Annotated in this window: 220 protein-coding genes, 8 pseudogenes and 1 riboswitch (1 of these 229 cut by a window edge); of the genes and pseudogenes, 117 read left to right on the top strand and 111 right to left on the bottom strand. The window is 41.7% G+C overall.

What is annotated here, in order from left to right; translation table 11 throughout:
- The 7 genes and pseudogenes from ICL16_RS44510 to ICL16_RS44480 form a co-directional block, all read left to right on the top strand.
- A protein-coding gene (locus ICL16_RS44510; protein ID WP_190839161.1) for a two-partner secretion domain-containing protein crosses the window boundary here: on the top strand, positions 1-2526 show its 3' portion. It extends 831 nt beyond the left edge of the window; 2526 of the gene's 3357 nt are visible here — the last part of the coding sequence; its start codon lies off the left edge, out of view; the stop codon is at positions 2524-2526.
- A gap of 132 nt (positions 2527-2658) precedes the next feature.
- A pseudogene (locus ICL16_RS44505) lies at positions 2659-3494 on the top strand (Rpn family recombination-promoting nuclease/putative transposase).
- Between the two features lie 288 nt (positions 3495-3782).
- Positions 3783-4430, top strand: coding sequence for a sigma-70 family RNA polymerase sigma factor (locus ICL16_RS44500; RefSeq protein ID WP_190839159.1), 648 nt, complete (start codon positions 3783-3785; stop codon positions 4428-4430).
- Positions 4431-4449: 19 nt separating this feature from the next.
- Positions 4450-5415, top strand: a complete 966-nt coding sequence (locus tag ICL16_RS44495; protein WP_190839156.1) for a DUF1822 family protein — start codon at positions 4450-4452, stop codon at positions 5413-5415.
- 20 nt (positions 5416-5435) lie between these two features.
- Positions 5436-7796, top strand: coding sequence for a CHASE2 domain-containing protein (locus ICL16_RS44490; RefSeq protein ID WP_190839154.1), 2361 nt, complete (start codon positions 5436-5438; stop codon positions 7794-7796).
- A 71-nt stretch (positions 7797-7867) separates the two neighbouring features.
- Positions 7868-8602 carry a DUF928 domain-containing protein gene (locus tag ICL16_RS44485; protein WP_238361227.1) on the top strand — a complete coding sequence of 245 codons (735 nt, stop codon included), beginning with the start codon at positions 7868-7870 and terminating at the stop codon, positions 8600-8602.
- Positions 8603-8638: 36 nt separating this feature from the next.
- Positions 8639-11803, top strand: a complete 3165-nt coding sequence (locus ICL16_RS44480) for a two-partner secretion domain-containing protein (protein WP_190839152.1) — start codon at positions 8639-8641, stop codon at positions 11801-11803.
- 78 nt (positions 11804-11881) lie between these two features.
- Here ICL16_RS44480 and ICL16_RS44475 read toward each other — a convergent pair whose 3' ends face one another.
- Positions 11882-12082 carry a hypothetical protein gene (locus ICL16_RS44475; RefSeq protein WP_238361226.1) on the bottom strand — a complete coding sequence of 67 codons (201 nt, stop codon included), beginning with the start codon at positions 12080-12082 and terminating at the stop codon, positions 11882-11884.
- 222 nt (positions 12083-12304) lie between these two features.
- Here ICL16_RS44475 and ICL16_RS44470 point away from each other — a divergent pair, with 222 nt between their 5' ends.
- On the top strand, positions 12305-14086 hold the full coding sequence (locus ICL16_RS44470) for a ShlB/FhaC/HecB family hemolysin secretion/activation protein (protein ID WP_190839149.1): 1782 nt from the start codon (positions 12305-12307) through the stop codon (positions 14084-14086).
- 395 nt (positions 14087-14481) lie between these two features.
- Here ICL16_RS44470 and ICL16_RS44465 read toward each other — a convergent pair whose 3' ends face one another.
- Positions 14482-15414 carry an RpnC/YadD family protein gene (locus ICL16_RS44465; protein WP_190839146.1) on the bottom strand — a complete coding sequence of 311 codons (933 nt, stop codon included), beginning with the start codon at positions 15412-15414 and terminating at the stop codon, positions 14482-14484.
- Positions 15415-15675: 261 nt separating this feature from the next.
- Between ICL16_RS44465 and ICL16_RS44460 the strand changes: the two genes are divergently transcribed.
- Positions 15676-18321, top strand: a complete 2646-nt coding sequence (locus ICL16_RS44460) for a CHAT domain-containing protein (protein ID WP_190839144.1) — start codon at positions 15676-15678, stop codon at positions 18319-18321.
- 77 nt (positions 18322-18398) lie between these two features.
- On the opposite strand, the gene ICL16_RS44455 is transcribed toward ICL16_RS44460, so the two are convergent.
- Together ICL16_RS44455 and ICL16_RS44450 are read right to left on the bottom strand one after the other, a co-directional pair.
- Positions 18399-18920, bottom strand: a complete 522-nt coding sequence (locus ICL16_RS44455; RefSeq protein ID WP_190839137.1) for a GNAT family N-acetyltransferase — start codon at positions 18918-18920, stop codon at positions 18399-18401.
- Positions 18921-19340, bottom strand: coding sequence for a type II toxin-antitoxin system TacA family antitoxin (locus ICL16_RS44450; RefSeq protein WP_337907239.1), 420 nt, complete (start codon positions 19338-19340; stop codon positions 18921-18923).
- A 19-nt stretch (positions 19341-19359) separates the two neighbouring features.
- Here ICL16_RS44450 and uvrB point away from each other — a divergent pair, with 19 nt between their 5' ends.
- The 4 genes from uvrB to ICL16_RS44430 all read left to right on the top strand — a co-directional run bounded on the left by uvrB (position 19360) and on the right by ICL16_RS44430 (position 24349).
- On the top strand, positions 19360-21357 hold the full coding sequence (gene uvrB / locus ICL16_RS44445) for an excinuclease ABC subunit UvrB (RefSeq protein ID WP_190839273.1): 1998 nt from the start codon (positions 19360-19362) through the stop codon (positions 21355-21357).
- Positions 21358-21621: 264 nt separating this feature from the next.
- Complete coding sequence (locus ICL16_RS44440; RefSeq protein WP_190839131.1) at positions 21622-22653, top strand: hypothetical protein; 1032 nt, start codon at positions 21622-21624, stop codon at positions 22651-22653.
- Between the two features lie 114 nt (positions 22654-22767).
- Positions 22768-23010 carry a hypothetical protein gene (locus ICL16_RS44435; protein ID WP_190839128.1) on the top strand — a complete coding sequence of 81 codons (243 nt, stop codon included), beginning with the start codon at positions 22768-22770 and terminating at the stop codon, positions 23008-23010.
- Positions 22994-24349: an AAA family ATPase gene (locus ICL16_RS44430; protein ID WP_190839269.1), complete on the top strand. Its 1356-nt coding sequence runs from the start codon at positions 22994-22996 to the stop codon at positions 24347-24349. Before ICL16_RS44435 ends, ICL16_RS44430 begins: the two co-directional genes overlap by 17 nt.
- On the opposite strand, the pseudogene ICL16_RS44425 reads toward ICL16_RS44430, so the two are convergent.
- A pseudogene (locus ICL16_RS44425) lies at positions 24278-25421 on the bottom strand (IS4 family transposase). The gene ICL16_RS44430 and the pseudogene ICL16_RS44425 sit on opposite strands and share 72 nt — an antisense overlap.
- A gap of 87 nt (positions 25422-25508) precedes the next feature.
- Here ICL16_RS44425 and ICL16_RS44420 point away from each other — a divergent pair.
- Both ICL16_RS44420 and ICL16_RS44415 read left to right on the top strand, forming a co-directional pair.
- The gene (locus tag ICL16_RS44420; RefSeq protein WP_190839125.1) at positions 25509-25988 is read left to right on the top strand and encodes a hypothetical protein; all 480 of its coding nucleotides are present in this window, start codon (positions 25509-25511) and stop codon (positions 25986-25988) included.
- Positions 25985-27493 (top strand): ATP-binding protein, encoded by a 1509-nt coding sequence (locus ICL16_RS44415; RefSeq protein WP_190839123.1) that lies wholly within the window; start codon positions 25985-25987, stop codon positions 27491-27493. The genes ICL16_RS44420 and ICL16_RS44415 overlap by 4 nt, the downstream gene beginning before the upstream one ends.
- Here ICL16_RS44415 and truB read toward each other — a convergent pair.
- The 3 genes from truB to ICL16_RS44400 form a co-directional block, all read right to left on the bottom strand.
- Entirely contained in the window at positions 27479-28354 is an 876-nt protein-coding gene (gene truB, locus ICL16_RS44410; RefSeq protein ID WP_190839120.1) for a tRNA pseudouridine(55) synthase TruB, read from the bottom strand. The genes ICL16_RS44415 and truB overlap by 15 nt on opposite strands.
- 104 nt (positions 28355-28458) lie before the next feature.
- Complete coding sequence (locus ICL16_RS44405) at positions 28459-30132, bottom strand: alpha/beta hydrolase (protein WP_190839117.1); 1674 nt, start codon at positions 30130-30132, stop codon at positions 28459-28461.
- Between the two features lie 170 nt (positions 30133-30302).
- Positions 30303-31226 (bottom strand): DMT family transporter, encoded by a 924-nt coding sequence (locus tag ICL16_RS44400; protein WP_190839267.1) that lies wholly within the window; start codon positions 31224-31226, stop codon positions 30303-30305.
- A 307-nt stretch (positions 31227-31533) separates the two neighbouring features.
- Between ICL16_RS44400 and ICL16_RS44395 the strand changes: the two genes are divergently transcribed.
- A complete protein-coding gene (locus tag ICL16_RS44395; protein WP_190839115.1) occupies positions 31534-33276 on the top strand; it encodes an ABC transporter ATP-binding protein in 1743 nt (580 codons plus the stop codon).
- Between the two features lie 56 nt (positions 33277-33332).
- Here the strand turns inward: ICL16_RS44395 and ICL16_RS44390 are convergent, their stop codons facing one another.
- Both ICL16_RS44390 and ICL16_RS44385 read right to left on the bottom strand, forming a co-directional pair.
- On the bottom strand, positions 33333-33632 hold the full coding sequence (locus ICL16_RS44390; RefSeq protein WP_190839113.1) for a type II toxin-antitoxin system RelE family toxin: 300 nt from the start codon (positions 33630-33632) through the stop codon (positions 33333-33335).
- A 9-nt stretch (positions 33633-33641) separates the two neighbouring features.
- Positions 33642-33881 carry a hypothetical protein gene (locus tag ICL16_RS44385; RefSeq protein WP_190839111.1) on the bottom strand — a complete coding sequence of 80 codons (240 nt, stop codon included), beginning with the start codon at positions 33879-33881 and terminating at the stop codon, positions 33642-33644.
- Positions 33882-34394: 513 nt separating this feature from the next.
- Between ICL16_RS44385 and ICL16_RS44380 the strand changes: the two genes are divergently transcribed.
- The gene (locus ICL16_RS44380; RefSeq protein WP_190839109.1) at positions 34395-35711 is read left to right on the top strand and encodes a 2Fe-2S iron-sulfur cluster-binding protein; all 1317 of its coding nucleotides are present in this window, start codon (positions 34395-34397) and stop codon (positions 35709-35711) included.
- Positions 35712-36215: 504 nt separating this feature from the next.
- Here ICL16_RS44380 and ICL16_RS44375 read toward each other — a convergent pair.
- Positions 36216-36386, bottom strand: a complete 171-nt coding sequence (locus ICL16_RS44375) for a hypothetical protein (RefSeq protein ID WP_190839289.1) — start codon at positions 36384-36386, stop codon at positions 36216-36218.
- A gap of 55 nt (positions 36387-36441) precedes the next feature.
- Here ICL16_RS44375 and ICL16_RS44370 point away from each other — a divergent pair, with 55 nt between their 5' ends.
- Complete coding sequence (locus tag ICL16_RS44370) at positions 36442-38172, top strand: ABC transporter ATP-binding protein (protein ID WP_337907238.1); 1731 nt, start codon at positions 36442-36444, stop codon at positions 38170-38172.
- Between the two features lie 13 nt (positions 38173-38185).
- Here the strand turns inward: ICL16_RS44370 and ICL16_RS44365 are convergent, their stop codons facing one another.
- Positions 38186-38809 carry a Uma2 family endonuclease gene (locus tag ICL16_RS44365; RefSeq protein WP_190839105.1) on the bottom strand — a complete coding sequence of 208 codons (624 nt, stop codon included), beginning with the start codon at positions 38807-38809 and terminating at the stop codon, positions 38186-38188.
- A gap of 177 nt (positions 38810-38986) precedes the next feature.
- Here ICL16_RS44365 and ICL16_RS44360 point away from each other — a divergent pair, with 177 nt between their 5' ends.
- Positions 38987-39565 carry a hypothetical protein gene (locus tag ICL16_RS44360; protein ID WP_190839103.1) on the top strand — a complete coding sequence of 193 codons (579 nt, stop codon included), beginning with the start codon at positions 38987-38989 and terminating at the stop codon, positions 39563-39565.
- 222 nt (positions 39566-39787) lie between these two features.
- Here the strand turns inward: ICL16_RS44360 and ICL16_RS44355 are convergent, their stop codons facing one another.
- From ICL16_RS44355 to ICL16_RS44340, 4 genes are all read right to left on the bottom strand, one after another.
- Complete coding sequence (locus ICL16_RS44355) at positions 39788-40384, bottom strand: hypothetical protein (protein WP_190839101.1); 597 nt, start codon at positions 40382-40384, stop codon at positions 39788-39790.
- An 87-nt stretch (positions 40385-40471) separates the two neighbouring features.
- Positions 40472-41131: an isochorismatase family protein gene (locus ICL16_RS44350; RefSeq protein ID WP_190839099.1), complete on the bottom strand. Its 660-nt coding sequence runs from the start codon at positions 41129-41131 to the stop codon at positions 40472-40474.
- A 117-nt stretch (positions 41132-41248) separates the two neighbouring features.
- Complete coding sequence (locus ICL16_RS44345; RefSeq protein ID WP_190839097.1) at positions 41249-41602, bottom strand: HepT-like ribonuclease domain-containing protein; 354 nt, start codon at positions 41600-41602, stop codon at positions 41249-41251.
- Positions 41592-41882 (bottom strand): nucleotidyltransferase family protein, encoded by a 291-nt coding sequence (locus tag ICL16_RS44340; RefSeq protein ID WP_190839096.1) that lies wholly within the window; start codon positions 41880-41882, stop codon positions 41592-41594. Before ICL16_RS44340 ends, ICL16_RS44345 begins: the two co-directional genes overlap by 11 nt.
- Positions 41883-42044: 162 nt before the next feature.
- On the opposite strand from ICL16_RS44340, the gene ICL16_RS44335 reads away from it, so the two are divergent.
- From ICL16_RS44335 to ICL16_RS44310, 6 genes are all read left to right on the top strand, one after another.
- Positions 42045-42740 (top strand): cyanoexosortase B system-associated protein, encoded by a 696-nt coding sequence (locus tag ICL16_RS44335; RefSeq protein WP_190839094.1) that lies wholly within the window; start codon positions 42045-42047, stop codon positions 42738-42740.
- A gap of 151 nt (positions 42741-42891) precedes the next feature.
- Positions 42892-44280 (top strand): polysaccharide biosynthesis/export family protein, encoded by a 1389-nt coding sequence (locus tag ICL16_RS44330; RefSeq protein WP_190839092.1) that lies wholly within the window; start codon positions 42892-42894, stop codon positions 44278-44280.
- 137 nt (positions 44281-44417) lie between these two features.
- Positions 44418-46568, top strand: a complete 2151-nt coding sequence (locus ICL16_RS44325; RefSeq protein WP_190839090.1) for a GumC family protein — start codon at positions 44418-44420, stop codon at positions 46566-46568.
- Between the two features lie 38 nt (positions 46569-46606).
- A complete protein-coding gene (locus tag ICL16_RS44320; RefSeq protein ID WP_190839087.1) occupies positions 46607-47398 on the top strand; it encodes an Rpn family recombination-promoting nuclease/putative transposase in 792 nt (263 codons plus the stop codon).
- A gap of 68 nt (positions 47399-47466) precedes the next feature.
- Positions 47467-49821 (top strand): S9 family peptidase, encoded by a 2355-nt coding sequence (locus tag ICL16_RS44315; RefSeq protein ID WP_190839084.1) that lies wholly within the window; start codon positions 47467-47469, stop codon positions 49819-49821.
- A gap of 157 nt (positions 49822-49978) precedes the next feature.
- Positions 49979-50761 carry a nucleoside phosphorylase gene (locus ICL16_RS44310; protein WP_190839081.1) on the top strand — a complete coding sequence of 261 codons (783 nt, stop codon included), beginning with the start codon at positions 49979-49981 and terminating at the stop codon, positions 50759-50761.
- Between the two features lie 25 nt (positions 50762-50786).
- Here ICL16_RS44310 and ICL16_RS44305 read toward each other — a convergent pair whose 3' ends face one another.
- Complete coding sequence (locus ICL16_RS44305) at positions 50787-52061, bottom strand: MFS transporter (RefSeq protein ID WP_190839079.1); 1275 nt, start codon at positions 52059-52061, stop codon at positions 50787-50789.
- Between the two features lie 776 nt (positions 52062-52837).
- Positions 52838-53371: a vitamin K epoxide reductase family protein gene (locus ICL16_RS44300; protein WP_190839077.1), complete on the bottom strand. Its 534-nt coding sequence runs from the start codon at positions 53369-53371 to the stop codon at positions 52838-52840.
- A 197-nt stretch (positions 53372-53568) separates the two neighbouring features.
- On the opposite strand from ICL16_RS44300, the gene ICL16_RS44295 reads away from it, so the two are divergent.
- The 6 genes from ICL16_RS44295 to ICL16_RS44270 all read left to right on the top strand — a co-directional run bounded on the left by ICL16_RS44295 (position 53569) and on the right by ICL16_RS44270 (position 59471).
- Entirely contained in the window at positions 53569-54027 is a 459-nt protein-coding gene (locus ICL16_RS44295) for a GNAT family N-acetyltransferase (protein ID WP_238361225.1), read from the top strand.
- A gap of 54 nt (positions 54028-54081) precedes the next feature.
- Positions 54082-54570: a type II toxin-antitoxin system VapC family toxin gene (locus ICL16_RS44290; protein WP_190839074.1), complete on the top strand. Its 489-nt coding sequence runs from the start codon at positions 54082-54084 to the stop codon at positions 54568-54570.
- The gene (locus ICL16_RS44285) at positions 54554-54730 is read left to right on the top strand and encodes a hypothetical protein (protein ID WP_190839073.1); all 177 of its coding nucleotides are present in this window, start codon (positions 54554-54556) and stop codon (positions 54728-54730) included. Before ICL16_RS44290 ends, ICL16_RS44285 begins: the two co-directional genes overlap by 17 nt.
- 200 nt (positions 54731-54930) lie before the next feature.
- Positions 54931-57141, top strand: a complete 2211-nt coding sequence (locus tag ICL16_RS44280; RefSeq protein ID WP_190839072.1) for a GTPase family protein — start codon at positions 54931-54933, stop codon at positions 57139-57141.
- 14 nt (positions 57142-57155) lie between these two features.
- Positions 57156-58139, top strand: coding sequence for a hypothetical protein (locus ICL16_RS44275; protein WP_190839069.1), 984 nt, complete (start codon positions 57156-57158; stop codon positions 58137-58139).
- A 9-nt stretch (positions 58140-58148) separates the two neighbouring features.
- Positions 58149-59471, top strand: a complete 1323-nt coding sequence (locus ICL16_RS44270) for a hypothetical protein (protein WP_190839067.1) — start codon at positions 58149-58151, stop codon at positions 59469-59471.
- A 141-nt stretch (positions 59472-59612) separates the two neighbouring features.
- Here the strand turns inward: ICL16_RS44270 and ICL16_RS44265 are convergent, their stop codons facing one another.
- Positions 59613-59960, bottom strand: a complete 348-nt coding sequence (locus ICL16_RS44265; RefSeq protein WP_190839065.1) for a hypothetical protein — start codon at positions 59958-59960, stop codon at positions 59613-59615.
- A gap of 229 nt (positions 59961-60189) precedes the next feature.
- Here ICL16_RS44265 and ICL16_RS44260 point away from each other — a divergent pair, with 229 nt between their 5' ends.
- Positions 60190-60678, top strand: coding sequence for a hypothetical protein (locus tag ICL16_RS44260; RefSeq protein WP_190839063.1), 489 nt, complete (start codon positions 60190-60192; stop codon positions 60676-60678).
- Between the two features lie 318 nt (positions 60679-60996).
- Positions 60997-61761, top strand: a complete 765-nt coding sequence (locus tag ICL16_RS44255) for a Uma2 family endonuclease (RefSeq protein ID WP_190839060.1) — start codon at positions 60997-60999, stop codon at positions 61759-61761.
- A 34-nt stretch (positions 61762-61795) separates the two neighbouring features.
- Here ICL16_RS44255 and ICL16_RS44250 read toward each other — a convergent pair whose 3' ends face one another.
- Both ICL16_RS44250 and ICL16_RS47100 read right to left on the bottom strand, forming a co-directional pair.
- The gene (locus ICL16_RS44250) at positions 61796-62005 is read right to left on the bottom strand and encodes a hypothetical protein (protein ID WP_190839058.1); all 210 of its coding nucleotides are present in this window, start codon (positions 62003-62005) and stop codon (positions 61796-61798) included.
- 55 nt (positions 62006-62060) lie between these two features.
- Entirely contained in the window at positions 62061-62183 is a 123-nt protein-coding gene (locus ICL16_RS47100) for a hypothetical protein (protein WP_273040296.1), read from the bottom strand.
- Positions 62184-62220: 37 nt separating this feature from the next.
- Here ICL16_RS47100 and ICL16_RS44245 point away from each other — a divergent pair, with 37 nt between their 5' ends.
- A complete protein-coding gene (locus ICL16_RS44245) occupies positions 62221-62760 on the top strand; it encodes a P-loop NTPase family protein (protein WP_190839055.1) in 540 nt (179 codons plus the stop codon).
- A gap of 118 nt (positions 62761-62878) precedes the next feature.
- Here ICL16_RS44245 and ICL16_RS44240 read toward each other — a convergent pair whose 3' ends face one another.
- The 3 genes from ICL16_RS44240 to ICL16_RS44230 form a co-directional block, all read right to left on the bottom strand.
- Complete coding sequence (locus ICL16_RS44240; protein ID WP_190839053.1) at positions 62879-64657, bottom strand: ABC transporter ATP-binding protein; 1779 nt, start codon at positions 64655-64657, stop codon at positions 62879-62881.
- Between the two features lie 70 nt (positions 64658-64727).
- Positions 64728-66413: an ABC transporter ATP-binding protein gene (locus ICL16_RS44235; RefSeq protein WP_190839265.1), complete on the bottom strand. Its 1686-nt coding sequence runs from the start codon at positions 66411-66413 to the stop codon at positions 64728-64730.
- Positions 66414-66507: 94 nt separating this feature from the next.
- Entirely contained in the window at positions 66508-66759 is a 252-nt protein-coding gene (locus ICL16_RS44230) for a hypothetical protein (protein WP_190839051.1), read from the bottom strand.
- A 218-nt stretch (positions 66760-66977) separates the two neighbouring features.
- Between ICL16_RS44230 and ICL16_RS44225 the strand changes: the two genes are divergently transcribed.
- Entirely contained in the window at positions 66978-69008 is a 2031-nt protein-coding gene (locus ICL16_RS44225) for a DUF4082 domain-containing protein (protein ID WP_190839048.1), read from the top strand.
- A 380-nt stretch (positions 69009-69388) separates the two neighbouring features.
- Here ICL16_RS44225 and selD read toward each other — a convergent pair whose 3' ends face one another.
- On the bottom strand, positions 69389-70429 hold the full coding sequence (gene selD, locus ICL16_RS44220; RefSeq protein ID WP_190839045.1) for a selenide, water dikinase SelD: 1041 nt from the start codon (positions 70427-70429) through the stop codon (positions 69389-69391).
- Between selD and ICL16_RS44215 the strand changes: the two genes are divergently transcribed.
- The 12 genes and pseudogenes from ICL16_RS44215 to ICL16_RS44160 form a co-directional block, all read left to right on the top strand.
- Positions 70403-70807 (top strand): hypothetical protein, encoded by a 405-nt coding sequence (locus ICL16_RS44215; protein WP_202896004.1) that lies wholly within the window; start codon positions 70403-70405, stop codon positions 70805-70807. The genes selD and ICL16_RS44215 overlap by 27 nt on opposite strands.
- On the top strand, positions 70804-71007 hold the full coding sequence (locus tag ICL16_RS44210) for a putative toxin-antitoxin system toxin component, PIN family (protein WP_238361224.1): 204 nt from the start codon (positions 70804-70806) through the stop codon (positions 71005-71007). Before ICL16_RS44215 ends, ICL16_RS44210 begins: the two co-directional genes overlap by 4 nt.
- A gap of 204 nt (positions 71008-71211) precedes the next feature.
- Complete coding sequence (locus ICL16_RS44205) at positions 71212-71379, top strand: hypothetical protein (RefSeq protein ID WP_238361223.1); 168 nt, start codon at positions 71212-71214, stop codon at positions 71377-71379.
- 197 nt (positions 71380-71576) lie between these two features.
- On the top strand, positions 71577-72002 hold the full coding sequence (locus tag ICL16_RS44200; protein WP_190839041.1) for a hypothetical protein: 426 nt from the start codon (positions 71577-71579) through the stop codon (positions 72000-72002).
- A gap of 173 nt (positions 72003-72175) precedes the next feature.
- Positions 72176-72553, top strand: a pseudogene (locus ICL16_RS44195) (ABC transporter ATP-binding protein); the annotation flags it as partial.
- A 124-nt stretch (positions 72554-72677) separates the two neighbouring features.
- The gene (locus ICL16_RS44190) at positions 72678-73334 is read left to right on the top strand and encodes a hypothetical protein (protein WP_238361221.1); all 657 of its coding nucleotides are present in this window, start codon (positions 72678-72680) and stop codon (positions 73332-73334) included.
- A 113-nt stretch (positions 73335-73447) separates the two neighbouring features.
- The gene (petJ, locus tag ICL16_RS44185) at positions 73448-73786 is read left to right on the top strand and encodes a cytochrome c6 PetJ (protein ID WP_190839038.1); all 339 of its coding nucleotides are present in this window, start codon (positions 73448-73450) and stop codon (positions 73784-73786) included.
- 196 nt (positions 73787-73982) lie between these two features.
- Complete coding sequence (locus tag ICL16_RS44180; RefSeq protein WP_190839036.1) at positions 73983-74945, top strand: tetratricopeptide repeat protein; 963 nt, start codon at positions 73983-73985, stop codon at positions 74943-74945.
- Positions 74946-74994: 49 nt separating this feature from the next.
- Positions 74995-75633, top strand: a complete 639-nt coding sequence (locus tag ICL16_RS44175; protein ID WP_190839034.1) for a hypothetical protein — start codon at positions 74995-74997, stop codon at positions 75631-75633.
- Positions 75634-75841: 208 nt separating this feature from the next.
- Positions 75842-76027: a hypothetical protein gene (locus ICL16_RS44170; RefSeq protein ID WP_190839286.1), complete on the top strand. Its 186-nt coding sequence runs from the start codon at positions 75842-75844 to the stop codon at positions 76025-76027.
- A 19-nt stretch (positions 76028-76046) separates the two neighbouring features.
- Entirely contained in the window at positions 76047-76676 is a 630-nt protein-coding gene (locus ICL16_RS44165) for a nitroreductase family protein (protein ID WP_190839032.1), read from the top strand.
- Positions 76630-77007 (top strand): annotated as a pseudogene (locus ICL16_RS44160) (SDR family oxidoreductase); the annotation flags it as partial. The gene ICL16_RS44165 and the pseudogene ICL16_RS44160, both read left to right, overlap by 47 nt.
- Before the next feature lie 53 nt (positions 77008-77060).
- Here the strand turns inward: ICL16_RS44160 and feoB are convergent.
- The 3 genes from feoB to ICL16_RS44145 all read right to left on the bottom strand — a co-directional run bounded on the left by feoB (position 77061) and on the right by ICL16_RS44145 (position 79703).
- Entirely contained in the window at positions 77061-78899 is a 1839-nt protein-coding gene (gene feoB, locus ICL16_RS44155) for a ferrous iron transport protein B (protein ID WP_202896003.1), read from the bottom strand.
- The gene (locus ICL16_RS44150; RefSeq protein WP_190839030.1) at positions 78896-79147 is read right to left on the bottom strand and encodes a FeoA family protein; all 252 of its coding nucleotides are present in this window, start codon (positions 79145-79147) and stop codon (positions 78896-78898) included. Before ICL16_RS44150 ends, feoB begins: the two co-directional genes overlap by 4 nt.
- A 115-nt stretch (positions 79148-79262) precedes the next feature.
- Positions 79263-79703, bottom strand: a complete 441-nt coding sequence (locus ICL16_RS44145) for a hypothetical protein (RefSeq protein WP_190839028.1) — start codon at positions 79701-79703, stop codon at positions 79263-79265.
- Positions 79704-79896: 193 nt separating this feature from the next.
- Between ICL16_RS44145 and ICL16_RS44140 the strand changes: the two genes are divergently transcribed.
- Positions 79897-80700, top strand: coding sequence for a hypothetical protein (locus ICL16_RS44140; RefSeq protein ID WP_190839026.1), 804 nt, complete (start codon positions 79897-79899; stop codon positions 80698-80700).
- A gap of 62 nt (positions 80701-80762) precedes the next feature.
- On the opposite strand, the gene ICL16_RS44135 is transcribed toward ICL16_RS44140, so the two are convergent.
- Both ICL16_RS44135 and ICL16_RS44130 read right to left on the bottom strand, forming a co-directional pair.
- On the bottom strand, positions 80763-81134 hold the full coding sequence (locus ICL16_RS44135; RefSeq protein WP_190839023.1) for a hypothetical protein: 372 nt from the start codon (positions 81132-81134) through the stop codon (positions 80763-80765).
- A gap of 375 nt (positions 81135-81509) precedes the next feature.
- Entirely contained in the window at positions 81510-82574 is a 1065-nt protein-coding gene (locus ICL16_RS44130; RefSeq protein WP_190839021.1) for a DNA methyltransferase, read from the bottom strand.
- 126 nt (positions 82575-82700) lie between these two features.
- Here ICL16_RS44130 and ICL16_RS44125 point away from each other — a divergent pair, with 126 nt between their 5' ends.
- Positions 82701-83585 carry a hypothetical protein gene (locus ICL16_RS44125; RefSeq protein WP_190839018.1) on the top strand — a complete coding sequence of 295 codons (885 nt, stop codon included), beginning with the start codon at positions 82701-82703 and terminating at the stop codon, positions 83583-83585.
- A 59-nt stretch (positions 83586-83644) separates the two neighbouring features.
- Here the strand turns inward: ICL16_RS44125 and ICL16_RS44120 are convergent, their stop codons facing one another.
- Complete coding sequence (locus ICL16_RS44120; RefSeq protein WP_190839016.1) at positions 83645-84733, bottom strand: ATP-binding protein; 1089 nt, start codon at positions 84731-84733, stop codon at positions 83645-83647.
- A 146-nt stretch (positions 84734-84879) separates the two neighbouring features.
- Here ICL16_RS44120 and ICL16_RS44115 point away from each other — a divergent pair, with 146 nt between their 5' ends.
- Positions 84880-87651, top strand: a complete 2772-nt coding sequence (locus ICL16_RS44115; RefSeq protein ID WP_190839013.1) for a cation-translocating P-type ATPase — start codon at positions 84880-84882, stop codon at positions 87649-87651.
- Positions 87652-87785: 134 nt separating this feature from the next.
- Here ICL16_RS44115 and ICL16_RS44110 read toward each other — a convergent pair whose 3' ends face one another.
- Together ICL16_RS44110 and ICL16_RS44105 are read right to left on the bottom strand one after the other, a co-directional pair.
- On the bottom strand, positions 87786-89174 hold the full coding sequence (locus tag ICL16_RS44110) for an AtzE family amidohydrolase (RefSeq protein ID WP_190839011.1): 1389 nt from the start codon (positions 89172-89174) through the stop codon (positions 87786-87788).
- The gene (locus ICL16_RS44105; RefSeq protein ID WP_190839009.1) at positions 89171-89359 is read right to left on the bottom strand and encodes a DUF4089 domain-containing protein; all 189 of its coding nucleotides are present in this window, start codon (positions 89357-89359) and stop codon (positions 89171-89173) included. Before ICL16_RS44105 ends, ICL16_RS44110 begins: the two co-directional genes overlap by 4 nt.
- Before the next feature lie 49 nt (positions 89360-89408).
- Between ICL16_RS44105 and ICL16_RS44100 the strand changes: the two genes are divergently transcribed.
- Positions 89409-93107 (top strand): hydantoinase B/oxoprolinase family protein, encoded by a 3699-nt coding sequence (locus ICL16_RS44100; protein ID WP_238361220.1) that lies wholly within the window; start codon positions 89409-89411, stop codon positions 93105-93107.
- A 115-nt stretch (positions 93108-93222) separates the two neighbouring features.
- Here the strand turns inward: ICL16_RS44100 and ICL16_RS44095 are convergent, their stop codons facing one another.
- The 3 genes from ICL16_RS44095 to ICL16_RS44085 all read right to left on the bottom strand — a co-directional run bounded on the left by ICL16_RS44095 (position 93223) and on the right by ICL16_RS44085 (position 94407).
- Positions 93223-93654 (bottom strand): hypothetical protein, encoded by a 432-nt coding sequence (locus ICL16_RS44095; RefSeq protein ID WP_190839007.1) that lies wholly within the window; start codon positions 93652-93654, stop codon positions 93223-93225.
- 13 nt (positions 93655-93667) lie between these two features.
- A complete protein-coding gene (locus ICL16_RS44090; protein ID WP_190839005.1) occupies positions 93668-93817 on the bottom strand; it encodes a hypothetical protein in 150 nt (49 codons plus the stop codon).
- Between the two features lie 191 nt (positions 93818-94008).
- Entirely contained in the window at positions 94009-94407 is a 399-nt protein-coding gene (locus tag ICL16_RS44085) for a metal-sensing transcriptional repressor (protein WP_190839003.1), read from the bottom strand.
- 177 nt (positions 94408-94584) lie between these two features.
- Between ICL16_RS44085 and ICL16_RS44080 the strand changes: the two genes are divergently transcribed.
- The gene (locus tag ICL16_RS44080) at positions 94585-95796 is read left to right on the top strand and encodes an HhoA/HhoB/HtrA family serine endopeptidase (protein WP_190839001.1); all 1212 of its coding nucleotides are present in this window, start codon (positions 94585-94587) and stop codon (positions 95794-95796) included.
- Between the two features lie 50 nt (positions 95797-95846).
- On the opposite strand, the gene ICL16_RS44075 is transcribed toward ICL16_RS44080, so the two are convergent.
- Positions 95847-96233, bottom strand: coding sequence for a hypothetical protein (locus tag ICL16_RS44075; protein ID WP_190838998.1), 387 nt, complete (start codon positions 96231-96233; stop codon positions 95847-95849).
- Positions 96234-96395: 162 nt separating this feature from the next.
- Between ICL16_RS44075 and hslO the strand changes: the two genes are divergently transcribed.
- The 3 genes from hslO to ICL16_RS44060 all read left to right on the top strand — a co-directional run bounded on the left by hslO (position 96396) and on the right by ICL16_RS44060 (position 99745).
- Entirely contained in the window at positions 96396-97301 is a 906-nt protein-coding gene (hslO, locus tag ICL16_RS44070) for an Hsp33 family molecular chaperone HslO (protein WP_190838995.1), read from the top strand.
- Positions 97302-97453: 152 nt separating this feature from the next.
- Positions 97454-99487 (top strand): chromosome segregation ATPase, encoded by a 2034-nt coding sequence (locus ICL16_RS44065; RefSeq protein ID WP_190838994.1) that lies wholly within the window; start codon positions 97454-97456, stop codon positions 99485-99487.
- 51 nt (positions 99488-99538) lie between these two features.
- Positions 99539-99745, top strand: a complete 207-nt coding sequence (locus ICL16_RS44060; protein ID WP_238361219.1) for a hypothetical protein — start codon at positions 99539-99541, stop codon at positions 99743-99745.
- Between the two features lie 123 nt (positions 99746-99868).
- On the opposite strand, the gene ICL16_RS44055 is transcribed toward ICL16_RS44060, so the two are convergent.
- A complete protein-coding gene (locus ICL16_RS44055; RefSeq protein WP_190838991.1) occupies positions 99869-100777 on the bottom strand; it encodes a CoB--CoM heterodisulfide reductase iron-sulfur subunit B family protein in 909 nt (302 codons plus the stop codon).
- A 229-nt stretch (positions 100778-101006) separates the two neighbouring features.
- Here ICL16_RS44055 and acpP point away from each other — a divergent pair, with 229 nt between their 5' ends.
- From acpP to ICL16_RS44025, 6 genes are all read left to right on the top strand, one after another.
- On the top strand, positions 101007-101258 hold the full coding sequence (gene acpP / locus ICL16_RS44050; protein ID WP_190838988.1) for an acyl carrier protein: 252 nt from the start codon (positions 101007-101009) through the stop codon (positions 101256-101258).
- 176 nt (positions 101259-101434) lie between these two features.
- Entirely contained in the window at positions 101435-102688 is a 1254-nt protein-coding gene (fabF, locus tag ICL16_RS44045; protein WP_190838985.1) for a beta-ketoacyl-ACP synthase II, read from the top strand.
- Between the two features lie 211 nt (positions 102689-102899).
- On the top strand, positions 102900-104912 hold the full coding sequence (gene tkt / locus ICL16_RS44040; protein ID WP_190838983.1) for a transketolase: 2013 nt from the start codon (positions 102900-102902) through the stop codon (positions 104910-104912).
- A gap of 127 nt (positions 104913-105039) precedes the next feature.
- Entirely contained in the window at positions 105040-105333 is a 294-nt protein-coding gene (locus ICL16_RS44035; protein ID WP_190838981.1) for a hypothetical protein, read from the top strand.
- Positions 105334-105442: 109 nt separating this feature from the next.
- A complete protein-coding gene (locus ICL16_RS44030; protein ID WP_190838979.1) occupies positions 105443-105736 on the top strand; it encodes a hypothetical protein in 294 nt (97 codons plus the stop codon).
- 164 nt (positions 105737-105900) lie between these two features.
- Positions 105901-106488, top strand: coding sequence for an arsinothricin resistance N-acetyltransferase ArsN1 family B (locus ICL16_RS44025; protein ID WP_190838977.1), 588 nt, complete (start codon positions 105901-105903; stop codon positions 106486-106488).
- Positions 106489-106570: 82 nt separating this feature from the next.
- Here the strand turns inward: ICL16_RS44025 and cutA are convergent, their stop codons facing one another.
- From cutA to ICL16_RS44005, 4 genes and pseudogenes are all read right to left on the bottom strand, one after another.
- Positions 106571-106891, bottom strand: coding sequence for a divalent-cation tolerance protein CutA (cutA, locus tag ICL16_RS44020; RefSeq protein ID WP_190838974.1), 321 nt, complete (start codon positions 106889-106891; stop codon positions 106571-106573).
- Positions 106888-107283: a phosphomannose isomerase type II C-terminal cupin domain gene (locus ICL16_RS44015; RefSeq protein ID WP_190838972.1), complete on the bottom strand. Its 396-nt coding sequence runs from the start codon at positions 107281-107283 to the stop codon at positions 106888-106890. Before ICL16_RS44015 ends, cutA begins: the two co-directional genes overlap by 4 nt.
- A 101-nt stretch (positions 107284-107384) precedes the next feature.
- Positions 107385-107780 carry a DUF1636 domain-containing protein gene (locus tag ICL16_RS44010; RefSeq protein ID WP_190838970.1) on the bottom strand — a complete coding sequence of 132 codons (396 nt, stop codon included), beginning with the start codon at positions 107778-107780 and terminating at the stop codon, positions 107385-107387.
- A gap of 16 nt (positions 107781-107796) precedes the next feature.
- A riboswitch (cobalamin riboswitch) is annotated at positions 107797-107939 on the bottom strand.
- Between the two features lie 107 nt (positions 107940-108046).
- A pseudogene (locus ICL16_RS44005) lies at positions 108047-108250 on the bottom strand (plasmid partition protein ParG); the annotation flags it as partial.
- Positions 108251-108501: 251 nt separating this feature from the next.
- Between ICL16_RS44005 and ICL16_RS44000 the strand changes: the two are divergent.
- Positions 108502-108753, top strand: coding sequence for a type II toxin-antitoxin system Phd/YefM family antitoxin (locus tag ICL16_RS44000; RefSeq protein ID WP_190838965.1), 252 nt, complete (start codon positions 108502-108504; stop codon positions 108751-108753).
- A 58-nt stretch (positions 108754-108811) separates the two neighbouring features.
- Here the strand turns inward: ICL16_RS44000 and map are convergent, their stop codons facing one another.
- The 4 genes from map to ICL16_RS43980 all read right to left on the bottom strand — a co-directional run bounded on the left by map (position 108812) and on the right by ICL16_RS43980 (position 113723).
- Positions 108812-109642: a type I methionyl aminopeptidase gene (gene map, locus ICL16_RS43995; RefSeq protein ID WP_190838964.1), complete on the bottom strand. Its 831-nt coding sequence runs from the start codon at positions 109640-109642 to the stop codon at positions 108812-108814.
- 120 nt (positions 109643-109762) lie between these two features.
- Positions 109763-112576 (bottom strand): M16 family metallopeptidase, encoded by a 2814-nt coding sequence (locus tag ICL16_RS43990; protein WP_190838962.1) that lies wholly within the window; start codon positions 112574-112576, stop codon positions 109763-109765.
- A 139-nt stretch (positions 112577-112715) separates the two neighbouring features.
- On the bottom strand, positions 112716-113162 hold the full coding sequence (locus ICL16_RS43985; RefSeq protein ID WP_190838960.1) for a VOC family protein: 447 nt from the start codon (positions 113160-113162) through the stop codon (positions 112716-112718).
- A 45-nt stretch (positions 113163-113207) separates the two neighbouring features.
- Positions 113208-113723: a TIGR02652 family protein gene (locus tag ICL16_RS43980; RefSeq protein WP_475580436.1), complete on the bottom strand. Its 516-nt coding sequence runs from the start codon at positions 113721-113723 to the stop codon at positions 113208-113210.
- Positions 113724-113894: 171 nt separating this feature from the next.
- On the opposite strand from ICL16_RS43980, the gene ICL16_RS43975 reads away from it, so the two are divergent.
- From ICL16_RS43975 to ICL16_RS43965, 3 genes are all read left to right on the top strand, one after another.
- Positions 113895-114431, top strand: coding sequence for a gamma carbonic anhydrase family protein (locus tag ICL16_RS43975; protein WP_190838954.1), 537 nt, complete (start codon positions 113895-113897; stop codon positions 114429-114431).
- Positions 114432-114573: 142 nt separating this feature from the next.
- A complete protein-coding gene (locus ICL16_RS43970; protein ID WP_190838952.1) occupies positions 114574-114699 on the top strand; it encodes a photosystem II protein Y in 126 nt (41 codons plus the stop codon).
- A gap of 76 nt (positions 114700-114775) precedes the next feature.
- Positions 114776-116044, top strand: a complete 1269-nt coding sequence (locus ICL16_RS43965; RefSeq protein WP_190839250.1) for a Mur ligase family protein — start codon at positions 114776-114778, stop codon at positions 116042-116044.
- An 11-nt stretch (positions 116045-116055) separates the two neighbouring features.
- On the opposite strand, the gene ICL16_RS43960 is transcribed toward ICL16_RS43965, so the two are convergent.
- Positions 116056-117339, bottom strand: a complete 1284-nt coding sequence (locus ICL16_RS43960) for an ABC transporter substrate-binding protein (RefSeq protein ID WP_190839247.1) — start codon at positions 117337-117339, stop codon at positions 116056-116058.
- Positions 117340-117413: 74 nt separating this feature from the next.
- Here ICL16_RS43960 and pilM point away from each other — a divergent pair, with 74 nt between their 5' ends.
- From pilM to ICL16_RS43930, 6 genes are all read left to right on the top strand, one after another.
- A complete protein-coding gene (gene pilM, locus ICL16_RS43955) occupies positions 117414-118520 on the top strand; it encodes a type IV pilus assembly protein PilM (protein ID WP_190838949.1) in 1107 nt (368 codons plus the stop codon).
- 59 nt (positions 118521-118579) lie between these two features.
- Entirely contained in the window at positions 118580-119347 is a 768-nt protein-coding gene (locus ICL16_RS43950) for a PilN domain-containing protein (RefSeq protein WP_190838947.1), read from the top strand.
- Complete coding sequence (locus tag ICL16_RS43945) at positions 119344-120105, top strand: pilus assembly protein PilO (protein ID WP_190838945.1); 762 nt, start codon at positions 119344-119346, stop codon at positions 120103-120105. The genes ICL16_RS43950 and ICL16_RS43945 overlap by 4 nt, the downstream gene beginning before the upstream one ends.
- A 298-nt stretch (positions 120106-120403) precedes the next feature.
- Positions 120404-122815 (top strand): type IV pilus secretin family protein, encoded by a 2412-nt coding sequence (locus ICL16_RS43940; protein WP_190839244.1) that lies wholly within the window; start codon positions 120404-120406, stop codon positions 122813-122815.
- A gap of 104 nt (positions 122816-122919) precedes the next feature.
- Positions 122920-123108 (top strand): DUF6888 family protein, encoded by a 189-nt coding sequence (locus tag ICL16_RS43935; RefSeq protein ID WP_190839283.1) that lies wholly within the window; start codon positions 122920-122922, stop codon positions 123106-123108.
- Positions 123105-123284, top strand: coding sequence for a DUF6887 family protein (locus tag ICL16_RS43930; RefSeq protein WP_190838943.1), 180 nt, complete (start codon positions 123105-123107; stop codon positions 123282-123284). The genes ICL16_RS43935 and ICL16_RS43930 overlap by 4 nt, the downstream gene beginning before the upstream one ends.
- A gap of 133 nt (positions 123285-123417) precedes the next feature.
- On the opposite strand, the gene ICL16_RS43925 is transcribed toward ICL16_RS43930, so the two are convergent.
- Positions 123418-124167 carry an RpnC/YadD family protein gene (locus tag ICL16_RS43925; protein WP_337907234.1) on the bottom strand — a complete coding sequence of 250 codons (750 nt, stop codon included), beginning with the start codon at positions 124165-124167 and terminating at the stop codon, positions 123418-123420.
- A gap of 459 nt (positions 124168-124626) precedes the next feature.
- Here ICL16_RS43925 and ICL16_RS43920 point away from each other — a divergent pair, with 459 nt between their 5' ends.
- Positions 124627-124860 carry a DUF433 domain-containing protein gene (locus tag ICL16_RS43920; protein WP_190838940.1) on the top strand — a complete coding sequence of 78 codons (234 nt, stop codon included), beginning with the start codon at positions 124627-124629 and terminating at the stop codon, positions 124858-124860.
- The gene (locus tag ICL16_RS43915) at positions 124857-125207 is read left to right on the top strand and encodes a DUF5615 family PIN-like protein (protein WP_190838938.1); all 351 of its coding nucleotides are present in this window, start codon (positions 124857-124859) and stop codon (positions 125205-125207) included. Before ICL16_RS43920 ends, ICL16_RS43915 begins: the two co-directional genes overlap by 4 nt.
- A 64-nt stretch (positions 125208-125271) precedes the next feature.
- Here the strand turns inward: ICL16_RS43915 and ICL16_RS43910 are convergent, their stop codons facing one another.
- From ICL16_RS43910 to ICL16_RS43890, 5 genes are all read right to left on the bottom strand, one after another.
- Complete coding sequence (locus tag ICL16_RS43910; RefSeq protein ID WP_190838936.1) at positions 125272-125550, bottom strand: RpnC/YadD family protein; 279 nt, start codon at positions 125548-125550, stop codon at positions 125272-125274.
- A 112-nt stretch (positions 125551-125662) separates the two neighbouring features.
- Positions 125663-126055 carry a hypothetical protein gene (locus ICL16_RS43905; RefSeq protein WP_190838934.1) on the bottom strand — a complete coding sequence of 131 codons (393 nt, stop codon included), beginning with the start codon at positions 126053-126055 and terminating at the stop codon, positions 125663-125665.
- A 146-nt stretch (positions 126056-126201) separates the two neighbouring features.
- A complete protein-coding gene (locus tag ICL16_RS43900) occupies positions 126202-126579 on the bottom strand; it encodes a type II toxin-antitoxin system VapC family toxin (protein WP_190838932.1) in 378 nt (125 codons plus the stop codon).
- The gene (locus ICL16_RS43895) at positions 126576-126857 is read right to left on the bottom strand and encodes a hypothetical protein (protein WP_190838924.1); all 282 of its coding nucleotides are present in this window, start codon (positions 126855-126857) and stop codon (positions 126576-126578) included. Before ICL16_RS43895 ends, ICL16_RS43900 begins: the two co-directional genes overlap by 4 nt.
- A gap of 8 nt (positions 126858-126865) precedes the next feature.
- Positions 126866-127180 carry a type II toxin-antitoxin system prevent-host-death family antitoxin gene (locus ICL16_RS43890; RefSeq protein ID WP_190838921.1) on the bottom strand — a complete coding sequence of 105 codons (315 nt, stop codon included), beginning with the start codon at positions 127178-127180 and terminating at the stop codon, positions 126866-126868.
- Positions 127181-127647: 467 nt separating this feature from the next.
- Here ICL16_RS43890 and ICL16_RS43885 point away from each other — a divergent pair, with 467 nt between their 5' ends.
- The 3 genes from ICL16_RS43885 to ICL16_RS43875 all read left to right on the top strand — a co-directional run bounded on the left by ICL16_RS43885 (position 127648) and on the right by ICL16_RS43875 (position 130629).
- On the top strand, positions 127648-127932 hold the full coding sequence (locus tag ICL16_RS43885; protein ID WP_190838919.1) for an HU family DNA-binding protein: 285 nt from the start codon (positions 127648-127650) through the stop codon (positions 127930-127932).
- A 26-nt stretch (positions 127933-127958) separates the two neighbouring features.
- Positions 127959-129083 carry a threonine-phosphate decarboxylase CobD gene (gene cobD, locus ICL16_RS43880; RefSeq protein WP_190838917.1) on the top strand — a complete coding sequence of 375 codons (1125 nt, stop codon included), beginning with the start codon at positions 127959-127961 and terminating at the stop codon, positions 129081-129083.
- A 64-nt stretch (positions 129084-129147) separates the two neighbouring features.
- Positions 129148-130629 carry an FAD-dependent oxidoreductase gene (locus tag ICL16_RS43875; protein WP_190838915.1) on the top strand — a complete coding sequence of 494 codons (1482 nt, stop codon included), beginning with the start codon at positions 129148-129150 and terminating at the stop codon, positions 130627-130629.
- Positions 130630-130671: 42 nt separating this feature from the next.
- Here the strand turns inward: ICL16_RS43875 and ICL16_RS43870 are convergent, their stop codons facing one another.
- Positions 130672-132378, bottom strand: a complete 1707-nt coding sequence (locus ICL16_RS43870; protein WP_190838913.1) for a DUF3685 domain-containing protein — start codon at positions 132376-132378, stop codon at positions 130672-130674.
- Positions 132379-132530: 152 nt separating this feature from the next.
- On the opposite strand from ICL16_RS43870, the gene ICL16_RS43865 reads away from it, so the two are divergent.
- Positions 132531-135512, top strand: a complete 2982-nt coding sequence (locus ICL16_RS43865; RefSeq protein ID WP_190838911.1) for a pentapeptide repeat-containing protein — start codon at positions 132531-132533, stop codon at positions 135510-135512.
- Between the two features lie 27 nt (positions 135513-135539).
- On the opposite strand, the gene ICL16_RS43860 is transcribed toward ICL16_RS43865, so the two are convergent.
- Positions 135540-135986 (bottom strand): Fur family transcriptional regulator, encoded by a 447-nt coding sequence (locus tag ICL16_RS43860; RefSeq protein WP_190838909.1) that lies wholly within the window; start codon positions 135984-135986, stop codon positions 135540-135542.
- 254 nt (positions 135987-136240) lie between these two features.
- Positions 136241-136669: a response regulator transcription factor gene (locus tag ICL16_RS43855; RefSeq protein WP_202896001.1), complete on the bottom strand. Its 429-nt coding sequence runs from the start codon at positions 136667-136669 to the stop codon at positions 136241-136243.
- Positions 136670-137021: 352 nt separating this feature from the next.
- Between ICL16_RS43855 and ICL16_RS43850 the strand changes: the two genes are divergently transcribed.
- The 6 genes from ICL16_RS43850 (at position 137022) to ICL16_RS43825 (ending at position 144095) form a co-directional block, all read left to right on the top strand.
- A complete protein-coding gene (locus ICL16_RS43850; RefSeq protein WP_190838907.1) occupies positions 137022-137867 on the top strand; it encodes a hypothetical protein in 846 nt (281 codons plus the stop codon).
- A 31-nt stretch (positions 137868-137898) separates the two neighbouring features.
- Positions 137899-138621, top strand: a complete 723-nt coding sequence (locus tag ICL16_RS43845) for a hypothetical protein (RefSeq protein ID WP_190838905.1) — start codon at positions 137899-137901, stop codon at positions 138619-138621.
- Between the two features lie 52 nt (positions 138622-138673).
- Complete coding sequence (locus ICL16_RS43840) at positions 138674-140044, top strand: hypothetical protein (RefSeq protein ID WP_202896000.1); 1371 nt, start codon at positions 138674-138676, stop codon at positions 140042-140044.
- Positions 140045-140050: 6 nt separating this feature from the next.
- The gene (locus tag ICL16_RS43835) at positions 140051-141865 is read left to right on the top strand and encodes a hypothetical protein (RefSeq protein WP_190838902.1); all 1815 of its coding nucleotides are present in this window, start codon (positions 140051-140053) and stop codon (positions 141863-141865) included.
- Positions 141866-142055: 190 nt separating this feature from the next.
- On the top strand, positions 142056-143180 hold the full coding sequence (locus ICL16_RS43830; RefSeq protein ID WP_190838900.1) for a hypothetical protein: 1125 nt from the start codon (positions 142056-142058) through the stop codon (positions 143178-143180).
- Positions 143181-143210: 30 nt separating this feature from the next.
- Positions 143211-144095 (top strand): GIY-YIG nuclease family protein, encoded by an 885-nt coding sequence (locus ICL16_RS43825; RefSeq protein WP_190838898.1) that lies wholly within the window; start codon positions 143211-143213, stop codon positions 144093-144095.
- Between the two features lie 195 nt (positions 144096-144290).
- Here ICL16_RS43825 and trxA read toward each other — a convergent pair whose 3' ends face one another.
- The 7 genes from trxA to ICL16_RS43790 form a co-directional block, all read right to left on the bottom strand.
- Complete coding sequence (trxA, locus tag ICL16_RS43820; RefSeq protein WP_190838895.1) at positions 144291-144608, bottom strand: thioredoxin; 318 nt, start codon at positions 144606-144608, stop codon at positions 144291-144293.
- A 112-nt stretch (positions 144609-144720) separates the two neighbouring features.
- Complete coding sequence (locus ICL16_RS43815) at positions 144721-145881, bottom strand: tetratricopeptide repeat protein (protein ID WP_238361218.1); 1161 nt, start codon at positions 145879-145881, stop codon at positions 144721-144723.
- A gap of 211 nt (positions 145882-146092) precedes the next feature.
- Positions 146093-146791, bottom strand: a complete 699-nt coding sequence (locus tag ICL16_RS43810; protein ID WP_190838890.1) for a hypothetical protein — start codon at positions 146789-146791, stop codon at positions 146093-146095.
- A gap of 83 nt (positions 146792-146874) precedes the next feature.
- Positions 146875-148020 carry a fibro-slime domain-containing protein gene (locus ICL16_RS43805; RefSeq protein WP_190838888.1) on the bottom strand — a complete coding sequence of 382 codons (1146 nt, stop codon included), beginning with the start codon at positions 148018-148020 and terminating at the stop codon, positions 146875-146877.
- Between the two features lie 185 nt (positions 148021-148205).
- A complete protein-coding gene (locus tag ICL16_RS43800) occupies positions 148206-148484 on the bottom strand; it encodes a hypothetical protein (protein ID WP_190838885.1) in 279 nt (92 codons plus the stop codon).
- A gap of 67 nt (positions 148485-148551) precedes the next feature.
- Positions 148552-148785 carry a hypothetical protein gene (locus ICL16_RS43795; protein ID WP_190838883.1) on the bottom strand — a complete coding sequence of 78 codons (234 nt, stop codon included), beginning with the start codon at positions 148783-148785 and terminating at the stop codon, positions 148552-148554.
- A gap of 258 nt (positions 148786-149043) precedes the next feature.
- A complete protein-coding gene (locus ICL16_RS43790) occupies positions 149044-149481 on the bottom strand; it encodes a hypothetical protein (RefSeq protein WP_190838881.1) in 438 nt (145 codons plus the stop codon).
- Between the two features lie 764 nt (positions 149482-150245).
- Here ICL16_RS43790 and ICL16_RS43785 point away from each other — a divergent pair.
- From ICL16_RS43785 to ICL16_RS43775, 3 genes are all read left to right on the top strand, one after another.
- Positions 150246-152471: a DUF8189 domain-containing protein gene (locus ICL16_RS43785; RefSeq protein WP_190838879.1), complete on the top strand. Its 2226-nt coding sequence runs from the start codon at positions 150246-150248 to the stop codon at positions 152469-152471.
- 139 nt (positions 152472-152610) lie between these two features.
- Positions 152611-152871, top strand: coding sequence for a UPF0175 family protein (locus ICL16_RS43780; RefSeq protein ID WP_190838877.1), 261 nt, complete (start codon positions 152611-152613; stop codon positions 152869-152871).
- Positions 152868-153356, top strand: coding sequence for a PIN domain-containing protein (locus tag ICL16_RS43775; protein WP_190838876.1), 489 nt, complete (start codon positions 152868-152870; stop codon positions 153354-153356). The genes ICL16_RS43780 and ICL16_RS43775 overlap by 4 nt, the downstream gene beginning before the upstream one ends.
- A gap of 64 nt (positions 153357-153420) precedes the next feature.
- Here ICL16_RS43775 and ICL16_RS43770 read toward each other — a convergent pair whose 3' ends face one another.
- The 3 genes from ICL16_RS43770 to ICL16_RS43760 all read right to left on the bottom strand — a co-directional run bounded on the left by ICL16_RS43770 (position 153421) and on the right by ICL16_RS43760 (position 154727).
- The gene (locus ICL16_RS43770; protein ID WP_190838873.1) at positions 153421-153972 is read right to left on the bottom strand and encodes a tetratricopeptide repeat protein; all 552 of its coding nucleotides are present in this window, start codon (positions 153970-153972) and stop codon (positions 153421-153423) included.
- Positions 153973-154052: 80 nt separating this feature from the next.
- Positions 154053-154280, bottom strand: coding sequence for a hypothetical protein (locus ICL16_RS43765; RefSeq protein WP_190838871.1), 228 nt, complete (start codon positions 154278-154280; stop codon positions 154053-154055).
- On the bottom strand, positions 154281-154727 hold the full coding sequence (locus tag ICL16_RS43760) for a COP23 domain-containing protein (RefSeq protein WP_190838869.1): 447 nt from the start codon (positions 154725-154727) through the stop codon (positions 154281-154283). It abuts the gene before it with no gap.
- A gap of 169 nt (positions 154728-154896) precedes the next feature.
- On the opposite strand from ICL16_RS43760, the gene ICL16_RS43755 reads away from it, so the two are divergent.
- Complete coding sequence (locus ICL16_RS43755) at positions 154897-155061, top strand: hypothetical protein (protein ID WP_190838868.1); 165 nt, start codon at positions 154897-154899, stop codon at positions 155059-155061.
- Positions 155058-155309 (top strand): hypothetical protein, encoded by a 252-nt coding sequence (locus tag ICL16_RS43750; RefSeq protein ID WP_190838866.1) that lies wholly within the window; start codon positions 155058-155060, stop codon positions 155307-155309. The genes ICL16_RS43755 and ICL16_RS43750 overlap by 4 nt, the downstream gene beginning before the upstream one ends.
- Positions 155310-155438: 129 nt before the next feature.
- On the opposite strand, the gene ICL16_RS43745 is transcribed toward ICL16_RS43750, so the two are convergent.
- On the bottom strand, positions 155439-156371 hold the full coding sequence (locus ICL16_RS43745) for a GIY-YIG nuclease family protein (protein ID WP_190838863.1): 933 nt from the start codon (positions 156369-156371) through the stop codon (positions 155439-155441).
- Between the two features lie 199 nt (positions 156372-156570).
- On the opposite strand from ICL16_RS43745, the gene ICL16_RS43740 reads away from it, so the two are divergent.
- Entirely contained in the window at positions 156571-157053 is a 483-nt protein-coding gene (locus tag ICL16_RS43740) for a CRR6 family NdhI maturation factor (RefSeq protein WP_190838861.1), read from the top strand.
- 36 nt (positions 157054-157089) lie between these two features.
- Here ICL16_RS43740 and ICL16_RS43735 read toward each other — a convergent pair whose 3' ends face one another.
- The gene (locus ICL16_RS43735; protein ID WP_190838859.1) at positions 157090-157851 is read right to left on the bottom strand and encodes a hypothetical protein; all 762 of its coding nucleotides are present in this window, start codon (positions 157849-157851) and stop codon (positions 157090-157092) included.
- Between the two features lie 477 nt (positions 157852-158328).
- Complete coding sequence (locus tag ICL16_RS43730) at positions 158329-159285, bottom strand: glycosyltransferase family 9 protein (RefSeq protein ID WP_190838857.1); 957 nt, start codon at positions 159283-159285, stop codon at positions 158329-158331.
- A gap of 120 nt (positions 159286-159405) precedes the next feature.
- On the opposite strand from ICL16_RS43730, the gene ispD reads away from it, so the two are divergent.
- The 3 genes from ispD (at position 159406) to ICL16_RS43715 (ending at position 161179) form a co-directional block, all read left to right on the top strand.
- Positions 159406-160098 carry a 2-C-methyl-D-erythritol 4-phosphate cytidylyltransferase gene (gene ispD / locus ICL16_RS43725; RefSeq protein ID WP_190838855.1) on the top strand — a complete coding sequence of 231 codons (693 nt, stop codon included), beginning with the start codon at positions 159406-159408 and terminating at the stop codon, positions 160096-160098.
- Positions 160099-160215: 117 nt separating this feature from the next.
- On the top strand, positions 160216-160737 hold the full coding sequence (scpB, locus tag ICL16_RS43720) for an SMC-Scp complex subunit ScpB (protein WP_190839238.1): 522 nt from the start codon (positions 160216-160218) through the stop codon (positions 160735-160737).
- A 94-nt stretch (positions 160738-160831) separates the two neighbouring features.
- A complete protein-coding gene (locus ICL16_RS43715) occupies positions 160832-161179 on the top strand; it encodes a DUF760 domain-containing protein (RefSeq protein WP_190839235.1) in 348 nt (115 codons plus the stop codon).
- Positions 161180-161195: 16 nt separating this feature from the next.
- On the opposite strand, the gene ICL16_RS43710 is transcribed toward ICL16_RS43715, so the two are convergent.
- The gene (locus ICL16_RS43710; protein ID WP_190838852.1) at positions 161196-162407 is read right to left on the bottom strand and encodes an HhoA/HhoB/HtrA family serine endopeptidase; all 1212 of its coding nucleotides are present in this window, start codon (positions 162405-162407) and stop codon (positions 161196-161198) included.
- 137 nt (positions 162408-162544) lie between these two features.
- Between ICL16_RS43710 and ICL16_RS43705 the strand changes: the two genes are divergently transcribed.
- The 3 genes from ICL16_RS43705 to ICL16_RS43695 all read left to right on the top strand — a co-directional run bounded on the left by ICL16_RS43705 (position 162545) and on the right by ICL16_RS43695 (position 166623).
- Positions 162545-163435 carry a peptidoglycan DD-metalloendopeptidase family protein gene (locus ICL16_RS43705; RefSeq protein WP_190838850.1) on the top strand — a complete coding sequence of 297 codons (891 nt, stop codon included), beginning with the start codon at positions 162545-162547 and terminating at the stop codon, positions 163433-163435.
- 104 nt (positions 163436-163539) lie between these two features.
- The gene (locus tag ICL16_RS43700) at positions 163540-165402 is read left to right on the top strand and encodes a DNA cytosine methyltransferase (RefSeq protein ID WP_190838848.1); all 1863 of its coding nucleotides are present in this window, start codon (positions 163540-163542) and stop codon (positions 165400-165402) included.
- Positions 165403-165426: 24 nt separating this feature from the next.
- The gene (locus tag ICL16_RS43695; protein ID WP_190838846.1) at positions 165427-166623 is read left to right on the top strand and encodes a hypothetical protein; all 1197 of its coding nucleotides are present in this window, start codon (positions 165427-165429) and stop codon (positions 166621-166623) included.
- 106 nt (positions 166624-166729) lie between these two features.
- Here ICL16_RS43695 and ICL16_RS43690 read toward each other — a convergent pair whose 3' ends face one another.
- Genes ICL16_RS43690 through ICL16_RS43670 form a run of 5 tightly spaced genes read right to left on the bottom strand, consistent with a single transcriptional unit; the run spans position 166730 to position 171561 of the window.
- Positions 166730-167758 carry a cysteine hydrolase family protein gene (locus tag ICL16_RS43690; protein ID WP_190839233.1) on the bottom strand — a complete coding sequence of 343 codons (1029 nt, stop codon included), beginning with the start codon at positions 167756-167758 and terminating at the stop codon, positions 166730-166732.
- 44 nt (positions 167759-167802) lie between these two features.
- A complete protein-coding gene (locus ICL16_RS43685) occupies positions 167803-168087 on the bottom strand; it encodes a type II toxin-antitoxin system RelE/ParE family toxin (RefSeq protein ID WP_190838844.1) in 285 nt (94 codons plus the stop codon).
- A complete protein-coding gene (locus tag ICL16_RS43680; RefSeq protein WP_190838842.1) occupies positions 168084-168302 on the bottom strand; it encodes a hypothetical protein in 219 nt (72 codons plus the stop codon). Before ICL16_RS43680 ends, ICL16_RS43685 begins: the two co-directional genes overlap by 4 nt.
- Before the next feature lie 37 nt (positions 168303-168339).
- The gene (locus ICL16_RS43675) at positions 168340-169203 is read right to left on the bottom strand and encodes a hypothetical protein (RefSeq protein WP_190838840.1); all 864 of its coding nucleotides are present in this window, start codon (positions 169201-169203) and stop codon (positions 168340-168342) included.
- 15 nt (positions 169204-169218) lie between these two features.
- A complete protein-coding gene (locus tag ICL16_RS43670; protein WP_190838837.1) occupies positions 169219-171561 on the bottom strand; it encodes a glycoside hydrolase family 31 protein in 2343 nt (780 codons plus the stop codon).
- Between the two features lie 312 nt (positions 171562-171873).
- Here ICL16_RS43670 and ispG point away from each other — a divergent pair, with 312 nt between their 5' ends.
- Positions 171874-173100, top strand: a complete 1227-nt coding sequence (gene ispG / locus ICL16_RS43665) for a (E)-4-hydroxy-3-methylbut-2-enyl-diphosphate synthase (RefSeq protein ID WP_190838835.1) — start codon at positions 171874-171876, stop codon at positions 173098-173100.
- A gap of 155 nt (positions 173101-173255) precedes the next feature.
- On the top strand, positions 173256-174554 hold the full coding sequence (ctpC, locus tag ICL16_RS43660; RefSeq protein WP_190838832.1) for a carboxyl-terminal processing protease CtpC: 1299 nt from the start codon (positions 173256-173258) through the stop codon (positions 174552-174554).
- 19 nt (positions 174555-174573) lie between these two features.
- Here the strand turns inward: ctpC and ICL16_RS43655 are convergent, their stop codons facing one another.
- The 3 genes from ICL16_RS43655 to ICL16_RS43645 all read right to left on the bottom strand — a co-directional run bounded on the left by ICL16_RS43655 (position 174574) and on the right by ICL16_RS43645 (position 177681).
- Positions 174574-174759, bottom strand: coding sequence for a DDE transposase family protein (locus tag ICL16_RS43655; protein ID WP_190838830.1), 186 nt, complete (start codon positions 174757-174759; stop codon positions 174574-174576).
- Positions 174760-174810: 51 nt separating this feature from the next.
- On the bottom strand, positions 174811-175464 hold the full coding sequence (locus ICL16_RS43650; protein WP_190838828.1) for a Uma2 family endonuclease: 654 nt from the start codon (positions 175462-175464) through the stop codon (positions 174811-174813).
- Positions 175465-175638: 174 nt separating this feature from the next.
- Positions 175639-177681: an elongation factor G gene (locus tag ICL16_RS43645; RefSeq protein WP_190838825.1), complete on the bottom strand. Its 2043-nt coding sequence runs from the start codon at positions 177679-177681 to the stop codon at positions 175639-175641.
- 280 nt (positions 177682-177961) lie between these two features.
- On the opposite strand from ICL16_RS43645, the gene ICL16_RS43640 reads away from it, so the two are divergent.
- The 3 genes from ICL16_RS43640 to ICL16_RS43630 all read left to right on the top strand — a co-directional run bounded on the left by ICL16_RS43640 (position 177962) and on the right by ICL16_RS43630 (position 180016).
- Positions 177962-178960: a tetratricopeptide repeat protein gene (locus tag ICL16_RS43640; RefSeq protein ID WP_238361217.1), complete on the top strand. Its 999-nt coding sequence runs from the start codon at positions 177962-177964 to the stop codon at positions 178958-178960.
- An 86-nt stretch (positions 178961-179046) separates the two neighbouring features.
- Positions 179047-179586, top strand: a complete 540-nt coding sequence (locus ICL16_RS43635; RefSeq protein ID WP_190838823.1) for a phosphate-starvation-inducible PsiE family protein — start codon at positions 179047-179049, stop codon at positions 179584-179586.
- Positions 179587-179773: 187 nt separating this feature from the next.
- The gene (locus tag ICL16_RS43630) at positions 179774-180016 is read left to right on the top strand and encodes a hypothetical protein (RefSeq protein ID WP_190838821.1); all 243 of its coding nucleotides are present in this window, start codon (positions 179774-179776) and stop codon (positions 180014-180016) included.
- Between the two features lie 112 nt (positions 180017-180128).
- Here the strand turns inward: ICL16_RS43630 and ICL16_RS43625 are convergent, their stop codons facing one another.
- The 6 genes from ICL16_RS43625 to ndhC form a co-directional block, all read right to left on the bottom strand.
- Complete coding sequence (locus ICL16_RS43625; protein ID WP_190838819.1) at positions 180129-180818, bottom strand: hypothetical protein; 690 nt, start codon at positions 180816-180818, stop codon at positions 180129-180131.
- Positions 180819-180875: 57 nt separating this feature from the next.
- Positions 180876-181685, bottom strand: coding sequence for a GIY-YIG nuclease family protein (locus ICL16_RS43620; protein WP_190838817.1), 810 nt, complete (start codon positions 181683-181685; stop codon positions 180876-180878).
- A 380-nt stretch (positions 181686-182065) separates the two neighbouring features.
- The gene (locus tag ICL16_RS43615) at positions 182066-182875 is read right to left on the bottom strand and encodes an Rpn family recombination-promoting nuclease/putative transposase (protein ID WP_190838815.1); all 810 of its coding nucleotides are present in this window, start codon (positions 182873-182875) and stop codon (positions 182066-182068) included.
- A gap of 453 nt (positions 182876-183328) precedes the next feature.
- Positions 183329-183856 (bottom strand): NAD(P)H-quinone oxidoreductase subunit J, encoded by a 528-nt coding sequence (locus tag ICL16_RS43610; RefSeq protein WP_190838813.1) that lies wholly within the window; start codon positions 183854-183856, stop codon positions 183329-183331.
- On the bottom strand, positions 183849-184583 hold the full coding sequence (gene ndhK / locus ICL16_RS43605; protein WP_190838811.1) for a photosynthetic/respiratory NAD(P)H-quinone oxidoreductase subunit K: 735 nt from the start codon (positions 184581-184583) through the stop codon (positions 183849-183851). The genes ICL16_RS43610 and ndhK overlap by 8 nt, the downstream gene beginning before the upstream one ends.
- Complete coding sequence (gene ndhC, locus ICL16_RS43600; RefSeq protein WP_190838809.1) at positions 184574-184936, bottom strand: photosynthetic/respiratory NAD(P)H-quinone oxidoreductase subunit C; 363 nt, start codon at positions 184934-184936, stop codon at positions 184574-184576. Before ndhC ends, ndhK begins: the two co-directional genes overlap by 10 nt.
- A gap of 194 nt (positions 184937-185130) precedes the next feature.
- Here ndhC and ICL16_RS43595 point away from each other — a divergent pair, with 194 nt between their 5' ends.
- From ICL16_RS43595 to ICL16_RS43570, 6 genes are all read left to right on the top strand, one after another.
- A complete protein-coding gene (locus ICL16_RS43595; protein ID WP_190838807.1) occupies positions 185131-185466 on the top strand; it encodes a rubredoxin in 336 nt (111 codons plus the stop codon).
- 90 nt (positions 185467-185556) lie between these two features.
- On the top strand, positions 185557-186579 hold the full coding sequence (locus ICL16_RS43590; protein WP_190838805.1) for a photosynthesis system II assembly factor Ycf48: 1023 nt from the start codon (positions 185557-185559) through the stop codon (positions 186577-186579).
- 124 nt (positions 186580-186703) lie between these two features.
- A complete protein-coding gene (psbE, locus tag ICL16_RS43585) occupies positions 186704-186955 on the top strand; it encodes a cytochrome b559 subunit alpha (RefSeq protein ID WP_190838803.1) in 252 nt (83 codons plus the stop codon).
- 9 nt (positions 186956-186964) lie between these two features.
- Positions 186965-187102 (top strand): cytochrome b559 subunit beta, encoded by a 138-nt coding sequence (gene psbF / locus ICL16_RS43580; RefSeq protein ID WP_096567259.1) that lies wholly within the window; start codon positions 186965-186967, stop codon positions 187100-187102.
- Positions 187103-187111: 9 nt separating this feature from the next.
- Positions 187112-187231 (top strand): photosystem II reaction center protein PsbL, encoded by a 120-nt coding sequence (locus ICL16_RS43575; RefSeq protein ID WP_071588463.1) that lies wholly within the window; start codon positions 187112-187114, stop codon positions 187229-187231.
- Positions 187232-187301: 70 nt separating this feature from the next.
- Complete coding sequence (locus tag ICL16_RS43570; RefSeq protein WP_190838801.1) at positions 187302-187421, top strand: photosystem II reaction center protein J; 120 nt, start codon at positions 187302-187304, stop codon at positions 187419-187421.
- 107 nt (positions 187422-187528) lie between these two features.
- Here the strand turns inward: ICL16_RS43570 and psaI are convergent, their stop codons facing one another.
- Both psaI and ICL16_RS43560 read right to left on the bottom strand, forming a co-directional pair.
- Positions 187529-187684 (bottom strand): photosystem I reaction center subunit VIII, encoded by a 156-nt coding sequence (psaI, locus tag ICL16_RS43565; protein ID WP_190838799.1) that lies wholly within the window; start codon positions 187682-187684, stop codon positions 187529-187531.
- A gap of 125 nt (positions 187685-187809) precedes the next feature.
- Positions 187810-190179 (bottom strand): hypothetical protein, encoded by a 2370-nt coding sequence (locus ICL16_RS43560; RefSeq protein ID WP_190838797.1) that lies wholly within the window; start codon positions 190177-190179, stop codon positions 187810-187812.
- A gap of 256 nt (positions 190180-190435) precedes the next feature.
- Between ICL16_RS43560 and ctpB the strand changes: the two genes are divergently transcribed.
- The gene (ctpB, locus tag ICL16_RS43555) at positions 190436-191722 is read left to right on the top strand and encodes a carboxyl-terminal processing protease CtpB (RefSeq protein ID WP_190838795.1); all 1287 of its coding nucleotides are present in this window, start codon (positions 190436-190438) and stop codon (positions 191720-191722) included.
- A 56-nt stretch (positions 191723-191778) separates the two neighbouring features.
- Here ctpB and ICL16_RS43550 read toward each other — a convergent pair whose 3' ends face one another.
- A complete protein-coding gene (locus tag ICL16_RS43550; protein ID WP_202895997.1) occupies positions 191779-192384 on the bottom strand; it encodes a flagellar motor protein in 606 nt (201 codons plus the stop codon).
- A 293-nt stretch (positions 192385-192677) separates the two neighbouring features.
- On the opposite strand from ICL16_RS43550, the gene ICL16_RS43545 reads away from it, so the two are divergent.
- Together ICL16_RS43545 and ICL16_RS43540 are read left to right on the top strand one after the other, a co-directional pair.
- Positions 192678-192896, top strand: a complete 219-nt coding sequence (locus ICL16_RS43545) for a hypothetical protein (RefSeq protein WP_190838793.1) — start codon at positions 192678-192680, stop codon at positions 192894-192896.
- 59 nt (positions 192897-192955) lie between these two features.
- Positions 192956-194062 carry a hypothetical protein gene (locus tag ICL16_RS43540; RefSeq protein WP_190838791.1) on the top strand — a complete coding sequence of 369 codons (1107 nt, stop codon included), beginning with the start codon at positions 192956-192958 and terminating at the stop codon, positions 194060-194062.
- A gap of 267 nt (positions 194063-194329) precedes the next feature.
- Here ICL16_RS43540 and ICL16_RS43535 read toward each other — a convergent pair whose 3' ends face one another.
- Both ICL16_RS43535 and ICL16_RS43530 read right to left on the bottom strand, forming a co-directional pair.
- The gene (locus tag ICL16_RS43535; RefSeq protein WP_190838789.1) at positions 194330-195811 is read right to left on the bottom strand and encodes a hypothetical protein; all 1482 of its coding nucleotides are present in this window, start codon (positions 195809-195811) and stop codon (positions 194330-194332) included.
- Between the two features lie 170 nt (positions 195812-195981).
- Positions 195982-196983 carry a hypothetical protein gene (locus tag ICL16_RS43530; protein WP_238361216.1) on the bottom strand — a complete coding sequence of 334 codons (1002 nt, stop codon included), beginning with the start codon at positions 196981-196983 and terminating at the stop codon, positions 195982-195984.
- Positions 196984-197129: 146 nt separating this feature from the next.
- Here ICL16_RS43530 and ICL16_RS47985 point away from each other — a divergent pair.
- Positions 197130-198852, top strand: a pseudogene (locus ICL16_RS47985) (IS1634 family transposase).
- On the opposite strand, the gene ICL16_RS43520 reads toward ICL16_RS47985, so the two are convergent.
- Positions 198790-201090 carry a tubulin-like doman-containing protein gene (locus ICL16_RS43520; protein ID WP_190838787.1) on the bottom strand — a complete coding sequence of 767 codons (2301 nt, stop codon included), beginning with the start codon at positions 201088-201090 and terminating at the stop codon, positions 198790-198792. The pseudogene ICL16_RS47985 and the gene ICL16_RS43520 overlap by 63 nt on opposite strands.
- Positions 201091-201108: 18 nt before the next feature.
- Positions 201109-201951: an FHA domain-containing protein gene (locus tag ICL16_RS43515; RefSeq protein WP_337907232.1), complete on the bottom strand. Its 843-nt coding sequence runs from the start codon at positions 201949-201951 to the stop codon at positions 201109-201111.
- A gap of 245 nt (positions 201952-202196) precedes the next feature.
- On the opposite strand from ICL16_RS43515, the gene ICL16_RS43510 reads away from it, so the two are divergent.
- Together ICL16_RS43510 and ICL16_RS47570 are read left to right on the top strand one after the other, a co-directional pair.
- Positions 202197-202427, top strand: coding sequence for a DUF433 domain-containing protein (locus ICL16_RS43510; RefSeq protein WP_190838785.1), 231 nt, complete (start codon positions 202197-202199; stop codon positions 202425-202427).
- Between the two features lie 9 nt (positions 202428-202436).
- Positions 202437-202535, top strand: a complete 99-nt coding sequence (locus ICL16_RS47570; RefSeq protein WP_337907231.1) for a DUF5615 family PIN-like protein — start codon at positions 202437-202439, stop codon at positions 202533-202535.
- A gap of 155 nt (positions 202536-202690) precedes the next feature.
- On the opposite strand, the gene ICL16_RS47095 is transcribed toward ICL16_RS47570, so the two are convergent.
- The 5 genes from ICL16_RS47095 to psbO all read right to left on the bottom strand — a co-directional run bounded on the left by ICL16_RS47095 (position 202691) and on the right by psbO (position 206107).
- On the bottom strand, positions 202691-202825 hold the full coding sequence (locus tag ICL16_RS47095) for a hypothetical protein (protein ID WP_273040253.1): 135 nt from the start codon (positions 202823-202825) through the stop codon (positions 202691-202693).
- Positions 202815-203057: a hypothetical protein gene (locus ICL16_RS43505; protein WP_190838782.1), complete on the bottom strand. Its 243-nt coding sequence runs from the start codon at positions 203055-203057 to the stop codon at positions 202815-202817. Before ICL16_RS43505 ends, ICL16_RS47095 begins: the two co-directional genes overlap by 11 nt.
- A 3-nt stretch (positions 203058-203060) precedes the next feature.
- Positions 203061-203936: a hypothetical protein gene (locus tag ICL16_RS43500; protein WP_190838780.1), complete on the bottom strand. Its 876-nt coding sequence runs from the start codon at positions 203934-203936 to the stop codon at positions 203061-203063.
- 165 nt (positions 203937-204101) lie between these two features.
- Positions 204102-204878 (bottom strand): RNA polymerase sigma factor SigF, encoded by a 777-nt coding sequence (locus tag ICL16_RS43495; protein ID WP_190839228.1) that lies wholly within the window; start codon positions 204876-204878, stop codon positions 204102-204104.
- Positions 204879-205276: 398 nt separating this feature from the next.
- Complete coding sequence (psbO, locus tag ICL16_RS43490) at positions 205277-206107, bottom strand: photosystem II manganese-stabilizing polypeptide (RefSeq protein ID WP_190838777.1); 831 nt, start codon at positions 206105-206107, stop codon at positions 205277-205279.
- 438 nt (positions 206108-206545) lie between these two features.
- Between psbO and ICL16_RS43485 the strand changes: the two genes are divergently transcribed.
- Positions 206546-206896, top strand: a complete 351-nt coding sequence (locus tag ICL16_RS43485) for a hypothetical protein (RefSeq protein WP_190838775.1) — start codon at positions 206546-206548, stop codon at positions 206894-206896.
- 78 nt (positions 206897-206974) lie between these two features.
- Here ICL16_RS43485 and ICL16_RS43480 read toward each other — a convergent pair whose 3' ends face one another.
- Positions 206975-211930, bottom strand: coding sequence for a WD40 domain-containing protein (locus ICL16_RS43480; protein ID WP_190838773.1), 4956 nt, complete (start codon positions 211928-211930; stop codon positions 206975-206977).
- A gap of 186 nt (positions 211931-212116) precedes the next feature.
- Entirely contained in the window at positions 212117-213448 is a 1332-nt protein-coding gene (locus tag ICL16_RS43475) for an ATP-binding protein (protein ID WP_190838771.1), read from the bottom strand.
- Between the two features lie 627 nt (positions 213449-214075).
- Between ICL16_RS43475 and ICL16_RS43470 the strand changes: the two genes are divergently transcribed.
- Both ICL16_RS43470 and ftsZ read left to right on the top strand, forming a co-directional pair.
- On the top strand, positions 214076-214927 hold the full coding sequence (locus tag ICL16_RS43470) for a cell division protein FtsQ/DivIB (RefSeq protein ID WP_190838768.1): 852 nt from the start codon (positions 214076-214078) through the stop codon (positions 214925-214927).
- A gap of 764 nt (positions 214928-215691) precedes the next feature.
- Positions 215692-216966: a cell division protein FtsZ gene (gene ftsZ / locus ICL16_RS43465; RefSeq protein WP_190838766.1), complete on the top strand. Its 1275-nt coding sequence runs from the start codon at positions 215692-215694 to the stop codon at positions 216964-216966.
- A 37-nt stretch (positions 216967-217003) separates the two neighbouring features.
- Here the strand turns inward: ftsZ and gshB are convergent, their stop codons facing one another.
- The 12 genes and pseudogenes from gshB to ICL16_RS46570 all read right to left on the bottom strand — a co-directional run bounded on the left by gshB (position 217004) and on the right by ICL16_RS46570 (position 227242).
- Positions 217004-217963: a glutathione synthase gene (gshB, locus tag ICL16_RS43460; protein WP_190838764.1), complete on the bottom strand. Its 960-nt coding sequence runs from the start codon at positions 217961-217963 to the stop codon at positions 217004-217006.
- Between the two features lie 86 nt (positions 217964-218049).
- Positions 218050-218310, bottom strand: a complete 261-nt coding sequence (grxC, locus tag ICL16_RS43455; protein WP_190838762.1) for a glutaredoxin 3 — start codon at positions 218308-218310, stop codon at positions 218050-218052.
- Between the two features lie 349 nt (positions 218311-218659).
- Complete coding sequence (locus tag ICL16_RS43450) at positions 218660-219436, bottom strand: cistern family PEP-CTERM protein (RefSeq protein WP_190838760.1); 777 nt, start codon at positions 219434-219436, stop codon at positions 218660-218662.
- Positions 219437-219692: 256 nt separating this feature from the next.
- Positions 219693-221441, bottom strand: a complete 1749-nt coding sequence (gene hflX, locus ICL16_RS43445) for a GTPase HflX (RefSeq protein ID WP_190839226.1) — start codon at positions 221439-221441, stop codon at positions 219693-219695.
- Positions 221442-221557: 116 nt separating this feature from the next.
- Positions 221558-221890, bottom strand: coding sequence for a hypothetical protein (locus tag ICL16_RS43440; protein ID WP_190838758.1), 333 nt, complete (start codon positions 221888-221890; stop codon positions 221558-221560).
- Positions 221874-222155 carry a BrnT family toxin gene (locus tag ICL16_RS43435; RefSeq protein WP_190838756.1) on the bottom strand — a complete coding sequence of 94 codons (282 nt, stop codon included), beginning with the start codon at positions 222153-222155 and terminating at the stop codon, positions 221874-221876. Before ICL16_RS43435 ends, ICL16_RS43440 begins: the two co-directional genes overlap by 17 nt.
- A 71-nt stretch (positions 222156-222226) precedes the next feature.
- On the bottom strand, positions 222227-223573 hold the full coding sequence (locus ICL16_RS43430; protein WP_190839222.1) for a PP2C family protein-serine/threonine phosphatase: 1347 nt from the start codon (positions 223571-223573) through the stop codon (positions 222227-222229).
- A gap of 126 nt (positions 223574-223699) precedes the next feature.
- A pseudogene (locus ICL16_RS43425) lies at positions 223700-224125 on the bottom strand (tetratricopeptide repeat protein); the annotation flags it as partial.
- A 124-nt stretch (positions 224126-224249) separates the two neighbouring features.
- Positions 224250-224909, bottom strand: coding sequence for a hypothetical protein (locus ICL16_RS43420; RefSeq protein WP_190838754.1), 660 nt, complete (start codon positions 224907-224909; stop codon positions 224250-224252).
- Positions 224906-226279: an ATP-binding protein gene (locus ICL16_RS43415; RefSeq protein WP_190838752.1), complete on the bottom strand. Its 1374-nt coding sequence runs from the start codon at positions 226277-226279 to the stop codon at positions 224906-224908. Before ICL16_RS43415 ends, ICL16_RS43420 begins: the two co-directional genes overlap by 4 nt.
- Before the next feature lie 206 nt (positions 226280-226485).
- The gene (locus ICL16_RS46575; protein WP_420485342.1) at positions 226486-226929 is read right to left on the bottom strand and encodes a glycosyltransferase family 47 protein; all 444 of its coding nucleotides are present in this window, start codon (positions 226927-226929) and stop codon (positions 226486-226488) included.
- Positions 226930-227071: 142 nt separating this feature from the next.
- Positions 227072-227242 carry a hypothetical protein gene (locus tag ICL16_RS46570; protein WP_238361211.1) on the bottom strand — a complete coding sequence of 57 codons (171 nt, stop codon included), beginning with the start codon at positions 227240-227242 and terminating at the stop codon, positions 227072-227074.
- A gap of 340 nt (positions 227243-227582) precedes the next feature.
- Between ICL16_RS46570 and ICL16_RS43405 the strand changes: the two genes are divergently transcribed.
- Positions 227583-229388, top strand: a complete 1806-nt coding sequence (locus ICL16_RS43405) for an ABC transporter ATP-binding protein (RefSeq protein ID WP_190838750.1) — start codon at positions 227583-227585, stop codon at positions 229386-229388.
- 15 nt (positions 229389-229403) lie between these two features.
- Here ICL16_RS43405 and cofG read toward each other — a convergent pair whose 3' ends face one another.
- On the bottom strand, positions 229404-230357 hold the full coding sequence (gene cofG / locus ICL16_RS43400) for a 7,8-didemethyl-8-hydroxy-5-deazariboflavin synthase subunit CofG (RefSeq protein ID WP_190838748.1): 954 nt from the start codon (positions 230355-230357) through the stop codon (positions 229404-229406).
- Between the two features lie 153 nt (positions 230358-230510).
- Between cofG and ICL16_RS43395 the strand changes: the two are divergent.
- Positions 230511-230686: pseudogene (locus tag ICL16_RS43395) on the top strand (photosystem II q(b) protein); the annotation flags it as partial.

The following is a 230686-nucleotide window of genomic DNA, read 5'->3' as shown; positions in this document are numbered from 1 at the left end:
GTAGAAGTGCGTGCTGACAACGGTGGTACTATTGCAATTAATGCTCGAAATCTAGAAATTCTCAGAGGAAGTGCGCTACTGGCAGGGATAGCTCAAGAACTAGGTTCATCAGACAGTAAGGCGGGGAACATTGAGATTAATGCACTTCAAGCAGTCGATTTTAAGGATGGAAGTCTTATTTTTAATGTCTTAACACCTGGAGCGACCGGACAAGCAGGCGATGTCAACATTACGACGGGGTCGTTTGTTTCTGATAACTCTCAATTATATACTCTGACCAATGGAAAGGGGAATGCAGGCAATGTTACTATTAATGCCCGTGATAGCGTTTCCTTCATTAGCCCAGAGAATAGTGGATTCAATGGCATATTAAGCTCAGTGCGACCAGGAGCCTTTGGTAATGCAGGCAGCATCAAAATTACAACGGGTTCTCTAAGTGTACGCAATAGCTCTCTATTAGTTGCCAGCACAAATGGAGTGGGGAATGCAGGCGATGTTACTATTAATGCCCTTGATACTGTCTTGTTTGATGGAGTTGGAAATCCAAGCTTTTCCAGTGGAGCAGTAATTGGGGTGGGACCAGGCGCTACAGGCAATGGGGGCAGTATAAACATCACAACGGGTTCTTTTGTTGCACGCAATGGCGCTCTAGTGGGAGGCGACACTTCTGGCAGCGGAGATGCAGGTAGTGTAACTATTAATGCCCGTGATACTGTTTTATTTGATGGAGTAGGGAGTAATGGCTTCTCCAGTGGAGTAGTGAGCAGGGTAAAACCTGAAGCCATAGGTAAGGAGGGCAGCATCAACATCACAGCGGGTTCTCTTTTTGTACGCAATGGTGCTCAACTAGATACCAGCACATTTGTACAATTCGGGAATGCAGGCAAGATCACTATTACTGCTCGTGATAATGTCTTGTTTGATGGAGTGGGGAGTAATACGAATAATACCTCCTCTAGCCAAGCAATAAGCAGAGTGAATGGAGTTACAGGTAACGGGGGCAGCATCAACATCACGACTGGTTCTCTGACTGTAAGCAATGGCGGTTTACTATCGGTCGGCAATAATGGACAAGGAAATGCAGGCAGTGTAACTATTAATGCCCGTGATAATGTCTTGTTTGATGGAGTCAGGAGTAGTAATAGCTTCTCAAGTGGAATATCCAGCTCGAAGGAATCTGAAGGCACAGGTAGCGCAGGTAGTATCAACATTACAACGGGTTCTCTTTTTGTACGCAATGGTGCTGAATTGATTGCTAGTACTGGTGGACAAGGGAATGCAGGCAGTGTAACTATTAATGCCCGTGATACTGTCTCGTTTGATGGGGTAGGAAGTAATGGTTTTCCCAGTGGAGCATTTAGCCAGGTAGGAGCAAGGGCAACAGGAAAGGGGGGCGACATCAACATTACGACTGGTTCTCTTTCTCTGACTAATGGCGCTCAAATAGGCGTGGACATCCGTGGACAGAACAATGCTAGTAGTAATGTCACTATTAATGCCCGTGATACTGTCTTGTTTGATGGGGTAGGAAGCAATAGCTTGCCCAGTGGAGTATTGAACATACTGGGATATGGAGCTATAGGCAAGGGGGGCGACACCAACATTACAACTGGTTCTCTTTTTGTACGTAATGGCGCTCAAATACTTGCCGATACATATGGACAGGGGGATGCAGGTAATGCGATTATTCATGCCCGCGATCGCATCTCTTTAGACAATGCCCGCATTTTACTTAATAGTCTAGGGACAGGAGTCGGGGGTAATATCAAAATTCAAGCAGGCAATTTAACTCTTAATAATCAAGGGTTGATTTCAGCAGAAACATCTAGCACTCAGGGTGGCAATATTACCATAGGGCTACAAGACATCCTGCTCATGCGTCAGGGTAGTCAAATTTCTACAAATGCTGGTGCTGCACGGGCTGAAGGAGATGGCGGCAACATCACTATAAACTCACCCTTGATCGTCGCCGTTCCAAGGGAAGATAGCAATATCAGCGCCAATGCCTTCACTGGTAGGGGCGGTAGAGTTGATATTACAGCTACAGGTATTTTTGGCATTCAGCCCCGCTCTAGCCCAACTTTACTGAGTGATATTACAGCCAGTTCAGATTTTGGAGTTAGTGGCGAAGTTACAATCGATACGCTGGATGTTGATCCCAGTCTTGGATTAGTCAACTTGCCTACTGTACCAATTGATACTGAAGTAGCACAAGGCTGTTATACAGGTGGCGCTCAAGCACAAAGCAAATTTATTATAACTGGACGCGGTGGCTTACCGCCCAATCCCAAAGACGTTCTCACTCCTGATACCGCCCAAATAGATTGGGTGTCGGTTAAACCCAGCAACAATAACCGCGCCCTACCGCCTGTTACCACTAAACCAACTACCGCCACTCCCAAACGTATTGTTGAAGCCACAGGTGCAATGTTAAACGCCAAAGGACAAATAGTCCTCACCGCTAATTCATCTACCGTTACTCCTCGTACTTCCAGACAAAACCTAATTCAGTGTTATGGTAGTTAAAGTTACTCAATACTCCGGCAGCGCTATGTCTTGTCTCGCATTTATTTGGCGAAACCTTTCAACCGCAGAAAATGCATTTTCCCTGATGCAACGTCCGCCATATAATGTCAAATAAATTACCTAAAATGCTTCATGCGTCGAGACTCAACAATTCAAAACTGTTCCAACAATCCCCCTCACTGCTATTTGAACTCTTGACAAATCCTCCAAAAAATGCAAATGCTTACCGATTTGATTCTGTAGCTGTCAAAGAACCAAAATTTGAGATTGATGGAGTATTTCTTCCACCGGAAAACGAAGATGCAGGAGTAGTCTATTTCTGTGAAGTACAATTTTATAAGGATGAACAGCTTTACGAGAGACTATTTGCAGAATCTTCATTATATTTCTATCGTAACCGTGCTATATTTAGTGACTGGCAAGCAGTAATAATTTACCCGTCGCGCAGTGTTGAACAAAGCGATGTTTATCCTCATCGAAGCCTGCTGAACGGAAACCAAGTGTATCGGGTGTATTTGAATGAGTTGGGGGATATTCGCCAATTACCTCTGTGGGTGGCGCTAATGGTACTAACTACGGTAGAAGAAGAACGAGCGCCAGAAGAAGCAAGGAATTTGTTAACTAGAACCGCTGTTGAAGCATCTAATCTATCAAGTCGCGTCATCATAGAGATGGTGACGACGATTATGGTGTACAAATTTGAACAATTGAGTAAAAAAGAGGTAGAATCTATGTTAGGAATAACACTAAAGGAAACGAGAGTTTACCGAGAAATCAAAGACGAAGGACGAGAGGAAGCAACATTTAACCTGGTTATCCGACTTTTAACTAAGCGATTTGGAGAAATCTCTTATGATGTGCGATCGCAAATTTCTCGTCTACCATTGCCTGTTCTCGAAAATTTGAGTGAAGCACTGTTAGATTTTACAAGTTCGGCTGATTTACAAGCTTGGTTAGAGAATGTCTGAGTCACTTTGATTTGTTTTCATACATCCTAGAAGAGTGTGGCTATACAAACAAAGGCAGCGGGGCAGCCTACAAGGATTTTATTTTAGCCCACGGAGGTGGGCTTTGTATGTGTAGCCCCAGCATTCCATGCTGTGGGCGTTTCATGACGAAGGTATTGGTAAACATACGCAATTTTTAGGCTGGATAACTGATGATGTAAAGTTTTGTTAAAAAAATCCTGGTTTTGCATGAAACTCGCCCGATGAAGCCTGAGATAAAGATGGAGGGACGAACCTTTGGAGTGGCAGATGAATCAAACCTCGATCGCTGAAATAGATGTTTTGCTTCAACAGCTGGCTTCAACAGCACAGCAATACCCACCTTTAGCTGAACAACGACAACTAGCTCTGACAAAGCTGGTTAATACCATTGTGCAATCAGGTAGGCTTTACTACCCGCAAAGGGGGCAATTTTCAGCAGATGTTTATGAAGACATTTATAATGAAGCGCTACAAGAGCTTTTACTATATATTTGTCAGAATATTGATAATTATAATCCAGAACGCGGTTCAGTGATGACATGGGTCAATGTTCTTTTGGATCGGCGATTTTTCAAAGAAGCAGTTCGGAAATTTTTTGGTCAGAAAAATGTTACAAATATTACCGATGCTCAGCTAGATAATCTTGCTCCTCCTGAAAAACCACAAGACATTACTGAAATTTTAATTGAATGTATAAAATCAGACCCAGAAGATATTTTTAAAAAAGAACACATAAGAGAATATCCACAAGCCAACTTTCAAGCTTTGGCTCTAGAAAGAATTTTGGGTAAATCATGGAAAGAAATAGCCGCCGAATACAATTTAAACATTTATACAGTCAGATCCTTTTATTACCGATGTTTAAATAAGTTCACAGATAAAATTAAAACTTATTGTCTAGACTATGCACTTTAAAGTAGGAGAGCAACACATCATGCAGAGCGTATCAGAATCTTTAACTTTCACCGTACCTTTGGGTTTAGAAGCTCGCACTTTAGCAGAAAAATTCCGCCGCAAACATAGCAACCCCGACAAAGGACAACAGGTATATCTTAATACTTTAGCTGTGGCAGCGGTAAAATTTTATTTGCGTTGCATAGGTTGGGAAACTGACTGGGAAGCTAGTCTGAGTTATAATCCCTTAATGCAAGGACTGATGGATGTTGCTGATTTACAAGTCCGAGGTTTGGGGAAATTAGAATGTCGTCCAGTGTTACCTTCATCACAAACAGTTTTTGTTCCCCCAGAGGTTTCTACCGACAGAATTGGCTATGTAGCTGTGCAATTGGATGAATCTTTCAAAACAGCTACAATACTAGGATTTGTTAAAACGCCAACTAATAGCGGTGAGATATTTCTGAGTGAATTGGAATCGCTGGCTGATTTACTCTCACATTTGCATCAAATTAACCAACGTGAAGTAGTCAAAACACGAGTAAAGTTAAGCCAATGGTTCGACAATCTCTTTGAAAGCAGTTGGATGGCTTTAGAAGAAATTTTTGGCGGTATGGAGCAGAAATTTGCTTTAAGAAATGTTTCATTAAAGCGTGAAGTTAGCGTGGCACGAGCAAAAATAATAGACTTGGGATTACAACTGGGAAATCAATCAGTGGTGTTGCTAGTAGCGATCGCTCAAGGGGCAGCGGAACCCAGCGCACCTTATTCTGAGCAGAAAGTAGAAATACTAGTACAACTGCATCCTATTGATGGACAAACTTATTTGCCATCTAACCTTAAACTTAATTTACTATCAGAATCAGGAGAAATTATGCAAGAAGTTAAATCGCGAAGTAATGATAACTTTATTCAATTAAAGCGATTTCGAGGTTATTCTGGAGAATGCTTTAATATCCAAGTGTCTTATGGGGATTTCACAATTAAGGAGACTTTTGTGATTTGACATTTTTTTGTCGGAGTGTAATGAGTAAGCTAGTTGTCTTGAATTTGGGTAAGGGAAACTTGCACAAAGGCTTTCCCGATGTCACAGTGCAACTCGGTTTTCCAAATGATCCGCGTGCGATGGAATTTCGTGGTAGTTTACCAGCAGCGCCAGAGATTGCTCAACTTTATCGAAGTTGGCAAATCTTATACTCTGCTGTCTACCGCTATTATGGTTTGTGTGTACGTCTGGAAATAGAAGATACTGATGTCACTAATTTTTCCGAAGTTGAATTTCATGACTTGTGTCAGCAATTATCGTGTAAAATTAATGCTTGGCTCAACTCAGAGCAGTTTCGTAAAATAGACCAAAAATTACGTACACAATTGAATCCGAATGAAGAAATCCGTTTTATGATTGCAACTGGTGATAATTTATTGCGGCGACTTCCTTGGCATTTGTGGAACCTTTTTGAAGATTATCCGAATGCCGAAGTTGCACTGAGTTGCTTAGAAGCCCAACGACCACATAAAATATATACGAAAGAAACTAAAGTCAAGATTTTAGCTATTTTTGGTGATAGCACAGGAATTGATATTAGTAAGGATAAGGGTTTTTTAGAAAAGTTATCAAACCAAGCTAAAATAAATTTTTTAATAGAACCACAACGAAAGGAATTAAGTAACGAACTTTGGGAAAAAGGTTGGAATATTCTGTTTTTTGCAGGACATAGTTCTAGTCAAGAAAAAGGAGTGCTGCAAATAAATCGAACTACGACAATTACTCTGGATAAATTAAAACATGGACTCAGAAAAGCAATTGAAAGCGGTTTGCGCTTGGCAATTTTCAACTCTTGCGATGGCTTAGGTTTAGCGGAAGCGTTAGAGGATTTACACATTCCCCAAGTCATTGTCATGCGGGAACCAGTTCCAGATGTAGTAGCACAGGAATTTTTAAGACATTTTTTAACAGAATTTTCTAGTGGACAGCCTTTATATTCTGCGCTGCGCGAGGCACGAAAAAGGCTGGAAGGAATAGAAGATGAATATCCATGTGCAACTTGGTTGCCTGTAATTTGCCAAAATCCGTTGGAAGCGCCAATGATTTGGCAGTTGCAGCCAAAGATGATCAGTTGGAAGAGTGTTTTGGCAATATTGCTGACAAGCTTGTTGGTAACAAGTTTGGTGATGGGGGTGCGGTATTGGGGTTATCTGCAAACTTCAGAATTACAGGCTTTTGACCATTTTATGCAGATGCGATCGCAACTTGTCACCGAAAAACCTGACCAGCGTCTTTTAATTATCACTATAGATGAAGCAGATATCCAGTACCAAATCAATAAAGGAATGCAAATGCGATGGTCCTTATCTGACGAAGCACTTACTCAAGTATTAGAGAAACTAAATAAGTACCAACCACGAACTATCGGCTTAGATATTTACCGTGATGGTATTGTAGATCCAAAATATCCAAATTTAGCTAATCGTTTTGGGCAGGATAATCGTCTACTTTTTGTGTGTAAAGTTGCTACTACTGATGATGATGGCGATAGTGATGGCATTCCACCACCTTCTGGAGTTTCAAAAGAACGCTTAAGCTTTAGTGATTTTGTTGCAGATGACGAAAATATTGCTCGTCGTCAGCTTTTGCATTTGACTCCTCCCCCAAAATCTCTATGTACCGCAGAATACGCATTTAGTTTACAACTAGCACTTAATTATTTAGACAAAGAAGGTAAAACATCAGATGTGACAAAAGAAGGTTATTTGCAGATTGGTGATGTTGTTTTTCCGCAATTAAAGGAACACACAAGCGGATATCAAAAAGTAGACGCATCCGGTTATCAAGTGTTGTTAAATTATCGTTCTCTCCCCTCTGTGGAAAAAATTGCTCAACAAGTTAGTTTGAGAGATGTCTTAGATAAAAAGATACCATCAGAATCAGTCGAATTACTCAAAGACCGCGTTATCCTGATTGGTCTTTCTGCTCCTACCAATACCAATGATTATTGGAAAACACCATTCAGTGCTACTGCAAAACCCAATCAAAAGCAAATACCGGGGGTGTTCGTGCAGGCACAAATGCTCAGTCAAATACTGAGTGCAGTTTTAGACCGCAGACCTTTGTTGTGGTGGTGGTCTGGATGGGTAGAGGCATTTTGGGTATGGCAATGGTCATTGGTAGGAGGTATTACAGCGTGGTACTTTTCAAAACCACTGCACCTTGGACTAGCGGTTGCAGTCACACTTTTAACACTCTTTGGGTTATGTTTTGGCATTTTTATACTAGCTGGGTGGGTGCCACTCATCCCCTCGGCATTAGCGTTGCTAACTACCCAAGTGGTGGTAGTCCTGTGGTTTAGACGGGAGCATCTTGGCAGGAAAAGACAATTAAATTTTTAATTATGATTAAAAAAAAGTTATACCAAAAGATTCTACATGCTTGCGTAATTCCTCTGCTATTCGTTAGTTTGATGAGTGACTCGCAATCAGTGCAGGCACAACTTCCCAATCAAAACACTATTAAAAATTCCCCCGAACAATCCTTCAAGCAACCGAAATTGCCCAGAAACGGCGCACCTACTGGTAGGCGCAGAGCAGGCGCTGGGCGTAATCCTGAGTGTCCTAGCTCCCTCACACGTCTTGCTGCTTTAGTACCCGGTGAGGGAGGGAAATCATTTTCAGCATCAACAGTTGCAGAATATCCAACTTTTTGGTTTTATGTTCCTGAACTGCCTGAAACCACCCGTTCCGCAGAATTCGTGTTACAAGCGCAGGATGGTAAAGAAGCACAGAATGACTACCGAATACCTTTTACTCTATCTGGAAAATCTGGTATTATCAGCATAACTCCACCAACACAACCGCAATACTCCTTAAAAGCGGATAAAACATACCGCTGGTATCTTGAGATTTATTGTGGTGATAGAAAAAAAACATCTGACAATTTACATGTAGATGGATTTGTGCAAAGGCAGGCGCTGACACAGGCTCTTGATAGTCAATTAAAAACAGCAAAACCAAGGGAGTACATTGCCTATAGTGCTAATAATATTTGGTATGATGCTCTAACTAATTTAGGTCAACTGCGTCGCGCCAATCCGCAGGATGCAATTATTAATAAAGATTGGGTTGACTTATTAAATGCACTTGGCTTGCAAGACCTTGCTAAAGAGCCAATTATACAGCATTACAACTTGGAAAAATAAGCGTGATGTATCAGTCACTGATTTATTGGGGGTGCTATGTCAGGGATAACTCAAAATTGGCGGTGTTGGTGTAGTAGGTTTGTGGAATTAGGAAGTTGGTTGGTAGTGGGAAGTATGTTAATTGCTTCCTTACAAGAGCGTGTTTTTGCCCAAATTACCCCAGACGCCACATTACCAAATAACTCCAGCGTCACAAGGGATGGGAACATCTTCAATATCACTGGAGGAACGCAAGCAGGAAGTAACTTGTTCCACAGCTTCTCTGAATTTTCTGTCCGCGCTGGCGAGACTGCTTTCTTTAATAATGCTGCGGATATTCAAAATATTATCAGTCGAGTAACAGGTGGGTCAGCTTCTAATATTGATGGGATAATTCGCGCCTTAGGTACAGCTAATTTATTTCTGATTAATCCGAATGGGATTATTTTTGGACGCAATGCTCAGTTGAATATTGGTGGTTCGTTTGTAGCGACTACAGCAAGTTCAATTGGATTTGGCGAACGAGGTTTTTTCAGTGCAACAAATCCGAATACTCCTGAACTGTTGACGGTCAATCCAAACGCTTTGCTATTTAACCAAATGCGTGCCGCATCTATTAAAAATAACTCAATTGCAGACGCGGGTTTAGATCCATCTTCTACATATAGAACAACGGGCTTACGTGTACCAAATGGTCAGAGTTTGTTGTTAGTAGGTGGTGATATCTATATGGATGGTGGAGGATTGTATGCTTTCGGTGGGCGAGTAGAATTGGCAGGCGCTTCAGGTGCGGGAACAGTTGGATTGAATGGAAATGACAGTAATCTGAGTTTAAGTTTTCCTGATAATTTAGTGCGAGCAGATGTGTCCATTACCAATCTTGGTGGTGTAAGTGTACGTGCGGGCGATGGTGGAAGTATTGTTATCAATTCTCATAACTTAAATATGGACGGAGGCTCCCTACTTCTGGCGGGGATAGAGTCAGGGCTGGGTTCGATTAGCTCAATTGCAGGGGATATTGAAATTAATGCGACCGGGTTAATAAAACTTACTAATAATAGTTATATTCAAAATGGCGTGGGACCTGGATCTGTAGGCAAGGGTGGCAACATCAAGATCGCAACTGGGTCTTTTGCTTTAACGAATGGAGCTTCACTCAATAACCGCACTTTTGGACAGGGGGATGCTGGTAATATCATTATCAATGCCCGCGATACAATCTCCTTAGATGGGGTGGGTAGCCGTGGATTCCCTACTGAGGTAGCTAGCATGGTGCTAAGTAGAGGCGTGGGCAAAGGGGGCAACGTTAATATTACGGCAAACTCGCTTTCTGTCACGAATGGAGCTGCTCTAAATGCTAGCACTTTTGGACGGGGAGATGGAGGCAGTGTGAATATCAATGCCCGTGAAGCCGTCTCCTTTGATAGGGATTCTTATGCATTCAGCGCTGTGGAACTTGGAGCTAATGGCAACAGTGGCGGCATCAACATCACGACCAAGTCACTCTCTGTGACGAATGGCGCTCAACTGCTTGCCTACACCGGAGGAAATGGGAATGCGGGCAATGTGACGATAAATGCCCGTGATAACGTCTCCTTTGATAGGGTGGGTAGCAAAGGATTATTCAGTGCGGTATACAGCACTGTAGATCCTAGAGCCGTGGGCAAGGGTGGAGACATCACCATCACGACTGGATCACTTTTCATGACGAATGATGCTGAACTAGTTGCTAGCACCAAAGGACAGGGAGATGCGGGCAGTGTGACGATAAATGCCCGTGATACAGTCTCCTTTGATAGGGGTAAAGTATTCAGCGCTGTGGAAACTGCTGAAGCTGTGGGCAAGGGAGCCAACGTTAAGATCACAACTGGGTCACTCTTTGTAACGAATGGCGCTCAACTGCTTGCCTACACCAGAGGACAGGGCGATGCAGGTGATGTAATTGTTGATGCCCGTAATACTGTATCTTTACAGGGGGTAAGAGACGACGGATTTTCCAGTCTGATAACTACTGGCACTAATAGTCAATTAGGAGAGGGAGGCAAAATTACAATCAGTACAGCCGACTTTAGCATAGCTGATGGGGCGATTGTAGATGCTCTTACCTTCAGTTCCAAACCAGGAGGTAGCGTCACCATTAACGCCAATACATTTTCTGCGACTAAGGGTGGACAAGTAACTACAAGCACCTATAGTAATGGACTTGCAGGTAACATTAACCTCAACATCACTGACAGCGTTACACTTTCCGGCAGTGACCCCACCTACGCTGATAGACTCGCCCGATTCCCAGAACGTGTTAACAATGTAGGTGCTGAAAGTGGGCTGTTTGCCAACGCTAATTTTGAAACGGCAGGTAAAGGAGGCGATATTTCTGTCAACACCAGAACCTTGAGTGTTCAAGACACTGCTAGAATCGCGGTCAATAGCCAAGGAACAGCAGTTGGGGGTAATATCCAAATTCAGGCAAACAATCTGACCCTCAAAAATCAAGCGCTGATTTCGGCAGAAACATTCAGCAATCAGGGGGGCAATATTGAGATAGGGCTAAAAGACATCCTGCTACTACGTCAGAATAGTCGAATTTCTACGAATGCTGGCACTCAAGGGGCAGGTGGAGACGGCGGTAACATCACCATCAATGCTCCCAATGGCTTCATAGTTGCTGTGCCTAATGAAAATAGTGACATCACTGCTAATGCTTACACTGGTAGTGGTGGTAGAGTTCAAATCAAAGCGAGTGGTGTTTACGGCATTGGGTTTCGAGACCTGGAAAACTCACAAACAAGCGATATCACTGCTAGCTCAGAATTTGGTGCGGATGGTACCGTAGAGCTAATCACACCCGAAGTCGATCCCAACAGTGGCTTGGTTGAGTTGCCAACAATACCAGTTGACACCGAGGTAGCCTCTGGTTGCTACACTCCTAGTTACGCCCAAAGCAGTTTCGTCATCACCGGGCGCGGCGGTTTACCACCCAATCCCAAAGACGTTCTTACTCCTGATACGGCACAAATAGATTGGGTGTCGGTTAAACCCAGCAACAACAACCGCTCCCTACCACCTGTTACCACTAAACCAACTACCACCATTCCTAAACGCATCGTTGAAGCCACAGGTGCAACGCTAAACGCCAAAGGACAAATAGTCCTCACCGCTAATTCATCCACCGTTACTCCTCAAACTTCCAAACAAAACCCAACCCAGTGTCATGGTAGCTAAATTTGCATAGTGAACGCAAAGGAGTCGGTGGAACTAAACGAATGATGGGTTCAAACTCCGCATTGACTACTCCAGTAATCATGCAGTTGTCCGAGTGCGTCCGCCAAATCGACGAACGTGACGAGAGCCAATGCGAACGATCCAGCTCTGAGCATCTGGGTGACGAGTTTCCAGGCGATCGCACGCACCAATTTCGCTCTTATCTACTTCAAAATCTCCGGTTTCGATGTTGATCGCTACAATCTTACCATGATTGCCTTCCTCAACTTGAGAGCGCACTGAGTCTCATAAATTTCATCGCCACGCTCTTGCAAATTCTTCTTTGCTGTACCGGGGTTGTCGAACTGTCATAGGCTTAACTTCATTTTAACGTTATTACCTCATAGTTTAGCTTGAGCGTTCAAGGGCAAATCGATGCTTCGCTCTTAATATCTTTTCCTTAAATCAATTTAAGGTCTTGAGACATGGATGAACTAATTCCGACTTCAAAATTATTAAGTTATGGTAGCTAAAGTTACTCAGACTTTTGTAGCGTCATGCTTGCTTATGTTGCTCAGCAGCCTGACAACTACACCCACCAGGGCGCAGACAGTAGATAACGTACAACTATCCCAAAATTTTCCCTCACTCCCGGAAATCCCCCCACCACAGGATGTCCAACCACCTTCGCCCCCTCAGCCACCACCGCTCTCTCCACCACCGCAACTTCCCCCGCCATCCGAACTACTCCAACCTTCTCAACCACTTCCCACACCAGATGAATCACTCCCTACACCGCCACAAATCTTCACTGTTCAGCAGTTTGAAGTCATTGGTAGTACAGTATTTAGCCCAGAAAAGTTGGCTGAGGTACTTGCTGACTATATCAACAAGCCCATCACATTTGCACAATTAATAGAAGCTCGTTCCAAAATTACCGAACTTTACATTAAAGAAGGATACGTCACTTCTGGAGCTTACATTCCCGAACAAACCCTCACCAGCGGTGTTGTCCAAATTCAGGTAATTGAAGGTAAATTAGAAGATATCCAAATAACTGGTACTAGGCGACTCAATCCAAATTATATCCGCAGCCGTATAGCCTTAGGCGCATCCACCCCTTTGAATCAAAAACGCCTGCTAGAGTCCCTGCAAATATTGCAACTCAATCCTTTAATTCAAAATTTGTCTGCTGAATTGTCTACAGGCTCACGTATCGGCTCTAATTTACTGGTTATCAAAGTAACGGAGGCAGATTCATTCAATACACAAATAGTACTGGACAATGGTCGTTCCCCCAGCGTTGGTAGTTTCCGACGCCAATTGCAAATTAACGAAGCTAACTTGCTAGGATTTGGAGATAGTATATCGCTAGCATACACCAATACTGACGGCAGTAATACCATAGATGCCAGCTACAGCTTACCCCTAAATCCCCGCAATGGCACTCTCACCTTCAGCTATAATAATACCTCAGCCGATATCATTGAACGTCCTTTCAATACACTAGATATTGAATCAGCTTCCCAATATTACGAACTCACATTCCGCCAGCCGCTAGTGCAAACTCCCAACCAAGAATTCGCCTTGGGAATAACAGCTTCTCGCAGAGAAAGTGATGTTTCCTCCTCTTTGTTTGAACAGGAGGAAGTTCCCCTTTCTCTACTTTCACCGGGAGCTGATGAAAAAGGACGCACCAGAGTATCTGCGGTGCGATTTTTTCAAGAATGGACTTCCCGCAATAGCCAAGAAGTCATTGCCGCTCGCTCTCAATTTAGCCTGGGAACTGGTGCATTCAATGCTACAATCAATGATAACGCCCCTGATAGCCGCTTTTTCGCTTGGCGAGGACAGGCGCAATGGGTACGCCTATTAGCTCCTGATAGCCTACTGTTAATCCGTGGCGATGTTCAACTGGCTTCTACATCGCTTTTAGCTTCAGAACAATTTGGTTTAGGTGGTATAAACAGTGTCCGGGGGTATCGTCAAGATTTCCTGTTAAGAGATAATGGCGCTCTTGCTTCTGTTGAATTGCGACTACCGATTCTGCGTGTGTCTCAGTGGGATGGAGTTCTGCAAGTTACTCCATTTGTTGACGTTGGTACTGCTTGGAATAATTCGTCCAATAGAGAGGAAAATGATACTAACACTCTAGCTTCTGTTGGTTTGGGTTTGCGTTGGTCACAAGGTAATAATTTTACTGCTGGTGTTCAGTGGGGTATTCCTTTAGTTTCTGTTAATACTCAAGGTAATACATGGCAAGAAAACGGGTTATATTTTTTTGTACAATATAACTTGTTTTAAATGGAAAAGTATGAAAATCTCACGCAAAGACGCTAAGACGCTAAGATTCTTTTTGCGCCTTTGCGCCTTTGCGTGAGGCTAAAAAATAATTCATAAAGTAGGATTCAAAAATTCATATGAGATTTATAAAGCATTTTTTCCTAGCATTATTCACGACAATTCTCTGCATATGTTTATCACATTTTTGTGATTCATCCAATTACTCAACGGTAGCGCTAACTCACCAAGCGCAACGCAGTAACTCAACTTCTAGCCAGGTGCAGCAAAGTCAAGCACTTTATGAAGCAGGATTTGTGGAGGCGGTACAACTTTTAAAAACAATCCCACCCTACTATACAAGGGGTGGGAAATTGTTATATATTTAAACTTGAATGTAACTGATGCCAATATCAAGTTTATCCGCCAAACCTAGCAATTAATTCTTCTCTAGACAATCGCATTAGTAAAGGCGTAAATTCAGATGGAGGCAGCGCTAATACTGGTTCAATAATCGCGCTTAATTCGTCATCTAAAGCACCAAAACGAACCTGTAGTAAATTTTCGACGACAAGACGTTCTCCAATAATTCTTCCTTCAAGCCTTCCTTCTTGTATTCCTTCAAGCCTTCCTTCTTGTATTCCTTCAAGTTTAGCTTGTTCGCGGTCTTGCTGATAAAGTGGTTCAAGTCGCATAATTAACTCCCTGTCATCTTCTTCTAATTGTTGATTAATTCTCAAGTTTTGGCGCAGGTTGTAAACAAGTTCAAGTGTGGCTTTTTGATATGGATGATTCAATGGTAACGCCTGTAATTCAATCATAGCCTGTTCCTGAACGCTTCCTCTACCCAAAAGTCTTAACCACAAAGTTTCTGGCGTTTGCGGAAGTTGATGTATAACCACGATCGCCGCACGTAAAGTATCCCCTAAGAAATACACTCCTGGCAACCATCCCTTTTTCTTCTTGACATTAAAACCAGATAATCTGGGCGGCGATATTGTTGGAGTCAGAACCCATAACTTGGGATTTTCAAATTCTTGTAGTTCGGTTTTCTTTGCGTTAGCTTCACGTCTCAACTCTCCCTTGACTTCAAACAGTTTTTGAAGACAGTCCACGATTTCGTCATCAGTGGCAGGATTGCGAAATACCTCTAATAATGCTGGATATTCGGCGAATCTTCCCAGTAATCCCAGTATTTTTAAATTCGATGTTTGTTGCCGGGAGGGGGTAAATAAAACGTCAATTTCTTTGATTTCTCCTGAGATTTTCTCAGATGTATTTACTGCTCCATAATCTTTTAGTAATTCTTCCAGGTAATCCTTCGCGAACTTATCATGTACAAGGCGCGTCATAGAAAATGTTTTTTATGTTCTCGATGCAAGTAAGACTATTGTACATGTTTTATCATCGCCAATAAATCGTTTTAAATTACTCATATTAAACAGAAATATTCGCGTTATTCATGTTAATTAATATAAACAGGTGCATTCAATGCTATAATCAATGATAAAGCACTTAATAGCCGCTTTTAAATTCAAAATTCCATTTTCAAATTCAAAATATTGAGAATAACCAGCTAGATATCATTGAAAAAGTAGGATTATGAAATTTATATGAGATTTATAAAACATTTTTTCCTAGCATTATTCACGACATTTCTCTGCATATTTTTATCACATTTTTGTGATTTATCCAATTACTCAACGGTAGCGCTGACTCACCACGCGCAACGCAGTAACTCGACTTCTAGCTTGGTGCAGCAAAGTCAAGCACTTTATGAAGCAGGAAAGTTTGTGGAGGCGGTACAACTTTTAAAAAAAGCAGCATCTGAATTTAAAGCTACTAATGATAAATTCAACGAAGCTATAAGTTTGAGCAATCTTTCACTTGCCTACCAGCAACTAGGACAATGGCAAGAAGCAACTGAGGCGATCGCACAAAGTATTAAACTATTACAAGCTCTGGAATCGTCCAAGCAAACCTCTGTTGAAAAAGCTACACTAGCGCAAATCTTTGCCCAAGCAATAGAAGTTCAAGGAGGATTGGAATTAGCACGGGGACAAACTGAAGCAGCCTTGGGCAGTTGGCAACAAGCGGCAAAAATTTACCAACAATTAGATGATACACCAGCACTGATTCGCAACCGCATTAATCAAGCCCAAGCAATGCAAGCTTTGGGAAACTATCTGCAAGCACATAAAACCTTAACCTGGGTACGAGAAGCTCTCCAAAAGCAACCAGATTCTCCGCTTAAAGCCACAGGATTGCATAGCTTAGGGAATGTCGTGCGCACTTTGGGTTATTTAAGCGATGCGCAAAAAATCTTAGCAGAAAGTTATTCTGTTGCTAGGCGAGTGGGAGATGCGATCGCTCAAAGTAATGCTTTACTTAGTTTAGGTAATACAGCACGCGCTCAAACATACGCTCAACTTACTTTAGGTAACTCAACCAGCGCCAAAAATTACACTAAAAACGCTATTCAATACTATCAACAAGCAGCGCAAATTGCATCTGTAACACCTACTGTGCTACTCCAAGCTCAACTAAATTTATTGAAACTATTGGTAGAGCAAAAAGACTATAGCACAGCAAAAGCGTTATTACCCCAAATTCAGCCCCAGATAGACAATTTGCCTCCAAGTCGCACAGCTGTTAACCACCTGATTAACTTTGCCCAAAGTCTGAGCAAAATGATACAATACGAAATTAAGCCAAAAGATGTTGCTCTGATGCTGGCACAAGCTGTGCAAGTGGCTAAGAATTTAAAAGACGAACGAACCGAATCTTATGCCCTTGGTACTCTTGGCGAACTTTACGAACAAACCGGGCAGTTATCTGATGCCAAAGACTTAACACAGCAAGCCTTGGTGAAAGCCGAATCTATTGATGCTCAAGACATTGCTTATCAATGGCATTGGCAGATAGGACGAATACTGCAAAAGCAATCCAATATTCCAGCAGCAACAGCAGCTTACAATCGAGCATATAACGCCCTCAAGTCCCTCCGCAAGGATTTAGTTGCGATTAATCCCGACGTGCAATTTTCTTTCCGCGAGAGCATCGAACCTGTGTATCGACAGTATGTTGATTTACTGTTGCAATCTGAGGGAAATACGGATAAAAAGCCAGATAATCTCCTTCAAGCCCGTCAGGTAATTGAATCTCTTCAGTTAGCGGAATTAGATAACTTCTTTCGCTCACCGTGTTTACAGCCAAGAGTTGAACTTGACAAATTAGTTGAAAACGAAAAATCCACAGCTGTCATTTATCCGATTATTTTAGATGACCGATTAGAAATTATCACCAGATTACCAGGACAAGATACAATTTACCGCCATACTACTAAAATAGCTAAAGATGTATTAGAAAACACTGTAGAAAAACTACAGAAGGATTTACCAGTTGCCAGTAGGGAGCCTGATGTTAAGCAACAGTCACAACAGTTATATGAATGGTTAATTAAACCCACTGAATCTGATTTAGCAAACAAAGGTATAAAAAGCTTAGTGTTTGTACTAGATGGTTCTTTGCGGAATATCCCAATGGCGATTCTCTACGACAAACAACAGCAGAAATATCTGGTAGAAAAGTATGCGATCGCTTTAACCCCTGGCTTGCAACTTGTTGATCCCAAACCTTTAGAAAAAGTGCGGCTAAACGCTTTAGTTGCCGGAGTCGAGCAAGAACGCCTGATTGAAGGTAAATCCTTTCCCCAACTCTCAAATGTGACTCAGGAATTAAAACAAGTCCAGTCTGAAGTTAAAACAAGCAAAGAACTTTTAAACCAACAGTTTACCAAAACAAACCTGCAAAAGCAAATTCAATCTGCTCCCTTTTCAGTAGTGCATCTAGCGACACACGGACAGTTTAGTTCAGATGTCGAACAAACCTATATTCTTACCTGGGATAACTTACTGAAGGTTACTGAGTTAGATAATTTACTACGAGTTAGGGGTGAAAGCAGACCAGAAACAATTGAATTACTCGTCCTAAGCGCCTGTAAAACCGCCACCGGAGACAAACGAGCCGCGTTGGGATTAGCTGGAGTAGCGGTGCGGGCAGGCGCACGCAGTACGCTAGCAACTTTGTGGACAGTAGATGATGAATCTACTAGCAACTTTATGGGTGAATTATACCGACAATTAGATGCCGGAGTAACTAAAGCCCAAGCGCTGCAACGCGCTCAACTGGCAATTTTAGCTAAAGAAAATCGTCCATATTTCTGGGCACCTTATGTTCTTGTCGGGAATTGGTTGTAAGACAATTTTGGATTAACTCAAAGATCTAATCAAGCCATAGAGAACCAATAAAAACCGGGTTTTTAGGTTCAGTTATATTACGTGCTAGTGCTAAACAATTTAGCAATAGTTGTCATCGGTAGATACAGACGCTGCGATTGTTCGGGAAACGTCATAAACTGATGATGTTCATAGAAATCACGGGCTTTGTCATCCTTTGCATCAACTACAACCGCCATTGAAGCAATCTCATTATTTAAACTGCGCCGCAATGCATCCATCAAAAGAAAAGAGCCTAATCCTTGTCCCTGATAGCGTTGCTCAACAGCCAACCGTCCCAAAAGAGTCGCTGGAAGGAGCGGGTATTTTGGCAATTTCTTCGATATATCCGGAGGTAATTCTGTCAGACGAATTGCTGTGGCAGCTAAGGTATAGTAACCTGCTATACTGTTACTATCTTGGTCAACTAGTACAAACAAAGCAGCTATTCTCCGACGCATATCTTGGCTTGCTTGCTGCTTTAAGTATCGGTCAAGCGCTTCAACTCCACACTCAAAATCAAAACGGTTATGTTGAGCATTCAGCGGTTCTATAATATAAGCAAACAGAGGGAACTTCACTTACTCAAGCCCCATACTTTGCTTGTATTGTTTAGCCGCAGCCAATAATGCTGCTCCAGGTTCAGGAGGATTGAGTAAAGCTTCGACAAAGGCTTCACTGTCTCGTTTAGTTAAGCTAATCAGTGTATGTTCTTGAATGGTACGAACTGCTGCTGCCTGAGCGCTGCTGATCACAAAATCCGTTAGTGTCCTACCTTCTAGCTCTGCAGCTTGTTGGAGCAATTCTTTCTGTTCTCGTGTTAGTCTGGCTTCCAAGCGTTCAAGCTTAATATGCTTGGCTTCCTCTTTTACTCCGTTTTTAGCATTTGGTATGGTCATCTGACTCTCCGTTTTAGCTTCTTTTCTTAATGATACGGCAAAATGCCGTACAAAGCTACTGAGACGATCGCACAAACTATTAAACATAATGAATATAGGCATGGTTCATTTTCTCTCTCATATGACGCAATTTGATATCCAAGCTTCCTTTCAACCAACAGGCGATCAACCACGGGCGATCGCACAACTTGCGGCAGGTGTCAGTAATGGGTTACAATATCAAACTCTTCTCGGCGCAACTGGTACCGGCAAAACTTTTACAATTGCTAATGTAATTAATCAAATCAAGAAACCTACCCTAGTTTTAGCACATAACAAAACACTCGCAGCGCAACTATGTAATGAGTTGCGCGAGTTCTTTCCTCATAATGCTGTAGAATATTTCGTTAGCTACTACGACTATTATCAGCCAGAAGCGTATATTCCCGTTAGCGATACTTATATCGAAAAAACAGCGTCGATTAACGATGAAATTGATATGTTGCGGCACTCAGCCACGCGATCGCTATTTGAACGACGTGATGTAATTGTGGTTGCTTCAATTAGCTGCATCTATGGTTTAGGTATTCCTGCTGAATATCTCAAAGCGGCAATTCCTTTTCAAGTCGGGATGGAAGTAAATCAACGTCAGATTTTAAGAGATTTAACATCAGTACAGTATAGCCGCAACGATCTGGAACTCTCCAGAGGACGTTTTCGCGTGCGGGGTGATGTATTGGAAATTGGTCCTGCATACGAAGACAGAATTATTCGTGTAGAATTTTTTGGTGATGAAATTGATGCGATTCGTTACGTTGATCCAGTTACAGGTGAAATCATCAAAAGTATAGAAGCGGTAAATATCTACCCGGCACGTCACTTCGTTACTCCAGAAGAAAGACTAGAAGCTGCTTGTGATGCGATTGAAGCAGAATTAAAAGAGCGCAAAGCACAATTAGAAGAAGCCGGAAAGTTACTAGAAGCGCAACGCATAGATCAACGCACCCGCTATGATTTGGAAATGTTGCGTGAGGTAGGTTATTGTAACGGCGTGGAGAATTATTCCCGCCTTCTCGCTGGACGCCTACCAGGAGAACCACCAGAATGTTTAATTGATTACTTTCCTAAAGATTGGCTATTGGTCATTGATGAATCTCACGTCAGTATACCACAAATTCGCGGCATGTACAATGGCGATCAAGCTCGCAAACGAGTTTTGATTGAACACGGATTTCGTCTACCTAGTGCTGCTGATAACCGTCCTCTCAAAGCTGAGGAATTTTGGGAGAAGGTAAACCAGTGTATTTTTGTTTCCGCTACACCAGGAGAGTGGGAATTAGAAATTAGTAATGGTAATGTGGTAGAACAAATTATTAGACCAACTGGAGTAATCGATCCAGAAATTATTGTTCGTCCCACAGAAGGACAAATTGATGATTTATTAGGTGAAATTAAAGACAGAGTTGATCTTCACGAACGGGTGCTAATTACTACTCTAACTAAGCGCATGGCAGAAGATTTAACTGAATACCTGCAAGATAATAGTATTAGAGTTAGATATTTGCACTCGGAAATTAATTCGATTGAGCGGATCGAAATTATACAAGATTTACGCGACGGTAAATTTGATGTATTGGTTGGTGTAAATTTGTTACGGGAAGGTTTGGATTTACCGGAAGTTTCTCTTGTGGCAATTTTGGATGCAGATAAAGAAGGGTTTTTGCGTGCAGAGCGTTCTTTGATTCAAACTATTGGTAGAGCTGCTCGTCATGTGCGGGGAAAAGCGATTATGTATGCTGATAACCTCACAGATAGCATGATTAAAGCAATTGAGGAAACTGATAGGCGGCGGGGAATTCAAACGGCGTACAATCGGACACATGGGATTACTCCTCAACCGATTGTGAAAAAATCCAGTAACGCGATTTTGTCTTTTTTGGAAGTGTCGCGTCGTCTCAACGCAACTGATGTACAGACAGTTGAGCAAAATATAGATGAATTGCCGCTAGAAGAGATTCCGCAGTTGATAACTTTGTTGGAAGGACAAATGAAAGAAGCAGCGAAGAAATTGGAGTTTGAACAAGCGGCTTCGTTGCGTGATCGCATTAAGCATTTGCGAGATAAATTAGTAGGACATTAGAACTACAATTGAGCAAAAATTATCTGTAGTTCACGGAAATTAACCCGATTTCTAGAGAAAATCGGGTTTTTTATCTGTCTTACGACAGGATAACTTGAATATAAGACAGTCTTTAGATGGAAGTTAAGTGGTACAGCAGGATTTATACTTTTACTGACGCCGATTTAAAAACTCTAACATTCATTAAAGTTTGTCAGAGTATTTTGGCTACCGTAGTCTTAACAATTACCATACAAAAACACAGATTCAGAGCGCTACTTAATCATGCGTAATTCTTTACTGCTGGGTCTTACTACGTTAACGGTTGTATTTAGTGGATTATCAGCCCAAGCTGAAACAGTAGAATCTACTAATAGTAAAGCGATCGCCTCCCATAAAGGTCAAGGGCTGGCAAATAGAGCTTCTCAGTCTCATGCCAAAACTGTAGCCATCAATACTCCATTCACAGTAAGTTCTGATGCTGTGCCTACCCCGGGAAAATTTGCTACATCTGCTTCTGCGCTGGTAAATGTTCCTGCTCAAAATGTAGCATTACCTGTGGCTCAAGTTGATCGGACTACTCCGGGGTCCCCCACCAGTCCGAATACACCCGGTACACTTACACCAGATCCTACTTCACCAACTCAGCCCACACCAGGTACAATTACGCCTGACACCACTACCCCGACAACACCACCAGGTACACTTACACCAGATCCTACTTCACCAAATCAGACAACACCACCGGGTACTTATACACCAGACACTACTACCCCAACCACACCACCGGGTACTTATACACCAGACACTACTACCCCAACCACTCCCACCACACCAGACACTACTACCCCGACAACACCAACTACACCTAGTAGTGATGGGATTTCGCCTGGTAGATCTACTCGTTCTGGATCTAGCTACTTTGGGATTGGTGGTAACATTGGTTTAGGTACTGGTGACACTGCTATAGGCGACGGTAGCTTTGTTGTATTTAGCAAAATTGGTCTAACAAGAAACTTTTCTGTGCGCCCAAGTGTATTTGTGAGTGAAGATCCTACCTTACTGCTGCCAATCACCTATGATTTAGCACCCCGGGCAATACCAGGAACTAATGGATTAGGTATAGCTCCATATCTTGGTGCTGGAGCTGCCGTATCATTTGGCGATGATACCTCAGCTGATTTCCTCCTCACAGGTGGCGTGGATGTTCCGCTCTCACCTAGATTTACAGCAACTGCTGCTATAAATGCAACACCTTTCGATAATGCTGCTGTAGGATTATCTATCGGCATCGGCTACAACTTTTCTGGATTCTAAAGTAAGAAGCATCAAGGGCAAGTTATCTTTACTAGCTTGCCCTGAATTTGTTATACAAATTTTGGGAACTATAAGGTTAGGCAAAACAAAAAGATTGATCGAAAAGGTTTGTTAATGCTTCAACCTCTATTAGTTCCCGGCTACGATGTTAGCGAAATTATTCATGAAGGAATCAACACCACTATTTATCGGGGTATAGCACAAAATAACCAGCAGCCTGTAATTCTCAAAGTTCTCAGAGCTGATTATCCATCACTCTTAGCTCTAGCTCGTCTCAAGCACGAATATAAAACAGTTGTAAATTTGGATTTACCGGGGGTTGTCAAAGTTTTAAGACTTTATAGCGAAAAATGCTGAGGATAGATACCAAAGTGCTTGGGGACTAAAAACTGATTTAGAATTTGTACAAACTCACTGGCAAGCTAACAGCAAAGACTTCATTCCTGGAGAACGCGATCGCACTTGCGAGTTACTTATTCCCCAAAAACTTTACGGACGTGTTCAGGAAGTCGCAACCCTAATAGCTGCCTTTGAACGTGCAAGTCAAGGCATGTGCGTCCCAGTATTTGTCTCAGGTTATTCTGGCATTGGTAAATCAATGCTGATTAATGAAATTCACAAGCCAATTGTAAGGCAAAGGGGCTATTTCATTGCTGGTAAATTCGACCAGTTCAAGCGTAACATTCCTTATGCCTCTATCATTCAGGCATTTCAATCTTTAATGCACTCCTTACTTACAGAAAATCAGGATTCATTGCAAGAATGGAGAGAAAAACTGCACGCGGCTTTAGGTAATAACGGACAAATTGTTGTTGATTTTATTCCTGAAGTTGAGTTGATTATAGGTAAGCAACGCCCAGTACAAAAGTTGGGGCTAACTGAAACGCAAAATCGTTTTAATCTAGTTTTCCGAGAGTTTGTGCGCGTCTTTACCCAAAAAGAGCATCCGCTGGTAATCTTTTTAGATGATTTGCAGTGGGCTGATGTTGCGTCGCTCAAATTAATGCAACTGTTGATTTGCGATCCTGACAGTCAGTATCTGCTGTTAATTGGTGCATATCGGGATAACGAGGTAGAGACGTTTGATGGCGCGTCTCTACATCCGTTAATGCAAACAGTAGAGGAAATTCAGCAAACGGGGATAGTAGTTGATCGTATTGTTGTCAAACCTTTAGATCTAACTTGTGTCAATCAACTGTTATGCGATACTTTCGCTCAACCTGAAACCGCTCAAATACAAGAACTTGCATCATTATTATTTAATAAAACTGGTGGTAATCCCTTTTTCTTGACGCAGATGTTGAAGACGCTGCAACAGGAATTGCTGGTGTTTGATACCCCTTTAGAGAAAGGGGGGTGGCAGTGGAATATTGAGCAAATTCAAACAGTGGGAATTACCGATTTGGGTGTGGTAGAATTGATGGCACGTAATATTTGTAAGTTGCCCAAATCAACGCAAGCTTGTTTAACTTATGCAGCTTGTATTGGCGATCGCTTCAAATTAGATGTGTTGGCGAGCGTTACTCAAAAAACTGTTTTAGAAATTGCTGACGACTTATGGACAGCTTTACAGCAGGGACTCATTTTACCATTAAACAAAGATTCTGACGGGGCGACAAAAGAGCTAGGATGCAGCTATAATAAGCTCCATAGCCCTAAGACCTCGTTGATAAAATGTCAGCTTATTGGGATTTAATCTCATTAATTTGGTGACTAAATCTTGATATGGCTCCATAAAATTAACCCAAGTTTCTCCATATAATCCAATATAAAAACTGCTATGACGTCTTTCAATACGACCAGGTTCTTTAACACGACCAACATACTTTTGTACGCCTTTACGTTTAATTTGCTGTCCATGAATTGTGGCAGAAGTGTATGCGATTGCTATCAATAAAATTAGAGTAATCAAACGGTCACCAGATACATTAGTATCCTCCAAATTATAGCCACCCTTCTTAAAGTCACGAAACATTTCTTCAATGTCGAATCTTCTTTTATACGCAGAAATCGCTAACTCAAGAGTCTCTAAATTTGTTAAAATGAACCATCCTTCTGTAGGAGCAACGCCTAATATTTTACGTTTCCACTTACAAGCAACGTTAAAACTGAAAAAACCTTGAGTTTTTGTAACTTTTACTCCTTGAAAAAATAAGGATACTCCGGGTGATAATCCTACCTGCTTTAGTTCTAGCCAAATGTCTTCTTTTACTTCGATAAAATGATTCTTTTTGAGTCGTAGGCAAAAGTATACATTTCTTTCTCTAAGCCAGTTTGCCAGATGAACAGAACAAAACTCTCTATCTCCCAACACACAGATTTTGTAATTTTCACGCATGTGGCAAAATTTGTGAGAAAATCTTTGTCTGCTCCTCAAGATTACTATTACCTAACTTTGGTAGCAAAGAAAAATATACTGGAAATGCTCTCTTATCCCAAACCACACTGACCATGAAGAGATTTATCCGACTCCATTTTGTTCTATCCATTACCACATAAATTATTTTTTCTTTCTCAAAATATGTGGATAACCAAGCCATGACAATCGGAAACCAAACCTTTTCAATTGACAGGTTTGGTAAGGATAAAAATCTTTGTATCTTCTTTCTTCTACTTTCAAATAAAATAGGAATAGGTATTGATGTGGCTAACGTCTCTAAGCTAACATTTTTAATGGATTGCAGGAGATTAATGAGAATTTGAACCAACAAATATTCTGCTGGGCTAAGATTATTTTGCAGGTATGTTTGGTAAAATATTGGTAACATTTTCAACAAGTGGGTCTTCTTGACAAAGGTAGACCTACTTTTTTTTACCATAAATTGCTACACTCTTTACCTCACAAACTTTTCAGCGTGCTTTGTCGCCCCGTCAGGTTGTTTGATAAGAGTGAACTTCAACAATTTAACTTTGATGACACTAAATTAGAATATAAGTTTTTGCATGACAGAGTACAACAAGCTGCTTATTCATTAATTTCTGACGAGCAAAAGCAAGCCACTCATCGCCAAATCGGTCAATTACTACTAAATAATACACCAACAGAGCAATTACTAGACAACATCTTTGATATTGTTAACCAACTTAATCTTGGCATTCCTGCTCAGAAACCCGGTTTCTCAGAGAAACCGGGTTTCTTCAAACAAGAAGAATTAGCGCAATTAAACTTAATAGCTGGACGTAAAGCCAAAGCTTCAGCAGCTTATGAACCGGCTGTTAAATATTTACGTATAGCGATGGAATTACTAACAAACAATAGTTGGTACACACAGTATGAATTAACGCTAAACTTACACAAAGAAAGAGCAGAAGTAGAATTGATCAATTATACATGAATAAAGCTTATTATTACTATCTCAAATGGGGCGCTACAGCTAAAGTTCAACAATTAGAATCGCTTTATCCCTACCTCCGTGTTAAAACAACAGACTCACTATCTAAAGACACTACCACTGGCTCAACTACTGGTAATTCTCAATCTTTTGATTTGTTAACGGTGGTGAAAGCATCCCAAGCACTTTCTTCTGAAATTGTTGTGGAAAATTTGCTAGAAAAACTCATGCATCTAGTACGCGAAAATGCAGGTGCTGAAAAAGTCATTTTTCTCGACAAACAAGATGAGCAATTATTTATAGAGGCTGCCCTCATCGGTGAAAACAACGTTACAGTCTGTCAATCTCTGCCTGTTACTAAATGTGATACGCTGCCAAAAAACCTGATTAACTATGTTAATCGTACCCAAACTCCTTTACTTTTAGATGATGCCACTCAAAATAAACAATTTAATTATGATTCATATATAGTAGAAAACAAACCAAAATCTATTCTCGTTCTGCCTATCATGCATCAAAGCACTATTGTCGGAATTTTATATTTAGAAAATAATCTGGCAACAGGTGCTTTTACTAAAGATAGGTTAGAAGTTTTGCAAGTCATTGCCTCTCAAGCTGCCATTTCTCTAGAAAATGCCCGTTTTTACAACACTTTGGAAAAACGAGTAGCGCAAAGAACTCAGGAATTGCAAAATGCTCTCGAAGAATTACACCGCACACAATTACAAATGATTCAAAGTGAAAAAATGTCCAGTTTAGGACAATTAGTAGCTGGAATTGCTCATGAAATTAACAACCCTATTAGCTTTATTTATGGAAATTTAGCTCCTATTTCAGAATACGTCCAGTCTTTACTAGAATTAGTGGATATTTACTTAGAAAAAACTCCCACTCCTCTGCCAGAATTTATGGAAAAAGCAGAGGAGATAGATTTAGAGTATATTCGAGAAGATGTACCCAACCTCTTGAACTCATTGCGTACAGGTGCAGCTAGAATCCGAGATATCGTGCAAACATTACGCAATTTCTCTAGGTTAGATGAAGCTGTGATTAAAGATGTTGAGCTTCACGAAGGAATAGAAAATACCTTAATGATTCTGCAACAAAGGCTAGGAGAAATTCAAGTTGTTAAGGAATACGATCGCTTGCCCAAGGTAGAGTTTTACGCTGGAGAAATCAATCAAGTTTTTATGAGTTTACTCACAAATGCAATTGATGCTATAGAAGAGTCATTAGTACAAGACAAAGGACAAATTCAGATTCGCACAGAATTGAGACAAGATAATCAAGTTGCTATTTGCATTGCTGACAATGGTGTAGGGATGACAGAAGAAGTGAAAAGTAAAATTTTTGATCCTTTCTTTACTACTAAACCAATAGGCAAAGCGAATGGTTTGGGATTGTCAATCAGTTACCAAATTGTAGTAGAAAAGCATGGTGGTAATTTAATGTGTCAATCTGTACCAGGAGAAGGTACAGAATTTACTATCTTGCTACCCTATTCCTGACAAAACCATTTGGGGAATTAACACCTCAGCGTTTGATTGTCCAATTCCCAAAAATGTTCCATCTTCATGGTACACTCGCAACATTCCCAATACATCAATTACAGCAACACGCTGTCCTTGACACCATTTCTGAGCGGTTTGTGCTGGTAAAGTCACAGATGGTAGATGCTGTAATGCCGCATCTGCGGGAATGAGTTGGAAGGTTCCAGCTTGCAGTTGTGTTTCTAAATCGGTAAGGGTAAGGCTAGAAGCTAGGTGGAACCCGCTACTTTGAGTACGTTTTAAAGCGGCGAGAGTACCACCAGTTTCTAAGATAGTTCCTAAGTCACGAGCGATCGCTCTTATATATGTACCAGCACCGCAAACGATTGCCACATCTAATTCCGGAAAATCTCCGGCACGCCAATCCAAAACTTCGATTTGAAAAATTTCTACTATCCTCACTGGGGCTTCTACGATTTCGCCTTTACGTGCTAAGTCGTACAAGCGTTTTCCCTCGACTTGTATGGCGCTGTAACTAGGTGGGATTTGTTCAATTTTGCCTTGAAATTTTGGTAGCGCACTTTCTACCACTGCTAAACTTAACTCCGGGCAAGGTTGAGAAGCAATGATTTCGCCTTGCAAGTCATCAGTTGTGGTTTGCACTCCCAAACGAATTGTCGCTTGATAAGCTTTTTCACTAGGAAGATACTGTAATAGTCTTGTGGCTTTACCAACGGCGATAGGTAAAACCCCCGTTGCTGCTGGATCTAAAGTACCAGCATGTCCCACCCGTTTCAAGCGCAAGAGTTTTCGCACCCGCGCTACACAGTCATGGGAAGTCCAATTAAATGGTTTGTTGAGATTGAGGAATCCTTGCACGAGTTAGTTAAGTAGAGACGTTCCGACGGAACATCTGTACAATAGATTTTTTATTGCTGAATTCTGAATTCTGAATTCATAACCTCTAATACATAACTCATAACTCATCTTTTTTCAACTACCCGTGCTAATTCGCTTTTGTTTAAAGACTGGATGAGGCTTAATTCAAAAGATTTACTAGAGATAGCTTGGGCGTAAGCGGCGTTGAGGTAAGAAGCGTATTGTGGTTTGCTGGCAACGTAAGTTTCAAAGAAAGGTAAACTGAGAGAATTCATGTAACGACGTGCTTGACTGGGATCGTTTCCCACTACTTCTGAAGGTAATGCTACCTGCGCATTTGTACCTCTTGCTGTGCCTATTATAGAAAAATGGGTTCCACCAGAAAGCACTGCGAGATATTTTTGCGAGTTAGTAATCCAAGAGAAAGGCAATATTTGTTCGTATAATGCAGGTGCAATGGTATCGTCACTGCTGGCAACAATCATGACTGGAGTTTGAATTTGGCTCAAGCCTGATTTGCCAAAAATTGAACTGGTAAGTGGGTTAACTGCAATTACAGCTTTGACTCTTGTATCCTTTAAGTTAAATTCTTTGTTGTCGCTCAGTAATTCGAGTGCGCGACACTGGAGTAATAAGGATACATTCCAGGTTTGTTGCAGTGTGTTTGGTTGACAGTCTTTTTTTAGTTGTTCTGCGTTAATCTTTGCTCCTGCTAAGGCTAATGCTGTGTAGCCGCCAAAAGATTGACCAAATACTCCAACTTGCTGTAGATTTAAGCGATCGCGAAACTTTGCATCCGATTTGTTCCGCTCTGTGAGGGTGTCTAGTATGTATTTTATGTCTAATGGTCGATTGTAGAATTCTGAAGCTTGTACTATCTCATTAGCACGTCCACTTAAAAGCGATCGCAATTGTTTCGAGTCGCTACCTGGATGGTTGGGAACTATCGCCGCCAATCCATAAGAAGCAAGATGAGTAGCTAAATATTCATAGTTACTACTGTCTGAACCCAAGCCATGAGAAATGACGATGACAGACACTGGAGTACGAACTTTAGGAAGGTAAATATCTGTTAACAAATATCGTTTGCGTGCTTTGTCAAAAAGCTGTAGAGTCTGTTTTTCTATAGCAAATTGTCCTTTCAGGCGTAAATCTGGTAGTTGAAAGTTGAGTGGTGGTTGGATAGTTGCAGCTTCTGTATTTGACTTGCGCTCTATTGCGGCGATTGCTCGCTGGGTATCGTTAACCAGTTGATGCAGTTGAGCGGCTATTTCCATTGCCTTTGACAAATCAATGTAAAGACTTGCACCAGGATATTTATGCAACACATTTAATAGTGTTAACCCTTCTGGTTCTCTTGCCGCTAAAATGAGCGCTGAGCGTAGAGCATGAAATCCTGCTTTTGGTTGACGAGATTCTGTTTTAATTACTTCTTCCAACCGCCGCAGCAAAAATTCTCCTTGTGGGGTGTAGAGAAATTGCGATACTGCTACGTGATCGAGCTTAATTGGACTTAGTAAAACTCGTTGCAGTTGCTTTAATTGCTCTGGTTTAACGTACTGCATATAAGCAGCTAAATCTTCTTCAATTATACCTTTTTTGGCATAATTTTCTAAAGCATTTACGGAAATTGAGCGTTCAAAAGCGGTATAAGATGCATAAATTCGTTTTGCTGCTAGGGCGGAATTACTAATACTAAATATTGGCAGCATTGAGATAACTAGCAACAACGAATTGTTTTTTAGGATGCTAGTCCAACGAGCAAAAAAGCTGTTCATCACTTAATGCAAATATATTTTATTCATAGATGCGACTGTTGTGGTAGTGATGCTTGCACCCAAATAGTTGTAGTTGTTAAACGATGTCATCATAACCAAAAAAAAAATTACCTGCCTCAGTGTTTACGAATAAATAAAGAAGCAAGTAATTATATTTAAATCATTATAAATTAGGAGTGACGACGTTTACCTAACGCGATCGCAACTGAACCTACTACCACCGCAATTGCCCCTAATACACCTATGAAACCAAGGCGTTCTGGAGCTAACAAATTAGGTGCTAACACTGATACACACCAAACTGCTATTAAAGTAACAATGGGAGCTAAAGCTAGCACTGCACTTACTCTTGACGCTTCCCAATGTTCCAAAGATTCAGCAAAAGCACCATAAGCAACTAAAGTATTTAGACTACAAAACACCAATGTACCCAAATGGAAAGCATTAAGTGTAAAAATTGCTTTTGGAGTGGCAAAGGGAGTGAATAATAAAGCACATCCTCCATAAATTAACAGCATAATGCTCCCAGAAGATAAAGAGCGTAACAACTGCTTTTGTGCCAAAGCATAAATAGCCCAGGCTACGGCTCCGAGAATAGTCAAACCACTACCAAAAAGATATGTACCTCTTGCTGTAATTAAAGAAGCTAACTGTTCGTGGAAAAATAACGCCAAACCTAAGGTAAGTACACCTACGCTCATCCACTGTAGTAGCGTATAACGTTCTTTAAACACAACTAATCCGCCAAAGCTCATGAGCAAAGGTGCTAACTGAATAATCACTTCGGCATTAGTGGGTGAAGTTAGGGCTAAACCTTGCAAGAAAAGAATGTAATTACTAGCTAAGAAGATTGTGGCGCAAGCTAACAACTGCCAAGAAGTAGAGCGCAGTTGTTGCAGCGTAGGTAATTTTCCCCGCACTGCTAAAAAAATCGCCAACAACGCAAACGACATTACAAAGCGAAACCAAGTGACAGTGTAAACATCTAGTGCTTGTAGCGTCACCGCCAAAGCAATAGGTAGAATTCCCCATAAAAAAACGGTCAATAGCGATAATGCTAGACCTAAACGCCAACGACCGGAACTTTGATGCATCATTATAGAAGTCAGGAGACAGGAGTCAGGAGTTAAAAACTCAACTCATAAATATTTACAGCAGTTTTCCTTTAATTGAAATACACACAATTACATAATTGTAGGGGCGAACGGCTGTTCGCCCTGACAAATGTGTTCAATTTGAGTGAAAATTGTTGTCAGTAGTAGTAACTTTAATAGGTACGTAGTTGCGCGCTCGCGCGTTCGCCGTCAGGCGTTGCCGTTCGCGCAGCGTCTCCGCGATTGAGAAGGCTAGACAGCGCAACTACGTACCAAATAAGCAAGCCCCTGGAGGGAACCAAGAGTAATGAAAATTGCCTTGAAGCAATACCGGGATTTACTCGTTGACTACCTGTCACCCCAACTGAGTCGCATTGTCTGGTTAGCCATCACCCTCTTGGGCAGCATTGGCTTACAATTGCTCAACCCACAAATCCTGCGCTACTTTATTGACACAGCCGTTAACGGTGGTTCCCAGCAATCCTTATTTATTGCCGCTGTACTCTTTATTACTGTGGCGCTGGTTACTCAAATTCTAGCGGTAAGCGCTACATACTTAGGTGAAAATGTCGCTTGGGTAGCGACGAATGCACTACGGGCTGACTTGGTTGAACACTGTTTAAAATTAGACTTGTCTTTTCACAAATTGCAGACTCCTGGAGAGTTGGTTGAGCGAGTAGATGGGGATGTGGGCGCTCTTTCTCGGTTCTTTTCCCAATTTACAATCAACGTGTTAGGTAATGCAATTCTGCTATTAGGTGTGCTGGTGATTCTCTTGTACGAGGATTGGCGAGCTGGTTTGGGGCTAACATTTTTTACCATCACCGCGCTGCTGATTTTGGTTAAACTCCGTTCCAGAGCTGTTTCTTATTGGGTAGCCTATCGCCAAGTGGGGGCTGAGTTTTTTGGCTTTTTGGGTGAGCAACTAGCTGCTACTGAAGACATCAGGGGGCTGGGAGCTGTCAGCTATGTCATGCATCGCTTCTACGTGATTTTGCAACGCTGGCTGCCCACATACCATCAAGCACGCTTCGCTGAGACGATTCTTTGGGGAACAACAATCGGTTTGTTTGCGGCTCTTAATGCGATCGCCTTAGCTGTGAGCGCTTATCTGTGGAGTCAACATACAATTACTATCGGTACAGTATATCTCATTTTTTATTACAGTAACCTTCTCCAAAAACCGATTGAACAAATCCGAACACACTTAGAGGATCTACAGCAAGCACAAGCCAGTATTTACCGCATTAAAGAATTATTACAAGTCAAATCTAAACAAAGCCCTGGAGGAGATAAACAGTTGGCAGCAGGGGGACTATCTGTGGTTTTTGAGCATGTCTCATTTAGCTATGACAAAGCCCCTACTCTCCAAAATATCTCCTTCCATCTACCAGCAGGACAAGTTTTGGGACTGCTGGGGCGCACTGGTAGCGGAAAGACAACCTTAGCAAGGCTGTTGCTACGTCTGTACGATCCCCAACAGGGAAGCATCCGCTTGGGTGGTATGGCAATTGATTCTACACCCATGAGGGATTTGCGGCAGCGCGTGGGGCTGGTAACTCAGGACGTACAACTCTTTCAAACCACCGTGCGTAATAACTTGACATTTTTCAACAATCATGTTAAAGATGAACAAATCCAGGAAACATTGGAGTTGCTGGGACTATCTGAATGGTTGCAGTTATTGCCCAACGGGTTAGACACACAATTGGGTTCGGACAGTGGTGGACTTTCTGCGGGCGAGGCGCAGTTGCTAGCATTTGTCAGGATTTTTCTTAAAAATCCCGGTTTGGTAATTCTTGATGAAGCATCTTCCCGTCTCGATCCCACAACAGAGAAGCTGATAGAGTCTGCAGTGGACAAACTACTACAAGGGCGTACTGGGATCATCATCGCTCACCGCTTGGCGACAGTGCAACGGGCAGATCAAATCTTGATTTTAGAAAAGGGTGAGATTATCGAATACGGTGAGCGCGAAAACTTAGCCAACGATCCCAATTCCCGTTTTGCCAGGTTGTTGAAAACTGGTTTGACCGATGTGTTAGTTTGAATAGGGCAGTAGTTTAACTCGAGAGGCAGTTTAAGCAAGGCAGTAGAATTGTGGAATTATTCTAGGTTGCTAAACAAATCACCTAAATCTTCATAGTCATATGGTGGACGCTGGCGAATCGCAAGTATGGCAACTTGTTGGAATTCTTCATCAATCGCGTAGATAATACGCCAATCGTCCACTCGAATTCTTCGCGCTTCCCAGATTTCCATGTTGTCCAATTGGAGGGCAATACTGTTATGGAGACGAGGATTATCTTCCAAATCATCAATAATTTTCTTGATCCGTTGGCGAATAACTCCTGGTAGAGCTTTACGTTCTCGGTAGACGGCAGCAAGTAACCGGACTCGATACATTAAAAAGCCTCACTCGCTATCCCAAGTATCTTTTACAGCAGACCAATCTACCCAGTCTGAGTTGTCCGAATGCTCTCGTAAGCGCTGCAATTTAGGTAGAGCCGCTTTCACGATCGCTTTGTCTTCTTGATCCTCAATCCAATTCAACAAGGTTTCCCAAGCATTAATACTAAGCTGCACAGCAATCGGCTGACCGTTAGCATCTACAAGGAACTGAGCTGACTGCAATGCCTCAATTACTTTTGTCATAACTTTCCTCCATCTCTATTACAGCACATTAGACAAAGCCTGCTTAAAACTAGTAGCATCTTTAAAGTGAATTTCCGGTTTATCAACCAAAGCTTGGTCAATTAATTCTGCTAATTTTTTCGGAATCAAGGAATCGCGATCGCGTATCGGTACTGCGCTAGTTTTTACTAGACAAATGTACTTTTTTTACATAAAAATTATAAAACTATACATTATATATTTTATACAAACATGAGTAAGCAAAAACCCTTATCGTTATATTTATTTATGTTCAATCACCGAGATGCTGAAAATTGAGATTTTGCTGAGAAATATATAAGAACTTTCTAGACAAATTTTCAGTTTTCTATATGTCAATTCTTAATTATTAATAATTTTTCGATTAATTATTCAAGCAACAATCGATTTACAGTTCAAAGCAAAGGTGATAACGACACGATACAGGCAGACTAGAAGGGCGATTGTCTACCCTATCGCGGTTCTAGCGTCAACAAATGAAGAGGAAACATCTTAATGTTAGAAAATATTCGACAAATTAAGAATCCCATTCTCAGAAGTGCTGCTGCTGCAAGTCTCGCATTTTCAGTAGTTACCATCGTTTCTGGTGTGGCTATTGGATTAACCCATCCCAAAGATAAATCTGCTGCTCAAATCGGGGTTTATTCCTCGCTCTTGGGAACAGGCTGTGGTGCTATTTTTGGCTTATTTTTGACGAGTAAGGCTAGACTTGAATCAGTAACTACTGAGGTAAAATCTAATAGTAATGTCTGGAAAGATTGGCGAAACTTTGTAGTTGTTCGCAAGGTTAAAGAAAGCGAGGAAATTACCTCTTTCTACTTGCAGCCAGAGGATAAAAGCGAAATTCCTAACTTTCAACCGGGTCAATTTTTAACTATCAAATTGGATATTCCCGGAAAAGATCAACCTGTCATTCGCACCTACTCGCTTTCTGATTATTCTGAACCTTGTACATATTATCGCCTCTCAATTAAGCGAGAAGGTCCCAACGGTTTAGATGTATCGCCTGGTGTAGCGTCTAACTTTATGCACGATTATATTAATGAAGGTTTGGTAATTTCAGCAAAACCACCAAACGGCAAGTTTGTTTTGGATGTCAAAAAGTCTACCCCTGCGGTGCTGATTAGCAATGGGGTTGGAATTACTCCCATGATTAGTATGGCAAAAGCCATTACTCTTCTCAATCGCGATTGCCCGATTTGGTTTTTGCATGGCGCTAGGGATGGTAAATTCCATGCTTTCCGTGATGAGGTGAAACAGTTAGCCCAACAAAATCCTAAACTGAATGTGCATTATTGCTACAGCCGTCCTACTTCAGAAGATGAGGGACACTACCACAGTATTGGTTATGTCGATGCTGCTCTGATTAAAAGGTTAGTTAGACAAGAAGCTGAGTATTTCCTGTGTGGTTCTCCATCCTTTATGGAGTCTATTATGCAAGGACTCAAGGAATCGGGAGTGCCTGAAAGTAGAGTCTTCTTTGAATCTTTCGGTAAACCGAAAGGTGCATCTGAAAACCAACAAAGAGTAGCAACTGTAGGTGAGGGAGAAGAAGTTGCAGAGATTGTTTTTGCCAAATCTGGCAAAACTCTGAATTGGAACAAGAGCGATGGTAGTATTTTGGAATTTGCCGAGGCGAATGATATTAATCCGGACTTTAGTTGTCGTGTCGGTGTCTGCGGAACTTGTATGTGTAAAATCACTGCTGGTGAGATTGATTATCAGGAAGAACCAACTGCTACGGTAGAAGATGGTTCAGTGTTAATCTGTATTTCTCAACCAAGAACCTCAAGAGTTGTCCTCGACATTTAATACCAATTCTCGCGCGTCGCAAACAGATTCAGACCCCAAAACCCTGTCTATACCCTACCTTGATAATTACAAATTATGAATTATGAATTGGTATAATTGCTTCTAAAAAACAGTGCAAATTTACTGTACACTTATAACTTGTCCCATTGGCTACGCATTTTAACATGAACTTTCGTAAGATTGCCCCTACTTAGGACAAGTTAGCTATAAAAATAACTTATCGATAACAGACGCGCCGTGTTACTATTCTAGGGGGTATGTAGCGTCCTCTGTAATAACGTCCTGGAATACGAACTCGTCTAATAACGCATCTTCTTCCCCTATATGGTCTTGTTCTTGCCTGTGCAATAATTAGCGGAGATTCTAATTGAGCGGGAGTTTCAGCCCTTAAAGGAATGAGAGCGTCCGGTATTACTATAAGAGAAACTCCCACGAGGAAAGCAGCTATTTTTTTCATTCACTTAACTCCTATTCTTAATAGAATTATAAAATAAAAGAATAACCTCACTGCGCATAAAGTCGTAACTCTTTAATTTGCGCTACAGGTGGGCAAAGAGTGCGATCGCACTCTTTAATACGCTTTAATTTAATTGCGCGACATAGTTGCAGTACCCTTCGAGAGGTTTTGATGGCAGCGATAAAAAAGGTATCTGCCTGGAAATTATTATGGCGCATGATGTGCTATAATCCAAGGCTTTACTTAATTGACAGCTTTTTCTGGATCTTAATCATGGGCTTGCCTGCCGTACCAGGCTTGGTTATCCGTGAATTTTTCAACACTCTAACGGGTAAATCCCAACTGGGCTTATCTCCTTGGACATTAATTGCAGTGTTACTGAGCATAGGTTTGGGACAAGTAGTCGTTTTATTTGGGGGTCGTTTTACCAAAACTCAGCACCGTTTCACTATGAGTTCATTGCTGCGGCGCAATCTTTTGGAGAGCATCTTAAACCGTCCTGGAGCTATGCCTCTATCAACTGATGAGAGTGGCAAAACCGTATCGCCGGGTGAAGTGATGAGCTACTTCCGTGATGATGCCCAGCAGGTAGAAAACAACGTTGCCTTTGTAGGAGAAAATATCGGCGCGGGATTGTTTGCCTTTGGTTCTGTTGCAATTCTACTAACCATCAATGTCTGGATGACAATCTTCGTCTTCCTGCCCCTAGTTGTCATGGTAGCAGTCATTCAGCAGGCGCAAAAGCGAATCAAACGGTATCGGCAAGCCAGTCGTCAAGCTACTGAACAGGTTACAGGCATAATCGGCGAGATATTTAGCTCTGTGCAAGCCATTAAGGTGGCAGGAGCGGAAAAAGAAGTAATTGACTATTTCCGCCAAGTCAACGAACAACGCCGCCAGATGATGCTCAAGGATCAATTGCTCACCTCAGTCCTAAATTCTAGCTTTGAAAATATGGTGAGTATTGGGACGGGTTTGATTTTGCTTTTGGCGGCAAACGAGATGCAGGGTGATGTGGGCAAGCTCACAGTAGGTGACTTTGCCTTTTTTGTCTACAATCTATCTTTTATCACCTTCTTTATCAAATTCTTTGGTCTTTTCCTGGCGGTGTCTAAGCAGACTGAAGTTTCCTTTGAGCGGATGGAAGCTCTACTGTCTGGGGTGAAAGCGGAAACTTTGGTAGCACACAATCACCTTTATCTTAATGTCTTAGGCGATCGCAAACTGGAATTACCAAAGGTGAACCAACCACGGTGGAATCAGAGCGATCGCCTGCACGAGCTAACTGTCTCTAACCTAACTTATCATTATCCCGATACCGACCGGGGGATAACTGATGTGAACCTAAAAATTGCGCGGGGCAGTTTTACAGTTATCACCGGTCGCATCGGCTCTGGTAAAACAACCCTACTCCGCTTGTTGCTGGGGTTGTTGCCGATGCAAGCGGGAGCGATATACTGGAATGGCTACAAAGTCGATGATCCTGCCAACTTCTTCGTTCCTCCCCGGAGCGCATATACTCCTCAAATCCCAGAACTTTTTAGCTATTCGCTGCTGGAAAATATCCTACTCGGACTCGATCAACATTCTGTTGACTTAGCAAAAGCGATTGAACTAGCAGTGTTTGAAAGGGATGTAGCAGCTATGCCGGAGGGACTATTGACATTACTGGGACCTAAGGGCGTGCGACTATCGGGAGGGCAATTACAAAGGGCAGCGGCAGCGCGGATGTTTGTGCGCTTTCCAGAATTGTTAGTCTTTGACGATCTTTCCAGTGCTTTGGATGTAGAAACTGAACAAAAATTATGGTCGCGCATATTCGCAGCAAGAAACTCTAGAATCTTAAAAGACGCAACCGGAACTCCTTGGACACCAACTTGTCTTGTTGTTTCTCACCGTCCTTGGGTTTTGCGTCGCGCCGACCAAGTCATCGTTCTGAAAAAAGGTAGAATAGAAGCACAAGGCAAATTCGATGATTTGCGCAAAACCTGTAAAGTCTTATAATTGCGAATTGCAGCTACCTGCTCATGGCAAATATTTGTTCAGCCGTAAGGGGCAGATTGGGAAACAACTTGGATTCAATTCGCTCTTGCCCTCTAAATGTCTTACCTGGTAAGTATTCACCATCCTCAAGTTGATAAATCGTAATTGTCGGTTGCTTGGGCGAACCGATGTAGCGAATTCCTCCATAAGCAGCGTAATCTACAATCCAATATTCCCAAACGCCCAAATCCTCGTACTCAGCGAGTTTTGTCAGATAGTCGTCTTTCCAATTATTGCTGACTACCTCGATAATTCCTGGAGGCGGAATGTAAGCAGCGGCAGAACTAGAGCTACCTTTCATTCGTTGCCACTCAACTTTGGCAAAAATCACAATATCGGCTTTGCGGCTTTTTTCCTTTTCTCCTGGTTCTACCTTTAACCGAACCTGCTTGGATTGCCGGGAAACATATGGTAAATCTAACTCTTGACAGTGAGTTTCAAGGTAGGAGCAAAGACGCTCTATTAAATCCTCATGATTCGCATTTGGTTCAGATAATGGCACGGGAACTCCATCGATTAATTCAAACTCCCTACCTGAACCATCATCCCAGGTGAGGAACTCGGCAAAAGTCAGTGGCTGGGTAATTGCTGCGTACATGGCGATCGCTGATCACATCTAACTTTTGAATGTTCTTGGAAGCTATGCTATCAATTTTACCTGCGCTCAACATTCGATCCCAAATCCAATAGCCCAAAAACTTTTCAATTTGCTGAATTTGATAGTATTAACCCAAAGGAACAATCGCAGTCAATACTCCTATTTGCACTTGACACTATGGCAAAGCGTAAGAAAAGCAATCTTCAGTGGATAAAAAAAACGCTTGAACTAAAACCCGATCATCGCTGGGAATCTCCATCAGGCTATAAGATTTTTGTAGCAGATCGAGGGGCTGTTCGCTTCAATGTACCCCAGAATTGGGTTTTTGAGCCACAAGAAAAATCATTCAAGTTCATGGATCGAAAACCGCCTGACGATGATTGTTGTCTAGAAGTATCTTTCAATCACCTGCCTCCTAACGACTGGAGTACATTCCCTCTGGCATCCACTTTAAAGAAAGTACTGGAAAATGACAGTCGCAACCCAATTGCTAAGGGAGAAGTCATCACCGTCAAGCGCCAAACTGCCCGAATCGTCTGGGCAGAGATTAAGTTTATCGACACCCAGCAAGAGCCAAGGGAAGCTTTTTCGCGGACTTGCATTGCCTTGGGATCTAATATTCAATGTTTAATTACATTCGATTATTGGGCAGATCAAGCAGAACAGCTCATACCCGTGTGGGATGAAGTGATCCGCAGTTTAACACTAGGGCTATACATCCGCAACCCAATGACTGGTGAAGCCTTCCCAGACTAATAACTTCATCCGCCCCAGCGGGGCGTTTGTACGAAAATTTGTCGGCATAGTCCGAAATACTGAAACATGGGTTTGTAGCTAGTGCGTGTATGTGAAACAGTGTGCAAATAATCCTTTTTAGCAGCGTTTTTTTAGTAACATACTACCTATAGCAGTCCTAAATGATTTGTAAATACAAGTCTTTCTTTTCTTGGCGTTCTTGGCGTCTTGGCGGTTCATAACTCAATTAGGATTGCTATAGCGCCTACTTTCCTTGAGGTTTTTTTGTGCATATTCATATTCCCGTCTCAAAATTATCAAATGCTCGGCTGAAAAATGATTTGAACCTATAAGGTCAGATAGAATAAATTTTGCTATTTCGAGATTTTCAATTTCAGATATTCTGACATAATCATGCACACTAGGAGTCTGTTCTGCCAACCAAGATAATTCTTGACTAAAAATTTCAAATTTTTGAGGGCTAACGTAAAGTACGACTTTGATTTCTGTCAAACTATCCAATTTCGCCTCTTCTGAAACCAACGGTAGAGTAATCAGTTCCTGTTGTTCCTTAATGTGTGAATTTGGTGTGACAGTGTAATCTGAAAGTGCTATAGTAAAAAGTCTTGCTTCGAGTTTTGAAGTAACCTCATCAACATTTTCTGGTAAAATAGGAGGCCAATTATCTACAGTTCTTTCAAATGGTACAAACATTACAGTTACCAAAAAATTCAGGGTTACAGAGTAGATTCCCCGGTAAAGCTCGGCTACTTCCGGTGATTCTTCCCAAATTTGATGTCTAACTGAGACAGTAAAGTCACTTAAGAGCGATGGTTTCATTGTTTGCTTGGATTGAGAGGTGATCGATGGTGTAGTCTCTTCAGTCATTAAGGATTGAGAGGGTATAGTTTCCTTTACAATAAAAATTTAATTTTTTATTAAGTATTTATTAAAATTATTTTTATCTAAAGGCTCAGTTATAATATTGTTTCTTCCAATTAGCTGACTTAAAACTAAAATAGCTGCTTGGTGGTAATTTTTACCTCCATTTGATGCTGAGTAATACTCTAAAACATAAGTTAAAATATTGTTTTCAAAAAAATCAATAGCAGTTTTTAACACACATCCTTCAGTATCAATTCCACAAATAAATACTGTCTGAATATTCCTTTTTCTTATAAAACTAAGAGTTTCTTCATTACAACCAGTATATACAGTTTTATCAAAAATTACTTGAGCAAATGGTTCAATTTCATCAACAATTTTTTGTTCTGTTTCTGAAAAAAGTCCATGCCAATTTAGATATTTTACATAAGGACTATCAAGGGTATTTATAAATCTTGTGAACACAACGTATTCAAATATATTTTGCTCTAGTAGAGACTTAACCGTTTGGGGAATATGACTTGTATTTTGAGCTATAAATCCATTTTGAATATCAATGATAAATAGGCACAAGTTCATAAAGACTTCCTTGGAAATTACCGACACAATTATTCCCCAGGCAATTATGAGAGTGATGGCACTCGATGACCACGCCAACGTAAAATGAGTACTTTCTTGATCAAGATGAATTTGTAGTTGCACAAATAGCACGTCAAAAATATCCCAATCGCAAGCTGCATGTTTTCCGCATTAATGAAACGGGAGCCTACGGTACGATTTGATTGTCTGTTTTTTGGTTATGTTTGCCGATCAATTTAACTATTGTTCTATTTCTTCTCGCTCCATTAAGTCTTGTATTTGTGGTATTAGCAATGGAAGGCTGTTTTGGATAGCATTCCAAATTATCTCCAAGTCCACTTGGAAATATTCGTGAGTCATGACATTGCGCATATTCCCCATCAAACGCCAAGGTATTTCTGGATAACGGGATCTAATTTCAACTGGGATATTTCTGGTAGCTTCGCCGATAATTACAAAGTCATAAAGTACAGCTTTTGCAATTGTCTCATTATCTTGGAAGTCTTCAAAAGTCATGCTAGCTGTACGCTCTATAATTACTGTAGCGGATTTGAGAATATCTTGAATACGAAGAGGCCATTCTCTAGATGGCACGGATTGCCTCCTTAAGAATAGGTTCCCGCAAATGTTCCCTCAAAGCTTGTGGTCTTCCTATATCCACAGAATGCCCTAAGATATCCTCTAAATATAGCTGGACTTGGTTAAACTCAAATAGTCCCACCGGGCGATCAAACTCTACCAAGAAATCTACATCACTATCTGGACGTGCTTCATCCCGTGCCACTGAGCCAAATAAATCTAAAGACTTCACTCCCATTGCTTGCAATTGCTCTCGATGCGCTGCGACAATTGCTAAAACTTCATCTTTCTTCATAATTTCTCTTTCCTATCTAGTTTTGTACCTCAATTAGCATATGTTTGTTTGTAAGATAGCACAGTCATGCCTACCTGACTGTTAGTCACGAAAGCTGTAGTACTTGATGCAGGGTTTGAATTTTTGCAGTAAACTTTTGTCTAAGTACTACAGGGTTTACCAATGACAACATTTTCCAAGTTGCTCAAGGAACGCTCCTTTTCTCAAATAGTAGTAATTATACTGTTGCTACTGTTATTAGTAATGGGAGCAGTTCCCGGATACTTAAAAGGACGCTGGGATTGGCAAGGACCTGCAAAAATCACTAACATGAAACAATTGAGACAAATCAGTAAAGCTGGGTTAACCCTTCCTGGTTGGCAAACTTTACAACAAAAACAAGAGCAGATTGGCGGACACAAATGGTCTTACCAAATCATCCAGCAACAAGGCTCTAAAAATCAAGCTATCTTACTTTTGTTCCCACAAAAAGATCATAAAGATCTACCCGAAGTGGAATGGACAGAAATTAATAGTTGGGGACAGTGGAATGTAGCACAAAAACGAGATGCTGAATTTACGGTCAAGCAACCACTAACCAAAGTAAAAGCGCAATTTTTTCGCGCTTCGACAAAACAGAAAACTTTTGCCGTCTTACAATGGTATGCTTGGTCTCGTGGCGGAAATCCATCACCTTTATCGTGGTTCTGGGCAGATCAATTGGCACAATGGCGTAAGCACCGCCTTCCTTGGGTGGCTGTAAGTATACTGATTCCGATGGAGCCTTTTGGGCAGGTGGAAACTAATTGGCGTCAAGCCCAGTCTCTTGGGGAAACAGTGCAAGCTACTTTAATGACCAGTGCTTTCTCTAGTAATTAGTGGGTGCATTTTATAACAGTAGATAACTTTTGTAAAATGTCCTTACATGAAAAATGTATATTTAGCCTCTTTTCAGAGTAAAATAACAACTCGTCGGCGCTCCACAATTTTAGTTCAGCGTCACTGCACCAACTTTGATTGTTTGTATAATATGCGTGCACGCTTCGCCCTGTTTTCCTTCAGCCTTCAAGTCAGCGTTTTCTTAGCAACAGCTGCCCAACCTGTTTTTGCTCAGTCTTTACCACCCCAACAAAAATCACCTCCCGGAAGACTGCCAACACTTTTAGAAAATACTGGCACTGGACAACAATTACCACCGCAACCACAACCGCCAGCGCCTTTACCTGGTGGGGAGGTAACACCCAGTAGCACCGACGGTGTATTACCACAATTAAATCGCTACATTTTGGGACCTGGAGATGTAGTTACCGTTGTTGCCCAGCGTCCTCCTGGTCCATATATATTAGGGCAAGGAGATACAATTGCCGTTTCAGTTGAGCGCTTTCCCGACTTGGGTTTTCAAGCTGCAATTAATCCAGAAGGTAACATTATCGTACCGTTACTGGGAACGTTACCTTTACAAGGGTTAACTTTGAAACAAGCACAACAGAAAATTCGTTCGGGTTTAAACCGTTTTGTCGTTAACCCAGTTGTGACTTTATCACTAGTGGGGTTGCGTCCGGAGTACAGTTTTCAAGCTCAAATCAATACTGAAGGAAACATTTTCGTCCCCCAAGTAGGTACATTGTCTCTACAAGGCTTGACTTTGGAGGAAGCACAAGAAAAAATTCGCTTGAGCCTCAATCGTGTTTTAGTTAAGCCAGTTGTCTCAGTAACTCTAGGTACGCCAAGACCTGTTAGTGTAACTATCAGTGGAGAAGTAACTCGACCTGGGATTTATCCAATTAATCCGGGTACATCTCGTGTAAGTGAAGCATTGCTAACCGCAGGTGGTTCGACTATGATGGCAGATCTGCGACAAATAAAAGTGCGCCGAAAGTTGGTTGATGGTTCTATAGTGTCACAAAATGTTGACTTGTATACGCCCTTGCAAAATGGCACTGCACAGCCTAATTTTCGTCTTCAAGATGGCGATGCTGTAATTATACCACGTCGTGAACTCGCTACAGATGATAATTATGATCGCAATTTAGTAGCACGCTCCACCCTAGCTGTACCGCAAATTAGAATTCGGATCTTAAACTACCCAGGTGGAGGAATTGTTACTGTCCCGTTACCAAATGGAAGCAGTTTTGTCGATGCTTTAGGTGGAGTCAATCTTGATAGTGCTAGCCTCACCAATATTGCTTTGGTTCGCTTTGATCCCGAAAGAGGTAGAGCTATAACCCAAAAAATTAATGGTAAAAAAGCTTTGTCAGGAGATGCGTCTCAAAATGTACCTCTTCAAGATAATGATGTGATCGTTGTTAGTCGGAACTTCTTAGGTAAAATCACTAACTTGATAAGTACAATTACTCGACCATTCTTCGATATTGAAAGTTTTATCCGCTTCTTTGAATACTTGGGTGGAAATAGGTAATTTGTATAACCATCTCACCAAAAGTGTAAGTTAGAATGTAAGAGAAATAACGTAGTAAAAGTAATCACGTTATTTAATTTACATCAGACCTTTTTCTTAAAACTTTCGCCCTACTTCGCTGAGTTTTTATTATTGCTATGACTCCACCGATTGTTAAGCGCTATCTCATTGCTTTCGATAAGTATAAATGGATTGGATTAGCCAGTCTTGCTCTGGTTGTAGCAGGTTCAACGGTGGTGGCTATGCAACCAGATCCACCACCCAACTACATAGCAGACGGTGCATTAACCTATAATCGTCCGCCGGTTTCTTTCTCGGCAACTGGTAGTGAAATTCAGCAACAAGGGCAAGAGTTGAATGAGGATATTTTGCGCTCAGCTCAGATAATTGAGCCTGTAGCAACAAAAGTAAATGTTAAACCACAAAAACTTAATCAAAGTCTGGCAATTGAACTACCGAAAAAAACCAAAACAGGTGAATTAGAATCTAATCTGATCACAATACGATACAAAGACAACGATCGCAAGCGAGCAGGTGAAACGTTAGAAGCATTGATGGAATCAATGGTGAAGTTGAGCGGTGATATTAACACTCGGCGCTTAAAAGCAATCATTGAAAAAATTAACGAACGCATACCACAAGCAAAACGAGAACTGGAAATTGCTGAGCGAAGATTAGAAAATTACGATAAAAAAGAGGGAACGGCAATATTGGCTGCACAAAATGGCAGCTTGTTGAATGGAATTACAAGTAGCGAAAATCAACGACGGCAAATTCAATATACTATATCCGGAATTGATGCCCAAGTTCGTTCTTTACAAGAAAAGTTGGGTTTATCAGTTAACCAAGCTTATGTATCTTCAGCTTTGAGTGCCGATCCAATTATAGGTACTGTGCGATCGCAAATCTATCAAATCGAATCCCAAATGGAGGTACTCAAAAAACAAGGCTATAGAGATCAATACCCTGGAATGATTCAGTTGCAGCAACAAAAACAAGCCTATGAGCAACTACTACGACAACGAGGAGTTGAGGTAGTGGGAGGTGACGGTGCAACTAATCCTCTTCCCGGTACAATTACAGGTATCCGTAACCAAAGTAGTTTAGATCCAGCAAGACAGCAATTAGCAAACCAGATGGTGGCTTTGCAAACTCAACGGGAAACACTACAACAGCAATTAGTAGATTTGGGGAGAGAAGAGGGGAGGTTAAGACAAGAGTATGCCCTCATCCCAAACAAGCAATTAGAACAATCACGCTTAGCACAGCAAGCCGCACTCAAAAAAGCTGTTTACGATCAAATGCAGATCAAGCTAACTGATGCTAAGACAGCAGAAGCAGAAACTGTCAGTAGTTTTAGCATAGCTAGACCACCAATTGTCATCACCGATGCCAAACCACCGAAGAATGTTCCGATTACTTTAGGTGTGGGTAGCTTACTAGGATTGTTGGTTGGTGGTGGTGTAATATTTTTACTGGGTTCGTTGGAAGGAACCTTCAAAACCAGAGAGGACATTCGCGACAGTGTCAAACAACGGGAAGTGGCTCTACTGGGCGAATTGCCTTTAATACCAGTTGATGGTTTATCTCTTGATGAAATCCCGGTAGTGCTTTCGCCTGAGTCTCCTTACCTAGAGTTTTATGAAAAGTTCCGCAGTAATCTGCGCCGCATCGGTGGTAGAGATTTGAAGGTAGTGTTAATTACCAGTACAAGTGCTTATGAAGGTAAGACGCTCAGTGCTTATAACTTGGGTGTAGCTTCTGCCCGTGCCGGCAAACGTACCTTAATTATCGAAACAGATTTGCGATCGCCAACTCACTCTTCATCACTGCGAGTATCTCCCGATCCCGAAGCAACAGTTGAACCCTTACGTTACTACGCCAGCTTAAGTGAGTGTATCCGCTTAGTACCAGATGTCGAAAATTTATACATTATTCCCAGCGCAGGTCCAATACGTCAATCGGCTGCTATTCTGGAATCAAGTGAAATGCGACGGTTGATGGAAGATGCTCGTGAAAGGTTTGACTTAGTAATTTTAGATACTAACACCCTCAGTTTATCCAACGATGCATTACTAATGCAACCCTACAGCGATGGCATAGTACTGGTGACAAGACCAAATTATACCCAAGAAAATATGCTATCAGAGGCGATCGACCAATTGGTTGAATCTGAATTAGGGCTATTGGGAGTTGTCGTCAATGGCGCTGACATTCCAGTTTATCAACCTCAACCGATTGTCTCCGGCTTAAACGAAGAATTATCAGTTGGCGCTAGGAACAATTAAAGTATAAAATTGACACAAAGAAATAGTATAATTACAGAATGTTTGATAACGTCTGCAAATTCCTGGCGGAACACTTTTCCACAGACTTTGCTACCTGGCTATTGGGAGAACCAATAACCTTAACCGAACTAAGTCCACAAGAACTTTCACTCGAACCGATTCGCGCCGATGCGTTAATTTTGCTACAGTCAGACAAAACCATACTGCATCTGGAATTTCAAACTGAACCAGATCCAAAAATACCATTTCGGATGGCTGATTACCGATTACGAGCTTATCGTCGCTTTCCACAAAAGGAAATGCATCAAGTTGTAATTTATCTCCAAAAGACAAAATCGGAATTAGTGCATCAAAACACATTCACCCTAACTCGTACTCGCCATGAGTTTGATCTAATTCGACTATGGGAACAACCCACGGAAGTCTTTTTGAGAACTCCAGGACTGCTACCCTTTGCTGTGTTGAGTAATACAGAAAATCCAGAATCTATACTTGACTCTGTAGCAAGAGAAATCAACGGAATTACAGAGTCAGGAGTTCAAAGTAACGTTGCTGCTTCCACAGCTATTTTAGCTGGTTTAATATTAAAGAAAGATCTGATTAAACGAGTTTTGAGGTCAGATATTATGCGCGAATCAGTTATTTATAAGGAAATTTTGCAGGAAGGTTGGGACGGAGGCAAGGCTGAAGGCAAGGCTGAAGGCAGAGCTGAAGCTTTACAAGAAGTGGCAATGAATTTAATTTCTACGGGTATGCCCAGAGAACAGGTATCTATAGTTACTGGATTATCAATGGAACAGTTACAAGCTTTGCAGGCACCAAGAGAATAAGACAAAGTAACCATTTTGGGATGATTTGCTACTTTTAATAAAGCAATGGCTCTATTATCTCACTAAAAATGGCAAATTCCTCCACTTTTGATATTTCATGGCAAACTCCCCCAGAACCAATCAACCAGATTTTTGATGCTCCACCCCCGCCAAAAGTTATACTTTCTCCCGATAGACAGTGGTTGCTGGAGTTAGAAAAGCCCTTCTTACCACCTATAGCCTTTTTTGCCGAACCAGAGATTCCGTTGGCAGGGTTTCTGTTAAATCCTAAAACCAACGGACCATCTCGTCACAACCCATACCGTAGTATAAAGATCAAGGCAATTGCTTCGCCGGAAACTGCTACAACAGTAACATTACCTGAAAATGCTAGAATTGGTTACATCAAGTGGTCTAATGATAGTCAAAAACTGGCTTTTACCCTTACCCAACCCACAGGATTAGAACTTTGGGTTTTGGATGTAAACCAAGGAAAGACGAAGCGCTTAACAGAACCAGTACTTAATGCTGCATATGGAGAACCGTATCATTGGTTATCAGATAATACACTAATTTGCAAGTTTATTCAGAGCGATCGCTCCCCCGCCCCCACCGAACCTGTGGTTCCCAGCGCACCCCTAATTCAAGAACACACGGGTGGTAAAAATCCCAATCGTACCTACACAAATCTACTGAAAAATCCTCACGAAGAGGCACTATTTGAATACTACTTAACCTCTACATTAGAGAAAGTAACCCTAGACGGACACCGCACTTCATTGGTATCCCCCAGTCTAATACATGAAGCCATACCTTCGCCCGACGGTAAATTCATATTACTTTACACACTGCATCGACCATTTTCTTACCAAGTTCCCGTCTCCCACTTTCCCAGAAACATTCAAGTAATCGATGATACAGGAAAATTCATTTATGACGTTGTAGACGTGCCACTTTATACGCGACGTACAACCAAATTTGATGAAGTGCGCACAGGACGCAGAAAAGTGTATTGGCGCGGCGATACAAAAGCTACATTATACTGGGTAGAAGCCTTAGATGAAGGCGATCCTACCCGTGAAGTTCCTTACCGAGATGCATTATTTGAACTTGATGCACCTTTTACCGATACACCAAAACAACTGTGGCAATGTGAGTATCGCTTATCAGGTATTGTATGGGGAAGATCTGATGTAGCCTTGGTGCGCGAAAGATGGTACGATAACCGCAAAGAGCGAGCTTGGCGTATCGATCCCACCACTCAAAAACCGCCACAACTACTATTTGATCGTAGCTATGAGGACAAGTATGGAGATCCAGGTTCACCCTTATTAAAGATTGGACCATTAGGATATAGAATATTGCGCTTTGCATCAGATGGCAATATTTACTTAAATGGGGGGGGTGCATCTCCTGATGGTGTATATCCTTTTCTAGATAAATTCAATTTAGAAACAGGAAACACGCATCGCATATGGCAGTGCCAAGATCCTTACTATGAAGATATTTGCTACCTACTAGATGATGATGCACAAACTGTGATTACTCATCGCCAATCCCAAACTGAGCCACCCAATTATTTTCTGCAAACTAAGAGCAATAATTCTCCGATTGCACTTACTCACTACCAAGATCCAGCACCACAACTAGCAGGAATACAAAAGGAGTTAGTGAAATACCAAAGAGCAGACGGCGTGCAACTATCAGCTAACCTATACTTACCCCCCAATTATGATAGCACCCGCGACGGTCCTCTACCAACCTTATTTTGGGTATATCCAGAGGAATTCAAAGACAAGGAATTTGCCGGACAGTTAACTAAAGCTACCAATACCTTCAGCCGTCCCAGTCGCGATTCAATTTTACTTCTTTTAACTCAAGGTTATGCAATTCTTTCCGGTCCAACTCTGCCAATTATTGGTGAAGGAGATACAGAGCCAAATGATACCTACGTAGAGCAATTAGTCGCCGGAGCGCAAGCGGCAGTAGACTATGTAGTAGGACGTGGCATTGCCGACCAAAATAAAATAGGTATAGGAGGACACTCTTACGGAGGCTTCACAACCGTAAACTTACTAGCACATACCGATTTATTCCAAATGGGGATCGCTCGGAGTGGTGCTTACAACCGTACTTTAACACCCTTTGGTTTTCAGGGAGAGCAGCGCGATTTTTGGCAAGCACAAAATACTTACATTCACATGTCGCCCTTCACACACGCAGCGAAAGTAAAAGCACCACTGTTACTAATTCACGGAGCAAATGATACCAATGGCGGTACGTATCCCATCCAAACAGAACGATTGTACGAAGCCCTCAAAGGACTGGGAGCAACTGTCCGCATGGTAATGTTACCCTTAGAAGATCACGGTTATCGCTCTCGTGAAGCAGTAGCCCACGTACTCTGGGAAATGGTGAACTGGTGCGATCGCTATCTCAAATGATCCCCCCAACCCCCCTTATAAAGGGGGGTACCAAGTTAACTAATAGTACTTACGTATTATTCTCTTTTCTCTGGTGCGTTCTCTGTGTCTCTGCGGTTCATAAAAATCAAATTTTTGGTAATTTATACGTAAAATAAATTAAAATTTAATACATAAAATGGCTAACAACAAATATTACCATATAGGTTTTGGAATAGAAGACCTGGGTAAATCACCACCAACAATAGCATTATTATCCGGCGATCCACAACGATCGCAACTGATTGCCCAATCCTATTTACAGTCGGTACGCTTATTATCCGAAAATCGGGGGTTAAATAGTTATCTGGGCATTTTGCCTAACGGGCGCGTGCTTCTATCTGCCACTAGTGGTATGGGAGCGCCATCACTGAGCATTGTTGTTAACGAGTTAATCCAAGTTGGCATTCGCCTAATCATTCGCGTCGGAACTTGTGGTTCTATTCAAGAACATGTACCAGTAGGCAGTATAGTGATCACTAATGCGGCTTTGTGTCGGCAAGGTGCAGCAAATGATATTGCACCAGTTGAGTATCCAGCAGCAGCAGATCCATTTTTGACGGTAGCTTTGGTTAAGGCAGCACAGGCGCTTAAAGTAAACCATCATGTAGGCATTACTGCTAGTGTAGATACTTTCTACGAAGGACAAGAACGCAGAGATTCAGCGCATCCGTATTTGCTTCGGAGTCTGAGCGGCATTACAGAAGAATACCGACGGTTGAATATACTCAACTATGAAATGGAATGCGGTACTTTATTTAAAATGGCAAGTGTATACGGTTTTCGTGCAGGCTGTGTGTGTGGCGTAGTTGCCCAGCGCACGGTTGGTGAAGAAGTAATAGTAGAACAAAAGAGCATTGCCGTTGATAATGCGATCCAAGTTGCAGTGCAAACAGCACTGCAATGGGAAGAACCTATGTAATAGAAATTAGCTGCGTTAACCGAAATCATTGGTAGAGACGCCCCGCCGGGGCGTCTCTACATAATTTTTGGTGGCGAGGGTTGCGCACACCCATCAGAAGTAGCGCTGTCGCTAACCCACTCACCGCCGTAACTATGAAAGTCGCTTCATAACCAATCTTGTCTGCTATCCACCCACCGATAAGAGGAGCAAGGATTGTAGCGGGTGCAATGAGTGTGTTACAAAGACCAATATAGGCTGGTCGATCGCGATCGCTACCAAACTCTGCAGTCATTACCATCGCAATATTTTGCAAAGAAACCATAGCAATTCCTGCGCCGACAAAAGCTAAGTAGAACCAACTTAGAGTTGGTGCAAGGGTTGCTAACAATGCACTAGCTGCACTTGCCAAACCACCTACTTGCAAGATACACTTATAACCGGAGCGATCGCCGATCCAACCCATCAACAATCCTGTAATGGTTTGCGTTACCATCAGTAAACCGGTAATTAATCCAGTAGATTCTTCTCCCATTCCATACTCGCGCACAGCATAAACTGTGTAGAACGTTGGTGCCATCAGTGCAAACTGCGAACCGAGGCGTGCCACTATAAACTTGCGGAAATTGCGATCGTACTGAATAATGGCACTAATATTGCGCCAAAATTCGCGCCGAGTACCAATGGTTGCAGATGGATCGCTTTTAGGTTCTCGTGTCTTTGACATACAAAACCACGAAAGAGCCATTGCCACACTAGCGCACAGAAAACAAAGGGCAAAGTTGAGCGGTGGTGGGATTCGTTGTAGCAATAAGCCAGCCATTAAAGCGCTGCAACTGCCCATAAGATTAGCCGCCGCCGATTGTGAACCATAAAACAAGCCAAGTTTACTAGGTGGGATAATTTTAGCAACCATACTCTGCCAAGCGGTAGCACTGAAGCCGCCGCCCAAACCTTGCCAAATTAACAATATATAAGTGAGCCATAACCCAGTTTGAGAACCGAGTAGTGGTAATAGCCAAGCAACCAATGCTAACCCAAAAAAGGGAAGTTTCTGATGAATTGTCATCAACATTGTTGTTGGCTTATAACGTTGCAAACGAGCTACTTGATCTGCTGTTAGTAGCTGGGGTAGTTGCCAGCCCAATCTTTGAATGGCAGGAATGAGAGCAATCAGTATTGCTGAATTAGTCAAAGTGCTAACAAATAAAGGAACAATGGTAATAGACGAAGCAAAGCCATATCCCAATCCAAAAAATGCACCATCAGCAATATTAACTGTGAAGTTATAGCGCAGGTGTTTGTGTTCAGAGTTGACCATTACAAATATTACAAATTATTTGGTTAGGAAAACTCTGCCAGTATGGAAGACATTTTTTTATTATTTCCTACTTAAATTTGAGTTTTCTAGATTTATTATTCCCTCATTTAAAATTTATTTATCATTGACATTTTACATTTAAAATCTATTTTTTTTCATTAAATATCAATTTTTTAAAAGGCATTTACATATTAGATATAGCAGTCCTAAATGATTCACGAACGCCGAGAAACCCGGTAACTTTTACTAAACCGTGTTTCTGATAGCTAGCGTTTGTAACTCAAATAGGATTGCTATAGTAGTCGTAAATAGATTGTAAACAAGCATATAGCAGACATGATTTAATAAATCTCATAAATGATTTAGATTTGCTATCAACAAAGCTCATAATTTAATCACAAAAAATTACTCTTGTTCTTTACAATTTAACCAAGTTGTATTGTGATACAAACAAGTAATGATGTTATGGAAATACAGGGTTCATATGTATTATTAGTAAACATTTTAAATTTAATCTAAATATAGTTTATTGTTCACACATACACAGGAGTGAATATACAGTAAACAAAAAAAATAAAAAATTTTATTCTTGGTTATTTATAAGTAAAATTACTGTTTGGTAATATTGTTCTAAAATCAACTGCTAGGTAATCCTATATGTGATTAACCTAACTATGGTCAATAGGAATGCCAGAAAAGGGACTAAACAAATGCGCCAATTTATAACCCATAAAAATTGGCGCACACACCATGTTTAACGTTCAACTATGATAGAGCTATCTATTTTCAGAGCTTTCCAACCTTCTTGCCCGACGGCTAAGCAGGGTGCGGGTGGCACTTAGCACCTCTGGCACTGCTAGTACCAACGACACTATCGAGCAAACCGTTGCAACTTGGCAGTACTCGCAAAACGCTTTGTTCTCGCTCCACTCCTCACGGGCTAGCTCAGCAGCGACAACCGTGTCTACCAGGATCTTCGCGCCCATCCCAATTGACAGGAGCGGGTTGGTGCGATCGCGATCTTTGCCACCAGCAGCAGCCAACCAAGCAGTGAGGGCGTAATTAACTATCATTATCGGTCCATCGGGTGAGTTAAATCGGCTGTAAGCATAGTTAGATGCGTCAACTTTGTCTGCGTCAAATATTGGCACTGGGGGATCGGGCAAGTGATTGATAATCCCAGTTTGGTAGAGCGTGACAAGTTGCCCCATCGAACCTCCAATCCCAGACAAGCCGATAATCCATCGCCGACGAGTCATGTTGGGGTTCTTTCCTTGACGCAGTTCTTCACTCAGTTGTATTGGTTCCATAAAGTATAATTTTAGTAACGTCCCGACGGACAGCTTCCCTACTATTGTTAGGAATCGGTTGTGAGCGTACCACTTGCATTGGAGCTACTTCGCTTGAAAGAGGCGATCGAATAAGGCATGTGTAAACTTAGTTACTAAATCTCGTTACAAAGAACGCAAGCTAACGGTAGAAACATATGGCTTTCATATTCTCGCCAATGAACTCGCAGAGCGCAGATGAAATTCTCAGTTGGCGCTATGACGAGCCATATGACTTCTACAACCCAGATCCTGCTGAAATTGAGGAGAGTGTGCAGCAATTTCTCAACCCTCAAAATGCATACTACACCATTACCAATGCTCATGGTGATCTTGTCGCCTACTGTTGCTATGGAGCAGATGCGCAGGTTAGAGGAGGTGATTACAGTGCCGACGCACTTGATGTTGGACTTGGTATACGTCCTAACCTAACGAGACGCGGACTTAGTATTCGTGTAGTTGATGCCGTACTCAAATACGGTAAAAGCACCTTTGCGCCAACCCTATTTCGTGTTACAGTGGCAGAGTTTAATAAGCAGGCACTACGGATATGTGAAAAAGTTGGATTCCAGCCAATTCAAACGTTCCAGAGAAACCTTGATGGTAAATATTTCCTAGTGTTGACGCTGAAACTATAAAAAATATTACATTTATCCACCACCAAAATTGATCACCCAAATTTGCAGGCTTTAATGAAACCTAAGGTTTACATCGAAACATCTATTCCTAGTTTTTACTATGAGGTACGCTCTGAACCTAGTATGGTGGCACGTCGGGATTGGACACGTCAGTGGTGGGATAACGCTGGCAATCAGTATTGGCTTGTAACCAGCGTTGCAGTATTAGACGAACTTAACAGAGGTGATTTCCCTAGTAAAGATGAAGCGATTAAACTGATTAGCGGTTTACCATTAGTAGTTGTCGAGCCTGCCATTGCTGAAATTGTTCAAGCCTACATTCAGCATCAAGTTATGCCGAAAGATCCAGTCGGCGATGCCTTACATCTTGCATTAGCTTCCTATCACAGGTGTGATTTCCTGTTGACATGGAATTGTCGTCACTTGGCAAATGCGAATAAGTTTGGTCATATTAGGCGAGTGAACGTTATGCTTGGTTTATATGTCCCAATGCTTGTGACTCCATTAGAGTTGATGGGAGAGGAAAATGATGTTGAAGGATGATCCAGCAATCAAGAGAATCAGAGAGGCGCGACACCGGATATCAGAGGAGTATGGGCATGACCCGCAGAAATTAGTAAATTACTACATCGAACTTCAAAAACAATATCAGCTTCTAAATAGCATAAAAGAACAGGAAACTGAATCGGTACAAGCCTCCTGAAAAGGACTGAAATTTTGTTCCTAGCAGATGATTACCCCAAATTTGCCGGCTTTGAGTTTGTTAGTTTGCTGCTTCCCCTGGGAATACTATGTAACAGGGATATAAAAGGTCATTATTTTGTCAGTAGCAAATGAGTATAACTTATATCTACAAAAATGTGGCTTTCCCCTAAGCAATAGCTAAACCCCGCCATCAGCCAGATGAACGCAACTACAACCAGGACTGGGAAAATTGCCAGCATCATAGACAAGCGCCACCCCCTTGTTCAAAAAATTGAAAAGGTGGAGGCGAATTTGAAATCTCTTTCTTTAGCACTTCGTAATCTTGATGACCATCGTCATGATTTACTCAAGCGAGTCGATGAGTCAAATGTTACTACACGTTTGCAGGAAATTGATTTAGCTAAGATTCAATCGAGTATCACTGCTGAACTGGAGGCTTTAGGTAAACTCAAGGTGCGCTTTTGTCGTGACACGCTCAACATTGGGGTAGTTGGACGAGCAAGGCAAGGCAAGAGTCGGCTACTACAGAGTTTAACTGGACTGACTACTGCGGAAATTCCCGATGGGGATAGGCAACACTGCACGGGTGTTCGGAGTACAATTTACCACCATCCCAATGTGGAAACTTACGGTGAAGTCTGGTTTCACTCAGAGCGATCGTTCTTAGAGGAGGTCATTAGCCCATATTACGAGAAACTTAACTTGGGCGCACAGCCGATCGCAATTGAAGAGTTTGCTACCAAACCGCTACCTCCTTTACCTAACAACCTTCCCGGATACGCAGAACCGGGAGCAATGTACGAACATCTGAGCAGATATCACACCTATTTAGAAAAGTATCGTCACCTGCTGCGGGAACCTTCACCCCGCCGAATTTCTCGGAATGAAATTCGGGAATATGTAGCTCAAGATACTCCTGACGGACAACGTGTGTTTTTCAACTATCTGGCGGTGCGGTTCGTAAAGATTGTTTGTAACTTCCCTAATGCCGATGTTGGACAGATTGCCTTAGTCGATATGCCTGGTTTGGGGGATACAGGCGTTGGCGACGAAGAACGTTTAATGAGAACGCTGGGACAGGATGTTGATGCAGTACTGTTTGTACGGATGCCAAAGTCATCTGGCGACTACTGGGCAGATGTGGATGTGCGTTTGTATGACACAGCCCGTGCAGCATTAGTTGATTTGCCTATCAACTTGTGGTCTTTTATGGTTCTCAATCAAACAGGTGCTGATTCCAAAAATGGTGACAACTCTAACAACTGCCAAGACTTAGCGGGGGAGATTGCCAATAAACATATAAATGTTGTTGAGTGCCTAGTTGCTAATTGCGCCAACCCTCAAGAGACTAACAAAGTTCTAGATCTGGTTCTTGACTACTTAGCTGTCAACATTACTGATTTAGATCACAAATATGCCTTCTCCTGCCAACAAAGATTAATTCAACTTCAAGGTGATGTGAATGCTGAGTTAGAAAAAGCTAGTAAAGCTTTACATCAAGCAATAGGGGGTGATCTAGGGAATGCCTTGTTCGAGATTAAATTCAAGGAGCTTTGGAAGGATTTAACAAACGGTTTAGAAGGACTCCTTCAAAATCTTAGGCAGAAGCGGGAAGAAGTAGATATTGACTTTAAAGCGCAAGTAGAGGATGCTCTGGAAGCATGTAGAAATGATACTGGGATTCCGTCAATTGCAGAAATTGAAGAGCGAAACAATATTGAGAAAAGTTACGCGATCGCCTACGCTAAATACCTGAATGAAATTCGCGCCCACCTATCGAAACATTTCTTATCACTAGATCAAGGGTTGAAGCGATCGCTTGACCGAGTGAAATCGCAAGTGGCAGAGGTTTTGATTGAAAAGGGACATTTGGGAGGACTGACGGAAGCAAGGGAAACTGAATTTATCAAAGCGATCGCCCGACAAATACCAGATCAACTTATACCAGGGCAACCAAGTCGATTGAAGTTTGGTTTTAAGCTTCTGGCTGAATTTGAGCTTTCCTATCGGGGATTAGTACAGCACCGCATTCGACAACATTTGGATGTACTCACTCCAAATGAGCCGACAACACTTCAGCTTTCTCATTCGCCCTCTGCCCAACAAGTGCTAAGCAATCTTAAAACAGCCCAGAAAGAAGCGGTTTATAAGTGTGAAAATGCCTTAGAAGACTTACTGTGTGAACCGAGTCAAGCTGCGTTTGCAATTGTAGAGGAATTTCTTGATCGCATCTTTCGTGCTGCGGACATGGAAATAGAGTGGCGACTCTTTTTACAAGAAGTGCGATTACTTGTTTGGGATGAATTTCAACAGTTGGGCGAGCAAACTCGACTGCAAAGCAAGTGGCTAAATTTAGTAGAGCAAGCAACAACCACTAATCAATCAAACTCAATGCAATTTTTGAACTAACTAAAGACACTTCTATGCACGAACTTAACATCATGATGTTCGGTCCGAGATATGTAGGCAAAACTAGCCTCTTGACTGCTATGTATTATGAATACGAGCAGAAAATAGCTAAGACCAGAATACAACTCAAGCCCGATCTAGATACTGCACACGATTTGGGAAAAAAACTGGCTCAACTTAAAAGCCTGAGAGAGAAAAATAAAGATGAAGAAGGTGGAATTGAGTCTACCGAGGCAAAAGCAGGTGCAAAGTCCATCCGCTCTTTCATTTTTGATGTAGGTCAGAAAGGTACTAAGCCATCTTTGCGGCTGCATTTCTGGGACTACCCTGGTGGTTATGTTATGGACAAGGATAAGGATGAAGATGGGCGTAATGCCGTTAAGAAATGTCTCACTGAATCTGTAGGTGTCGTGATTGCAATTGATACTCCTGCGCTCATGGAAACCAAGGGTAGGTGGCACGCTCATAAAAATCGTCGGTTAGATATAACTGTCTGGTTTAAAGAGGTTTATCAAGATATCAAAACACCTCGGTTGGTAATACTTGCACCAATCAAGTGTGAAAGCTACCTACAAAACAATAAATCCGCTACTGAATTACTGCAACGAATCAAGGCTGAATATGCAGTTTTGCTTGACCTTTTTAGTTCGGAAGCGCTGCTGCAAAAAGTAGCTGTAGTTGTCACACCCGTTCAAACTGTAGGAACAGTCTACTTTTCTTCAATTGATGTGATAGAAGGAAATCCGATCTTTCGTTTCAAAAAACTTCACCCCGATGCTGAATACTGTCCCAAGGATAACGAACAGCCGCTTAAGTACCTCTTACGGTTTTTGTTAAAACTCCATATCCAAAGGCAATGGGGAGCATTAAATTTCATGCGAGATTGGTTTGGTCTAGATCATTACCTTAAAGAGGCAGTTCGAGATTTTGCCAAGGATTGTAAAACAACTGATGGATTTGAAGTGATACAGGGTAAAGAGTTGTTAAACATTCAGTAGGAGTATGCGATGGAGATTTATGTTCAGAGTTGCGGACTTGCTCCTGAGCATGACTACCGCTGGTTGAAAATTACCAAGGATAATCAATCAGAAGATATTCCTCCACTTCTCAAAGAGCAAATTAATACAAAAAAAGGTAAAAAAGTTTACCTTTCCGACCTGTATGAGAGCCATGATCATTCAATTGTTTTAGCAAAGGATGATAGTAAATTACTCTTGCTAGTTACTGCGCTTAAAGCAATTGAGCGGTCGAAGCTTTACGGAAGAGGAGTACGTAATTCTGTAGCATTTATAGGTGAATATTGTGAAGATGAACCAGTCCTGCGCATAATTGCTGCCAATGCTTTAAAGGATTGGGAATCATTCAGACATATAATTGATAAGGCAGTATATTTTGATAAAAATGAGGGGTTTCTAGTTGATATTGAGTCTATTAACAAGTATATTGAGAATGTTACGAATGAAGTAGGTTATAGGAAATTTGAAACTCCAGACCCATCAATTAAGATAGCCAAAAACTCACGAGATATAAAAAAGAAACTTGCCGAAGAACTTGAGAAATACCTCTTACCAGATTGGGATGGACCGCTTGTGATTGTTACAGGAAACGTATCTGAAAAGGTTCTCAGGAAGCATTTCGTCTGGCGAAGCGTATCTGAGCGTGTCCAGCAATATGACGGTGAAAATTGGAAACAGATACCAGAATCTGATGAGGACATAGGAGTATCTGAAGAGGTTCTCACGCAGCATTTAGTCTGGCGAAGCGTATTTGAGCGTGTCCAGCAATATGACATTAAAAAAAAGTATTTGAATCCGGTAAATCTATTGTTGATAGGTTTCCTAATAATATTAATTCTCGCAAGCATAGCGATCCCGATCATTCTAAAAATACCCCCAAGCACCAAGCCTCAACCGATCCAACCATCCCAGACGACTCCCCAGGTGAAACTTGAACCGCTCCCACCGCTTCAAGTAACCCCTCAGTTGAAACTCCAACCAAGCCCATTACCGCAAGTGACTCCAGAACAGGAGTCCAAGCAGAGCCAACTGCATCAAGAGACACTGCAACCCCAAACCACAACCCAGGGAAACTCTTCAAGCAACTCCTCAACCAGAGACACAACAAAGCCAAACGCAACACGAGACATGCCACCGAAAAACCTAAGGTCGATAACAGCCAGTGAACAGGAACTGCAACCCACAATGAATATCGAACAAGAGGTTGATTCAAAACTACAACAACCTACAGATCAAACGCTTCAAAGTGAGTTAGTTGATTCGCCTAATAACTCCTCGAACTCCAATGGGGAAAGTGACAAAGCTGATATTTGAGTAGTTGATTTTGTAGGTGAATGAAAGCGAGTTCGGCTCTCACCATCCAGTGAGCGATCGCCCCTTATCTTCATCTGTCTAAATAGTAAGCGATCGCCACAGGCTTGCCGCTGCTTTTTCTACGTTCTCCACCCCCTAGAATTATTCTGACAAAAACTCAGCTACTGCTGCCAAATCATTCAATGCCCGGTTCAAGCGATTGAACATAGCTTCGATGACTTCTGATTCAGCATCGACCGTTTCCAACTTTTCCCGTAGATGAGTATCCAAGGCTTCTATCCATACTAATATTCCTGTATGGCGAATTGCTGTGAGTAGTCCCATATTGGTGAGAACAGCCAATTGAAAACCGAGTTGGTCTTGTCCACCATAGCCTAAAAATCCTCTACTCAATTCCAATTTCTCAGGGGTGAAATGTAAATACTGGTCAGAGGTGATACCAGTTGGTTCTAACTGAGGTTGAGGTAGTGGAGGTCGAGAGTTTGTCATAGTTCGTTGCCAATGTGTTGTAGTGATAGTAGGTTGGGAAATAATATCTTTAAACGCAAATTAGAATTATCACCTTGATGAAACTATAACTGAAGAAGTAACTGGTGCAGTTGTTGTCATGATAATATATATCCGACGATGGAAAGCCATTGGTAGATAAAACCATACAATTTCGCGCTCATTGTTACTGTTAGCACCGTCTTGAAATAAGAAGATAGGATAAAAATCAGTGAATCATGCTCAAAAATTTACTTTCCAATTAGAAGAACCTTGGACTTGGGAAGGTCTTGCACCACCAGATGACCCATTAGGAGAACTTTCTGATTTTCAGATGGGATTACGACGTTTTTGCTTTGAACGTAACCATAAAGTATTAATAGAGTTTGGAGATGAAATAAGATATGTGTTTTTAGATCCCGATATAATCCTTCTTCTCGAAAGTCTCCCCTCACAACTTTCAGAACTATTAAAAGGCAAAAAGATTGAGATAGACTTCCCTGAAAGTTATTTTGATATTAAATTTGTGCCAGTAGATAATAAAATTAGCTGCACTCTACAAGAGTTTGGATACTCCACTAAACAAAAGCTTCTTGAATTCGCTCAAACTCAAGTATTAGAAGTTCTCAGAAATTTTCTAAATGAAGTTATGGGTAAAGCTGTGGATGGAGGTTATATTACATCCGAAGAAAAAGAAGAATTTTTGCTGCCAATGCGTTAGTCGGCGAAATGTTTACTTATACTGTTGTCTGGTTGGACTATTCTTTGCTAGTAATTATGAATTGAGTTGATGATCTCACCCAATATGAAGCTGCTATCAGTAAAACAAATCTGAAAATTTTTACAACTTGTAGCTCTGAATCTGTCAAATATGGTACAAACGAACTATATGATATTAAAGTCGAGCCAGTTAGACAACCAGAACTACCTAGATATAACTCATGCGCATCACAGGTAAGGAATACAGTCTAATTCTACATGAAGAGCAATGATAGCCGCATTTTTACTTAACTGTTAACAAATAATACTGGAGATACTAATGGTACAACAACTAACACCTGTAATATCTGACACAGAGCATGATATTATATATCCCGAAAGCGACGGTAAACCAATGGCTGATAACACTATACAGTTTCGCTGGATTGTGACTGTAAAAGAAAATCTCGAAATCTTGTTTGCAGCCATTGCTGATGTATTCATTGCTGGCGATCTATTTTGGTATCCAGTTGAGAAAAGTAGCAAATGTCAAGCACCTGATGCGATGGTTGTGTTTGGTAGACCAAAAGGAGACAGGCGTTCCTACAAGCAGTGGGAGGAAAACAACATTGCGCCACAGGTAGTGTTTGAAATCTTATCCTCCAGCAACACTACTAAAGAAATGGCAAACAAACTACTGTTTTATCAACGCTATGGAGTGGAGGAATATTACATCTACGATCCAGTACAAGTTGATTTGACAGGGTTGCAGCGCTCAGGGGAAGATTTAGAAGTAATTGAAGAAATAAATGGTTGGGTGAGTCCCCGTTTAGGAGTAAGGTTTGAACTTACACCCGATCAGTTGGAGATTTATCGTCCTGATGGACAGCGATTTCTCACATTTATGGAATTGGATCAATTGCGAGAACAGGAGCGTCAGCGTGCGGAACAAGAGCGTCAGCGTGCGGAACAGGAGCGTCAACGTGCGGAACAAGAGCGTCAACACAAAGAGGAGGCGCTGTTGCAACTTGAACAGGAACGACAGCGCTATCAAGAATTGTTAGCGCGACTGCAATCCAGGGGAATTAACCCAGAAAATTTGTAAGTGCCATTTATCCCTGAAGAGGAGGCAAAAAGATTCATATAGACTTTCCTGAAAATTCAAATATGTTGAATAAGGTTGGATAAGCGTTAGCTAGCAGTTCCTCGTAACGCTGTTGCGCCCATTTTCTGGTGTTGTATTCTGCGCTCAAATCTTTGTATTCATCGGAAGTTGCGATCGCGTTCAACTTAATCTGAACTGCTTGCAAATCATCAGCATGGATTGAGAATATCTGCTGCTCAATCAAGCGCGAAAATGCGACAATGCTACCACTTCTTTTTACAGAAACTATCTCACGACCATTAGCAACAACAAGCGGTAAACAAGGCGTTTTTATCCTCTGCGCCTAAAAACTTCTTGATGGCTGCGTCTGTCCAACCGCGAGTTTCTTTCAGTTGTGTTTTAGTGATATATTCAGCATTCATTGTGTTATCCTGTGTGAGAAAGCGGTTGTGTAGGTCGATGAAAAAAGTAGCGGTGTTTGGCAATTCTGGAGGCGGTAAATCAACTCTAAGCAAGAGATTATCCCAAATCACTGGTTTGCCACTTCACGTCTTGGACTTGATTCAATATCAATCAGGGGCAACTGAGGTTTCACATGAAGACTATAAACTTGCCCATCAGCAAATTTTAGTTACTGACAGATGGATTATTGACGGGTTTGGTTGCATGGAAACCCTCTGGCAACGACTGAACGAGGCGGATAGTCTGGTTTTTGTCGATCTACCTCTATATGTGCATTTCTGGTGGGTAACTAAACGATTCATCACAGGTTACTTTAAACCGCCAGAAGGCTGGCCGTCCAAGAGTCCAATATTGAGGAGTTCGCTGACTAGCTACCGCGTGCTTTGGTTATGTCACAAATATTTGACTCCAAAATATCGTGAGTATATCGAGCAGGCTAAAAGCATCAAAAGTGTTTATCATATTCGCTCAACTAAACAGATTTCGCAATTTTTTGAATTAATAAAAAATGAAACTAACTTTAAAGATGGTGCGTGACTCCTAGCTACAATATATAGCTATGCCCGATCAGTACGATGCTGTTCAAGAATTTGAGCGGCATATCCGTCAACAACTTTCCTAAACTAATATTGCTTTGTACGTGTAGCGACACCCTTCAGGATGTTGGCGTTATACCAAATTGTAACCCATACAAATTCGCATACACACCTTGTTGAGCAATCAACTCGGCATGGGTTCCACGCTCCACAATTTTACCTTGCTCGACTACCAGTACTTGGTCAGCTTTAGTTACGGTACTCAGGCGATGAGCAATGACAAAGCTAGTACGCTCTTTCAGCAGCCGAGCAAGTGCTTCCTGAACTAAAGCTTCTGTACGGGTATCAATACTACTGGTGGCTTCGTCCAAAATCAAAATCCGAGGGTTAATTAAAACGGCTCGCGCAATGCTCAGCAGTTGTTGTTGTCCTTGACTCAAGCTAGTTCCCTGCTCTCCCAAAAGAGTAGCATACCCTTGTGGTAAACTAGTAATGAACTCGTGAATGTTGGCTACTTGCGCTGCTAGTTCAATCTCTGCTTGGGTGGCGTCTTTTCGTCCAAAGGCTATATTTTCGGCAACCGTGCCACTTAATAATATTGTGTCTTGCAAAACGATACCAATCTGACGCCTTAGACTTGCTTGGGTAACACGTCGGATATCGATCCCATCTATGGTGATTGCACCATCCAACACATCATAGAAGCGCAAAATTAAGTTGATAATTGTGCTTTTCCCTGCTCCCGTCGCTCCTACTAGGGCAATCATTTGTCCTGGTTTGGCATGAAAATTAACACCATTAAGTGCCAACTGGTTGAAACTATAACCAAATCTTACATCCTCAAACTTAACTTCACCTTGTATTGGCGGCATTTCTATGGCATCAGGTGCATCTTGTAGCAATGCAGGCTCGTCTAAGAGCAGAAATATTCGCTCTAACCCAGCTAAGGCTGATTGTGCTTGGGTGTAAAATTGACTCAGAACTTGAATTGGCTGAAAGAATTGCTGAACGTAGATGAGGAATGAAGTCACAGTTCCTACTGTTGCTGCTCCTTTCACCGCCAGATACCCCCCGTAAGCTAGTACCCCTGCTGTTCCTACGGTGTTGAGAAAATCAATTGAGGGTAAAAAGGCAGAGGTAATTGCTACAGCTTGCACGTTGGCATCTCGATTCGCAGCATTGAGAGCATCAAATTGCTGGATATTTACTTGTATTCGGTTGAACGCTTGTGCTTCCCGAACACTGTTAAGATCTTCCTCCAGTCTAGCTGAAAGTTGACCGATCGCTTCCCTGGTTTCCCGAAATTTTGTTCTCGCCCATGTAGCAAACAACCCTGTAGCGAAAATCATCAAGGGTACAACCAAGTTGCTTACCAATCCCAGTTCTAAATTCAGCGTTATCATGGCAATGATAATCCCAATTAAGCTGAATATACTGCCAATGATTTGCGCGATCGCAACTCCAAATGTCTGCTCTACAGTACTCACATCATTCAACAAACGACTCATCAAGTCACCCGCTTGACTGCGATCAAAAAAACCCAACGGTAAACTTTGAATTTTGGTGAAAATATCACTGCGCAACTGAGCCAAAAGACGCTGCATAATCCAGCCTATTTGCCTAATTTGACTCCGGATAATGAAACTACCAGTAGTATAAACAATAGTCAGTACAATTAACATCTGCATTAACCCCCGCCAGTTTCCACGGGTAATCAAATTGTCAATTGACCAACCGACAAGAAATGGACCTGTAGCTAGACATGCAGCACTTGCTATCACTAATCCTGATGTTATCAGAATATCTTGGCTATATGGGCGAAAGTATTGTAAAAATCTTCGCAGTATTGAGTATGGCGGTGATGTTGGGTTTGATAATTCAATGTTTTTATTGAGCATTTTTATTTATGTATTTATATACATGTTCGTAGTAAGCAGTTTAATGCTTAAGAAAGGGCTGAAGCCCTTACTACGAACTTTTAATTTGTGATTCTAAAATTGCACCGTACAAGGGGCTATTTTGCATCAATTCTTCATGGGTTCCCATTGCTACAAGTTCTCCACCATCAATTAAGAGAATTCTGTCAGCATTTTTTACTGTGCTAATTCGTTGAGCAATTACAAACACTGTACAAGTGCGATTTCGCATTAATTTATCTAAGGATGCTTGAATTTGTGTCGCTGTTTTGGCATCTACCGCCGATGTGCTATCATCTAAAATCAAGATGCGATAGTCTGTCAAAAGTGTACGAGCGATCGCTATCCGTTGCTTTTGCCCTCCCGATAACCCTACCCCCCTTTCGCCTATAATTGTTTCGTAGGCGAATGGCAAACTCATAATAAAGTCATGAATATGGGCAATTTTAGCTGCTTCCATCACTAGTTCTAGGGGAGCATTTGGTACTGCATAAGCAATGTTATCGCGGATTGTGCCAGAAAATAGTCTAGTTTCTTGGAAAACAATCCCAATGTGCGTGCGTAAACTCTCAAGAGTAAAATCGCGCACATCATGTCCGTCGATGCGAATCGCTCCCGTCGTCACATCGTAAAAGCGGGGAATCAAGTTCACCAGGGTACTTTTACCTGAACCAGTCTTCCCTAAAATCGCAATCAGTTCGTTAGGTTTAGTTTCAAAAGAAACACCTTTGAGGGCATAATTAGTAGCACCAGGATAGCGAAAATACACATCTTCAAAGGTAATTCTAATACTACTGGTATTAAAAGGAATGGCATCTGGGCGATCGCGAATTTCTTCTTCAATATCAACCACCTCATACAATCGTGTCGCCGAAGCCGCCGCCTGTGCCATCAATGACGAAGCAAAACCTATTTGTACAATTGGTTGGAGAATTACAGCTAAATATGAATTAAACGCGACTAATTCGCCTATGGAAAATTGTCTCTCAATTACAGCACTACCACCATAACCAAGTACCGCTACAGTTACAAAATTATTTAATAAAAATATGAAAGGGAAAAAGTTAGAAATTGCTCGAATTACTTTCAAATTAGCACCAAGTACCTCTTGATTTCTTTGGGTATAACGTTCAATTTCAGATTCTTCCCGGACAAAAGCTTTGATGACACGAACGCCGATCAAATTCTCTTTCAAAACCGCATTCAATTCTCCCAATAGCTGTTGCGCCCGTCCAAATAGCATTCCAGCCTTAGCAAAAAACCCGACAAACAACAACGCCGCAGCAGGTATAGCTATTAGTGTAATTAATGCTAGTTGCCAGTTCATAACTAACAAAATACTAGCAATTGTAATTAAAGTTAGGACAGAACTGATAACCTGTAATAAAGTAGTACCAATAAAAGTGCGAATTTGTTCAATATCTCTGGTAATGCGTGTTAGTAGTTGCGAAGTTGGAGCGCGATCGTGATAGCTGAAGCTGAGATTCTGAATTTTGGCGAAAATTTGATTGCGCAATTTGTAAGCGACTCCTTGCGCCACCGCTTCTGCCCAAAAACCCTGTCCAAAATTGAATAATCCTCTGGCAAGAGCCACTAAGATTAACAAACTACCAGATTGAATAACAGTATCTAAATCTTTTTTAGCAATACCTTGATCGATTCCCCACCTAAATAGCTGTGGAGTCAAAGCATTGGCAGCAATCAGTAGCAACAAAGATACAACCGCACCTAAAGTCATCCAGGGATAATCCTTGAGATACCTTAAAGCGCGTTTGAGCGATTGAATTGATGGAGGTTTATTTTGTTTAGTCAACTTTGTACCTCATTCTCACTTAGAATCCATCGGAATCATGTTCCAAACAGACATCATCCCATGCCGCCATCACCTCTTGCCACTCCCCGTCTGTTTCTGGCGACTTAGTTTTAATTAGTCCAACAAACCGTGTTAACTTCCTTGCTTTTTGAGCATCTTCACCAAAAACTTCTACCAAATCGCGCTCAAAAGTAGGATCGTAGCCTTTAGCGACAAGGGCAGCGTACTCAGTATCGCTCATGTCGAGGTTATAGATTGGAGGGTTAGTCATAGTTGTGGGTGCGTAGACGCGGAGTCGCTGATTAAACAATTCAACTGTAGCGCTGGGTCGTTACCCTTGACATCAACCGGAGGGAGTGCCGCCAGACAAATCGTCTCCCTACAATGGTTAAAAGTACCCTCAAGGGTACTCTAACTAGTTCGTAATTCTCAAAATATATATTGAAGCTTAGTTATATAGTCAACCATAAGATAAATAAATTGCTAACCATGACTACAATAACTAAGCAAATTCTTGACGATGGAATACTCATCGCTCAAGACCAGCCGTCGCAAACCATCTTTGGAAATCTGACACCGAGCAACGCAGATGTTAGCGACGGCGAAACCTATCAACTGGGTCTGAAATTCCAGAGTGCTCAAGCTGGTCAAATTACCGCGATTCGCTATTGGAAAGCGGTTAGTGAGACAGGCTCACATATTGGCAAAATCTGGACATTAACAGGGGAAGTCCTAGCAAGTGTTAGTTTCTCCAATGAGACAGCTTCAGGTTGGCAACAAGCCGCACTTAGCACTCCATTGAACATACAAGCCAACACCACTTATATAGTTAGTGTCAACGTCAATAGCCATTTCGCCATTACCACCAATGGATTGGCAAGCTCAGTTGCTAACGGCGTACTCAGCACCGTTGCCGACGGCAATAATGGAGTTTACGGTACTGTAAATTCTTTCCCAACAAATTCCTTCCAGAACAGCAACTATTTCCGCGACATAGTATTTGTTAGCGACGTCAGAGTTAACCCTACACCAACTAATCCAATTTATTTGGAAAACCAAAAACCAGGCACTACAGACTGGAAGATCACCAACCAAGCTTCATTTATGGAGATTGCTGGCTATGCGGGGGCAACTAGTGTTAATAAGGGTGAGTCGCTACCTATCAAAGTTTCTTTAGCAAAGGATGGAAATTTCACTATCGAAGTGTACCGTTTAGGTTACTACAGAGGCACAGGGGGTCGGCTAATATTGACCAGTAGTCAGATTCAGGGAATCCACCAACCTGAGTGTCAAATCACAGACTCCGATACCCGCTTAGTCGAATGTAACTGGTCAACTTCTTACACCTTGGAGGTAGGCGCTGACTGGACTAGTGGTCTATATATTGCCAAGCTGATTGACCAGAATAGTGGTAAGCAGTCACAGGTGTGGTTTGTCGTTCGCGATGATAGCAGCAACTCTGATGTCTTGTTCCAGAGCAGCTTTAACACGTTCCTGGCTTATAACAATGCTTATGTTTATAACGGTACTCGTGGTTACAGCTTGTACGAATTTAATAGTTTCGACAAGCAAAGAGCGTTCAAGGTTTCCTACGACAGACCTTTTGCACAAACCCTAAAAGATGCCCAAGGCGAGTTTAACAACATACTCCGTTGGGAGTACAACATGGTACGGTGGCTAGAGTCCCAGAGCTATGACGTCTCCTACGTTACTAACCTGGATGTTCACTATAACTCGCAGTTGCTACTCAAGCACAAAGTATTCTTGTCGGTAGGTCATGATGAGTACTGGTCGAAAGAACAACGCGATCATGTCGAGCTTGCTCGTGATGCTGGAGTCAACTTGGCGTTTTTCTCCGCTAATACTGCCTACTGGCGTGTGCGTTTTGAGAACAGCACCATTAATGGGCAACCCAACCGGGTGATGGTATGTTACAAAGGTGCAGCTTCACCGAGCGAACCTACAGACAAGTTTCGCAGCCAACTGAATAATCGTCCAGAAAGCGCCTTGCTAGGGGTGATGTATGTTGGTGATGAAGATGCTGTCTACGCAGGGTTTGACTTCGTTGTCAAAAATAGCAACGATCCCTACTACGCCAACACTGGTCTGAAAGACAACGATACTCTTGGTAAATTGGTTGGTTTTGAATGGGATAGAATTAATACAAATGCATCTCCAAACGGACTGGTTATTCTCGGTGAGTCACAATTCCCAGGAGCAAGGGAGGAGCTAGACAATACCGATATTGAGGGTTTTCCGGATGGAACCGATCCTCGGATCGCACACGCGGTTCGCTACACTGCACCCAGTGGTGCTAAGGTGTTTTCAACCGGCTCAATTCAGTGGATGTGGGGACTGGACAGTGATGGTGTCAGTGAACCTCGCGAAGATCCTCGCGCCAAGCAAATTGCTGTCAACATACTGGCAGACATGGGAGCTATACCTCTAACTCCCAGTGCGGGCATCATTGTTCCCTCAGTTACACAAAAATCACCAGTAATGATGGGAAGCAGAAGGTAAAAAAGTACTAGAATCTAACGCACTCAATCTTGAGTGTGAGGAGGGCTGAATGCTGTGTTGTGAATGAATGATTCATCTGTTAGACTATGCAGGAAAGCTAGCAAATCCTGTTTTTCACGTTGTGTTAGTTTAAAACCCTTGACAAAAGTACTTTTAAGTGGGTTAGAGCTTCCTACTCCAGTGAAGTGTAACTTTTTATAACTGCAAACGCCCCAACAACTGCCAGAAAAAATGCAGTAAATTTAATTGATAATTTCATCGTTTAACTGAATTGATTTCTCACTAATAAAACCACTTACCACGACTAACATGAACTGTCAAAAGACAGCTTGTCAAAGACTAGCGTGCTTTGACAGCTTGTTTTTGTCCTTGGCAAATTTTTAAGTTATAACTTCAATTTCTGCTTCCCCTAGAGTAAACTCACCAATCACAGATGAAAAGCTATATCCAAGAGCCAAAAGTTGCTCTAAAATAGCAGGAGTGCTTTCTGGTGCTACAGCAAGTAGTAAACCCCCACTCGTTTGGGGATCTGCTAGTAGCATTTCCCATTTCGCCAAATTGCTCAACCCTGTGGACTTAATTTGAGATTGATAGCTATCCCAGTTGCGTTGTGCCGCACCAGGAAAAATACCCATATCAGCTAAAGCCTTAGCTTCTGGTAAAATGGGAATTTGAGATAGTGAGATTTTGGCTTTCAAAGAGCTTCCTCGGCAAATCTCCAGTAAATGCCCAAGCAGCCCAAATCCCGTAACATCCGTCATTGCGTGGACATCAGGATTGGTTGCTAAAGTTGCTCCCACTTTATTCAACTGTGTCATCACTTTAAGTACTGAAGAATAACCGTCGGGTGTTAATTTACCTTTCTTCAGGGCAGTAGTCATGACTCCAATTCCTAAAGGCTTCGTCAAAATTAGCAAGTCATGTGGTTTTGCAGTTGCATTCCGGCGCACATGCGTTGGATGCACTAACCCGGCGGCAACTAAACCAAAGATGGGTTCTGGGGAATCAATGGAATGTCCCCCCGCAAGAGGAATTCCCGCCTCCTGACAAACTTTTGCCCCACCAAGCATGATGCCTTGAATTGCTTCCATTGGTAAAGTGTTGATTGGCATCCCCAATACTGCTAAGGCTAAAATCGGCGTTCCACCCATCGCGTAGACATCAGACAGGGCATTTGTCGCCGCAATCCGTCCAAAATCTATTGGCTCATCAACAATGGGCATAAAAAAATCTGTTGTCAGCACGAGGGCTTGGCGATCGTTAAGTTGATACACTGCTGCATCATCACTAGTTTGAGTGCCTACTAGCAGTTGCTCCAACCCTTGGTTTAAGGGAACTTGGCGTAATATTTCCTGCAATTGGGCAGGAGCAATCTTGCAACCACAGCCACCACCATGAGAGTACTGAGTGAGGCGAATCATACTAGTTTTCTCCTAACTTTTGTTCCCATCATATTAGTTTTTCGCAGTGACGACGCCACAACTATCTTGCCAAGTTTGACAAGCCAAGGAAGTAATATGATAGAGAGGAGAAATTATGAAAGCGAACAGACCGTGATTACTAAAGAAGAAATTACCATCAAAGTTCCCTCTGAGGTAGCAGAGTCATATCGCAATGCCACTGAAGAAGAACGCGAACAAATTGAAGCCCGGATTGCAGTGTTGCTAAAGTCTTCAATGACAAGCAGGCTTGAAGCCATTGCCAAGCTCAGACAAACAATGGATGAAATTGGCACACGAGCGGTACAAAGGGGTTTAACGCCAGAGATTTTGGAATCAATTTTGAATGATGATGAATGAGAGACGGTTTGTGTGTGATGTTTATTGACATGACTGAGCAGATTAATGAATGTCGAGATCCCAAAGATAATAAATATTTGGAATTAGCACTTAGTGGTCAAGCAGAGTGTATTGTTACCGGAGATAATGATTTACTAGTGCTAAACCCTTGGAGGGGTATTGAGATTCTGACTGTTCAAGAATTTTTGGCTCTCAAGTAGCAATAATTACCCATTCAGTTTTTTAATAAAAGCCTCAATCGTGCCTGCTGCTAATGGGGGATGAGAATCACTGGAATATTAGACTTGTGGCAGAAAGTGGAGAAGCGCTAGATCGCGAAATTGGAAGCGTGGAAAACGAACTAGTTCAACAACCTTGTCAAGTTTGACAGCTTGTCTTTTGACGACAAATGCCGTAAAAAGGAGGTGCAGATACTCCGGGCTTATGAACAGTTACATCAATTTTTGGCGGTAGCTAATCCGAATTTGGTAGCAGTCTTTGCTGACAATTTGGATCAAGCTAGTGTAGAACAGTTTGAGGCGATCGCCAAAACAATACAAGCCCTGCGCCCCATCAGGGCGGAAAAACGCTAAAACAGCCTTGGAAGAAGATTGATTTGTCGTTCTGGAGATATAAATTGCTTGGGAAAATGTGGATTATGAGTAACTTCAAGTTTGACAGTCCGTCTTTTGACAACGATCGCTATCTTATACTAAATCCTTAACAGCGCAGGCTATCACTGTCAGTTTGATAGCCGATTTTGGTGGTGTTTGAGGTGTGAGAAGCCAGGGTGAAAAAACAAATATTATCCACTGGGATGTGGCTGGGTATATCTGTATCAGTGTTAGTCGCTTCCCGTTGCTATGCTAATGTAGTGCATAATACTGCTGTACATAAACAAATTGCCACAAAAACCGAAAAACCGATCACAAAAATTCCCCAAATCAGTGACATCCCGCGTCAAAATACCAGTGTCAAGGACTTATTAGCACAGGATATTGAAACCAATCAAGTTGTAATTGTCACCGGAGTGCGCCTTGCTACCAACAATACTGGTGTGGAATTTATCTTAGAAACGAACGTATCCGAGCGGTTGAGAGCTACTGCTTCAACTCAGGGAAACACATGGAGTGCGATCATTGAAAATGCTCAACTGCGTTACAAGGGTGGGAATACATTTGTCGCGAAAAATCTGTACAGGGAATTACTGAGATAAAAGTAACAAATATAGATGTAAATAGGATAAAGGTGACAGTAACGGGAGAGGCGGGTTTACCAAAAGTAGAGGCGTTTGACAGCAATGAAAGTCTAATTTTTGGCGTAACGCCAAAAGATCGCCGCATTGTCCGAGATGCCCTTGAGTAGGTTGGGCTAGATACCTTTGCCTCTAGGAGTTTTGGTTCCCTTTCTGGTGGAGAAAAGCAGCGGGTTTTGATTGCACGATCACTCGCCCAGCAAGCACGTTTTTTGATTCTCGATGAGCCAACAAACCACCTCGATATTCGCTACCAGTTGGAACTTTTGGAATTGGTAAAGGGGCTAGGCGTGACTAGTGTTGCAGCTTTACACGATTTGAATCTTGCAGCTACGTACTGCGATCGCATTTACGTACTCCAGCAAGGAACCATTGCCGCATCCGGGAAACCCCAAGCCATTCTCAAACCAACGCTCATCCGCGATGTATTTGGGGTGGGATCTGTTGTAGATGCGGACTCACGCACGGGAAAGTTACGCATTAGCTTTTTTCTGGAGGACAACAAAAGATAAATCCTTAAATAATTTGTTTCTTAGGAAATAGGCAAGATAAAATGTAGAGTAGTATTCTAGTATTACAATAAGCCAAGAATATTAATTTCCAAGTAGGTCTAACAGGTTAGCTTCAAATTCTGGTATGCCAATGGACTCTAAGGGGAAAAATCAACATGTTTGGAGTTGGGCTAGACTGGCGATCGCCAGTAACGGTCTAGTATATCTAATTGCCACTACGAGCATAATTTTCCCCTCCTTAGTAGTAGCTAAAGAAAGAAACCAAATTGCCAAAGCATCTACAGAACTACCCGTCGTTAAATCAGCAGCTTTGGGTACAGATATTGATGTACCTTGGTCAAAGCCTGTTAGAATTGAGGACTCATTTGAAGGAAACTACCTGGGAATATTTGATCGCCACACCTTCAGAAGTGACTTTCTCGATACTAACGCCAGGGTTGAGGTAATTAGCCTTTGGAGCCGTAACTCAATTCGCTTTTTGTTGGCTTACCGCGATCGCAATTGCTCATTAGGGTATGGCTTGTACCCCTACAACATCGGCTCAGGATGTGCAGCATCCAAAAATACACTAAAGATAACTAACCTTTATATTAAACTTGGAGAGCAAGTCTTTCGTCTCGACGGAAACAACAGTACATTCAAGGTGAGCGATGAGTTAGCAGCAGCCCTGAAAAACTCGTCCCCTAACAATGTGAACATTAGACTTGTGGCAGAAAGTGGAGAAGCACTAGATAGCGAAATTGGCAAAGGAACTGTGGCAGCGTGGAAAACGATTTACTAGTTCAACAACCTTGCTAAGTTTGACAGCTTGTCGTTTGACAACGGATGCCGTGAACAAGAGAATTTATGAAGGAGATTTGACCGAATAAGCCTTTTTTGGAGAGGAAACACGGAATGAAAAGGATTTTTTCAGTATTGTTGCTGGGCTTAGTAATTTTCACCTTTGCCTTCAATCGTCCAGCAATGGCCGCAGATGCGGAGAAAGGAGCCAAAATTTTCAGTGCTAATTGCGCCCAGTGTCATGCGGGTGGTAAGAACTTAGTGCAAGCTAATAAAAACTTGAGGAAAGATGCTTTGGATAAGTATGGGATGAACTCAGCAGATGCCATTATCGCCCAAGTTACAAAGGGTAAAGGTGCTATGCCTGCTTTCAAAGGGCGTCTAAAACCAGAGCAAATCGAAGATGTTACCGCATACGTGCTAGACGAAGCTAATAATAAGGAGTGGAAGTAAAGCACAATCAGCCTGTTGTTCTGTAAATAGTAGGTAGGTACATACCTTTACGCGCATCCTGGTTAAACCTATCTATCCTGTAGAGACGTTACATGTAACGTCTCTACACAGGCGTGGTTTGTAAAGCGGGTTGTAAAAACCAGATTTCGGTATTACCTGCTACCTTTGTTATTCCAAGCGAGGAGAGATATTACCTATGATTCGATTTATTCTCAATTTTGGTATTACCGTCGTACTCGCCTGCGTCTTTCTCATTTCACCTGCACTTTCATCGCCTGCCCCCAGCAACCAAATCACAGCCAGCGATTTCTTCAAGTTAGGTGTAGAAAAGATACTAGAGGGTAATTATCAGGCTGCTGTTGAAGATTTTACTCAGGCGCTCGCCATCAAGAACAACTTTGTCGCTGCTTATAGTAACCGATGTCTTGCTTACATTCAATTAGAAGAATACCAGAATGCGAGCCTCCTTCGGAGGAGCTTCGCTAACGCCGATTGCAATATGGCAATAAATTTTGCTCCTGATAAAGCTGATACTTATTTAAACCGGGGACTTGCTTACTATAGATTAGGTGATTATTTAGCTGCCATTGCCGATCATAATCAAGCGATCGCATTGAACAAGAGTGATTTTCGCGCTTACTATAACCGAGGGGTAGCTTTTGCCATGTTGGGGAATCATCAGCAGGCGATCGGCGACTATAATTTAGCATTGAGTCAAATTCCCCAGAACCCCAGTCATCAACTAGCGGATATTTACAATGACAGAGGCATAGCTCGTTTAGAGTTGCGAGATTTACCTGCAGCTATGGGCGACTTTACTAGAGCAATTCGTTTCAATCCTCAAGACTATAGAGGTTACTTCAACCGGGCTTGTGTATGCGCTCGTAATGGAGATAACCGCAATGCTATCAGTGATTTTACTGCATCACTCAAGTTGCACCCAATTAATGCCCAAGCTTATTTTAACCGAGGTGTAGCTTACCATCGACTTGGTTATGAACAAGCCGCAATATCAGATTTACAAAAGGCTGCACAATATTTTGCTTCCACAGGAGAAACTTTACAACACGAAAAAACTTTAGATTTAGTCAAGAATATACAGCAACAACTCCCATATTTAACAGAAATTGCTCTGACAAAAATTCTCAATCATTCATGACAACATTTTGTGGTAAAATACTATCTATCGAACACAAGGAGTGTTCAGCATGGCTTACAGCGATTTTAAAACCATCAATCAAGTCAAAGTCAGCTTTGACCTTGATATTAGTTTGATTAATCTGTTTCCGCAAGTAGAGCCAGTTGAACCAAGCGAATATCTCAAAACAACCCTGAAGCGTAATTTGCAAGTTGCTTTTGATAACAATACTGAAAAAGCTCGTTCCGAGTTGATTATTGCCCCCTTGCTGATAGAGGTGAGGGAGATGTTCAACGGCAAAGTGAGCTTGTTCTCTGGTAGAGATTTTAATGTAGATGCCACTCAGGGACTAAATGGTTTTTGTGACTATATTTTGAGCGCTTCAGAGTTCACTTTAGAAATTGAAGCACCAGTGATCGCAATTGTTGAAGCCAAAAACGAGAGTACTAATGCAGGTTTGGGACAGTGTATTGCCGAGATGGTTGCTGCACAGAGGTTTAACCAAGTCAGAGACAGAATTACTCCCAGCATTTATGGTGCTGTAACTACTGGGAGGATATGGCGCTTCCTCAAGCTTTCTGCTCAAACTGTTTTGATTGATAACGAGGAATTGGTAATTGAGAATATAGAAGATATAAATGTTTCTAAGATTCTGGGTATTTTGACTGAGCCAATTAAACAATTGAACGTTGATTCTAGTAACACCTAAGAATAAAAAAATGTCGGTTCACTACATCCTTCTAAAGACTGACTTAACTTAGGTTAATATTTAATACCTAGATCGGATGCGCTGCATTGGCTGTTAAGCATATATTTATGAGGCTTTTAACCCATATTTTTTGAATCAATACTAGCTTTCCACTTTTGGCATTTTCAAAAAGCAGACATATATTTTATTAGGTTTAAAAAGAACGAATATGTCAAATGACTTAAATTCCTACCTACCTACACCGACTAAACAAAAATTTGCAGCCACCTTCGGTGTAGTAAGACCAATAAATGCTACAGAACTTTACATAATCTCACTCTTTGGTTCGATGTTGGGTGGCGTAGTAACACTTACTTTGTTGATCAAGACAAAGGAAAAAGAAATTTTCTGCTAATCTTAATTAACACGTTATTATGCAGAATTACAGTGAGATTTTGACGGACAAAGTAGCCCAGACTCAATATCCCATTCATGATTTGCTGCGACAACGATGGAGTCCTCTGGCTTTTTCAGATCGGATGGTTGAACCAGAAAAGTTACACAGTGTCTTAGAAGCAGCAAGCTGGGCGGCTTCTTCTTACAACGAGCAGCCTTGGAGTTTTATTGTTGCAACTTCAGAAAATAAAGCTGAATTTGAGCGTTTACTCGGTTGTCTAGCAGAGGGAAACCAAGAATGGGCAAGGAATGCTCCCATCTTGATGCTCTCGGTGGCAAAACTAAACTTTGAGTACAATGGTGTAGAAAACCGTCACGCTTTTCATGATGTTGGCGCAGCATCTACCACTTTAGCGATCCAGGCAGCCGCACTAGGGTTATTTATTCACCAAATGGCAGGATTTGATGTCCCCAAGGCAAAAGAGATCTACAGCATTCCTTCTGGTTATGAGCCAGTTGCGGCAATCGCGCTAGGCTATTTCGGATCTCCACAAACTTTATCTGAAAGGTTGCAGCAACGAGAGAATACCCCGCGCACTCGCAAACCTTTAGAAGAGTTTGTTTTCTCTGGTAGTTGGAATCAAACTTCACCTCTGGTTGCAAGTTAAAAAGAGCATTCTGGATCAAAATCGTGGTATTATTATCAACGTCTCTAGCGTTCACGAAATTATTCCTCGACCTTTTTACGCTAGCTATTCGATGAGCAAAGGTGGGATGGAAAATCTAACTAAAACACTGGCGCTAGAGTATGCAGGGCATGGAATTCGCGTCAATGCGATCGCCCCCGGAGCAACCATCACTCCAATTAATGAAGCTTGGACGGATGATCGACACAAAAAAGCTGTAGTCGAAAGCCACATCCCGATGGGGCGAGCTGGAACCGCAGAGGAAATGGCGGCTGCGGTTGCTTTTCTAGCCGATGCTCCCCAAGGCTACCTTTAGGTCGATCCCTATGGCATACAAGAGATCGCACGCCCTGGATACTGATAAATTTAACATCCCAAAACTCTAGCAAATTGGTAAAAAACAAAACTTGTTACCCAAGCCAAACCTACTGACCAAACTATTGACAACCAGGCAAATTTTGCACTTTTAGCTTCATTTTTCATGGCAGCAACTGTGGACAGGCAAGGAACATAAAGTAGAGTAAATAGCATGAAACTGTAAGCCTGAACCCAATCAATTTGAGCAGCAAGAGCTTGCATCAAACTAGCATCATCTTTTTGACTATATATTACCGCCAAACCACCCAAAACAATCTCCTTAGCAATAAAACCAAAAATCAGCGCTACTGCTAACTGCGGATTAATCCCCAATGGTGCTAAAATTGGCTGTGTCAATTGACCAATCATTCCCGAAAGACTTTGCGAACTTGCAGGTGGTACATTGGGTGGTAAGTTATTCAACAACCAAATGATAATCACCCCAAAGATAATAAACCGCCGTGACCAGAATAAAAAGTGCTTGGTTTCATGCCACGCCTGTAGTAGCATTTGTTGCAGAGTGGGGAAGCGATAGGGCGGTAGTTCTAGTATCAATGGTTCTGTATTCGGATATTGACTTTTAAATAAAGCTGCTGTTATAATAGCAGCGACAAAGCTGAGCATGTACAAACTGAATAAGACAACAGGTGCTTGACGAGGGGTGAATAGTGCAGTTGTCATAAACATAAACACATTCAACCGCGCCGAACATAAGGAAAAGGGAATTACTAACATTGAAAGCAGGCGTAAGTTAGGCGATCGCATTACCCGCGTCCCCATAATTGCCGGCACATTACAGCCAAACCCCATCAACGACATCACAAAAGAGCGCCCATCCAACCCCAACCGCTCCATCAAAGCATCCATCAAATATGCCGAACGCGACAAATAACCACTGTCTTGCACAATTGTCATGCAGATGAAAAACAACCAAATCACCGGGATAAACGCTGCTACAGTCCCTATCCCTTGGTAGATGCCATCTATTAAGAAATCGTGTATAAATTTTGGTAACGAACCAAGCAATGGTTCCAAGGCGATATCCTTAAACCAATTCAAAAACCCTTCCAAATAATCCTGCAAAGGCGTTCCGATTGCATATACCACTTGGAACATCAAAAACATTGCCCCAAAAAATATCGGCAATCCTAACACCGGATGCAGCAGAACTTTATCCAAGCGAGTCGTCAAGTTTTCTTCAAGCGTCTCTGTATGAACTGCATCTTGCAACAACTTCTCCATTTCTGATGCAATCTGTTGTTCTGGCGCAAGATTATTTTCCAATTGAACCACAGATGGCTCGTTTTGTTTGCGGAGGGAATCCTGAATTATTTGGTACGCTTCGTCGTAACCTTGTCCGAATTTAGCACTAATCGGCACTACTGGCATTCCCAGATGCTCAGATATTTTCTTGCTATCAACGCTCACCCCAAATTTTGCCACTTCATCTGCCATATTAAGCAGGAGTACCGCAGGCAATTGTAAATGTTTCACTTGTAAAGCAAGACTAATTTGGCGGTCTAATTGAGTAGCATTAAGAATCAAGATTACCAGATGTACTGGCGTAGTTTCCAAAAATCGCCGCACTACAGCTTCATCTTCAGAAAAGCCACGTAAATCGTAAATTCCGGGCAAATCTACAACTTTTGCTTCCTGTTCGCCCAGTTTAACTTTAGCTACCATTAAATCTACAGTAATTCCGGGCCAGTTGCCAATGCTGGCACTAGCTCCTGTGAAGCGATTAAAAAAGGTTGATTTGCCCGTATTGGGCATTCCTATAACAGCAACTTGTTTCAGTCCAGTAAAAGAGTTATTATCAATTAGATTAGAATTATGACATTGTGTCATGCGCCTGCCTCAGTCGTCCTATATTCTACTTTAATCGCCTGAGCATCCCGACGGCGCACCATTACTTCCGTTGTCCCAATTCTAACGTGCAAGGGACCTGAAAACCAAGCTTTGCGAATCATTCTCACTTGCCTGCCGGGGCGAAAACCCAGTGCTAGCAGGCGTTGTTCTAACCCTGCTTCTGCTACAAGCCCTGAGATTAAGGCAGTTTCTCCCGGTTCTAACTGGCTAAGTTCAATGAGATGCATTTACAACATAATTATGTGCCTTTCGATTAGACATTGACCGAATTTAATTGTGCGTTGTCTACAACCGTTGTAGAGACGCGAAATTTCGCGTCTCTACATTATTTTTTGGAAATACCTATTTGCTCAAAGCATCTTTGATATTGTCAATGGTGCTTTCAACAAAATTCTTGGAGTTGTCTACTGCTTTTTGAGTACGAGCGGCATCTTCTTCTGCTCTCTCGTGAATTCGAGCCGCATCTCTTTTTGCTTTGCCCTCAACAAAACTACCACTGTCATCTGCTTGATCGACTTTAGCAGCATTTGTCCTTGCAGTTTGCTCAACTTTATTTTTTGAATCTTGGATGAAATCCTTGGCTTTGTCAAATCCTTCACTGGTTTTCTCTTTAACTTTATCGCCCGCGTCTGCTGTGGCAATCAAGTTTACCGCAGGTGATGCCATTGCTGTGGTGTTCAAGAAAGCACCTTGCCAAAAAGCGATCGCTGACAAACAAAATAGAGTTGTAGCTAAAAAGAGTCCTAAAGTCGAAAGCCGTTTCATCAGATAATTCTGTTTCACAGAATACACTCTCCATTTTTATTTAGCATTCTATTTTTACTTCATCAAGTTGCGAAGCCATATCTTTCCCCAGAAAGAAGTTTGCTCGTCACAAACACCTTCAACCACGTCATAAGTTTGACATTTGATTTTTTTGACAAAGGTCTCATTCTCAAGTAATATTACATGCGGAAAATGTCAGTCAATGTGCTAAATGTTATCAACATCTACCAGGTCTAACTGGAACGAGACACTGACCACAATCAACGGTGAACCAGCGGTTGAACTGAGTTCTATGCCGGAAAGTTGGCAGCGAATCTCCCAGGGTGCATGGATGAGTGAGCCTCGCGTGTACACAGCGATGGCGCAGGTTTTCCTCGCGAAGAATTCGCGTGGAAACATCCTTTTTTTAGAACGTCCTGATACTGAATACTTGAAGGCAGCTTACTGTGAAGGCAATGGGCAACTTGCATGGGAAGCTGTCAGCCACTATGGCGATGCTTTTCTTCCAGAGAGTTACCCAAATTTACAACAAATTCGTACTAACGTTCAAGGCGATCGCTCTCCACAGCAGACTGAGCGACTTGCACTCGTCAATATCGTCAGCGATTTGTTTGCCTTCCTTGGCTACGATGTGCCTTCTACTTTTTACTGGACTTTCTTACATCCACTGGAGCGTACTGATTTGTTCGAGGTTCGCTCCTTCCGGTTGAGCGAACAGGATATTGCCGTGGCGCGTTCGTTTGATGCCATCCTGCATGGAGGTTATGTGTCAATGCTACGGCGGTTCATTGACAGTGTTTCTAGTCGTCACGGTTACTTCATTGAGCATGGATGTGGTTGTGAGAACCACTTAGCAAAACTCAAGCCCTGTGACTCAAAGTTTGACTACACAATTCCACCAGAAGCGCGGCGCAAGACTCTCCGCGCATTCTTGTGGAGTGTGATGGAAGAGTACATGCTATTTGAGCAGCGATCAGCAACACGTCTAGTTTACGCCGACAATCTTACTCTTTAACCTAAAATTATCTAGAGACGCGAAATTTCGCGTCTCTACAGGTGATGCAAAATTTCGCGTCTCTACGGGTTTACGTCTCCACAGTTTCTGTAAATTCGCCAAGGGGAGTCGTTACGATGGAGCAAAGAACCTTTGTCTGTAACACAAATTGCCACTGACGCATCTTCATTCGGTCCACGAAATAATGTCGCAGTCTCTTGGTAAGATCCTCCCAGATCGAATTGGTCACAGGTGATTCTCAAATCAAATACAATAAAAGTCTTCTCTACAGTTTTGCAGTAATCCTGTATTGCACAAAGTCTATCCCTAATCTCGTCTTGGCAATCTTTGGGAGACAAATTTTTAGCAAACTCTAGAGCTTGTTGTATTCTTCGACGCAGTTCAAGCTTAATTTGCTCTCGTCGTTCTATGGGGCGATCCAATTGTACTGTCATTGACTACTAACTAAATAAAGAAATTATTGAAGCGGTTGTGAGCGATCGCGATCAGGCATTGGCTCAGAAGAATGCTTCCCAACAAAAAATACCTTCGCACAATCCAATTACTTGGTATTAATCGTCACCTATTTAATGTGTCATATAAAACATATTCTGAGATGAAGCGATTGTCAAGAAAGTGTGAAGTTCAGGCGTAGATGCATCGAGTGGGAAGTACCTCAAGTTTACTGAGAAAACCAGAAACTAGCAATCGTGCGGAATTAGTGCGTTTTGTGATTAAGCATGGGTGGGAATTGCCCACCTTTTTGAATTAAGCGAATTGCTAAGCACGCCAGGGAGGAATTGGGTTGACTTGAAGTTAAACCCAGTAAACTAAAAGTGTTCAGAAAATAAAGTTAATTCTACAGCCCTCTCATATTCAAGTCGCTTCTGAGCAATCTGATAATATTCAGAATTAATTTCTGCGCTATGGCAGTGGCGATTTGTTTTGAGAGCAGCTACAGATACAGAGCAAAGCCCACCAAATGGCTCCCAAATCACATCTAGTGGATCTGTGGAAGACAAAATTATTGCTTCGAGCAGCTTTAAGGGTTTTTGATTTGCGTGAGCGCACTTTGCTGCAACACTTTTAATCCGTTCTTTTCCACGGTTTGGAGGTTCTACCCATACATTTGTCATACCATGAATATGGTTCCATTTAGGTCTCATCCGTACCCATTGTTCTGCTGTTAAAGGAGTTTTGCCATCTAAAGAAAAATAAGGTGATTCTGTAGGTTTACCATGTTGCATAGCATAATTAGACAATCTTTCCATCATTTCTGGCGGTGGAAAATACCAAAGATGACATTGAGTTAGATATTTTCGGGTGGCGGCGTTTTTAACGCCACTGGCTTCATTTGCTTTACTTAAAGGAAGTCCACTTCTTTGCCACTCGTGTCTAAGCCAAAACTGTATTGGCAGTTGTATTCCGTCGCCTGTAGTCAAAATTACATTCCGTTCATATTGAACACAGACTTCAGTCACCACAGGGAAACGCCGTATAGTCTTGCTGTTGACGTTTCCAGCTATCTGTCCAATCCCTTTATCCCACACATGAAGCGCACGATATTTCCATCCATACCTTTCTAGCACAGGATGGACTGTAGCCCAACCTATCTCGTTGCACCAAAACCATAAAGTTGTTTCTGGTAAAGAATACTTTGCCCAAGCTTCTATGTGGGGTTGATACCATTCTACCAGTCTTTCATGAGTTGGCGGATCGCCAGGAAAAAGCCCTAAACCATAAGCTCCATCAGAAACAATAGCGGTGGGAGGACGCCAGTGGGGGTATCTAGTATATGCATCAGCCATTTCAATTTGAACGGAACCTACCGAAAAAGTGGGTATACTTATATCTTGACTACTAGTGTCGAGCAATTGCTGTTGTGGGTACTTCATCTTCTACACGCATCTCCTGCTAAGAAGTTTAGCCAAAGCAAGTGCCAAAGTGTAAGATGTTGGGCAGTTAATAGTCCATTTTGGAATAGAAATACATATTTAATAACTTGAACAAGAACTAAATACATGAGTAATGCTTCTCTAGCTCCTCAAAAAAAATATCTAGCTAGTTCTTGGCAATATTACGAAATTTGGTTAAAAATAGAAAAAATTCTTTATGCTTTACCAAACTATTTTGAAAGCGAAATAGTTGTTAAAGGCGTAAATCCTACTGATTTATATGCTGTGGGCAGTTTGTTTTCAACAGCTATAGAATATAGTTTAGTAAATGTTTTAAATAAAACAAGAAATGTTTGGGATACCAATAACTTATATCCAGCTTTTACCTTTAAAAGGCAATCTCAAACCTTTCCAGATGTTCTGCTTGTTGATGCATCCAATAAAAACAGTATTATATTTGGCATCGAACTTAAGGCTTGGTACGCACTTTCCAAGGAAGGTGAACCTAGCTTTAGATTCAAAATCGATCCAGATTCATGTGCGGAAGCAGATTTACTGGTAGTCGTTCCTTGGCTATTATCAGAAGTAACTTCTGGCAAACCTGTACTTTTGTCCCCTTTTGTAGAACTTGCCAAGTACGCTGCCGAATGTAGAAATTTCTACTGGATTGAGTCTCGAATTCAGGCAGGAAAGAATGCAAAAATTGATCGTCCAGTACCTCAGTATAGAAAGCCTTACCCAGCAGCAAAGGAGAAGGCTTCCGATAGCGCACAAGATGATAGTGGGAACAATTTTGGTAGAATTGCCAGAACTGGACAGGGTAATCTTTTACAGGATTACTTAAATGAGATTCAAAATCAAGAATATTTAGGGATAAAAATAAAACATTGGATTAAAATATTTAAAGCTATTGCAGAAGGTAGAGACGATCAACAAATAGACTCGGCTTTAAATAGAGTGTTAAAGGACGTACAGCAAGATGTAGCAATTTCTGACGAAGATTCTCCTTGAAAAAAAATTTTAATTTTTTGGAAATTTAATTATCAGCAAGGGGTACGTTCATTGGTAAGTTAATTCAAGCGCTGGCGTAGCCACAAAGCTAGTAACGGCAAAGCTAGTCGATAACCTTGTTCATTACCATAAATCAAACCTTTTTGCTGCAACCCAGTAATAGCACCTTGAAGGCTACCACCACGGGAGAGACGATGCTTTTGAATATACTCCTTGCTTTGGGGTTTGTCAGTGGGATCTATTGCCAAACATTCTAAAAGATGCACTTGATGCGCAGGAAGCAACATCACCAGGGACTCAAAAGTAATAGATAAATCTTTAAGCAGCCCTTCAATTGCTTGTTGTACTTCTTGCTCTCCAATTAGAGTATCAGGACGACACAAAGTTTGTAAACGGCGAATTAGTGCTCTTGCATCCCCAATATGCCCCTGTACAGCATCTAGGAATAGTTGCAGGGCTTGCGAACGAGAATCAAAAGTTAGTGAGTTAGTATGCAACATCTCTCTTGCCCACACAGCTAAAACATCTTTAGCTAAAGGAACTAACGTTACAGTTTCTAAGGGATAGTTGGTTTCATCAAAACGGTTACTCGTTTCAGCTATTGTGGCTATCAGTACGTAACTAACTTGGGTTTGTTGGTTAACCTCTCCTCTGAGTTTTGTTTCCCACAACCCATTGCGATCCCAAGAACGAATGTGGGGAAAACTGTTCAAAATTAGTACTACGCGCTTGTCAATATTCTCAACTAACTGTTGTGGTAATTTGAGCAGTAATTCAAATGCTTGCCATAGCTGCTTTTGATTTAGCGATCGCAACACTTTAAACCCATCCCTTTGTTGGGGATGACAGATAAAAAACTCGCTTGCATTCTGTGTCACCCAGCTTTGAATTTGTGTGGGGGCAAAATTTTGGCTAATCGTCTCGGCTAACAATTGCAGAAATCTTTCCCCATCTGTAGCGCGGATGCAGTCTACCTCCAGTATAGTCGCGCCTACTTCCTTGGCGGCAGATCTGACCAAAGTACGTCGCCCACTTCCTGGCACTCCAGCAATCAGCAAATCACCATCACGAGCAAGAACCTCAACAAGATGCTGAAATTCTGCTGATCGCCCAATCAATTCTAAACGGGTAGACAACAACACACTCACACGCTTTCTTCCTTATATATTAGTACGAAATGCCAACCATCAAAAGAGACTATCGTTTTCATCAAAATTTACTAGTGCTTAATACCTTTATAGCACTATAAAAACGTGCTAAATAATTAATAACACCTTATTCCTCACACACAATTATGGTTCAACTTGTATCTACCATCGCACAGCCAGAAGATAAAGCGACTGTTTGGCATTCTCTTGAGGTTGAAGAAGTAATAGCATTAGTGCAAACTGAATCAGAGCAAGGATTGAGTAGCGCTGTAGTTAAGCAAAGGTTAGCTAGTTTTGGCAGAAATGAATTCACTGTTAAAGGCGGCAAACCTTGGTGGTTGAAGTTTCTGCTGCAATTTAACCAGCCGCTGTTGATTATTTTGCTGTGTGCGGGTTTAGTTAAAGCACTATCAGGCAGTCTTGTCAATGCGGGTGTAATTTGGGGTGTTACTACCACTAACGCCATCATCGGATTTGTGCAGGAGTCAAAGGCTGAGGGTGCGATCGCCGCTCTTGCCAAAGCCATTACTACAGAAACCACTGTCATCCGTGATGGTCAAAAATTACGCATCCCTTCCTCAGAATTAGTTCCAGGAGACATTGTTTTACTTACTTCTGGAGACAAAGTACCAGCAGATTTACGGTTACTGCAAGCGCGTAATTTACAAGTTGATGAATCTGCTCTGACTGGTGAATCTGTAGCGGTAGAAAAAAATACCAAACCATTAGGCGAACAAACTCCGCTAGCTGAACGAAAAAACATGGCTTATGCAGGCGGATTTGTTACCTTTGGACAGGGAATAGGAATCGTAGTTGAGACGGGTAATAACACAGAAACAGGTCGTATTTCTCAATTAATGGAGCAACATACTGACCTTTCTACCCCCTTAACTCGGAAATTTAACAAATTTAGCCAAAACTGGCTATATATGGTGCTGGGATTAGCCACCCTAACCTTTGCAGTGGGACTGAGTTATAGAGACTGGCAAGAAGCCATAGAAGCAGCAGTCACTTTAACTGTGAGTGCCATTCCCGAAGGCTTGCCAGCAGTAGTAACAGTAACACTAGCAATCGGTGTTTCCCGCATGGCGCGGCGAAATGCAATTGTCCGCAAAATGCCTGCGGTGGAAACTTTGGGCAGTGCCACTGTCATTTGCTCTGATAAAACAGGAACATTAACTGAAAATCAGATGACAGTGCAAGCAATTTATGCTAGTGGTCATCAGTATAGAGTTAGTGGTGTGGGTTATGCACCGACAGGAGAGATTTTAGAAGATGACAAACCTGTAAATTTGAATGGTGCTAAAGGGTTGCAGGAATGTTTGATTGCAGGATTGTTGTGCAACGATTCTCAGATCGAAAATAAAAATGGTTTGTGGGTGGTAATTGGAGATCCTACAGAGGGAGCGTTAATTGCATCTGCGCAAAAAGCAGGTTTCTCCCAAGCTTCTTTACAACAGCAAATGCGTAGACTTGATGCGATTCCCTTTGAGTCAGATTATCAATACATGGCAACTTTGCACGCCACTCCACGCGGTAATACTATATATATAAAGGGTTCAGTAGAAGCAATTCTCAAACGCTGCAAGCTGGTGCTTAATACTAATGGGCAAACTCACCCGCTAGATTGTGTAGACACATTAAGCAGAGCTAGTATCGAGCGGGAAGTTAATATAATGGCAAGGCAGGGGTTGCGAGTGCTAGCTTTGGCGAAAAAACCAGTAAGCGAATGCGCAGAGCGCACGCTTCGCGAACGCCTTTCTACCGTGGATCATCCAGATATTGACGATGGGTTGATATTCTTGGGGTTACAAGGAATGATCGATCCACCCCGTGAAAGTGCAATTAAAGCAGTGCAAGCTTGTCAAGGGGCGGGAATTGAGGTAAAAATGATTACAGGCGACCATGCGGTAACAGCACAGGCGATCGCTCGGCGCATGGGAATCCACAAAAATGGTTCAATTCTGGCTTTTACTGGTGCGGAATTAGCACAAATGGATAAAGCAGAATTAGCACAGGTAGCACAAGAAGGTGTAGTCTTTGCTCGTGTCGCACCGGAACAAAAACTGCGTCTAGTAGAAGCATTACAATCAAAAGGCGAAATCGTCGCCATGACAGGCGATGGTGTCAACGATGCACCTGCATTGAAACAAGCAGATATCGGGATTGCGATGGGTGGGGCTGGTACAGAAGTGGCGAAAGAAGCTGCGGATATGCTGCTTACCGATGATAATTTTGCCTCAATTGAAGCTGCGGTGGAAGAAGGGCGTGCAGTTTATAAAAACTTACTCAAAGCAATTTGCTTTATTCTCCCTGTCAATGGTGGGGAATCGATGACGATTTTGCTCAGCACGTTGTTAGCTAGAGATTTACCAATTCTATCATTACAAGTTCTCTGGCTGAACATGCTCAATTCGATTACTATGACTGTGCCGTTAGCGTTTGAACCCAAGGCACAAACTGTGATGCAACAGCCACCGCGCAATCCTAATGAACCGTTGTTGTCACGCAGTCGTTTAGGGAGAATTTTGGCAATATCTGTTTTTAACTGGATTGTGATCTTTGGGGTGTTTGAATATATTAAGGCTACGACGGGTGATATTGCTTTGGCTCGGACGATGTCTATTAATGCTCTGATTGCTGGACGGATTTTTTATCTGTTGAGTATTAGTCAGCTAGTGCCGAATTTGATTGCCAAGATGGATGGTACGATTAAGGAGAATGTTGATATTCCGGCGATAGGTTTTGGGATTGTTGGGGCGATTATTTTACAAGTTATCTTTGCTCATGTGCCTTTGATTAATGATGTGTTTTCTACAGCGCCTTTGAGTTTTAAGCAGTGGTTGTTCTGTTTGGCTGTGGGTTCACCGATGATTTTGTGGGCGGCTTTGGTTAATAGGTTTGATCCTCCGAATTAAGAAGGAGAAATTAACCACAGATGAACACAGATGAACACAGATGATTTATTTGTGTTCATCTTGTTGTTAGGCGCTACAATTTGCCGCTGAGGTAGATACTTTTGCGCCTTTGCGCCTTTGCGTGAGATTATTTTCTACACCACAGTTGCTGATATCACTCCCTTTGCCTCCAACACTGCTGCAACCTGTAATATCAAAGCTTCATTATAAGGTGCAGCTATTAACTGTACACCAAGAGGTAGGGTGTTTGGGCGTTGGATGGGTACTGATAAAACTGGTAAGCCGATGAAGGATAATGGTTGTGTGAATAAGCCTAAGTGAGGACGAACAAGTATTTCTTCCCCATCTATCATCATAGTTTGTTGCCCAATTAAGGGTGCTGTAATTGGAGTAGTTGGGGCAAGGATGATATCAACGTTTTGAAATACTTCCCTGACTCTATCTCTGTACCAGGTTCTAAATCGCTGCGCTTGGATGTACCAGCTACTGGGAATTAATGCACCAGCTAAAAAGCGATCGCGTGTTGCTCGATCGAAGTCGTGGGGGCGAGTACGTAATTTGTCTAAGTGCAAGTTTGCCCCTTCACAAGCTGTAATTACAAACGCTGCCGCCCTGGCGCGATGTGCTTCTGGTATGGTGACGTATTCACGTACTCCTAGAGCATCAGCAACTTTTTGCACTGCTGCTAATGCTTCAGGTTTTGCCCCTTTAGTGAAATAATTGTCTGCAATGGCAATGCGTATACCATCAATATTTTGTAGAGACGCGAAATACGAAGTCTCTACAGGTGGACGTTTTGTACAAACCGGGTCTTTTTCATCTTCACCCTGAAGTATATCAAACGCTGTAGCAAGATCGCGCACAGAACGAGCAAATGGTCCAATGTGATCGAAACTGCTAGAAAATAAAGCTACTCCAGCACGAGACAACCTTCCATAGGTAGGCTTGAAACCAAAAACACCACATAAAGCTGCCGGCACCCGAATTGAACCGTTGGTATCAGAACCCAGTGTGAGCGGAACTAATCCAGATGCAACTGCTGCCGCTGAACCTCCCGATGAACCTCCTGCTACGCGCTGTATATCATGAGGGTTATGGGTAGCACCATAATGAGAGTTTTCTGTGACAAATCCGTAGGCGTACTCATCCATATTCAAAGTGCCGACAAGTACTGCACCTGCTTGTTTCAACTTTGTCACTGCAGTTGCATCTTGAGTTGCTGCTGGATTCTGGGCATTAATTTTTGCCCCTGCTAAAGTGACAACACCTGCAACATCAAAGAGATTTTTCACAGCAAAAGGCACACCCGCCAGTATTCCCGGATGATTACCTTGGGCAATTTCCCTGTCTATTCGTTCTGCATCTACCAAAGCAGTATCAGTAGTTACAGCAGTAAAACAATTAAGTTCACCATCTCGCGCGGCAATTCTTTGTAAAGCAGCTTGTGTAACTTCTACTGCGCTAATTCTACCTTGTAGCACAGCAGTTGCTATTGCTAGCGCATCAACTTCTGTTAAATTCATGGTTCAAATACTGGGGAAGCTTCGATTTCTTCTGGTAATGAGAATTGATTGACAACTTGAGCGATCGCCATTATCCTTTGAAAATTTGCCACTACCCCATCACGATCCGAATTGCGTAGCTGCAAATTTAACAACAATGCCATCAATTCTACATACTCACCCACATCAAATTCTTTACTTTCCATCTTGCTCGTGTGAATTTGTATTTAAATTATAATTTCTAATCAGAATAGAATGGTCATCGTTCAGAATCATCGTTCCATGAACAACCCCATTACTCAACGCTGGCAGTTTTGGATTGATCGAGGCGGCACGTTTACTGATATAGTGGCACAAAGAACAGATGGTAAAATCATCGTTCACAAACTGTTGTCGTCCAATCCAGAACGTTACACAGATGCCGCAATTCAAGGTATTCGAGATATCTTGGGCATTGCATCTGATGCGCCAATTCCTCTTTTGCAAATTGCTGTTGTCAAGATGGGAACGACGGTGGCGACAAATGCACTATTAGAGCGTCAAGGTTCGCGCACACTTTTACTAATCACCAAGGGTTTCCGTGATGCGTTACGCATTGGTTATCAAAATCGTCCTAATATCTTTGCGCGTCACATTGTTTTGCCAGAAATGCTCTATGAACGGGTAATTGAAGTCGAAGAACGCTATAGCGCTCAGGGTGAAGAACTCCTAAGCGTTCAAATTAATCCTCAACTTATGCAATCGCTACAATCAGCATACGACGCTGGCATTCGGGCTTGTGCGATCGCATTCCTTCACGGCTACCGCTACCCCAACCACGAGCAACAAATTGCCGCCATCGCCCGTGACATCGGTTTTACCCAAATCTCAGTATCTCATGAAGTCAGTCCACTGATGAAACTAGTTAGCCGGGGCGATACCACTGTAGTTGATGCCTATCTATCTCCGATTTTACGACGTTATGTAGATCAAGTCGCTACAGAACTTCAAGCACCGATAGATAGTGCCGCACCCCAACTCATGTTCATGCAATCCAACGGCGGTTTAATTGATGCTAACAGATTTCAAGGCAAAGATAGTATCCTATCTGGGCCTGCGGGTGGAATCGTCGGAGCCGTGAAGACAAGCGCAATGGCTGGTTTTGACAAAATCATCGGATTTGACATGGGCGGTACATCCACCGATGTGTCGCATTATAACGGTGAATACGAGCGCACATTTGAAACCGAAGTTGCTGGAGTGCGGTTGCGTGCGCCGATGATGTCAATTCATACCATAGCAGCAGGCGGTGGATCAATTCTTTTCTTCGATGGTTCTCGCTATCGAGTAGGTCCTGAATCAGCTGGTGCATACCCAGGTCCTGCGGCTTACCGTCGGTTGGGTTCGTTAACTGTAACTGATTGTAATGTAATGGTCGGCAAACTTCAAGCCGCTTTTTTCCCCTCTGTGTTTGGCACTGAAGGTAACTTACCCCTAGATACTGAGATTGTACGGCAAAAGTTTACCGAATTGTCTGCCGAAATTGGTGAAAAAACTGGTTTTTCACAACAGCCAGAACAAGTAGCCGAAGGGTTTTTAGCGATCGCAATCAACAAAATGGCGAACGCAATTAAGAAAATCTCGATTCAACGTGGCTATGATATCACAGAATATACTTTGTGCTGCTTCGGTGGTGCTGGTGGACAACATGCTTGCTTGATTGCTGAAGCTTTAGGGATGACGAGAATTTTCATTCATCCCTATGCAGGTGTGCTATCTGCCTATGGGATTGGATTGGCAGATGTGCGCACTCTCAAACAAAAAGCAGTGGAAGTTCAATTAACCGAGTCAGAAATACCCTCGCTCCAACAAATACTTACTACCCTTGGAATAGAAGGGCGCTCGGAAATTGTGCAACAGGGTATCGCTGAGTCTCAAATCGACGTTCTGCACAAAGCACATCTACGTTATGCGGGGACGGATTCTGCTTTGGTGGTAGATTTTGGGGATGTAGTTTCCATGCGCGAGTCCTTCTCTCAATCTTACCACCAACGTTACGGTTTCACAATGGATAAAGCGCTGATAGTGGAAGCAGTATCTGTAGAAGTGGTGGGACGAACAATCAACTTTGAAGAACCAATACTGACATCAAGTAGAACTACACCCCTGGAAGCAATCGCCACAGTTCAAATTTACACCAAAGGTAAATGGCATCATGCTCAAGTTTATCAACGTGAAGATTTAAAATCAGGCGATCGCATTACTGGAACTGCCTTAATTATTGAACCCACAGGAACAAACATCATTGAGCCTGGTTGGTGTGCAGAATTAACCGAACGGAATCACTTGATTTTGAGTAGGGGGAGTAGGGGAGAGAGGGAGTGGGGGAGAGAGGGAGTGGGAGAGAGAGGGAGTGGGGGAGATAATTCTACCCAGGTTCCGAATAGTGTTGCTCCTAATCCGGTTTTGTTGGAAATTTTCAACAATTTAGTGCGAGCGAGCGCAGAATCCATGGGTGTCACGCTGCAAAACACAAGTTACTCGGTTAATATTAAGGAAAGGCTTGATTTTTCCTGCGCCATTTTTGATCTTCATGGGCAACTCGTTGCCAACGCGCCCCATATTCCAGTCCATCTTGGTTCGATGAGTGAAAGTGTGGCTAGTTTAATCCAAGCCAAAGGTAATACAATTAAACCTGGAGATGCCTATGTTTCTAATAATCCCTACAATGGGGGTACGCATCTTCCCGATGTCACAGTTATTACTCCTGTTTTTACCTCCCAAGCTGTAACTCCGTTATTCTACGTAGCCTCGCGGGGACACCATGCCGACATCGGCGGGATTACACCAGGTTCAATGCCACCACACAGCACCACTATAAACCAAGAAGGCATTTTGCTTGACAATTTTCAGCTTGTAGAGCAAGGACGCTTCAAGGAAGTAGAATTACGAGAATTGTTGACAGCAGGTAATTATCCGGTACGTAATCCGAAGCAAAATTTAGCAGATCTTCAAGCACAGATTGCCGCTAATGAGCGAGGCGTGCAGGAACTCTGCCGCATGGTTGAGCATTACGGATTAGCAACCGTGCAAGCCTATATGCAACATGTCCAAGATAATGCTGAAGAATCAGTGCGGCGCGTGATTGATGTGCTTCAAGATGGTAGATTTACTTATACAATGGATGATGGCAGTGAAATCAAAGTCAAGATTACGATCAATCATCGCTCACGCTCTGCCCAAATTGATTTTACCGGAACTTCTCCTCAGCAATCGACAAATTTGAATGCACCAAGAGCAATTTGTAAAGCGGTTGTTCTTTATGTTTTTCGTACATTAGTTGATGATGACATTCCCCTCAATGCTGGATGCCTCAAACCTTTAGAAATCATTATTCCAGAAGGTTGTTTGTTGAATCCCCAATATCCAGCCGCCGTTGTCGCAGGCAACGTCGAAACATCCCAAGCGATCGCAAATGCTCTGTACGGTGCGCTTGGTATAATGGCAGCATCTTGTGGTACAATGAATAACTTTACTTTTGGCAATGACCAGTACCAATATTATGAAACCATCTGCGGTGGTTCTGGTGCTGGGGCAACCTTTAACGGTACTGATGCTGTTCAGACTCATATGACTAACTCACGCCTTACCGATCCGGAAGTGCTAGAATGGCGATTCCCAGTTTTAGTTGAAGAGTTTGCCATTCGTCCCAATAGTGGTGGTTCGGGAAAACACAAGGGTGGAAACGGAGTCATTCGTCGGATTAAATTCCGCGAAACCATGACTGCTGCAATTTTATCAGGTCATCGCATCCTACCGCCCTTTGGGTTAAATGGTGGCGAACCAGGTGCGATTGGACGCAATTGGGTAGAACATTGTGATGGGATCGAACCCCTGCCTAGTAAAGCTGAAGTTCAAATGCATCCAGGCGATGTGTTTGTGATTGAAACGCCTGGAGGTGGAGGATTTGGTTAAGTTAACAACTGGCAAGATTGAAGTATTGATGTGCTACAGCATTACTATTACTAGCTTATTAAAAGATTACACTAGAAACAAGCGCAGAAATTGACCAAATTGCTTTATTACTATATTAATCTATACCTGCGCCCACTTTTGTAATTGCTTCGTCATCTTCCGGCAGACAAGGAATATCAATAACCTTCTGGAAGTTTTGCCGTATTCGTATTAGCACATCTTCATTTTCTGTTCTCACATCATAAGCAAAGCCATCGACTGCACGAACAATTATCCAAGGCTTAAGCGTACCACTTAAGTAGCCGGAGAATACACCATCAATAATTTGTGTTAAACTAGCTGCTAATTCGAGCAAAATTCTTCCCGCTACTCTCACCTTTGCATCTGCCAATTGGTGTAATTGATCGGCGGAACTGCCAAAACACTCTAAGCCAGAAATATCCCATTCAGAATTTAGAGCAAGTGGTTCGAGCAAGCGAAGTATATCTAATAAATTAACTGCTAAAAGGTTATCTTCTGTCTCATCAGTAATGATCACACCTCGCATATTGCCTCCTATTTCAAAGTTCAATCATATCTTCTAAGTTTAAAGGTTGAGGAAGGCGACTTCTTCTAAAACCAGACTTAGCACCGATATTAGGATCGTTGACTTGCCAAATATGTTGATGTGGCGGTTCTAAATGTCCTGGGTAAGGTGTACCGTTAGGCATTGTGGGACTTGTAAAATCTATATCGCGTACAGGATAACTAAGAAAGTGCTAGGATGGGTATAAAATATACATCTTGTGGGGTGGGCATCCTGCCCGAATTTGAACGGACTAGAGAGCCACATCCTACAAAAAAAGTTTGTATTGGACTCAAATAAGAACAAATATAGCTGATTGGTTGCTTTTTTATCTCTCTAAGGTAAAAACCGATCTAAAGCAGCTTTGAGTTGTTCAATTTCAACTTCAATATTGCCCTCTTTCGATGCTCTGGCAATACATTCAGTTAAATGCTCATCCAGAACTATTCGTGCCACTCGATCTAATGCACCGCGTACAGCGGCAATTTGCAGTAGAACATCTGGACAAGGGCTATTTTGTTGTACCATAGTTTTAATGCCACGAATGTGTCCTTCTATACGTGAAAGACGATTCACTATTCGCCGCAAAGACTCTTCGGTGTGGACATGAGGATGCGCCGATTGTCCATGCTTATGAGTGCGATCGCCATGCTTATGCTCTGTATCCTGAACAAGTAAATCTTCTTGATCGGAGTTGGGCAAGGATTCTTGTGGTAATCGGTTCGATCCTTTCATGGTTTTACCGTTATGGCACTAATTAAGATCCTAACCTACTCGGTCTATGGGGTGAAAGTGTGAAACTTGAAGTAAAAAGCAAACGTCTCCTAGCATAAATCATCAATTTAACTGTGAAAATAGTTTTAGAGACAATTACAACAAGCAACAATTAAACTGAAAAATTAACTTGTGGTTATGCGATCTAAATCACCTCTGACTATGCGTCAACTTTTTACCCATGTCTTAGCACTATTTTTAGGTGTTCTACTTACCGTTGGCACTTTGAAGGTGTCACCCTCCCAAGCGGAACCAGCACCCAACTACATAAACGCTGAGCCGCCCCAACTAATTGCCCAAAGGCAAACCCCTGTAAATAACGCTATAGGTAGCAGTAGTTTTGTTACTGCAGCAGTAAATCGCGTTGGCTCAGCAGTAGTAAGAATTGATACGGAAAGAACAGTTGCTCGCAGTGCCAATCCACTATTGGATGATCCTTTCTTTCGCCAGTTTTTCGGCGATCGCTCTCTCCAACAGCTTCCGCCTGAGCAAATGCGCGGTCTTGGTTCAGGTTTTATTATTGACAAAAGTGGGTTGATTCTTACCAATGCCCACGTAGTGGATAAAGCTGATAAAGTAACAGTCCGCTTCAAAGATGGTCGCTCCTTTGAAGGTAAAGTTCAAGGTGTTGATGAAATCACTGATTTAGCAGTAGTAAAAATTAATACAGGTGGCGATTTACCAGTAGCTCCCTTGGGATCTTCTGGTAATGTACAGGTGGGAGACTGGGCGATCGCCGTAGGTAACCCCCTGGGATTAGACAACACCGTCACTTTAGGAATTGTTAGTACCCTCAGACGTTCCAGCCGCGATGTAGGTATTAACAACAAACGCCTAGAATTCATCCAAACTGACGCTGCTATTAACCCCGGTAACTCCGGCGGACCACTGTTGAATGGGCAGGGTGAAGTAATTGGTATCAACACCGCTATTCGTGGTGATGCTACTGGAATTGGGTTTGCTATTCCCATCGACAAAGCTAAAACAATTGCCAGCCGATTGCAACGGGGCGAAAGAGTTGTTCACCCTTACTTAGGTGTGGGAATGGAAGACTTAACCCCCGATTTAGCACGCAGACTCAATGCTAACCCCAATACCCCCGTTCAATTACCAGAAATTAACGGTATTTTAGTCGCTAGAGTTGTACCCAACTCCCCAGCCGCTGCCGCCGGTATCCGCCCTGGCGATGTGATTGTTCAAGCTGAAGGGCAAAAAATCACCAAAGGCGAACAGTTACTTGATATTGTGGAAAATAGTCGTGTTGGTCAACCATTGCAGTTGAAATTGCAAAGAGGTAATCAGACACAGCAGCTATCAGTCCGTACTGCTGAGTTGAAGGATGCTTCGTAGGAGAAGATTAACAAAGAAACCCGGTTTCTTTAAGAAACCGGGTTTCTGAATCAAACCGCTTTCCCTGTTAAAAATGATCGCAAACTCAGTAAACTGAGACTATGACCTAAAGCAAGGGGAAGAATTGTCACCCCTTCTATGCGAGATTGCAACCAACCTTCTCCCCAGTACCATTCATGGAAGCCGTCAATTCCTTGACTGAGTAGTAAGCGCAAACAGTTTGTCCCCAATACATCGACTTGGTGATGGATTGCCACTCGTCCAGTTTTGGTGGTAAACTCAAATCCAGAATACAATTCTTCAGGCATTCCTGGGATAAAGCCTTGGGAAAGTTGCCATTTTTCTAATTGCTCAGCACGTAGCAAACTATTGCGAATTGCCTTCTCTGATGCATTAATTTCTATACGTAGTTGACTTTTCTGAAAATTACCCAACATTTTTATTAATTCTTAGTTTTTAATCTAGCATAACTATATTGACAGTCTTGATGCTTAAATGTACAACATTATTATGTTTAAGTTAAGTTTTGTTATAATAAAATAATTATTGTTTCCCAGTTTTAAAGCTGGGGGAAATTATTATATTTGGTAAGGTTGTTCATGGCGGATCAGTTAATTCGTGCCGCAGCGGCTGATGGTGGGATTCGTGCGGTGGGAGCGATTACCACACGCTTGACAGAAGAAGCACGAGGGCGTCATCAGCTTTCTTATGTGGCGACAGCTGCTTTAGGTCGGACAATGACCGCAGGCTTGTTGATGGCTTCTAATATGAAAAGAACTGGCTCAAGAGTTAATGTTCGAGTTAAAGGCGATGGACTTTTGGGTGGTATACTGGTAGATGCAGGTTTGGATGGTACAGTACGCGGGTATGTAGAAAATCCTAGCGTGGAGTTACCGCCAAATGCCAAAGGTAAGTTAGACGTCGGTGGTGCAGTTGGCAACGGCTATCTTTATGTTGTACGCGATGTTGGCTACGGCTACCCCTACTCTAGTACAGTAGAACTGGTTTCTGGAGAAATTGGGGATGATGTGGCTCATTACCTAGTTAGTTCGGAACAAACACCTTCCGCTATAGTTTTAGGAGTGTTTGTTGGTGCAACGGGAGTAACAGCATCGGGCGGATTGCTGATACAGGTGATGCCAAAAGCAGCCAGAGATGAAGCTCTAGTAGAAATATTAGAATCCAGGGTAGCAGCAATATCCGGCTTTACTCCTTTGCTGCAAGCAGGGAAGACATTACCAGAAATTTTCCAAGACTTGTTGGGAGATATGGGACTGGAAATATTTCCGGAAACTCAAATGCTGCGTTTCCAATGTAATTGCTCATTTGAGCGGGTGTTAGGAGCACTCAAGATGTTGGGAGAAGCAGAACTACAAGACATGATTGTGAAAGATGATGGTGCAGAAGCAACATGCCACTTTTGTGGTACAGTCTACCAAGCTTCTAGCGCTCATTTAGCTCAGCTAATTGACGATCTGCAAGCAGAATCTTCAGCTTCAGTATAAAGAATTATAAAAATAATGGAGTTGGAGAAAAAAGGTGATTGTGAGAATATAATCATGCAAGGGTAGCTTTTTCTCAACGAGAAAGTTACTATGGCAACAACAGAAAATTAGATCAATAAACCGATCTCTATTTAATAAATTTGGTGTGAGAGATGACAGAGCGGAATATTCCAGAGAGTTGGTCCTCAACCAGAGCAAGAAAGACAGATAATATGACAAGGTTATCCCATCAGAAAGACAGCGATCAAGAGTCTGTGCAAGCTACTGGTTCAACCTCCAAGTCTGTGAAGCGCTCGCAAAAGAGTACAGAAATACCAGCAGGTAGCAGTTCCTGGCAAATACCCAAATGGATGACTAGTTGGGTATTTTGGACAATGTTTGTCACTGTGATGACTGGCAGTATAGGATTCACCGCAATGTCGATGCTACTAAAACTGCCAGCAGCACCAAACTGTCCGGCAATTTTTTGGCCCCTAGCAAGTGCATCGGTGAGAATACACTGTGCTCAGTTGGCGGCTTCTAAGTTCACGTTGAAAGATTTGCTCTCCGCGATCACTCTAGTACAGCATCTGCCCAAAGATCACCCCATGCGGGGAGAAGTTGAGCGTTTAATTGAGGAATGGTCTAAAGATATTCTTCAGCTGGCTGATGATACTTTTCAAGCAGGGAAGATAGAAGAAGCGATCACCATTGCCCGCAAACTGCCCCAAGATGTCCCCAGTTCTTCTTTAGTCAACAAAAAAGTTGCTGATTGGCAAAAAACTTGGTCGAAAGCAGAAAGCATTTACAAAGAATCTGAATCAGAAATCCGCGAACAGCACTGGCATCAAGCATTTATGATCGCAGCAAAATTGTTGCGTGTGGACAATAAATACTGGGAGAGTATTAAGTACGAAGAATTAAATCGTGCGATCATCAGAACGAGAGAAGAAAGCGAGAAGTTGGCACAAGCTGAAAGTATCGCCAAAAAAGGTGATTTAAAGAGTCTTCAAAAAGCGATCAAGATAGCAGAATCAATCGGCTCAAATAGTTACATCTATCAAACAGCCCAAGATACAATTCCTAACTTTGGGCAGAAAATGTTGGCATTGGCACAGAAAAAACTGGATCAAAAAGACGCGGATGAAGCAATTTCTATTGCGCAACAAATTCCCACCAATGCTCGCATACAATCAGATGTGAAAGACTTTGTGACCATAGCTGAAGCACAAAGAAGCGCATGGACTGGTACAATCGGCGGTTTAGAAGCAGCAATATCCCAAGCGCAACAAATTGATGCGACAAGACCAAGTTATGATAAAGCACAACAACTAATTGGTTATTGGCAGCTAGAAGCTCAAGACGTATTCCGCCTGGAAAAAGCACGCACCCTAGCCAGCGTTGGCACAGTTCCTAATCTGACAGCAGCTATTGCGGAAGCACAACTTGTCCCAACGACAAACCCCCGTGCTAAAGAAGCTAGCCGCGAAATCGCCACCTGGGTAGCACAAGTACAGACAATTGAAGATCGACCATATTTAGAACGTGCTGAACAAGTAGCTTTGTACGAGGATGTTAACTCCTTGAATGCGGCAATTACAGAAGCGAGTCAAATTCGTCAGGGACGCGCATTATACCGTGAAGCGCGACAAAAAATTGCCACATGGACAGATAAAGTGCAAAGAATTGAAGACCAACCATACTTAGATCAAGCACGAGAAATGGCGCGGAGTGGGAATTTACCAGAAGCGATCACTCTAGCGCAAAGAATAGCCAACGGCAGAGCGCTTTCTCGTCAAGCACAAGCATCCATCAATGATTGGCAAGGACAACTGTGGGCGAGAGAAAACTGGAAGCGGGCGAGGGAAATTGCTCTGGCGGGAACTCCCGAAGCTTTAGCAGATGCCATTCGGCGGGCGAATCGAGTACCAGTAAATAGCATGTTGCGTACTGATGTTAACGTGGCGATCGATCAGTGGAGTCAGCAAATATTAGATATGGCACGCTCTCAAGGTGAATCTGATATTCAAAGAGGTATTGAGACAGCCAGGTTGGTTCCACGCGGTACTGCTGCTTACAGTACCGCACGAGAGCAAATTAGGGCTTGGCAAGAGTATCTCAACCCCGAACCCCAACAATCTGAACAACCATTTGAGCAAACCACGCCCACCTACGATCAGCAAGGGGGTAATTATAGCAACTACTGATGAAATAGTCAACAAATAAGACCGAATGAGTTATATGGGAAAGTAAAAGCAATGTTGCAGTCAGTAGAAGGGATTTATCGAGACGGCAAAGTTGAGTTGCTTGAAGTGCCGGAAGCAACAGTTGGAGCGCGAGTTATTGTTACCTTTGTATCCACACCTAATTCTGTAGATTTGTCTTCTCGTGGTATCGATCAAGAGCAAGCAAGAGATCTGCGTGCTAGATTACGCACTTTTGCGCTCAGATTGGGAACGACCTGAAATGACTGCCTACGATGCCTTATAGTCGTGGAGAGTTTGGTTAGATATGTCGTCAGTGAATGCTGCACTTCGACATACCTTTGGACTTTAGTTTTTCATGACTGATAAAATCAGCACTTTACACTACACCACTGCTGCTAATTTATCCAAAACTGGCTGAGTCGAAACAATATGACGATCTAAACCCAGAGCTTTCGGACTCACTCCCACAGCTAAAGCAATTAACTGAGGTAAATGTAGCACTGGTAAACCTAATTTTTGCCCAATGACTTTTTCCACCTCTGGTTGACGAGAATCTAAGTTAAGGTGACACAAAGGACAAGGCGTCACCATACAATCAGCACCATTTGCCAAAGCCTCTTGAATATGCATTCCTGCCATCTTGAATGATTGAGTAGTGGCGTAGCTAGAAAGAGGCCACCCACAACATTGAGTGCGTCCTCTGTAGTATACTGGTGTTGCATCTAAGCTACGGAAGACATTTTCCATCGCTTCCGGTCGAAAAGGATCGTCAGGGATGGATTTTTGCGCACGCAGCAGATAACAACCGTAAAAAGCAGCACATTTGAGTCCAGTTAATTTACGAGTGACTCTTTTTTGAATTTCCTCTAAACCGTAATCAGATACTAAGGCATAGAGGAGATGTTTGACTTGTGTTTTGCCGCGATAAGGCAAGCAGCCTTCTTTTTGCAACAAGCCATTTACCTGCTCAACGTAATCGGGGTTTGTTTGTTGAGATTCTTTGAGCCGCTCATCTACGTGACCAATTACACCTTGACATGTGCTGCAATGAGTAAGTAAGGGTAAGTTTAATTCTTCTGCCAAGGCGATGTTGCGGGCATTGACAGTGTCTTCTAAAAGTTGGGAATCTTCTTTAAAAGTCCCAGAACCGCAGCAAGCAGCTTTTTTGAGTTCAATTAATTCGATACCTAGTGCTTTTGTCAGGGCAACAGTGGATTGGTGCAGTTCCCCGCAAGCCCCTTGGGCAACACAACCTGGGAAGTAAGCATATTTCAAAGTTTGAGATACCATATTAAACTAATTAATTGGGGGGCAGTGCAAACGATAACTTTTTTATCATGGCTTGTAAGTAGCTTTTTGTCAGATGATTGAATAAAAAAATGTCATGAACGCAAAGAAATTTAGTAACAATTGCCATCTAAACAGTGTAAGCGATCGCGCTTTCCGTTAAGATGTATATGCTCAAAATCACATAGCCCATAAATAGCGGATTATAGCAACGGGTTGAGGAATTTTATCTATGAGTCAATCGCCAATTTTTGAAAAAGTCAAGAAAATCGTCGCCGATCAACTCAGCGTTGAGGCTGACACCATTACACCACAATCCAACTTTGCCAACGATCTAGGGGCAGATTCCCTAGATACAGTTGAACTGGTAATGGCTTTAGAAGAAGAGTTCGATATCGAAATTCCTGATGAAGCAGCCGAAAAAATTACCACAGTTCAAGAGGCAGTAGACTACATCAACAACAAAGTTGCTACATCCGCCTAATTGGGGCAGGGAGTAGGGGAGTAGGGGACTTCTTGAGCAGGGGAGTTTGTGAGTTTGGGAGATAAGATTTAAATTCTCCCTCACTCCCTTTCTCCCTTTCTCCCTCACTCCCTCACTCCCTCACTCCCTCACTCCCCATCTTTTTTTCTGCATCAAGAGCCATTAAAACGATCGTCATGAGTGATTTTATACGTAAACGCGTTGTTGTAACGGGTGTTGGCGCGATTACACCAATAGGTAACACACCAACAGAATATTGGGACGGATTAGTCAGTGGGCGTAATGGTATTGGCGAAATTACTTTGTTTGATGCTTCTCGCCATGATTGTCGCATTGCCGGAGAGGTAAAGAACTTCGATCCACATGATTACATGGAGCGTAAAGAAGCTAAGCGCATGGATCGGTTCGCTCAATTTGGCGTTTCAGCAGCAAAACAGGCACTATCAGATGCTCAATTAGTCATCAATGATTTAAATGCAGAACAAATTGGTGTTATAATTGGTTCTGGCATTGGTGGTTTGAAGGTACTGGAAGACCAGCAAACGATCTACCTCAACCGTGGACCAGATCGCTGTAGTCCCTTCATGATCCCAATGATGATTGCCAACATGGCAGCAGGTTTAACGGCAATTCATACTGGTGCTAGAGGACCAAATTCTTGCTCTGTAACTGCCTGTGCAGCAGGTTCAAATGCCATCGGAGAAGCTTTTCGTATCGTTCAAGGTGGATACGCCCAAGCCATGATTTGTGGAGGCACTGAGGCGGCAATTACACCATTAGGGATGGCAGGATTTGCCGCAGCGAGAACTCTGTCTACCCGCAATCACGATCCCGCTCATGCTAGTCGTCCGTTTGATCGCGATCGCGACGGATTTGTCATGGGAGAAGGTACAGGAATTTTAATCCTCGAAGAACTACAGCACGCTCTGAGTCGTGGTGCGAAAATTTATGCGGAAATTGTCGGCTATGGCATGACTTGTGACGCATACCATATGACTAGCCCAATTCCTGGTGGGGAAGGCGCAGCTAGAGCTATACAGTTGGCACTCAAGGACGCCAGAATATCTCCTGAACTGGTAAGCTATATCAATGCCCACGGTACTAGTACTTCGGTCAACGACCCCACAGAAACCGCTGCCATGAAAAAGGCTTTAGGAGATCATGCCTATAAGGTAGCAATTAGCTCCACCAAATCAATGACAGGTCATTTGTTGGGTGGATCGGGTGGCATAGAAGCCGTGGCAACAGTATTGGCGATCACTCACAACCGGGTTCCACCCACCATTAATTTAGAAAATCCCGACCCTGAATGTGACCTAGATTACATTCCTAACCACAGCCGCGCCTTAGATGTTGATGTGGCACTATCAAACTCTTTTGGCTTCGGTGGACATAACGTCACCCTCGCTTTTAAGAAGCTTAATGCATAAAAGCATAATTTAGTCCCCTTAGCAACCGATGTTTGGGGGAATCCTTCATAAAATAAATTCAAAATCTAACTCAAAAATCCCAAACTATCCGGCTTGTCTGTCAACAAGCACCAATGGGATGATGATGATATTGCCAAAGGGGATGAAAATAACCCCAGCGGTAAAGATAAGCTTGAAAGAGTGCTAACCCGTCGTAAAAAACAATCTTATTATGGCTGTTGCAACCCAAACCCTTGAAGAACTTTGTATCAACTCGATCCGCTTTCTGGCAATTGATGCCGTAGAAAAGGCAAAGTCCGGACACCCAGGGCTACCAATGGGCGCAGCGCCAATGGCGTTTGTGCTATGGGATCGGTTTATGCGGTTTAATCCGAAAAATCCCAAGTGGTTTAACCGCGATCGCTTTGTCTTGTCTGCTGGACACGGCTGTATGTTGCAGTATGCCTTACTTCACTTGACTGGTTATGACAGCGTGACGATTGAGGACATTAAGCAGTTCCGTCAGTGGGAATCAAAAACACCAGGACACCCAGAAAACTTTATGACTCCTGGTGTCGAAGTAACCACAGGACCTTTGGGACAGGGAATTGCCAACGGAGTCGGTTTAGCAATGGCAGAAGCCCATCTTGCCGCTAAGTTTAACAAACCAGACGCCCAAATTGTGGACCACTACACTTACGTAATTTTAGGTGATGGTTGTAACATGGAAGGCGTGTCTGGGGAAGCTTGTTCTTTGGCAGGACACTTGGGATTGGGCAAGCTGATTGCTTTGTACGATGATAACCACATCTCCATCGACGGTTCCACAGATATCTCCTTTACCGAAGATGTTAGTAAGCGTTTTGAAGCATATGGTTGGCACGTACAGCACGTTCAAGATGGGAACACAAATTTAGCGGAAATTGAGAAAGCGATCGCCGCAGCAAAAGCTGTTACCGATAAACCTTCTTTCATCAAAGTCACCACCACCATTGGTTACGGTTCACCCAACAAAGCAAACTCTGCTGGTGTTCACGGCGCTGCCTTGGGTGGAGATGAAGTTAAACTCACCCGCGAAAACTTGGGTTGGGAACACGAGCCTTTTGTTGTCCCAGAAGATGCCAAGAAGCATATGGGTAAAGCTGTTGAGCGTGGGGCTAGTCTAGAAGAAGAATGGAACAAAACATTCGCTAACTACAAAGCTCAATATGCTCAAGAAGCGGCTGAGTTTGAGCGGTACATCAGCGGTAAATTACCATCCGGTTGGGAGCAAGCTCTGCCTACCTATAAAGTCGAGGATAAGGCGATCGCCACTCGCAAAACCTCCGAAGCCACCATCAATGCCCTAGCCAAAGTTTTACCAGAACTTATCGGTGGTTCTGCTGACCTCACCCACTCCAACAACACCGAAATTAAAGGAGGCGGTGACTTCCAGAAAGGGCAATACCAAAACCGTAACCTACGTTTCGGCGTGCGCGAACATGGTATGGGATCTATTTGTAACGGTATTGCTTTACACAACTCCGGATTAATCCCCTACTGTGCGACTTTCCTCGTCTTCACAGATTACATGCGGGCAGCAATTCGCCTTTCCGCACTATCACAAGCGGGAGTCATTTACGTCATGACTCACGACTCTGTTGGTTTAGGTGAAGATGGTCCTACACACCAACCAGTAGAAACCATCGCTTCCCTACGGGCAATTCCTAACCTCACAGTTATTCGTCCTGCCGATGGTAACGAAACCTCCGGTGCTTACAAAGTAGCCATTGAATTTGCTAACCAACATCGCCCCACCTTGCTAATTTTCTCCCGGCAAAACCTGCCTCAATTAGCTGGCAGCAGCATTGAGGGTGTAGCTAAAGGTGGCTACACTGTCTTTGATAGCGAAGGTACTCCCGACATTATTTTGATCGGAACTGGTAGTGAATTGCATCTTTGTGTGCAAGCCGCTGAGAAACTCAGTGCAGAAGGCAAAAAAGTTCGCGTTGTCTCCTTGGTTTCTTGGGAATTATTCGAGGAACAACCAGAAGATTACCGCGAATCAGTATTGCCTAAATCTGTTACCAAACGTTTAGCGGTAGAAGCTGCATCGAGCTTTGGTTGGTGTCGTTATTTAGGTAACGAAGGCGCAATGATTAGTGTCGATCGCTTTGGTGCTTCTGCTCCTGGTCCTGTGATTATGGAGAAGTTCGGTTACACTGTTGATAATGTGTTGACTAGAGCTAAACAATTGCTTGGTTAATTAGCAATTTTATTTCTTTTTATTTGTTAGGGTAGGCGTCTTGTCTACCCTTTTTTGTTACGACGAAAATTGTGTTTACTTGTTAAAATACGTAGATAATGAGATACTCACAACAAGAGGATTAGTTATGCAGGAAGTTTCCACAAACAGACAAGAAGCTATTGCACGTATATCAGCAATTATTGAATTTTTAATAGAAGGTAACGATTTCTACAAAGAAAAATTAGATAAAGAAGCAATGGTTCAACATTTAACAACATTTGTAGACAAATTCTCTCCAGATTATGTACAAAGTATTCCTGATAATGACTTAACAAACAGAATTGATAGAATTTTGGTAGTAGAGGCAGTTGCCGGAACTTTAAATGACCTAACTCCAGAGCAAATAAAAATGTATGATGAAGCATCAGCACGGAGATAGTAGGGAATGGGCTATAGCAATCCTAAATCATTCGTAAACAACAAGATCCCCGACAACTTTTACGAAGTCGGGGATCTAAGCCTGATAATCAAAGACTTGGGGGTATGTTATGCAGGAAGTTTATAGTCAAAAACATGAAATTATAGCTCGTATATCGCCAATAGTAGAAAAGTTATTTCAATCTAATAGCCTTTATCTGGTTAAATTAGATCAACAGGAAATGATAGAAATGCTAGTAATTCTGTTTGGGGTGTTGTCTCCTGAAGAAATGAGAGCTATTTCGGAACATCAGTTAACAGATAGAATTGACAAACTTCTTGTATTAGAAGCTGTTTCGGGAACATTAAATGATTTAACCCCAGAGCAAATCAAAATATTTGATGAAGTTGTGGAAGGTAGATAAATAGTGTGAATTACCTTTTAGATACAAATATACTGTTGTTTCCAATGATTCTGATTTGATGAGAGTTCCAGAAATCACTCTTGAAAATTGGTGACAAACAGAGTTTTAAACAGTATTGGTTTAGTATTAATATTTTCTGGAGCATAAGTTAAGAAAAACCTTTTATGTCAACCATTATCAGAATTGCCACTCAACAAGATGCCGAGCAAATTTTAGAAATTTACGCCCCCTTCTGCGGTGGTGATTCATATGTATCTTTTGAAACCCAAGCACCAACTTTAGAGGAAATACAGCAGCGGATTGCAAAAGTTTTACAGAAGTTACCTTGGTTGGTGTGTGAGCGTGGCGGGGAAGTTATAGGATATGTTTATGCTCAACCTCATAGAGAGCGTGCTGCTTACCAGTGGTCTGTTGATGTATCAGTTTATATACGTGAAGCAGAACGTCGCTCAGGGGTAGGGCGTTCTTTGTATACGTCACTGTTTAAAATTTTGGCACTCCAAGGCTATTACAACGCCTACGCAGTTGTAACACTCCCAAATCCGGCTAGTGTTAGGCTCCATGAAGTGATGGGATTTGAGCAAATCGGTATATATCGAGGTGTGGGATACAAATGCGGTGCATGGCATGATGTAGCTTGGTATGAGTTGTCGCTGCGAGTACGAGAAAACAATCCTGCGCCTCCAATTAACATCAACGCCTTGCTTGATTCCTCTGGATTAGAATACACTAAATTGTTCCTTACCACCTAATTGCTATACTATTAAGCAACATAATTATCCTCCTTAATCCTTGTAGGATAGGTTGGAAAGACTGCCTTCTTTTAGTAATATTTTAACTATGTAAAGGTTGCAAGGGAACTTCAGCATTCAACCAATCCAAAAACTTTTGGTTAATATCTGTGGGCGAGATTTCTGCAATAAAGTTAGTGTAGTTAATGTGCTGGAGAATAACTTTTTCAATCTTATCTCGATAACCAGATTGAGTTTTGACAATTAACACTACTTCTGGTTCTTCTTTGATTTCTCCTTGCCAGATGTAAGCGCAGGTGATGGGAAACCAGTTTACACAAACAGCTAGTTTTTGTTCTAACAAAGCACGACTAATTTGACGTGCTTCGTCTGAATTATTTAAGGTAATATAGTAAAGTTTCATTCGGGTTTAACCAAACTTAAGTCATAAGGGCGTTCTGTGTCTTCTTCTCCTAAATATTCACCATTTTGAATTTCCAGAACAACTAGCGGAATAAACCCTGGATTTTCTACTCGATGAAGTGTTGCGGGAGGGACATAAGTTGATTCATTTCGATTAAGTAACTTTTCCTCATCACCACAAAATACCTTGGCTGTACCAGAGACTACCACCCAATGTTCACTACGGTGATAGTGGATTTGTGGTTTAATGCTGTGCTTGGGTTTAATTTCCACACGACTTATTCGATAAGTCTCTCCTTCCTCTATGACTTCAACATTCCCCCAATAACGTGTACCTGAATGTGGAGAAGATTCATTTACATTGGATGGTGTATTATTCTGTTCCTGATTCATAATTAATCCCTGAAGTAAACAGCTACCATCATTTTACTCAGAAAATGTGGAACGGCACTCAGTTGATCCAAGTAGAGACGCGAAATTTCGCGTCTCTAGAGTTACATTAATACAGATAGGGGAGGAATTCTGGCTAAAATTCCTTTTTTGAGAGGTTCCTGTCTTTCTGCCCAGGGTAACTTTCCTTGAGGGTGAGTGTAATATTTATCGGCACACTCAAAAACCCCAGCAATTTCTGTTGGGGACAAATCAGACGGCAAATCACCGAATAAATAAATGAATTTACCAACACAAGCGAAAGAAATCACACAAGAGCGATCGCAAGCACTCATACATTCTACAGGTTGAATCGTAAATTCTTCATGCAATTTCCACTCTTGGTGGTGTTGAAGCAATTGCTGAAATAACTTCTCTCCACCACTTTCCCCAACTCGCTTCCCATCTTTCCACACACTTGAGCAAGTAGTGCAAACAAATAAATTATGTTGCGCTGTCATCCATACCTCGTAGATTAAAGCAGTTACCTATTCGGCGGGTATTCTGACTTACAAAGGTATCCTTGTTTACAGCTGCGGTACAGTGCCGGATTTACACCGAACTTTCCCCGTTACCTCTAGTAGCTGATCCCTACTATAACCGATTAGTCTAGTTTAACTTACTACACAGTTGTCTGGTTGGCAAGTGGGTATGGTTGAATGAGAATTGCTTATAATTATTATGGAATATTGAAAACAACTATCTTCTAGTTAACGCAAATACAAATTTATTTTGATTTAACATTTTCCAAATTATCTAATTGAGTACTAGCCTCTAATGTCTTTGTCTGCTTAGTTTGAAAAACCTCGTTGCTTTCCAGCCATTGCTCAATTAGCTCAATTACTACTTGGCTCATCTTTTTACCTTGCATAACGCAGGTGGCATGAAACCGCTTTTTCAATTCATCCGTGATACTAATGTGCATTGCTTTACATTCTGTACTTAATGTATTTAATAGACGTAGTAGTGGAAATTAATTGTGCATTGTCTGCAACCCCGTAGAGACGCTCTGTTTAAAGCGTCTCTACACAATTATTTCTTCACTGCCATATCTAATTTTCATACAAAGCTACAAAGGTAAAAATGGCAATTCCGGAAAATACCAAAAAGTCAGTTTTGGCAAATTTGTACAATATTTACAAATTTATGTATAAGATTTAATAGAAAGGTATAAAAATAAGTATGACTATTGTAAGTACAACTGAGGCTTGTGCTAATTTTCAAGAAATAATCAATCGGGCTGAGTATCGTGGTGAGCGCATCTTAATTCAGCGTCATGGTAAAGCTGTTGTGGCGATTATTAGTCTTGATGATTTGAAGTTGTTGGAGGCGATAGAAGATGCCATTGACTCTGCTGCTCTTCGCCGTGCAGTAGAAGAAAATGATGGATTTATTACGCTTGAAGCAATTACTGCTCGTCGTGGGGATGAGTGAACGTTATACCTAGCCAACTTTAGCTATTAGCCTAAGAATTCATTCTTAGGCTTGAGGGTTATACCTTGGAACGATCTGTTAAAATTTCGTATCCAGTATCTGTCACTAATACGGTATGCTCATACTGAGCAGACAGAGATTTATCGACAGTTTCCACTGTCCACCGATCTGGTAAAAGCCGTGTATGCTTAGCACCAGCATTTAAAATTGGCTCAATTGCCAATGTCATTCCCTTACGAAGTTTAACATTGGGCATTTCGTTGGTACGGAAATTAAATACAGAAGGTTCTTCATGTAGGTTACGACCAACACCATGTCCAGTATAATCTTCTACTACACTAAAGCCGTTAGCTTTGACATGATCTTCAATTGCACCGGCAATATCTATTAGGTAATTACCCGCTTTTACCTGTTCTATACCCTTATAAAGAGCTTCTTCTGCTACACGCATCAGTCTAGCAGCAACTGGTGTAACTTCACCTACAGCGATTGTAATACAGGAGTCACCATGAAAGCCTTGGTAACAAGCGCCTGTATCTACTTTTAAAACATCTCCGGCGCGAATTACTTTCTTCCGTTTGGGGATACCATGTACTACTTCATGATTAATGCTAGAGCAGATAGAACCAGGAAAACCATGATATCCTTTAAAGCTAGGTATTGCACCCATTTCTCGGATTCGTTTTTCCGCATGAGCATCCAAGTCAGCAGTCGTCATACCGGGCTGTACCAACTCGGAAATTTCTTTAAGCACGGTGGCGACAATTAGAGACGATTGCCGCATAATTTCAATTTCACGCGGCGATTTAATTTCTATTCCTCTACGCTCTTGTTTTTTTTGACGATTTTTTTGAGTTGGTTGAGAAAGTAAGTTACTTAGGATGTTCATGGGAGGTTTTTAAGTGTTGGCGTTTTACCGCTAAGCTATACTATGGTTTTTCGCTTTTGAAGTTGCTTCTTTTTAAGTTAGCTTATTTTTGGCGATCGCACTTCGGTTGAGATACTAGCTCTATTGAACACTAGGTCCTGCTGTCACCACTACAATTTTATCTGGATGGAGTAACTCACGCGCTGCTTGATTAACTTGGGCAAGGGTGACTGCTTGAATTTTGTCTGTGAATAAACGCAGTTCCTCTTCATTTAGCCCATACACCTCATTCATCAGAATTTCGTGGATTAAATCCTCTGGGTTGGCAAGAGAAATGATGTAGTTGCTCAGTAGGGTATGTTTGGCAACTTCTACTTCAACTGCTGTGACGCCTTTGAGATGGATTTGCTTGAGTAGTTTGTGGGTACTGGCAATTGCTTGAGTAGTGTCTTCTGGGCTAGTTTGCATCTCAATCAAAAATGTGCCAAAGCTTTTGCCTGCCATGAAGTTGCTGTAAATTCCGTAGGTAAGTCCTTGGCGATCGCGCACTTCTGCTCCCAGTCTACTAGATAAAGTATCCCCACCCAAAATCTGATTTAATATTACCGCTGAATAATACCGTGAGTCATTACGGTTAATGCCGGTGTTTCCCATGTAAGTAATAGCTTGGGCTTTACCTGGTAGGATGGGGTTAACCTGCACAACTTCCTTGGGCATTGATACCATTGGATAATTTAAAGTTGGCGCATTTCCACTTACTTTCCAATCACCCAGTTCAGATTCTATGAGTTTTCGCACCTCCGTAGGCGCAAAATCTCCTACCAATGCCAACACTGTGGTATCTGGTCGATAATGTTTTGTTTTAAAATCAATCACATCACCACGGCTAATTAGTTGCAAACTCTTCTCTGTGGGAAACGTGTGTACGGGATGCTTACTTGGGTATACTGACTGAACAAATGTTCTTTTAGCTACCGACAATGGATCATCTAATTCTTCCTTAAGGTCGGTTAAAGTTTGTTTACGACTTAATTCTAACTCTTTTTGAGGAAAAGTAGCATTTTTGACTACATCTGCCAATGTTTGTACCAGTATCGGTAAATCAACAGCTAGGCTATTTCCTTCAATTCGCACACCTTCGCGGTAGGCATCAAAATCGAGATGCGCTCCTTTGTCTTCCAAAGCTTTGGCAATAGTTAAGACATTCTTATTTTTAGTGCCATTCATCAAGTTCTCTGCGACAATAGCTGCAATACCAGCCTTGTTCTCAGGGTCGAATTCCGTACCAGCTTTGATATAACCACTGAGAGTCACAGTAGGAGTACTGGGATCGCGCATCAGTAATACTCTCATCCCATTAGGTAGAGTAAATCGTTCTGGAATTGGGCGTGCAGCGTCAGATACTTCTTGTGAGTCTATAGGCGGTAAATACTGAGCTACTTCTTGATAATCTACAGGTACGCCTGTAGTGAATTTCTCCTTAATTTGTGCGGAATTACTTTTGTCACCAACTTCTTTTGGTTGAACTTTAGTTGGTTCAAAAAAGCCTACTGTACGTAATTGTGGTTTGATATATTGATTAGCTACACGCTGTACATCTGCGGGAGTTACTTTACGTACACCTGCCAAATAGCTATCTGTATAAAGATAATTACCAGTTGTAGTCTCATCATTACCTAGTTGTATAGCAAGACTTGAAATATCACGGTTACCCAAAATTAAAGCAGCTTCTAACTTAGCCTTAGCACGGTTCACTTCTTCTATTGTCACTCCTTTGGTGGCAAGGTTAGCGATCGCACGATTAAGTACTGAGTCAATTTTTTTCAAATCGGAACGATTTACCGCCGTTACCCAAAGTTCGTACCAGCCCGCCTCCATCAAATTAATTACAGAAGCTTTCACTTCGCTAGCTAAACCTGATTCCACCAACTCTTGCTCAAGACGAGAATTCCGTCCCTCCGTCAAGATATAATCCATCACATCCAAAGCCGGAACATCCGGATGATTCACATCTGGTAACGGATACACCGCTTGCAACATCGCTGCCGCCCCCGGCTCACGCAGTACTATCGGCGACGAAGCAAAATTCTTCTTACTCTTCTGTTCTAAATTCTGACTCCTGACTTCTGACTCCTGACTCCTTCCCTTCGGTATTTTCCCAAATGTCTCTTGAACAACATCAAGAGTTGGTGCAGTTTGAAAATCTCCCACAATTACCAACACAGCATTATCAGGAGTGTAGAAATTACGGTAATATTTACGCACCTGCTCAACATCAAACTTCTCCACATCAGCTTTAGTGCCACCCACAGGTAAACCATAAGCGTGGTTAGGAAAAGCCGCCCGCATCACAGCACGACTAAGACGATATTCTGAGCTATTTTCGTAACCCTGTAACTCGGAAATTACTACCCGCTTTTCCTGAGCCAATTTATCCGCATCAATGAGGGAATTTTGCATTCTGTCTGCTTCCAGCATTAATAATGCCTTAAGCTTTTGTCGTTCTGCAATGTTATAGTATGCAGTTTGATCGTGGCTGGTAAAAGCGTTTGAGTCGCTACCTAAAACACTAAACAATCTGCCAAATTGAATTGGACGGTTATTTGTACCTCTAAACATCATATGTTCTAACTGGTGGGCAATGCCATTCACACCAGCTTCTTCATGACGGGAACCCACTTTGTACCATGCCTGTACGGTAACTACTGGGCTGGTATGTACTTCTTTTGTGAGAACGGTAAGACCATTCTCTAGTACTGTTTTGTGGATGTTATCTTTAAGTAAAGGTGATATAGTTTTTTGAGACACCTCTGTTCTCTGAATATTTACCCAATTATATACTGATGGTAGGTGGCTATGAGCGGATTTATGACCAAGTAACAATACTGTTACTAACCAAATAGTTAACAGTAAAAAAGAAAAACGACATCGATGCAGTGTGGAAAACACAGACATAGATTTGATAATTTTATTGTAAAGAAAATTACTGATTTTTGTTTCGACTATAGTCTAATCCCTCTTTAGTTTCTGTCGCCTCGGCAACACTACATAAAGAGGGAGAAAAATTATTTTAACAGATAAAATAGTTAAAAATTCAACTACTAAGTATTGCGAGAACTCGCGTAAATTCAAGGGGTAACCCGTCAGCATCTGCTATAAAAAGTACCTCATAAATACGACAGCCTATTTGCTGTTGAGTAGGTTCTAGAAGTACAGATAAAGGTTGTAACTGCTCTACATTGTTTTGAGCAGCAGTAGCAAAACGTTCTTTTAAACTTGTTAACCAACTTGATAAATCTGGCGTGATATCAGTTAAATCAAAAGATAAATGATAGTAGCCCACGTAATGTTCATCGGCAAACGCATCCGGGGCTGGTTTTGGTTGAGGAATTTGGATGAGTTCAATTCTGCCGCCTAGCCCTTCGAGCCAACAAGCTAGGGTGTAGCCTGTGGTGAAGCGCTCACAGACTGTAAATCCCAACTGTTCGTAGAAAGCGATCGCACGGTGGATGTTCGCGGTACGAATAGAAGCGTGGTGCATATTAATTAATTAAAATAGACGTCCCAACGGGACGTCTCTACAAATTTATTCAAACAATCGGAAATACGGATAGCGTACAGGCACACCCGGTTCTTTTTCCAAATCGAAATTAATTACTTCCCAGCAGGGTTCGTCTGCGGGATCGGGGCTAAACTCTACTGGTAAACCGTAAAGTCGGGTAGAAGCTGAAGTCGCTTCTGTTTGCCCACCCCGCCAAGGAGTGCTGCGTTCTAAGTAGCCACTCATCAATTCCTGATAGCGTTGAGCAATAATTACGCGAGTTGCTCGGTAGCCCTGAGTATACAGCTTATCGAGTGCTTCGTGAATTTCAAACCGAATCCCATCAGGATGGGTATGCTGCCGATACCATTCTCCGTTCCATCTTCGCCAATGACGCCCTGACTGTAAGTGAATTAACTCTCCAGTTTTCGGATTAGCTTCAAAAGCGCCATGACGGGGACATAAATAGGTATCTGTAAGTGTCAATGCCGGAATAATCTGCCGACAGTGGGGACACTGAATTTCAGGACCAAATATTGGGTACTGCAAGCCTGGATTCATCATGAAGTGCGTACAAATATATTTGTGAACTAATGAGCACTTGGCACTCAGCACGCATACACTCTGTACTACTGAGTGTAGAGGCTTGATACCGTGATATCCTGGTGAGTGCAACCAGTCTATTTGGTTGGAGTTTTCCAGTGTTCCTGGGTACTATATACATATTCTATCGTGTCTACTGCTTCCTTCTGGTCTTCTGTCGATATTTCTCAAGCTGCCTTCGTTGCTGCCAACGCTACTGTGATTGGTCATGTGAACATAGCTGCAGGAGTAAGCATTTGGTATGGAGCAGTGGTAAGGGGAGATGTGGAACGGATTGAAATTGGCGAGTTTACCAACATTCAAGATGGAGCCATCCTACACGGTGACCCCGGTCAACCGACAATTATAGAAGATCATGTCACTATTGGGCATCGTGCTGTGGTACACTCTGCCTACATTGAACGTGGTAGTTTAATTGGCATTGGCGCAATTGTTTTAGATGGTGTACGGGTAGGTGCTGGTAGCATGATCGGTGCAGGTGCTGTAGTAACTAAGGATGTTCCGCCCTTATCTTTGGTTATGGGTGTTCCTGGCAAAGTAGTTCGGCAAATTTCACACGCAGAAGCAGCATCCCTAATCGAACATGCCCAACGTTACCAAAAGTTGGCTTTAGTTCATGCCGGTTCGGGAACTGCTCTTAGATTGACAAAACCTCCTGACTCCTGACTCCTGTCTCCTGTCTCCTGTCTCCATCTGTAAACATTCTTTACAAAAAACTTGGCAAAAACTGCCCACTTCAGCTTCAAAATAAAATATGAGAATAGTTGATAAAACTTTAACTTCTACTTAAAAGAGGGGGGATGTAAATATGGACTTAGATATGCGTGTAGTGGTCGTTTTAGCACCAGTAGTCATTGCTGCTAGTTGGGCAGCTTTCAACATTGGGGCGGCAGCTTTAAGACAATTGCAAAGCTTTTTAAATCGAGAAGCCTAAATTAAACAACGTATCGTCAAAAACCCGGTTGCGTAAAAGTTACCGGGTTTTGAGAACAAAGTTCCATCTTACCGACGTGGATATCAATTCCATCCTCAAACCCTTCCAACGCTTTGGTGTCCATCTTGGACTAGAGCGCATTGAAAAACTGTTAGCAAATCTTGGCAACCCCCATCATCAAGTTCCGATCATTCACGTTGCTGGCACTAACGGTAAAGGTTCTGTCTGTGCTTACCTTTCTTCTATCCTTACCGAAGCAGGTTATCACACAGGACGCTACACCTCTCCTCATTTAATTGATTGGACAGAACGTATTTGCCTCAACGAACAGCCGATTACTTCGGAACAATTGTACCAATTATTACAGCAAGTCAAAGCAGCTATTAGCTCAGATGAAGAATCACCGACTCAATTTGAAGTAATTACCGCAGCAGCATGGTTATATTTTGCACAATCTAAAGTAGATGTAGCAGTGGTAGAAGTAGGATTGGGAGGACGGCTGGATGCTACTAACGTTTGCGCAAAACCTTTAGTTACTATTATCACGAATATTAGCCGCGAACACTGGCAGCAACTTGGTCCCACTGTCGCTGACATTGCCGCAGAAAAAGCTGGTATCCTTAAACCAGGATGTCCCGCAGTGATTGGACTATTGCCACAGGAAGCTTCTCAAGTTGTAGGCGATCGCATTACAGCACTACAATGCCCATATATTCAACCTCAAAGCGCTCGTCAAATTGCCCCAGGATGGGCAGAGTATGAAAGAATTAGATATCCTTTGCCGCTGCCAGGAAAGAATCAGTTAGCAAATTCCGCTTTAGCAATAGCCGCTTTGGAATTTTTGCAACAACAAGGTAGGCAGATACCGCAAGAGGCGATTGTTAACGGTATGGCAAAAACTAAATGGTTGGGGAGAATGCAATGGACTACCTGGAATCAGCATAAATTATTGCTAGATGGTGCCCATAACCCAGCCGCTGCTCAAGTTTTGCGAGACTATGTAGATAGTTTAACCCCCAACCAGTCTGTAAGCTGGGTAATGGGAATGCTTTCTACTAAAGATCATGCTGAAATTTTTCAGGCATTGCTGCAACCAAATGACCGATTATATATAGTACCAGTACCAGATCATAGTTCAGCCAACACGAGTGAGTTAGCCTTCTTAGCTGAGAATATTTGCCCAGAATTGAGCTTTTGTGGAGCTTATGAGGATTTATCATCAGCTTTGCAAGCAGCTTTTGCCTCAACAGAGAATTTAGTTGTTTTATGCGGTTCGTTGTATTTGGTAGGACATTTTTTAATCAGAAACCCGGTTTCTTTAAGAAACCGGGTTTCTGATATGTAACGTCTCTACAGCTAACTGGTGCTATTCCACTCCTGTGCTGCATCTTCTACAGCTTTATCAACTGTCTTCTCATCTAACATTGCTGCTTGTAAATTTTCGTAAATAGCTTTTTGGAGAAGGTTAAAGTTTTTTAATGTAGGAGTTAAAACTTCCGCTGTTTGCAGTTGTTGTGCGCTGACAACTCGCGCTTTATCTAAAGTGGAAGCTTTGGCAGGTAAATCTTTGAAGTAGCCATCAGTGAGTGCTTTGACTGTAGATGGTAGAACTTCGGCTGCTTTGGCAAAACTAAGCTGGTTCTCATCATTAGTCAGAAATAGAGCAAACTTCAGCGCGGCGTTTGGTTGTTTGCTATCGCGGGGAATAACTATATTCATCGCCGCAACATTTTTCTTACCAGTTTCACCTGTGATTTGTGGTGCAACAGTGGAGACAGAGGCGATAGTCGGCGCATTGTTAGTAATCTGCTTCAAAAACTCCGCGCCAGAAGTTAGCATTGCTATTTGTCCGGATTGATATAACTCTATAGCATGACGATGACCTTGTGTCAATGCCTCTTTAGGAATAAAACCTTTTTTATACAAATCTACCCAGTACTGAAAAGCAGCTTTGCCTTGAGGAGAGTTAAAAGCCGCCTTGCCTTGAGCATCTAAAAGTGTCACGCCCATCTGCACAAACGACTCTAGCACCTCACCAGAATCTTGGGGAACAAAGGTCATAAAAAAGGCATATTTACCAGTTTTGTCTTTAATTTGTTGAGCTGCTTGTGCCAATTCAGCATAAGTTGCGGGTAGTTTATTGATACCTGCCTGTTTTAAAAAATCAGTGTTATAAATGGTTAGCTGCGTAGTGAGGTACCAGGGAAGACCAAAACTCTTGCCTCCCAACGTGCTGGCTTTCCAGATATTCGGTAGATAGGAGGAACGTACTTGATTTGGGACTTTTGCATCCAATTCTAACCAGGCATTTCGTCCTGCTAATTGGGAAGCAAAATTAGGATTGAGATTGACAACATCAGGTGGCGTTTTTGCGGAGACTGCTGTTAAAATTTTGTTTTCCATTGCTGTCCAAGGTACGTCAACCCATTTCACTTTTATACCTTGATTTTGAGATTCAAAGGTCTGGATGAGACTTTTGAAATACTCTGCTTGAGGTTGGAGTTGCATTGTCCAAAACTCAACAGTTGCTACTCCTGGTGATGCTGATTTTGTACCTGTGCTACAACTAACAATCCAACTTGTCAGTATGCCTAGTAGTACGCAAATAGTCAACCTGCTCAATTTTTTAATTTGAAACATCCTGCTGATCATTTTTCAGTTCCATTGCCCTTTCATCTTTAAATTTTCAATTTAGCAGTCCAGCAAATAAAACTGTGATTAAAAGCTTAAAAAATTTGTTTGGTAAATCTCATCAAGGAGTCGGCATCGAACTTGCACCACATCGTGTGAGTGTAGCTAAGCTACGTAAGCAACGCCAAGGCTTAAAGCTAGACGCCTTAACATCAGTGGCAGTTCCGGAAGGGGTTTTTAGTGATGGTCAAATTGCTGATCCCCCGACAATGGCACAATTAATTCAACAAGCTTTGGCTGAGAGTAAAATCAAGGCGAATCGTGTCGCTACTGCTGTTGCGGGACGAGATTCGATTGTACGTCTAGTGCCTGTGCCGGCAGAGTTAGATGACAAAGAACTGCGCGAGATGGTGCTTAACCATGAAGCAGGTTTGTATTTACCTTATCCTCGTGAAGAAGCTGATGTGGATTATCAGAAACTTGGGTATTTTGTAGATGAGGACGGTATTGAAAAAGTACAGGTGCTGCTGGTGGCTACTCGTAAGGAGGTGACGGACACATATATAAGTACTTTTGAACAGGCTGGTTTGCAAATTGATGTTTTGGAGATTAATAGTTTTGCTTTAATTCGGACAATTCGCGACCAACTGCGCCAATATGGACCACAAGAAGCAGCCGTGCTGGTGGATATAGAGTTTGACAGTACAGAAATTGCCATTATCGTGAACGGCGTACCGCAGTTTTCACGTACAGTGCCACTCGGTATATATCAAATGCAAACAGCTTTGTCTCGAGCGATGAGTTTACCTACATCACGAGATACGGAATTGTTGTATGGAATGTCTATTCCGGCAAATACGATGGATGGGGGCAAAACTGGCGTTACCGAAGCTAATCCTGGTATGGCAGCAATCCTGAGAGTATTGGGAGAGCTTACAGATGAGTTGCGTCGTTCTATCGATTTTTACTTGAATCAGTCCGAAAATTTGGAGGTGGCACAGATTTTACTTGCCGGTCCTGGAGGTGGATTGGATAATTTGTCAGAGTTTTTTACCCAAAGATTGAGTTTGCCTACTTCTCAAATTGACCCTGTAGGAGCGTTGTCTTTGCAAGTAGATGAGGAAAAATACCCCCCTGTCGAACGGACCGGTTTAGGAATAGTTCTTGGTTTAGGTATGCGATCTGTTTGAAATGAGATTTTGATGGGAAGAATAATTTGTAATGGATCACTAATGACCAATGATGAAAAATGTATAGTTTAGATGTTAATTTTCTTAAAGACCGTCAAGTAGTTCCTAAATCTTCTGAACCCAGAGTAAAAAAAGCACCTGTTCCGGCTGGGAGTTTAAAACCAGTTTATGTGGGTGTAGTCTTGGGGCTAGTTTTTCCTGTTTTGGCGGGGTTAGGTTTGTGGTTATTACAAGGAAAAAATGCTGAGTTGGAGCAGTCAGTAGCACAACTAGAGCAGGAAAAACAAAAGTTAGAACAACAATTAGTAAGTATTAATAAAATCAAAGAAGAAACAAGCAGAATTAAGAGTGAAACTCAAGCTTTAGTTACTGTTTTTGACCAAATTCGTCCTTGGTCGGCAATTTTGCAAGATTTGCGCGATCGCATCCCCAGAACAGTGCAAATTGAGAAAATCAAGCAAACACCACCAAGTGCAGCAGAAAAAGGTAAACCAATACCTAATCCGGCTGGAGGATTGGAAATTAGTGGATTAGCTCGCACTTTTAAAGATGTGAACGATTTCATGCTAACTCTACAACAGTCTCGCTTTTTGAAGTCTACCGATATAAAAATTACTTCAGCAGAGTTAGTCGATGCACCATTACCCCCAAGCCTCAGTAGATCTACTATACCAATTAAACCTCCTCAAATCGTCAAATACACCATTCAATCTAGTTTGAGTGATATTCCCGCCTCCTCATTCATGCGCGAATTAGAGCAAAAAGGCACAGTGGGATTAGTAACTCGGATACGTAGTTTGCAACAAACAGGAGTCATTCCAAAATGACATTCAGTGAAGATTTAAATATGGTTGACAATGGGGAGGAGTTTGATGCAGCCTCAACAACCTATCCTGTTGTCTTTGGAATTACTTTCACACCAAAAATTATTGGTATTATCGTTGGAGTTTTGGGCATACTAGGCGCAGGTTACATAATATTTAACATGATTATGCCCGCTTGGGAAACTTACCAGCAACAGCAAGCAAAACAGACAAGCTTACAAGGAGAAATTGAGCAAAAAAAAGCCAACCTTAAACAAATTGACAAAGTAAAAAAGGATCTAGCACTGTCCAAAGAGCAACAAAAACAGGTTTTAGGTTTATTTGCTAACGAAAAAACTTTAGATACTTTGTTGTTTGATTTAAATCGGTTAATTGATGGCAATACGCAAATTTCCGCCAACTCACTTAGAGCCAGACTGAGAAAGTTTGTACCAGCCTCACAAAAAGCAGAACCGATTACCGATGGCTCTCTTGGAACACTGGTTGATGGTAAGCTCAAACGCCGTAGTGTCAATATCGAAATTATCGGCACTTATGAACAAACACAATCAATTCTCAGAAACATCGAACGTTTACAGCCTTTATTAATAGTTAAAAACTATGACTCTTCTCTCGCACCAGAACCTCCTATTCAAGTAGGTAAAGAACTGCCAAGAATAGGACCTGCATCAATTTCTACACTTATCCAGTTACAGGCACTGATGCCACTTAATCCAGAGGAAGTTGCACAAGCAAACCAAGCAGCAGCGAAGAAGAAGTGATGGAACCATGTCTCTTTCCCATGCCCCTCTCGCCCCGCCCCTCGTTCCCAGCCTCAGGCTGGGAATGCCTTCAGGAGGCAGAGCCTCCTTTTGAAACGAGAGGCAGAGCCTCTCGCAAGGCATTCCCAGGTGGAACCTGGGAACGAGAACACAACCAGAGGACGAGAATAACTTTCTTCCCTTCTGCCCTCTGCCCTCTGCCCTCTGCCTTCTTTTAATTTTCTTAATACTTTTCTAGTGTGAGGATTGAACTGTGAAACTTCACGGTAATAGCTTAATATTTTGTGCCACCACAACGATGATCCTAGCCGCTCAAGCAGTGTGGGCGCAGACTACTCAAGTAACTCAAGTACAGCTAAAACCTGTAAATGGTGGAATTAATGTTATTTTGAAAACTTCTAATGGCGATCGCCCGCAAATTTTCACCACAAAAAGAGACAAAGCTTTAGTTGCCGATATCATTAATACTAAACTACGCTTACCACAAGGTAATAGTTTTCGTCAAGACAACCCCGCTCCCGGAATTGCCTCAGTAGTAATCAATCAACTTGATACTAATAGCATCCGGTTAATAGTAACTGGAACAGACATTACACCCAACACTCAACCAGTAGAGCGAAAACAAGACGGAATTACCCTCAACTTTACTCAAGGTGCAGGCGTGGCAGGTAAAACACCCACCCCACAAAACAGGGCGATGCCCACCCCACAAAATAACAATCAACCAGTAGCACAAACAAACCCATCTCAACCAAATCAAAAGCCACAAGAAGTTCTCGTCCCCAACCCCCAAATCAGCATAGACGGGAAACCAGCACCAACCGCAGAACTAAATCAACCCACCAACTCAGCGCCACCCTTCCTACCCAGAGCAGTTGCTCCACCAGTAGGCGACATTGCCGTATCAAGTACAGATGCCTCACCTAGCACAGTAGACTTAGGTACTCAGCAAAAAGTTCCCCGCCTAGTACTTAGAGATGCTCCAGTCCGCGAAGTATTGTCTCTACTTGCCCGTGCAGCTAATCTCAACCTAGCTTACATAGGGGGTACAGCCACACCAGGACCAGGAGGTCAACAGCCCGCAGCAGCAGCCGCTGGAGGTGATGGACCAACAATTTCCTTAGATATAGAAAATGAGCCTGTACAAGACGTGTTCAACTACGTCTTACGCTTGAGTGGACTAGAAGCTAACCGCAATGGACGCACAATTTTTGTGGGACCACAATTACCTAATTCCACTCGTGATACAGTCATGCGCAGTATGCGACTCAACCAGGTAAGTGTAGGAGTCGCAGTTAACTTTTTAGTCGGTTTGGGGGCAGAAAGTGCTATTAGCCGTGAACGGCAGATTTCTACAGTTAGATCTGTGAGTGTGGGAAAGGAAGGAGATAGCACTACTGAAAGGACGACTGCTAACGAAGTTACAGTTGAAACTAGACGTGCTGATTTTAAGGACTCAACGCCTTTACTTAGAAGTCTACAGGTATTGGGAGACGAACGAACTAATGCTGTTACCTTGATTGGCTCTCCTAGACTAGTTGAGATAGCAATGGCTCAACTAACTCAGCTAGATATCCGCCGTCGTCAAGTAGCAGTCAACGTTAAGATTATCGATGTTAATTTGACAGGAAGCCAAAACTTCAATACTAGCTTTTCCTTTGGTGTTGGCAACAACTTCTTTGTCAATGATGGCGGTGCAGCTGCTATGAACTTTGGCGGCGTCAATCCTCCCACTTCAGCACAAGCAAGCTTACCTGGTTATGTTAATCCACCCGTTATTAATAATCCCTACACTGGTGCAAACGTTTTTGTTAATCCTAACAATCCAATTACTGTTCCAGGAACTATTCCTGGCACCATAGAAGTTTCACCGGGGGGTATTAGGAGGTTAGAAAATTCTAGCTCAGGTCAATTTGCCCAACCCTATGTTGACTTAAACAATCCTTTACAACCAGGTATCACGAATCTTATCCCAGCAGAAGACAATATTATTACCGTAGATCAAGATGGAAGAAGAAGTGTAAGCCAAGGTACTTTGGGATCAATTACAACCTCTCTACCCTCACTATTTCAATTTCCCAAACGTTTTCTCGCTAGCTTGCAAGCTCAGGTACAAAATGGTAATGCTAAAATCTTGACAGATCCAACCCTAATTGTGCAAGAAGGTCAAGAGGCTAATGTCTTTTTGACCCAAGAAGTAGTAGGAAGGGTTAAAAGAACTATAACTGACACACCAGGTGGCTCTAGAGAGGAGCGAGACATTGAAAAAGAGGAAGTGGGTTTAGCCCTTGCTGTCAAAATTGATCGTATTGATGACAACGGTTTTGTCTCTCTATCGGTTGTTCCTGATGTCAAAGCACCTGCAGGTGTAGCAGATACAGGTGATGGGCAAATAGTTTTAGTATCTCAAAGATCCCTTAAATCTGGCATAATTCGTCTCCGAGATGGTCAAACACTAATTCTTAGCGGTATTATTCAAGACGAAGATCGGGTAACAATCTCTAAAATTCCTATCTTAGGTGATATCCCCCTCATTGGTGCGCTATTTAGAAAGACAAACAAAAGCAACGAGCGCAGAGAGGTAATTGTGTTACTTACACCGCAAATTATGGATGATTCAGAGCGCTCTTCCTATGGCTATAACTACAATCCCAGCCCTGAAGTGCGGCAAATGTTAGAGCGTCGTGGTTTACAAACGCCGAAGAGATAGGGAAATGAGGCAGATGGAGGATAACGTACAGACGCCCTGGCGGGGCGTCTGTACCCAAATTGTGGCAGGGTGCCTGTACCCAAATTAATGGGAGTAAAATTAATATGAAAGATCCTTTGCTACCAACAGTAGAACAGTTGACGGCGTTTTATACCAGATGTGTAAGAATCAGCAACCTTCTCAAATCAATTGAAATGGTGAGGTATGACACACGTACAAAAAGGATAGTTATTTTAGTTGGTGAAGAAACACAATTAGAAATTCTTGAAAATGGTGAGGTTATTATAGGATGACTCAAGCAGATTATCAAAGTATGGATGAAAAACAATTGCGTAATTATGTTAAGCAGAATCCTGATGATGAAGAAGCTTTTCAATATTTCCTAAACATTATTAGAGCTAAACCTGGTCGTGTAGTAGTAAGTACTGATGAACAATTTGAACAAGAAATGCGTAAGCGTATCAACTGAGAACTAGATCTCGCTCTTTATGTTATCTAAGATACCCGACTTCTCTAAGAAGTCGGGTATCTTGTTTGGCATGTATGTGAAGCTATTAGAGAAATTGGCGATCGCTTCACTTTATAACTCAATCTTTCTACTGTCAATTTTGAGCAGTGCCAAACCTACTTAACAATTCCTCACGAGACAATTGTATCAATAAAGAAGTGAACTCTTCTGGTGGTAATGCTAATAAAGATTCAATAATTGTTTGTAGCTCGTTATCTAAAGTCCCAAACCGAACTAGAAGTAAGTTTTCGATAGTTGTACGACGTTCATTTTGAATCCCTTCGAGCCTGCCTTCAAGCCTGCCTTCGAGCCTGCCTTCCTCTCTACCTATTTGTTGAGCTTCTGCCAAACGTTGTAAATAAATTGGTGATAACTGCATAACTAAGTTCCGCTCTTCTCTATCTAAATTCTGATTTAATTCTAGGGTAGTTTTCAGGTTAGCTAGTAAATCCATCGCTTTGCTACGGAAAGGATTGTTCACATCCAACGCAAGCAATTCTTCTATTGCCCTCTTTTGGACTCTTCCCTTACCCAACAGTCTTAACCACAGTGTTTCTGGGGTAACTGGTAATTGATGAATTACTACCACTGCACCCCGCCAAGATTGATTAAAAAGATAAACACCCTTTCCCCACCGTTGTTCATCTAACTTTCCCCCAAATCCGCCTAAAAATTTGACTGAAGCTGTGGGTGAGAGAATCCATAACTTTGGTAAAGAATCTTCCTCTAAGAAGACATCATTCCGTTTAGCTTCCCGCTCAAAACTGGCACAAGTATTAAACAACTTGATCGTACAATTGCGCACTTCTGAGTTTGTAACTGGGTTACGAAAGGGTTCAATCAATGCTTTTGTTTGGGCAAATCTACCGAGTAATCCTAAACTTTCTCGATCAATTTGTGGTTGCTCTCTTGGGAGAAAATAAACATCAACTTCTAATACTTCTCCAGCGACATCCTTACTTGTTTCTACTGAGCCTAATGGAGATAATAGCTCTTGGAGATATTACGAGAGCAAACCGATCATAGGGAAACCGAGTCATTAATTTGACAATCCGTTACTGAAATTATAATTCGACTATATTTTTTTGGCTCCTGTACGTCAACCGAAAATATCAGGAGTCACAAGTGAGTTGCAATTTTGAACCGAGAGAAATTGGCGATCGCTCTTTCTCTGTATTAATGCTCCCTGTACACTCACTGTGTAATAAAGCAAGTTTTCCAGCACCAAACGCTGCCCTTCCTGTCGTCCTTCCTACCGAAATAAGTTCTTATAATTAACTAGTAATTCATAATTAGTCACGCAATGAGTGAAACAGCTACTCTTATCCGTCGGATTACACAAAATCCTGGGCAGTGCGGGGGACGTCCCTGTATAAGAGGAATGCGAATCCGTGTCAGTGATATTTTAGAGATGTTAGGTGAAAATGTTAGTCCTGCAGAAATTCTAGAGGATTTTCCCGATCTGGAACCTGAAGATATTCAGGCTTGTCTTTTGTTTGCAGCACGCCGCACGGATTTTCCTCGGCTGAGTGCATGAACATTTGGATTGATGCTCAATTACCACCAACATTGGCACTTTGGCTAAGCAACACCTTTGCAGTTAGTGCCACTGCTTTGAAAGATTTAGGCTTGCGAGATGCCCAAGATATACAAATCTTTGATGCAGCGCGTGTAGCTAAAGTTGTAATCATGACGAAGGACAGTGATTTTGTTGATTTGGTTTGTCGGTTGGGAACACCTCCGCAAATTCTTTGGTTAACTTGTGGCAACGTCACAAATCGTCACCTCCGGCAACTTCTTACTGCTACTTTTCCAGATGCTTTAGAACGCCTGCGACAAGGTGAAGAGATTGTCGAAATAGGCGATATCGTCAGTTTTAACTAAATATTTTTGCTCTCTATATGTGAGGCTAACAGAGAATTGTCAGCCTCACTTTTTACTGTCAATTTTAAGAAGTGCCAAACTGACTGAGCAATTCCTCACGAAACAATTGTATCAATAAAGAAGTGAACTCTTCGGGTGGTAAAGCTAATAAAGATTCAATGATTGTTTGCAGCTCGTTATCTAAAGTCCCAAACCGAACTAGAAGTAAATTTTCGATAGTTGTATGACGTTCATTTTGAACTCCTTCAAGCCTGCCTTCAAGCCTGCCTTCAAGCCTGCCTTCCTCTCTATCTATTTGTTGAGCTTCTGCCAAACGTTGTTCATAAATTGGTGATAACTGCATAACTAAGTTCCGCTCTTCTCTATAGCAGTCCTAAATGATTTGCAAACACAAGTCTTTCTTTTCTTGGCGCTCTTCTCCTGGCGGAGACGCTGCGCGAAGGCGTCTTGGCGGTTCATAACTCAATTAGGATTGCTATATCTAAATTCTGATTTAATTTAATGGTAGTTTTCAAGTTAGCCAATAAATCCATCGCTTTGCTACGGAAAGGATTGTTCACATCCAACGCAAGCAATTCTTCAATTGCCCTTTTTTGAACTCTTCCCTTGCCCACTTCTGAGTTTGTGACTGGGTTGCGAAACGGTTCAATCAGTGCTTTTGTTTGGGCAAATCTGCCGAGTAATCCCAAGCTTTCTCGATCAATTTGCGGTTGCTCTCTTGGGAGAAAATAAACATCAACTTCTAATACTTCCCCAGCGACATCCTTACTTGTTTCTACTGAGCCTAATGGAGATAATAGCTCTTGCAGGTAGTCCTTGGCAAACCGATCATAGGGGAACCGAGTCACGCCCCTTCGGGTTCGTCAAAAGTCAAAAGTCACGCATTCAAAAGTCACAAGTGAGTTGCGATTTTGAACCGAGAGAAATTGGCGATCGCTCTTTCTCTGTATTGATGCTCCCTGTACACTTACTGTGTAATTAGGTATTCTCTTTTCTAGAGAGTCAAAATTGAAACGCCGTAAGCTGGAATCCTAGAATCTCGTGTTACAAAAGTTAAACCTTCTAACATTGTTTGTGCAATTAACATGCGGTCAAATGGATCATCATGATGACGTGGTAAACCACCTGCCTGTAAAGCATGATATAAAGTAATTGGTAGTACCTCAAAACGGCACGCGACTAAAACCTCAGGTAGATTGTCAGGAGTTGTTAACTTACCCAACGCCTTTTTAATTGCAATTTCCCAAACAGTTGCAACACTAACAAAAACTTGATGCTGTGGCTCAACAATTAAATCACGAATAGCAAAAGGTAACTTTGGATCGTCAGCCAGATACCAAATCAGAATATGAGTATCAAGTAAAAGTTTCATTCCGAGTCGCCAGAAAAAGCTGCTGCGATTGACTCAGGTAGTACATCAAAATCATCTGACATTTGCACTCTTCCACGCCAAAGTCCAAAAGGACGAGGTGTTTGAGCGTAGTTAATATTATTTGGCATTTCATGGGATTGTACTATCTCTTTTTCCACTTTTTTGTTGCGAATTTCCTCCCTAATAACTTTTTGAACTATCTTGGTAATAAGAGCTTCTAATTCAGCCACTGTCAAATTGCTAATAGAATAGTTGGATTCCATTTGAGAGTTTGTCATATTAACCTCTATAGTTCTTGGAGACGGCTATGGAGTCGTGCCATAATTTCTTCGCCATCAAGCAGTTCGCCTCGCTCAGCTTGTTCAACACCTTTTTGGATTTCCTGCCGCAAGGTTTCTAACTTCAGGTAGTTCAGTTCGTCTTCAAGCTGCTGCAAACGGTTAAGCATTTCTTGGAAAGCACGGGCATCTTGTACAACTACCGCCGCTTCGCCATTCACAGTCAAAACCACTGGGGCTTTTGTCTCGTTGATTTGCTCAACATAATTACTGGCATTGCGCCGAAAGTCTGTTAGGGAGTGGATATTTTCCAAGTTAATCACAATGTTACCTAATTATGTACCTAATTCGATAATAATTTTTTGGCTCCTGCACGTCAACCTAAATATCACGACTAAAAAGTGGGTTGCTATCGTGAACAGATAGAAATTGGCGATCGCTTCTTCTACGTATTTAGCCTCCCTGTGCCCTAACTGTGAAATCTCGTCTTTCACTCTAAAAAGAAAGTCTGCTAAGTATTTATTCCTATTCATATACCTGTTTTTAGTGCAACAATTAACTAATTTGAATAAAAAATGCTGAAATCTATATAAATTAATGGTTTCATCTATCCACTTCAGGCTACAACCCTTTAGAATGATTCATTGAAAAGTTGAGCTGATAGGAGTTACGGGCGTTTTAAGCAAATATACTCTCAAGGAACGGCTTTTGTAAATCTCAGCACAGAGATTTACGTACAAGATGCGCCAAAAGCATTTGACAATCTGAAGTAAACCTTAAGGAATTTGACATGAACAAAGGCGAATTAGTAGATGCTGTAGCTGAAAAAGCCAGTGTAACCAAAAAGCAAGCTGATGCAGTCCTCACTGCTGCATTGGAATCAATTATCGAAGCGGTTTCCTCTGGCGATAAAGTTACACTAGTAGGGTTTGGCTCTTTTGAATCACGGGAACGCAAAGCTCGTGAGGGACGCAACCCAAAAACAAATGAAAAAATGGAAATTCCAGCCACGAAGGTTCCTGCTTTCTCCGCTGGAAAGCTATTTAGAGAAAAAGTTGCACCCCCAAAATCCTAAGTTCTCGCTTAGCTAACCCTTTCTTTATGCGGCAACCAGCACACGGGGGAAATTTAGCTTGGGCAGCAGCATTAGCTGGCTGTCCTCCCGGTGCTATTCTGGATTTTTCTGCCAGCATCAGCCCTTTGGGACCACCAAGTAGCGCTATGGCAGCCATTGAGTCCCAATTGGTTAATTTACGGCACTATCCAGATCCTGATTATGGTGAACTGAGACTTGCTCTCAGTCACTTTCATCAACTGCCTGCTGAGTGGATTCTGCCGGGTAATGGTTCGGCAGAATTGCTAACTTTGGCAGGTAGGGAATTAGCACAATTAAGTGCAACCGTTTTAATTACTCCAGCCTTTGGCGATTACTACCGATCGCTAGCGGCATATGCTGCTAAAGTACTGGAGTTTCCCGTTTCTTTGGGGGCGGGGAGTGGGGGAGTAGGGGAGCATGGGAGTGGGGGAGTAGGGGAGCATGGGAGTGGGGGAGAAATCCCAATCCAAAATCGCGCAACTAAGATCCAAAATTCCCAGGGGTTGCTCCTCAATAACCCTCACAATCCGACAGGAATTTTATTTTCGCGGGAAGTAATTATACCTCACCTTAAGGAATTTGCCTTGGTGGTGGTAGATGAAGCGTTTATGGATTTTTTACCCCCAAATCAAGAACAAAGCTTGATTGGATTGGTACAGGAATATCCCAATTTGGTAATTTTGCGATCGCTCACCAAATTCTACAGTCTACCTGGGCTACGACTGGGATATGCGATCTCTCACCCCAATCGCTTGCGAACATGGCAGTCATGGCGCGATCCCTGGAGTGTCAACACTTTGGCTTCCGCAGCAGCCGTAGCAGCAATTCAAGATAGGGAGTTTCAGGAACAAACCTGGGCATGGCTACCACCAGCACGGCAACAACTGTTTGATGGTTTAGCCTCAATCCCAGGATTGCATCCTTACAAGAGTGCTGCTAACTTTTTACTTGTAGAAACACAACAACTCTGCTCTGTGTTGCAGCAAAAATTACTCAAGCATCACCAAATTTTAATTCGCGATTGCCTCAGTTTTCCCGAGCTTGGCGATCGCTATTTCCGGGTAGCTGTACGCTCTTTCTCTGACAACGAGCGCTTACTAGACGCCATAATCAAAAGTTATGAGTTATGAGTTATATTCCCGCCTCCTACTCCCCTACTCCCCTACTCCCCTACTCCCCTACCTTTGAATTCGTGTGACTATTGACTACGATATCGTGATTATTGGCGGCAGTCTTGCTGGACGTTATGCTGCTCTTAGTGCTACTAAATTAAAAGCCAAAGTTGCCTTGGTAGAAACAAAAATAAATGATGCCGTACTCTTGGTTAACTCACCCTACGGCATGATTTATCATCACGCTTTTACACAAACGGGCAACCTTTACCAAATGTTGGGTAATACGTCTCAATTTGGTATTAATACTTCTCATCCCCAGACACAAGATCAATGCCTTGTCTGTGTGAATTGGCAACAGGCGATGCTGTATGCTGACGGTGTTGTCTCTAATCTCCAAGAGCAAGATTCACTTGCGATCCTATCTGCTCAGGGAGTTGATGTCATTGTTGGTAGTGGTCAATTTCAATCATCGCCTAATTTGGCTTTTATTATAGGCGATCGCCACCTCCGCGCACGCGCCTATTTACTTGCTACCGGTTCTGTACCAGCAATTCCTGACATTGAAGGATTGCAAAAAACTGGCTTTCTTACCTTACCTCAAATCTGGCAATCTCTGAGTAGTCCTAACCCACCAAAAAAATGGGTAATTCTTGGTGGTGTTCCCCAAAGTATTGAAGTTGCCCAAACTCTGGCAAAATTGGGTTGCAGTGTAATTTTGGTTGTGTATCGTCCACAAATTTTATCTCATTATCTTGACTCAGAAATTCTCCAATTACTTTATAGTCAGTTGGAAGCAGATGGTGTGCGCGTCATACAAACACCAGTCACTCAGGTAATGCGAATTGACGAGCAAAAGTGGCTGCAAATTGGAGATAAGGCAATTGAAACTGATGAAATTTTAGTAGCTTTTGCACAGCAACCAAATATAGAATTTCTTAATTTAGCAGCAGCAGGCGTCAAATGGTATCAAAATCGTCTGCTTGTCAATGATAAATTACAAACTACTAACCACCGCATTTACGCTTGTGGTGATGTTATTGGTGGATATGATTGCCCAAATATTGCTAATCACGAAGCTAGAATAGCCCTACAAAATTCACTATTTTTTCCCATTAATAAGGTAAGTTATCAATGCATTCCTTGGGCAATTTTTACTAACCCTATAGTAGCCCAAGTAGGGCTGACCGAAGCACAAGCTATAAGTCAATATAATCAAAATGAAGTTGTAGTTCTGCGCCAGTATTTTAAAACACTAGCAGTTGCCCAACTTCAAGATCAAACTACAGGTATTTGTAAATTAATTGTTTTAAATAATGGCGAAATATTGGGTGCTTCAATTTTAGGAGCAGAAGCAGACGAGTTAATTAATCTTGTTGCTTTAGCGATCGCTCAAAAAATTAAAGTTCATCATCTAGCTTCTTTGTCTCCTATTTACCCCAGTTTCTCGGAAATTTTAGCACAAACTGCACTTCAATGGAGTCAGCAAAGATTAAATCGCAATATTGCTACGCAAGAGTTTTTAGAAAGTTTTTTCCTCTTCCGTCGCAATTGGAATTTCTGAGTTTCCGTTCCCAGGCTGTAGAGACGTTCCGGCAGAACGTCTCTACGATTTTTTATTCCTCCTATCGGATAAAGAAACACTGCCAATACCTTGAAGAATACCACGACCAATTAAACCTATACCACGACCAATTACTTGGGTGAGAATGAAGACAACTCCACTGCCTAATAAAGATAATAAAGATTGTAAGCGAGGGGCGATCGCATCACGAAATTCTAGTACCAATGTTACTACTAATGGTATGTTAGAAAGTTGAGCTAATTCTTGAGTACGTGGCGCATAAATGGAAACTTTTGCGATCCCGCGAGGTGCAAAAACAAATAGTTCATAGCGACTTTCAAAAATGGCTTGAGCTTCGGTTACATAATTTCTCCAGCGGTATTGCCAAGACAAATTGTTTCTAAATCTTTCGATTTCCCTTGTAGAAATTAATTGACTGTTAAAAAAAGTTTGCTTAATATCCTCTATATCTGCCAATCTATTTAATAGTGGTTGTACCACTCCATTTGCTACCTGAATTAATAAGTTTTCTAATAACATTGACACTCGTTCTTTAGCTTCTATGCTCCCAGCAACATATAATGTATTATCCACCTGCAAATTTGTTTGAAACAGTAAATAGGCTAATAACTCGCTAACTAATGGTATTTTCTGCAAAATTGTTTCTACTACAGAAGCTTCTTGCCGCAACAAAGGGACAATTTCTAAATATTTATCACCTACTTTCACTCTAGAGAATTTTCCAAAAAATTCTGTGTTTACGGCTTGCCATAAATCAATTAATATGGTATTTCTTAGTTCAAATAATCGATATGTATCAATTTGCGAAGCACGCATTTCATCTAAAGTATTAGCAAAGTGTTGCAAGACTAAGTAAAGTAATTCTCTTTTTTTATTTGGACTTAAAATGTCAATCTCTAGCGGAACATCTGTTACATTTTGTAAATTAAATTGAAGTTTATTAATACAAGCAGCAAATAATTCGGCTTGCAGCGCTCTAGGACTAACTGACGAAGGAATTTCCCTCTGAGGAATAAATAAAGTGGAGTTTACCGGAGGTGGTTGTACCTCTTGCCTTTGCTGTGGAGAAGGTAAAAACCGATTGAGTAGCCAACGAGCAGTCAGTAATTCTCGTCTTTTTCCCGCCAAAATTGCCTGCTCAAGTAACGGTAATCCCGGCACTTGCAATTGTGCTGTTACATTTGCCAAAGAGGTATTAATATAACCAATTCCTGACAACCGTTGATTATTCAAGATTTGCGTCAAGGGATTACTGTAGAGACGCCCCGGTGGGGCGTCTGGTTGATATTGCGTCAATGAGGCAGATACAGCATCCCCAAACCAATAAGAACCTCCACTTGCAACGGATTGCATAGCAGCGACTAATTCCGTCAGGGGTATGCCTTTGGGGCAGTAACCATCTATCCCAGTCGCCTTTGCTGCCAAAAGTAGCCGTGGTTCTTGGACATGACTCAGGAGTAAAATCGGTAGGTTGGAATACTGGGTTTTCAGTTGCCGACAAAGTTGTAAACCGAGCTCATAAGTTGAAGTAGAATGAGCATTTCCCAGTTCCAAGACAACTAAATTCAAGCTTTGTGGGTCTTGTGCTTGTGTTAAGGTTTGTAGGGCAGCAGTATATGTTTCAGCCTCCGATACAACTTCTACGTTAGGGACTTGTTCCAAAGCTACCCTTAGCCCTAGTCGGAAGATGGGATCTGAGTCAACTAACAATAATTTCAAGCATTGCATCGTTTATAATCCGCTGAAAAACACGGTATCTGTTTTCACACTTTTGAGAAAACATTCTAATTACTTAGCTTAGTCTTAACTATTGTGACTTGTTTGGGCATTTTAAAAAATGAAGCATAATTGCGATATGTAACTGTTATGTGTGTAATTTAATGAACTTTAGTATTCGGCGAACTTTGACAGAAAACTCTATTGAAATACAGCAAATAAAAGGATTTTCATCAGGACAGATTTTCGGCTTAGCATTCCGTATTACTCAGGATATGGAAGTCAAAAGTCTTGTGTGTTTTGATATCTGTATCCTAGCCGAGATTTTAGAACTGCCTTTAGATATTGCCTGTCTTGAAATTACTGTAATTGCTCAGTTGACAGAAAGCTTGGTAAGTGCTTTTGCGCAAAAAAAGCCCTTAAAACGCAATGAAGGGGTATGGCTAACATTCCAAATAGCCTATCTTCAAGCTTTGCATCAAGTTCTCCAACAAGAAAAAAACCTTCAACGCCCTTGGTTTCATCGGGCGATGATATGGGATGGGGGCGCAAAAGGGCAGCTGCAAGATGCGCAACTGCAAGGGCTACTGAAAACTCTCCAGAACGGGAAATTGACTGATACTCAAGCGGAACAAGCACTTTCTCTAGTCGCAGATTCACTTCTGGTGCAACAAATGAATCATGCAGCAGTGGCTTGGTTTGTGGCTAATAGTGCAGAAGAAACGGAAGCTAAACTAATAACGCAGCGTTTGGTAAAAGCACTTCCAGGGTATTTAATTGCTGCGATCGCCAATAATGCCTTACCCTTAGCTCAACTGCAAAAATTTTTCCGTTTGGGAACCTCACTTAGCTCTGAAGCACTTGTAGGGGATATTGACTTACATCGGGAACACTATCGAGCCAATTTGCTCCAAGAACTTAGTGAACCCTTGTTGATGGAATTTTTTGCGCTGACAGATATTTACGTCCCTTTGAAAGGTTTGCCCATAGAAACATCTGGTGTCAATTCAGTTGATTTAATGACATGGGCGCAACAACAGTTAGCTGATTTAGAAACCATTGCTGTCATTGAGTCAGAATCTGGATATGGAAAAACCAGTTTTTGCCGAATTTGGGCGGCTCAAGTAGCAAAGGAAGTTTATCCTACCTGGATGCCCGTACGAATTGACTTACGACAAGTGATACATGGCAATAGTTTAGAGGAAACTTTGAATTCTGCTTTTTCGGGTAATTTTTACCTCAACTTGTCCGTTTCTGTCAACCAGCCCAGGTATCTATTACTACTCGACGGTTTAGATGAACTACCACCCTCTCATCAAGGTACAAGGGCAAAAGCAATTTTTCTACAACAGTTATTAACTCTTCAGCAAGAGTGCCGTCATAAGATTGTGTTAACTAGTTGTTCAAGTGCATTACTCCAAGCTCAAGAACTACAAGGGCAACTAAAGCGAATTACTATCCAACCGTTTGCACAAGATGAACTGAAACAATGGTTTGGACAATGGGCAAAAGTACAATCTTTACCAATTGCACAAAACTTTTTTACGTTCTTAAAACAGCCTGGTGTATTTTCTGTTAAATCCAATTCTGAACTGAGCAATCTTGTTCGTCAACCCTTGATGCTTTACTTATTAGCTGTTTTGCATCGTGACGGACTTTTAGATGATGAAATATTACAATTAGCAGCTAATAATCAAGATACAACACGTACTGCTTTGTTGTGGGAAATTTACCATCGGCTGAGTCAATGGCTGTTGGGTTATCCGGATGGTGGAAGCAAGAGTATGTTCCAATTGTACGGGAGTGGGCATATACATCGTACACCAGAGGCGATCGCCAATCTTCTTCAAGGTTGTCATCCCCAAGAATTACTGGAGAAGATTCAAGCTTTGGCGCTACAAATTTTGCACTCGCAACGTTATCAAGTTAATTTGACTAGTTGCGATAACTTACCAGCATTGTATTTTAGGAAGAGATGGACAAAATCCCAAAATCCGCATTCCCAAGCTCTTGCCAGGGAAAAAGCCAAAATCCAAAATTGTTTAGTTGAATTTGCTCACGAATCGTTGGGAGAATATCTTTGTGCCTCTGGTATTTGTACTGAGTTGAAACGTTTAACTCAGCGTCGGGCTGATGGTTATGGTGAATTGACTTTTGTGCTTGATTCTGGTGGTGTGGCTCTGCGTGTTTACAATTTATTTGGTTACGGAATTCTGAGTCAACAAATTGAAGAGTTTGTGATTGAAGGATTGCGGCGGGAGCAAGGTGAGTTTTCTTTTCAATTGTTGTGCGATCGCCTACTACCTTTTTGGTATGCTTATTGTCGTGGTCGTTGGTTAGATGAAGGGATAGCGCATCAAGCTTGGACTTACTTTCAAGCCGGGGATTTACAGCTAAATGTAGAGCAAGTGAATGCGGCGGTAGGGCTAAATGTGTTTTTATTACTTTGTGCTTGTCATCGGGAAGCAAAATCTCCTTTTTTCCCCTGTGGAAATCCCACTTCTCCTACAGGATTTCAACCGGAAGCATTGATGATGCTAATTGGTAAAATTACAGTTTTATCTCCTGATAAATTTGCTGAGCGTACATTCTTAAAATCCCTTGCTTTCCTCAACTTATCGTCTATTTATTTACCACAAGTTATGCTGAAGTCAGCAAATCTTGAACACACTAATTTATCTAATGCTGAGTTAAGAGAAGTAAATTTAGCTGGTGCAAATCTACAGTCAGCAAATTTACAAAATGTCAATCTTTCTGGTGCAAACCTTACAGGGGCAAATCTTGTTGATACTAATCTTTCTGGTGCAAACCTCACTGATGCAAATCTTACAGGCGTTAAACTCGATTTAGTTAATCTTACTAACGCCTGTTTGTTTCAAGCTATCCTTTCTGAAGATAGTAGAGAAACTGCTTTAGTTCAGGGGGCTGTTTTTTCTCTAGAACAATTTTCTGCTTTGAAAATACTGTTACATCAATCCCCGCTGCTGACTGCCAATAGCACAGAAAATAAGGCTACTTGGTTGGGGCAACTTGGCATGGGCATAATTGAAAGTGTAGAAGGTGAACCCATGAGCACAAATTTATCCGATGATTATACTGATGATGAAACAGTTTTCAACCACAACCCTACTGATGAAATGTATTGATTGCAGATTGATCGCAACTACAAAAAACTAACTTTCTTTTAAGTTACGATTGCCGTAAAAATTAATACTATAATCTGTAATCTTTACTCCTGTTTGTTCTTCAATTTGGCGAACAAATTCCTCTGGCAGATTCACATGGACATCTATAATTTGGTTTGTATCTAAACAGTGAACATGGCTGTGAGAATCACTGATATTGCCATATAAACGTCCGTCGCAGCGCTCAATGCACTCAATTATACCTTGAGTTGATAACGCTTCTAAATTTTGATATACAGAAGTATGACCGATCGCCTTGCCTTGCTGGTTAAGACGATCATAAATTTCTCTAGCCGATAGATGCTCTTGTTCACGCCAAAGCAGTTCGAGAATAAAGCGCCGTTGACGACTGACACGCATACCTAATGATTGACACTGCTCTAGAGCATCTTCAAGGGAACGAATTGGTTTTGTCGATACCGCTTGTTTTTGCATATTTTAGTCTTTTAATTTGGGGAGATTTTGCCCTTGAGAAAGTTTGTTATTTTATATATCTAAAGGTTTTACACCTCATATTTCTCATCTAGCTGTGTTTTTGCGCTTGTTTGCTGTATGAATTACCAGCTAGGGTAAAAAAAGTGTTTGCATTTTATGACAGTTGCGTTGACACACCTTAATCTAAAACAAACTCATTACAACTTTAGCTTAAAATAGCCATAAACGTCCACTTGCGGCTGGGTGTTGTATCATCAGTCATTGAGATGTAGCAGATTGAACTCTAGTAGGCGAGTAATCATGGCTGTTCGGGAACTGACACCAAGCTTGACAAAAATACGGCGGATGTGGGTGGCGACTGTCCAAGGGCTAATGTGTAGGCTGCTACCAATCAATTTATTGGGAAAACCTTGTGCAACTAATTTGGCGATCGCCTGTTCGCGGGGACTAAGGTTAATTTTTTCTTGAGATTGAGGACAACAACGTACTAAACAGTAGTGTACGCCATCTACATCAGATTCCAAAATTACTTCATTCACCATCAGTTCATTAATGGGAAGTAGCTTGCTCTCTTGAGAAGTTGCAACTTGTCTAACTAGACTCTGCAATAGTGCTTCTTGATCTAACTTCAAAACAGCCTGATGCTCAGTTGGAGTAACTTTGCTCTTGTTTGAGGTTTTCATTGCTACTACTGATCCTTGAAAGTTTACTAAAAATTTATTCAAACTATGAAACAAATATTACGCAATCAATACATAAATTTTTTTTAAGTCATAAATTCATTACAGCTATTACAGAAAACTTATGCAATGACCCCTATGGGTACTATTAGTTTGCTAGCAAAAATAGATTAATCTAACCTTTTATAACAGACCTTTAACAGCTAGAAACCCGGTTTCTTGAAGAAACCGGGTTTCTGTTGTAGCTCAAATGAGCTACCAAAAATGTGTTTCCTCAAAAAAAGTGACTGGTGATTAACTTGCAACAGCAGTTATACCTGGAAACTGTAAGCATTCTCATCCAAGGAGTGAAAAAATGTTGGACGGAGAAACCATGCAACATGAATTTGAAAACGAATTTGAAGACGAATTTGAAAGTGAATACTCTAACGAGTTTGAAAGTGAGTATGAAAATGAAGAATTTCTTGGCTCAGTAGGTAATATGTTGGGCTTGGGCGAAGGCGAGTATGAAAACGAGTATGAAAGCGAAGAGTTCATTAAAATTCGCCAACTAGGTCGCAAACTATTTCCCGTACTGAAAAAGATAGCACCAATAGCTGCAGGCGCTGTGGGTACAGCTATTGGTGGTCCGGCTGCTGGTGCAGCACTGGGTGCGATCGCTCGTCAGTTAGCAAGAGAAAGCGAATCTGAGTACGAATTAACCAGCGAATTTGAGAGTGAGTACGAATGGACTGGGGAAATGACGAGTGAGTACGAGTACGAGAATGTACCACAATATGAAGCTCTCACCGAAGCTCTCGCAACTGCTGCTAGCAAAGTGGAAAGCGAAGCCGAAGCTGAAGGCTACGCCGGGGCTTTCACTGCCAGAATTATTCCCCTCACTTCACCTGCTATACGCCAAGTTACCCCCCATCTGATTCGAGGTTCAGTTCTCTTAACACGCACCTTACGTAAATCTCCCTCGACTCGTCCACTGGTAAAAGTAATTCCTTCAATTGTTGATAGAACGAGCAAAACGCTTGTGAAGCAGGCAAAAAAAGGACAGCCCGTTAATCCGCGAGTTGCAGCCCGTGTAATGGCTGCTCATACCCAAAAGGTATTAAGTAATCCCACCACTGTTGCTCAAACTTTGATGCGTTCTTCTCAAGAAGGACGCAAAGCTAAAAAGCCTGCTCCAACTAAAAGAGCAATGAGTAATTAAGAATCGTATTCCATCAAGGAGAAGTAAAGCTATGTATCAATATGAATTGGAAAATGGTTTAGACCGAGAATTTGAATGGGAATTTGAGAATATATCGGAAAGTGAGTATGAAAATGAAGAATTTTTAGGCAACTTATTGAGCAAAGTTGCACCCAAGGCAATTAACGCTGTTGGTAGCTTACTTGGTGAGGGAGACAATGAATTTGAGTTTGAGAATGAGCGAGAACCATTTTTGGGAACAATTGGTGGTTTGTTAGGTGAGGGTGAATACGAGTTTGAAAGTGAGTTTGAATTAGCTCAGGCAAGCGAGTATGAAACTTTGATGGAACATTTGGGACACATGGCAGCTAACAGTGAGAGTGAAGCTGAAGCTGAAGCTTTTCTGGGTGCATTAATTCCCCTAGCCGCTAAACTATTGCCGGGAATCGCTAAAGCTGCTGCTAGTAAAATCATCCCCAAAGTAGCACCAAGACTGATTCAAGGGGCAGCGAAAATTGGACGCTCTCTGTACCGCAGTCCTACCACCCGTCCACTGCTGAAAGCTATGCCACGGATTGTACAAGGTACGGTGGGTAATTTGGCTCGTCAGGTGGCGAAGGGTCAACCAATTACACAAAAGTCTGCTGTACAAACTTTGGCGCGTCAAACTGCTCAGGTTTTGGGTAAACCGAGAGTAGCTGCTAATGTCATGAAGCGATCGCGCGTGATTCACAGCAAAAAGTGTTGCCAATGCCGTCGAAACTCCAGAACGTAGGGTTTATAACCACAAATTTGGAAAAAAGTCAAGCTTGATATCAAAAAAAGTTATGAACGGACTGTTTGAAACGCTGACTTTAGAAAACGCAGCGGATGATTGGGGTGATTCGAGCAACGTGGCATCTAGGTTGTATCAAACTACTAGTCCCAGGACTACGTTCGTAGAACCACCAAATCTAAACCCTTGGTTGCGGGTACAGGCGCTGAATGTCACCAGGCACGCAGCAGCATTGCGTCCTTTTCGACACAACGAGTTTGGTATAGATCCCGCTAGTCCCAGCGATGCCCATATTGATGCGGTAAATCAACTAATTCTTCAGTTGCGATCGCATTTGCAGCAAGTCTCAAAAACAGTGGCAAAAAGCGCTGATGAGGCAATTCACAATCCGGATACCGCTTTGTTGCAAAAACTAATCAGCCACAAAGATCGGGCGCATAACTTGGTACGAGCGATTGAACAAATTTGGGATTTCTATTTCGAGTTGTTCGGACAAAGACAATCTCAATTTGGTAACTGGTTGTTAGCGTGCGATCGCATAGCCTTAGATTGCTATCAATATATATACATGGGTTTGGGGAAAGCCAGATCAATTCCTGCCCCAGCGCCATTTTCCTACATGAAAACTGGCTTTTCTCCAGCAACCTTTCGGCGCGGCATTCCCCTCACCAAACTCAGTCAACAGATTAATCCCTTTCCGTTAATTCAACTGCCCTATCATCGGCTAGTCAATCCGTGGACATTAGGGGCAATATTGCATGAAGTTTCCCATAACCTGCAAACAGATTTAAAACTGCGGCAGAAAATTCCCCATGCAATTGCCAAGCGTCTCATGCAAGCCGGGATGAGCAAATTTGTTGCTGCCACTTGGACTCGTTGGCATAGCGAAACCTTTGCCGATATGTCTGGGTTATTACTGGGTGGTCCTTATATAGTAGCTTCACTGATGGACATTGCCTCTCGTTCTCCCCAAGCTACCCTTCATTTCCACCCAGGAGCACCACATCCCATCCCTTATCTACGAGTTTTCATCAGCACCGAGTTACTGCGCCGGATGGGTTTCTTAAAAGCTGCCAACAACTACAACAGTATTTGGCAGAGTATTTATCCTAACCCCCGTGCTGGTAATATTCCTGAAGAAATCTTGGCAACTTTCAGCAAAGCTAATCGTTTAGTAGTTGATACTATTTGCTACACCCCATACGACGAGCTTGGCGGTAAAACCTTAGCTGAGGTAACAGGATTTAAACGACAGCATCAGTTAATGATTGACGAAGCAGGAGAACGGCTAGCGGCGGGGAACGATCCGGGAATAATTCCCGAACGGTTTTTAATTGGGGCGTCGAGATCGGCACTGGATAGGCGATTAGCAGAGCCGAAAGTAATTACGCAAAACTTCTATAAGGCGCTGGCAAGGAGATAGAAAACAATGACAAATTATCGAATTCAAGGTAAAGTTTCAAAGAATTCAACCGTTGAGGTAGGGGTAAGAGTCGAGGCGTGGGATAAACATGAGAAATTAGATGACCGCCTTGGTAGCGATAAAACCAATTTAAGTGGTATTTTTGAAATCGAGTTTTCCGACGAAGATTTCATTAATGATAGTGAAGAAATAGACTGGATACCAGATGTTTATTTTGAAGTTTATCGTGGTAAAGAATTACTGGGTCACACTGTAGAAGTAGACTTTCCTGGTATTATTTGGAAATATAAACTTGTTGTATTTGAGCAGTCTCAATTGTTCACAAATCTCGTTTTACCTGTGCAGTTGAATGGAGAAAAAACTGAATACTCAATTACTATTGAGAAAGCAGGGATAGTTCCTGAAATAGTAAACCCACCCAACACAGTAAATGGATTTCAAGAGTATAAAGATCAGGTAATTGATATCTTACCGACAATAGAGCAAGTTGCTCCAATTTACTCAAGCCGTAATGCAAGTTTAGTTCCTACGGATACTACTGGAGGTTCTTTACAGCAGATTTTAGACAACGCTCTAGGTCAAGTACTGTGTAGAAATCCTCAAGATGACCCAAAAGCACTCGTAGATTTACTAAATAAAACCTTTACTCCCGAAGAAATTAACGGACGCATCACATATAAATGGACTCCTTGCGGCTATAGCACTACCCAAACTGAATTAGGGGGAACAGTGAGTGGGGCGCAAGCTAGCCTTTACCATCGTGCCAAAACTTTGCTAGATGATGCTTTACGGCTACTAGATAAACTTTATCCGCTTAATCCTGCTGCTGATTTACAGAATATGGAAGCTGTGCGTTCAGTTATCCGCACTCAGATAGTTGAGTTAATTAATGAGTTGGGAACACAAGGTGGACCCCGCGCACAACGAGTGGAAAGTTTGTTCCAACTACTATTAGGTGATGCAAATAATGATTCCGATGAGAATGGCGGTCAATTAAAAGACTTGGCTGATATTTTTGGACTGTTGCGATCGCGTGTTAACAACGTTGATGAAGAACAAAACTTCAGCAATTTCCTGATTATCAGAGACTCTCTAATTTCTACCAGAACTAGTTGGAATGCCTTTATTGAAAATACAGGTGGTGGCGCTTATTTAGGAACACAACTGGTATTGTTATCTCAAGCTTTGTCAGTTGTTGCCGAATCAGTTCAAGAAACATATCGGATTATGGACAGTGTTTTTCTCGGTCCTGCTGAGAGACAAGCTGTTTGGATTGATTTCACCAAAGCCAGACAAGAACCAAAAACTCCTCTACTCAATGGCGATGCTAGATTAGGAGTTACATCGCAAAAAGAACAAGACAAAGATCCAGCATTTACTTTACCAGATGGAACTAAAGTAACAGTAGGTGAAGCTAAACAATTAACGCCAGCTATGACGTTAGAAAAATTGTTGTCATGGGCATTAAGTTGGACAACAAAAGAAGCACCAACTATTGCAATTGCTGGTGGCAAATTAGGAATCGCAAAATCTATCGTCGAAACAGCAACTAGATTAATGATTCTTGTGCAAGCTGCTTCTTTTGTGCGTGTTCCCAACAGTGCCTATCAGCGCGAGGGTGTACGCCGTGCGATGAGAGATTTGGCATTCCAGTTGTATCAAGTCCAACGTCTGGCAATGGAACTGATTCCACCTTTAACTAGTGACAGAATGCCAGATGCAGATGATGTAAAAGACTTATTAGAAGATATCCGATATTTGTTGAAAAATCCCGAAGGAAAGAAGTTTATTAGCCAAATATTTAACCGCAGAAACGGTTAGTAATTAGCAATTATAGCAATCCAATCTGAATTGTGAAATTCTATTACTCTCTCTTTCCTCAGCGTCCTTTGCGTCCTCTGCGGTTCAAAAAAAAATCAACTTCACCAACTATTTAGGAACGCCATAGTTATTAGTTCATAACACACAACTAACGACTAATAACTAATAACTAACAGCTAGGAGACTGATTATGTCAACGACAGGAGAAAACCAAGATTTATACGATCGCTTAGCGGCTTTAAAAGAAACCCTTGCAGACAGACTCGCGCCGCAACTAATCCAGAACCCACAATTAGCTGATGCACTAACTCAGCAAATTGAGGATATGCTCTCTCAGGTGTTAGCAAGCCAAGCACAAATTGCGCCACCACCAGATGGAGGATTAGCCGAGTTAATTGGTATCGGTAAAGACGCTGCTAGAAAAGTAACAGCAACTCGCCTACCCCAAGGCGTTGAAGATTACGACGAGCAAGTAGCAAGCGATCGCATTCTCGCAGTTGCCGATTTATACTATCTCTACCAACATGAGAAAGTCGGTGTATTTCGTGCCGTGCGCAAACTGCAAGAACTTTTCAACGCTGGCGCAGTCAGATTATCTAACGGTGATGGTGCTTACGGTTTGTATCGTTTTGATCGACGTAGCGTTTTACGCTACACCCAAAAAGAGCGGATGCAAACCTATCGCAGAGTATTAGGTTATACCACTGTCCCGCCCATGCTCAACGCCAAACCAAATACGCAATTTCACACGTTGTTCACTAATTTCATTAACAATGTAGCTGAGTTCTGGCGTGATAAAAGAATCTCGGATGTCATCCGTGAACGTGCGTATGATCCCAGTTTTGGTAGTATTGCCACTGTACGCCGTGGCGGTTTAGACTTACGTAATAACCTCAAGTGGTCTTCCTACGGTCATGTTACCGTGTTGCGGGTAGAAGTACTGCAACTACTGGAAGAAGCCTTCAAAATCTTGGGTGCAGATGATGTTAAGAGAATCTTTGGTGCAGATAATGCTTGGGATGTAGTAGAAGAAATCATGCTGCGCTACTTCAAAGAAGATGTAAATGCTTCTCAACGCCATCGCATGGCAGTTGCTGGGCGTGCAATTATTCGTTGGTTAGCGCAAAAATATATCCTCAATACTTCACGCGCTGAGTTTGAAGCCTTACTACGAGAAATTGCTGATGTTGCCGAAGAATGGCTCACCAGTGCGGAAACTTTGGGTATTGCTTTCCGTGGTCATACGCAAAGGGTAGTTCCTTTTGAACCTCGTAACAATGGTCATAGAGGTTTGAGGAGTGCGGGACAGGGCTAGACATTGTATCTTTATTACTAGAAACCAAATATGAGTTACCTACTTGACCAGGAGCTATTTGAATCCTCGGAATTCGAGGATGAGGATGAGTTCAACAGAAGGGGACAAGCAGGACGTAACCCTGCACAAAAGTTTGCTGCGTACCTCAAGCGACAAGGCTTTTTACCAACTTCACATTTTGCTCAACGGTTCTTGAAACGTGTTTTGTCTAGGGGTGTTCGGTTTGATCCAAGCACGTTCAAAAGCGAGTTCTTAAAGGCTAAACACTATCGACAAACGCGATCAAGTTACAATAAGCGCTTTACTATTGTACGCGGTGTTCCCATTGTCTATCGACCAGGGGGTGAAAACGGTAATCGGATTGTGTTGATCACTACGTTGGCACAAGGAGACAAAGTACCACCGATGATACCGACTGCACCACCGCATCAGCGCGAGACAGAGGCAGAACTACAGCAACTGTTGGAAGTTGACAATTTTGAACAGGGAATGGAACCCTCCTTGCGAGAAATTGAACATATGGTTGGAGCCGCTGGAGAAACTGATCTCATACCGCTTAAGGATGCTCCAAACAAAATTAAGAAGATGAGATGGCAACGGGGCATATATGTAATTTTTCATAAGCAAAATCGCGTATATGTTGGAAAGGCAATTGATATTCCCAGACGGATTAGGGAGCATCGATTATGTCTGACTCACTTGAAAATTCCTTTGGTAGATTACAAAGTGAAAGTATTTCATTATCCAAATGCAAATGAAAATACCCTCTTAGCAAGAGAGCGAGAATATCGCCAAAAATATCCTCGTGTATTCAGCCATTTGAAAGACACTGAAATGGAAGATTTAACGGAAGCAGAATTTGAGCAGTTTCTGAAATCTCATTACACTGAAAAGGAGAGAGTTGATATGCTGTAGAGGGGAGCGATCGCTCAGAGTTTTTTTATATGGCAACACTAGGCCTTACATAGAGTGCAGTATGAATTTTGTCTGCTTGTGGGATGGGCATCTTGCCCGTAAGAGTGAATTTTCTGAGCAGGCAGGATGCCTGCCCCACAAGAATCTTAACTTAGGTTGACATAGCTAAATATTTAATTTAGTTTTATCAAATGATTAAAGAAATTTTGTCAAGTGTTGCATCAGATCGGAGGCTTGCATGACACCCTTGATCCGACTAGCAAGTTCCCCATCCACAAAAACAAGTGTCGTCGGTAAAGCCTGAACTTGGTATTGAGACGCTAATTGAGGATATTTCTCTGAATCAATTTTGACCACTTGGATGCGCGAGCCCATCTGTGCTTTGACTTGATCTAGTATCGGTGCCAACGTCTTACAGTAGCCACACCAAGTTGCATAGAAACTAACTAACACAGGAGTATTTGTGTTTGCGATCAGTTCTTGAAAGTTGGAAAATTGTTTTTTAATACTCATGCTTGCTCTGAATTGTACTGATAGGGAAAACTAAAAAAAATTATACAAATTATACTAGCACGCTCCGTTTGCCAACTTTGACGAGGGAAATCACATCTCCCTTGTTTATACTTTAATTTTGCATGGCTATTTGTAATTCTTTAAGAAGAATTGTATTTCCTTGTTGTTGCGCTAAGCTAAGTGCCTTTTGTAGGTCATTTCTGGCTATTTCATTGTTCCCTAACCTTTTATAGGCAAGCCCTCGATTGTAGTAAGGTTCAGGATAACTAGGCTGCATTGTCAAGGCTTGGTCGTAATCTTTAATTGCGTCTTGATATTGTTCTAGAGCATAATAAGCATTCCCTCGATTGTTAAATGCTTCGGGTTGTTGGGGCAAAATCTCTAAGGATTGATTATAATTTTCGATGGCTTCTTCGTATTTCTTTAGCTGATAATAAAGATTGCCTATATTATTGTAAACCTCAGCAAATTCAGGGTTAATCTCAATTGCTGTATCATAATCTTCAATTGCTTGTTGATAATCTTTTATAGTACAATAAATACTTCCTCTATTGTTATAAGCTTCAGCATATTTTGGATTTAGATTAATGGCTTGATCGTAATCGGCGATCGCCTGTTGATATTGTTGCAATGCATGATAGGCATTGCCGCGATTATAATAAGCCTTTGTATATTCAGGATTAATATCAATAGCTTTGGTATATTCGTCAATAGCTTGTTCATAATTGCCTAGCTGATAATAAACATTGCCAATATTATTATATACTTCAGCATAATCAGGCTTTAAATGAATCGCTTTAGTATAAGCTTCAATTGCTTTTTGATAATCTTTTTGATGGAAAAACTGATTTCCTAAATTGTAATAATTTTGCTCCGACTGAAAATCATTTTGAGAGATGACACTTTGGCTTTCAAGCTCTGCCAAATTTTCTTGATTATGATTTTCTGTGAGTTCCTGTGATGCCTGTGTTTCCAACTGAGAATCATTCATATTTGTAAAATTTTGCCTTTCTTTGAGTTCTTGTGAAACCTGTGTTTCCAACTGAGAATCATTCATATTTGTGAAATTTTGCCTTTCCAAAGTTTCTTGGTTGTATTCCTTTTGAATATTTTTTAATTTTTGTTGTTGAGATTGAGAATTATACCGTCGTTTAAATATCAAAACTGAAAATAATAGTAAAAACAAAACAGTGAAGACAATAAAAAAACTAACCATAGTAAAGTTTATCCTGGAAAAATAATTTCCGTCCAGTGAAACAACTGATTTAATCATTTCCGGTCATTGTCATGAAATATAATAAAATATTTGGGTTTTATAAATAAACAACAGGACTAAGAAAGCTAACCTTCCCTGTTAGCAAATCCCTAGCCCTGTGACATTCAGCTAAATGGAGGTTATTTCTCTTGCCGTTACGACTCTGGAGCCGTAATTATTGCCTAAGCCAGACTTGCATCAAGAACCTTAACTTTCCTGAGTTTTCAAACTATGAAACTATCGTCCATTCAACAGTGAGTTCTTTATCATTGTCCTTGTAGTAACCTGGTTGGTCGTTGTTGATAAAGTACAATCTTTCGCCTGGTTGCAAAGTAATTTCCCGCTTTAACTGCTCACCATAAGCAACAGGCTTGTACTTAAATTCGCCCCCCTGATTTTCAATTTTGAACGCAACTAGCATTGCTGGGCGAATTTCGGGTTCTGTAAAGAGCATATCTCCCTCTGCTGTCTCTTTAGAGGTCATGCTTTGATTGCCTTCACTACCTACAAGCGCATTAAACTCATTAGGACCATAATTCCACTTGCCCTTAATATCAAGTTTTACTTTAATCGGTTTGTCTTGATCGTTAGCAATATAAGGTAACTTGCCGTTATTCCAAAGTGTGCGAACAAATTCCTTTCTATCAGTGATTGTATCCTCACTATTTTGTAAACCAGCGTTTGCATAAACAGTGAGTTTATAACTTCCAATCTGAATTGTATTAACGGGACAAGCAGGACTGGCATCAATTTCCTCTACTTTGCGAACCCGACGAATCAGAACAATCTCCTCTTCGCGTCTGACAATGGTACGGACTGGAGCAACGCAAACGATGTCATTTCCAGGGTTACGTCCAAAACTATCGAAGCTTAGGGACTCAAGGTTTAGTGAAATAAGTTTGCCAAAATCCGAATTTTGAGAACTCATAAATTTCTCCATAAACATTTTATTTTTAGACAGAGAAAACCTGAAATTTTCTCTTCAAGACTACATTTGTCCTCTTGTTGAACCTAACTCAACTGAGTGGTGTTGACTGGACAAGCTGGACTTGCTTCAATTTCTTCTACCTTACGAACTCTGCGAATAATCGTAATTTCTTCTTCTCGACGGATAATACTGCGGATGGGTGTGACGCAGACAATATCCCTTTCGGGATTGCGTTCAAATGAGTCGAAGGTTATTGCATCTATAAATGATGGTATAAGTTGGGATGGTTTTGAGGTGTTTGGTATTGGACTAAGTGGAGTATCAGGCGTTTTTTCTGGTGTTTCTGATTTCAACTGTAGTGAGGTATAGAAACAACAGTTGGAGTCGAAGGTATGCCGCTCTGCATAGAATATTCTCAGGTCATACTGTTGCCCAACTTGCAGAACCAGTTCTAGATTTTCGTCGGCATGCTGAATACCTAAATCATCTCTAACTCTCAGTGCCAACGTAGTTGATTTATTTCCAGCGCGGTTTTTCGGGTTTGTCAGTCTCAAATCAATCTCTTGCTCTGCTGCTTCATGAAGTCCCCCGAGATCAATAACCAATTTGCCATCAATGAAAATCCACAGGTCATCATCCCCAAAAAATTTAAAATATTCTGTGCCCTGATAAGTAAAACTTGTGACTGCCTCAAGAGTGAAATGGTAATTATGTTGTTTTGAGCGTTGATCAAAACGAAACCTTCCTTCCACATCTTCCCTACTAAAGGGTCTTCCATCCTCATGCTTCAGAACACCCTCATTTTTTTCTATTACTTTGCGACCAATTGGAGTTAATTGGTGCTGACTATCCAAAATTTCCTCATATAGAGTACCAAATATTTCTTGCTGCCCATCTAGGGGAAAAAACGAGTAACTCTCAAATTTATAGTTGCCATTACCAGTATGTTCTAATACCAGTGGATACTTAAATGATTTATTTACACCGGGAACATCTCTATACCACTGATCGAAATATTTTGCTTGACCTGAGGTTGATAGATGGTAATGCTGAGAATTATAAATTGGCTTATTGTCAGCACTTAACTGGACTTGCACGATCTCTTTGTCCGGCTTGCGTAGATCATCTCGATTCCACAGTGTGAAACGGTCTGTCTCAAAATCAGGATGGTCGGCTCGAAAGTCTCGAACGATCGCATTGATAGTTATTTTATCAGGGTGATCACTCATCGCTCTGTTTCTTTACTATATTAACTTATTAAGTAAAATAATTTTAACTTTTTTCTAAAGATGCACCAGTTGTGTACATCATCAACTCCTAAATGACTAGTGTGACTTTGAACAACTGATGCACATTCTCTAAGCAGGCTAGATAGTTCAACTCTTGTTTCGGCTTAACTCTTGCTTTCTGGTTTTCACAAGCCAATTCCTGCTCTTTGTTGTTCGGCTGGTGCACCTTCTAGTTGAACCTGGCTCAGCTGAGTGGTGTTCACTGGACAAGCTGGACTTGCATCTATTTCTTCCACCTTACGAACCCGGCGAATCAAAACAATCTCTTCTTCTCGTCTGACAATGGTGCGGACTGGAGCGACGCAAACAATGTCGCTTCCTGAATTGCGACCAAAATCATCGAAACTTAAAGACTCGATATTTAGCGAAACTAATTTGCCTGAATCAAAATTTTGAGCACTCATAAATCTCTTTTTTGTAGTTGCTTCAGATCATTGAGTTTGATTAGGTTGGTGCACCCTCTAGTTGAACCTAACTCAACTGAGTTGTGTTCACTGGACAAGCTGGACTTGCATCTATCTCTTCAACCTTACGAACTCGACGAATCAGAACAATCTCTTCTTCTCGTCTAACAATGGTACGGACTGGAGCCACACAAACGATGTCGTTTCCTGGGTTGCGTGCAAAACTATCGAAACTTAAAGACTCGATATTCAACGAAGCCAATTTGCCTGAATCCGAATTTGTATAATTTTGTTCGCTCATCTATTTTGTTCCTGTTGAATGTAAACTTTTTAAATCTCTTGTTTAAGATATTAGCACAAATCACTATAATCTAAGATACTTTCATTAAAGAAAGTTTACATATCAAAAAATGCAAGACTTATGCAACTGGAATCGCAAAGTGTTTCTTAATATTTATCCGACGGGGTATGAAGAAACCACCATCGGTAGCCTCTTCATACCCCTTAATGTCATAATTTTATGAATGACTGTCTTTTGCGATCCAGTCAAGTAAACAACTTAATCTAAATCATTAAGTTCACCAACTTTTATCACTGAAACTGTCACATCTCCATCGTTATCCCCAACTTCAACATCAAAAAAGAAGGCACACAGTGTTGAGGTTTCTGATACTGCTAAGGTCAAGGTATCGTCATAACCATTCAAAGTTGACCAGCCTGCAGGAACCTCTATATTAGTTTTTAGATTCTTGAACTTACCACCATAAATCCAGAGCATTACTATGGGTTCACCCTTCTGAACATCGCCTTTAACGTAATCAAAAGAACCTTTGCGAATTCTGATAACGTGAATCCCTGGCTTTAGTTCTGTGTTAACTCCTGTGTTTTGAATCTCAGTCATACGCTGAGAAAAGAGGTGGTAGCAGTTCTTTTTACTGTTAACCACTAAATCTGTAATATTAGTTGTTTGAGTTGTTGATTGATTTGCAGTTGTCATTGTTTTTAATTCTTATGGAGAATGTAATGGTGTAGAATTGTGTTTTCATTACAAAAAAATGCAACGGGTAACAGGTAACAGAGATTCTCTGTTCTTTGTTTTCCGTAAAGAAAATGCGCGTTATCGGCTATAATTGAGTAACCTTTTTAGGTCTGGTTATCCTTTAATACAAATTTTAAATTTGTTATTAAGGTTCCCATTTTTTTAGAGCTTGGTTTCTCTGTTTCAAGACAATTTACAAAAAAGATTTTTATGCCGTAAGAAGGCAAACTGCTCGAATGAGACGCGGGGCGCTTCGGAAAAATAACTTCCAAGTTTCAATTCCACACTTTCTAGTCTGGACTCCCTGTTATTTTTGAATTCAATTTTCTAAAGTACAGTAAATCAGCATCAAAAATGCTGTTCTTTATATACTTTTAAGATTTTTTTCCTGTAAATATTATGTCTTGACTTTTCCCTCCAGGTTCTTTAGCAACATACCAACCCTCAGAGAGGTCATGTAATTCTAACCAACCCCTCCAGAGAATGTTGTGTCTTTACAAATAACTTGTAAGATGAAGCAATTGTAGACTTCAGTATATTCACTTAATTGAAAAGTTTTTGTATCTTTACATAAGATTGGGAGAAAAAATCCGAAAAATCAAAACTTAAGATAGTAGAAATCATCAGACATACCAGCAAGCTTCACTTCAAGCTTGATATCTGCTGGTAATTTAGCGCATTGTATGTAAATATACCTAAAAACCGATAAAAAGGACAAAAATATGAACACTGGCAATAATAATAACATGTCCACTGGAAGAACACAACCAGAAATGCCATCCATAAACATGGACACACCACCCCGTACAAGTGAAATGCCCAGCAGCGAGATGAACTCCAGTGGTGTAGGGCAGATGCAAAACGTGCTTGTCGAAATACGTGTACCCAAAACTCAAGGCGCAATGGGCGCATCTGGGGTGATTTCTGAGATGAATGTTACTAGCTTTCAATTAGATACTAGTTACGAACCCGTACCAGTCAGTTCTGCTAGTGAGCAAGCACCAAGTTTGATGGGTAGCAATGAAGAGACTATGATTGTGCGTGGGGTGATTGAAGAAAGTCAAATCCCAGACTTGGAGGCACAGTCAAACGTAGTAAAAGTTTATAAAGATACGCCAATTGCTCCCTTCGATTCAGAGGTAGTTGATCAAGATTTGGTCATGCCAATGGATGAAGCTGGTAATTGTCCAATTGGTACTTGTGATTGTTCGCCTACAACACCGAAAGGAGCGATCGCTGATGTTGCCAAATATTTTGGTGTAGATCAAATCTGGGCGGCTGGCTACAAAGGTCAAGGTATAGTTGTTGGCGTGGTGGATGGTGGAATTACGGCTGAAGGTCGCGAAGTGGCTGTTGGTGAAACGATTCGCCGCATTCCCAACGTCATTGGTGGTCCCGCATTTGACTGGGGGACAAAAGCAAAAGCTTGGAATGAACATGGTAACATGTGTGCCACTGATGTTCTAGGTATGGCTCCGGAAGCCAAAATATATGATTGTCGAATTTCCGGTGGCAATTCCATATCCAATGCTTTGAAAGTATTTGAATGGGCAATCAACCAGCATAGAACCGATGGCACTCCCCAAATTCTGACTAATAGTTGGGGTATATATCAAAAAAGTTGGGATGACTATTATGCCACAAATCCCGATCATCCCTTCACCCGCAAAGTAGTAGAAGCTATTAACGAAGGTATTTTGGTGTTATTTGCTGCGGGTAACTGTGGCGGAGCTTGTCCGAGTGGTAGATGTGGCGGTGATGCCGGACCTGGTAAAAGTATTTGGGGAGCTAACGGACATCCGTTAGTGATTACAGTGGGTGCTGTCAACAAAGATGAGCAGTTTGTTGGTTATAGTAGTCAAGGACCTGCAGCGTTAGATCCTAACAAGCCTGACTTTTGTTCAATTACTCATTTCCGGGGTTACTTTGGTAGTGACAATGGCACTTCTGCTGCTACTCCCATTGCTGCTGGTGTAGCAGCGTTGTTCAAGCAAGCTAAACCAACTCTTACTCAAGAGGAATTAAAGGACGTTCTTAAGAAAACAGCTAAAGATATTGGTCCTGTTGGTTTTGATCAACATTCCGGTGCTGGCATTATTCAGCCCAAAGCTGCTCTAGACTTAATAGTACCGCAGTTACCAGTATGGCATGGGTGGGAGAATTTAGGTGGTAACAGTTTTTCTGCGCCTGCGGCTGCTTCTTGGGGAAAAAATCGCCTTGATGTTTTTGCGATCGCTGCTGACAGTGCTGTATATCAGAAATCATGGGATGGTAATGTTTGGAGTGAATGGCAAAGTTTAGGCGGCTTTAGCTTGTCTGCCCCTGCGGCTTTTGCTTCCACAAACCGGATCGATACATTTATTATTGGTCAACAACGCCAAGTACTGCGTAAGTCGTGGGATGGTAAGGCTTGGAGTGATTGGGAAAACTTAGGCGGTTTGTGCAAACAGGGTGTAGCTGTTTCCTCTTGGGGTGCTTTGAGACTTGATGTATTTACCATCAGTGCTGACAACGCTGTGTGGCACAAGTTTTGGAATGGCACTGTTTGGAGTGAATGGCAAAGTTTAGGCGGTTTTTGCTTATCTGCTCCTGCGGCTGTGTCTTGGGGAGAAAACCGCATTGATTTGTTTGTGATTGGTGGCGATCGTAGTATATACCGGAAGTACTGGGATGGTACATCTTGGAGCAGCAACTGGGAAAACTTAGGGGGTTTGTGGTTCTATTCTCCCGCCGTCACTTCTTGGGGTGCGAATCGATTAGATGTGTTTGCTGTTGGTACTGATAACGCCTTGTATCGTAAGTACTGGGATGGTACATCTTGGAGTACTTGGGAAAACTTAGGTGGCACATGCGTTTCTGCTCCCGGCGCTGTTTCTTGGGGACTCAACCGTATCGATACTTTTGTGATTGGTGGCGATAACGCTGTGTATCGCAAGTGGTTTGGTTGATTCAAATCATCAACAGAGTATTTGACATCTTCCCCGCTAACCTTTGTAGGTGTAGCGGGGAATCCTCATAAATTTAGTAATTTTTCAGCAAAAAGTAAGTAGTAAAATTGAAGCATCCTCCAAAATACGTGTGAAAGGGATGAGCAAGCTAGTATTAGAAATTCCTGAAGACTTAGCGGATGCGTTGCGAGTACCGCCTGATGAGCGCCTTTCTCGTGTGCGTCAAGAGCTTGCCCTGCGATTATATCAAAAAGGTCTACTTTCCTTTGGCAAAGCTCGTGAGTTAGCTCAAATGAGTAAATGGGCATTTCATGAATTGTTGGGTACTGAAGGTGTAGTTCGCAATTATGATTTAGAGGAATTAGAAGCTGATTTAGCAACATTGGAGTCTTTAAGTTGAAGGCAATATCCAATTCTTCTGTTTTAATTGCCTTGAGTAGGATTGGGCAACTTTCGCTGTTGAACGAGAGATTTCCACAAGGAGTATTGCTACCTGAAGCAGTTTGGCACGAAGTGGTGATGTCTGGATCTGGTCAACCAGGAGCCGAGGAAGTAGCTTCGGCTACAGGGTTTACAGTAAATAAAGTAGCCAATGAGTCTCTGGTTTCGCTGTTGCGGATAGAGTTGGATGCAGGTGAAGCTGAAGCTATAGCCCTCTTCAATGAAGAACCAGTGGATGCGATTTTGCTGGATGAAAAGAATGCTCGTCGAGTGGCTCGGCGACTCTGTTTACCAATTTTAGGTACAGTAGGTATTCTAATCTGGGCTAAACAAACTGGACTCATACCTAGTCTAAAAGAACAACTTGATGCTTTGCAAAATCAGGGAAAGTTTCGTTTAAGTAATTTGGTTTATCAAGAGTCTTTGAATAAGGTTGGAGAATAACAGGGGTAGCAGAAGTCTGTCAATTAAGCACTTAAGCCTGATAAGTAAAAAATTTCAGCCATCGCTAAGGAACATTAGGAGGCTGCTGAAGTTTATTAAGAGCATCTTGAATTTTTCGTTGGTCATCATCATATAATATTATAGCTTTACTAAAAGTCTCTTGAATCTTTTTAGCAACTTCCCGTACTCGTTTTTGACCAACCTCATCCTTTTGTTGATTAAAGAGTAGCACTGCTTGCTGTAAATCCTGGATTATGTCATGACCATCATCCCGAAAAACATAAAAAATTTTATTTTTCTCTCTAATTTCTAGAAATCTACTCATACTAAAGCGGGTAATACCCCGATTTAAGTATGCTAGAGCAAAGTTAGGCTTGAGACGAATTGCTTGGTCAAAATCTTTAATTGCTCCTTCGTAATCATTGAGATTAGATTTGGCAATTCCTCGCTCATTGTATGCTTCAGAATTGGTGGGAGCAATTTTTAATAATTTATCAAGAGATGTGATTACTTCCTTCATATCTCCTACTTTTATATATAGTTGTGAAGCTGTTAGGAAGTCTTTAATAGCTTTATCTTTATTTCCTGTATCAAGATAGTTTTGACCACGCTTCAAATAAATATTAGCAGATATTTGAGCATTTAGTTCATACTTTAAGGCTTGGTTGTAATCGTCAATCGCTCCCTGCTTATCTTTTAAAATAAGACGGAAATCTCCTCGGTCATCCCTGAGCCAGAACTTGCGCTATCGATTCTAACCGTAATTTCTTCAGCAATTTTGTCAATTTGCTCCACCGTTAGTGGTGTCTTTGCTTGTGGCGGCTCTTGATCAGATGGCTGTTGCGATTGAAACGGTACACAGCCAGCCCCAGCAATCATCAACACACCGAGCAACAAACTCAGTATTTTCTTTGAAAATCTCATCTACCAATTCCTTTGAGGCTCAACTGAATCTGTGTCTAAGTGTTGTTTCACATTAATATATATTCGTTCAGTTTCCTCCAATGGCTTTTTAGTCTTGTCATCTCGGATATCAAAGATATGTTGAACCACCTCCGCAGGTTTTTCATCCGGTTTGAGAGTGAACAACAGCCCATTATCAATGCAAGGCGATTTTTCGTCAGGAGCAACACAGACTACATTTTCACCATTGAGGCGATCGCTCGTGATATAGTTCAAAAACCCTTTGTCATACAAGGTTTGAAATCTTTCCGATACCTTTTGACAACGAGTTTGAGGAGCTTGCCCTGCACGGCTGAAATAATCAGACCATGACTCCGAATAAACACGATTTGTACGAAATAGTTCGGAAAGCATAACAGTGATTGAAAAACTGCGGCAAGATGGAGCGATCGCACTTTGACTACTCATACAACAGAAAATCCACAGTAAGCTAAGATAATGGCGTATGTTATTGAATTTGCTGAGTCCGTCAAAGAGCAACTCAGGACTTTATCTGCACTCCTAGCGAACTATAGTAATAGAGTCTATTGAGGAGCAACTGGTATATGAACCTTTAACCGAAACCCGTAATCGTAAGTTGCTGCGCCCAAACCCAATTGCACCTTGGGAATTACGAATAGGCGATCTGCGTGTTTTCTATGAGGTTGCGTCAGAGGAGCCAGATGTAGTAAGGGTACTCGCAGTAGGTCGAAAAGAAGGAAACAAACTAACTATTTCAAGTCAACAGGTGGAACTAGAATGAAAACAATTGAACTTTCTACAGCATCACAGTCCTTATCCGCTTATGCACAGGAGTTCGATGATGAGATGATTGTTTTGACGATGCACGGTAAAGCGATCGCTGCGGTTGTTTCTCTCAAAGAGCTTGATCCAGAATCCTTATCTCTCAGCATGAATCCAGAGTTTATGGCAATTATCCAAAAGGCAAGACAAGAGTTTAAAGCAGGGAAAAAACTGTCACTAGAGGAAATGAAGCGAGAAGTTTTGTAGTGATTAGCGATCATTTCTTTAACAGGCGCGTTTCTTCGAGATGTTACGCCGTTGTCATCAAAGAGCGATCGCCAACTAAGAAAGAACTACGTACAACTCTTAGGCGCTGTCTAGGCTTAATTATTCTGTCTAACTAGCAACTTGAATTGAGATCGCTTCGTCCTCTAAAATAGATATATCAACTGAAGATAGTACTTTGGGATGCATCTGTTGTAAGTCACACACCACAACTTTAGCGTCCTCATTACTCAATGTGTAATATTCTGTCAAACTTCCAATAGGATAATTAAATTCTCGATAGCGGTGCTTGAAATACAGTTCTACATTCCCTCGGTTCTCCCAAGTTCCTAGCACTTCAATAGTAATAGTTTGATAATGTGCGCGTAAATCCCTTTCTACTTCTTTCTGTCTCTCCTCGATAGGTCTTTGAGTTACTCCTATCTTATAAATAGTTCCTAAATTTGTTTGAATTTTGAGAAAATATAATTTACATGATAGGATGCGTTTAAGTTGAGCGCGGTACAGTTCCAAATCTGTAATTCTGTATTGTAAGTCAAGGGCATTTTTATGTAGAGCGTGTTCAACAGCTAGCTCTAGTTTCAATAGCTTTTTGAGTAATAATGGTTCCTGAACTTCATTAAATAATGTTAACTCTAACGCTCCTACAGGAATTTTACCTAAATTTGTAAATTCGTATTCTGGAGGGATAGTATAGACATTTTTTCGCAACAAACCAGTTTTGATCAATTCTGAAGAAACTAAGTCAGAACAAATAGAGTAGTTTTTAGAACCATACTCTTTCCAAAGTAGTTTTAATTGCTTCAAATCTTTGCCTGATAACTGTATGTTGAAGTTATCATATAGTGGCAGAACGGGAAACTCACGGTTTGCTACCCGATGGCAGGTAACTTCTGTATGAGCAAAGTGATGCTCTTTTATCTTGCCTTTTTTCGCCGTTAGTCCACCGCTACAATACGGACATTTAAGCGTGGTTTTGCCTTTGGGAACATCTTCTATACTTACTAATGTCCCCATTTTATCCACGCCATATTTCAACCACATCAACAATACCTTGATATTTAAAAACCTATAACTTTATAATTAGCAAAAAATTTAGTATTTGTGTACTATGATAAATATGTACTGATGACAAGTTGATGCGCGTGCCGTTGTCATCAATAAATGTAGCGACAATCCCAGAAAGCTGCTAATGTAGATTGTCGATCGCACTCTTGTTGCTCACCTCGTAGCTACTGTTTCCATGACAATCACGATCGCACTCAACACTAACACCATTAACTCCTTAGATCTTTCCCCTGTAACCACAGTGATTGAAAAACTGCTGCAAGATGGGGCGATAGCATCCCACGAACAAGAACTAAAATTTGATATTAACTATGAGTTGGAACCAGGCGATCCACGGGAACTTGCCGAAATCCCAGAATTAAGGCTATGGTTTGTGCGCTTGGATGCTCGCTACCCTTGGCTACCATTTTTGCTGAATTGGAAATCTGGAGAATTTGTCCGTTACGCCGCCATGCTTGTACCCCACCAATTCAGTGCTAAAGAAGGCATTCAATATAATCTCGAAGCATTAGAAATCTTTTTAATGCACAAGTTATTTGTTTTAACTGATTGGCTAAAACAGCAGGGAATTCCTAGTCAGTTTAGGATTCAATCAATGGCACAACTGCTTGGTTATGAATTAGAGGATGCCTTATTCGAGATGATAGTTGACGGTTAACTATAGAGACGCCCCGTCGGGGCGTCTCTACATTTATCACCGAATCCGGCAGATTAAATTTAAAGCAGTATTAAAAGCATGTTCAACCGCTTTAGATTTACTAGGTAAAGCAGATAGCCAAATGCGGTAATCGTTGTATTCCAGTATGAAATTGGCTAATTCATCTATCCTAACTTTGTGTAGTACATCATATTGGGCTGATTCAAAATCTTTTAAACTCCCACCATTTTCCATAACTTCTCGTGCGGCTTGAATAAATCCATCAAGTACTACTTGCATGTATTCTTTGCCAACACCTTCTGCAAAAACTGATGAGGATTTAAATGCCTTAAATTCTTCCAACAGAAGACTGGCAATCTGTTGAGCATCTGCACAATGCCAACTGCGAGGAAGTAAAACATCTAAATACTCGTCTGGATGACATTGACATTCAAGATATTCATTAATATCTACAGCAACTTGAACTAGTTTTTTTCCACAAAATAATTCCTCCAAAGGATTTGTACTAGTATCGATAGATGAGTCACGGAATACATGTTCTTCACCTGGGGGACATTCATACACAAGATAAGTCCAAATCCCTGAATTATTTACATCAATTTTGTCAACCTGGTAGAAAGTAATTGTTCCATCTTCTTCGCACTGTTCGTATGCGCTTTGTACCTGATTAAATTTAGAGTAAGGTAGCGTATTTGAGCGCATAATTTGTCTAAAAATGCTAGTGAGATGATGTGGTTGGCTTTCTACTTGGACGTAACGTTTTGCGTTACTAATAAAGCCATGTAAACAAATCGCCATTTGTTTTTCCTTTTGAGAGTTCATCACGTTCTTTGTAGATGCACTAGCCTTTCAGCAAGAGGGAAGTGAAGGAACACGGAACATGGCGCGTCAGATCCACCCGAAAACGATCCATTTAGGTAACATTGGCAACCAGTAGTCACCAAAACGCCAAAAATCCTCAGTCTTGCTGTACTGAGGTCACTAATCTTTGTTCTAACCTAAATTTTTTGGTTAGAGTTAATTAGTTTTATCTCATATGTATCTTTCCCAGAAACTTAGACAAAATAACAGCTATTACGCAGCTTTTTGCAAAAATTATTTTTTTACGCCCAAAATTTATTAAATTTGGCTTGAATACAGTTTTTTCCCCAAAAATAGAGTTGTTAAGTTTGAAAAACCTTTACAAAAATTGATGAAGAGAAGAACTCAGTAGACTGAGTTCTAAGTACTTTCTTGGTGAGTTCTTTCTTCGGTCACTAATTCAAAGGTACTACCTTAACCACCCCAAATCTTCTCCAATACAGTTTTAGGTGAAATATCTTTCACATCACCTGTGGGAGATATAATCGCTAGGAATTTTTCATTTTGAGGTAGCTTAGACGCCGATTCGCTGGAACCGAATAAGGCTATGGTGTAGGTTTGTACCGCTATACTTAAGTACATTGAGGCACTCTCAGTACACACAACCAAATTTGCCAAAGCAATCATTGCCGCTAGTTTGCCGACATCTCCTGGAGATGTCACCTTAATACCGGGTACAGATTGCTTTAGAATACCTACATTTGGAGTATTGGGGTTAGAAACAACCACTATAGGCATATCTGGCTGCTTATGCTGAAAATCTTGAATAATTGACTGCCAATTTTCAACTGGGTAGATTTGCTCTTTGCCAGCACGTAGAGTTAACTCGCTCAAGCCGTTATAAATCAAAATGTAACCAGTTTCCTTAACTCCCAGTCGTTGTTGTTCTTTGTTAGCCCAATCAATGTCTGGTTTGGGCAGGTTAATTGTTAACTCTGGACATGCTGAGTCAATCCCAAACCCTTGTAACAAGTCATGGTACACAGTAGCAGGATACTGCTGTGTTTTTAAAGGTACTTTGTTGGTGAGAAAAGCATTTCCCTTACCTTGATAGCCAATGCGTGTAGGGATTCCAGTTAACCACAGTACAAGATTTATGACCCAACTTTGCCCCACAGCAATAGCTACATCGTACTCGCGATCGCGAATTATGCCCACCAGATTGGCCCAATCTGCCAAACTATTACGATCTTTAAAGTCGAATGTCAATACCTCGTTGACTGACTTGCTTACTCGGTAAGCAGCCTTGGTACGGGGTTCAACAACGACATCTACTTGAGAGTTGGGGTAATATCGCTTTAAATCGTCTAAAGTCGGGAAGAAAAGAATTTGGTCGCCAATTCCGCCAGGAACAAGGGCTACTATTCGCATAATATTTATTTACGCCTACTCGTCCCCTATTTTAGGGGAAGATAGTGCAGGGGAATTGTTAAAAGCTAATTGTTCATTGTGACCATTAGCCATCAGCTATTTTCAAGATAGAGGGAGACTGTGTATTTATTAATTCCAGCAGCGGGAATGGGACGAAGGATGGGGAGTAACCGCAATAAAATCCTTTTAATGGTGCGTAACCAACCAATTATCAGTTGGACACTCACCGCAGCAATAGCTGCACAGCAAATCAGTTGGATTGGCATCATTTCCCAACCATCTGACTGGCAAGACCTCAAGGCTATATTAGCCGATTTGCCGCTAACGAAACCTGTGGAGTTAATTAAAGGTGGTTCAACCCGTCAAGAATCTGTTTACAATGGTCTACAGGCTTTACCTGAATCTTGTCGTCATGTATTGATTCATGATGGTGCTAGATGTCTTGCTACACCAAATTTACTCGACTCTTGTGCCCAGACGCTTTTGCAATGTTCTGGTTTAATTGCCGCAGTACCAGTTAAAGACACGATTAAAGTCGTCGATGAAAATGGCATAATTCAAAGTACACCCGACCGAAGGCGACTGTGGGCGGCACAAACACCCCAAGGATTTGATGTTCAATTGCTCAAACAGTGTCATGCTCAAGGTATTCAACAGGGGTGGGAAGTAACTGACGATGCCGCTTTGTTTGAGAAGTGTGGCTATGAAGTGAAAATTGTTCAAGGTGAGGAGACTAATCTCAAGGTAACCACTCCACAAGATTTAGCGATCGCCGAGTTTATCTTGCAAACTAGATTAGGCAATCGCTCTTAGAACTTGACTTTTTGTTCAGAGTATGATAATATCCATTCCATTTGCAAATAGTCTTTGGTCATTGGGCACAAGCACAAGCGATTAATGACTAATGACTAATGACAGATGACTATGCCCATGAATGCAGCGACAAAGATAGAAGCGATTCTGTATTTGAAGGGAAAACCCCTTTCCATCGGCGAAATAGCCGAGTACGCCGCGTGCGATCGCGCTACGGTAGAATCTGGCATAATCGAGCTAATTGACGATTATGCTCGCAGGGAAAGCGCCCTAGAAGTGGTAGAAACTCCAGATGGGTACACCATGCAACTAAGGCCAGATTTTCATGACTTAGTGCAAACTTTGATCCCAGTGGAATTGGGCGTGGGAGCCTTACGGACATTAGCAGCGATCGCTCTTAATAGCCCGATCTTACAAAGCGACTTGATTAATGTACGCGGTTCTGGTGCATATCAACAAGTTCAAGAGCTAGTCGAGCTTGGTTTTGTGCGGAAGCGCCGCGACAGTGATTCTCGTTCCTACTCGTTACAAGTTACTCCCAAGTTTCATCAGTATTTCCAAATCGAGCAACTCCCTCAACCCTTTTCAACTCCCTCTCCACGACAACTACAACTAGAACTAGCATCAGAACCAGAATGAGAGTTCTTTGTTCGTACTCGCGACAGAGGAAATATGCTTCTATCTTCTACTATGGTTTAGAGTAGAATTAGCCACTCAGCTAAAAAAACTGCAAATGGTGTTTGATCCCGATTTTTTGAATGATAACTTTGAGGAACACCCTAATCAGCTTCTTTCCGATCACGAGGAGGAACATCCCAATCAGTTGCTCAAATATCTGCAGCATCAGTCTCCAGAAGTTTTATCCCGTGTCGCTCAATCCGTTAGCCCCGAAATTAAGCAGATTATTTCGCAAAACGTCCAAGGGCTAGTGGGGATGCTACCAGCAGAAAACTTCAACGTGCAAATCACCACAGATAGGGATAACCTAGCTGGTTTATTAGCATCAGCGATGATGACAGGGTATTTCTTACGCCAGATGGAGCAAAGGATGCAGTTAGATCATCTGAGCAATAATCATTAGTCATTCATAATCCGAATTATAATGGCTGCTTTTTGGGATAAGCCCCTAGTTGTACCTCAAAGGTTTGGATTCTTCCTTGACGATTAACTTCAATTGGCAAAATATCGCCCACAGCACTAGACTCCACCTGCTTCTGCACTTGGGCTGATGTTTTGACAGGTTTAGCTTTAATTTTGGCAATAATGTCACCAGGACGCAGTCCTGCTCTTTGTGCCGGCGATTTTTCAATCACGCTTTTAATCGCAATTCCGGTGTCCTGTTGGATGTTGAGATTGTATTCAAGGTTAATTTGTTGTCTTTTTGCTGGATTAAGATCTGTCATATCTATTCCCAAAAAGGGATGTTCCACACGCCCTTTGGTAAAAAGTTCATTGGCAATGCGTGCTGCTGTCTCAATGGGGATGGCAAAACCAAGTCCTTGAGCATCAGCACGAATCGCAGTGTTAACACCAATTACTTCGCCATTAGCGTTTAATAAAGGTCCCCCAGAGTTACCTGGGTTAATTGCCGCATCAGTTTGGATAAAGCTAACTCGCTTGTCGGGAACACCAACTTGAGCGCTAGTGCGATCAGTGGCGCTAATAATACCAATAGTAACGGTATTGTCTAACCCTAAAGGATTACCAATGGCGATCGCCCACTGCCCCGGAATTAAGTTTTGTGAATTGCCCAATTTGACTGTCGGCAATTGATCTGCCGAAATTTTGACTACTGCTACATCTGTGATCGCATCTACTCCTACAACCTTTCCTTCAAAAGTTCTTCCATCTTTGAGGGTAACTTGTACAGTATCCGTATCCGCCACCACATGAGCATTAGTTAATAATCGCCCATCATTACTCAAGATAAATCCAGAACCAGTACCACGCTCAATCCGCTCTTGGGGAATTGGTTGCTCATCCTCACCAAAGAATCGCCGTAAAAAAGGACTTTTCATCGCGTCTGAGATCGGATTTGCTACTTTGCGCGTCGCATTAATACGTACTACTGCTGAACCAGTTTTTTGCACAGCACTAGCAATAAAATTGACGTTATCGCCCCCGCCAGAGCCAATCTGTTCTCTACTGGGATTAGGGATAATGGTTTCTGGCGGTGTTATTGTTACATTTCTTAACTCTTGGAATGACCGAGTTTGTGGCAAAATATAGCGACTGTAGAGTAAGCCTGCACTGCCGCCAATCACCAGTAAGGAGAGATAAACGGTCAGTTGTTTTAAAGAAAACTTCATATTCATACGACATAGGGACAGCATGGCAAATGCGCTGTTTCTAAGTTTAGTCAACCTGATAGCAAGTTGACACGTTAATTTAACACTTTAGATACCTAATATAAAATTTAAGGTAACTCCATCCTTGAATTGGATAAATGAATTTTCGCGATCGCCTACTGTTTCTCTGTAGTTTTGTCGGCACTTTCGGATTATTATATACATTCCCAAGCGTACAAGCACAACCCTCAGTTTCAGCTTGCCCAACTTCAGCACTGGAGCGCTTTACGCGCCACAAAGTCTTACCAGGTGAAACTTTGGAGAGCATAGCGCAGCGCTACAACCTCAATCGAGAAACTATTGTTGCCATGAATCCGGCACTGAAAAATGGTAGAGTTACAGTTGGTGGCGAAATTCAAATTCCTCCTTATAACGGAATTGTAGTTGAAGTACCCAATGGTCAAACTTGGCGACAACTAGCAGCAAAATACAAAATCCGTCCCGATGTCTTGTTTGAAGTCAATGGTTGTCAACCAAATCCTCAACTCGTATTTATCCCCAAAATCAACCAATCTGTAAAAACGCCACAGCAAAGCGTCTCTACCCCCACCAACGTAGAGACGCTCCGGCGGAGCGTCTCCACAGTAGGATATCCCTTGGCAGAATTAGCGAAGGAAATATTACCCTATGGTTGGCAAACAAATACAAATACAGGAGAAGTGTTCTTCCACAGTGGGATAGATTTGTTAGCAGCAAAAGGAACACCAGTACAGGCGATCGGAGCAGGGAAAGTAGCTTTTGCTGAAGATCTTGGTACTTACGGCAAATTAGTCATAATTAATCATGCTGGGGGATTACAAAGCCGCTATGCCCAACTTGATAGTATTGCAGTCTCCCGTGGACAACAAGTAAACAAAGGAGACGCAGTAGGAACTGTAGGTACAACAGGTAAACCTACTTCTAATCAACCCCATCTTCACTTTGAAGTACGTTCCAGTTCATCATTAGGTTGGGTAGCTCAAGATCCGAAAAACTATCTGCAACGCTAAAATCCCCCCATCACTCGTTCTCAGGCTCAGCTTGGGAATAATAGCTACAGTGAAGCTCAGCCTCACTCAGTTGTTGAATTAAGCATGTGTTATTTTTTAATCAAATGTATCAACCAACAATACTCTCTCTTTTCTCTGGTGCTGGTGGACTTGATATTGGGTTTCACAAAGCTGGTTTTCAAATAGCAGCTTGTGTTGAAAAAGAAGAAATTTGTTGTAAAACTCTGGAAATGAATTTAGGTAGATATTCCCAAGGTAATTGCCAAGTTTTACACCGTGATATTCGAGAGTTTGAACCCAAAGAAATTTCTGTTTCCCAAGTGGATTTTATTATCGGTGGTCCACCCTGTCAAAGTTTTTCAGCAATTGGTAGACGTGCAGGTGGTATAGATGGAATTCAAGATGAAAGAGGAAGTTTATTTGAGCATTATTGTCGATTACTTAACTATTACAAATCGAAAGGATTTCTTTTTGAAAATGTTCGAGGAATATTAGGTGCAAATAAGGGAAAAGATTGGCAGATCATAACCAATGCATTTGAAAGCATTGGATACAAACTTTACTATCGTGTTCTTGATTGTGCAGATTATGGAGTTCCCCAGCATAGAGAACGCTTAATTATGGTAGGTCTTCGGGATGGTAATTTCAAGTTTCCTAGACCAACACATGGTTCAGACTCAACCAATCATCATCCTCATATCACTGCATTACAAGCAATAGCTGATCTTCAAGATCCTTTAGAACCAGAACATAAATACCCAGGGAAATATGGACACCTTTTATCAGAAGTGCCTCCGGGCATGAATTATCACTATTTTACAAAAGAAATGGGATATCCAAACCCCATCTTTGCTTGGCGTTCTAGATTTTCTGACTTTTTATACAAGGCTGAACCAAATAAACCTGTGCGCACAATAGTAGCACAGCTTGGTGCATACTCAGGTCCTTTCCATTGGAAAAATAGAAAGTTTACATTACAGGAATTCAAGCGTTTACAATCATTTCCAGATGATTATGAATTTGCTGGTAGTTGTAATTCAGTTCTTAAGCAGATTGGTAATTCAGTTCCTCCTATATTTGCAGAAAAATTAGCAATGGCTGTTTTACAACAAGTATTTGCCATTAATTTAGGTGTAAATTTACTTGATGAAAAAGAACAACTATCTTTCGATTCTAAAAAGTCTCAACGAGCAAAATCAACACGAGTTAAGCGTCTTAGTAATACTGAATGTATACAACTTAACTTGTTGGAATCTGTCCCAGAACGTATTGGCACAAGCAAAATCCCTACTTTATCAAATTCAGTTAAGTACGATGAAACTATTTATTTCCATTATTTATCACCAAAATTAAGAACTCGGCTCACACAACTGACTAGTTCCCATACTGGAAGTATTTATAAATTACACTTCCAACGTGTTGAGGAAATATGCTCAATCTATGTATCACGTGAGCACAATGGAAGTTTTATAAATACACCACTGTTACAGTATCAAGTAAAATTTCATCATCCTATTGGTGATGGTCTGAGAAAGATTATTTGTACACTTTTATCAGATACTGCTCAAGATATACCTATAGCTTGGGATGCAATTGAGGATTGTTTGAGCCGCAGTTCAGGATACCAAACGATGATGGATGTATATGGACATTTTACAGAACCTCATCCAATTTTTTCTCTTAGTTTAGATGTTTTATCTAAAGAGTATTCATTTCTTCTACGATTTGCTAGAGAATTCAGCAGATTTGAATCTACTAAAAAAATCCTACCAGAAGAATTTCTAAAAAGTATGTATGGTTCAGACAAAAACTTTGAATTACCTAAAGTTGTTAGTGAGTTGAGAGAATTACGTTTTGATGTTCGAGTCCATGAAACAAATAGAACAATCCCACCTGGATACTTTCGCTGCTGTTACCCATTCACACTTAACATTAATAAGCAGGTATCTGTAAAGTGGAAAAGCTAAGTCAATATTAGTAAATAAATGTATATGTCAGCCCTGAGTCAATACAATATTATTTTATCCCAGGCATTCAATCAAGCTGAGGTAATAGTCAACTCTCAAAATATAGATGAGGCAATAGTAAATTATGCACAAAGTTCCGCTCTTAACCATCCGTTGAAGATGGAACAAAACGGAAAAGAGGTTATGCTTAACAAAACTGTGGCTGAAGGAATAGAAATTATCATCAACAACTTTAACCAAAATAAGTATTTGTATAGCATACTAATCACAAGTTTAGTAGAAAAAATAGTACATCCGAACCAGGATATTCGCTATGCTCAAACAGAACTTGCAGGAGGCTATTCCAACCGTTCAACCGATCAAATCCATGTGACTCCTTTTTTGAAACGTCATGGGCTAACGGCTTGTGCTGCAAGTGGTGCTGAAAGTGGCAGAAATTTTGAAAGACCTTACCCTTATACTCTAGGTTATGTAGGAAAACCTCGTGGGCATAATAACAGAGAAGTATTTCTAGGTATATTACACGCTGTTCAAGTGGAAGGTGTAGATCCTTTTCCTTGCATTGTTTTGTTGATAGCATTGGACTTAAAGAATAAGCAGCAGGTAATTTATGAATATCCTCAACCGCAAGGACTTACAATACAACAAATTTTTGATGCTGTAATTCAGCATCATCAAACAAGCAAAGGAAATGGACGTGCGAGGCTTCCTGTACTTGCTATTCAAGCTGTATATAAATGTTTAGTAGCTGAACTTGTAAGATATCAAGATAAAACTCTGAGAAATCCACCAAACAGGCATACTGCAAATGATAAAGATGGTTGGATAGGTGATGTACAAATAGACAGATTAGATGAGACACCTTTTGAAGCAGTTGAAGTCAAATCGGAGCGCAAGATTACGAGTGATATGGTAAGCCTACTGCCTCATAAATTTGCTGGGTATACTGTAGATAGGTATTACATTCTATCTACAGCAGAACCTTACATTAGTGAGGATGAAAAACAAGAGATTCTGCAAATAGTAGAGCAGGTACGTCAACAAACAGGTTGCCAAGTAATTGTTAATGGTTTAAACCAAAGTTTACACTATTACCTACGTTTAGTTTCAGATCCCACTCAATTCTTAAAAAATTATACTGAACAGATAGAGACTGATTTAGATGTAAAGGATGAACACAGGAAACTTTGGGCTAACATTCTCAATGAAATTGGGAATTAAAAACATATTTATACTTTTTTTAGTAATGTACTGGTAAAGTTGTATTGATTTATAGCTCACTGTTCGCTATACAAAGTTCATCTGTGGTTCTCTAAAGAAAGTCTATTTAGGTAAAGATTTGTTCAGTCGATTTAACTAAATGCATCCCCGCTTTCTCAAATCGCGCAAAGGCGGCATCAGCTGCTTCGCTGTAATCCACAACTCCCTTGACAACAACGGGGGAAGTACAATCTTCCAGCAAATAGACTTTTTTCGCCAAGTTAGCATCTAAACTCTGAATTTCTGTTAACAAATCATCAATAGTCCAAGCAACGCAGTGGCTTTTAGCTTGCCCAGCAATTAGTACAACATCAAAATCTAAAAGTTGCTGAATCAAGCCTATATTCTTTGGCGCAATTGGACGATGATCAAAACCTGAAACAACTTCTGGACTTAAAACTGAATAGTTTTCTGTTAAAGGGTGATTACCTTTGAGTTCAAATTGTGTTTGACTATCACGGGCAATGCAGTGGAAAAATACAGCTTCTTCCACAGCAGAAACTAAAGCATGACCTATTCCCCCTAACATGGAATGATAGAACCAAACTGTGAGGGGGTATTTACCATCTTGACTGAGCTTTTTAACGTAATGGTAAGCGTGTTTTTCTAGGAATTCATAATCATATCCTAAACTATAAGCAATCGCTGGGTTTACTTTCCAAACACCTTGTTCAATATCTTTTAACGTAATATTGGTAGCAACTGGAGTAGGATGTTCTCCTGTGGCATTAACCCAGAATATTGGATGAAAAATTTGCATTGCCGTGTGAGTATCCAGCGTAGGAACGATTTTAGTAATCATCCCCAAATTACGATAAATAAACTCACACAAACGTTTGTTATCATCCACCGCCCCAGTACCGGATTTTCCTCCGACAAATAATTCAAATCCGGGAATGCAAAAAGTGTTTTGAATATCAATTAATAATAAGCAAATTCGGGTTTCGTCTTCAGATGCTGGTTTGATGTTATGCTTTTTTGCCCATGCTTGTGCTTCTTCTGCACGTTGCTGGTATGGTACGCGCCATACTTCACCGACTTTTTCGGGGTTAAAGTGAGGAGGAATGGGTAATTGGGTTAATGGTTGGGCATTCATAAATAATTTTGGAATTGCCATTGAGTAATAAAAAAGCACTTACCTTAATAAACGTCATCGTGAGAACCTAAAGTTAATAAGAAAATTTCTTCCTCTCCTGAATCGGGATTTGTAACAAATTTAAATAAAATACGATTATTATAGTCAACAGAACACGACCATCTCCCCGTTAAATCTCCTTTCAACTTGTGACTACGTAAACTTTGTTGAAATGGATCTTCAGATAGCTGTTGCAATACTTTCTTAATTGGTGAACGTAATTCAGGATTTTTACGGACTAGACGCTTAAAAGCGCGAACAAATGTGGGACTCCATACTAAATTTTTCAATCGTCTAACTCCGCCATCAAATCAGCAACTGAACCTCGTCGCACATTACCCTGAGCATAGTCACTCTCTGCTTGCGCAATTTCTTTTAATAATTCATCCCGCCCTTGTTGTTTGAGACGCTTTTGGATAAGATCTACGAGAATAGCCTGAGCTTCTGGATCGAGTGCTTCTACTGCTACGATCGCTTGCTCGAATGTCGATGTTTTTTCGCTCATGTTCGTCAATCAATTTAGTGATACGTCTACTTTAGCTTTAACTCTCTATTCCAGCTTCAGTCATTGCTTGAGTCAAAAAGTCTACAAGTGCTAAACGTCTAGCCCACTCCATCAGATAGTCGTAATCTAAGTTAGTACTTTGTAATTTTAGTATTCCCAAAACATCACGCCATTGTTTCTGAGATTTGCTTTTACTGCCCCAAAGTAATTTTTGTAGAATAGTGTCTTCTGGCGATGCAATCCAAAACCGAGTATCATCAATGTCTATTAATTTCTTACGTAACATTTGAGACACGGCAAAGCTCGAACGATCCATAACGTAGATATCCGCATTAGCTATTGTCTCGGTATGAGTAATGTTTAGTACTTGATTCCGCCCAGATTTCAAGTCTTCTACTGCTCCTTGAGGACAGTAAAATGAAGCAGCTTCTAATGTTCTCACTAAAATATCAATTTGATCTTGTTGAATCTCAATGACTAAGTCTAAATCACGAGTTGAACGAGGTTCACCATGAATTGTACTGGCAACACCTCTACTAACATAATAAGGGATATTAACTGACTCTAAAAGCTGATGAAGTTCTTGAGCTAACGTGATTGAATCTTGAATCCACATTTTTTCATTAATAACAGTTGGTTGGAAATCAGAAGGAAACTTTTCTGCTAGTACCGCACGGGCAAAGTATAAACAAATTTCCTCTAAGGGTGCATTTGGATATCGTGATTTGATACCAGCAAGACAAAGTTTTTTCACCCCTCTGTTATGTGCAACCGTTTGTTCTATTCGTTGTTTTAGGGAAAGCGATCGCAATCTATTGAATAAATAGACATCGGCTTCAATGTTTGTGTCTTCTGCTTGCGATCGGTAACCGGCGTTGAGCGCCATAATTGCTTGATTCATCACTCTTGTTCATTGTTAGGTTGAAAAAGTTAACTGACGTGCTGTACCATCATCAACAAAGCGGTGTTCACCAACGCCAACCAATTCCATAATAGTTTCACGCGCTGCTGGTGAAAACTGACCCTCTCGTGCGCCAATGTCAACAATAGTTCGTTCCCCTTCTGTGGAAATACGGTAAGTTGTGGTGCAAGAGGCTCCCGTTTTGTACTCAAAGGAATGACCATCATCCTCATAAAGTGTAAACTCGCCTGTACCCATCCACATCCTCAGCCTGAGTTGGTCTAAAGGACGTTCGTCTACGTATTGCGTAACTGATGCCATGGGAATAATCGAGCCACCACGGACGTATAATGGCATTCGCTCAAGAGGGGCGTGTGCGAGAATATGGGTTTGACCTTCAAATCTCTCGCCACTCCACCAGTCGTACCAACAACCTTCAGGTAAGTACACTACACGGTGTTCAATCCCAGGACGGTAAATTGGTGCTGCGAGTAATGAGGAACCGAGCATTACCTGATCGCCAAGGGTGAAGGTTTTTGGATCGTTAGGGAAATGATAGAGCAGGGGACGTAGAATTGGTGCGCCAGTGGTTGCTGCTTGCCAAAATAAGCTGTAAATGTAAGGCAGCAATTGGTAACGCAGTTCAATGTACTCGCGGCAAATTTTCTCAACCTTGTCGCCAAACGTCCAAGGCTCATGTTGTGCTGTAGAGAGTGCCGAGTGTCCCCGCATCAAAGGGTAAAGCATTCCTAATTGCATCCAACGAGCAAATAGTTCAGCAGTGGCGTTACCTGCAAACCCGCCAATATCTGCACCTACAAAGGCGACACCTGATAAACCCAAATTACAGAGCATCGGTATAGACATTTCTAAGTGTTCCCACAGAGATTGATTATCACCCGTCCACACAGCAGACCAGCGTTGAATGCCAGCGAAACCAGCGCGTGTGAGGAAGAAAGAACGCTCTGTTGGACGTGACTTTTCTACTCCTTGATAGGATGCTTGTGCCATCATCAACCCGTAAAGGTTGTGAGTTTCCGCATGGTTTGTTTTCTCACCAGCAGGTCCCTGCTCTGCATCCAGGGGAAACGAAATCTTGTTACCAGGATCGCCAAATGGTCGGTCATCAAGTGCAGGTTCATTCATGTCGTTCCAGAATCCAGCTACACCGACATCAGTGAGGCTTTTTTGCCAATTTCCCCACCAATCTCTAACTTCCGGGCGTATAAAATCGGGAAAAACCGCTTTATCTGGCCAAACATAGCCGTGAAACAATTGACCGTTACTTTTGCGGATAAAATAGTCGTTTTGGATTCCCTCGTCGAAGGTTTGATAATCTGCTTCTGGGTCATACTTCACCCCAGGCTCAGAAATTGGCACTACCTTGAAGCCATCTTGTTTGAGGTCTTGGATGAATTCTTTGGGGTGAGCGAAGCGCTTAGGACTCCAGGTAAAAATCCGATACCCGTTCATATAGTCAATATCTAGATAGATGACATCGCAGGGAATGCGGCGCTGACGAAATTCGTGAGCCAATTTGCGTATAACCTCTTGTGACTCGTAACTCCACCGACACTGTTGGTATCCTAGCGACCATCGGGGCGGCATGGGCATCCGTCCGGTTAGCTGGGTGTAGGTAGCGATAATTTTTGCGGGTTCGGGACCGTAAATAATGTAATAATCTAGTTCGCTTCCCTGTGTCTCCATCTGCCAGATACCGGGCTGCTTTGCGCCCAGATCGAACTGGCTCCAAAAAGTGGTATTGAAGAAAATTCCGTACCCCACTCCTGGACGCAACGCGATGAAAAAGGGTATCGCTTGGTACATGCTATCTGTCAGGATGCCATAATCTAATGCATCAGTTGTCCAGTTGGTTCTCACTTTAGAGCGCTGATCGAGCAAACCAGTAGGTTCACCAAAGCCATAGAAATGTTCGTCAGTTTCAATTCTTTTCCACCCAGCAATAGCACCACTCCGCCAACCCATTGCTGTCTCTGCATCCTGAGCCAAGGGTTGTCCGGATTCGTCGAAACATTCGAGCCGACACGGGTTCCGGTGAACAAGGACGCGAAGCTGTTGAGTCTTAATTTCTACAGCATCTGCCGTTTCTCGCACCTCAAATGGCACAGCAGCCCATTCTTCATCCGCCTGCGCCACTGCCCATGAACGACGGGGCAAAAATTCACCGCTTGGCGTCATCCTTACCCGAATTAAGTTCGGTGCTAGCACACTAATTTTTAGACAAGGATCGCCACACTTGAAGAGAACATGGCGCTCATCCTGTTGTATAGTTTGTACTGCTCCAAGAGTTGACCAAGGTTGCTCGTTGGTGTGCAGTTGTCCGAAGTATTGCGGCATAATCCCTGATTCAAAGACAAAATGGACTTTACTGACAATTAAACCAAAGATCAACACAGATGCACACTGATTAATTATCTGTGTTTATCTGTGTGCATCTGTGGTTATAAATAATTCAATAACTTAAAATTTTGTTCGTTTGATTTCCCCGGCAAAATTAGTTACTTTTACCTATTTACCTTGCCTTTACTAGCCCAAGAGGCAAATTTCTCCAACTTGATCATCAATCATGCCATTCTTGTGGCACACTCAACACAGAAATAACGTTTCAAATTTAGTATCAGCGATCGCCAAAAATTTACCCAAAAAGATATGCAAACCCTACCGACACTAACAACACCAAATCCCATATACACTCAACCCACCTTTGATACTACAATCAAGCGACGCAAAACCCGTCCGGTGGAAGTGGGAAACGTCACCATTGGCGGTGGACAACCAGTGGTAGTGCAGTCAATGATTAACGAAGACACTCTAGATATAGAAGGTTCCGTTGCCGCTATTCGTCGTTTACACGAGATTGGCTGCGAAATTGTCCGTGTTACCGTGCCAAGTATGGCACATGCCAAAGCTTTAGCAGAAATTAAACAAAAATTATTAAAAACTTACCAAGACGTGCCAATCGTTGCCGATGTGCATCACAATGGTATGAAAATTGCTTTGGAAGTCGCCAAGCATATCGAAAAAGTACGAATTAATCCGGGATTATACGTATTTGAAAAGCCCAACTCGAACAGAACCGAGTATACTCAAGCAGAATTTAATGAAATTGGGGAAAAAGTCCGTGAAACCCTAGAACCTTTGGTAATTTCTCTGCGAGATCAAGGTAAATCCATGCGGATCGGGGTTAACCACGGCTCCTTGGCAGAAAGAATGCTGTTCACCTACGGTGACACACCGGAAGGGATGGTGCAATCGGCTTTAGAATTCATTCGGATTTGTGAATCCTTAGATTTCCGCAACATAGTCATTTCCATGAAAGCCTCCAGAGTACCAGTAATGGTTGCTGCTTACCGCTTAATGGTACAGCGGATGGATGAAAATGGAATGGATTACCCTCTACATTTGGGTGTTACCGAAGCGGGTGATGGAGAATACGGACGAATTAAATCCACTGCTGGGATTGCTACCTTGCTGGCTGATGGCATTGGCGATACAATTCGCGTGTCACTGACAGAACCACCAGAAAAAGAAATTCCCGTCTGCTACAGCATTTTGCAAGCTTTGGGATTAAGAAAAACAATGGTGGAGTATGTGGCGTGTCCTTCTTGTGGAAGAACTTTATTCAATCTTGAAGAAGTGCTTCATAAAGTGCGAGAAGCTACCAAGCATTTAACTGGCTTGGACATAGCAGTAATGGGCTGTATTGTCAATGGACCCGGAGAAATGGCGGATGCAGATTATGGGTACGTAGGTAAGACACCAGGTTATATTTCTCTCTATCGCGGGAGAGAAGAAATAAAAAAAGTCCCCGAAGAAAAAGGAGTAGAGGAGTTGATAAATTTAATTAAGACCGATGGACGCTGGGTAGAACCTTAAAATTTTCAATAAGTTCTGTACTGGCAAATAATAAGATCACCGGATCACAAAGTAATTTTCATGAAATAAAAAAATATGCTCGATCTGTACAGTATTATGCTGTGTTAGATTGAGCATACTGACCATCAATATCTCCGTCTGGCGCAACTGTCATTATGGTAATAACAAAAAATGGGCTTGCTGTTTTGGGTGCTACGGCAGTGACGCTCTCAACAATAGCAGTTACTGGTCTAGGTATTCACTCACAGGGACAAGCTTTATTTAAAGAAAGTCCGAAGGAATTAGTAGATGAAGTTTGGCAAATTATTAATCGCCAATATGTAGACGGTACTTTCAATCAACAAGATTGGCAGGCTGTTCGTCAAGAATACGTAAGAAACAAGACCTATAGCAATAGGCAGGAAGCGTACAAGTCCATCCGGGAAATGCTCAAGAAGCTCAACGATCCTTACACCCGGTTTATGGATCCAGAGGAGTTCAAGAGTTTGCAAGTGGACACTTCGGGTGAGCTTACGGGTATTGGTATTCAAATTGGTTTAGATGAAAAAACTAAAAAGTTGACTGTAATTGCGCCAATTGAGGATACACCCGCATTTAAGGCAGGTATCTTGGCAAAAGATGTAATTACCAAAATTAATGGGAAGAGCACCGAGGGAATGGATACTAACCAAGCAGTATCTCTCATTCGCGGCGAACCCGGTACGTCAGTTAACATCACAATTGACCGTTCCGGTCAACAAAAAGAATATAAAATCACACGGGCAAAAATTGAAATCCATCCGGTTGAGTATTCTCAGAAACAAACTCCTGTAGGTAACGTTGGTTACATTCGCTTGAAGCAATTCAGCGCCAATGCCTCTAAAGAAATGCAAACAGCGATCAAAAATTTAGAACAGAAGCAGGTAGTTGGGTATGTTCTGGATTTACGTAATAATCCGGGCGGCTTACTATTCTCAAGTGTCGAAATTGCCCAAATGTGGATGGATAAAGGCACAATTGTCTCCACTAAAGATCGACAAGGTATAGCAGAGCGGGAAGTGGCAAGAGGACGAGCTTTGACTAATAAAGCGTTAGTTGTATTAGTAGACAAAGGTTCAGCAAGTGCTAGTGAAATCCTCTCCGGAGCTTTGCAAGATAACAAACGAGCCGTTATAGTAGGTAGTCAAACCTTTGGTAAGGGTTTGGTGCAATCGGTACGTCCCCTAGACGATGGCTCAGGCATGGCAGTGACAATTGCTAAATACTTTACCCCAAACAACCGTGATATTAATAAACACGGTATTGACCCTGATGTGAAGGTGGAATTGTCAGATAAGCAACGTCAGGAATTGTGGCTCAAAGAACGGGAAAAGATTGGTACTCTAGCAGATCCTCAATTTGCTAAAGGTGTGGAAGTTTTGGGCAAAGAAATTGCTTCTAGAGGCAATACTAGGGCACAAAGAAGTCAAAGGTAAAAAGAAATTTCTTTTGCCTTTAGACGGGTTGGCATTTGCCTGACCGAATTAATCCCACTCGGCGGGCGATCGCTTCCCCTTGTGCATCAAAAGGTCCCCACTTCTCTACAATTTCTGGATCGTCCTCAACTACTTGGTCGTTGGGGACTATTTCACAATTACCTGCCGGACGCTTGACAACATACCAATTTTGTGTATCTGACATATAATTTTAATTGAGCCAAAATAATTTATTCAACGCCTTGAAAATATCATATTAACTGGCGCGGTACCTTTGCGCTCTAATCCACTGCCGAAACGCTCTAAGTGTTGGGCTTGTGCCTGCTGTTCGGCTTTGTTCAACAAACTGGGGAATAACTTCCAAAATCGGCAAGTTGGGAAAAGTGGGGCTAATTTCTGACTCAATGTATTTGCCATTGCGAAGAATATTAATTTGTAACTTGCCATCTTCATATCGCCACAGTTCAGGGACACCAAGTGCCTCATAAGCATCCAGTTGAGTTTTGGAAGTCACATCAACTTCAATCGCTAAATCAGGTGGTGGATCAACTTTCAAATCTATTCGCTCTTTACCAATCATCCGAGCATGATTTTGAATGTAGAAAGAGTCATCTGGTTCTACACCTTGAGCCATATCCTCACGTTTAAAGGTGGTTGAACCAAAAGGTTCACAATCAATTTCTAACTCCTCTAGCAAAATTTTTAGCAAATCCCCAATGATGACTTTGGCTTTTTCATGCTTCGGTAATGGTATTGTGATCTCCAAGGTTCCCAGACTGTAAGCTAATCGAGCAGATCGGCGATCGCCAAGCTCTTCTAGAATTGCCTCGAATTCTTGCCAGCTAACGTCATGAAACAGAACTCTGTGTCCGGGTGGAACACTTAATTGCCGCAATTGAAGTGTTACCATTTTAACCTCTAAAATATCAAGTTTGTAGCTCAAAAGAAGCCAATATGAACTATCGTATCTTTTAAAATACAAGGTTGCATTCTATGAAGACGAGGCAGAGCCTCAAAGAACTGGTTCCCAGGCAGAGCCTGGGAACCAGAGGAACTAGATCGGAAGATTTAGCGGGGGAGGATGTCACTTATGGTTGCCGTTACCACCATTACCATTGCAGGAAGCACGGATGCTAGAGGCAACTTTGTCTGGTACTTCTTGGAGATGGTCGTATTCCCAGTGGAAAGAACCGACGCCAAGGGTAAGCGATCGCAATTCCACAATAAAGTTGTGCATTTCTGCTTGGGGCAAGTAGGCTATGACATTATCCCAACCTTGCCAGTTGCCAATTCCTTCATAACCCAAAATTTGTCCACGTCTACCACTTACCAGTTGCAGCACCTTAGAAGTAAATTCACTCGGAGTAGTCACTTCTAAACGGACAATCGGTTCTAGAAGAGTAGGTTCACACTTAGAAATTCCTGTTTGCATCGCCAAGCGGGCAGCTTGTTTAAATGCTTGTTCGGAACTATCTACGCTGTGGTAGGAACCATTTGTCAGAGTTACCGCCACATCCACTACTGGAAAACCCAAGGGACCATGAGTAAGAAACTCTCGCACACCCATTTCTACCCCAGGAATGTACTGTCTGGGAACTACACCACCAACAATAGTTTCTTTGAAGTTAAATCCTTCACCTCGTGCTAAAGGTGTGATGTCGAGGTAAACATCGCCAAACTGTCCATGTCCACCACTTTGGTGTTTGTAGCGCCCGTGAATTGATGCTGCGCCTTTACGAATAGTTTCTTTGTAAGGTACTTGTGGTAAATGCGTAGTCATCGGTAAATTATATTTCCGACGCAGGCGATCGAGGGCAACTTGGAGATGAATTTCCCCTTGTCCCCAGAGGATAACTTCGTGAGTATCGCCATGTTGTTCCCAAGCCAGAGAACAGTCTTCTTCTAATAGTTTGGTAATCGCACCACTTAGCTTAACTTCATCGTTGCGCTTTTCCGGAGTAATTGCTAAGGCATAAACGGGTACTAACCGTTCGGGTTTGGGTAATGCTTGTACCTGCTGAATGGAAAGTGTATCTCCTGTCTTGATACCTTCCAAACGGCTTAAAGCAACTATTTCACCTGCACAAGCTACTTGCAGCTGTTGCTGTTGTTGCCCCATTAAGCGATAAATTCCTCCAGCGCGAACACCATTGAGGACAATACCTTCGGTTAACTTGCCCTGCCAAACTCTCACCAAGGAAAGTTTGCCTCCTTGAGGGGTGTAGTAAGTTTTTAGCACTTGCGCTACAGAGGTATCGCTCTTTGTACTTAAACGACGTTGTGCTGTAGTTTCAGATTCTGGGGCTTCTTTGACAATTGCTTCGAGTAGAGGGCGTACACCATAATCTTGTTCAGCAACACCAAAGAAAACTGGTACGACTAAATCTGCCCCTAGTTCTAATTTTAAATCTTTGAGGATTTCCTCTTGGGGTGGTTCGATGTCTTCTAAAAGTTCTTCAAGTAAATGATCGTCAAAGTCTGCTAAAGTTTCGAGCATTTCTGCTCGGGCAATATGTTCTTCTTCTTTAAGGTTCTCTGGGAAGGGAATGGGATCTGCAGCCGCACCTTTGTGATATTTGTATGCTTGTTCGCTGACTAAATCGATAAAGCCAATTAGCTGTTCCCCTTGCATGATGGGATATTGATGTGCTACCAAGGGACGGCTGGAGACGGCTTTGAGGGCGTGTAGGGTGTCTAAGACGTTAATGTTTGCCCGATCCATTTTGTTGACAAAGACGAGGTGGGGAATTTCCCAGTCGTCAAGGAATTTAAATAGAGGGGCGAGGGTGAGAACTCTATCTGTTATGGGTTCTGTGACTACAATTGCCGCATCTACTCCGATGAGCGCGTTGTAAGTTTCTTGGGCAAATTCCACCGAACCAGGACAGTCAATAAATGTGAAGTGAATGTCGTTATACTCAGTGCTAGCAGCGCTGATTTCTACACTCATGTGGCGGTCGCGTGATTCAACAGCACTATCTCCTACTGTGTTGCCATCTTTAACGCTGCCTTTGCGGTGAATTGCTCCTGTAACGAATAGTAAACTTTCTAGTAATGTGGTTTTCCCACTTAAATAGGGACCGACAATTGCGATATTTCGCGTACCCGATTCCACTTTTTCGTGCATAAAACCTCCTTTGCGGCTTATTCTTCACCGCCGCGTTATTTTAAGTTATGAGCGAATGAAAGTTAGGTATTCACAAAATTATCTCCTCTTTAAGTTGAGGTTATCTCTCTTTGATTACGGCAGTTAAAAATCGTATTTTGTTGTAAGATTTAGTTTAAGAAAAATTACTGCTTACAAAGATTGATATAAGAAATTAAACTTTTGTAAATATATGCCATAGTTGTCACAAAATCTTTGTCTAGTAAACGTAACTCAACAATCTTGCTCTCTATTGGAATCAATGCGAATATCACTCAATCAATACCACCCCCGTCTCCTGCTAGCTTTAGCGATAGGTATCACCATACTCTCCCCATTTTCATCTTCCTTCGCTTCCGTACAGACGTTCCGACAGAACACCCCTGTAAAGACGTTTCGGCGGGGTGTCCCTGTAGAGACGTTCCGGCGGAACGTCTCTACCGTAATTCTGGCGCAATACGTAGGCAAAAGCGCACAGGATTTTTTAAACGAAGGGTTACAGGCAATTAGTACAGGTAGAGTACAACAAGGTATAGCCGCCTTTCGCAAAGCCACCGAATTAGATTCTTCTTTAGCACCAGCACATTACAATCTAGGGCTGGCACTGCGACAAGTAGGGCAATTACAACCAGCCGCAGACGCATTTTACCGAGCGACACAAGCCGATCCTAAGTTTGCCCTAGCCTATGCGAATTTGGGTGGGGCGTTGTTAGAAGGGAATAATTTACAGCAGGCAAATGATTACTTACAAAAAGCTGTGGAACTTGAGCCAAAACTGGGATTTGCTCACTATAACTTGGGGATATTACGACAGCAACAACGAGATTGGGAAAGAGCGATCGCCTCTTTTAAAAAAGCGATGGAATATAGCAAAAAAGCACCAGAATCAGCCTATCATTTAGGCATATGTTATCTGCAACAAAAAAAACTTGATAAAGCCAAAGATGCATTTCGTGCTGCGATAAAAATTAATCCTAAATATCCCGAAGCTCACTACAATCTCGGTTCAATTTTATTCAATCAAGGTAAGTTAAAAGATGCATTAGAAGCCTTTAGAAAATCAGCAGAAGCTAACTCCAATTACCCCAACGCCTACTACGGAGCCGGACTAGTTTTTATACAATTAAAACAATATAACGAAGCAGCACAAGTATTACAATATGCTAGAGATTTATACAATGCTCAGCGCAATCCTCAGTGGGCAAGCCTAGCGCAAAACCTATTACAACAATTAGCGAATTTGAATTACCAAATACGATAAGTAAAGGCGTAAATAAGAGACAATAATATTATTTGCTGAATAGGCTGGTGTAGTGTGAAGTTGTCTCAATAGGAATGGAAATTCTCATGAAAAAGCGCCACAAGGGTCAATATTTGTTTGCTAATCGCTGGCTTGATCGGCACTGGGTTGTACGCAACATGGAGGCTTTCCAAGATTTAATTGTGATTGTCTTATGTTTAGGTTTATTTGCCATAATGGTTGCACAACTATGGGTATTGTTTACCACCCTAGAGCTACCTGTAGATTTTAAACAAGTAACCGCCAAAATACTATTCATATTGATTTTGGTCGAGTTATTTCGATTACTAATGGTATATTTACAAGAGCATAGCATTGCTGTTGGGGTAGCAGTCGAGGTAGCAATTGTATCTGTTTTGCGCGAAGTAGTTGTTCACGGAGCGCTAGAAATTTCTTGGGTTCAAACTGCAGCAATTTGTGGTTTATTATTTGTTCTGGGTGGACTATTAGTTGTTTGTGCCAAAACGCCACATATGGATTGCATGAGTGCAAACACTCGCTTTTGCCCTGCAATGTCTAATGATGATAGAAAAGAAGAATTAGAGCGTGAATTTCAGCACTCATGTCACTTAGAAGAGATTAGTTAATTGCATCAACATAGGTATGTCTCATTCCTCTCTCCTCTCGTTCCCTGGTTCCACCTGGGAATGCATTCCCAGAGGCTGCGCCTCTCATAGCTAGAGAAAAAAGTCACTTCAGACTACGCTTTTAGACAGATGAACCCCTCTTTCCCGGCAAGTAGAAGTTAAATAGAACAATCAGGAGGGTAATTCAATGACTCAAAGCGCAGTAAAAGGTACTCAAAACCCCGTAAGCAACTTAGAATACGACTTTCTTACCGTTTTGCACAACAAAGCTGAAGCAATCAAGGCTTACGATACTTACATTCAAGATGCACAGCAAGCAAATTCTCAGCCTTGTGTAGAATTGTTCCAAAAGTTACGGCAAGCTGATATCGAACATGCACAAGAAATTCGCCACCACCTTCAACAAGTAATGCAAAACGGTAAGATGTAGGATTAATGTAGAGACGTTATATATAACGTCTAAATGTAGAGACGTTACATGTAACGTCTCTACATGAGATGAGGTTATAAAAACCAGATTTGTTATCAGGATAATCAAACAGCTATAAATCCTGTACCTGATTACCTTTAGCTTCTAAATATTCAAAATTAGGATAATCAAAAATTGGCGCTTGGACGGAATTTATTCCCGATTTTTCCAAATCGTCTGTAACTTTACCAGTAAAAGCAGCCATTAACATATTGTGTTTGTCAATAACCCCTGCTAACTCTTCTATATTTCTGTTATCCCAGTAGCCACTTTCATCAGTAACTTCACAAGTAATACCTAATTTTTGGGCTTCATCTAGCATCTTAACAATCATCAAATGACACTTGAGGAAATTTTCTAAACCCCCATATTCAGGATTGCTAGCATACTGAGTTTTACAAAAACCCATCCACATCCAATCATTTTCATCTGTGATTTCGGTATGAGTTGCTAAACCAAAGGCAGCACTTTCACTACCTTTACCAGGAAGGATAGCAAAGCCAATAATGTATTTAGGATTAGTCGAAGAAAAGCCCTTAATGGCAACTTCTATAAGATCTAAAGCACGAAGTTTCAGGAAAATATGGGTATCGTCAAGGTTCTCTTGATCGAAATAACAAGCCTCTCCTTGAAGTTCAGTCAGTTCATTGATTCGGACACAGGGAAGTTGAAGTGCCACATTACGTAAAGCGATAATTTTGTCTCTGACTTGGGCAAGACTGGCATTCTTTAGACTCAATTGATAATGAATGGTTAGTCCCATTTGCGTTATGTTAATTTTCGATTATTGTGATAAAATTTACCATTTCCAGTCTACACGTTAAGGATTATGTTTATTAATAAGCTCCATTGGAATAGGGTCATCCTCTAATGCATCTAAACCTGAAATGTTCTCCTTCTCTGGTGTATTTTCTAAGAGTGTTTCTAGCTGCTGACGGCTAAAAGCCATCAGTTCTACCCCAGCCAAAGTTTGACGAGTCGAATCATGCATAAAATAAACTAAGCCCTGAATTGGAGCTAAGTCTATTCTTATACCTTTGTACTCAGTCTCCCAATAACCAAATTTACCTGAAGACTTAGGATCTGTATGGTACTCTTTCCACTTCAGTGAGCTAGCCTTTTTATTGATATTTTTTAATGTCATCCGTATACTACCCGATAAACCGCGCTTGCCATATACGGGGTACACCAAGTATATTGTTGGCGGTTCTTCGTCTGCGATTGGGTCAAACCCAAATATCATGGTGTTTAACTTGGCAAGCTGCTGAAGGCTCTGCTGTAATGCTGTCTCGGCTGGAGTTATTTTTCTAACTGGCGTTACTACTTTTGACCAGTTCAGCGGTGGTTTGTATAAATTTATCAACTGATTTTCGAGATTTGAGAGAGTATTTATATCATTGCTGCAAGTCATCCAGCTAATACTTAAACGGTCTTTTCGATTAAATCTTTTTAACTGATTAAATCTATGATGATCTCTCCACCGCTCAACCAAATTGACTGTTCTACCGATATAAAGAATCTGACCTTTACTGTCAGATACGAAATATATAGCTGCCGAATTAGGGAGCTTGTCTTTTTCTAATAGATAAACTGATGGCAGTTCAGAAAGTTTGATGTTTTCTAATAACATCTTAGAATTATTGACTCAGAAAGTTTTGCCTCCAATATCTTTACTTACAGTATTGTTAACTTGAGCTAGCAATAAAGGGTGATTGTAAACTCTTGTAAGGCTATATTTATAGATTTCCCTCAAATTTCCCAAAAGTAACAATTTAAGTTTATTAGTTTTCTTTCGTAATTTCTCGTTCCCGAATAGAACTAGGAAACACCTTTAAGCGATCGCAACGCTCCCTTTACCTTTTAGCGCCTTTGCGACGGGCATCCGCACTGTCGAGAAACCCCGATAGCACGCTCTCCAAGTTCCTTTGCGTTATTCAAAAAAAATCACCCCTCGCTCGCAATCCGAATTGATAGCACCGGGGGATTTTCTAATGATAGGAATACCAAAATTTAGCTATTATTTTGTGCTGCTTGCTGCACTTGCTCCACAGTCAAATCTAGAGCCTGTGCTACTTGTTCAACAGTCAATCCCAATGCCAACAATCGAGGTACAGCTTCTTCCTTCACTTCCTGCTTCGCATCCTGCTTTGCATCCTGCTTCGCATCCTGCATCATTGACTGATACATCCTTGTATTCTTGAACTCGTCGTCTATGTCCAACATCGCTGCTAACTCCTCTCTACTTAACTGGGTAAACTTGTACAAAAGGATAGTTTCTATCAATTCTACAATTTTCTTTCTCGTTGCTTCATCTGCCAGTTGCTGTCTGGCTTGCAAAATCAATTCTTTACCACGGTCAACTGCTGTCTCTTCATTTTCTACAACCAACTGTAAAACTGCTAGTTGAAGCGAGTCTTCTGCTGTACCTAATTCATCTAAATAAAGGCGCTGCACCTGTGGACTATCTAGCTGCAACCGATATGGCTGTTGGTCGTTTGATTCTAAATTCCGTGTGGGATAGATTACAACTGCATACCAATGATTGACTAACTCATTTTGACGCAGGTAAAGATATATTTCTGCAAAGAAGCGTCGATAAAAAGTTTTGTCTAGTTGGAACTGAACTTCGACAAAGTAAACTGGTTGATCTGTAGTTTCATTGGTTGGGATGAACACGCCATCAATGCGAAAGGCTGTTTCCTTAAGTTCAACTGAGAGGAATTTGTAGGTGTCAGGATTGACAGTTTTATCCCCAATGATGGCAAAAAATAAGCTGGGAAAATTTTTAAATAAGCGATAGAATATTTTGTCAGTGCGCACGTTTTTAATTTAATCAAACATGGTATGATTATAATTTATACACATGTTGATGGTCAATATACTGATGTAAGTAAAAAGCGGTGCGTAGACGCGTTCGCGCAGCGTCCCGAAGGGAAGCAGCTTGTCGCCAGACATCGCACTTCGGCAGATATTGGCTACTTCTAATTACGACTCTAATCGCCCTAACATTTCAGCACGAAGTTTTTCCAGATTTTCACGGATAACGATAGTACGAGGATGATTTGCACCCAAAGCGCGATCGCCTTCCCCTCCCTCGCCTCCCTCGTTACCAGTCTCCGACTGGGAATGCCTTCAAATAGGCTCTGCCTCACATTTAAGGAAGGAAGGCTCTGCCTTCTAGAATGCATTACCAGGCTGAGCCTGGTAACGAGAAAGGTACGAAGTTGCTAAGAGCGCTCTTAGCAACTTCGTACCTAATACACTAAATTAGCTTTAATAAGCGTCTTGTAACTCGTAGAAATCGGGGGAGATGTAATCCTTACGCAAAGGATAGCCAACCCAATCTTCGGGCATAAGAAGCCGCTTCAAATTCGGGTGTCCTTCGTAGATAATACCGAACATGTCAAAGGATTCACGCTCTTGCCAATCTGCTGCCTTCCAAATCCAGTACACGGAAGGTACTCTGGGATTTTCCCTGGGTAGGAATACTTTGATACGTACTTCCTCAGCACGCTCAGGATTATCACTGAGTTTAATCAAGTGATACATGCTCACCAACTCCTGTCCTGGTCCAAGGTCAATACCAGCTTGACACTGAAGACAATTAAACCCGTAGGCATACAGGGCAGTAGAGATTGGTAGCAAGACATCCGGCTCTACCTTCAGAATTTCTACTCCTTGATGATCGGGTGCTAAGAACTCATGAGCAAAGCCATTTTCGGTCAACCACTGAGAAACTTTACCTGCTTGAACCGGAGATTTTTCAGCAGCAGGTACTGGTTTCGATTCTTCTTCAGCCACGGTTAGCTTCCTCCTTCTGCGCTTGTGCTGTCAACAGAGCAGGTGGTACTGGCATACCGATCGCCTCCGCCAATTCCTTCGGTGGTGTAGAGCGAGTTTCTGACTGCATATACTTACCTGTCAAGATTTGCTCTACTTGCTTCATATTGTGAGTCGTGCTGTAATAGCGGTGGGTTTGCTTAATCACATCCCGCTCTTGCATCGAATCATTAGCAATTTTCTTACGCAGCTTGATGATGGCGTCAATAATTGCTTCTGGACGTGGAGGACAACCAGGTAGGTACACATCCACTGGTATCAGTTTATCAACTCCGCGTACAGCAGTAGGAGAATCCACACTGAACATCCCGCCGGTAATCGTGCAAGCACCCATAGCGATCACGTACTTGGGTTCTGGCATTTGTTCATAAAGACGTACTAACTGAGGTCCCATCTTCATGGTGATTGTACCAGCTGTAATAATTAAGTCAGCTTGGCGGGGACTAGAACGAGGAATCAAACCAAAGCGGTCAAAATCGAATCGAGAACCAATCAAAGCTGCAAACTCAATAAAGCAGCAAGCAGTACCGAACAGCAAAGGCCACAGACTAGAAAGCCGCGCCCAGTTGTAGAGGTCATCAACCGTAGTGAGGATGACGTTTTCTGACAAATCTTGAGTAACTGTAGGGCGCTCAATCGGGTTGAGAATGCGCTCTTTTTGCTGCGCGCTCTTTGTATCTAAGACCATTCCAAAGCTCCTTTACGCCATGCGTAAACTAGGGCAACTACAAGAATTGCGATAAAAATTAGTGCTTCAATAAATGCCAATAGTCCTAAACTGTGGAAAGCTACTGCCCAAGGATACAAAAACACCGTCTCCACATCAAAGACGACAAAGACTAGGGCAAACATGTAGTAGCGAATGTTGAACTGAATCCAGGCTCCGCCAATAGGTTCCATACCGGATTCATACGTGGTGCGCCTTTCTGGGTTGCGACCACTGGGTCGCAAAAGCTTGGACGCTGATAGAGCTAGGGCTGGCACTAGGCTACACATTAGTAAGAAGCCTAGAAGGTACTCATAACCGCTAAGGACAAACACAATAAATAACTACCGCTTGTGGTGGAAATAACTCTGTTACGTTCTTTTACATTATTATATCGTTTTGGCTTTTTTAAATCCTTAAAAACAAAGCCAGAGATGATTTGATTCGTTTTTGCTTTTGATAGAAAGAACTAACAGGTGTGTCATAATTTTTAACGTATATTTAAGATTCGCCTCTTACCGATGCTACCATGAGCGAACAAGCTGTTGATACAAATGTATTAGACCGTCACGAGTGCCGTGCGTGTGGTTACGTTTATGAACCCTCTAAGGGAGACAGCAAGAGTGACATTGTCCCAGGTACACCTTTTGCAGAACTGCCATTAATTTGGCGCTGCCCTGTGTGTGGTGCCAAAAAGAACGCTTTTACAAACATTGGTCCTGAAGGTACAGCTTCCGGCTTCCAAGAAAATCTCGGATATGGTCTTGGTGTAAACAAAATGACACCAGGACAGAAAAATATCCTCATTTTTGGTGCTTTGGCTCTTGCTTTCTTGTTTTTTATGAGTCTTTACGGCTTACGATGATACTTACCTTCCCAGCACCGCTCCTCAGTGGATGCCCTCAAGGTATTTTACAAACCTTACACAAATTCACAAAAAAACTAATAGCCACAAATGTTTTCAAGTTTGAGAATTTGGCAAAGAATATTTGCCTTATTGGCGATCGCCTTAATCTGCTTCGGTTGTAGCAATGTTCCTTCCACAAGCTCTAACCCTTGGGAAGTGATTTCTCTGCCCACAGACGCAAAATTGTTCGATATTTCCTTTACTGATGACCCCAAACATGGCTACATAGTAGGCAGCAACTCCACCCTTTTGGAAACTCAAGATGGTGGCGCAACTTGGAAACCTGTTGAACTGGGATTAAATGAGCAAAAATACCGCTTTAACTCAATTAGTTTTGTCGGTAAACAAGGGTGGATAGTCGGGGAACCTTCTTTAATGTTGCTAAGTAATGATGAAGGTCATTCTTGGACTCGTGTTCTCTTGAGTGAAAAGCTACCCGGAAACCCTATTAGCATTGTAGCGCTAGGAAAAAATTCCGCCGAGATGGCGACAGATGTGGGCGCAATTTACAAAACTACAGATGGTGGTAAAAACTGGAAAGCACAGGTAGAACAAGCCGTTGGTGTGGTTCGTAACTTGAAACGTTCCAGTGATGGTAAATATGTTGCCGTTTCTGCTAAAGGTAATTTCTACTCTACATGGGAACCGGGACAAAATGCTTGGGTTCCTCATAACCGCAATAGTTCGCGCCGTGTAGAAAATATGGGATTTACAGGAGCAGGACAAATGTGGATGTTAGCACGAGGCGGTCAAATACAGTTTAGTGATCCTGCTAAACCAGAAGAGTGGCAAAAAGCTGAATTTCCAGAATTTGCTACCAGTTGGGGCTTGCTTGATATGGCTTATCGTACACCAGAGGAAGTTTGGCTCGGTGGCGGTAGTGGTAACTTGCTCCGTAGTGGTGATGGTGGTAAAACTTGGGAAAAAGACCGTGATGTGGAAGCCGTTCCGGCTAATTTCTACAAGATTGTTTTTCTCAACCAAGACAAGGGATTTATTATCGGCGATCATGGTATTTTGCTGAAATATCAACCTACTGTTGAAGCAGCTTCTCAGCCAGAGGCAGCTTAGTGTCAGTAAATACTATGATTAGGTATTAATTCCTATTTATGAGAAAAGCGTTGCAACTTGTAACTCTTTCTAAAGTTTGTAGGATAATAAACTCAATAGCAATTGTTGTGAAGGGAGCAAAATTGTGTCAGGTACCACCGGAGAACGTCCATTTGGGGACATTATTACCAGCATTCGTTACTGGGTGATTCACAGCATCACCATCCCAGCATTATTTATTGCTGGTTGGTTGTTTGTTAGTACTGGCTTGGCATACGATGTGTTTGGCACACCTCGCCCTAATGAGTACTACACTCAAACACGGCAAGAATTGCCCATCGTAAACAACCGTTATCAAGCAAAAGAACAAGTTGGCGAATTTAGTAAACAAAATTAATTTGACATCATGACTAGTGGCAATAACATCAACCAACCCGTCTCCTATCCGATTTTTACAGTTAGATGGCTTGCAGTTCACACTCTAGCTGTACCAACTGTATTCTTTTTAGGCGCGATCGCCTCAATGCAGTTTATTCAACGCTAAGAGAAAATCATGGAAAGAAACACTAATCCTAATAATCAGCCGGTTGAACTTAACCGCACTTCGCTCTACTTAGGACTACTTCTAGTTTTTGTATTGGGTATTCTGTTTTCCAGTTACTTCTTTAACTAACTGGAACAACAGCAAAGGCTGTGGATTGAATCTAACTTGTTAATTTTTGGTTAAAAGAGGAGATAAAACTGTGTCTGGAAGTGGCAGAATTCCTCTGTGGATTGTAGCAACAATCGCAGGTTTAGGCGTAATTACCGTTTTAGGTATTTTCTTTTATGGAGCTTATGCTGGACTTGGTTCTTCCATCTAACATGGACTTAGACTGAGTAGCTAAAGAAGCCCGGTTTCTTAAAGAAACCGGGCTTCTTGTTTCCCACTAATTGCTAATAGTCAATTTTTTCTATTCACAATTAGCTATTAGCCGATCTCATCACGCTCAATGTACAACAACATAAACGCGAATGTTACAGCAGGAATAACTAAACCAGTTAGGGGTACTAACAAAGAAGGCACAAATGAAGCTGCATAAGCAGTAAGAGGTACGAAGAGGAAAGGCAAAAATGATGTTGCCATAGTAAATATTCCTATTAAACCACAGGACAATTCAAAATGAGCTTACTGCAATTTTTGCCTAATTTTTCAAATTATCAAGATTTTTAACACTAGAGACGCTCCGCCGCAGCGTCTGTACCGGGTTATCATATACCCAATAATTCATTTAGCTGTAAAGTTGGTAAGTTTGGCGGAACCACGTTTCTAACTACGGTGACTTTGTGGCTTTCTTGCTGAGTCGCCATATCTACAGCAATAGCTTCTATCCTAATTTTTAAGCAGCCAAATGGAACGTTGATCTGGGACATAACTTCCCATCCACCAAAAGAGTTAGGTAGCAATCTTAACAGACGGGGACCATCAAGCAACCAACGAGTTTGGCAGTCCTCAACCCATAACTTTACAGCAACTTGAGGGCATTGCTCAGTTATTTTGACAATCAGTCTAACTGAGTTTCCAGAAATTAGTTCGCCATCATGTAGATGTAGTTGTGGTACTGGTAAAGGTTCTGTGTTTCTCAGAACTATTAATTGTGAAGAAATTTCGGACTTTGATGCTGTCAAAGTATTATCAGATGTGCCTTTTTTCAAAGCTTCAGTTTCAATACATGTATCATCTAATACAACTTCTTGTCCGCTCCGAGGAGGAGTGGGGGAGTGGGGGCTGTGGGGGAGTGGGGGAGTTTGTGAGTGGAGGAGTGGGGGAGTTTGTGAGTGGGGGAGTTTGTGAGTGAGGGAGTATTCTTGCTGATCTTCTTTTTCTTCAGTGTTTAAAGTATAAGTTTTATTTTTATCATCTCCGTATAAGATGATATTTTTGTCTTCTTCATCATCGTCTTGGTATAGCAAAGTGATGGGTTGAGATAAGGAGTATCCTTGGCTGTGTACCCATTTTCTTAATAAGGGTGATATTTGAGGGTTGGTTGTGTCTATAATTTGATCGCTAGGCGCAACTAAATCTGATTTGTTTTGAAATTGTGGATTATATACTACTATTTCAGCAGATGTTTCTTCATCCGCTTCATTTATGTCTTTGTGTTCTAATTCCTCTGGGTTTTGAATAACAGGAGTGGATAGTGATACATCACTTTGTACTTTTTGTATATCACTTGCCAAAGCTTTGATTCTTTTTAAGTACGGAAGATTCGCTTCTATGGGCAATAATTTGCTAGTATTGATGACATTATTCTTGTCTAAATTCCCCAGTTTTTTTAATTGCGCAACGACACTAGCAGCGAAGAGTGTCTGAGTTTTTTGCCCTGGAAGTGTTGGTAGTTCAGGTGGGGAAGTTGCTAATTGACGATCTGTTCTGGATATAAGTTGCGGTGGTAGAGATTTTTTTGGCGATCGCTTCATCAGCAAAGATGGGTATGTTTTTGCTGTTTTTACCAGATTAAATAGTTCTAAATCTAAGGGTACTGATGGCGATACGGCTGCGTCTAATTGTGGTAGGTTATCTACTGCACTTGGTTCGTGAGTCGTTTTTGCTAAACTGATAGCCAGTAATTGTGTTACCGAAGCTGTAATTGTGAAGGATTGGCTGGCTAAGAGTATTACATCATTTGAAAAAGCAACTTTACTATATAGACTAATGTCTGCCAAAATCAACTTAGACTCACATTCACTGGGAATCTCTAAAGAGCATTTGATTTTAAATGGCAGTGACTTTTCTCCTATTGCTTGTCGAGTTTGGGTAATTATTTGTGATGTTTGAGGTGAACGCAGTTCTATTTGTAGTTCACCCTCACCAATTTCTAATTTGTCACTAATATTTAAAGAAGTTTGTTTTAATTCCACATGCCCATTAACAGTAAGAGTCTCTCCCCAATGAGCAATATAAGTTTGTTGATCTAAAGTTAACAGTAGTGGTAAATCGGGCAGGGCTACTTGTGTATCGTCTACTGTTGTTTCATCTGTCAGTGGCGTTTGAGCGCTTGGCAATGCTATCTCCACTAAGTTTTTTAAAATCTGCTCTGCTGTCTCTGCTTTCAGCCAAACTGGGGATGCGGGTTCGTCAAAAGAAGTAGGGGAGTTTGTGAGTTTGTGAGTGGGGGCAAGGGATCCCCTTTGGGGTTGGGGGCTGTGGGGGAGTTTGTGAGTGGGGGAATGGGAGGGAGATTTTATGCTTAAGGCTTCTGTCTTGCTGCTAACAAACTGCTCTTGTTGTTTATGAGGCAAAACTTGTAAATAAATTGTGTATTGCCAGGATTTACCAAGCATATCTGACATCAAATCACCCGAACATCGCAGTTCCCAAATTCCTGGATTTAGATGGGTAAAGGGAATCACCGCCATTAAACCTTCCGAGTTTGTGCGCCGAGAGCGCGAATATACTCGCCGTTTTGGTGGAGATTCCTCTTTTGAGGAATGGGTTACCCGCACTTCCACATCGGTGTTAGCGCGATTAAACCGAGCCACTACTCTGTATATCCCGGATTCGATTTCCAGAGTTGGCGATTCCAAAGGACGCCAAATGCGATCGCCCTGTTGCTGTATCAGAAATTGCCAGTGTTCCATTGTCCGTGCTGCCCAAGACCCTGTTCAAGCTTGATAGTGTAATATTTGCATGATCTTGAAAGCCAGTTTACTCCAGTAAATAGAATTCTTGTAAAAACTAGTTTTTTCATCTAAAATCATCCCATAGGGTCAAAAACTAAACATAAAATTAAAGATTTATTACGGGTTCATAATAATTAAGTACGTATATATTAAATACCATCGCGCTTACAATCACAAAATCTTAGCAATCCAACTACAGGAGCGATCAACAATAATGCACCAATTCTCCAAAAGCTTCTCACTGCTCCAAGTAGCCTTCATCAGTGGGGCGATCGCCACGACAGCTACTTTGAGTCCGGTTGGGTGTCGTTCCGTTCGTGCCGAGTTAAAGGATAGCCCTAAAGTTTTGGTAGATCAAGTATGGCAACTTGTCAACAGTGAATATGTGGATGGCACATTTAACTATGTTGACTGGCAAGCAACTCGACAAAGCCTATTGAACCAAAACTACACCTCTAAAGAACAAGCTTACGCCGCTATTCAAGAAGCGCTCAAACAGCTGGGAGATCCTTACACTAGATTTTTGGAACCCAAACAATATCAAGCTCTGACAGAACAATCAATCATTGGGCAATTATCTGGAATTGGTATTCAGATACAACAAAATCCCAAAACCAACCAACTAGTTGTCGCCGAAGCAATAGAAAATTCTCCAGCACTCAAAGCAGGCATTAAAGCTGGAGATAAGATTTTGGCAATTGACGGTAAACCAACTCAAGGATTGAAAGTAGAAGATGCTTCCAAATTGATTCGTGGCAAGCTAGGTACACCAGTTACTCTGAAAATAGAGCGTCTGGGCAAGAGAAGCTTTAATGTGAAAATCACACGCGGGAATATAGAAGTACCAAAGGTAAGTTACACCTTCAAGCAAGAAGGCTCTAGGCGTGTTGGTTATATTCGCTTAGCAGAATTCAGTGCTACTGCACCCCAGCAAATGCGTCGGGCAATCCAGAATCTGAAAACTAAACAAGTAGATGGGTTTGTGTTAGATTTACGCGGAAATGGCGGCGGGTTGGTAAGTTCTAGTGTGGAAATTGCACGAATGTGGTTGGATAATGGTGCAATAGTCCGTACAGAAAACCGCAAAGGCACCCGCGATGAAATCAAAGCTAATAAAACAGCAATGACTGAAAAACCTTTGGTAGTTCTAGTTGATGGTAATTCGGCAAGTGCAAGTGAAATTCTCACAGGCGCTCTTAAAGATAATAAAAGAGCAGTAATTGTTGGCAGTCAAACTTTTGGAAAGGGCTTAGTTCAGTTGCTGCATAAACTCCCAGATGGTTCCGGTTTAGCAGTAACAATTGAGCGTTACTTCACACCAAATGGAACGGATATTAACCATAAAGGAATTAAGCCTGATGTCAAAATAGATTTAACACGGGCACAAATTCAGCAACTGGCGGCAAATCCTACATTAGTTGGTACTCGGAACGATCCTCAATATGCGCGGGCGATCGCTGTTTTAATTAATAATAACTTCACTGCTTTGAATACGCCTTGACTTATGTAAGGGCTAATAGCTCAAGTCCCTTTTAACGGACTAAAAGAGTTACGTATTTACTTAATTTGTGTCACTTCTCCCAAGCGCGTGAAGCGAATTTCAATGCGTCGCCGTGTGGAATCTTCTTGACGAGCAACCGACGGCGGCGCAAACTCACCATTGGGTAATAGTAGCTGTGCGGCTGAATATGCGCGAAATTTCAATCCTTGTAGCCTACCCTCTTTTGTCTGGATGTAACGTAGCACTCTTACTAATGCAAGCGATCGCATCAATCCTAAATCAGCATTAGAGCCTGCTTTAAGATTAGAGATGGGAAGACCATTATTAGCTACACTTTCTAAAGTCTGATCTAGATTGCTTCCCACCTTACCATTAGCTTGACCATCAGTATGACCGATTATTTCTACCGTATTAATGTTGTATTCTTTTGTGTAGAGTTCAATTTCCGGAACGATTTTTGTCCAGATGTATTGGTTCATTGGCTGTGGTAGTTCAGCACTACCAGAAGCAAAGCGGTAAGCACCTTCATCTTTAATCAAGATAATTGGTGGTGCGTCTGTTAATTGTTTAACTGACTTGAGTTTTCTTTGTAAAGCTGCAACCCGCTGCTCTAGTTCATCAGTCTTATTTGCCTTGGCTTGTAAAGCTTCAATTTTTTCCACCTGTAAATTTTTCTGTGATGGGAACTTTTGGCATCAGTAAGCTAATCGTCATTTAAATTGCACAACTTTGGGTGCGTGAAGCGTAGAGTAAGGCATCACTACTAAAGGTTTTGGTGCATTAAGCTATCGCTTCGGAGCGCAAATTGAATACACATCAGTTTATGAGCATGATGAGCAAGAAGTAGACAGAGGCACTCTTGGGTAAGTAGTAGTTTGTAAAAAAAACTGTTAAAACTGTGATACTTTTAAGTGTAAACAAACCCTAACAACTTCCTTACCCCCAAAACAGAAGTATGGCTTCTATCGAATTGATCATCAGAGACGATAATGGCAATATCTTACAAAGTACCACGACCATGACACATACCTTGAACTTAGGTTCAGAGACATTAGATGAAATAGAAGGAGCCGTAGAAAATTGGAAACAAATTGTACTTCCAGATATTGAGAGAAAGTTACTTGAAGCGGCTCAAGCACAGTTTACGGAGTCGAAAAAAAAAACAGTCAAATAATATGTAATGGTACAACACCAGTAAATATCAAAACGTTGCATGGAAAATTTACATTTGAGTTGCAACGCTATAAGTACCAAGGATTGGATGTCAACTATTTTGAGCTAACTAATCAATTTCCCTCTGGCTATATTAGTAATAGACTTCTCGAGTTTACTGCTTATTATAGCAATCGATTGAGTTACACAGAGGTGGAGAATTTAATCATCAGAACAACAGGTGATAAACTACTTTCAGACCAAACTTGTCGTCAGATAGTCATTAATAAAGCCACTGATATCAGTGAACAGCTAGTCAGAGGAGTGGAATCTACGCTCTCTGCATCTGTTGAACAGCCACTAATTGTCAACCAAAATGTAGAGATATACGAACCTGATTCACCGTCCATTCTGTTATTTGATGATGCTATTCAAGTCAAGGCACAGAAATCAAAACGCGAAAAATCTACTATTAAATTAGATAAGACTGATGGTCAAGAGCTAAATAAAACATCGACTCCAGCAGTTAATACTGATGTAGTGATTCTGCAAACATCTAGAGGTGAGTTTGAGTATATTACTGCTTCTCTACCACGGGATGAAGATCAAGAAAGTATGAGCTTAGCTTTGGTAGTTAAAGCCAAAATAATTCAAGAATATGGGCAGCAAAACACTCCACTAAATCTGGTAGCAATTACTGATGGAGCGAAGGTGATTCGACAAAGATTATTGAGTTTATTTTCACAACCTATAACGATTATTTTGGACTGGTATCATTTAGGAAAAAAGCTCCGAGAACTCATGTCGATGATTGCTAGGAATAAACAAGAGAAATCAGAACACTTGAAATTTTTATTTTCACGATTGTGGCGCGGTCAAACAACTCAAGCAATTGAATATCTTAGCAATCAAGTTGTTGCTAAAAACAAGAAGAAGTTACTTGAACTGATTGGCTATCTAGAAAAACATCAGTCGGAAATTATTAACTATGAACGGCGTGCCGCTGCTGGGACAACAATTGGTAGTGGTCGTGTCGAAAAAGGTGTTGATTTAGTTGTTGGACATCGCCAGAAGAAAAAGGGTATGAGTTGGCGGACAGTGGGCAGTAAAGCTTTGGCTATTTTAAAAGTTGTTGAACTCAATGGTCAATGGCAGCATATTTGGGGGCTAGAGTCTGTGATTGCTTGACCACAGAAAAATTTACAGGTGGAATTTTTTTGGCAAATTCAACTGCTTTGTCTTTATTATTAACTAAATTAGTAAGCGTTAGCTCTAAGTTTTTTTGCGTAAGTGCGGACTTGACTATCGCTATTAACAAAACTAAGAGAAGTATCATGAAGGCATTAGACATTAAGTCCGTGAATGCAGGCCAAATATTTAGGTCTTCATGGTCATCATTATTAGCTCGACGACGATTCATAATCTATATGAAAATCATTAAAAATGAATTTTTTATTAGGCTTTTTTTACAACTCTCTGTTGATAAATTTCCTGCTTTATTTCTGTAAGATGTTTGCTACATTCTTGAATTTTTACTGCTAAAAACTGAGCAGCTTTGATATTCATTTCAACTTCTTGTTTCATTCCTTCGAATAAGCGATCGCCTACACTTTTATATTCATCACCTAAAGAATCTATTGATAAATTAACCTGTTGTGAGTAATTTTTAAAATTTTCCAACAATTGTGTTAAAGTAACTTCCACCCCATTGAGGCTATTGGCTTTATCCACAATTCTTTTCTCTAATTTATCAAATCTTGTAACCGCTTTTCTGAAACTGTTAGCACCTTGTTTAATTTGAGGAATAATTTCACCAAAAGAGTTTTGGTTAGTCTGATGCAACTCTAATACTTGCATTGAAGTGTGATTAATACTCTTAATTTCTGCTCCCAGTTTTATTATTTCCTGACTACAGCACTGAACTTCACTTACTGCATTTGCAATAAATTGCACTGTCTGGGCTAAACTTACAGTAGATTGGGAAAATTTCTCTTGCATAGAAACCAAATCTGCTGTAGCTAGTGATAATTTCTGAGGAAACTGACTTTGCTCAAATGTTTCACCAGCTTGTTTAAATATCTCAGCTTTTGCCTTCAGTTCTGCAACCGTATGTTCAAATTCAGTAGCAGCAGCGGAAATAATACCAGCAGCCTCGCTAAATCTCTCGTAAACTTGCTTGGCTAAATCAGCAGCTTCTTTATTTCCTTGAGCAATTTCTCTTGCCACACCGCCTAAAGATTTCTCAACTACATCCCGAACGGTATCACCAAATCTAGTTAAAAATTCATCTTGCCGGGATACCATTTTATTAACTATTTTGTCTAAGCGAGTATCACCTTGTATTTGGGGTTGATAAACATTGTCCAGGTAATCTTCGAGAGAACTAATAAGTCGATACTTGACTATGCTAGTATTTCTGAGTAAGTTAACTGCTGTTAACAAAGCACTGAAAAATAATCCAGCCAAGCTAGTAGTAAAGGCAATGCTCATGCCTTGTAGCGGTTTTTCTAATTGAGCCACTAAATTGCTAGCTGGAGTTTGATTAATTGTTTGACTGAGTGCTGACAAATTAAGAGTGATACCAAGAAAAGTACCTAGTAATCCGAAGGCTAGCAGTAAATTAGGCAAAAGGCGGCAAAAATAATCAATTTCTTCACAAGAGAACAACCAAACCTTTTCTTGGCTGTAAACTTGATCTACTAATGCTGCTGTATTTACCTGTTCTAAGTGTTTGCTAGCATCTGCAAATCTTTTTTCTAATTCTTCTAAAATCCTTGGCTTTTGTCCACTAGGCTGTTTTTTAATTAGCCTTCTTACCCTAAGAAGCAAAAATATCAGATGTCGATAGAGAATAAAGCGTAAGAAAATAGCGGCTACAGATGGTATAACAACTAATACAAGAGTTAAAACAATTAATTGTGCTGGTATTGGTGGCATCAAAACACCCTTGATTATTTAAGAGTATATTTCTCGTTTCTCTCGTCTCTCGTTCCCTCGTTCCCAGGTTCTACCTGGGAATGCCGTAAAGGAGGAGGCTCTGCCTCCGGCATTCTTAAGAGAGGCAGCCTACTTTTTCTCCCAAACCTGGCGTAAGCCTTGAAATGATGTTATATCGGGTACTTATCGAAGATTTTTTGCCGTTCGCGATCGCGTTCTTCTTCAGTTATAAAACCGTCAACAAAATCCTGCTGTAGTTGCTCCAATTCTAACCGTCGTTTTACTCTGTTGTCCTCATTTACATGAGTTGCTACAACTATCTGCCCAGGAATATCTCTAGGATTTCGTGTATTGCTGCTTAATGCCATTCGATTTTGAGGTGCTCTAAATCGCGGCTCCATCTTTTTACGAAAGCGATTGATAATTCCTTCTTTAGCTGTGGGATCAGTGCTTGCAGAAGTTCCAACTACTGTTGCTTTATAGGGATAATTGGGACTGTGTTCTGGTAATTCATCTACTGTCTTTACAAACTGTCGCAGTTTAGGCAAGTGTTCACTTTCCCAAAGTTCGGGTTGTCTTTCTATTTGAGCAATTTCTTCATTCAGAATTTGTTGCAAAGCTACAGCCATGTCCTTGCGGTTAGCAAGTTCCTCCAAAGCTTGAGTCCATTGTGGACTTAAAGAAGCTGTGTAATAACAGTCCCGCAATGAATCATAATATTGAAATTCCAACTCGTGATTTTGCAGGTTTTCTTGTAGCAACCCAAACGCTAGACAAGGATAGAAAACATCTTCCAATTCCTCTATTGTTCTTGCATCAGGAGGAATGAGGTCAGGAAATGTTATGCGATAGTCATTATGGAGAAAAGATGTAGCGGAATTCTGTTCCCGCATGTAAGGATTTCTCATCCTTTCTAGAGAACCAATCAATCTCAGAGGAAAACCAGCATACTCGTTTACAATTAAAATTTCGTCATCAGCTTGGGTTGGTTTGAGTACACTTGTAGCAATTCCTAAATCCTGCGTCAGCAAAGTTTTAAACTGTTGTACTTCTAACTCATCTGTGTCTTTAAAACCGACTAATTTACTACTTTTAGCAGGATCATCATGGAAGTATGGATCTGTTAAATTAAGACGTAGCAGGGGTTCAGCTTCTTGTATAATCTGTGCCAAGCGAGTTGAACGCGCTGTGAGGGAGTAGTTTTGTATGAAGCGCTTGATTACAGACTCCCGGTTCGCCCATTTTTTTCTGAGTTAGCCAAAAAAGTATACCGAAAGACATATTCCCAAAAGAACTAAGTAGGTATAAGTTCGGGTTTATGACTACTGAACCCATAATTACAAACGAACGAGTTGATGACATACCCTTACTGCTAACACAACTGGAGCATATGGGAGTAGAACAACTAATCGATAAACATTTTCCATGTCACGGAAACTGGCAAGGACTAAACCTAGGTAGTGTGGTGGTAATTTGGTTAACACACATATTATCGCAAGCAGACCACCGTTTGAACCACGTTCAAGCTTGGGTTAGTAAGCGGTTAGAAACGTTAAAAAGCTTTACGGACGAATCTTTACGCTCACTCGATTTAGCAGATGACCGTCTGCAAGCAGTATTACGTTACCTTTCTATTGATGCAAACTGGTTTTCATTTGAGTCGGAACTAGGAAGTAGTTTGCTGCGGGTGTACGATATTGTCCCAGAACAGGTACGTTTAGATAGTACAACTGCTTCAAGTCATTGTGGAGTTAACCCAGAAGGCGCAATTAATGGGGTCACAGCAAAGACAATCGTCCGGATTTGGCGCAAGTGAAAATAATGTTATCGACATTAGACCCATTAGGAATGCCAATAGCGACGGAAATATTGTCAGGAGAAAAAGCAGATGACCCATTATATATTCCAGCAATAGATAAAGTACGTTCAACACTAAAAAAGCCAGGATTGTTATATATTGGTGACTGTAAAATGTCATCAATAAAGACAAGAACTCATATAGTATTGGGCGGAGATTTTTACTTATGTCCTTTAACAACCAAGCAAGTATCTAACGAAGAACTAAGCAAATATCTTCAACCAGTTTGGGATGGTCAACAAGAACTAACAACTATAGATTACGAGTATGCAGATGGAAAAACAAAAAACATAGCTGATGGCTTTGAAAGAGAGATTATCCATGAAATAGAGATTGATGGGCAAGAAATATCTTGGTCGGAACGACAATTAATTGTGCGCTCATTCGCGATTCAAAAAACAGCAGAAAAACATCTACATGAACGAATACAGAAAACAGCTTTATGCTCTAGAACAACTTAAAGTGCCTCGACGTGGCAAGAAAAAGCTCACTTCACACTTTGAATGGTTAGAAACATGTGAAGCTATTCTCAACCGATATAAAACCAGTGGATTATTTCAAGTTGACATTCAAACAAAAAGAGTTAAAAAAGTTCAAAAAAGATACCGAAACCGCCAAGCTAGAATAGTAGAAGAAGTCTCTTTTGACCTAAGTTTTAAGATTGACGAATCCGCAGTTAAACAACAAATTCAAATGTTAGGCTGGCGGGTTTACGTTACAAATAAAAATCAAACTGAATTTAGTTTAAAACAAGCCGTTCGTGCTTATAGAGATGAGTACTTAATGGAACGAGGATTTGCGAGGCTGAAAAACTTTCCTCTCTCGTTGACTCCGATGTATTTACAACGTGAAGACCATATTACTGGTTTAATAAGACTACTCTCTATTGGTTTGCGAGTTTTAAACCTTTTAGAATTCCAGATTCGCCACAATCTAGAAAAAGAGAAAGAAAAACTTGCTGGTCTTTATGTTGGCAATCCGAAGCGAGAAACTGCAAGACAAGGGCGCAGAAATAATTCTTGCTGCATTTAAAGAGATTACACTGCTATTGATTGAGGTGAAAAACGAAATTTACGCTCACTTGACGGCTCTTTCACCTTTGCAGAAGCGTATTCTTGCTTTACTGGGCTTTCCCATCAGTATTTACACTCAACTTGATGGTCAATCTTTTACTCCTGAGTAGTCTTTCTTCTAACTCCCAAAAAAATGGGCGAACTGGGAGTACAGAGTTGACAATATTCATACCGCGAGAAGCAAATAAGCTGTCAACCTTGAGGTTAATTTCTTTTTGTAGCTGATGGGTTGTTGTATGTTCCTGATCTATAAAACTTGCCAAAGACTGTCCTCGTCCAGTCGGTTCTGTAATTGCAGTCACCAACACCAACTGGCGGCGAAAGTCATCTACAGGCAATATAGTTCGGTAACAGCGGTCAATATCTTCATTATTAATGATTGCCTCACCGCTCATTTCATCAAAATTAAGTTGTTTTAGGTTTCTTTCCTGTTTCTCATAGGCACTTTTTAAATTTTCCACGTTTGTACTAAAAGCCGCGACTTGATTCGATCTAGCTTGAACATACTTTTGTAAAGCATCAACAATTTTTAGAGCCTCCTGCAAAACTGCAAACTGAAAGTTATGCTTGATCAGGTCATAGACTTCCCGTACTACTTTTTTTGCTTCAGTTTGTACTGGGCTATTCTTATTGTCGAAAAAGGGAAGACCAGCTTTCTGCTCAATGTCTTGAATCAATTGTTCAGAATCTCGCCATTTTTTCTCTAAATCTTCCAAGTTTCGCATCCGACCAAAATTGGCGATTTCCTCTTGAAGATTGCGTTGATAGTTATGGAGTTCGTGGTGCAAAGCATCAAGCCAGTCACGGGTACTTTTAATAGAGAAATTTGGCTCACTAGGGGTAAGTAACAGGATGATAAAATCATCAATATTTGATTGGAGTTCTTTGGTAATATTTGGAGAAATCTGTTGTAGCTTTGTTAACCAAATTCCTCTGTTACTCTCAGTTTCACTCGGTTGAGTTTTACGGAATTGCTCTCGAAACTCTCTGGGCAACTGTTGGCAGATTGCATTGCGGTCATCTCTACTTTTGCATTCAGCAATTGACCGATCTAATTTACTTCTCCAGGTGTTAATTGTATTAATAAAATTCTTGTTCGATTCTTGTACAGCCTCTGCTATTCTAGTAGTTAAACCGTCTTTTTTGGCAAGATCGGTGTGCCAACGATACTGAATTAAGAATTTTTCGAGTAAGGTAACAGGGTCAGGACTTTGACCTTCCCCATTTAACCAGAATGTTACCAATTCTAAACTAACGCGATTTAGGGCGATTTGGACAATGGTATCGCGGGGAAAATAAATCGCCGCCAGTCCAAATGTTAAATAACGCTGCACATTCGGACGGGGGTGCTTATCCCACTGAATCATGTGTTGCAGAAAATTGTCTCTGTTACCTTTAACAACTGGTGCTAATTCTCCAGAGAAGTCCAAAGCTATTTTATGTGCAATAACATTACACAGCTTACCTTGTGCCAGGATTTCGTATTCACCTCCTGTCTGACTAGAAACTAAATAAGTGTAGTCAAATGGTGGGCGCTGTTCTTGCACAAACACTACATTTTGGATGTCATAACAGGCTTCAAATTTTGTGCCGGGAGTGCTGTAATAATTTAATTCTTTGAGGGCAGCGTAAGTATTGGCACACATACTAGGGGTGTTACCGTACAGTTCTGGACTAATAACTAAATAGCCAACAATTCGAGCGCTTTGACTACCATAAAGATGCCTGAGACTATAAGCAACGTCCAAAAACATCCCGCTTCCGGTTCCACCGCAAAGAGAACCCACAACAAAAATATTCAATCCAGCTTCGACTCTTAAACCTGCTTTCAGTAGTAAAGCATCATGTCCTCTTGTGCGCTTTTCTGCAGTTTCAATTGCATTTTTTACCTTTTGGTAGTTGTGGAAAAAAGCTAGTCTACCTACAGGTCTAATTCCTTTTGCACCTTCTTCCACTGCTTTAATATTTCGCAATAATTGTGGAGGGAACCAGATGCCAATATGGTCATAAGGACCGTGATGAGTGTACTCTGACCGACGCTCTAATCCTTGCACAAACATAGTGACTTCAGGAGAGGACATTGTAGCACCGATTTTCTCTGCTTCCTTAAAGCTAAGATCAACGCCATGATAGGTACTTCCTGTACGAATACCAGCCACTTGCGTTGCGGCTTTGTCTGTATCAATGTGGACAAAACTAACAATTGGTAATTGATTTAAATCGCCATAGCGGTCTACAATTAACCGCCGAATTCGCATCAAAACATCCCGTCCAGTTCCGCCTAATCCTATACAAATTGTGCGATTAATACCGCGATACTGAAGTTCATTTTCCCCGTCGTAAGTCATGCTATAATTCCTTAAATACTATTTTTTTATTTGAATAACTATCTCGTATTCGCGGTTACGAGTATCAGGACAATTTATCCTAAACCGAGAACTAGCTATGGAAGTACGCGACGTAATTTGGTGTCCGTTGTAATAAATTGGTGCTGAATTAGTCGGGATTAAATAAAATTTCTCACCTTGGCGTTCAAAATAAGCTCTGATTTCTGCGCCCGGACATTCAATAGAACCTACACAAGTAGAATCATATTCACCTTCACCAATGGCAATCCGTTTGTTATTTGGTAATCTGCATCTTTGCTCTTCTTGATTATCTGTTTCCTCGGAGTCAACTACCAATTCCCACTTGTTTTGCCTGCGCAAGAATTTGATTAACCCAAAAACCAAAGCTGCAAAGATTAACAGAGAAATTAACCCAGGTAGCCATAACTGTTTAATTAAATAAGGAGTGACTAAACAGGTTTCTTTACCGCCTGGTGCTGGTGTACAAAATTCCTGTACTGTAGGTGCAATGTCAACTACAGTGAGTTTATATTCTTTGTTTTTTTTGGTTTTGATTGGTAGCGATCGCTTATGTAATGGCAAAGCTTGCATCCAAGCTTGTCGCTGTTGACTTTCTGGAGATACTGCTATCCGAAAAGAACTATAAGCGGGAGTTTCAACCCATACTTGAGAAGTAATTCCTGGTTGAGTAAATAGCGGTGCATCAGTAAGCCAAATAATTGACTGTGGCTTGATTGGTTGATTGTGCTGTAGGCGATTTTGATTGATCTGAGCAATAGCTTGATAAATAGTTAACTCTGCTTTTTGAATGTCTGTGCCATAGCGATTTGGATCGGATACAAAAGATATATTTTGTACCAACGCACCCTACTAGCGCTTATATTATAATTGATACGAGATTATACTAAGATATAGAAGTGAGCATTAATCAAGAACTTTACAAGATAAAGAATTAATTATACATTTACACAGAATACTGGCTTTTGCAGTTGTATGACTCGCTATTGGAGCAGATGCTACAAGAGCAATGGCTGAAGTTTGAGTTCAAGTAGTGCTAACTTAGGAAGTATTAAAAGCTCTTGAGGTAACTAAATCTATTCAGTTCTATGGCTGTACCGTACCAAAACATTATTACGATTGAACCAGGAAAACGAGGTGGTAAGCCTTGTATTCGAGGAATGCGAATAACTGTATATGATGTTTTATCATATCTTGCCTCTGGCATGACATACGAGGAAGTGCTTGATGACTTTCCTTATTTAACGCAAGAGGATATTTTGGCTTGCCTTAGTTATGCGGCTGATCGAGAACACCAAATGCTGACAATACCAGCATGAAATTACTGTTTGAGCATACTGCAAGGATTTCCACCTAAAATAATTTGGATTCGTCGTGGTAATTGTTCAACTAGCCAAATTGAAGGAATTTTGCGATCGCATCTATAGGAGATCCAAGCTTTTGAAAAAGACTCAAATTTGGGAGTTTTAACACTGTATTAGATTTGTAATAACAATGTTTCAAATTATTCGTAGAGACGTTCCGGCGGAAAGTCTCTACAATCGTGTGAAATAACGAAAAATCTTTGTGTGAGGGGCGATACCTATGATTCGCCAACAGCATCTTTCATTTCTAGGCGGGTGAGGGTGTTGATTTCGAGGCTGAGCCTCACAGAATGCATTCCCAGTCTCCGACTGGGAACGAGACTGCCGAGACTGGGAACGAGACTACGAGGCACAGTAGCGGTTTTGATAATAAGCCAAAATTTGTTCTACCCGTTGCTGACTTTGGGGATGAGAGTTAGGGGTGTACTCAATCCATAAGCCACCAATTTGACTTTGATTGTAATCAAAATTTTGGGATGTCTGGGGAATTAAACCAACTTCTACCCCTTCAACTTGGCACAAATGTGCTGCTAATTCCCGATATACTGCTAAAGGCACAGCAAATTCTATTTCTTTTCTCTCCATATATTATGATGCTCCGGTAGGAACAGGGTTGGACGGTGGTGATGTTACCGCAGCTTTTGTAGGAGTTGAGCTACTGGGTGCCTCTCCTACTGTTCTGGCAACTTCAATACCATATTGTTCCAGAATTAAGACCGGATTGGAGCCTTCATTCATTTCAATTCGTTTAACTAGCACTCCGTTTGCCAGTCGCAACCCTGCTTGCACGTAACGACTTGTGGGTTCATTTGGTACTTTAATAATTGCTTGGGGTTCTCTACCAATCAAAACTACACCCGAAACCAAAATTGCTTTGGCTAATTCTGGTTGTGGTGGTGGTGGTAACACAGATGCAAGAGTTGGATTGGGGATAACTGGAGGTAATGCCTTGGGCAAAACAGGAGTCAAGACACGAGGGGGCTTAGCTTTTTTTTGTACCAGTGCTATTTTATTTTTTTGGAGTTGGAAAGAATTTTTTCTGGCTGTGATTCGTACTGGAGGTTTTACAGCTCTGGTAGGTATTCTGGTTCTATTTGCGACAACACGTCTAGGCGTAATAGAAGGACGCAGAGGCGGTAGAGTAGGAACAGTTTTGGTGACGACAGTATTTGTTTGGCCTGGTGTAGGGTACTGCCCGACAATTTGGGCAAATGGATCTACTCGCCCTTTTAACACTGCTTCTACGCGTTGATTAGGATCGGTTGGCGGAATTAAGTTAGCAGTAGTATTAACTTCTGGAGTTGGTTTGGGTGGTACAACTGGGTTATTAAAGGGTTGAGGTTTTTTGGTAACAGCAGGTCCTGCTGTTGGAGTCGGATTACTCGATTGTTGTTGTTCCGAACTACAGGCGGCGATCGCCAATGCTAAAGTAGCTGCTAATAAAAGTTTTAAATTTCTGCCCATTTGCCGTTTTCAAAAACCATAGGAAAATTTGCGTGTGGAAATGCACCTGTTGCAATGAGGATCTTGCTTGGCGAAATCTGATACATTTATAACCTAATTTTTCCTATGGCAAGGGTTTTTTTAAACACTATAGTTTTTCGTAAAACTGCGGGAGACTAATTATAATTAACTATCCGTCACAGTCATCAAGTCCTTAAGCGTTCCCAATCCTTTCTTGACTCTACGAGAAACCGTAACTACACTAATACCCATGAGTTCTGCCACTTGTTTTTGCGTTAAATCGTGCAAAAAAACACACTCTAAAACTTCACGGGTACGTTTTTCTAACTGCACTAGTGCTTGTTGCAGACGGATTTGATCTTCTTGCGCTAGTTGAAAGCTACGGTAGTTATGATCCGGAACCAATTCCCCTAGTGAAGTAGCGCCTTCTTCACTATCGTTAACTGGTACATCCAGACTCAAGGGGGCACGATTAACCCAGGCTAATTTAATTTCCAGCCATTCCTGCAAAGAAATTTCCAGTGCTGCTGCTAATTCCGAGTCAGTTGGTTGGCGGTTATATTTTGCCCGCAAAGAACGCGAAACACCAATTGCTTGTTGTTGCAGTGCTAGGTAGCGCCGAGGAATTCGCACTGTAACACCTTTATCTCGAAGGTAATGTTGAATTTCACCCCGAATGTAAGGAATAGCAAAAGAACTGAAGGCATGTCCTTTGGAAATTTCAAATCTTTCAATTGCCCTGATTAAGCCCAAACAGCCTACTTGGAGCAAGTCCTCATAGCTTTCATGACACTGATTTATCCAGTAGTGAGCTTCTTTTCTAACAAGTCCAAAATTGACTTTCACTAATTGATTGCGGATATCAGAATCACGAGATTGCTGATATTCTCGCAATAACTGCCATATTTCTTGCTTTAATTCGTTGCTGACTGTGGTTGGCATAGCACCGTATTTACCATTAAGAAAGGCAGGTGGCAGATAGCAGCTATTTATCCCTTGCATAAATGCGAGGAATTTATTAGGAAAAATATTTAATATTTTCCATATTGGTTTGCAGGCAAAAGTTTTACTTCAAAACTTTATATGCAATAAATAAATTCTGACTTTTAACTTCTGCCTTCCATAACAATAAAATATAAAATTTTTCACCCAAATCAGAACCGAAATTGTACTGAATTAATATAATTAATAATGAAGTTCAAGTATGGAGAGAAACCTATAACTACAAATATTTTACGGTGTTTACAATCTAGTTCTATCAGGGAAAATACTTGTTTTAAAAACAGTAGCCCGACAACTTTTACGAAGTCGGGCTACAAATAGCTTAAACTTAAGGAAAATTATGCACGAGACGGTTCAACTCTTGCATAAAACAGACCACGTACCTTTACCTCTTTAGGTTCAGCAGCACCTAAATCAGTATCAGAGGGCTGTTCGCTCTCAAAAGTTCCCGCAATTTCACCAGTAGCGCTATCTACTTTTGCAACTTGCAAAGAAACCTTACCTTTGAGAACATCAACACGCTTGACGTTAGTGCGGTTTAGTTCTCGGTCATCTGCTTGAGCGGGGAGAGCCACCGCGTTATCATACCCACTAGCGACACCACGTCCTTTTGGATCTAAGAAAGTAGCACCACGATAGGAGGGAACTTTGAACTCACCTTCAAAATCTGTGGAGGTGTTAATGCTAGATAAACCTGGTTGTGTTTGAGCTTCCAAACCTTTAATAGTGAAGAAAAAAGGTACTCGTTCACCACCAGGAAGTTGCACGGTAATGGGTTGGAAATCAAAACCTTCTTGCTCCAAAAAGGTATAGCTGCCATCGGAATTGATTTTGAGCTTACCTTGAATCTGATCTAGAGAGGAGGTGCGACGAGTTAACAATTTGCCAGCAACAAACTCTGCTTCTTGCCGTTTATTGGTTGGTTCTTCTTTCACAAAGAAATTGGTTGGTTCTAAACAAAGTTCTTTTATGGTGTAAGACTGGCTAGAGTCGATGGGGATGGAACCGCGTCTTGTTTCTGCAAGTTGCGGACATTTGTTAGCTAAACCAGTACCTCTAATTTGCTCGTAGGTTAAAGCAGTTGTAGCAGTAGCAGGACCATCACTACAAGCAGTTAATAATCCTAAACACACAGCCAAAAATGCAACAATTAAAGCGCGATACCTCATTGGTCAACCTCAATCACAAAAATTCTCAACTAATATCAACACGCCTTGACACACAGCAGTATAAGTGAGTATCGAGGAACGCAGTGCAAAAAGCTTCTCAGTAGCAATCCACAAACAAGTTTTTATGTGTTGTGTACTCGCTACTACATATAGCCTATTGCCTTATATGGTTTGCAGCCAGATCATACGATTTTTTGAGGTTCAAAATCAAAGCATTTTATGATTCGCCACACGAAAAAAGTAGAGACGCTCCACCGGAGCGTCTCCATCGTAAATACCCCAAATTAGCGTGCATATGGTATAAAATTGATAAATATTATACTTCTGTAATATGATGTAAATCAATTGCCCAGAAATTTATTTCTTGCGTACTCACGATGGAACACAAAAATATAAAGGTAAATTTGAAATGACCTTATTTACAGGTACTTTCAAGGCATGAGCAACGGCAAGATTATTCAGTCAGACAAGTTAGTCCATCAACTGCAGGCGATCGCCGATGCAGTACATGATGCAGTGCAACATTGTCAAGGGGATGCCATGACTCTTTTGGCGTTACTACGACAATTGGAGCAACTACACCGGGAGATCCGCGATGAAGCTTTTCAACAGAGTCTACCTGATAACCGTCAGGCACTCTATTCACTACTAAAAAATATTGAATCTTGTGGAGGATGGCCCTATATTGAACGAATGAGACTACAAGCCTTGTTAGCAAATATGCCCGAAGAAAATAGTGACGAAAAAAGTAATGACTTAGCTCAAGGTGATCGTACCTTAGAGTGGTAACTGCTAATGGCTAATGGCTAATGGCTAATAGCCATTATCAATTAGCAATGATCAATTATCAATTAGCCCAGCTTCAATTTAAAGCTTGCTACTTACCGCGTTACAAACAGAGCGATCGCTATTTTCTACATTACGATTGTGCTGGAGATAATCATTCACCCAAGTGCAACCACGTACAAGTAAGTCATTCAAGTCCAAATTCCACAAAATGATCGTGTTGTCATCACTGGCAGATGCTAGTGTTTGACCATCAGGACTAAAGCTGACACTTAACACTGGGGCATGATGTCCGTTGAGAGTCTTAATCAACTTACCATCTTTGCTCCAGAGTTTTACTCCACTGTCCCAACTAGCGGCAGCCAGAACTTGACCATTAGGACTAAAAGTAACAGCATTAACACTATCACTATATCCCTTTAACAAAGTTTTTAACAACGTTCCATCCCAGCGCCACAGCTTAATGGTGTTGTCCCAACTAGCAGACGCCAGCAACCCCCCAACGCTCTCCGAATTTCGCTTTGTTGGGGGGTTTGGACTGAAGCTCACACCCAATACCCAACCTTCGTGAGCAGAAAAAGTTTTTAACAAAGTACCATCCCGCCGCCAAAGTTTTACAGTTTGGTCATCACTGCCGGTGGCGAAAGCCTCACCATCTTGGCTGAAACTAACACTATTCACCCAACCTTGATGTCCGATTAAAGTTTTCACCAAGCCCCCCTCACGGTTCCAAATTTTCACAGTCTTATCTTTACCTGCTGATGCCAACAACTCGCCATCTGGGCTAAAACTAACGCTCATCACACTATCGCTGTGTCCTTGGAGAGTTTTGATCAAAATACCATCGCGACGCCAAAGTTTCACAGTTTTGTCATAGCTTGCCGAGGCAAGCATCTCACCTCTAGGATCAAAACTGACACTTTTAACTTGATCTGTGTGTCCAATCAAAGTTTTATAAAGTTGGGTTTTTACCTGTGTACCAATAACAGATCTTTGCCAAAGTTTTACTGTATGGTCGCGGCTACCAGAAGCTAGCATTGTACCATCCCGACTCCAAGCGACACTTAAAACTCTATCCTCATGACCCTTAAGAATGAGCAGTGTCGGAGCATTCATACTCCACATTTTCACACTTTTATCGTAACTTCCCGATGCCAATAGCTTGTTATCTGGGCTGAAAGCTACGCTAGCAACAGCATCATTATGACCTTTAAACGTTTTTAATAACGTTCCATTCACATTCCAGATGTGAATGATGTTGTCATCACCTGCTGAAGCCAAAAGCTTACCATCCGAACTGAAGTTGAGACTCCAAACTGTGCTGGTATGCTGCTGTAAAGTTTTATCAAGACGAAAGACAACATCACCACTACTGTTAAATTCTCGCCGCCAAAGTTTGACTAAATTATCTCGACCACCAGATGCCAAAATTTGACCGTCGGGACTAAACGCTACCCCTGTCACGCCTTTCAAATGTCCCAACAAAGTTTCTACGCTTGTACCATCTCGTCGCCAAATTTTTACTGTCTTGTCATCACTAGCCGAAGCAAGATATTGACCATCAGGACTAAAGCTCACCCAGTTAACCCAACCTTGATGTTCCCGTAGTGTATTTACCAAGCTACCATCTGGACGCCAAATTTTTACAGTCCCATCCTTGCCACCGGAAGCTAGTAATTCACCATCAGGACTGAAATTAATGCTATAAACGCTGTCTGCGTGTGCTGCTTTTTTATCAAGTAACAAATCAAATAAGCCTGTTTCTGGGTTTCTATTCCATATTTTGATAGTTTTGTCAAGACTTGCAGAGGCTAAAGTCTGACCATCCGGACGAAAACTCACGCTCGTAATCGCATCACTGTGACCTTTGAGGGTTTGAAGTAAAACACCATCAGGACGCCATAGTTTTACAGTCCGGTCTGTACTGCCCGACGCTAGTAATTTACCATCAGGGCTGAAAGCTACACCCCAGACAATATCCGTATGTCCGGACATACGGTTAACTTCTGTTACTCCGTATACAGCCTGCTGTAATGCAGTTACTACCCGCATCTGGGTGTCTGGCTGCACGGAAGTAGCCTGTTTGAGTTGGCGAAATGCTCTTAAACTTTCCAACAAAGCATCAAATTCTTTATTAGAGGCAAACAATGCTTCGCTTGCAGCAGTTATGGCACTAATGTTCAAGTTTGTTTCGCTACGTTCAGCCCTGATTGTTTGATGAATTGCTGCTGTTTTTTGTAAGTCAGCTTGCCACCATAATCCTCCAATTATTGCTACCATAATTGCCAGCACTACACCTACGACACGAGCTTCTTTAAGTCGTTGTTGTAAAACTAAGTTAAGTTTCTGTTGGGAGAATTTTTGAGCAACTTCCGCTTTTGTTTTTTCAATTCTGACTTTTTCTAATTCAGCGACTATACCTCCATTGTTTTTTTTACGAATCGGTTCAACTAAATAATCATGCACTAACTGGTAGCGATCGCCTGACTCTTCCCTGACTCGCACTACCAATCCACTACCTGTAAGAATATTGAGAATCAATTCTAATTGTTCCTGTTTTGTTGCTACTAATAAATCAGCTTTTGTCTTCAGCGGACGTGTGCCTTTTTCATTTGTTAACTCGAATAGTAACTTCCAACTTAGAGGTTCGTTTTCCTCACCACAATCTTTGATCACTTCCTTAAGCCAGCGCTGCACAAGTTTTTTTGAACCACCGCAGCGCTGATATTCCTCAAGAGTAGTAATTTTTTCTGTTTGCAATTGAGCGCCGACTATTTGTAATTCTATCGGATGTACTTCGTCAATTTCTCCTGCTAAATCTTCTACTAATTGAGTTATCAGTTCATTTTGTGCCTCATAGTGAGAGCGTTGAGTCAGAGATTTTATAATACTAATTGCCTCAGCATTTGAGAATTTTCCCAGGTAATAGCGAATATCTTTGTCTAGTATATTTTTATTGATTACACTCAAATCATATTCACTTTGATTTGTCCCTAAATGCTCCCATTCTAATAAGTAATGCAAGTAATCTTCTCGTAAAGAAAGAATTACTTTGACAAAGGGAATATTTAAGCATAAACTCAAAAATTTATATAATTCAACTCTCTGTAATTGACTATTTGTGACAAAGAAAAATTCTTCAAACTGGTCAAGAATGAGAATAACTATGTAATTCGATTCCGTAAGCAATCTGATTTTTTCAATTATGGTACTAGGAGAACATTCTTCCTCTCCTGTTGCATTAATTGTTACCGAATTTAGACTATGATATGTGCCGCTAATCCAATCTGTGTAGACAGATAAAACAACAGGCAAAGGTAGACGTTCACCAATAACTTTTTGTTTCAAAGCTGGAACTAAACCAGCTTTAAGGGTTGAACTTTTACCTACACCACTATGCCCGTGAATTACTGTAAGTTTGCAGTCAGCGCGGCTAATTCTTTCGAGTAGACGATTGACATCTTTTTGCCGAATAGAAGTTGCTATCTCTTGGGCAACTTCAATGGGAGGTAATGGAGTGTTGGGCGAATTGTGAACTGTATTAATTTTATAGCGTTGAGGTTGTAGCTGACTAGCCCCAATAAAAGCACGAAACCCATACTGATGCTCTATTTGAATTTTTTCTTGCTTGAGGTAAAAGGCTTCTTGGTAGTCATGACGTTCAATAAAGTAGAGCGATCGCAATTCCTCGATAATCTCTAAATATAAAGAAGGCTCATATTGTAGCTCACAAACTACTTTTGCCCACTCCAGGTTATTAATAGCTTCTTCTGATTCACCCAAATGCCGCTGAGTGCGTGCAAGTAGAAGCAAATACCAACTTTCCTGCTGTCTTGACACTTGTGATGAGACAACTTCTGTAATGGAAAGCGCCGTATTTGCTAATTCATAAGCTTTGAGCCACCAACACGAAGATGCAGCGCAGGTACTTAAAAAGCCATAATCTTGAGCCACCTGTATACGCATCTCATAACTTTGATGTAAAATTAATGATTTTTGTGCTAATTCTTGCAAATCTTCCCAGGCTTCTAAGCGGTAAAGCATTTCACAATTAGCCAAAATAAATTTAGCAACCAAGTCGTTTCTTTGTACTGCTTCTAATACTTCAAGACATCGCTCAAACCAAGCCAGAGCATTTTGCCAATAATTTATACGATCTACGGGGTGTAAATCTGCCAGACGGCGGTAACATAATCCAAGGTAGAAAAGTGTAATACCCAAACGCTCTTGTGAAAGTAGGGGAGTAGGGATTCCCTCACCCCTTTCCCAAAGCGCCAAACTCTGCTGAAAATGGGATTTAGCATCATCAATTTGGTTGTTGATGTAATGATGGTATCCTAGTACAAATTCGAGACTTGCTTCTAATTCTGGTTCTAATTTGAAATTGTATAGGCGCAGTAAATCATGACGAGCTGATTCGATTTCTCGACTTTGTTGAGTTTTAGGCGCAGATAATTCTTCAGCCGCTAAAAACATGAAAGCATCTGCTGCTAAAACTTGGGCAAATAAAGATTCTGTTTTTAGTCTTACTAAAGCAATTAAATCTTCTAATGCCATTTCAAATTTAATCGTGGTAGCAGCCCAACTTTTAAAATCTGGGGCTAACCGAGAAAGCGTTGTTGCCACTTCATCCTGTAGCCACAGTACTACAGGAAAGGGAAAGCGATCGGCATAAATATCTCTGGCTTGATTCAAACCAGTGATTAAGTCTTCCAGAGCTAAATTTGACTCAAAACCAAACACGATCACAGATGAAGGTAAACTATCTGTGGCGACAACAGGATGATCTAAGTACAGTTCTGTGATAATGTTTGTGTGTAGAGCAGTAGTTGATGGTGAAATAACTAGTTCTCGTAAATTTATTTCCCCAGAATAAGCACGAAGACTGGACAATATTTGCGCACTTAACTGCTCATAATTACACCGAACCAAAATTAGCGCAAATTGACCTTTGGATAGTGCGATCGCCCGCAGCAGTCTAGAGAGAGAATGTTGATTTGAAGCAGACAGTTCTGCCATGAATTGCCACTCTATCATAACTAAAAACAGGGCTATTTATTTTTAATAGTTAATCTCTCGATTCTGATTTTGAATCATGTTTTTTAGTTGAGGCTGTGATTAGTCAATAGTTGTTAATTGTTAACAGACGCTCCGGCGCTACCGTGATTCCTGTACAGACGCTCCGGCGGAGCGTCTCTACTAATGACTAATGACGACCTCAATCTACCTATTTTGTTGCCATGCCATGACTTTTTCTGTTTCTGCCAATGCGGGACTAATTCCAAACCAACGTCCCACTCTGTCGCGGTATTCAAAGATAAACATACTGCGCAGTAGTCTTTGGTATTCAGATTCACCTCTCACACTTTGTTGATTGACTACTTCATAAAGTAGTTCCCACTCTTGTTCATCAATTGCTAATAGTAAATCATCACGGTAGTCCTTAATTACGGATTCTAAACATTCTACAGCAAAAGGTGGATCTTGCCTTTGTAAGCAACTGTATAATAGTCCCAACAAATTACGGATATGACCACCACTAACTCGGCAAAGTCTGTCTAAAGTTTCACTTTGCTCGAATACTTCTGAAATTAATGAATGTCTGTTTTCTGGTGCAACTTCTGGAAAAGCTCTTGCTAATACTAGTTGGCGCAACAAAGACATTCCTGGTTCGTAGTCATTGCCATCTCTTTGTCTTACCAATACCATCGGTAAAACTTTAGGAGCAATTCCACCACCCAAGCGATTTTTTAATGTTTCGTACTCGTTAGAAAATATTAGTGCTAGGGGAATAGTGTAAACTACGTGGCATTTGAGTCGGCGTAACTGTTCGCCACGATCAATAAACAGATATTCTGGTTGCGATCTCCCAGATGCAAGAGGACGCATATCAACACGATCTAAGTTATCGATAATGACAACCAATCCTTTTTGACCCCTAAGTTTTAGCTGTTCAACTGCCTTGTCCAATACCTCTTCGTTAATAGCTTGTAAAATACTGTTAGTGCGTGGTTCTAGGTATTGTCTCAGTTGAGTACGCATTTGCGGACTATCTTTGGTTTTGGCTGTAATTTTAGCTATCCCAAGAGATAACTCTGCTTGTCCAGATAGTTCTACCGGGGTTTGCAAAAAATCGCCAATTTCTTTAAACAGATTGCTAAAGTAACCTGGTTTAAGTTTAATGCCAATTCCTTCTAAACTAACACCAACTTGACGAGCTACACTGAGCAAGATATCGCTCACATCTATATCCGCCATGTCTAAGTCTTGACTGGATTCAAAATAAACTACATGAAATCCAGCTAGTTCCAATTCTGCTTTCAGGCGCTGCAACTCTGTTGACTTACCGCAGCCAATATGACCTGTAAATAATTGACATGTTGGCTCGTCAGGAGAAATACGGATGATTGTCCGTTGTAATTCTTCGACAATTTTACAACCACGTACATCAGAAAAGTCTATGTAGTATTTTCTGTCAGATACGTCGCCCATAATCAAGGTTCTGCTTGGGTTACAGGCTTTAAAGAAGCGTGATAAATTCAATGTTGTTTTCATGTAGATGCAGATTTATTTGTATGAAAATATACAAATAATCTCTACCTAGATAGTTAGGCACAAAATAAAGTTGCTAGTTGTGAGAAGCAAATAACTGTGCTGAAGATTTAACCAACACGTTGCGTTCCAGCAAAGCTACCCTATCAGCAACTCTACGCGAGTGTAATTTAGCAGGGGGCAGCATTTTGGGAAGATAATTTTTGTGTCAGCTTTCTTACTATGTAGTGGTAAAGATTTTCTCGTTCTTGATTGAGGTTTAAGCTTAATTTTAGGAATATGCTTGGTATAGCTACCATTTAGCATATTTCTTGTCAACTCTTTTAAAGTATATATGTCAAAGTTAATTTTTTGCAATGTTTAACCAAAAATTTCCTTGACTACTTGTTTTTAATCATACATAAAGTAATAGCTGACACCTTTACGCAAAAAGGCTAAACTCGATCAGTAAATTTCACCACTAATTTTATAGTACATAAATACTAAGAGCGCAATTATTTTGTAGTTGCTGTAAATTCTTACTAAGAGTAAAAAAGTAAAGAAGCTAAGATAGCTTTTCCAGATGTACTCAAACAGTGTTGATCAAAAAACCAATTGGATAACTTAGACTGAAAGTGTGAAGGGGTTTGAATGGCTGGGATCTTGTCTGTTTCACGCACACATTTACAAGAGCGACGTAAGAGATTACGTCTGAAAAGGATCTTGAAAATAGCTCAGGCTATTTGGCGAACTATTGCCATCTTCGGTTTGTTGAGCGGGTTGCTGTGGATAGCACTCCAACCATTTTGGGTGTTAAGAACCGAACAAGACATTGAGATTAGCGGGAATCAATTACTTTCCTCCTCTACAATTCAGTCATTGCTCTTACTACAATATCCTCAATCTTTATGGCGGATTGAACCAAAACGACTTGCCAAATCTTTACAGCAACAACCAACGATTGAGCAAGCGAGGGTAACTCGTCGCTTGTTTCCTCCGGGTTTAATAGTTCAAGTCAAAGAAAGAGTGCCTGTGGCGATCGCGCAGAACCGTACAGAACGACAAGATGGTAAAATTAACAACAAAAAACTTTTGGGGTTACTCGATAAAAATGGTGTTTGGATGCCTATATCTAAGTATATATCATTAAACACTAGTGTAAAATTGCCTGATATCAAAATTATTGGCACGCCAGAACAATACCGTCCCTATTGGGTTCAACTTTATCAAGTTATCAACCAGAGTGCTGTGAAAGTGATGGAAATTGATTATCAAGATCCAACAAATTTAATTTTGAAAACAGAATTAGGCGTAGTACATCTTGGTCCAATAAGTTCTCATCTGTCTGAACAAATTAAAGTAATGGCAATGCTGCGTGATTTACCGCAACAAGTAAATCCTAGTCAAATAGAGTATATAGATTTGCGCAATCCTGCTGCTCCATTAGTACAAATGAACCAAAAAAAACCGACAGTAAAACCCCAAACTCGTGGAAACGTTTAGTATGGTTGATGTCCAAAAAATACAGACTCGCAAATCAATATATTTAGTATTTTGGATTTTCTGGCAAATCATATAAAAATTGATGATAACTTCTCATTAAAATGGAAAGAATAATCGTAAAATTTTATATCTGGGATGAAAAGTTCTTGTTTTTACCCCTGACATCCACTGGCAGATAAAGCACGCACAGGCGCGTGTCTGGACAAGACATGCAGTAGTTGTGCATTTGATGTGTGGAACGAAGTCTTGCTAGTTCAATCCTTGTCGCTCGACACAGAAAAATTTTCTACGCTAAAAGCGTGCAAAAGTCTAAAATAATTACTTGTACCAGTGTTTTTCTTGGTTAAGTTTTGTAAGATTATACAAAAAAACCACAGTATAAATGGTGGGGAAAGACGAAAAACTAACACTTCCAGATGTAAAATTAATGATAAGTATAAATAACTAGGAGAACAACTAGGTTAGTGGAAATACCAAAGCTATACTGAACAAAATCAGCTAAATAGCGGTGAAGATATTAATATCTGGTGGGAGTTATACAAATCTATTTTAAGTCAATACTGGGTATACTTCTCTAGAATTAGCTGTGTGACGAAAAGCCTTTGCGGCTAACGCCATAGCAAACTTTGCTTTCAATCCAAAAGTGGGTTGTTAGTGCTAAAACAAAAAACCATAGCCATAAATTATGATGGCAGCGCCAAATTATAGTTGACTCTTAGGTGAATAACACCTTGAAAAGTCGTTTATCTACCCTTCTGAATGCAATGACACTGGATAATAACCAAGGGCTTACATATAAAAACTCTCAATCACCAGGACAGCCAGGGATCTCGCTGGCAAATCCTTTTAATCATAGTGGGTTGAATATAGGACAAAATAATGACAGCAAGAAGGTCGAGCGCGAAGACTCCAGAATCGGCGATATTGTCCCAGGACGAGTCGCCAACATTAAAGTAATTGGCGTGGGTGGCGGTGGTAGTAATGCCGTGAACAGGATGATCGCGTCAGAAGTATCTAGTGTGGAGTTTTGGTCGATCAACACTGATGCTCAAGCGTTGACTCTAGCATCGGCTCCTAGTCGATTACAAATTGGACAGAAGTTGACACGGGGTTTAGGGGCTGGAGGTAATCCTGCTATTGGTCAAAAGGCAGCAGAGGAATCACGAGACGAAATTGCTACGGCATTAGAAGGGGCAGATCTAGTGTTTATCACCGCTGGAATGGGTGGTGGAACTGGTACTGGTGCAGCGCCAATTGTGGCTGAAGTAGCAAAAGAAATGGGCGCTTTGACGGTGGGCGTGGTGACACGTCCATTTATATTTGAAGGGCGTCGCCGTACTAGTCAAGCAGAACAAGGTATAGAGGGTTTAAAAAGTAGAGTAGATACACTAATTATTATTCCCAATAACAAGTTATTGGAAGTGATCCCAGAGCAAACGCCGATGCAAGAAGCGTTTCGCTATGCAGATGATGTGCTGCGTCAAGGGGTGCAAGGCATTTCTGATATCATCACGATCCCCGGTTTGATCAACGTTGACTTTGCCGATGTACGAGCTGTAATGGCAGATGCGGGATCGGCACTGATGGGAATCGGGATTGGCTCAGGAAAATCAAGAGCAAGAGAAGCAGCGATCGCCGCAATTTCCTCCCCATTACTTGAATCTTCCATTGAAGGAGCTAGAGGCGTAGTCTTTAACATTACTGGTGGCAGTGACCTAACATTACATGAAGTCAATGCTGCAGCAGAAACTATATATGAAGTTGTTGACCCCAACGCGAATATTATTTTTGGCGCAGTAATTGATGACAGACTTCAGGGTGAAGTGAGACTTACAGTGATTGCTACTGGTTTTACAGGTGAAGTACAAGCTGCACCACAACAAACTGTTGCGGGAGCAAGGGTAGTAGGTGCCCCACCAGTCAGACGACCAATGGGACAACCACCTACAGTGAATCCGCCAACTCCAGAGCGGGAACCCAAGGAAAAACCAGGATTGGATATTCCTGATTTTTTACAAAAGCGTCGTCCACGTAATTAAATCGAAAAGAAAAAACCGGGGCATCTCCAATCAATCTTTATTTTGCTTGTACCCATTCAATCACTTGTTGACCAAGACGGGCGTTGTTGAGTCGGTCGATTTCACGTACTCCTGTGGGACTGGTAACGTTGACTTCGGTAAGGTAGCCACCGATCACATCAATGCCCACAAAAATTAAGCCGTCTTGGCGTAGGGTGGGGGCGAGCACAGAGCAAATTTCTCGCTCTTGTGGAGTAATCTCACTTTGGGCAACTGTGCCGCCTGTCGCCATGTTATTACGAAATTCCCCTTGAGCAGAAAGGCGATTCACTGCACCAATTGGTTCTCCATTCAGCAAGATGATTCGCTTGTCTCCCTCTTTGGCTTCACTTAAGTACGTTTGTACCATAACGGGGACTCGACCACGTTCGGTACTCAGCTCAATGATCGAGTTGAAGTTGCGATCACTGGGTTGTAAAATCAAAATCCCTTCTCCGGCTTTATTTCCCAATGGTTTGAGTATTGCCGAACCCTTCGCTTCGACAAATTGCCGAATTAACTGTTTATCAGTTGTGACAATAGTTTCTGGGATCGCTTTGGTAAACTGGAGAGCATACATTTTTTCATTTGCCGCTCGAATACCATTGGGACTGTTAATTACCAGAGTTTTTTTCTGGTCAATGTAGTCGAGAATATAAGTGGCATACAGGTAAGAGACTGTCACTGGTGGATCTGTCCGCATGAATACGGCATCCATTGTTTCCAGACTATCGAATTTGCGTTCACTCAACTTGTACCAAGGATTTGCCGCCTGATAACGTCCCTCCACTAACTGTACTGGTACAAGTTCCACCCGTTCTAAAATTGCCCACGCTTTACTCTCTACTACCGCCAGTAGGTTTACTTGAGTTATCCAAACTTCATGTCCCAGTATTTGTGCTGCTTCCATCAGAGCAACACTGGTATCATGACAAGGGTCAAGCTGATGGATGGGATCAATGATAAAAGCCAGTTTCACGCTACTCTGCCTCAATTGCCAGGAGATTCCAAGGTTATTCAATTAAGATTACTCCGTCAGGAGCTACGAGATACAATTTTGATCAATTATTTCTTCAGTAGCTCATCCAATTTACCTTGAGCATCTAAAGCGTGAATATCATCACAGCCACCAACGTGATGGTTGTTGATAAATATTTGTGGTAAAGAACGACGCCCATTTGCTCTTTGCGCCATTTTACTCCTTGCTGCTTCATCACCATCAATACTGTATTCTGTGAATTCAACTCCCTTTTGTGTTAGTAAGTGTTTCGCACGAATGCAAAACGGGCAAGTTCTCCATGTGTAGATCTCTACTGTTGCAGCCATAATGTCCTCAACTAGCTGTTAATTCTTAATTTTAGAATGTTGCTGCTGGCTATGGGTACAATATTGCCGTTTATGCTTCTGGTCACAATCGTAACTAGCAAGAAAAAAAGTAACAATTATTACTTTTGCTTCAATACAATAAGTGCTTTATATACACTAAATAAGTGTATATAAAGCATTCGGTTGTGCGCCTACTTTTTTACAAATAGGCTATTCATCCGAATGCTAGCAATTTGCACTAGTTGCGTTATGTATCGATAATACGCGAGTAAAAATCATAGCTACCTCAGAGATAGCACTGATAATTTTCTCAAAAATACCCAAAAATTTATCAGTATTTACCGCTGGGTTACAGTGTAACTACCTGCTGACTCTTCTTTGTTAGTCCCAAGACACCCACGGCAAATAAACCAAGGGCTGCTATTGTACCAGGCTCAGGTACCTTTTTTGGTTCAGGAGGAGCAGGCGGAGCTTGATAAAGTCCTTTACCTGTTCCACTAGCACCATTAAATCCGTTGCCGTTAATACTCTGATAACGTACACCTAAGTTGCTTAAAGTAAAGCTGTTAACACTCCCATTAAAAGCGAGGATAGGTGAGAAAACACCAAAATTACCAGTAGTAACACCACCATTTGAGCCTCCCTGACAATTGTTACCATCAGTAAAGCATACGTCAACATTGCCGAATTGATTAGGGAATGAGCCGCTTCTATCGTTACCAAAAATTCCGGATACTCGTGTGTTCCCAGAACTAGAACCACCAGTACTTCCAACTCCTAACAACGGTTTGTCAACGTTAAAACCCAAGGCAGAAGTTCTAGAGGTGATGCCACCACTTGATGTGTTAAATAAGGTAATATCAAATTTTGCTTCTGTCTTACCACTAAGTTGTGTAAATCCGAGAAATTTAAAAGTTGCTTTGGACGAGAGTCCATTAACATTTTTCGTGTCGCTATTTCCGTCAAAAATAATGTCAAAAGACTGATTAATATCGTTAGCGCCAATTGTGACACTATCGCCGCTGGCGGAAAAAGTAAAAGCTGAAGCTGCAGGAGTTACACCTAAAAAACAAGTACCAACTGTGGTTAAGGCAAATAGGCTAAAGATTATTTTTTTGACAGACATTGACTAACTCGCTCTATTTTTCAATGTTATGTCTCAAAAATAAACTCTGAAAAAACCTCTCGTCTACTAATTTTCAATATATCCATTGCTGCTTAATTTACGGCTTTAAAATCTTAGCTTATCCGTAGATATATTGATTTACTCCGTGTTTATGCCATGTGATTATTATGCATTTATAAACATTAAATAAAAAAGAGAAGGCGCGAACCTTCCCCAACATAACTCTTTAAAATATTAACGTCTTGATTTTAAGTAATTACCGAGATGATACAGCATATTCAATCAACTGACCAAGACGCTGACGTAAAGTTTCTAATCCCAGTCGCTTGCTAGCAGAAATAAATACTGCTAAGGGAAACTCTTCCCTTGCTAAAGCTAGAGTTTCGCTATCAACTTGGTCGATTTTGTTAAAAGCAACCAACGCCGGACCTGGAGTCACTGGCATTTGCGCTAAGATTTCCCTAACTGCGCGAATATGACTCAACCAAGCCGGATGAGATAAATCCACCAAGTGCAGTAGGGCATCAGCTTCTGTAACTTCCTCCAAGGTGGCGCGGAAGGCATCCATTAATGATGCTGGTAGTTCGTGAATAAATCCTACTGTATCTGTTACTAGAATTTCCTGGGGTTGCTCGGTGAGCGCATGAGGAACTACGAGGCGGCGTGTGGTAGGATCGAGGGTGGCAAATAACTGGTCTGCTGTATACACTTCGGCATTAGTTAGGGTATTCAGCAGCGTAGACTTGCCAGCATTTGTGTAACCTACCAAAGCGATCGAGGGAACTTCGCGATGTTGTCGTCGCTGTCGTAATCGTTCGCGGTGTGCTTGTAAGTGATCTACTTCTTGTTGTAGTCGAGAAATGCGTCGCCCAATCGCACGGCGTTCCGTTTCTAGTTTAGTTTCACCAGGTCCTCTTGTACCAATACCACCCCCCAGCCTGGACATTGCTTGACCTCTACCAGTCAGTCGCGGCATCATATATTCTAACTGTGCCAGTTCGACTTGCAATTTACCAGCGCGGGATTGGGCGCGTTGGGCAAAGATATCGAGAATTACTTCAGTGCGATCAACTACCCGAATACCAATTTGGGTTTCCAGGTTACGGATTTGGGCAGGTGAAAGATCGCGATCAAAGACGACAAGATTTGCTCCCAGGGTTTGGGCGGTGAGAGCAATTTCTTGCACTTTACCTTCGCCGACTACCGTTTGGGGGTGAATGCGCGATCGCTTTTGTCGCATCGTCTGCAATACTTGTCCCCCGGCGGTATCTACTAACCGCCCAATTTCTGCCAAGATGTCTTGGAATTGTTGGGGAGTAACTTCATCAGTCATCACACCAACTATCAGGACTCGATCATGATCGGTATCTACTTCCTGGGCAATGAATTCCCGTCGGAATTCTGCTTCCAGTTCTTCTACCAATTCCACCAAGTCTTGTTGTGTCAGCGTATCTACACTCATCGGTTGTGATACACTGTAATACACTCCTGACTCCTGACTTCTGACTTCTGTGGAGACGTCCCGACGGGGCGTCTCTACTAGTTGCCTCGTATTTGATACTAGGTGAGCGAGATATGCTTCTTTGACATAACCGGTAGCACCTCCGCCTCTTCGTTGGAAGCCAGAGCCAGTAATATTTAGCACAACCAGGGCATCTAGGCGTTGTAGTGCCATAGCCGTCAGTGCCGCTTCATTTGGCGGTTCTGGCTTTAGCTGAGTGGCGATACAACGAATACCGCTAAGTCGTTCAGCACCGTAACGGGGCAATTCCAATGGTGGAATTTGCGTTTGACGCGGAGTGCCTACCCCGACGCGAATTACTTGTCCGCGCCGATTGAGGTAGGCACACACGGGCTGATTTAGTTCTGTGCTAATTGCTGCCAGTCGCTGGGAAAACTCGGACGTTGTGATGCGATCGCCCGGTATGCGCTGGTGGTACAGCCGCTGTAGTTGCTTCAGCTGGCTGGATTTTAAACCTTGGAGATTACCAAAGATAGTCTCGATAGGCGTGTGTAACCAGTGAACTGGTCCTCCGAATCCATCTCTTCCTATGTTACATCACCATTTTTGTGTCCCAACTCTGTCTTCTCATAGATGTTACGTTACTTAACTTATGTCTACTAGTACTTTTCGGCAGATATATCTACTGTGGGTAAGTCTACGGGTTGTTCAATTCTCAAAACAACTCGGTGTTCTCCTGGTACAACATCTAAAGGTAGCTGCGCTGTCAACTTGCCATCAGGCGTGATTACCGCTTGTACTTCTATGATTCTTGTTGTTATATATCTGTCACCATCTTCACTTTTTGTTTTCACTACTACAGGCTGCTGATTGGAACTGAGATTTGCTAGGTAATGTTTACCCCTTACACCCTTACTAAAATCATATTCATCTAGCATTTCCTCGTCATCTGGCATTTCAGAATCCTGTTTATAACTAATTTCCTTGTTCATAAATTTTCCTTTCACGCCTTGTTGCTATTCTAGCGCTGATAATCCGAATGTTATTCCCTCTGTAAGTGTATGCTACAACTAGCAGCATTTGCTGTTGAGAATAGCCAATTATCAAAAAACGGTCTTCCTCTTGCGAATGTAACGTGTCATCGAGAGTAATAGACAATGGATCGTCAAAAACTGTTGTCGCATCTGTAAATGAAACACCATGTTTTCTAATATTTACTTTTGCCTTTTCATTATCCCAGTCAAAATCAATTGTCATTGTCTATTTTTTTTGACATCTGAGTTACCTTTTCAAAATATTTATAAAATCAACAGTAATTATAACAATAACTATTCAACAACTTGCAAAGCAACCAACGTCATGTCATCAGCGTTTTGCCTATTACTACCGACAAACTCCTGTACTAGGTCAAACAGGTAATCAAGGATTTCCTCCGGTTCATTATAATATCTACAAGCATAATCAAATGCCAATAGCAGGTTTTCTTCATCATAGCGATCGCCACTTGCTGCCGCCGCATCAGTAAAACCATCAGTGTAATAAACAATGATGTCCCCTGGTTCTAACTGTGCTTGGGCATCTTCATATTCGCTGTTGGCATCCAAACCAATCAGCATTCCCAATGTGTCCAAACGTGTCACGGTTTTGGTTGCTGCGTGCCACCAAAAAGGTGGATTGTGTGCAGCATTACTGTACGATAAAATTCTCGTTTCCGGATCGTATTCTGAGTAAAACATGGTGACAAAGCGGTGGGAATTTTCCAACTCCGCATACATCACACGGTTTAAGTTTTGTAAAATTTTTCCTGGGGAGTGCCCGTGTAGTACTTCTCCACGCAGCATACCCCGCATCATCGTCATAATCAATCCGGCGGGGACTCCTTTACCCATAACATCGCCAATTACCAAACCCCAGCGACCTTCTTCGGAGTTATCTTGAATATTTTGTAGAATATTCTGGTTATGACTGGTGGGAATAAAGTCGTAGTAGTCACCGCCAACACGATTTGCCGGTCGGCAACGTGCGGCTAAGGCTACACCAGGAATAAAAGGACATTGCCGGGGCAGAAGTCGCCGTTGGATTTCTGCGCCAATTTCTAATTCTTGATCTAAACGTTCTTTTTTACGTAATTCTACAGCAAGTTCATCATTTTCAATTGCTACTGCTGTTTGATCTGCCACTAGACGAACTAACTTTTGTCGAGTTTCTGTCCATGTATATTCTGGCGAGCGGCTCAAAACACACAGCCACCCCCTTTCGGTATGCTTGACGAGAATTGCCGTACCAAAGACTTGCATATCTGGTCCCAAATAGCGATGCATCTGGTCATTTAAAACATTTGTGGGGGTTGCTATTTGGTTATTGTTGGGCGCAAATGTGATTTGATTACTAACTGTTTCTAGTGCTTTACGTATATTCTTACGCTGGCGGCTGTCTTGCCAGTGTAGCTGTTCTAACCTGATTTGTCCGTTGGGTTTGTAGAGAAATAAAGCGCTTCCATCTGCATCTGTTACTCTTGTCGCCATCAGCGGAATCAGTTCCAAAAACTGGTTCAAATTGTTGAAGCTCCTCAAGGCAAATCCTAGAGAACTCAACAAATCTTGAATTTTGTTTTGTTCTCGAGAAAGCCGTGCCACAAGTTCTTTTAGCGCCACAACTGAAGTGACATCTGTCATGACGCTAGTATTACTTTCTGTGAAGTGCTGAGAATTAAATCCACCTGATTTTTGTGTTAAAGTCTGACCTAATTTTTGCTGTGCAACACCGTAACTATGTACTGAACGTTGGGTGTAAGGCTTAATTTCCAAGACTTTATCGTAGCTAGCGATCGCCTCCTCATAGCAACCTAATGCCTTCAGTGCTTTGCCTCGGTAATACCAAGCTTCGGCATAGTCAGGTTGAAACTCAATGGCTTTATCGTAACTTGGGATAGCTTCTTCGTAGAAGTCCAAGCCATACAGCGCGTTGCCACGAGCATACCAAGCTTTATAGTAATCAGGTTTAATTAATAGCACTTTGTCTAAGCTGGCGATCGCTTCCTCATAAGATCCCAAATTCTTCAGTACAATCCCACGACCATACCAAGCTTTGTAATCATTGGGGTTAATCTCTAGCAGTTTGTCGTAGTCTTCAGAGGTATAAATCCGCTGATTGTGAGTATCAAATAGATCTGCCTCATCCGGATTATCCCATAATGAGGTTATTGCCTGCTCAACAATTGCTGACATTTCACCTGAGTCAAAATCAGAGACAAACTTGAGTTGATCGTACAGTTCTGGCGACAGATGAAATCTGAGCCTATCCTTTTCCAAGTCAGGCTTTACTGTTTTCCTATTAATTATTTTATCTGCTTTACTCATCTTCCACCTCTAGATGAGCTAGGTAAAGAGCCACAGCTTGTGCAGCGGCAGCGGGTACTTCCTTCGAGTCAGCCTTAGCCCTTAATTTTAACTGCTGATATAGTTTTGTTTGTATATCTATTGTAACAGAAACTTGCTTTTCACCAAATTCAAATACTCCAGCACGCCAGTCATAAAAATCTGGGGCACGGTGGATAAAATATTTAAGACCAAACAGACGTACAATAAAAACAAAGCAGATATTAAAATTGTCTCTAAACCTTTCTCTTTGTAAATTTAAATGACTCAGTATTGGCGGTACAGTATCTAATTTGTAATAATCACCCTGACCGCCATATCCAGGCTTAATGTATTCTTTAAAAGAATTTTCAATACCGTTTATAAAAAGAATATTAATTTGGTTTCTGTTTGTTAGACTATCAATAATTTGGTACAAATTGTCAATAGGGTTATCTAACGGCAATACTTCAATCGTTTTCTCAGGAATATCCTCTCGGACTTTACTAATTAATCGCTTACCTTCATGAGGTGAACATCTTATGAATACCAAGCCAAAACCCTTTCTCCAAGAGAGAGAACGCACTAAAGCCTGATACTCTTCTTCTGGATCTGCTGGTAAATCTTTGTCCCAATCGGTCAGGTCTTCCTTCATGTTCCCTCGATCTGTATTAGAGCTTCCTGAAATTGCTCAATGCCTTTAATCAAAGGGTGAACATCATACCAACGCTTAATTTCTCCTTCTACATCAAGGTAGCGATATTCTAAAAGACAGCGATTTAGCAATAGTTCTCGATGCCGATCGTCATTGGGTATCCGCTTAAAACGTGAAACTTTAGCTAAGGTTATCCATTGCTCTTCTTCAACTGTATTGCGATATGTATCGCGTGCTTCTGTAATAGCTCTTTGCACTGCCCTGGCTGGAATTGGTAGCTTTGCAGTCCGTTCAATTGCCGTCTGCATCAAAAACATTAAATTCCGTACATGTCCGCCACTCATTAAACACAGTCGCTCTAAAGTTTCAGCGCTATCAAATACTTTGGTTTCTAAAAACTTAGATACATTGAAATCAACCGTAGCCACCCGTTTAGCAATCACTTCCTTCATTTTGGTTACACCAGGTGCATAGATACCATTTTCTGGATTACGCACCATAATCATTGGCAATACCTGTGGCTTGCCATAGCTATCTTCTAGTAAAGTACAGCGGCGAGAATACACCATTGAAATCGGCACCGTGTAAATTACATGGCACTTTAATGCTTTTAGTTGTTCACTGCGATCTAGAAAAATTTCGTCGTGATTGTTACGTCCGTTTTCCTGAATAATTGGCACAATCCGATCCAGGTTATCGGCTACTATAACTAATTGAGAAAAGCCAGAAGGTAGTTTTTTTTGAGCTTGTTCAATGAACTGATTCAGAGCATCAACCAAAGAAACGGTATGAGCGTCAACTTGTTTGCGAATTTCTTGTCGCAGGTTGGGAACTGCTCTTAAATTCGCTGTCAGTTTGGCAAATTGAGATATCTGACCCTCTACTTCCAACCCTTCAAAGGAAAGCTCCGTCAGTGCTAAATCTTTCAGTGATTGCCACCGTGATTTTAGCCAATTTAGCAACGGACTAGGATTGGCATAATCTTTCAGCGATTCCAGCACATGACGAGTGCAAGCCAAGAGAATGTCGGAATATTCTGTATCTTCTGGCTCAATATCTGCTTTATCTGCCGCCAAGTAGACAACAAAATACCCTTGGCGGCGCAAATGATCCTGTAGCCGCAGTAGTTCAGTGGATTTGCCTACGCCTCTGTGTCCAGTGTAAAGTCGGCAAGTGGGTTGGGGTGATAGGATGATTTTTTGCCCCAAATCTTCTAAAACATCCCAATCCCCTCGCACCTCTTGGCAATCCACATAGGCAGGATCTCCCGCAGGTAGGGGTTGAAGTGGCTCAAAGGCGTTGTATAGGTTTGCTATTAAACTCACAAGTGGATTTTCTCCAGATGATGCATCTTTTTTAAATGATGCCATTCCTTACGCTTAGTGTCCGGATTTATTACTCATTCCCCAACCAGAGACTGAGAACGCATTTCTAGAGTATACCTGGTATAACTAGTGGTTAGGGAGGCGGAGCCTCCAGAAAGGCATTCCCAGGCTGAGCCTGGGAACGAGGGATGCACAAGGGGTATGGTTGCCTGCGGTGTACGGCGGGCAAGCAATTCTGTTTCTGATGTCTACTATACGTGTTTGTTTGCAAGTGGGATGCTCGCGTTCAATTTTTCAACAATGTACTTGCCAACGATCGCTTCGGAACATTTCTTCTTCCACCAATTCAAAGATTCCTGGTGCATTGTTTGCATAAGTTGCTGATTTGAGAGCAGTTTTCTTAATATCCCTTCCAAATCCCGCCAATCTTTGATTTGAATTACAGGTGCTCCATCTAAATACCACCGTGAAGGCAAAGCTTCTGTTACTACAATGCAACCATATTTCATTGCCTCAAATAAACGAGTTGTCTCAAAAGATGTGCCTCTTGGAACCAAACATATTTTTGTGTCCATCATTATTTCGCAATAGCTGCGCTCATCTTCACTAGTTCTGCTATGGAAGCTATCTGTGATTGATAATTCAACTTTAAAATGGGGGTTTTTTTCCTTAAATTTATTTACACTTGATATCATTAGTTTTCGGGCAAGGGCTTTTGGCGTTCCTAACCAGTACTTCAAAGACCATTTTGGATATGGTACGTGTATTACACTCCCAGAAAAATACGTGTCATAGAGACGATCTTGAATATCCTTGATTGGTAGATCCTTTGAGTTGTTATACTCTAAAGGAATGTCGTAAATGGGAGTGTTTTGCTCTTTGAGCGATCACCAGTTGAAGTGTAAGTAATATTTCTCCAACCCAGCCAGGTGAACACCAAGGAATTGGTTTTTGATCTCGTCTGATGTAGAGATAGTACTGATTGGCAAGAGCTTTAATTACTGTCATATGGTTTTTGGTTTACTTGTAAGGATTTAGCTCAATAGGGTTGTTGAGTTAAAATTTTTATATTTATTTTTATTTCGACATAATTTAAACGATTATTTTAGAAACTTTATCAAGAAAATGTAAATAAAAATGTTTTGCGTGTAAAAACTTTATGAATATGTAGGTAACAAAATTTTGACCAAACACAAAAACGCGCTATGCATAAATGGGCGTTGCTGAATCAAGATAGGAATTATAGAAAATCACTTCGGTTGTAGAGACGTTGCATCATCGTTAATATTCAGCAACGCTCAAAAATGTCGAACAATAGCAAAGTCAAGTAAATGCATAGAGAAGAGCGATGTTTTATAAACCCCACATGCAGATCGTCCTCCGGTCAATCTCCTACTTCCGCAAGGAGTATCGGCAGATAGCCATGCTCTTGTTTCTGATTGGGGCAACGGTGGTTTTAGGTCTTGTCAACGCATGGCCTATGGCGATTCTAGTTGATACGGTTCTCGCACAAACCCCGCAGCCCAATTGGATTCATAGGCTGTTTCTTGCCCCGTTTGGCTCTGGCAGGCTGAACCGAATTTTCGGGATGGCGCTTGTCGCGATGATCGTCAAGATCCTGGGCGAAACCGTCATGATGCTGCGTAAAATGTTGAACTACCGCATCCAGTACAATGGAACCATGCGGGTTCGGACCCAACTCTACGACAAACTGCAGGCGCTCAGTCTCGGCTGGCACGGCGATCGCTCCCAGGGCGACGCGATTTACCGATTGAGCTATGATAGCCTTGGACCTTGGGGAGTAATCGATACGCTTATCGGTTCCGCCGCCGCATGTGTCACCCTGACGGCGATGATCGTAATCATGCTGTCGCGCCACGTCCTTCTCACTTTGTTCGCACTTTCTTTCACGCCGCTTCTGATACTCGCAAATTGGTATTTCGAGGGCAAGATTAAGCGGCGAGCTTTAGAGTCGAAGCGTACCGACGCGCTAATGACTTCTACCATGCAGCAAGCTATAGAGTTGATTGGGCTAATCCAATCTTTCGGTCGAGAAGCAACTGAGTCGCGGCGCTTCGGTCTGATGGTCGAGCGGAGCGTTGCTGCTTCCATGCGGCTCCATTGGCTCGAAACCCTTTATCCGCTAGCCGTTCAGGTAATCTTCGCTCTGGGGAGCGGGGTAATCTTTGGCTACGGCGGATACCTGGTTTATCGAGACCAGTTCTTGCGTCCAGTGCCGAACGGCGTGACTACCGGTGATCTAATCGTATTCATGGCGTACCTGGGGCAGCTCTGGGACCCGTTAGGTTGGGTGTTGGGGTTCACTACCAAGATCCAGACATTCGTCGCCTCATGCGATCGCGTCTTTGCGGTAATCGACGAGCCGCCCGCGATCGCAGACGAGCCTGACGCGCAACCGCTGCCCTTAAGAAAGCGCACACTAGCCCTTGACGACGTAAGCTTCGAGTACAGTCCGGGGCGTCCCGTCTTACGGAATATCAGTGCTAGAATCGAGTTTGGTCAGATGGTGGCGTTTTTGGGTCCTAGCGGTACGGGAAAAAGTACGCTGCTCAATCTCTTGCCGCGCTTCTACGACCCGACTAAGGGGAGCGTTCGACTTGACGGCATCGACCTGCGCACTCTTAAGCTCTATGACGTCCGCAAACACATGGCGATCGTCACCCAAGGCAGCCCGCTCTTCCCCGGAACCATCGCCGAGAATATCGCCTACGGTCGTGGGGATGCTTTGTTCCATGAGATTCGGTCGGCTGCGGTCGAATCCGGGGCTGTCGAGTTCATCGAAACCTTGCCACAACAATATGATACCATAATCGGTGAGGGCGGGCAGAACCTCTCGGGCGGTCAGCGGCAGCGCCTAGCCATTGCCCGTGCGCTCCTCACCAAGGCTCCTATACTCATCCTCGACGAGCCTACGAATGCCCTAGACTTGAAACATGAGCAGTGGGTCATAGAAACCCTCCACCGTCTACGTCGCTCTCGAACCATCATCTTGGTCACGCATCGACTCGAAACCGCTTTTGACTGCGACCGCATTTTTGTGATGCACTCTGGCGAGATCGTCGAGGAGGGCACCCATGCCGAACTCCTTGCCCGACGGGGCATCTATGAACGTATGTTGGGCAACCGTTTTTGATAATTTAATGGGCTACTATGGGCGAAGCGCCAATGATTGCACGGCGGTTTGCAATTCCACCGACAACCAATTATCAAACTGCGGATACACTGGCAAGCGTGGTATTAGTTCCCAACCTGCTGGCTGTAATATTTCTTTCAATACCTGCACCTGAAGATGCGGATAATCGGGATTGACTTCATCTTTTGGTCCGATTCCGCCTAAATCCCGTGCGCCAGCTTCTAAACAAGCTAGTAACCATTGACTATCTTTCACTAAATTAGGTGGGATTTGGATGGTGATGTCTGAAGGTAGTATTTGCCTTGCTTGGAAAATTACTTCTGGTAGTTTATGAGGGTTGAAGGGGGGCGCGTCAAAGGTTTGTTGACTTCCGGGGCTGTGGGGTTGGAGAATGACTTCTTGAATATGATGGTAGCGCTGATGCAGTTGAGCGATCGCTTCTAATGTTTCCCACCAATCATCTTCTGTTTCCCCGATTCCCAGCAATAACCCAGTGGTAAATGGGATTTTTAATTCTCCTGCCCATTGTAATTGTTGCGATCGCACCAGAGGTAACTTACTAGGTGCATGGCGATGCACAGTCTTTAACAACGCTGGTGTCAACTGCTCCAACATTAGCCCCAGAGAAACATTAACATTCTTCAGCCGTTGCATCTCCTCTAAACTTAATGGTCCGACGTTGGTGTGCGGTAAAAACCCCATTGAAAGTGCTAACTCGCACAAATCGTAAATCCGCTCAAACCACGCCTGACGCCTTGGTGAATTGGGATGCACCTCCCCACTGAGAATTAATATTTCACAAACATTTTGGTTTTGCAGTGCTTTGAATATGCTTTGTGCTGCCGTTAGTGTAAGCCAAGGACTTTTACCTGGATCTGTGCGAAAGTTGCAGTAGGTACAGCGATTAAAGCACTCATAAGTGGGAACTACCGTGTAAGCTGGGCTATAAGTTACAAAGCGATTATTCATATAGATTGATTATTTGGGTGTCAGCTAAAACCAAAGCTATATTTTTATTAAAATCCTTTACAAACAGACACACGTAATTTAAGATATGATATGTAAGGGTAGAAAAACCTACCTGAGCATTTAATACACAAGGTATTAAGCAATCATAAGAACATGACCACAACTTTACAAGGCGCACGTAGCGCAAACGTATGGGAGCGGTTCTGCAACTGGATCACCAGCACCGAAAACCGCCTTTACATCGGTTGGTTTGGCGTATTGATGATCCCCACCCTCCTAGCAGCAACAATCTGCTTCATCATCGCTTTCATCGCTGCTCCTCCAGTAGA

This window comes from Iningainema tapete BLCC-T55, assembly GCF_014698965.1.
GTDB lineage: Bacteria > Cyanobacteriota > Cyanobacteriia > Cyanobacteriales > Nostocaceae > Iningainema > Iningainema tapete.
Note: the sequence above shows the minus strand (reverse complement) of the source record. Positions and strands in the feature narration are given on the sequence as shown.

Bases quoted from the DNA above. Each gene is read 5' to 3' on its own strand.
- ICL16_RS44125 (WP_190839018.1), top strand. From the start codon at position 82,701: ATGAGTAATGCTTCTCTAGCTCCTCAAAAAAAATATCTAGCTAGTTCT.
- ICL16_RS43885 (WP_190838919.1), top strand. From the start codon at position 127,648: ATGAACAAAGGCGAATTAGTAGATGCTGTAGCTGAAAAAGCCAGTGTA.
- ICL16_RS43595 (WP_190838807.1), top strand. From the start codon at position 185,131: ATGAGCGAACAAGCTGTTGATACAAATGTATTAGACCGTCACGAGTGC.
- ICL16_RS44355 (WP_190839101.1), bottom strand. From the start codon at position 40,384: ATGAAACCATCGCTCTTAAGTGACTTTACTGTCTCAGTTAGACATCAA.
- ICL16_RS44245 (WP_190839055.1), top strand. From the start codon at position 62,221: ATGAAAAAAGTAGCGGTGTTTGGCAATTCTGGAGGCGGTAAATCAACT.
- ICL16_RS43860 (WP_190838909.1), bottom strand. From the start codon at position 135,986: ATGCAAAAACAAGCGGTATCGACAAAACCAATTCGTTCCCTTGAAGAT.
- ICL16_RS43535 (WP_190838789.1), bottom strand. From the start codon at position 195,811: ATGCCACCAATACCAGCACAATTAATTGTTTTAACTCTTGTATTAGTT.
- ICL16_RS44190 (WP_238361221.1), top strand. From the start codon at position 72,678: ATGCCAATGGACTCTAAGGGGAAAAATCAACATGTTTGGAGTTGGGCT.
- ICL16_RS43700 (WP_190838848.1), top strand. From the start codon at position 163,540: ATGTATCAACCAACAATACTCTCTCTTTTCTCTGGTGCTGGTGGACTT.
- ICL16_RS44150 (WP_190839030.1), bottom strand. From the start codon at position 79,147: ATGCATCTCATTGAACTTAGCCAGTTAGAACCGGGAGAAACTGCCTTA.
- psbO (WP_190838777.1), bottom strand. From the start codon at position 206,107: ATGAGGTATCGCGCTTTAATTGTTGCATTTTTGGCTGTGTGTTTAGGA.
- scpB (WP_190839238.1), top strand. From the start codon at position 160,216: ATGAATGCAGCGACAAAGATAGAAGCGATTCTGTATTTGAAGGGAAAA.
- ICL16_RS43790 (WP_190838881.1), bottom strand. From the start codon at position 149,481: ATGACAACTGCAAATCAATCAACAACTCAAACAACTAATATTACAGAT.
- ICL16_RS43745 (WP_190838863.1), bottom strand. From the start codon at position 156,371: ATGTGGTTGAAATATGGCGTGGATAAAATGGGGACATTAGTAAGTATA.
- ICL16_RS44385 (WP_190839111.1), bottom strand. From the start codon at position 33,881: ATGACAAAAGTAATTGAGGCATTGCAGTCAGCTCAGTTCCTTGTAGAT.
- ICL16_RS44115 (WP_190839013.1), top strand. From the start codon at position 84,880: ATGGTTCAACTTGTATCTACCATCGCACAGCCAGAAGATAAAGCGACT.
- tkt (WP_190838983.1), top strand. From the start codon at position 102,900: ATGGCTGTTGCAACCCAAACCCTTGAAGAACTTTGTATCAACTCGATC.
- fabF (WP_190838985.1), top strand. From the start codon at position 101,435: ATGAGTGATTTTATACGTAAACGCGTTGTTGTAACGGGTGTTGGCGCG.
- ICL16_RS43690 (WP_190839233.1), bottom strand. From the start codon at position 167,758: ATGAATGCCCAACCATTAACCCAATTACCCATTCCTCCTCACTTTAAC.
- ICL16_RS44285 (WP_190839073.1), top strand. From the start codon at position 54,554: ATGATGTTGAAGGATGATCCAGCAATCAAGAGAATCAGAGAGGCGCGA.
- ICL16_RS43695 (WP_190838846.1), top strand. From the start codon at position 165,427: ATGTCAGCCCTGAGTCAATACAATATTATTTTATCCCAGGCATTCAAT.
- ICL16_RS44495 (WP_190839156.1), top strand. From the start codon at position 4,450: ATGCAGAGCGTATCAGAATCTTTAACTTTCACCGTACCTTTGGGTTTA.
- ICL16_RS43835 (WP_190838902.1), top strand. From the start codon at position 140,051: ATGACAAATTATCGAATTCAAGGTAAAGTTTCAAAGAATTCAACCGTT.
- ICL16_RS43845 (WP_190838905.1), top strand. From the start codon at position 137,899: ATGTATCAATATGAATTGGAAAATGGTTTAGACCGAGAATTTGAATGG.
- ICL16_RS43495 (WP_190839228.1), bottom strand. From the start codon at position 204,878: ATGCCAACCACAGTCAGCAACGAATTAAAGCAAGAAATATGGCAGTTA.
- ICL16_RS44295 (WP_238361225.1), top strand. From the start codon at position 53,569: ATGAACTCGCAGAGCGCAGATGAAATTCTCAGTTGGCGCTATGACGAG.
- ICL16_RS43795 (WP_190838883.1), bottom strand. From the start codon at position 148,785: ATGAGCGAACAAAATTATACAAATTCGGATTCAGGCAAATTGGCTTCG.
- ICL16_RS43900 (WP_190838932.1), bottom strand. From the start codon at position 126,579: ATGAAACTTTTACTTGATACTCATATTCTGATTTGGTATCTGGCTGAC.
- cutA (WP_190838974.1), bottom strand. From the start codon at position 106,891: ATGAAACTTTACTATATTACCTTAAATAATTCAGACGAAGCACGTCAA.
- ICL16_RS44305 (WP_190839079.1), bottom strand. From the start codon at position 52,061: ATGGTCAACTCTGAACACAAACACCTGCGCTATAACTTCACAGTTAAT.
- ctpB (WP_190838795.1), top strand. From the start codon at position 190,436: ATGCACCAATTCTCCAAAAGCTTCTCACTGCTCCAAGTAGCCTTCATC.
- ICL16_RS44170 (WP_190839286.1), top strand. From the start codon at position 75,842: ATGTCAAATGACTTAAATTCCTACCTACCTACACCGACTAAACAAAAA.
- ICL16_RS43810 (WP_190838890.1), bottom strand. From the start codon at position 146,791: ATGAGTTCTCAAAATTCGGATTTTGGCAAACTTATTTCACTAAACCTT.
- ICL16_RS43715 (WP_190839235.1), top strand. From the start codon at position 160,832: ATGGTGTTTGATCCCGATTTTTTGAATGATAACTTTGAGGAACACCCT.
- ICL16_RS44405 (WP_190839117.1), bottom strand. From the start codon at position 30,132: ATGAACAGCTTTTTTGCTCGTTGGACTAGCATCCTAAAAAACAATTCG.
- ICL16_RS43985 (WP_190838960.1), bottom strand. From the start codon at position 113,162: ATGCACCACGCTTCTATTCGTACCGCGAACATCCACCGTGCGATCGCT.
- ICL16_RS43765 (WP_190838871.1), bottom strand. From the start codon at position 154,280: ATGAGATTTTCAAAGAAAATACTGAGTTTGTTGCTCGGTGTGTTGATG.
- ICL16_RS44340 (WP_190839096.1), bottom strand. From the start codon at position 41,882: ATGAAGAAAGATGAAGTTTTAGCAATTGTCGCAGCGCATCGAGAGCAA.
- ICL16_RS43915 (WP_190838938.1), top strand. From the start codon at position 124,857: ATGAACATTTGGATTGATGCTCAATTACCACCAACATTGGCACTTTGG.
- ICL16_RS43780 (WP_190838877.1), top strand. From the start codon at position 152,611: ATGAGCAAGCTAGTATTAGAAATTCCTGAAGACTTAGCGGATGCGTTG.
- ICL16_RS43630 (WP_190838821.1), top strand. From the start codon at position 179,774: ATGACTCAAAGCGCAGTAAAAGGTACTCAAAACCCCGTAAGCAACTTA.
- ICL16_RS43865 (WP_190838911.1), top strand. From the start codon at position 132,531: ATGAACTTTAGTATTCGGCGAACTTTGACAGAAAACTCTATTGAAATA.
- ICL16_RS43855 (WP_202896001.1), bottom strand. From the start codon at position 136,669: ATGAAAACCTCAAACAAGAGCAAAGTTACTCCAACTGAGCATCAGGCT.
- ICL16_RS44360 (WP_190839103.1), top strand. From the start codon at position 38,987: ATGGCAAAGCGTAAGAAAAGCAATCTTCAGTGGATAAAAAAAACGCTT.
- ICL16_RS44235 (WP_190839265.1), bottom strand. From the start codon at position 66,413: ATGACTTTAGGTGCGGTTGTATCTTTGTTGCTACTGATTGCTGCCAAT.
- ICL16_RS43450 (WP_190838760.1), bottom strand. From the start codon at position 219,436: ATGTCTGTCAAAAAAATAATCTTTAGCCTATTTGCCTTAACCACAGTT.
- ICL16_RS43730 (WP_190838857.1), bottom strand. From the start codon at position 159,285: ATGCGAATAGTAGCCCTTGTTCCTGGCGGAATTGGCGACCAAATTCTT.
- ICL16_RS43825 (WP_190838898.1), top strand. From the start codon at position 143,211: ATGAGTTACCTACTTGACCAGGAGCTATTTGAATCCTCGGAATTCGAG.
- ICL16_RS44240 (WP_190839053.1), bottom strand. From the start codon at position 64,657: ATGCTCAATAAAAACATTGAATTATCAAACCCAACATCACCGCCATAC.
- ICL16_RS43950 (WP_190838947.1), top strand. From the start codon at position 118,580: ATGTATAGTTTAGATGTTAATTTTCTTAAAGACCGTCAAGTAGTTCCT.
- ICL16_RS43735 (WP_190838859.1), bottom strand. From the start codon at position 157,851: ATGGCGATTTGTTTACATGGCTTTATTAGTAACGCAAAACGTTACGTC.
- ICL16_RS44365 (WP_190839105.1), bottom strand. From the start codon at position 38,809: ATGTACGCAGCAATTACCCAGCCACTGACTTTTGCCGAGTTCCTCACC.
- ICL16_RS43960 (WP_190839247.1), bottom strand. From the start codon at position 117,339: ATGTTTCAAATTAAAAAATTGAGCAGGTTGACTATTTGCGTACTACTA.
- ICL16_RS44255 (WP_190839060.1), top strand. From the start codon at position 60,997: ATGGTACAACAACTAACACCTGTAATATCTGACACAGAGCATGATATT.
- ICL16_RS43475 (WP_190838771.1), bottom strand. From the start codon at position 213,448: ATGAAAACAACATTGAATTTATCACGCTTCTTTAAAGCCTGTAACCCA.
- ispG (WP_190838835.1), top strand. From the start codon at position 171,874: ATGCAAACCCTACCGACACTAACAACACCAAATCCCATATACACTCAA.
- uvrB (WP_190839273.1), top strand. From the start codon at position 19,360: ATGACGCAATTTGATATCCAAGCTTCCTTTCAACCAACAGGCGATCAA.
- ICL16_RS43930 (WP_190838943.1), top strand. From the start codon at position 123,105: ATGACTCAAGCAGATTATCAAAGTATGGATGAAAAACAATTGCGTAAT.
- ICL16_RS43980 (WP_475580436.1), bottom strand. From the start codon at position 113,723: ATGAATCCAGGCTTGCAGTACCCAATATTTGGTCCTGAAATTCAGTGT.
- ICL16_RS44300 (WP_190839077.1), bottom strand. From the start codon at position 53,371: ATGGAACCAATACAACTGAGTGAAGAACTGCGTCAAGGAAAGAACCCC.
- ICL16_RS43920 (WP_190838940.1), top strand. From the start codon at position 124,627: ATGAGTGAAACAGCTACTCTTATCCGTCGGATTACACAAAATCCTGGG.
- ICL16_RS43620 (WP_190838817.1), bottom strand. From the start codon at position 181,685: ATGTTATTAGAAAACATCAAACTTTCTGAACTGCCATCAGTTTATCTA.
- ICL16_RS44265 (WP_190839065.1), bottom strand. From the start codon at position 59,960: ATGACAAACTCTCGACCTCCACTACCTCAACCTCAGTTAGAACCAACT.
- ICL16_RS44435 (WP_190839128.1), top strand. From the start codon at position 22,768: ATGCTTCAACCTCTATTAGTTCCCGGCTACGATGTTAGCGAAATTATT.
- ICL16_RS44135 (WP_190839023.1), bottom strand. From the start codon at position 81,134: ATGACAGTACAATTGGATCGCCCCATAGAACGACGAGAGCAAATTAAG.
- ICL16_RS44015 (WP_190838972.1), bottom strand. From the start codon at position 107,283: ATGAATCAGGAACAGAATAATACACCATCCAATGTAAATGAATCTTCT.
- ICL16_RS43870 (WP_190838913.1), bottom strand. From the start codon at position 132,378: ATGCAATGCTTGAAATTATTGTTAGTTGACTCAGATCCCATCTTCCGA.
- ICL16_RS44415 (WP_190839123.1), top strand. From the start codon at position 25,985: ATGAATAAAGCTTATTATTACTATCTCAAATGGGGCGCTACAGCTAAA.
- ICL16_RS43910 (WP_190838936.1), bottom strand. From the start codon at position 125,550: ATGCAGTTATCACCAATTTATGAACAACGTTTGGCAGAAGCTCAACAA.
- ICL16_RS43435 (WP_190838756.1), bottom strand. From the start codon at position 222,155: ATGACAATTGATTTTGACTGGGATAATGAAAAGGCAAAAGTAAATATT.
- ICL16_RS44275 (WP_190839069.1), top strand. From the start codon at position 57,156: ATGCACGAACTTAACATCATGATGTTCGGTCCGAGATATGTAGGCAAA.
- ICL16_RS43510 (WP_190838785.1), top strand. From the start codon at position 202,197: ATGGCTGTACCGTACCAAAACATTATTACGATTGAACCAGGAAAACGA.
- ICL16_RS44095 (WP_190839007.1), bottom strand. From the start codon at position 93,654: ATGCGAGGTGTGATCATTACTGATGAGACAGAAGATAACCTTTTAGCA.
- ICL16_RS44130 (WP_190839021.1), bottom strand. From the start codon at position 82,574: ATGAAGTACCCACAACAGCAATTGCTCGACACTAGTAGTCAAGATATA.
- ICL16_RS43750 (WP_190838866.1), top strand. From the start codon at position 155,058: ATGAAAACAATTGAACTTTCTACAGCATCACAGTCCTTATCCGCTTAT.
- ICL16_RS44460 (WP_190839144.1), top strand. From the start codon at position 15,676: ATGAGATTTATAAAACATTTTTTCCTAGCATTATTCACGACATTTCTC.
- ICL16_RS44500 (WP_190839159.1), top strand. From the start codon at position 3,783: ATGAATCAAACCTCGATCGCTGAAATAGATGTTTTGCTTCAACAGCTG.
- ICL16_RS44335 (WP_190839094.1), top strand. From the start codon at position 42,045: ATGACAACATTTTCCAAGTTGCTCAAGGAACGCTCCTTTTCTCAAATA.
- ICL16_RS43415 (WP_190838752.1), bottom strand. From the start codon at position 226,279: ATGGCATCATTTAAAAAAGATGCATCATCTGGAGAAAATCCACTTGTG.
- ICL16_RS43575 (WP_071588463.1), top strand. From the start codon at position 187,112: ATGGAAAGAAACACTAATCCTAATAATCAGCCGGTTGAACTTAACCGC.
- ICL16_RS44270 (WP_190839067.1), top strand. From the start codon at position 58,149: ATGGAGATTTATGTTCAGAGTTGCGGACTTGCTCCTGAGCATGACTAC.
- ICL16_RS43840 (WP_202896000.1), top strand. From the start codon at position 138,674: ATGAACGGACTGTTTGAAACGCTGACTTTAGAAAACGCAGCGGATGAT.
- map (WP_190838964.1), bottom strand. From the start codon at position 109,642: ATGAACATCCTAAGTAACTTACTTTCTCAACCAACTCAAAAAAATCGT.
- ICL16_RS43935 (WP_190839283.1), top strand. From the start codon at position 122,920: ATGAAAGATCCTTTGCTACCAACAGTAGAACAGTTGACGGCGTTTTAT.
- ICL16_RS43805 (WP_190838888.1), bottom strand. From the start codon at position 148,020: ATGAGTGATCACCCTGATAAAATAACTATCAATGCGATCGTTCGAGAC.
- ICL16_RS44165 (WP_190839032.1), top strand. From the start codon at position 76,047: ATGCAGAATTACAGTGAGATTTTGACGGACAAAGTAGCCCAGACTCAA.
- ICL16_RS44230 (WP_190839051.1), bottom strand. From the start codon at position 66,759: ATGACTAACCCTCCAATCTATAACCTCGACATGAGCGATACTGAGTAC.
- ICL16_RS43970 (WP_190838952.1), top strand. From the start codon at position 114,574: ATGGACTTAGATATGCGTGTAGTGGTCGTTTTAGCACCAGTAGTCATT.
- ICL16_RS44390 (WP_190839113.1), bottom strand. From the start codon at position 33,632: ATGTATCGAGTCCGGTTACTTGCTGCCGTCTACCGAGAACGTAAAGCT.
- ndhK (WP_190838811.1), bottom strand. From the start codon at position 184,583: ATGGTCTTAGATACAAAGAGCGCGCAGCAAAAAGAGCGCATTCTCAAC.
- ICL16_RS44320 (WP_190839087.1), top strand. From the start codon at position 46,607: ATGTTTGATAACGTCTGCAAATTCCTGGCGGAACACTTTTCCACAGAC.
- ICL16_RS43675 (WP_190838840.1), bottom strand. From the start codon at position 169,203: ATGAATCAAGCAATTATGGCGCTCAACGCCGGTTACCGATCGCAAGCA.
- ICL16_RS44395 (WP_190839115.1), top strand. From the start codon at position 31,534: ATGAAAATTGCCTTGAAGCAATACCGGGATTTACTCGTTGACTACCTG.
- ICL16_RS44330 (WP_190839092.1), top strand. From the start codon at position 42,892: ATGCGTGCACGCTTCGCCCTGTTTTCCTTCAGCCTTCAAGTCAGCGTT.
- petJ (WP_190839038.1), top strand. From the start codon at position 73,448: ATGAAAAGGATTTTTTCAGTATTGTTGCTGGGCTTAGTAATTTTCACC.
- feoB (WP_202896003.1), bottom strand. From the start codon at position 78,899: ATGACACAATGTCATAATTCTAATCTAATTGATAATAACTCTTTTACT.
- ICL16_RS44470 (WP_190839149.1), top strand. From the start codon at position 12,305: ATGGTAGCTAAAGTTACTCAGACTTTTGTAGCGTCATGCTTGCTTATG.
- ICL16_RS43990 (WP_190838962.1), bottom strand. From the start codon at position 112,576: ATGTCTGTGTTTTCCACACTGCATCGATGTCGTTTTTCTTTTTTACTG.
- ICL16_RS43500 (WP_190838780.1), bottom strand. From the start codon at position 203,936: ATGGGCAGAAATTTAAAACTTTTATTAGCAGCTACTTTAGCATTGGCG.
- ICL16_RS44010 (WP_190838970.1), bottom strand. From the start codon at position 107,780: ATGACAGCGCAACATAATTTATTTGTTTGCACTACTTGCTCAAGTGTG.
- ICL16_RS44310 (WP_190839081.1), top strand. From the start codon at position 49,979: ATGGCTAACAACAAATATTACCATATAGGTTTTGGAATAGAAGACCTG.
- ICL16_RS43785 (WP_190838879.1), top strand. From the start codon at position 150,246: ATGAACACTGGCAATAATAATAACATGTCCACTGGAAGAACACAACCA.
- ICL16_RS43635 (WP_190838823.1), top strand. From the start codon at position 179,047: ATGAAAAAGCGCCACAAGGGTCAATATTTGTTTGCTAATCGCTGGCTT.
- ICL16_RS46575 (WP_420485342.1), bottom strand. From the start codon at position 226,929: ATGATATCAAGTGTAAATAAATTTAAGGAAAAAAACCCCCATTTTAAA.
- trxA (WP_190838895.1), bottom strand. From the start codon at position 144,608: ATGAGTATTAAAAAACAATTTTCCAACTTTCAAGAACTGATCGCAAAC.
- ICL16_RS44060 (WP_238361219.1), top strand. From the start codon at position 99,539: ATGTTGCAGTCAGTAGAAGGGATTTATCGAGACGGCAAAGTTGAGTTG.
- ICL16_RS44375 (WP_190839289.1), bottom strand. From the start codon at position 36,386: ATGCGCCATAATAATTTCCAGGCAGATACCTTTTTTATCGCTGCCATC.
- ftsZ (WP_190838766.1), top strand. From the start codon at position 215,692: ATGACACTGGATAATAACCAAGGGCTTACATATAAAAACTCTCAATCA.
- ICL16_RS43420 (WP_190838754.1), bottom strand. From the start codon at position 224,909: ATGAAGGAAGACCTGACCGATTGGGACAAAGATTTACCAGCAGATCCA.
- ICL16_RS43560 (WP_190838797.1), bottom strand. From the start codon at position 190,179: ATGGAACACTGGCAATTTCTGATACAGCAACAGGGCGATCGCATTTGG.
- ICL16_RS44100 (WP_238361220.1), top strand. From the start codon at position 89,409: ATGGTCATCGTTCAGAATCATCGTTCCATGAACAACCCCATTACTCAA.
- ICL16_RS44400 (WP_190839267.1), bottom strand. From the start codon at position 31,226: ATGCATCAAAGTTCCGGTCGTTGGCGTTTAGGTCTAGCATTATCGCTA.
- ICL16_RS43710 (WP_190838852.1), bottom strand. From the start codon at position 162,407: ATGAAGTTTTCTTTAAAACAACTGACCGTTTATCTCTCCTTACTGGTG.
- ICL16_RS43405 (WP_190838750.1), top strand. From the start codon at position 227,583: ATGTTTTATAAACCCCACATGCAGATCGTCCTCCGGTCAATCTCCTAC.
- ICL16_RS43680 (WP_190838842.1), bottom strand. From the start codon at position 168,302: ATGAGCGAAAAAACATCGACATTCGAGCAAGCGATCGTAGCAGTAGAA.
- ICL16_RS44090 (WP_190839005.1), bottom strand. From the start codon at position 93,817: ATGCCTAACGGTACACCTTACCCAGGACATTTAGAACCGCCACATCAA.
- ICL16_RS44480 (WP_190839152.1), top strand. From the start codon at position 8,639: ATGTCAGGGATAACTCAAAATTGGCGGTGTTGGTGTAGTAGGTTTGTG.
- ICL16_RS43645 (WP_190838825.1), bottom strand. From the start codon at position 177,681: ATGCACGAAAAAGTGGAATCGGGTACGCGAAATATCGCAATTGTCGGT.
- ICL16_RS44325 (WP_190839090.1), top strand. From the start codon at position 44,418: ATGACTCCACCGATTGTTAAGCGCTATCTCATTGCTTTCGATAAGTAT.
- ICL16_RS44055 (WP_190838991.1), bottom strand. From the start codon at position 100,777: ATGGTATCTCAAACTTTGAAATATGCTTACTTCCCAGGTTGTGTTGCC.
- ICL16_RS43945 (WP_190838945.1), top strand. From the start codon at position 119,344: ATGACATTCAGTGAAGATTTAAATATGGTTGACAATGGGGAGGAGTTT.
- ICL16_RS44290 (WP_190839074.1), top strand. From the start codon at position 54,082: ATGAAACCTAAGGTTTACATCGAAACATCTATTCCTAGTTTTTACTAT.
- ICL16_RS44035 (WP_190838981.1), top strand. From the start codon at position 105,040: ATGCAGGAAGTTTCCACAAACAGACAAGAAGCTATTGCACGTATATCA.
- ICL16_RS43545 (WP_190838793.1), top strand. From the start codon at position 192,678: ATGGCTTCTATCGAATTGATCATCAGAGACGATAATGGCAATATCTTA.
- ICL16_RS44370 (WP_337907238.1), top strand. From the start codon at position 36,442: ATGGGCTTGCCTGCCGTACCAGGCTTGGTTATCCGTGAATTTTTCAAC.
- ICL16_RS44180 (WP_190839036.1), top strand. From the start codon at position 73,983: ATGATTCGATTTATTCTCAATTTTGGTATTACCGTCGTACTCGCCTGC.
- cobD (WP_190838917.1), top strand. From the start codon at position 127,959: ATGCGGCAACCAGCACACGGGGGAAATTTAGCTTGGGCAGCAGCATTA.
- psbF (WP_096567259.1), top strand. From the start codon at position 186,965: ATGACTAGTGGCAATAACATCAACCAACCCGTCTCCTATCCGATTTTT.
- ICL16_RS43650 (WP_190838828.1), bottom strand. From the start codon at position 175,464: ATGGTAACACTTCAATTGCGGCAATTAAGTGTTCCACCCGGACACAGA.
- ctpC (WP_190838832.1), top strand. From the start codon at position 173,256: ATGGTAATAACAAAAAATGGGCTTGCTGTTTTGGGTGCTACGGCAGTG.
- selD (WP_190839045.1), bottom strand. From the start codon at position 70,429: ATGATTCGCCTCACTCAGTACTCTCATGGTGGTGGCTGTGGTTGCAAG.
- ICL16_RS44030 (WP_190838979.1), top strand. From the start codon at position 105,443: ATGCAGGAAGTTTATAGTCAAAAACATGAAATTATAGCTCGTATATCG.
- psaI (WP_190838799.1), bottom strand. From the start codon at position 187,684: ATGGCAACATCATTTTTGCCTTTCCTCTTCGTACCTCTTACTGCTTAT.
- ICL16_RS43520 (WP_190838787.1), bottom strand. From the start codon at position 201,090: ATGACTTACGACGGGGAAAATGAACTTCAGTATCGCGGTATTAATCGC.
- ICL16_RS44465 (WP_190839146.1), bottom strand. From the start codon at position 15,414: ATGACGCGCCTTGTACATGATAAGTTCGCGAAGGATTACCTGGAAGAA.
- ICL16_RS43895 (WP_190838924.1), bottom strand. From the start codon at position 126,857: ATGACAAACTCTCAAATGGAATCCAACTATTCTATTAGCAATTTGACA.
- ICL16_RS44080 (WP_190839001.1), top strand. From the start codon at position 94,585: ATGCGATCTAAATCACCTCTGACTATGCGTCAACTTTTTACCCATGTC.
- ICL16_RS43505 (WP_190838782.1), bottom strand. From the start codon at position 203,057: ATGGAGAGAAAAGAAATAGAATTTGCTGTGCCTTTAGCAGTATATCGG.
- ICL16_RS43470 (WP_190838768.1), top strand. From the start codon at position 214,076: ATGGCTGGGATCTTGTCTGTTTCACGCACACATTTACAAGAGCGACGT.
- ICL16_RS44000 (WP_190838965.1), top strand. From the start codon at position 108,502: ATGACTATTGTAAGTACAACTGAGGCTTGTGCTAATTTTCAAGAAATA.
- ICL16_RS44025 (WP_190838977.1), top strand. From the start codon at position 105,901: ATGTCAACCATTATCAGAATTGCCACTCAACAAGATGCCGAGCAAATT.
- ICL16_RS43440 (WP_190838758.1), bottom strand. From the start codon at position 221,890: ATGAACAAGGAAATTAGTTATAAACAGGATTCTGAAATGCCAGATGAC.
- ICL16_RS44085 (WP_190839003.1), bottom strand. From the start codon at position 94,407: ATGAAAGGATCGAACCGATTACCACAAGAATCCTTGCCCAACTCCGAT.
- ICL16_RS43485 (WP_190838775.1), top strand. From the start codon at position 206,546: ATGAGCAACGGCAAGATTATTCAGTCAGACAAGTTAGTCCATCAACTG.
- ICL16_RS43830 (WP_190838900.1), top strand. From the start codon at position 142,056: ATGTCAACGACAGGAGAAAACCAAGATTTATACGATCGCTTAGCGGCT.
- ICL16_RS44075 (WP_190838998.1), bottom strand. From the start codon at position 96,233: ATGTTGGGTAATTTTCAGAAAAGTCAACTACGTATAGAAATTAATGCA.
- ICL16_RS43705 (WP_190838850.1), top strand. From the start codon at position 162,545: ATGAATTTTCGCGATCGCCTACTGTTTCTCTGTAGTTTTGTCGGCACT.
- ICL16_RS43640 (WP_238361217.1), top strand. From the start codon at position 177,962: ATGCGAATATCACTCAATCAATACCACCCCCGTCTCCTGCTAGCTTTA.
- ICL16_RS43655 (WP_190838830.1), bottom strand. From the start codon at position 174,759: ATGTCAGATACACAAAATTGGTATGTTGTCAAGCGTCCGGCAGGTAAT.
- ICL16_RS43800 (WP_190838885.1), bottom strand. From the start codon at position 148,484: ATGAGTGCTCAAAATTTTGATTCAGGCAAATTAGTTTCGCTAAATATC.
- ICL16_RS43740 (WP_190838861.1), top strand. From the start codon at position 156,571: ATGACAATCACGATCGCACTCAACACTAACACCATTAACTCCTTAGAT.
- ICL16_RS47100 (WP_273040296.1), bottom strand. From the start codon at position 62,183: ATGAATGCTGAATATATCACTAAAACACAACTGAAAGAAACTCGCGGT.
- ICL16_RS44110 (WP_190839011.1), bottom strand. From the start codon at position 89,174: ATGAATTTAACAGAAGTTGATGCGCTAGCAATAGCAACTGCTGTGCTA.
- ICL16_RS43480 (WP_190838773.1), bottom strand. From the start codon at position 211,930: ATGATAGAGTGGCAATTCATGGCAGAACTGTCTGCTTCAAATCAACAT.
- ICL16_RS43670 (WP_190838837.1), bottom strand. From the start codon at position 171,561: ATGCCGCAATACTTCGGACAACTGCACACCAACGAGCAACCTTGGTCA.
- ICL16_RS44315 (WP_190839084.1), top strand. From the start codon at position 47,467: ATGGCAAATTCCTCCACTTTTGATATTTCATGGCAAACTCCCCCAGAA.
- grxC (WP_190838762.1), bottom strand. From the start codon at position 218,310: ATGGCTGCAACAGTAGAGATCTACACATGGAGAACTTGCCCGTTTTGC.
- ICL16_RS44175 (WP_190839034.1), top strand. From the start codon at position 74,995: ATGGCTTACAGCGATTTTAAAACCATCAATCAAGTCAAAGTCAGCTTT.
- ICL16_RS43430 (WP_190839222.1), bottom strand. From the start codon at position 223,573: ATGACAGATGTCACTTCAGTTGTGGCGCTAAAAGAACTTGTGGCACGG.
- ICL16_RS44140 (WP_190839026.1), top strand. From the start codon at position 79,897: ATGTTATCAACATCTACCAGGTCTAACTGGAACGAGACACTGACCACA.
- ICL16_RS44380 (WP_190839109.1), top strand. From the start codon at position 34,395: ATGTTAGAAAATATTCGACAAATTAAGAATCCCATTCTCAGAAGTGCT.
- ICL16_RS43815 (WP_238361218.1), bottom strand. From the start codon at position 145,881: ATGATTAAATCAGTTGTTTCACTGGACGGAAATTATTTTTCCAGGATA.
- ICL16_RS44490 (WP_190839154.1), top strand. From the start codon at position 5,436: ATGAGTAAGCTAGTTGTCTTGAATTTGGGTAAGGGAAACTTGCACAAA.
- ICL16_RS44215 (WP_202896004.1), top strand. From the start codon at position 70,403: ATGAGAGTACTGAGTGAGGCGAATCATACTAGTTTTCTCCTAACTTTT.
- ICL16_RS43940 (WP_190839244.1), top strand. From the start codon at position 120,404: ATGATCCTAGCCGCTCAAGCAGTGTGGGCGCAGACTACTCAAGTAACT.
- ICL16_RS43590 (WP_190838805.1), top strand. From the start codon at position 185,557: ATGTTTTCAAGTTTGAGAATTTGGCAAAGAATATTTGCCTTATTGGCG.
- acpP (WP_190838988.1), top strand. From the start codon at position 101,007: ATGAGTCAATCGCCAATTTTTGAAAAAGTCAAGAAAATCGTCGCCGAT.
- ICL16_RS44440 (WP_190839131.1), top strand. From the start codon at position 21,622: ATGCGTAATTCTTTACTGCTGGGTCTTACTACGTTAACGGTTGTATTT.
- ICL16_RS43850 (WP_190838907.1), top strand. From the start codon at position 137,022: ATGTTGGACGGAGAAACCATGCAACATGAATTTGAAAACGAATTTGAA.
- ICL16_RS44210 (WP_238361224.1), top strand. From the start codon at position 70,804: ATGAGAGACGGTTTGTGTGTGATGTTTATTGACATGACTGAGCAGATT.
- ICL16_RS44225 (WP_190839048.1), top strand. From the start codon at position 66,978: ATGACTACAATAACTAAGCAAATTCTTGACGATGGAATACTCATCGCT.
- ICL16_RS44105 (WP_190839009.1), bottom strand. From the start codon at position 89,359: ATGGAAAGTAAAGAATTTGATGTGGGTGAGTATGTAGAATTGATGGCA.
- ICL16_RS44065 (WP_190838994.1), top strand. From the start codon at position 97,454: ATGACAGAGCGGAATATTCCAGAGAGTTGGTCCTCAACCAGAGCAAGA.
- ICL16_RS46570 (WP_238361211.1), bottom strand. From the start codon at position 227,242: ATGACAGTAATTAAAGCTCTTGCCAATCAGTACTATCTCTACATCAGA.
- ICL16_RS43760 (WP_190838869.1), bottom strand. From the start codon at position 154,727: ATGAGTAGTCAAAGTGCGATCGCTCCATCTTGCCGCAGTTTTTCAATC.
- ICL16_RS43625 (WP_190838819.1), bottom strand. From the start codon at position 180,818: ATGGGACTAACCATTCATTATCAATTGAGTCTAAAGAATGCCAGTCTT.
- ICL16_RS44450 (WP_337907239.1), bottom strand. From the start codon at position 19,340: ATGCCTATATTCATTATGTTTAATAGTTTGTGCGATCGTCTCAGTAGC.
- ICL16_RS44280 (WP_190839072.1), top strand. From the start codon at position 54,931: ATGAACGCAACTACAACCAGGACTGGGAAAATTGCCAGCATCATAGAC.
- cofG (WP_190838748.1), bottom strand. From the start codon at position 230,357: ATGAATAATCGCTTTGTAACTTATAGCCCAGCTTACACGGTAGTTCCC.
- hslO (WP_190838995.1), top strand. From the start codon at position 96,396: ATGGCGGATCAGTTAATTCGTGCCGCAGCGGCTGATGGTGGGATTCGT.
- ICL16_RS44485 (WP_238361227.1), top strand. From the start codon at position 7,868: ATGAGTGACTCGCAATCAGTGCAGGCACAACTTCCCAATCAAAACACT.